This window comes from Aeromonas sp. FDAARGOS 1410, assembly GCF_019048745.1.
Classification (GTDB): domain Bacteria; phylum Pseudomonadota; class Gammaproteobacteria; order Enterobacterales; family Aeromonadaceae; genus Aeromonas; species Aeromonas jandaei.
This window is the reverse complement of the sequence record NZ_CP077401.1, coordinates 3541502-3769780: the sequence shown is the minus strand read 5'-3', so window position 1 is coordinate 3769780 and position 228279 is coordinate 3541502. Positions and strand designations below refer to the sequence as shown.

Here is a 228279-nt window from a genome sequence, read left to right as displayed (position 1 = left end):
TGAGCCGTTGCGACAGGCGTTGCAGCTGTGTCGTCACGAACTGGAGCGTGGACTTGGCATGCGTCCGCAAGAAGACATCGCCTTGGCCGAGTGGGTGCACCGTCAGGCGGGTACGCTCGCCATGATGATCCCGGAGGCTGCTGAGCAGGGCTGGCGGCTGGAGGAGCGGATCCGTCAACAAGGTGCCGCAGCGTGTGGCGATGAACTTGCGCGGTTTTGTGCGCTGTTACAGCAGCTGGTCGATGAGCTGGCGGTGTGAGTCAGTAATCTAGTGGATGGCTGCAAGCGCCATCTCGAAGCGCTGTTCGCGAATGGTGCGAGGCATGGCGCCATTGGTGGCGCCAGCCAGCCACTCCCAGTCAAGTCTGGGGCTGCCCGCTTTGAAGCGCTGATAGGGAATACCCTGCTTCACTGTCACGAAGAGCGTCGTGGGCAGGCCCAGCTTGTTGCTGTAGCGAACCATCAGGTCGCCCTGATAGCCCTCCATGCGCTTTTTCAGGGCTTGCAGGGTGAGCCCTGTGGCATGGCCATGTTCGTCCCAGATCTCAAACATGATGTGAATACTCTGGTATAGGTGGTGATAAATTGAACATGATGGGTTGCAAATGCAACTGTCAGATCTGACAAGATGGTTAGGTAGCATGGGCTGGAAAAGCGAAAACCCGGCGCTAGGCCGGGCTTTCTTGAATGATGGTGGAGGGAGAAGGATTCGAACCTTCGAAGGCAGAGCCGTCAGATTTACAGTCTGATCCCTTTGGCCGCTCGGGAACCCCTCCACAGGGGTATTGCATATTTTGTTCAGGAAGATGGTGGAGGGAGAAGGATTCGAACCTTCGAAGGCAGAGCCGTCAGATTTACAGTCTGATCCCTTTGGCCGCTCGGGAACCCCTCCACGGGGTATTTTCCTGATTGTTGCACTTGATGGTGGAGGGAGAAGGATTCGAACCTTCGAAGGCAGAGCCGTCAGATTTACAGTCTGATCCCTTTGGCCGCTCGGGAACCCCTCCCCAAGTGCGAGGCGCATACTAACAGATCTTCGCTCTTTGTGAACCCCTTGAAGCGTTTCTGGCAGCAAAAAATGACTGTTCGTCGATTTTTTGATACATCGTGCTCAAAATTCAGACTTATCAGCAAGTTGTGCGCTGCTTTTCTATGCAGTCCCGTTGCGGGCTCAGGTCGAAAAATTCAGAATTTGTTGAGAGACAGACAAAAAGACCGCCTGACATAGCGGTCTTTTGCTGAATTGAGCTTGAGCTCTGGTGCGATGATTAGCGCTGGAACGGGTAGATGGACCCCAGTTTCAGGATCTGGGTCAGCTCGTCCAGTGCGCTGCGAGACTCCTGCACCAGGGTCGGATCACGCAGATCGTCCAGGGTCAGGCGGTCACGATAGTGGCGATCGACCCAGCCATCGAGGCGGGTGAACTGGCTGTCGTTGATCAGGCAGGCCTGATTGACAGCCGCGAGTTCGGCATCGTTCATGGCGACCCGCAGCCGCAGACAGGCGGGGCCGCCGCCGTTGCGCATGCTCTGCTTGACGTCCATGTAGTGAACGGCCTTGATCGGTGTGTTCATGGTCAGCAGCTTGTTCAGGTACGCCGACACCGCCGGATTGTCGCGGCACTCGGTGGGGGCGATGATCGCCATTTCGCCATTGGGCAGGGTGAGGATCTGGGTGTTGAACAGATAGGATTTCACTGCATCCAGCACAGATACCTCGGCGGTCGGCACCTCGATAAAGTGCAGCTCCCCTTCGCCAAACTTGGTCTGCACCTCGGCCAGCGCCTGTTTGGTGTTGAGAAATGCCTGCTGGTGGAAGAAGAGTACATTCTGGTTACCCACAGCGATCACGTCGTTGTGGAATACCCCCTGATCGATCACCTCCGGATTTTGCTGGATAAAGACCACGCTCTCCTCATCAAGACCATGCAGGCGGGCGATGGCCTGACTTGCCTCCAGAGTCTGGCGGGCCGGATAGCGCTTTGGTGCCGGGCGGGAGAGATCAAAGGCGCTGCGGCCATAGACGAACAGCTCGACACCCGCTTCGCCATAGGCGCGGCAGAGCCGGGTGTGGTTGGCTGCCCCCTCATCGCCGAAGTGATCGTTCTCCGGCAGATGGAGGTGGTGGCTGAAGTGGCGCTCGTTATTGAACACTGCGCGCAGGATCCGGCCAGTGACATCCGGCTCGAGGGAGCGGTGAAACTTGTTGGTCAGGTTGGCGGGGGTGAAGTGAATGCGACCATCCTGAGTATCGGCACTCGGGGAGACGGTGGCGGCGTTGGCAGTCCACATGCTGGAGGCCGAATAGCAGGCGGCCAGTACGGCAGGAGCCTGTTTGGCGGCCTGTTCCAGCACCCGGGCATCGCTGCCGGTAAAGCCGAGGCGGCGCAGGGTGGCAAGATCGGGGCGCTCTTGTGGCGCCAGCACCCCCTGGGTCATGCCGAGCTCGGTCAGCGCCTTCATCTTGCGTAGCCCCTGTTTGGCCGCCTCTTTCGGGTTGGAGGCTTCCTGAGCGTTGTTCTGGGAGGCGACGTTGCCGTAGGAGAGACCGGCGTAGTTGTGGGTCGGGCCGACCAGTCCGTCGAAATTGACCTCGAAGTGCTTCATTGAGTACATCCTTTCGATTTTTATGATGGGTAGCGGATTCCTTCCGCGCACAATGCGTCGGGGTGGGGCCATTATAAAGAGATTTTATGTTTTTGTAACAAGCCGGTAACCAGCAGACGTTTTTATGTCGTTTCAGATATAAAAAGAGGGGCCGTATGGCAGAAAAATGAAAAAGCGGTTGCACCCGACGCTGACCCTTCGCATTAATAAATAAAGAAGCAGCGCGGTAGGGGCTGGTCAGGCAAATTGAGTCACAAGATTGCTTTTTCCCGTCAAATCTCTTATACAGCCCCACAAAACCGCACACCAACCCCGTCGGGTGCAATGAGGATAATAGTTACAGCATGGGCAAATCACTGGTCATAGTGGAGTCTCCGGCCAAGGCCAAGACCATCAACAAATATCTGGGCAAGGACTACGTGGTGAAATCCAGCGTGGGTCATGTTCGCGATCTGCCCACCAGCGGCAGCGCCAGCACCGAGCCCAAGAAACCCGTCATTCGCGGCATCAAGTTGAGCGAAACCGAAAAGGCAGCCAAGGAGCGCAAAGCCCTGTTTGCCCGGATGGGGATCAACCCGACCGCGGGCTGGCAGGCCAACTACCAGATTTTGCCCGGCAAGGAGAAGGTGGTCAGCGAGTTGCAAAGTCTGGCCGAGAAGGCAGACACCATCTATCTCGCAACCGACTTGGATAGAGAAGGGGAAGCGATCGCCTGGCACCTGCGCGAGATCATCGGTGGCGACGAGAGCCGCTACAAGCGCGTGGTGTTCAACGAGATCACCAAGACCGCCATCAAGGAGGCGTTTGCCCAGCCCTCCGAGCTCAACATTGACCGCGTCAACGCCCAGCAGGCCCGTCGTTTCCTCGACCGCGTCGTGGGCTACATGGTCTCTCCGCTGCTGTGGAAAAAGTTGGCGCGCGGCCTCTCTGCCGGCCGGGTGCAGTCCGTCGCGGTGCGTCTGATCGTCGATAAAGAGCGCGAAATCAAGGCGTTCGTGCCGGTCGAGTTCTGGGATCTCAACGCTGACCTGCTGACTGGTGACAAGGCTGATCTGCGGATGGAAGTAGTCAGCCGCAACGGCGCCGACTTCAAGCCGGTCACCCAGGCCGAGACCTTCGCCGCCGTCGCAGCGCTGGAAGGGGTCGACTACAAGGTGGTGAACCGGGAAGACAAGCCGACCGGTTCCAAGCCTTCTGCTCCTTTCATCACCTCTACTCTGCAGCAGGCGGCCTCTACCCGGCTGAGCTTCGGGGTCAAGAAGACCATGATGATGGCCCAGCGTCTCTATGAAGCGGGTTACATCACCTATATGCGTACCGACTCCACCAACCTCAGCAAAGAGGCAGTGGACGCGGTGCGAGAATATATCGGCGAGCAGTATGGCTCAGCCTACCTGCCGGCCGAGCCTAACCTCTACGGTGCCAAGGCCAATGCCCAGGAGGCCCACGAAGCGATCCGCCCCTCCAGTGTGCTGGTGACTGCCGAGATGCTGGAAGGGATGGAACCGGATGCGATGCGCCTGTACGACCTCATCTGGCGTCAGTTTGTCGCCTGCCAGATGACCCCGGCTCAGTACGACTCCTCCACCCTGACCGTCAAGGCGGGCGAGTTCGAGCTCAAAGCCCGTGGCCGTACCCTGCGCTTCGCCGGTTGGACCAAGGCGCTGCCGCCGATGGGCCGCAAGGGCGAAGACAGCCAGCTGCCGGCGGTGACTGTCGGCGAGGTTCTGAAACTGGTCAAACTGGATCCGCGTCAGCACTTCACCAAGCCGCCCGCCCGCTTCACCGAAGCAGCGCTGGTGCGCGAGCTGGAAAAACGCGGCATTGGTCGTCCGTCTACCTACGCCTCCATCATCTCCACCATCGTCGATCGCGGGTATGTGCGGGTCGACAGTCGCCGTTTCTTCGCCGAGAAGATGGGCGAGATCGTCACCGATCGTCTGGTCGAGAACTTCGTCGAGCTGATGAACTACGAGTTCACCGCCAAGATGGAAGACAAGCTCGATGGCATCGCCGAAGGGAGCCTCGAGTGGAAGAAGGTGCTGGATGCCTTCTACGCCGAGTTTACCCATGAGCTGGAGAAGGCGGACAAGGCGCCGGAAGAGGGTGGCATGCGTGCCAACCAGATGGTGCTGACCGATATCGACTGCCCTGATTGCGGGCGCAAGATGGGTATCCGTACCGCCACCACCGGTGTCTTCCTTGGTTGCTCCGGTTATGCCCTGCCGCCGAAAGAGCGCTGCAAGAAGACCATCAACCTGGTCTCTGCCGACGAATTTGTCTCTGCCACTGACGGCGAAGAGGCTGAAACCGAGGCGCTGCGTGCCAAGCACCGCTGCGGTGTCTGTGGCACCGCGATGGATGCCTACATCATTGACGACAGCCGCAAGCTGCACGTCTGTGGTCGCAACCCCGATTGCGATGGCTACGAAATTGAAAAAGGTCAGTTCAAACTCAAGGGCTACGAAGGGCCGAGCATCGAGTGTGACCGCTGTGGCAGCGAGATGCAGCTCAAGAACGGTCGTTTCGGCAAGTACATGGGCTGCACCAACGAGACCTGCAAGAACACTCGCAAGATCCTGAAAAACGGTGACATCGCGCCGCCGAAAGAGGATCCGGTGCCGCTGCCCGAGCTCAAGTGCACCCAGTCCGATGCCCACTTTGTGCTGCGCGACGGGGCTGCCGGTCTGTTCCTGGCTGCCAGCAACTTCCCCAAATCGCGCGAGACCCGCGCGCCGCTGGTGGAGGAGCTCAAGCGCTTCAAGGATCGCATCTCGGCCAAGCACAAGTATCTGGCGGGAGCCCCGCTCACCGATCCGGATGGCAACCCGGCCATCGTGCGCTTCAGTCGCAAGACCAAGGAGCAGTACGTAATGACCGAGGTCAACGGCAAGGCGACCGGTTGGACCGCTCACTACGATAACGGTACCTGGCAAGAGAGTTTGCCAAAGGCGAAGAAAGCCTGATGAGAAAGAGGCCCCGACAAGGGGCCTCTTTGCTTGTTGAGCAGCATATACTGAGTACCAGCTGCAAGGAGTGCAGCGTTGTAACAGGGAGGTGGTGATGGAGATACACGAGATCCGGCCGGGCATGAGCTGCATGACCCGTGAAGGGGCGGCCTATGTGCTGGAAGTGGACCGGCAGAGCTTGCTGGTGCTGCTGCAGCGCGAAGATGAGACCATTCCGGTGCAGGTACGCAGTGACGAGATCCTGGCTCCGCTGGAGTGAGCGTCAGGCCAACAATCACCACTTCAGGTGAAGAACAATATCAAAATGGCAGTAAAAACAGCAGCTCGGCCAGGTCGGGCTGCCACTGCCAATCCCGCATTCTGACTCGCCCGCCAATCACGGCAACCCCCTCTTCCTGCAACAAGCCGACCTGGGTGGCAAATCCTTCAGACCCTTTGGGCAACGAAATGGTACCGGCAGCGCCGAGCACCCTGTGCCATGGCAGCACCTTGTCGGTCTCCCGCAGCACCTTGCCCACCAGCCTTGCCCGCCCGGGTAGACCCGCCAGATCGGCAACCTGACCGTAGCTGGCCACCTTGCCTGCAGGAATGAGCGCGATAATCGCCTCGATTCTGGCCACTTTTTCATGGGAGGGGTGATACATGGAGAGTCTGCTGTTGCCGTTGAGTGGATGGGTCATTGTGGCTTCTCGGCGGGGTCGGGAGCAAGGCGTGGGAGAGGTTGGAATATCTGATATCAGGGGATGGTGGGGCCTGAATAAAAAAGGCGGCCTGAGGGCCGCCAAAGTAAAGACAACATTACCTCTGTGGCATCCGGTAGCGCACCTGCAGCTGGTCGAGGATCTGCAGTTGGCCGGGCAGCCGGGCGGCGAAGTGCTCCCATCCCTTGCGGGCGGGCTCGCTCCAGGCCACCTCGGCCGTGGCCAGCATGCGCGGGAACAACATGTAGTCGAGACGATCGCGCGAGGTGATCAATTCTGACCACAAGGGGCTCAGCACCCCGAGGATGTTATCGCTGGCATGGAAATCGGCTGGGGCAGGATCGCATGAGTAGATCTGCTCCAGATTGAGGGTGCCCGCCCAGTAGAGGCCGGGTTCGTGAATATCGGCGCTCCAGGCGAGGTCGAGATAGAGGAACTGGGCGGGCGCCATTACCACCGGATAACCGGCCGCGGCTGCGTCCAGCCCAGCCTGAAAGCTGGTCCAGGCGCAGATGGCCGCTTTGCGGCTCACCTTGTCCCCATGCAGGATCTCCTCCCAGCCGATCATCTGTTTGCCTCTGGCGGCCAGATAGCGCTGGCAGTGGCGCAACAGATGGCCCTGCAGTTCGCGGCAGTCGGCGTAGCCCTGCTCGGTCATCAGCTGCTGGCAGGCGGGACTGTCGGTCCAGACGCCGCTTGGAACTTCATCTCCCCCCATGTGGATCTGGGGGCCGGGGAAGAGCTCGCACACCTCGTCCAGCACCGCTTCCAGAAAACGGTAGGTGCCGGGGAGGGCGGGGTTGAGCACATTGTCGTCAAAGTGCTGCACCGAGCGGTAGCGGGAGCGATCAGCCTCTTCCACCAGCAGATCCGGCAGCGCCTTGATGGCGGCGTGGCAGTGACCCGGAATGTCGATTTCGGGGATGATGGTGATACCAAGCCCTTCGGCATAGGCCACCAGCTCGCGCACCTCGCTCTGGGTGTAGTAGCCACCGTAGGGGCTGGGGCCACCGCTCAGCTGCGGATCTATGGCCAGCTCATGGCCGCGCCAGGCACCCACCGTGGTGAGCTCGGGGAAGGCATTGATCTCGAGGCGCCACCCCTCGTCATCGGTCAGATGCCAGTGGAAGCGGTTGAACTTGTAGAGGCTCATCAGCTTGAGCAGCCGCTTGATGGTCGCCGTGCTGTGAAAGTGGCGGGCGCAGTCGAGAAAGATGGCGCGAAAGCCAAAGCGCGGGCTGTCCTCCAGCGTCAGGCAGGGCAGGCTCTCGCCGTGCTGCAGATACCACTGGGCCAGCGTGACCAGAGCGTGACGCCAGCCGCTCTCGCCCGCAGCGGCAATCACTATCTCCTCTTCGGTGATGGTGAGCTGGTAGGCTTCGGGGGCCAGCGCTGTCTCAACCAACCTGATCGCGGCGTCGTGATCCTGCTCCAGTGCCAGCGATGTGAGCTCGTTGAAGTGGCCAAGCAAGCCGCTGATATCGCGGATGGCGCTCACGTGGGCCCGCTCGGCGAGGCGAAAATATCCCTCCTGCAGTGTCAGATGTGCGGGCTGCGGCACTATGCCGGGCAGCGGTTCGACGTCCGGCAGGTCTGGCTTGCGGGTGAGCGGGTTTTCCAGCCCCAGCTCCTCTGCGGCCAGGGTCACCGGCAGCAGCTGGGGGCCTGTGGTGGCGTCGGGCAGGCTCAGGAAGAAGCCCTGCGGCATGTCGGAGATCTTTTTGAGGGGAGTCTGGCGGCAGCAAAACAGGATCTCGTTGCTGCCAGTCTGCGGGATCAGCACCTTGTAGCTGCCGCTCTGGCGCTCCAGCTCGCCCCCTTGCAGCGATTCCGGGTCGATATGGCGTGCCAGACAGAAGTGCAGCTTCCAAGCCTCTGCCGGCAGATTGGACAGGGTGAAGGCAAACCAGACATCCTCGCCGTCACGTCGGGTGACCCGGGAGTGGATCAGGGGTGTAGACATGGATAATCCTCTGATTGGGCAAACAGGATGGCCCCGTCGAGTGCATCGCTTCTGGGGGCCACAAGGTTCAGCTCGCCAAGGCGAGGGGCGAGGCGGGTGCCGATACCACCCAGCAGGGCGATCTTGGTGGCACCCAGCAACTTCATTCCCTCCAGCAGGATGGTGAGCTGGGCGCAAGTCTCATCCAGCAACTGGTTGGCGAGATCATCGCCGTCGCTGGCCGCATCGAATACCCAGGGGGCGAAGCGGCCGTAGTCGGCGGGAATGGCGCGAGCAGCCCAGCGCACTACCTCGGCCTGATCCCGTTTGAAGTGGTCGAGCAAACGGATGGCCAGGGTGCTGGGGGGCAGGATGCCGTCGTGGCAGAGCAGGGATTGCTGGATGGCGCGTAAGCCCAGCCAGGCGCCGCTGCCGAGATCCGAAATGGGAAAGCCCCGCCCGGAGCAGGTGCGGATCTGGTGATTCTGATAAACCAGCCCGACCGAACCGGTGCCGGCGATCAGAATGGCCCCCTCCCGACCACCAAAGGCGCCGAGGCAGGCGCCGAAGGCATCGGAGGTGAGCTTGACGCTCGCAAAGGGGAAGGGCATCTCGAGCAGGGCGTGATAGCAGTCGGCCAGCTCGGCGGAGGCGAGCGCCAGCCCGACCCCCATCTGTTGTTCGCACTCGATGCCGAGTCCGGCCGTAAGGCGAGCGCTGGCGATGGCGGCCAGCACATTTGCATGAGCGTGAGGGATCCCCAGCTCAAGATTGGAGCCGGCGGCGCGCCCTTCGCCGAGCAGCTTGCCGGCTCGATCCCGAATGCGGGCGCGGGTGTGGGTGCCACCGCCATCGACCCCGACCCAGTACTCAATCATGGCGACCTCCTGCGGCATTTTGCCAGCTGATGGCAAGGGCAAACCAGGCTGCATGGGGGATCCACTGCTCGCCCCAACGCCAGTTCTGATCCAGCCGTTCCCTGTACTCCTCCGGAATAAAGGCCACCTCAATTTCGTCATCAAACCCTGAGGTGATGCCGTTGCAGATGCCCCCCTGCGCATTGGGATAACCGGCGGTATAGGTGGGGTTATTGATGCCGTGACCGGTCAGCATGCAGGCGTTAAAGGGGTTTTGCCCGAGGATCCAGTCGAGCTGGTGCTGACCGAAAGTGCGCAGCAACCTGTTCTGTAGAGGCAACTGTGCCGCGGCGGCAAAGGCCATCGCGGCCAGCGAGGCCAGCCGGGCATTCTCCCCCTGCCACCAGTAACCGGATTCGTTGTTGTGAGGCATAAAGAAGCTGACGCGCGGCGCTTCATCCACCCCTTTGACATATTGTCGGGCGAGGGAGAAGGGGTTACCCGCCCGTGCGCAGAGCGCCAACTCGGCGGCCAGCGCCTGCTCCACCACGGTTTGTACCCGGGCCTGGTGCCCCTGATCCGGCTCTACGCCCAGATATTCCAGCAGCGCCAGCACCGGCAGCCCCGCTTCGGCGGCGTGATAGTAGGGGCGCGAGCCATCCTCGTTGGCCGACCAGTAGTGACCCAGCTCCGGATGAATGCGCTGACGGGCGCAGAGCTTGCTGGCGCGGGCTCTCACCTCATTCAGCCACTCGGAGCCGAAGGTGCGGGTCAGCTCCACCGCCGCCAGCAGGGCGCAGTAGTCGTCGATGATGTTTTCGACCCCGTCGTCCAGATAGGCAAGGTTATGCTCACGCAGATGCAGGTAGCCGCGTTTGGCCGCCTCGGCGTAATGGTTGGTATCGAAGTCACCGCCGATGTGCTCGCGGGCAGCGCGGGCCAGCGCGGCGATGGCCATGCCGCCCCCCTGGCGGAAACCGGCCTGCCAGTTGGCGGATTTGATCCCCTGCTGGGTGGCATAGGCGCACAGCTCGCGCTGGGCGGGATCCTTGCTCCACTTGTCGAACAGGGTCATGTAGAAGAAGCCCGATTCATCCTGCATCCGGCAGAGGAAATCGGCGCCGTGCAGCGCCTCGTCATTGAGCCGCTTGCAGAGGTTGACCCCGTCGATATCGCGGCGCGGGGTCAGCAGTTCCCGGCACTTGAGCAGCGACCACACCACCATGGGGGTCTGCTGGGGGTTGAGGTAGTTGGCGTAGGAGAGGTGGCTCAGGTATTTGCTCATGTCGCCGCTGGCATCGAACCAGCCGCCATGTACATCCCTGTGCTGGTCGGTGCCAAACAGGCGGGCGCTGCGGTCGGCCCGATCAAAGATGCCACTGGCGCGCTGCCCCTTGAAGTAGTGAATGACATCGGAGAGGCAGCGGCTGGCCAGCAGATCCTGGCCGATGGCAAAACGGGTCGAGCGGACAATGCCTTGGGCAGTGATCGCCTCCAGCCGATAATGGCCGGGCTCCTTGAATGCAGAGAAGTCGGCGCGCCAGTAAGCACGCCCCTGCCAGCCGGGAACGCTGCCAGCCGCTTGTAGCGGAGTTTCAAACAGGATCTGGCCATCATCGAGGCGTTGCAGCCTGACATAGCCGCCGAGATCATGGGCGGGGGAGGTTTGCAAGAGGGCGACCTTGTGTCCGTCGCACTCGTAGCCCACCTGATTGATCAAGAGTTCCATCAAGGTATTACTCCTGTGGTTCACCGACTGACGGTGAGGCACATTACGGGGCCGTGGCCGCCCCGTATCGAGGCATGGCCGGACTGTGCAGTCCGGCCGGTCTAAGGCTTACCCTCACTCGTAGAGGTAGCAACGCACGAAGTGGTTGTCGGCAAGCCTGGTGATGGCAGGCAGACTCTCCTTGCAGCGGGGCATCGCCTGATTGCAGCGCCCGGCAAAGGGGCAACCGCAGGACTCGGGCGTCCAGAGCGGGATCTCCCCTTTTCGTCCGCCCTCAAGCTCGGCGTGGATGCTCTTCTCGGGGTCGGGCACCGCCGAGATGAGCAGCTGGGTATAGGGGTGCTGCGGGTGGTGCAGGATCTCGTCCACCTCGCCCCACTCCACCATGTGGCCCACGTACATTACCGCCAGATCTTCCGCCACGTAGCGAGCGGTGGCGATATCGTGGGTGATGTAGAGCATGGAGACGCCAAGCTCATCCTTCATCTGCTCCATCAGGTTGAGGATGCCGATGCGAATGGAGACGTCGAGCATGGAGGTGGGTTCGTCCGCCAATACCACTTCCGCCTCCACCGCCAGATTGCGGGCGATGTTGACCCGCTGGCGCTGGCCGCCGGAGAGCTGGTGCGGGTACTTGGCCGCGGTCGCCTTGGCGGGGGTCAGGCCGACCTTCTCCAGCAGGGCGTAGACCATGTCGGGCAGATCTCTCTTGTCGATCACCTTGCTGTGCAGCAGCAGGGGGCGGGCGATGTGGTGGTAGATGGTGTGGGTCGGGTTGAGCGAACCGAACGGATCTTGCCACACCATCTGCACGCTCTGGCGATAATCCAGCAGGGCGGTGCCCTTGTTGAACTCCTCCAGATCGTGGCCGCGATAGAGAATGCGCCCGGCACTGAGCTTGTACATCTTGGCGATGATCTTGGCGATGGTGCTCTTGCCGGAGCCCGACTCCCCGACCACCGCCAGGGCGCGGCCCCGGTGCAGGTTGAAGGTGATGTCGGAGAGGGCCCGCATCTTGCCACTCTTGATGGCATTGGAGTTGATGGGGAAGTCCTTGTAGAGGTGCTGGACTTCGATGATGGGTGCATCGGTTTTGGCGATTTGCATGACAGACATCCTTAACAGCCAGCGGCCTTGTCCAGATAGATCAGGGGATCTTGTTGTTCATCCTGCACGTCATAGAGATGGCAGGCGGTCTGTTGCCCGGGGCGGATCTCGGCCAATCTGGTGTACTCCTGACGGCAGCGATCGTGCACCTTGCCGCAGCGGGCCTGAAAGCGGCAGCCGACCGGCACCTCCAGCAGGTTGAGCGGGGTGCCCGGGATCCCCTCCAGCACCTTCTTCGGCCCGTGCAGGGGCGGGAAGGAGTTGCCGAGCCCTCTGGTATAGGGGTGCAGCGGCGCGGTCAGGATCGCCTTGGAGGGGGCAACCTCCACCAGTTCACCGGCATACATGATGCCGATGCGATCGCAGAACTCCACCATCAGGGAGAGGTCGTGGGTGATGAACAGAATGGAGAAGTTGAACTTCTCTTTCAGGGCATAGACCTTCTGCAGGATCTCCCGCTGCACCACCACATCGAGCGCCGTGGTCGGCTCATCCATGATGAGCAGCTCGGGGTTAAGCGCCATGGCGATGGCAATCACCAGCCGCTGGCGCATGCCGCCGGAGAACTGGTGCGGGTAATCCTTGAGCCGGCTCGGGTGGATATCGACGATGGTGAGCAGCTCCTGGGCGCGCTTGATCGCCTCGTAGCGGGTCATGCCGGGGTTGTGGGCCAGCAGCACGTCGCAGAACTGCTCCTCCATCCGCAGTACCGGGTTCAGGGCGTTCATGGCAGACTGGAACACCACCGACACCTGTTGCCAGCGATAGGAGCGCAGCCGCTCGTCGTTGTAGTGGAGGATGTTCTCCCCCTTGAACAGGATTTCGCCACCGCTGATGTAGGCGGGCGGTTTGTGCAGCCGGGCTACCGAGAAGGCGACGGTGGATTTGCCGCAGCCAGACTCGCCGGCGAGACCGAAGATCTCACCCTGTTTGATATCGAAGCTCACCGAGTTGACGGCGCGCACGTCGCCATTTTCGGTGATGTAGTCGACGCAGAGATTGCGTACTGACAGCAGGGGATGCTTGTTCATGCTGTCTTCTCCTGTGCTGATACCGCAGAAGGGATTGGCGCGGCGAGTTTTTTCCAACGGTTGAGCCCTTTGTGGGAGCGCAGCTGCGGGTTGGCGATCTCGTCGATGGCGAAGTTGAGCAGGGCCAGACCGGCGCCCAGAGTGGCGATGGCAAAGCAAGGGGCCAGGATCTCCCACCAGGCGCCGACCAGAATGGCGCTGGAGGTCTGGGCGTTGTAGAGCATGATGCCCCAGCTCACCACGGTCGGGTCGCCGAGGCCGAGGAACTCCAGGGTCGCTTCGGTGACGATGGCGTAGATGATGGAGCCGATAAAGCTCACCCCGATGATGGAGATGAGGTTGGGCAGGATCTCCACCAGAATGATGCGCCAGGCCGGCTCACCCAGCACTTCGGCGGCGATGACGAACTCTTTTTCGCGTAGCGCCAGAGTCTGGGCGCGGATCACCCGTGCGCCATAGGCCCACGAGGTCAACCCTATTATCACCGCAATGACCGCCGGTGACGCCTCCCCGATAAAGCTTGCCAGCACCAGTAGCAAGGGGAGGTTGGGGATCACCAGTACCACGTTCATCAGGAAGGTGAGGCACTCGTCCACCAGACCACCAAAGTAGCCGGCGGTGATGCCGATGGCGACGGCCAGGGTGCAGACCAGCAGGCCTGCACTAAAGCCCACCAGCAAGGAGATACGGGCGCCATTGGTGAACTGGGACCAGATATCGTGGCCCATGCGGGTGGTGCCCATTACGAACTCGGCGCTGGGCGGCTGGTGGGGACGGGCAACCCGTTTGGTCGGCTCGTTGCTGGCCAGCAGGGGGGCAAACAGCGCCATCAGCACGAAGGTAACGACGATGATGAGGCCGCAGGCAGCCTTCTTGTTGCCCAGCAGGATTTTGAGAATGGTCGGCATACGCATCTTATTTGCCTCCTGTACGCAGACGGGGATCCAGGAAGACGTAGAGCACGTCGGCCAGGAAGTTGAAGCTGAGCATGGTGATGGTCATGATGAGCAGCTGCCCCTGAATGAGCGGGTAGTCGCGGGCCAGAATGCCCTGATAGAGGGTCAGGCCCAGGCCGGGATAGTTGAAGATCACCTCGGTGATGAGGGAGCCACCGATGACGAAACCGAGCGCCATGGAGAGGGCGGTGACGCTGGGCAGAATGGCGTTGCGGGCGCCGTAGTTGAAGATCACCCGGTTGCTGGAGAGCCCCTTGGCTTTGGCCATGGTGATGTAATCCTCGCCCAGCAGGTTGATCATGTTGTTGCGCATGGTGATGAGAAAGCCCCCCACCTGCACCATGGCCAGAGTGCCGACCGGCATGATGGCGTGGGTCAGGATGCTCTTGATGTGCTCCCAGCCCCAGTCCGGCGTGATCTCCGGGCTGTAGGCGTAGCCAATCGGCAGCCATTCAAGACTCACCCCGAACAGGAACAGGGCAAGCAGGGAGACGACTACCGGCGGAATCGCCTGCATCACCAGAGTGAGTGGGGAGAGGATGCTGTCCATCCGGCCGCCGCGATACCAGGCGGCGAAGATGCCGACGATGGATCCGACGGAGAAACTCAGAATGGTGGAGGTACCCACCAGAAACAGGGTCCAGCCGATGGCGCGGCCCAGCACGTCGGAGACCTGCTGTGGATAGAAGCGCACCGAGGTGCCGAGGTCCCAGGTGAAGACACTCTTCACATAGGTAAGAAACTGGGTGCCGATGGGGCCGTCGACAAAGCCGAAGGTGGCCTTGAGCGCTTCCAGTGCGGCGGGTTCCATCATGGCGCCAGCGCGGGCAAACATCACGGAGACAGGATCGCCTGGCATGGCTCGGGGTAACAGGAAGTTGATGGTGGCGGCTACCAGAAAGGCAACCAGATAGAAGGAAAAGCGTCTCAGTATGAATCCCATGATGATACCTTTTACTGCAAGTCCGCCCCGCGTCGGGCATGGCTACCCCAACCCCGGCAGATGCGGGCAGAAGGGGGGATCAACGGGGAAGATGGCCCCCCGCAGGGGGCCGGGATTGTTTAGCTGTTTGGCTTGAGTGCCAGGATGTGCAGCAGACGCTCGGGGGTGTCCGGGTGGAGCTGCGGCTTGGCAACCGGGTTGTCAGCGCTGAACCAGCCGTGGAAACGCTTGGTGCTGTACTCATACCAGGTCGGGTTGTTGAAGACCGGAATGATGGTCTGGTTGGCACCGACCCGCTCCTGAATCGCAAACATGATGTCCTTCTGCTTGGCTGCATCGGCGGTCTGGGTGAAGTCGTCGATCAGTTTGTCCAGCTCGGGATCTTTGTAGCGGGGAGCCGCAAAGCGGTTGCCACGTTCACCCATGTTGCGGGAGTGGAAGGCGGTCTCGAAGTACTTGTGCGGGTTGGCACCGGCAAAGTAGCCCTGCAGCGCCACATCAAAGTCGCCAGTGATGAGGTTCTCGGTCCAGACGGTTGCTTCCGGGGTGGCGGTCTTGGCATTCAGGCCCAGTGCCTGCAGCCCTTCCACGCCGATCTGTACTGTGTTGACCCAGTCGGTCCAGCCATTCGGCACCAGTACCTTGAACTCAATCTTTTTGCAGCTCGGGGTGTCGAGGAACTTGTCGCCGTCACAATCCTTGTAGCCAGCCTGTTTCAACAGGGCCTTGGCCCCTTCCAGATCGTACTTGTTGAACTTGCCGTATTTCTTGTCCACATCCGGGTTGTTCCAGGAGGCGAACGCCTTGCCAAGCCCTGACGGGTATTCGTTGACGGTCGGGTAGCCGTAGCCCGCGATATCCACCATGGACTGGCGATCCATCGCCATGGAGAAGGCGCGGCGGAAGTTGACGTCATTGAAGGCTTCGTGGTTGCCCGGGTTTTTGGTCTGGAAGTTGACGTTGAACGCTACGGTACCGGAGGCCGGGAACCAGTACTTGTTGTTCTTCGGATCGTTGCCGACGTAGAGACGCTCGATATCCGGTACGAAGGAGCCGAACCAGTCGATGTCGCCCTTCATCACAGCAGCCAGCACCTGATCGTTGGTGGCCATCTGCGGCATGCGGATACAGTCGATGGAGAGGTTGGCGTTATCCCAGTAGTGCGGGTTGCGGCACTGGGTGTAGAGCTGGGCGGAGAAGTTTTCCACTTCGGTGAAGGGGCCGGTACCGACCGGTTTGTCGTTGGTAAAGGCAACCGGGTCTTTCACCGACTTCCACTGATGCTCCGGTACGATGGGCACCAGTACCAGATCGTTCACCACGTTGGTGTTGACCTCGGTCAGGTCGAACTTGACCTTGTTCGGGGCCAGCTTCTCGACGCTCTTGATCTGGGTCCAGATTGAGCGCTCATCCAGCGCCTTGTTGGCTTTGACCAGATTGAAGGAGAACAGGATGTCATCAGCAGTAAAGGGCTGACCATCTGACCACTTCACGCCGTCACGCAGATCGAAGGTGACGGATTTCAGGTCTTTGCTGAACTCGTAGTTGGTGGCCAGACGATAGACGGGTTTGCCACCCTGCATATCGTTGAAGATCACCAGCGGTTCATAGATGAAGTGACGGGTAGTGTGCAGCAGGCCTGCTTGCAGGAAGGGGTTGAAGTTCTTTACCCAGGCGGTTTCCTGCTGTGCAACCATGGTCAGCACAGTCTTGTTTTCGGCAGCCATGGCATTGCCGGCAGCACCGGCAAGCATCATGGTTCCCAGCATTACAGCGGTAGAGATTTTGGATACTTTGGCAAGCATATGTTTTCCTTTCTTATTTTTTTGGCATTCCCGAGGGTTCGCCTTGTTTGTGTGAGCACCGGTTTCGCATGCTGATGAGACCGGCCCTCGTTGTTGGTTGGGTGTCTGCACCCTTGTCGTTTTGTTTTCCAACGCTCTTAGCAAAACAGAGTTAACAGGAAAACAACAACTGTTGATTTCGTTGTTTTCGTAAAAATCCCGGGTCCTACGTCAATTTCGTCAAAATGGATTTTTATCTGTTGTAAATCATATCGTTAAGTTCGTTCTCTCTGCGCTAAAAGTTGCCTTGAAAACAACGTTCATGACAAATATGTGACGTGGATCGGCTCGGATTTCAGGGGGGATATCGGGCTTTGTTTTGCTGGAAAAAGAAACCGGTTTGCCAAGTGTGAGCCAGCGCGCATCCTGCGCCGACTCACACCTTGCGGTTGGCAAGCTGACGCAGGGTCTGGGCACTCTGTTGCAACTGCTGGCGCTGTTGCTCGTTGAGCGGGCAGTGGCCCAGCACATACTCGGTGGTGGCAACGACCGTCTTCCAGCGCGGCGATTTGGGCAGGGTGTCCAGATTGAGGTACTTGTCGAGGGTACGGGTCTGCGGGCTGGATCTGTCCATATAGACGCGCCACAGCTTGCTCTTCTCCGCCAGCACGATTTTGCCCTTGCCGGTGCCCTGCTGCCATGCATCCAGGGTGAGCTGCATGGTCTCCACCAAAGCGCGGCGCAGGGGCTCGTCATCCTGCTGGCGAATGAGGTTGTCGGCCAGCGAGCGGAACTCGCCGCCCAGTCGGCTCAGCTCGCCCAGCAGCTGCTCATCTTCGATGATGGCTTGCCGGGAGAGGTTTTTGAGAGCGTTCTCCAGCGCCACGATACGGCTCTCATCCTGGCGTTGTTCAGTGGTAAAGGTAAGGGCAAAGGCCGCTTGCCCCCCGAGGGTGATGGGCAGGGCGCGGGCGTTGAGCTCATCTTTCTGGCCTGCCACCAGAAATTCCACAATATGATCCCGCTGGCCAGCCAGATCGGGCCACTGCTCTTTCAGTGGCTCGGCCAGCCACTCGTCTATAGCTTGTCCCTCCATGGTTTCCGGCTCCTGACCCAGCAGGCGAGCCAGTACCCGGGAGGCGAACAGCACTGTACCCTGCTCGTCGATAAAGAGCATGGGGTCGGCCCCTTCGCCGAGCAGGGCCAGCAGGCGCATCTGATCCTGATGGAGTCGCTCTTGCAGGGTGAGGCGGTGCTCTATCTCCTGTTTGAGCAAGCGATTCTCAACCAGAGAGGCTCGCCCTGCCTTGGCCTCCAGCAAGGCTTTGACCCGGGCGAACAGCTCCTCTTTGCAGAAGGGTTTGACCAGATAGTCGTTGGCGCCAGCGTTGAATCCCTCCTCGATATCCTTGGGCTGGTTGAGGGCAGTGAGCAGCAGTACCGGCAGCTTCTCTTTGGGATGGAGCTCCCGGAGCCGGCGGCAGACATCGAAGCCGGAGAGGGTCGGCATCATCACATCGAGCAGGATGAGATCCACCGGCTCCTGGGTGAGCTTGGCCAACGCATCGTGGCCATCGCTGCTGGGCAGAATGCGATAGCCGCAGGGCTGCAAGAGGTGACGAAGGATGTGCAGATTGATGGGCTCGTCATCCACCACCAGGATGAGGGGGGCACCTTCGGGCGGCGGAGGCAGATCCTCGCTCTCCCAGTCGGGCAGGATGAGCGGCTGCTGGCGCACCAGTTGCAGCTCTATCTGACGGCTGCCCTGAGTCAGCGGGGCGCTCTTGCCGGTCGCGAGCGGCAGGGTGAAGGCAAAAGTGGAGCCGACGCTCGGCTCGCTCTGCACACTCAGCTCGCCACCCATCAAGTGCACCAGCTGCCGAGTGATGGAAAGGCCAAGGCCGGCTCCCTGCTTGCTTACCTCCGGGCTCATTTGTACCAGCGGTTCGAAGATATGCTCCAGATGCTCGGGGGAGATGCCGATGCCGGTATCGGTCACCTTGATGCGCAGGAAGTTGCCCTCCACCATGGCGCTCAGCACCACCTTGCCCTGCGGCGTGTACTTGATGGCGTTGCCGACCAGATTGTAGAGCACCTGTTCGAGGCGCTGTTCGTCGGCCAGCACGGGAGGCAGTTCGGCCGGGCTGATATCCACCAGAGTAAGCGGTTTGGCCTGCACCAGATGCTGGCAGAGGTCGAGCACCAGCCGGATGACCCCCTTGGAGGAGACGGGCTGGGGGTGGATCTCCAGCTGGCCATAGCGCATCTGGTGGTAGTCGAGCAGATCGTCCACCAGACGGGCCAGACCGTCGGCGCTCTTGATGATGAGGCCAAGCTGTTTCTGCTGCCCCTCGGTCAAATCTTGCTGGCTGGCGAGCATCGACTCGGCCATCCCCTTGATGCCGTGGATGGGGGTGCGCAGCTCGTGGGAGGTATTGGCCAGCAGTTCATCCTTGAGCTTGTCCGCCTGCTGCAAGCTGAGGTTCTGCTTGTGGGTCAGCTTGACCTGCTGCTGCAGCTCTATGGTCTGTTGTTCGATAAGTTCGATCTTCTCCTTCACCGAGCGCTGCATATGGCGAAACGCCTGCGCCAGCCGGTCGATGTCATCGCCGGTGCGCTCGATGGCGATGGGGTGATCCAGCGCGCCATCGGCAACCTGCTCGGCCGCCTCGGTCAGGGAGCGCAGCGGCGCCGTGATGGAGTGGGAGAGCCAGCGGGAGAAGAGGATCAGCAGCAGCAGGGAGCCAGCCCCCAGCACGATGACCAGCGTCTCAAGTTGGCGGATGGGGGCATAGGCCTCGCGGGTGGAGATCTCGGCGATAAAGGCCCACTCGGTATCGAATACCTTCACCTGGGTGTAGGCGGCGAGTACATCGTCATCCTGATAGGAGCGAAACAGCCCGACCCCTTGCTCGCCAGAGAGGGTCTTGGTGACGAGAGGGGTCTGCAGCAGGCGGAAATTCTGGCTGAAACTGTTCTCGACGCTGTACTCCGGCGCCAGCCAGGCATCGGCCCGCATCCGTTTGTCGGGGCCGATGAGAATGGTCTCGCCGGTTTTTCCGAGCCCCTCCCGCTCCGCCATGATCTGGTTGAGCTTGTCTGGCAGCAGCTCGAAGATGACCACCCCGCGCACATAGTCGTACTGCATCACGGGGGCGGCCATGTAGGCGACCACCTGACCGGTCAGCTCGTTGCGGCCAAAGTCGGTGAATTCGAAAATCTGTTGCGGTTTTTGGCCGCCATCGAGGCGCCGTTTGATCTTGGCGAAGGTCTGGCCGAGGCCACTGCCCTGATAGGGGCCGGAGAGCAGGTTGGTGGCAAAGTTGGGGTGTTTGGTGACCGAATAGACGACATCACCGTTGAGGTCGACCAGAAAGATGTCGCTGTAGTTGGATTTGCGCACCATGTCGGCATAGCCGCGATGAAAACGCTGATGCACTCGGCCATACATCTCGTCAGCCAGAATGAGGGCACTGATGGAGGGTTCGATTTCGACTTCGGGATCCGGCTTTTGCAGCTGATCCCAGGAGCCCGGCACATAGCGGGCCTGTGCCCGGGCACGAGCCTCTTGCGGCGTGGTGCCCAGTTTTTCAAAGGCACCGGCAAAACCGTAGAAGCGACCGATACTGTTGCCCGCAAAGTCCTGCTGGGAGAAGTTGGTGATCTGCTCCTTGAGGTTGTTGAAGTAATCCTCAAGCTGGCTCTTTTTGATGTTGCGAACGGAGACCAGATGGTTGGAGGTCTGGGTGGTGAGGTCCTTGCCGTGGCTGTAGAGGAAGAAGAGGGTGACGACCAGGAATGGCACCATTCCCAACATGAAAAAAGCCAGCATTAGTTGCGGCCTGAGTCCACGAAGCCTGAAGATCCATTTCATCTTGTGAATTTCAATTGAGAATCCGGTTATTAAGCGGCTCAAGTTTCGAACTAAAGCGTAATCATTTCAACGACTTTATCCCAAATTCGCTTGGTTGGTCACAGCTGGGCGGCTGATTTTGCAGCAACCCGTCTAAAGGGTGAGCAAACGATCCGGTTGCGGCGCTTAAATGCGAAAAAAGGGTTGTGCTGTCGCTCGGGGTACGTATAATGCGCCTCGTTGTCAGGCAACTGGCACGAAAGCAGTAATGCGGGAATAGCTCAGTTGGTAGAGCACGACCTTGCCAAGGTCGGGGTCGCGAGTTCGAGTCTCGTTTCCCGCTCCAATTTTCCATCGCACCAACGATGGATATCACTTTCAAGACAATATGTCTTGTCAGCATGGCGCGTTAGCAAAGCGGTTATGCAGCGGATTGCAAATCCGTTTAGTCCGGTTCGACTCCGGAACGTGCCTCCATCTCTCTTCTTTCTTTTCAAGAAATAATCTCAAACCGAATTTGTCAGTAGATCTTCAGTAGCTCTGTTGCAGCATCAGCCGTTCGCAGCCTGCTTCTCGCCACTGCCGTTCAAGATAGTGATTCACTTCGTCCACGTTTTGGCCCCGATTCTGAAACTGGCTTTCTGCACTGTATTGGGTGAGATCCGCCATCTGTTGTTTCAGTGTGCCGCACTGCCACAGACTCACGGTGGTTGGCCCTTGTCGGGCAAGCACGATGGCATCCCCCTGATTGAGCTGCCACTCATCGATTTGCGCCTTGGTCAAGGCGAGCATCAGCACCAGCAGAGCAACTTCTGAAAGCTTCATACGCATCTCCATACGGCACGTTTCCGCACTCATAACTGTGGCAGAGCGCACGATTTTCGCAAATGTGTTAACTGTTGGTTAATCACGTTGCTAAATTTCATTTATCCCGCTAATTTGCCGTTTTTATGAAAAAATATGGCTGGGGATGTAGTAATCCTACGGATAGTGGAGTAATCTTTGCTCAGTGGTCGTACCAGTAAGGAGTTGCATCATGTTTCATCCCTTTTCTCTGACTCAAATTATTCTTCGTCGCATTTATGTATTGCTGGTGGGCATTCTGGCGTTTCCAGTGATGCTGTTTCGTAGTGATCGCGCCCGCTTTTATAGCTATCTGCACCGCATCTGGAACAAGACCAGTACCAAGCCGGTCTGGCTCAAGATGAGCGAACGTGGCGAGCGGATCTTCTACTAAGACCCTCTTCGATAAAAAAGACAGCTTCGGCTGTCTTTTTTTTATGCGTTTAAAAACAAATGGTTAATGCTCAGTTCTGTTACTATCGCTGGTGCAAAAAGGGGGATGTCACAATGTGGCAGCAGCTGCGCTTTCCCCCCTGTTGGTTGCTCATTTTATGGATCCCGATGACGCAAGGAGCTGCGATGCTGATCCGTCAGGCCACCGAGGCCGATATTCCGATGCTGGTTGCCATGCGAATGGCGCTCTTCTGTGAAGTGGGGGAGTTACCGCACCCTGCAGCCGACCCCGCCCTGATACAGGCAACCGAACGTTATTTTACCAACGCATTTTTGAGCGGATCCGCTTTATCCTGGCTGGCCGAGGTCGATAAACAGGTTATCGCGGCAGGTACTCTGGCGATGTTCGTGCGCCCACCCTATCCCGGCAATCTGGCGGGAAGAGAGGCCTATCTGCTCAACATGTATACCTTGCCCGATTATCGCAAGCAGGGTATAGCCAGTGCACTGCTCGATGCCATGGCGGCAGAGGCCATAGCCCGCAGGTTTGGCAAGGTATGGCTCCATGCCAGCGAGGCTGGCCGGCCTCTCTATGAGCGGATCGGTTTTGTCGCCAATCCGGCTTATATGGAGTGGCAACCAACTGCCCCGTGAGCCGGGACATGTCAGCCATCAGCCCGTCGTGTGATGGGTGACAATAAATAGCTTGTCAAAAGGGAGTCTGATGGCCCAGCCAGCTATGCTGAGGGTACACGCCGTCATTATCTTGTTGATCCACCATGTGGTTTGGCCATGGCGGGTGCCTGTCTGGAGGATATGTTTCGATGTTCAATAACAAATTGAAAGCCGAGTTGCAGCAGTGTCAGGAGCAGCTTCTGGAGCAACAGGGATTTTACGATGCAGTGCATGGCAGCGTCGCGACCATCACTTTCAGCCCTGATGGTACAGTGCTGGCCGCCAACGATCTCTTTCTCAACGTGGTGGGATTCAGCGCATCCGAGGTCGTGGGCCAGCATCACAGGATCTTTTGCGACAAGCAGTATGCCCAGAGCAGCGCCTATCAACAGTTTTGGGCTGACCTGAAACAGGGGCGTTCCCGTACCGGGGTCTTTCAGCGCTTTAATCGTCGCGGCGAGCCAATCTGGCTGGAGGCCACCTACTTCCCGGTCAAATTGCGCGGCGTAGTGACCAGGGTGATCAAGATTGCCGCCGACGTTACAGAGCATCATCTGCAGCTGCTGAGCCAGCAGGCGGTGGTAAAGGCCCTTGATCGTTCTTTGGCCGTCATCGAATTCACGCCGACCGGTGAAGTGCTCACTGCCAACGCCAACTTCCTTAACACCATGGGTTACACCCTGGCTCAGGTGCAGGGCAAGCACCACCGCATCTTCTGCGATGACCACTTCTATCAGGAAAATCCCCACTTCTGGGAAGAGCTTGGGCGCGGCCTGTTCAAATCCGGCCTCTTCTGCCGCCAGAATAGCCATGGCAGCAAGGTGTGGCTGGAGGCGACCTACAACCCAATCCTGGATGATACCCGCCGGGTGGTGAAGGTGATCAAGTTTGCCAGCGACATCACGGAGCGGATCAACAAGAGCGATGCGGTGCGCGAAGCGGCCATGCTGGCCCATGATGCGGCGCGGGAGACCCTCAGCTGTGCCGAGCGCGGGGCTGGGCTGCTCGCCTCGGTGGTCGATACCTCCAGCCTGATTGCCAGCCAGCTGACCCACAGCATTGGCCTTATCAATCAGCTGAACGAGCAGTCGCGCAGCATAGAGGCGATTGTCTCCACCATCAGCAGCATTGCCGACCAGACCAACCTGCTCGCCCTCAACGCGGCCATCGAAGCGGCCCGGGCCGGGGATCAGGGGCGTGGCTTTGCGGTGGTGGCTGACGAGGTTCGCCAGCTGGCGGCACGCACCTCTCTCTCTACCGACGAGATAGCCAAGGTGGTGCAGAACAACCGTGAACTGACCGCCAAGGTGACCGCCGAGATGTCTGATGTGGCGGGCAGCGCCGAGCTGGGCAAGCAGCAGGTTGGCGAGGTCAACGAGGTGATGAGCGAGATCCGCCGCGAGGCAAACAATGTCTCCGCCACGGTTTCGGGTCTGGCCATGTGACTCATCCGACCACAATCAAACCGGGGCACTGATGCACTTCTGACCAGTCAGTGCCCCAATCTGAACTCTTCCTGTATCACCCCGCCATTGTGAATTGTCCCCACCCCCTCTCTTGCTTAGGCTTGCCGCCTCATTCATAACCGAGCAGGAAAAGAACAAGATGGTACGACAACAGAAGGGGCGGGCGGCCGCGTTGCTGATGATGGTTGCGAGCATGGGGCTGAGCGGCTGCATGGGGCAGATGGGGCTATCCGGCATGGTGACCAAGGGCAATCTGAGCGTAGTGGATAACCGCTACGGCCGGGCTGGCGTTTTTATGCTGCTCTCCCCGATTTATGGTCTGGCGGCGACTGCCGACCTGTTCGTCTTCAATACCATCGAATTCTGGACTGGCAAGAACCCCATCACCGGCAAGTCACCGGCGGTGGTGGATATGAAAGTCGACCCGGTGATCAAGGTGAACCAGCACCTCGACCCCTCTCTTCACAAAGTGCCGCTGGCCATGCTGCCGCAAGGGGTGCGTGAGGTGGAGATCAGTTATCCCGACGAGCATACCGCCCAGATGGAGGTGCACTATCTGGATGGTCGCAGCAGCATGATGCGTGGCGAGAAGCGCGGCGAGTTGATGGATATCTACTTCGACGGTCGCTTCGTCTCTACCCTGAGCCGTGCTGAGCTGGAAGAGCGGGTAAATCAGGGCAAGGCTGCTGCCTAAATTCAACTGAATCCAGATCTATCCGGCACCAGATAGGGTATATATAAGCAGCTGGCAAAATCGCCATGATGTCTAAGGGAGTAGACTATGACGGTGAATGGATTGCGATTGGCGGAGTTGATTGGTTCCCTCAGTCATGCGCTCGACATGACCGAGGGGCAACCAAGAGGGCACTGCATTCGCTGCTGCTGGATAGGTTCCCGTCTGGGGGAGCGGCTGGGACTGGATGCCCGGCTGCGCCATGATCTCTACTACACGCTCCTGCTCAAGGATCTTGGGTGCAGCAGCAATGCTGCCCGCATCTGCGAGCTCTATCTCACCGACGATCTTCGCTTCAAACGCGATTTCAAACTGGTGGATGGCTCCCTCTCCGAGGTAGTCAACTTCGTGCTGGGCCATACCGGCTTGCAGGCGGATCTGCTGGGACGTTTTCGCAGCCTGTTTCATATCTTTCGCAACGGCGACCAGATTGCCAACGAACTGATCCAGACCCGCTGTCATCGGGGGGCGGATATCGCTCGCCAACTCCGTTTCAGTGATGATGTAGCCAATGGAATCCTCTCCCTTGATGAACACTGGAATGGCAAAGGTCGCCCCCTGCAACTGGCAGGGGAGGCGATCCCGCTCTTCTCCCGTATTGCCCTGCTCTGCCAGGTGGTGGATGTGTTTCATGCGGCCGCCGGCCCGGATGCAGCGCTCAAGGAGCTGCGCGAGCGCAGCGGCAGCTGGTTTGATCCGGCGCTGGTTCGCGAATTTGAAGCACTGGCGGACGATGCTTTCTGGCAAGGACTGGCCGATCCCCGACTGACCGAGTGGGTGCTGGTCCACCCGGCCGGACAGGGCGAAGTAGCGCTGGATGAGGATTATCTGGACGAAATCGCGGCGGCCTTCGGGCAGGTGGTGGACTCCAAAAGTCCCTACACCGCGGGTCATAGCGGCAGGGTTGCGCTCTATACCGACATTCTTGCCACCCAGATGGGGTTGTCCGAACAGCGCCGACGCTGGCTCAAGCGGGGCGCTCTGCTCCATGATGTGGGCAAGCTCGGGGTGAGCAACGCCATTCTCGACAAGCCGGGCAAGCTCGATGCGCAGGAGTGGGCGGCGGTGCAGATGCATGCCGCCTATACCGAGGAGATCCTGAGCCGCATCGGCGCCTTCGAGGAGCTGGCACAAGTAGCGGGCGCCCACCATGAGCGACTCGATGGCAAAGGTTACCCCAAGGGGCTGAAAGGGGACGAGATTACCCTTGAGACGCGCATCATCACCACGGCCGACATCTTCGATGCCATCACCGCCAAGCGCCCTTACCGCGGTGCCATCCCCGTGCCGCAGGCGCTGGAGATGATGGCGGAGAATCTGGGCACCGCTATCGACCCCGACTGCTTTGCCGCCCTGCAGGCGGGTATTCAGGATTTCTCCCTCTACCTCACCCCCGAACAGCCGCTGGCCAATGCCAGTTAAGGTTTATAGCCCTCACCGCCCAAGCGGCCAGTCAGATAGTAAAACGCCCTGCAACTGCGGGGCGTTTTTTATGGCGTTCAGGCTGGCTGTTTGCGATGGGGCACGGTGAGGATCAGCCCCAGCAGGCGGCGCAGGTGGGTGAGCTGCTCGGTCAGCTGCACGTTGAGCCAGAGATAGCCGATGATGGCCGTCTCCGTATTGGCGGGCAGGTTGACCCGGGTCGCCAGCTCGTGCAGACGGGCGATGGCGGCCTCTGCTCCGCGCCCGTCGCCGGTTTGCAGCATCCGGGCAAGCTGGTTTATCGCCTCTTCGGTCGCCTGATGGCACTCGTGCAGCTCGCGGGTGCTCTGCATCAGGAAGTGGCTCTCCCGATCGTTCCAGTAGGTGTTGGCCAGCATCTCGAGAGTGCAGAGGGTATTGCGCATGGTGACCTGCACCTCATCAAACAGGGCGATGCTGTGGCGGGTCTCCTTGGCTGCCGGTGCCAGCAGGGCTCGCAGTTTGCCGGTCTGGGCCAGCAGCTGGGAGAGATTGTGTTTGAGCTGCGGCCGCTCCAGCACGTTGGGGGAGAGGTGGGTGTGATAGAGCCGTCCCGACTGCTGCAGGATCTGGTGCAGTTGCAGCCGCCAGTGGCTGTAGGCCCGCTGGGGGTAGATGCTGCAAAAGAGCAGTGCCAGCAGGGAGCCCAGTACCACGTCGCCGCTGCGCCAGAGGGCGGTATGGATATCCCCCGGCTGGGCACCCATGGTGACACCGAGGGTGATGCCGATCAGCAATCCCACATAGGGGCGCTTGCCGAGCGCCAGATAGCCGCACAGGAACATGATGCAGCCGCACCAGATCAGGGTGAGCGGCAGGGAGTAGATCTCGAGATAGAGCGCCACTATCCCGCAGCTGGCGCCGAAGATGGTGCCCACCACCCGCTGCAGGGCGCGGGAGAGCACATTGCCCCAAAACGAGATGGGGCCCATCACCACCACCAGCGTGATCAGCGGCCAGGTGCTCTCCGGCAGTTGCAGCTGGCGGGTGAGCAGAAAGGTGAGCATAAAGGCGAGCGCAATGCGCAGGCCATGGACGATGCGATAGTGGCCGTAGACCAGCAGATCGAGCCGGGATAAGGGGGCATCAAGACGCACAGTGAGCCTCGTTTAAAGTGACCTGGGGGCGCATTGCATCCGGCCTGCGCCCCGTCGGGATTCAGGCCAGTCGTCCTTGCAGGGGGTGGATCCAGACCCGCTCGCCAACGGCGATGCCGCTCTGAGCGGGGACGATTTCAATCAGACAGTTGGCATCGGCCATCGAGCTCAGGATGCCGGAGCCCTGTGGCCCCGTGGTGCGCACCCGCAGCTGGCCGTTGCCATCCTGATGGAAGATGCCGCGCAGGAACTCGGTGCGACCCGGGCGGCTCTTCATCTTCTCGTCTGCCAGTACCGACAGGCGCAGCGGCTGCCACAGCTTGCCCTGCAGGCGGGCGATGGCTGGCTCGACAAATTGCAGGAAGCAGACCATGGCGGCCACCGGATTGCCGGGCAGGCCGAAGAAGGGGGTCTGCCCCAGCTTGCCAAAAGCGAGCGGGCGGCCCGGTCGCATCTGGATGCGCCAGAAATCGATCTGGCCAAGCTCTGCCAGCACCAGCTTGATAAAGTCGGCGTTGCCCACCGAGACCCCGCCGGAGCTCAGCACCAGATCGGCGCTGGCGGCAGCCTGCTCCAGCTGCTGGCGCAGGATGGTCTTGTCATCGGGGATGATGCCAAGGTCCATTACCTCGCAACCCGCGGCGCGGATCAGGGCCATCAGGGTGAAGCGGTTGCTGTCGAAGATATGGCCGGGGGCGAGCAGTTCGCCCGGTGCCTGTACCTCGTCGCCGGTGCTGAACAGTGCCACTTTCAGCGGCGTGCGCACCGGCAGGCTGCCCAGCCCGAGCGATGCCGCCAGCCCCAGCTGGGGGGCGGCGAGTCGGGTACCGGCCGGGATGGCGACCGCACCTTTGGCCAGATCTTCACCGGCCTGACGCACGTTCTGCCCTGCGCGAACGGGGGCGGTGACCGTGACCCACTCACCCTCAATATGAGTCTCTTCGCGCATCACCACGGTATCGACCCCGGGGGGGAGCGGGGCACCGGTCATGATCTGCACCGCCTGACCGGCCAGCACCGGCTCGTGGCGCTGCTGGCCCGCCAGCACTTCACCCACCAGTTGCCAGCGACCGGCGGCGAGATCGTCGCTGCGCAGACCAATGCCGTCCATCGCCGAGTTGGCGTGGGGGGGCACATTGATGGGGCTGATCAGATCGGTCGCCAGCACGGCGCCGTGGCACTGGGCCAGCGGTTTGTCGCTGCAGGCGGTGCTTGGGGTGAGGGCCGCCAGAATGGCGTTGCGGGCCGCTTCGACCGACAAAAAGCCGCTACCAGCCTCCTGCTCGCGAGTCTGGCAGCCGTCAAGCCAGCTGCAGACGAAGTCGGCGATAGCCTCAAGGTCGTTGATATCGAGTTGCGGCAGGGTGGTCTCTGCGGGCTGGTCGCTGGCCAGCGCTATGATGTCCCGGTCTTCGGGGAAGAGCAGCGGCTTGCCAATCTCGGCGCGGTGCAGCTCGATTTTCGGGAAGTGCTCGTGCTTGAACCCCTCGACCAAGAGCAGGTCGAGCTCTGTCTGATCGAAGCTTGCCAGCAGCTGGCGAAAATCGGCTTCGGCCAGCTCGGTTTCAATGATGCGGGCATGGCGACGGCGGGAGGCCACCATCATCTGCTGGGCGCCCGCCTTGCGCAGGCGATAGCTGTCCTTGCCCGGCTGGTCGATATCAAAGTCGTGATGGGCGTGCTTGAGCACCCCGATGCGCAGGCCGCGCCCTGTCAGCAGCGGGATGAGCTGCTCGAGCAGGGTGGTCTTGCCGGTACCGCTCCAGGCGGCGAAGCCGAGCAGGGGAAGAGTGGGGGCCGGGGTCATGAGGTGGCTCCTTGTCCGGTGGCGTCTTGCAGGCGCGCCTCGTAGGCGGCCAGCTCGCCCGGGCTGTTGAGATTGATAAAGGCATCCGGCTGATCGGCAAAGCTCACCACCGCCATATTATGGCGGGCAAACCAGATATCGATTTTGCGCTCCCCCTCGGCCAGTGCGGCGCTGAGGGAGGGGAGCAGGGATGTGTGCAGCAGGGCGACCACGGGTTGCAGCCAGTCGCCGTCGTGGGCTACTACCAGCTCGGTCGTCGGGGTCAGGGCGGCGCGAAAGCGGCTCATCAGGTCCGGGGGGAGGGCTGGGCCATCACAGGGGACGAACAGCACCCAGTCGTGGCGGGCGGCGGCAAGGCCAGCCTGCATGCCCGCCAGCGGGCCGAGGTAGTCGCGATTGTCATCGCTGATGACGGGAGCCAGCGCCTGATAGTGGTCGTGGCTGCGATTGGCATTGATGAGGATCTCGTCCACCTGGGGGCGCAGCCGCTCCAGTACGTGGACGATCAGCGGGCGTCCTGCCAGCTCCACCCATCCCTTGTCTTCGCCCCCCATCCGGGTGGCGCGGCCGCCGGCGAGGATCACTGCCGACACGGGAAAAGGGCTAGAGGGGGATTCGCTTCTTGAAGTCATGTCGCTCGATGATTTTTAAAGGGGTCGTCTCTTGCAGCTGGCCACGGGCGAGGGTCCATTGCCGCTCGCACAGGTCGGTCAGGGCGTTGTGCTGGTGACTGATCACCACCAGGCCGCTGCCATGTTCCCGCAGATCTTGCGCCAATGCGGCCATCAGGGCAACCGAATGTGCATCCAGATTGGCGGTGGGCTCGTCCATCAGCAGAAAAGCGGGTTGCAGTGCCCAGGCTCGGGCCATGGCCAGCCGTTGCCGTTCGCCACCCGAGAGAATGCTGATGTGCTCCCGTGCCAGCCCCTCCAGCTCGACCCGGCGCAGCGCCTCGAACACCCGTACCTCGCTGCCGATCTGCTTGTCCAGCGCCCAGGCGACATTGTCGTGTACCGTGCGATCAAACAGATAGGGGGTCTGGTGCAGATAGGTGACCCGGCCGGGCCCCAGATCCCGTTTGAGCAGGCGGTTGAGCCGCCGTTGCCAGCGCCCCGGCAGGTTGGTGTGGCCGCGGGTCGGGGGGAGCAGCCCCGCCAGGATCTTGAGCAGGGTAGTCTTGCCCACCCCGTTGGCCCCATGCAGCCAGATGGTGTCTCCCGCCGCGATGGAGAGGCGCTCAATCTCGAACAGCTGACGGTCGCCAAAGCGCATCGTTAGCTGGTGGGCGGTCAGAGCCATGGGGTACTCCTGTGGGTTGCGGGCATGGTCAATTCTTCAGATAGCTCTGGCCGCGACAGGCGGTGAGCAGCAGGTTGAGCAGCAAGGCGAGGGTGAGCAGCACTATGCCGAGGGCCACCCCCTGAGTGAAGGCCCCTTTCTGGGTCTCCAGCGCGATGGCGGTGGGGATATTGCGGGTAAAGTGCAGGATGTTGCCCCCCACCATCATGGAGCAACCCACCTCGGTGACGATGCGGCTGAAGGCGCCGATCACCGCCGCCAGCAGGCCAAAGCGGCACTCGTGCATCAACCCGAGCAGCGCCTTGGGCCAGGAGACGCCCAGGGTCAGGGCAGTCTCCCAGGCGCGACGGTCACTCTGGACAAAGGCGGCGTGAGCCATGGTGGCGATGACCGGAAAGGCGATCAGCATCTGCCCCACCACCATCGCCTGCTGGGTAAAGAGCAGCTTCCAGTCGCCAAAAGGGCCGGCTCGCGACAGCAGCATGTAGAGCAAAAGACCGATCACCACGGTCGGCACCGACTGCAGGGTGTTGATGCAGGAGAGCCAGAGCCAGCGGCCGGGCAGCGGCAGGTAGGCCAGCGCAAAGCCCAGCAGCAGCGCAGGCAGCAGCACCAGCAGCAGGGCGATGCCGGAGACGGAGAAGGAGACCCCCACCACCTGCCACAGCTCGGTATCGCCGTTGAACAGCAGGGCGAGGGCCGCCAGGGTCGTGTCGAGCAGCGTCATCAGGACCCTCCCCCGTTATGGTTCAGGGGGAGGGCCAGCTGCGCCGCCATGTCGGTCGGTGCGGGCATTACTGGGTGTTGGCGTCGGCCACGAACAGCGCCTGACCGGCCACCTTGAAGTCGCCGATCAGCTTCTGGCCATGTTCGGAGACCAGCCAGTTCTTCAGGGTGCGGGCCCCTTCGGTGTTGAGATCCGGGTAGCGCTTGGGGTTGACCAGGATCACCTGATAGGGGTTGAACAGGCGCTTGTCACCCTCCAGCAGCACGGCGAGATCCAGCTTGCTCTGGTAGGCGAGCCAGGTGCCGCGGTCGGTCAGGGTGTAGGCTCCGAGCTCGGAGGCCATGGTCAGGGTCGGACCCATCCCCTGGCCGATGGATTTGTAGCCGGCAAACTCGGGTTTGACGTCAGCCGCCTGCCACAGGGTCTTCTCCTTGATGTGGGTACCGGACTCGTCACCGCGGGAGATAAAGGTCTGGCCCTTATCCTTGATGGCTTGCAGCGCTTTGGCCGCGTCGTGCAGCTTGGCCAGACCCGCCGGGTCTTTGGCCGGGCCGACGATGACGAAGTCGTTGTACATCAGGTGCACCGGCTCGATGCCAAAGCCCGCGTCGACAAACTTCTTCTCGGCAGAGGGGGCGTGGGTCATCACCAGATCCGCGTCGCCATTCTCGCCCATCTTCAGGCTCTGGCCGGTACCGGCCGCCATCACCTGCACCGGATAGCCGGTCTCCTTGGTGAACTGGGGCAGCAGCCAGCCCAGCAGACCGGACTGTTCGGTACTGGTGGTGGTGGCGAGGCGGATTGGCGCCTTGGTAGTGTCAGCATGGGCAGCCCCGGCGATCAGCAGGCTGGCGGCGAGAGAGAGGGCAAAACGTTTGAAGTTGGTTTTTATCGTCATTGTGATGCAACTTTCAGGGCAGGTGAGAGAGGGAACAGCCAAGCAAGCGGGGTGCCAAACTGTTTCATACCACTGTGATTAGCTCTTTACCCTTAAAAAACAGTTGGTTAATTGTGGCAATTAGGTGAGCCGGTTATCGCTTTTAATAATTGGGGTTGGTGATTTTGATACGGGAAGGACAAAATGTCCCACTAAAGTTCCGGTTATCGGGACATTCTCCGACCTTACCTGTATTCGAGGTGCTTTTTTTCATGACAGTCTCTTCCGGCCGCTGGTCTGCCCTCTCCCTGCTCATCGTCGACGATGAGCCCGGCATGCGCAGTTTTCTGGCCAAGGCGCTGGCCAGGCGCTTCGCCCAGATAGAGACAGCCGCCAGCGTGGAGGAGGCGGAAGCCCTGCGCTGCCGCCTCCATTTTGATCTCATCATCGCCGATATCCGCCTGCCGGGGCGCTCCGGCATCGAGTGGCACGAGGCCATCGAGCCCGGCACCCGCCGCAGCGATATCATCTTCATGACCGGTTTTGGCGACATGGAGACCGCCCTCAAGGCGCTGCGTCTGGGGGCGAGTGACTTTATTCTCAAACCCTTCAATCTCGATCAGATGGTGCAGGCGGTAGACAGGGTCATCGAGCGCCGCCAGATGGAGCGGGAGAACCTGCTGCTGCGCCGGGAGGTGAGCAAGCTCTTCCCGCCCACCCTGATTGGTGACAGCGCCAAAACCTGCGAGCTCAAGACCCTGATCGCCCGGGTCGCCCCCTCCAACGCCGCCGTGCTGGTGGAGGGGGAGTCCGGTACCGGCAAGGAGCTGGTGGCCCGCGCCCTGCACCAGCTCTCCGGTCGGGTCGGGGCCTTTGTGCCCCTCAACTGCGCCTCCATCGCGCCGGAGCTTTTGGAAAGCGAGCTGTTTGGCCATGTGCAGGGGGCTTTTACCGGCGCCCGCAAGGGGCGTGACGGTCTGTTTCGGGTCGCTCATCAGGGCACGCTCTTTTTGGACGAGATCGGTGAAATGCCGCTGGCGATGCAGGCCTCCCTGCTGCGGGCGCTGGAGCAGAAGGCCATTCGCCCGGTCGGCGCCGAGCGCGAGCTGGCGGTGGATGTGCGCATCGTCGCCGCCACCAACCGCAACCTCAAGGCCGAGGTGGAGGCGGGTCGCTTTCGCGAGGATCTCTTCTATCGTCTCAACGTGGTGGCGCTGCCGGTCGCCCCGCTGCGCGAGCGCATCGACGATATCCCCGCGCTGGTGCACCACTTTACCCGCCAGCTCACTGCCGAGATGGGGATGGGCTCCTTGAGCTGGACCCACGAGGATGTGGTGGCGATGCAGGCTTACCCCTGGCCCGGCAACGTGCGCGAGCTGCGCAACCTTATCGAGCGCTGCCTGCTGCTCGGCAAGCCCCCCGCCGACTACTGGCAGAGCAGCCAGCCGGCGCCGCAAAGCGATGGCGGCGACGGCTATCCGCTGGAGTGGCCGCTGGCCGAGGTGGAGAAGGCCCACATCCTGCAAGTGGTGGCGAATCATGATGGCAACAAGTCGGCCGCCTCCCGGGTGCTCGGGGTGGCGCGCAAGACGCTGGATCGCAAGTTCAAGGAGTGGGCCATCGAATGAGGTCTGCCGATGCCAAGGGAGTGGCGATGAAAAAGAGCCTGTTGTCACGCTGTATCCGAATTCTGTTGCCGCGTTGCGTGCGCACCAAGGTGCGCTGGCGCCTGCTGCTGCTCACCTCCATGCCCATCATGCTGAGTCTGGCGGGCATGGTGGCGCTCACCCTCTACTGGACGCTCACCTACAGCTGGCAGAACCTGCTCACCACGGTCAGAAGCGATCTGGCTGGCGCCCACCACGCGGTGATCGTGCAGCAGACTCGCCAGAGCGAGCACCTCGAACACCTGCGCGATGCCTGGGCCTTTCAGCTGCGGCTGCGGGAATCGCCGGATCAGCTGCAGGATTGGGTGATGCCGCTGGCATCCAACTACGGCCTCGATTTTCTGCGTCTGCGCCGCGGCGCCGAGCTGGACACCCTGACGGCACAGGAGCTGACGGCCCTGCGTGCCGGACGCAGCGTCAGCCACTTCGTGGTCTGGTCGCAGCAGGAGATGCGCGCCCTCTCGCCGCTGTTGGCCAAGCGGGCCGTGCTGTGGCAACGGGATGGCACCAAAGTGGTGGAGAACCGGGGGCTGATCAGCCTCTCGCTGACGCCGGTGATGGGCCGTGACGGCTCCCTCTGGGCGGTGCTCGAGGGGGGCGAACTGATTAACGGCAGCACCCGGCTGGTGGACGAGATCAAGGGGCAGGTGTTTGCCAAGAACACCCTGCCGGATGGCAGTGTCGGCACCGTTACGCTGTTTCTCGACGATCTGCGGGTGAGCACCAACGTCCCGATCAGCAGCAGCCATCAGGTGGGCCGGGCGGTGGGCACCCGGGTCTCGCCGCCGGTGCGCGAGCAGGTGCTGAAGCGGGGCGAGCTCTGGATTGACCGCGCCTTCGTCCATGACGCCTGGTATGTCTCGGGCTACGAGCCGCTCTTGGGTGCCAGAGGCGAGCGGATCGGCATGCTCTATGTCGGTTTCCTCGAGTGGCCCATCATTCGCACCTACCTCACCAATCTGGTGGAGCTTGGCTCCGGCGTGGTGGTGCTGCTGCTCATCTCGGGCCTGCTGGTCTATCGCAGCGCGCGGGATCTCTTCACCCCCATCGAGCGGATGCACAAGGTGGTGCGGCAGGTGCAGGCGGGGCAGTCGGCCCGCATCGGCGAGCTGGCCCTCGACCCCGACCACGAGCTGGCCCAGCTTGGCCGCCAGTTCGACGCCATGCTGGACCGGCAGGAGGCGCACCAGCAGCAGATGGCCCGCAGCGCCGACGAGCTGGAGCAGAAGGTGGCGGAGCGCACCCAAAGCCTCAAGCAGAAGACCGCCGAGCTGGAGGAGCATATCCAGATGCTGACCGAGGCGCGCCAGCAGCTGCTCATCAGCGAGAAGCTGGCGGCCCTTGGCGAGCTATCGGCGGGGGTGGCCCACGAGATCAATAACCCCTTGGCGGTGATCCTCGGCAACGTGGAGCTGATGAAGCTGGAGCTGGGGGAGGCGGCCGAGCCGGTCAGCGAGGAGCTGGCGCTGGTGCTGACCCAGATCGAGCGCATTCGCGCCATCACCCGCAGCCTGCTGCAATATTCGCGCCCCGGCGACTACGAGACGGCGCCGGTGTGGCAGCACCTCAACCCCATCATCGAGGAGAGCCTGACTCTGGTGCGCTCCGCCCTGCGCCAGCAGCAGGTAGCGCTGGTGGCCGACCTCAAGGCCCAGCAACCCATCGAGGCGGATCGCCAGCAGCTGCTGCAGGTGCTGATAAATCTCTTGGTCAACGCCAGCCACGCGCTGGGGGAGCAGGGGGAGATCCGGGTCGAGAGCCGCGACTGGTTCGATGAGGCGGGCGTGTTGCAGGGGGCGCTGGTGCGGGTCATCGACAACGGCAGCGGCATCGAGGCGGCCATCATGGACAAGATCTTCGACCCCTTCTTCACCACCCGCGCCACCGGCACCGGGCTGGGGCTGGCACTGAGTCACCGCATCATCAGCCGCTGGGGCGGCGAGCTCTTGGTGGACTCCACCCCGGGGCAGGGGAGCTGCTTTACCGTGCGGCTGCGCAGCCACGCCCTGCTGCCAAGCGGCGGCGAACCGGCCCAGCTCGAAGGGTGGCGCATTGCCCTCAATGCCGAGGGGTTTGATTCCGGCGGCGAGCGCGGTCAGTAACCCTTCACCTTCGTGCAACGGAAAAATCCCCAAGCAAACCTTGGGGATTTTTTTATGGCGGCTCTGGCGGATCGGAGGGGGCTGCTGCGGGGTTGGCCGGACCGACCTTGATGGCCTCTCCGGGGCAAAACAGTCGGTATAAATTAAATTTATGGGTTTTGCCAAAATGACCCGGTTTTAACTTATACCGAGGGCTAACCCGTTCTGAGCGCCTGTTACAGGTGGATGGAGGTCGCCAGTGCACTCCCTCCGATTTGGCAGCTTGGATGGGGAGCAAGAGTGTCAGGCAGAGGCAGGCAAACCGTCTCGCAGGCCGGGCAGCCAGTGAGACGGGAAATTGCGGAGACGGTGAAATGCGGGAGAGGGGGAGGGGTTAGGTCGTGCCGGGCCGCTTACTGCGGGCTCCACACCAGCTTGCCGCTCTGGCTCAGGTCATAGCCGCCGAGGCGAGCCGCCAGCTCGCGCCCCTCGGGGGATTGCAGCCAGCCGATCAGCTGTTGCAGCAGGGTGCGAAAGAAGACCCCCTGCGGCATCACCAGATCGAAGCACTCCTGCGACAAGGGCATAAAGCCGAGGCCAAACTCGGTGGCGGTGCTCTGGGCGCCCGGCCCGACGTCGGCATCGCCACGGCTGATGGCGGCGGCCAGCTCCCGCTCGCTGTTGACCTCGAGGGTGCGCTCCAGCCGGGTCAGCGACTCCCCCTGGGTTTGCAGCCACTCCTGCAGGGCGCGCTGGCTGCCTGCCCCCTCCTGACGCATGGCCCAGCGCCAGTCGAGCGCCTCTTTCGCCTCCTTGGGTTGCAACCCCTGCCGCAGTACCAGCCCCTGCACCCGCCGAAATCCATGAACGATCACCCATTGCCGGTGGCCCTGATACTGCTGCACCAGCGCCGGATGGCGCAGGTGGGCCTCCTCGGCCTGCCCCCAGTGGATGGCGCAGAGATCCACATGGCCGCGCGCCAGCATCGCCAGCCCTTGACGGGTGCCGCACGGGGTGTAGCCCACCAGAGCCTGGGTGCCGAGCTGCCGCGCAAGCTTGCTGCAACCATAGTGCAGCAGCACGTCGTCCGAGCCCGCCAGCAGCAGCCGGTCGTTCATCACCCCCTCGTGGCAGCTGCCGAGCAGCCAGCGATCGAGCAGGGATCGCGGAAACAGCCACTTGCCGGTCGCCTTGGTGGCGGGGATGCGCGCCTCGTTGGCGAGCTGGTAGACCTTCTTCTCGTTGAGATCGAGGTACTCGGCCACCTGCTTCACATTCATAAATTCATTCATGGCTTAATCTCGCATCCCGCGACCGGTTGAACCGGGCGCCAGCATCGGCGGCTTCTCGTCCAGCACAATATGGTCGTGGCCGCTAAAGACCTCGAAGTGGCGCCCCTTGGCGCGGGCAATCATGGTGATGCCGAGCTGGCGCGCCAGATCCAGCCCCATCTGGGTGACGCCGGAGCGCGACAGCAGCACCGGAATGCCCATCTGCGCCACCTTGATCACCATCTCCGAGGTGAGCCGCCCGGTGGTGTAGAAGATCTTGTCGTGGCCAGCCTCGCCGCGCATCCAGAGCTCGCCCGCCAGAGTATCCACCGCATTGTGGCGCCCCACATCTTCGACAAAAGAGAGGATTTCACTGCCGCGACAGATGGCGCAGCCATGCACGGCTCCCGCCATCTTGTAGGTGTCGTTATGGGCCGACAGCGCCTTGAGCAGGGCGTAGAGGGTGCTCTGTTTAAGCTCGGGCGCCGCCAAGACCACCCCTTCGAGCTTCTTCATCACGCTGCCATACATGGTGCCCTGACCGCAGCCGGAGGTGACCGTCTTCTTCTCCAGTGACTTGTCGAGATCGGCGGCCTGCTGACTGCTCACCACGGCGGCGGCCTCGCTCTCCCAGTCGACGATCACCGACTCGATGGCTGCAATATCCTCGATAAAGCCCTGATTTTTCAGATAACCCAGCACCAGCGCCTCGGGGCGGGCCCCCAGCGTCATCAGGGTTACGATCTCCTTCCAGTTGAGGTAGACCGTCAGTGGCCGCTCACAGGCGATTTGGCGGGTTTGCAGTGTGCCCTGCTCATCCATCACCTCGACGGCCATGGTGAGCTGGGCTGCGGCATTGCTTTTGATAAAGGTCGGTCTCATGGGCCCCTCGCGACCGGTTGCCGGGATCTAAGGGGAGGGATACAGCAAGTTTTGTTCCAGATTTCTGACTGAAGAATAATATGTTTTAAATTTAAGAGATGTTATTGATGTATATTTTTAATTTTATTTTCTCAGTGCTGCAAAACTTTATTAGCTAGACGTTTTTAAGTATGCTCTATGGATGATGATATATGTGTTTAGAATGATTCTAGATGGAGGGGACATTGAATTCAATTGAGCGGTTTATTCTTGGTCGTTTGCTAAAAAAACCTGCGCCGGAGCGAATACCAAGAAGTGGGGATGATGCCAAAAAAGTTGACTGCTATGTAGTCTACTTTAGATCACGTGATAACACATGGACATTGCTCTGTCATGAAGTATGCCATGGTGGTGTCACAGGAATGTATTGGGAAAATAATATGGAGTTTGGAGTTGTATCAATTCCATTTTATCTTCTTGGTGAGTATGAATTAGATATAACATATTTTTATGGTCCCTATGATTTACGATATGAATCAATTTTTCAATATTTTTATGAAGGACTTATACCAGTTGACAAGATAAAGATTTTGATAGGGAAGGGACATCAGTTCCTTTTTAATAAAAAAGAACTGATTCGTTCTGAGAGAGTCGAAGTGCTCAAGCTACTTCTTGAAAAAGAGTTAGATAACAATAGCCATAGTTATTGTACAAGTGCTATTAATTTATCTACGCTGTTATATACAGCGCGCTGGGTTTTTCATCCAGATAAAAGTCGTCAATTAAGATACAATGATCTGCTTCTCAAATCTCTTCTTCTGAGTGGTGATTTGGAATCCTGTAATAATGGGTTTAAATTGTCGCCGCAAGCATTAGTTACAATATCTAATTATGAAGAGGAACAAAGAAAACATAGAGAAAATATTGCACAGGCTAAGGCAATGAAATGGTTAACTGTTGGATTGATAATTGTGGGCGTAATTCAAGCCGTTATTACTCTATGGGGTAAATAGAAACGTAGGTTCGAATAGCGAAGCGTATTCGGACGGTCGTGTATTGGAATTGTTGTTATCCTACCTACGCCTAGGTGGAACAGCCCATCCCACCTTGGCCCCACTCTTGCTATGTCCTATCCCATTGATGGCCGTGGCCGCCCTGAATCTGTTGCTCTGAACCGTCCCAAACGGGGTGGATTACGGGGGAGGGCGGCCCGGCAGAGACCTTCTGATGGGAGCCGTGACAGTGCAAGAGACAACCAAACCCCTCTCCCCGCAGCGCTGGCTGCAATTGGAGTTAAAGGCCATCGACAGTCAGGTTGGCCGCTGGCAGAGCCGCCGTTTCGAGATAGCGGCGCTCCACCCCGCCGAGCCCAAGGCTGCCGGTGCCTTGCCCCTTACCCTGTTTCGCGATGAGCGGGGGGATTATCGCTTTAACCTGAGCTCCGGCTCGCCCCGCCTGTTTGTCACCGGAAGCCGCGTGGACAGTGGCTTTGTGGCCGATGGCCTGACCCTGAGCCAGACCGTGGCCGCCGCCTATATGGATGGCGAGCGGCAGGTGCTCTCCTGTCCGCTGCCCGAGGCGCTGCAAGCCTGGGTGGAGGCCTTTATCGGCCGTCACGGCGAGCTGCTGGAGGCCCGTCGCAAGGGCAAGAAGGGCAAGGGGCGGGCGCAGGATCAGCTCGGTGTCGATACGGTAGATCAAGCCAGCTGCGGCGCCGTGAAAGCCACCGGCCCCGATGGCCGCGAGCGTGGCTGCGACAGCGGAAATCGCGCCCATGAGTGAGTTCCTCAAGCGCTGGTCGTCTCGCAAGAGTGAGGCGCGCAAGCATCAGGCATTGCAGCCGAGGGAAGAGGTTAGCCCCGAGGCAGTTGCCACCCCCATCGAAGGCAGTGGCGAAGGTGAAACTCCAGATACTGCGCTGGATAGCCCCGTAGTCAGCACTGACAAGGGGAGCAGTGAACTCCTTGCCGTTGAGAGGCTGGAGAGTGGCGAGTCGCAACTGAAAATGGCTCAGCCGGGCAAGGCCAAACTTCCCGACAAGGAGGCGCTGCGGGCCATGTTTCGCAGCCATAAACCGGATGGGCTCGACGACTACACCCAGGATTTCAGCCGACCCGAATTGCTGCCTGCGGCCCTGACCGCTGGCCTGCGCAACTGGCTGGTAGAGCAGGTAACCGCCCCGGAGAGCGAATCGGTCAATCCGGCCAGCGGATCCGCTGAACCGGTGGCGCTTGCCAGCGAACCTGCCGCCGAGCCGCACGAGCTGGCTGATAACCATTCTCAAACCCACACCGACGATCGGGACATTTTGGTTTCCTCTGGTGGACAAAATGTCCCAACCAAAGTTGGGGGAATGGAACCCTCAGGATCCTGACTCCCTGTCAGTCACTTTTTTTCCGGGGGAGTTGGCTCGGCTCTTGCTCTCTCGGCTTACCAACAAGCGCCCATCCCATGAGGTGGCGCGCGCAGGAGTGTATGTGAGCACTGAACAAACATTGCCAAATCTGAGCCCTAATCTGACCGACGGGGCGGGGACGGCCGCGCATAACGCGCGCGCTCGCGCCTATGCCCTGCAGCATACGGTCAAGACCGACAACCTGATCCCGGCCACTGTCTCTTACCAGAGTCAGGGGCGCCTGCTGCTGGTCGGCCCGGAAGATCGCATTCGCCGCGCCGCCAGCCTGCTGCCCGCCGGAGTGAAGCCCACCCTGCTGGTGAGCGAAGCGGTCCACGATGCCGAGGCGGCGGATCTCGAAGCCATCTTTGATGCTACCGCATCCCTCGCGGCCCTGACCCTGCGCGAGCCGAGCCTGACAGGGTATCTGGGGCAGTTCCAGCTCACCGGCCTCAATGGGCAGGGGGAGCGGGTTAATCTGGCTGCGCTTTGCTTCCCACAACAAGCGGCTGCTGTCAGTGAACAGCCACGCGCACCGCGCTTCGATCTGGTGGCCGATCTGGGCCGCGCCCCGCTCTTTGCGCTGGAACGTCCGCCGGTCGGTTATCTGCATCTGGCTGATGACACCGACTTGGCTGAACGGCTTGCCGAGCTCTGTGCGCTGACCGGTATCTTCGACAAGCCGCGCTATTTTCGCCTCGACCCCGAGGCCTGCGCCTTTACCGCCCGCGGCGTGCCAGGTTGCAGCCGCTGCCTCGATGTCTGCCCGACCGATGCCCTCAAGCCCATCAATGGTCGCATTCAGATCGATCCCCATCTCTGTCAGGGCTTTGGCAGCTGTGCCTCTGCCTGTCCGACCGGGGCGATTGCTTATCACCAGCCCGATGCCAACACCAGCGGCGACTACCTGTTCCGATTGCTCAAGCATTATCGGGAGGCGGGTGGCGAAGCGCCCCAGTTGCTGATCGCCGGTGAAAACGAGCGCGAATGGGTGGAAGCCGAACTCACCCGCCTGCCTGCCAACTGGCTGCCGATCTGGGTGGAGGAGAGCGCGAGTTTAGGCATCGAGAGCTGGTTTGCCGCCCTCGCCTATGGCGCCTGCGGGGTGCGCATTGCGCTGGGCGATGATGCCCCCGCAAGTGTCCGTGCGCTGGTTGAGCGGGAGCTGGCGAGCGCGGCCGTGCTACTGGCGGGCGCCGGCCTTGCTGCCGATCGCATTGCTCTGTTTGACGCAGATGCTGGTGAGCCTGTTTCCGGCCAGCCAGCCGTAGCCCTGCTGGAGAAGCCGCTCAAAGGGGACAAACGGGAAAACCTGTTTGCCGCCTTCGACGCCCTCTGGCAGGCCAACGAAGGGAGCCGCGAGCCGCTGGCGGTGCCCCACGGCGCCCCTTACGGCAGCGTGGAATTGAAAGAAGCTGACTGCACCCTCTGCATGGGCTGCGTGGCGGTCTGCCCGAGCCGTGCCCTGCATGCGGTGGGTCATGCCCCCGGCCTCAACTTTATCGAGCAGGACTGCATTCAATGCGGCATGTGCGAAAAGGCCTGCCCCGAGCAGGCCATCGTGCTGGTGCCCCGCCTGCAACCTGTGCCCGAGGCGCGCCGCGCCGTGCAGAGCCTGAAAGCTGAAGAGGCCGCCTGCTGCATTCGCTGCGCCAAGCCGTTCGCGCCCGCCTCGATGATCCGCCGCATCCAGCAAAAACTGGCCGGTCACTCCCACTTCCAGAACGAGGCCGCCCAGCGGCTGCTGATGTGCGAGGAGTGTCGGGTCAAGGATGTGTTTGCAGCGCTGGCGGCAGATCCCGTCTCCCAGCTCAAGGTGTGAGGGCCAGTGATGAGTGAACAACATAACGAAAAGGCTGGCGAACCGACCATGACCGAACTGGAACAGAGCAGCGCCGATCTCTACGCCCTGCTGGCAAGCCTCTGGCGTGCCGCCCCCCGTGGCGAACAGCTCGCCTGGCTGCAAGGGTTGCAGGCCATGCCGGGCCCCTTTGCCAGAGGGCTGGGGCTGGTGCAGCTGGCGGCCAGTAGCCACCACGAAAACGAGCTTGCCGAGGAGTATCAGGATCTCTTTATCGGGTTGGGGCGCGGGGAGATCGTGCCGTTTGCCTCCTGGTATCTCACCGGCTCATTGATGGAGCTGCCGCTGGCAGTGCTGCGCGCAGATCTGCAGTCGCTTGGCTTCGAGCGCCAGAGCGGAGTGTGCGAGCCGGAAGATCATCTCGCCGCCCTCTGCGAGGTGATGGCGGTGTTGATCGCCGAGCAGCACCCGGATCGCAACCGCTTCTATGAGCGCCACCTTGCCCCCTGGGTACTCGCCTGCTGCCGCGATCAGCAACAGGCGAAAGGGGGCAGCTTCTACCGGGCGGTCGGCGCCCTTGCCGAAGATTTCTTCAAGCTGGAAAACGAATTGCGCCTGCCGTTTGGCGCCTGCGTGGTGACGGGCTGAATGCCTCTATCCACTCACAACAAAACGAACAGACGAGATATCCCATTGGACGCGAAGCTGGCGCACAGGCGCCAGCAAGAACAACAACAGAGGTCACAAGAATGAGCGATGAAAAGCTGAAAGACCCGTCCCGCCGCAATCTGATCAAGGGAGTTGGCGTGGTCGCCACCATAGGCGTGCTGGCCGGTGCCGCCGGTCGGGTGGTGGGCAAGGAGGTACTGACCCACGATACCAAGCCTGATCAGGGCTATCGGGAGACCCCCCATGTTCACGACTTTTATCGCACCCTGCGCGGCACCGACTGAGCCGGATCAGTGAAGGAGAACTCATGAAACTGACGAAACGTGCCGAGCAGCCCCGGGCGGGCGAGCAGGGCAATGATGCTGTTCGCGGTCAGGGGCTGACCCGTCGCGCCTTTATGGTCAACTCGGGTCTGGTGGCCGGTGGCGCCGTGGCAGCCGGTTGGCTGGCCCCTGCCATGATGCAGCGGGCCGAGGCCAAAACCGTGGCGGCCGAGGTGCCGGTCGAGGTGAAGCGCACCATCTGCTCCCACTGCTCGGTGGGCTGCGGCGTCTATGCCGAGGTGCAGAACGGCGTCTGGACCGGTCAGGAGCCTGCCTTTGATCATCCCTTCAACCTTGGCGGTCACTGCGCCAAGGGGGCGGCCCTGCGCGAGCACGGCCACGGTGAGCGTCGCCTCAAGTACCCGATGAAGCTGGTGGGCGGCAAGTGGCAGCGTATCAGCTGGGATCAGGCCATCGAAGAGGTGGGCAACGAAGTGCTGCGCCTTCGCAAGGAGTCCGGCCCCGACAGCGTCTACTGGCTCGGCTCGGCCAAGCACTCCAACGAGCAGGCCTACCTGTTTCGCAAGATGGCGTCCCTGTGGGGCACCAACAACGTGGATCATCAGGCGCGCATCTGTCACTCCACCACGGTCGCAGGTGTAGCCAACACCTGGGGCTACGGCGCCATGACCAACAGCCTGAACGACATGCACAACAGCAAGTCGATCATGTTTATCGGCTCCAACCCCGCAGAGGCCCACCCGGTCGCCATGCAGCACATCCTGCTGGCGAAAGAGCGCAACGGCTGCAAGATCCTGGTGGTCGACCCGCGTCGCACCCGCACCGCCGCCAAGGCGGACATGTACCTCTCCCTGCGTCCGGGCACCGACGTCGCCTTTATCTGGGGCATGCTCTGGCACATCTTCAAGAACGGCTGGGAAGACAAAGAGTTCATCCGCACCCGCGTCTACGGCATGGACGAGGTGCAAAAAGAGGTGGCGCGCTGGACCCCGGCGGAAGTGGAGCGGGTGACCGGCCTCAACGAACAGCAGGTCTATGGCGCGGCCAAACTGCTGGCCGACAACCGCCCCGGCTGCGTGGTCTGGTGCATGGGCGGTACCCAGCACACCACAGGCAACAACAATACCCGTGCCTACTGCATCCTCGAACTGGCCCTCGGCAACGTGGGCAAGAGCGGGGCGGGCACCAACATCTTCCGCGGTCACGACAACGTGCAGGGCGCCACCGACTTTGGCGTCACCTCCGATTCCCTGCCCGGTTACTACGGGCTGGAAGAGGGCTCCTGGAAGCACTGGGCCCGGGTGTGGGACGTCGATTACGAGTGGATCAAGGCCCGCTTTGACAACAAGGCCTACAACGGCAAGCTGCCGATGAACAACAACGGCATTCCGGTCTCCCGCTGGGTAGACGGGGTGCTGGAGAACGCCGATCTCATCGAGCAGGGCTCCAACATCCGCGCCATGTTCTATTGGGGCCATGCGGTCAACTCCCAGACTCGCGGCCCCGAGATGAAGAAGGCGATGCAAAAGCTCGACATGATGGTGATTGTCGACCCGTATCCCACCGTCGCCTCGGTGATGAACGATCGCACCGACGGCGTCTACCTGCTGCCGGCTACCACCCAGTTCGAAACCTATGGTTCCGTCACCGCCACCAACCGCTCCATGCAGTGGCGTGACAAGGTGATAGAACCCCTGTTCGAATCCAAGGTCGACCACGAGATCATGTATCTGTTGAGCAAGAAGCTCGGCTTTGCCGAGCAGCTGTTCAAGCACATCAAGGTGGAGAACAACCAGCCGCTGCTGGAAGACATCACCCGCGAATACAACCGCGGCATGTGGAGCGTGGGCTACACCGGCCAGAGCCCGGAGCGGCTCAAGGCGCACCAGCAGAACTGGCACACCTTCCACAAGACCAACCTCAAGGCCGAGGGCGGCCCGGTCAGTGGCGAAGTGTACGGTCTGCCCTGGCCCTGCTGGGGCACCCCTGAGATGAAACACCCCGGCAGCCATATCCTCTACGACACCAGCATTCCGGTGTCGGAAGGGGGCGGTGGTTTCCGCGCCCGTTTCGGCATCGAGTATCAGGGCGTCTCGCTGCTCGCCGAAGACTCCTGGCCGAAGGGAAGTGAAGTAGAAGACGGCTATCCCGAGATCACTGCCGACCTGATGAAACAGCTCGGCTGGTGGGATGAGCTGACCGAGGCCGAGAAGAAGGAGGCCGAGGGCAAGAACTGGAAGACCGATCTCTCCGGCGGTATCCAGCGGGTCGCCATCAAGCACGGCTTCGTCCCCTACGGCAACGCCAAGGCGCGCTGCGTGGTGTGGACCTTCCCGGATCAGGTGCCCAAGCACCGCGAGCCGCTTTACACCCCGCGCCGGGATCTCTTGGCAGACTACGCCACCTGGCCCGATGCCAAGAGCCTGTGGCGCCTGCCGACCCAGTACGCCTCGGTGCAGGAGAAGGATGTCAGCAAGGAGTTCCCGATCATCCTCACTTCCGGCCGTCTGGTGGAGTACGAGGGGGGCGGTGACGAGACCCGCTCCAACCCCTGGCTGGCCGAATTGCAGCAGGAGATGTTCGTCGAGATGAACCCGGCGGATGCCAACGACGTCGGCGTGCGCGACGGTCAGGATGTGTGGGTCGAGGGGCCGGAAGGGGGCCGGGTCAAGGTGAAGGCGCTGGTGACCCCGCGGGTCAAGCCGGGGCTTGCCTTTATGCCGTTCCACTTCGGTGGCCACTTCGAGGGCAAGGATCTGCGATCCAAATATCCGGAAGGGTCTGATCCCTATGTGCTGGGGGAGTCGGTCAACATAGTCACCACCTATGGCTATGACCCGGTCACTCAGATGCAGGAGACCAAGGTCACCCTGTGCCGTTTTCGCAAAGTAGGAGCCTGATCCCATGGCCAGAATGAAATTCATGTGTGACACCAAGCGCTGCATCGAGTGCAACGGCTGTGTGACGGCGTGCAAGAACGAGAACGACGATGCCCTCGAGTGGGGCATCCAGCGCCGCCGGGTGGTGACCCTCAACGACGGCCTGCCGGGGGAGACCTCCATCTCGGTCGCCTGCATGCACTGCACCGACGCCCCCTGCATGGCGGTCTGCCCGGCCGACTGCTTCTATCACACCGACGACGGCATCGTGCTGCACAACAAGGATCTCTGCATCGGTTGCGGCTACTGCCTGTTTGCCTGCCCGTTCGGTGCCCCCCAGTTCCCGAAAACCGCCGCCTTTGGTGATCGGGGCAAGATGGACAAGTGCACCTTCTGCGCCGGTGGCCCGGAAGAGGATCACAGCGAGGCGGAGCGCCAGAAGTACGGCGCCAACCGCATCGCCGAGGGCAAGCTGCCCATGTGTGCCGAGCTCTGCTCCACCAAGGCACTGCTGGCGGGGGATGCGCAGGTCATCTCCGAAATCTTCCGCGAGCGGGTTGCCTATCGCGGTGCCAAGGATGCGGCCTGGGGTAATGGCGATGAGCTGTTTCACGATGCCAGCAAGCTGAACAAGCAGGGAGGGGCGGCATGAAAACCTGGCTAATGGCCCTGTTTGCTGCCCTGCTGCTGGTGAGTACCGCAAGTTTCGCCGACGCCGAGAAAGAGGCGGTCGGTTTTGCCGGCGCCGATTACTGGCGGGCGGTGAAGGATGGGCAGGAGGGGGTGACCACCTCCCGCTCGCCGGAGCACGGGGTGCTGATCTCGGTGCCGGGCCAGCTCTGGTTCGAGGTGAAGACCAAGTGGGTGTCGCCGCTCGGTGCCATCGCCATTTTCGGGTCGCTCGCCATGTGCGGCCTGATGTACTGGGTGGTGGGGCCGACCAAGCTCTCCAAACCGCGCACCGGGCGCAAGCTCAAGCGCTGGAGCCGGCTCGATCGGGCGCTGCACTGGACCACGGCGGGCATGTTCCTGACCCTTTCCGGGTCGGGACTGGCCATCATCTACGGCAAGCACTTCATCAAGCCGGTGGTGAGCCTCGGGGTGTGGGAGAACTGGATCTGGTTCGCCAAGGTGTTCCACAACTACGTGGGGCCGCTCTTCTTTCTCTGCCTGATGGGAGTGCTCATCAAGTGGTTCCGCCACAACATCGTCAACATGGTGGATGTGCAGTGGTTCATGAAGGCAGGCGGTATGCTGGGGCCCCACAAGGGGAGTCACCCTTCGGCGGGTTTCTCCAACGGCGGCGAGAAGGCGATCTTCTGGCTGCTGATCTGGTTTGGCGGCATTGTGGTGGCGACCGGGCTGTTCCTCGACTTCCCCATCTTCGGCCAGCTGCGCCGCCAGATGGAGTGGGCCAGCTTTATCCATATCGTCGGGGCGCTGATCCTTATCTGCGGTTTTATCTTCCATATCTACATGGGCCTGTTCCAGCTGGAAGGGGCGCTGGAGGGAATGGTGACCGGCGAGGTGGACGAGACCTGGGCCAAGGAGCACCACGACCTCTGGTATGAAGAGGTGAAGCACACTCTCGATGAGCCCAAGGCGGGCAAATCAAGCTGATGGTCGACAAAGAGTAAAGAGAAGGGGCGCAGCGGCGCCCCTTTTTATGTTCAATTTTCTCCGAATGCCGGCTCAGGCCACCGGCTTGAGCGGCAGGTGGATTTCGTAGCGCAATCCCTCGCCCGGCGGGCTGGTGACGTTGACCGAACCGCGCAAGTTGTTCTCTACCAGATTGTGGATACGGCAGGCGCTGAGCCCGCAGTGGCTGGTGTTGCCGCGCAGGGTGGTGAAGAAGGGTTCAAACAGGCGGGGAAGTTTCTCTGGCGGCATGCCGGGGCCCGAGTCCTGATAAGTGAGCAGCAGCGACTCCTCATCCTGAGCGACGTGGATGGTGAAGCTGTGCTCCCCGTTGCCGTGAAAGGCGTGGTCCATGCTGTTTTTCACCAGCTCCTGCAGCAGGTCGACGAAGAGCGTCTCGGGGGCGGTCAGGGTGACTTCGCTCCCCTCAAGGCGGGGGGTGACTCTGGCAATCTGCAGCTCGGCGGCGAATGCCTGCAACATATGCTCGGCACACTTCTTCACTGCGAAGGGGCGCGCCTCCTGTTCGTTCTGATCGCGGGTCAGCTCCTTGAAGCGGGTGATGAGCAGGGCGACCCGGCGCAGGCTGGACTCCACCAGCTCGGTGCCCTCCTTGATATCGGTCAGCTGCTGGTTGAGCAGGCGCTGACCCAGAACCCCGTTTTTTACCGCATTGGCCAGCAGATCGCCGGCGCCCTGAATAAGGCTGGAGGCGGTGATGCCAACTCCGACCGGCGTGTTGATCTCGTGGGCGATGCCGGCGGTGAGCTGAAACAGGCTCTGATAGAGCTGTACCTTGGCCTGCTGGCGACCAAGCTCGCGCAGGCGCAGCTGGTTCTGCACCCGGGCCAGTACCTCGAGCTGGTGGAACGGCTTGGAGACATAGTCGCAGCCGCCCGCCTGAAAGGCCTGCTCAAGGGCACTGATCTCGCTGTTGGCGCTGATGAAGATGACGGGCAAGCCCCAGTGCCCCTGTTGTTGTTTGATACGGCGGCACGCCTCGTAGCCATCCATCACTGGCATATTGATGTCCATCAGAATGAGGTCGGGAGTGGCTTGCGCGACCGCAGCAACGGCCTGCTGGCCATCTTCAGCTTCCCGCACCTGATAGCCCTCCTCTTCGAGCAGGCTGCGCAGGATATAGCGATTGGAGGCCATATCATCGACGACAAGAATGTTGTGTATGGTGTTGGTGCCTGGCATACCGGTTGGTGTTTCCGTGCAATGGGTCTGATGTTCAGCATAGTTCTTCATCAACCGCAGTGTGGTCTGATGCCGTCGCCATTGGTGCGGAAAATGGATGTGTTTGAGTCACGTTTGGGCATCTTTTTGGCCGCAGGGTATGGCCAAGCTCACAAAATGAAACAACTAAACGTCATATGATTGATTTCATTATGAGTCTTGCTCTCCTGCCGAACGGCAACTTCACGTAAATCAAAGAGAATGACTATGGCTACCGGACAATATCTGCTGTGGAAAGATGCACAGGGACAGGATTTTCGCCCCGTTGCACTGACAGGCACTGATCTGCTCAACAATCGTTATCTCAACAAGGGCACCGCCTTTACCGAACAGGAGCGGGCCGATTTCGATCTCGATGGCTTGCTGCCTCCTCAGGTGCAAACCTTCGAAGCCCAGCTGGATCGGGTTTATGAAGGCTTCAAGAGCGCGAGCAGCGATATCGAGAAATACCAGAACCTGCGCGCGCTGCAGGATCGCAACGAGACCCTCTTCTATGCCCTGTTGTCTCGCCATGTGGAGGAGATGACCCCCTATATCTATACCCCGACCGTCGGCAAGGCGTGTCAGGAGTTCAGCCACCGCTTCCAGAAGCCGCGCGGCCTCTACATCACCCCGGACAACGTGGATGACATGGGCAGTCAGGCCCGCCACTTCGATGCCAAATCGATCCGCATCATTGTTGTAACCGACAGCCAGGGGATTCTGGGGATCGGCGACCAGGGGGTTGGCGGTATGGGTATTCCCATCGGCAAGCTGGCGCTCTATACCCTGGGGGCGGGCATCCATCCGGCCTGCTGCATGCCGATTGCGCTGGATGTCGGCACCGACAACCAGAAACTGCTGGATGATCCCATGTACCTCGGTCGCCCGCACAAGCGGATCCGTGGCAAGGAGTATGAGGAGTTCATCGACAAGTTCGTGCAGGGGGTCAAGCGTCACTTCCCAAATGCGGTGCTGCAGTGGGAAGATTTCAGCAAATCCAACGCCTTCAACAATCTGGCCCGCTATCAGCAGTCGCTGCCGTCGTTCAACGACGATATTCAGGGTACGGGGGCCGTGGTGCTGGCAGGTATCATTGGGGCGGTCAAGGTCAAGGGTGAGACGCTGGGCCAACAGAACTATCTGGTCTATGGCGCAGGCGCCGGCGGGGTCGGCGTGGCGGATCAAATCTGCGCTGGGATGATCCGCGAGGGGATGGATCCGCAGGCCGCGCGGGATCGCATCTATATTCTGGATACCCAGGGACTGGTGTGTGACAACCGCGAGGGGCTTGACGAGTACAAGCGCCGCTACGCCAAGCCGGGCCTGCTGCTGGCTAGCTGGGACACCGAAGTGCCCGGCAAGGCCAGTCTGACCGATGTGTTGCGTCATGTGCCCATCACCGTTTTGTTGGGAACCAGTGGTTCAGGTGGCGCCTTCAAGGAAGAGCACATCCAGCTGATGCAAAAGCACTGCGAACGTCCCATGGTGTTCCCGCTCTCCAACCCGACCGCCAACTGCGAAGCCTTGCCGGAAGATATCTACAACTGGAGCCAAGGCAAGGCCATCGTCGCGACCGGCAGTCCGTTCAAGGATGTGAATTATGACGGGCAGGATTTCCGGGTCGGGCAGGGCAACAACGTCTTTATCTTCCCCGGTGTTGGGCTGGCTGCGATTGTCAGCCAGATCCGCGAGATCACGCCCGATATCTTCACCACCGCCGCCTTTGCACTGGCCGAGTGCGTAAGTGAGGTCGATCTGGCGAAAGGGGCTGTCTATCCGCGTATTCGCGAGCTGCGCAGCATCTCGGTGCATGTGGCGACTGCAGTGCTCAAGGATATCGTGCGCCGGGATCCATCCCACCCGCTGATTGGCCAGGATCTGCAACTGCATATCCTCAACCACATGTGGGAGCCGGTTTACCTGCCCTATCGTCGGGTATAACCGCGTATCCACCACCCGGATAACGGGTCGGCCAAAATGACAAGGGGGTCGCACTGCTACCCCCTTCGTTTATTCCATCACGTACTAAGTGCGTAGTGGCCGCCAGCGCCCTTGCTGATTGCGGCAGGCGGTATCCTGCCACTGCTGGCTGGCCTTGCCGATATAGAGTTGCTCGCGATAGTCGCGACACCACTCTCCACTGGTATGGCGGAAGGTGCGCAGCGGGGTGACGCTACCCGAGTGACGGTTAGCCGGATTGAACCAGGTGAGGCTCTGCCCTTTGGTGCGGGTTTCCAGCGCCTTGGCGAGTGCCTGATTGGCCAGTTGAACATCTGCCTTATCCATTTGATGGTAAAGCGGCTGGGTGTCGACCGTGGCGCAGCCAGCGAGGCCGAGCAGGAGGAGTGTTAGCAGATAACGCATTATGGTTGCCCCTGTTGGCGAAAGCCGTCGTTGAGCAGCGCACGCTCCTGCTCATCGGTAAGCACCTGTTGGCGATCATCGACCGTGCCATCGCCCCTGAGCTTGTTGCCGTTGGCATCGACGGTATCCACACCGTTATCATCGACCGTACCATCGCCTCTGAGTTTGTTGCCGTTGGCATCGACGGCGTCTACGCCGTTATCATCGACCGTGCCATCGCCTCTGAGTTTGTTGCCATTGGCATCGACGGTATCTACGCCGTTATCATCGACCGTGCCATCACCTCTGAGCTTGTTGCCGTTGGCATCGACGGTGTCTACGCCGTTATCATCGACCGTGCCATCACCTCTGAGCTTGTTGCCGTTGGCATCGACGGCATCTACACCGTTGTCATCAAGCCCGTTGCCAAGGCCGCGACCACCGGCATGAAGGTCTCCTCCGCCATGCAACTCGCCACCAGCATGGCGCTCTTCACCCGTATGTTGGTCTCCTCCTGCGTGTTCACCACCTCCATGTTCACTGCCACCTCCACTATTTTCGCTACCACCTCCTCCGTGGTCACCGCCACCACCGCTATTGTCGCTACCACCGCCTCCGTGGTCACCGCCACCGCCGCTATTGTCGTTACCACCGCCTCCGTGGTCACTGCCACCGCCGCTATTGTCGTTACCACCGCCTCCGTGGTCGCTGCCACCCCCATTACCATCCTTGTTATGCACGATTAATGAATTGGCTATATAGCTATGGGTACCATTAAGAACCAGGTTGAACAGCTCGGTGGTAGGCGGAGCGTCAATCCAGTAGATGGATTCCACCAGCAGCTCAACCGGTTGCGGTGCCAATGCCAGGTTGCCAGTGTTAGCGGCGGCCGACCATCCCAGTAGTCGCATGCCGGTAAAGAGGGGCAATACAATCAATGTCGGGTTTTCGGCACGAGTCATGGCTGGTGAGATAGCAGCCCAACCGCGAGTGGTCAGGAATGGGTGTTCGCCGGTAAAGAAAGGAGGTAGTTGGTTGATGCCATAGAGTCTGCGATCACCCAAGAGCACACGCTCTACCGCCAAGATCTGGTTGGTATGGCCATATTGATCCAGAACTCGTTCACCTGCTTGCAATGTCTCTATGAGACGTTCGCTACCATCGGCCATGGTGATGCGGGTGCCAGCAACGAAGCAGGACTCGGCATATGCCTTGGTCACCTGCCACTCTTGATGGGCAAAGTCATAGCTAAACGGGTTGGCAAATAGGGCTAATGCAATGGCAGAACCAATCAGGAGCCTGCGTTGTGTCGGTTTGAAAGGGGGTTTTGGCATGGAGGACTCCTTGTCCATTTTGAACCGTGTGGTCAAGTATAGAGCGGTGCGGGGAGACCTTGAGTGGAGACCGGTAAAGCAAACATGATGGAAAAACGATTGGCGTTTGCCACAAAAGTACGTAAAATCGCATACTCGATGCTTGTAGCAACGAATCCCGCCTAAAAAGCCTGTTTCATGCCCTCCCCAAGCAGTAAAACGTAATTTGTGATGCCTATATGCTCACTTTTTACCTTGAAAGCGTCTTTCGATAACTGAAAAGTGTCAAATATCCCTGTCAGTTATCAAAAAATTAAGGACATCCATGTTTTCCCTAGTCAAGCAAAGTGTCGCCGGGCTGCAGATCCTGTTTGTTGCCTTCGGTGCCATGGTTCTGGTGCCTCTGCTCACCGGACTGAACCCCTCCATGGCCCTGCTTGGCGCCGGTGTGGGCACCCTGTTGTTCCAGCTCTGTACCCGCCGCCAAGTGCCCATTTTTCTGGGCTCCAGCTTCGCTTTCATTGCTCCCATCATCTATGCCACCCAGACCTGGGGCTTGCCGTCCACCATGTTCGGTCTGTTTGCTGCCGGTTTCATGTATTTCATTCTGGCTGCGCTGATCCGGGCGAAAGGGATGGGATTTGTCCATAAATTGCTGCCGCCGGTGGTGATTGGCCCGGTGATCATGGTGATTGGTCTCTCCGTGGCACAGGTGGCCTGCAATATGGCGATGGGGCGTGCCGGTGGCGAGCAGGTTGTTCCTGCATCAACCGCGCTGACTCTGGCCGGTATTTCGCTGGCGGTGACCCTGATTGCTGCTGTGTTCTGCAAGGGGTGGATCAAGTTGATCCCCATCCTGTGTGGCGTGATTGCCGGTTATGTCTCTGCCGTACTGATGGGACAGGTTAACTTCGATGGTCTGATCAACACCCCTTGGCTGGCGTTGCCTCACTTTGAAACTCCTGAGGTCAACTGGGCCGCAGCGCTGTTCATGCTGCCGGTGGCGATTGCTCCCTGTATCGAGCATATCGGTGGCGTGCTCGCCATTGGTGGTGTGACTGGTCAGGACTACACCAAAAATCCGGGTCTGCACCGTACTCTGGCCGGTGACGGTATCGGCGTCTGCTTCGCTGGCCTGATCGGTGGCCCTCCCGTAACCACCTATGCAGAAGTAACCGGCGCGGTGATGATCACCCGCAACTTCAATCCGGTTACCATGACCTGGGCCGCGGTATTTGCCATCATTCTGGCCTTCTTTGGCAAGTTCAATGCGCTGCTCACCTCCATCCCGATGCCGGTGATGGGTGGTATCATGCTGCTGCTGTTCGGATCCATCGCTGCCATCGGTCTTAAGACGCTGGTCGAATCCAAAGTGGATCTGGGATTGTCGCGCAATATCGCCATCGTGGCCGTAACCCTGACCGTGGGTGTCGGTGCGCTGGAGATGAAGATCGGTGACTTCGCTTTGGCTGGTGTTGGTCTGGCTTCGGTTGCCGCTATCCTGCTCAACCTGATCCTGCCTGCCCACTCAGAAGAGGGGGTTATGGACTCCGCCAAGGATTGATTTTTGCCAGACGTCTCAAGCGGATAAGCATAAAGCCACCTCACGGTGGCTTTATGCTTTCTCATTTTTGTCATGGATCAAGGATTGCCTCGCCAGCGACTTTATGTCGCCACACCTATTTGACGGATCTCTCTTCGTGGCCTTAGCTAAAGGACAGGTTTGGCTCTAAGGCAGTCTTGAGCAGGGACGAGAAAATGGATGTTGGTGTTCTCACTCATTCTTTCCTGATCACGTGTTGGCACATCACTAAGGTGCCTTCGTATATCACATCAAGGTTGGATGCATTTCACGTTGTAACTCATCCACGGTTACTTGCCTCTATCTCTTTCATTGCCATTTGGCCACAGATTTTGTTCGAGCCACATTGCTCCAAATGGTGGCTTGCTAACACCATTCGAATCTGTTTGCTGCTGCGTATCTGATTCGCGGGTAGCGAGCCGTGGAAACCGGCACGGCCCGAGTTCGGGCCATACAGCCCAGCCATTGATGACGGCGGGGGTTTAGGGATGAATGGCAAGCAAAGCGAGGTCGCAATGAACTATCAATTGTTGTGGAAAGGTGCCCTGTTTTCAGTCTCTTCCGTGCTGGCGTTGGGAGCGGCGCAGGCTGCACCGCTAAACGTGATGACTGAGGATTACCCACCGTTCAACATGCAAGGGGAAGGGGGCAAGATTGTAGGCCTCTCTACCGAGGTCGTTGAAGAGCTGTTCAAGCGCGCTGGAGTTGAATACAAGATTACCCTGATGCCCTGGAAACGGGCTTATGAAGATACCCTCAGTACCCCCAACACCGCGCTCTATTCCACGACTCGCACGCCGGAACGTGAAACTCTGTTCAAATGGGTTGGCCCCTTGGTTAACAATAACTGGGTCTTCTTCTCCAGCTCCACTGCCAATATTTCGATCAAGTCGCTGGACGATGCCAAACAGTATTCGGTCGGTGGCTATAACGGCGATGCTGCTGCCGAGTATTTGAAAGCGCAGGGTTTTTCCAAGTTGCAGCTGGCCGCCAACGATACGGCAAACGTGAAAAAACTGGAGGCTGGACGTATCGATCTGTGGGCAACAGGTCAGTATCTGGCCCCCTATCTGGCGAACAAGGAGAAGGCAGCCAATCCCAAACCGGTATTCGTGTTCAAGGAAACCCAGATGAGTTTGGCGTTCAACAAAGATACCCCTGATGAGCTTATTAAAAAGTTGAATGAAATCCTGGCAGCCATGAAAGCAGATGGCACCATCGAGAAGATCAACGCCAAGTACCAGTAAGTCTTACTGCTCGGGCTGCCGTTAATACCGGGAGGAAGCCATGGATTGGAAAAGTCTGAAGTTCAGGATTGCCGTGCTGACCTCCCTGTCGGTGAGTCTGCTGTTGGTATTGTTTGGGGGGTACAATTACAGTGCCTCCAGGGCGGAGAGCTACAGCAAACAAGCGCAGCTGGTGGACCAGGCCATCAGCCGTCTGCAGCTCTCTTTGCCAGGCCCTTTATGGAACTACGAATCCTCATTTATAGAGGCATCGCTCAAGTCCGAGCTGGCTGCCGACATGCTGAGTGCCTTGCTGGTGGTCAGCAAGGACAAGTTGGTAGCCGGTTTCTCTCGTGATGAGGCGGGGTCGATTGCACCGATCAGTACAATCCCCGCTGATATCAGCACATACAGTGGTCATGATCTGGTTTATGACGACAGCGGCCAGAAGACGACAGTAGCCCGCTTGTTGGTGCATACCAGCGATGCCGCCATTCAGGCACACCTGCGGCAGCAACTGATTACCACTGTTTGGCAGATTGTGGTGCTTGATATCTGCATCATCGCCTTGTTGATGGTTCTGATGCATCGCAATGTGCTGCGACCGCTCAACCAGATGAATCAAGCCGTGTTCGATTTAGCCCAAGGAGATGGTGACCTGACCCAGCGTTTGAAAATCAACCGTCAGGATGAGATGGGTACGCTTGCTATCAACATCAACCACTTTATTGCCAAGCTGCAGGAGATGGTGGCGGAGATTAACGAGTTGTCGGCCGGGGTACTGCAAACGGCAGAGCGGTGTGACTATTTGTCTGCTGATACCCGCAGTGGTAGCGATGCCCAGCAATCCGAACTGGATCAGGTTGCAACGGCTATCACCGAGATGAGCCAGGCAGTGCAGGAAGTGGCAGGGAATGCCGTGAAAACCTCTACGGCAACTGACGAAGCCAATCTTTATGTAGAGCAGGGATATAGTCTGGCAGGCCATGCCAATGAGGCGATCAGACAGCTGGTGGGTGAAGTGGAACGGGTTGCGACACTGATGCGTTCTTTGTCTACCGAGAGCAACAGCATCGGCAATATTATCGAAGTAATCAACGGTATTGCCGAACAGACCAATCTTCTTGCGCTGAATGCAGCTATCGAGGCTGCGAGAGCCGGAGACCAAGGGCGAGGTTTTGCCGTTGTGGCCGACGAGGTGAGGACGCTGTCCGGGCGTACTCGCCAGTCAACGGAAGAGATCAGCGCTAGCATTAAGCGTTTGCAACAGGCTACCCAGAATGTGGGTGCCGGGATGCAACAGAGTCAGGATAGAGCGTCACAGGCTGGCGCTGAAGCTGCTGATGTGCAGATGTCGGTTGAGAAGATAAAGAATCAGGTCAGCCTGATCCGCGAGATGAACATGTATATTGCGCAGGCTTCGGAGGAGCAGCACTCGGTTGCCGAGGCGGTGAGCCACAGCGTCAACCGGATTGCGACACTCAATAGTGAAAATGCTGGAAGAGTTGCCCAGGTTGCCGAAGCAAGCAGCGACCTGCGTCAGTTATCAGCCCAGCTGGACAAGTTGTTGAAGCAGTTTAGGGTCTGAAACGGTTCTCTTTATGACATACCAAACAACGGATTCATCCTGCCTGTTCCCCCGGTCTGGCCGGGGGAACCTTTGAAAGGTGATACAGATAGATACTGCCCTGATTTTCCCGTCGTACACTTCTCTCGCTCCTATTGTGAAGCAGATCCTTACCCATTAGAATTTCCCGCGATGGCAGGCCGTTTTCGGAGCTGTTTGATTCTATCTGGATGTGGATTCCGGTTTGCTTGACGATGAAGAAAATAGCAAGGGGCTGATATGACGGGCGTTGCGACAGGCAATAACATATCAACCTACCATTTCGGTGATTATGTTTTTGATGTTAAAAGGCGGGAGCTGGCTTTTGGTGCGGATTCAGATGCCGCACAAACCAGTAAGACAGCCCGGTTTTCATCGGCAGAGTCTCTCATCTTCTGCTATTTACTGGATCATCCCGATGAAGTGTGTGACAAGGATTTACTGCTGGATATTGGTTGGCAAGGGCGTCCTATCAGCCCCAATTCATTGAACGTAGCCATTGCCAATATCCGTCGCCACTTCGCCCTGACTCCCCAGATCCTCGATATAAAAAGTACGCCTAAAAAGGGTTATTCCTTGCATCTTAATTGCAAGGTCATTGTGGGATATGGCTATCAGGAACCCGAAAATGTTGTCACTGACCCATATCCCATATCGGATGAGATAATTGCTGCATCCTCCCATCTTACGTCTCCTGAAACAGCCTCTTCATCAGGTGATAAGGTAGTTGCCCCCACAGCAGCCGAGGCAACATCCCTCATGCAACGTATCAAGTTTGCAATGCTGCGTCGTTTGGAACGGCCGATGTTGGCAAAAACCTTGACCTATATAAATATTACTTTTGTCTTGTTATTGCTTTCTGTTGCCAGTTATTTGCATTTTGAATGGCTCCACGTCAGCTGTGGCGAGGGCGCTTCGGGACTTGTTTGCCGTATGGAAGCCAAAAGCGAAGTGCCAGTCACCAAACCTGACTCTCTGGTTCTGATCTCGGGCCATCAGGTGCGTATTTTTTCCTACCAAGAGTTAGAACAAACGCCTTAAGGGATGGCTGATGAAACGAACGTTGAAAAATGCCTTGCTGTTTCTACCGCTGTCCTTGGTACTGCTTTTTGTCGCGGGGATGTTCATCAACAGCCTGGGATGTCATTACGAACTTCGAATGTCTGCGAATGGCGTCAATTATCATGGGGTATGTCGTTGGGGCAAGATCACCGTGATTGAGGAGGAAGAGTCCACCAAGGAGAAATGGCGGATAACCGGATTTCAACTGACGTTGTTTGACCAGCTGGTATATCTCATCGACAGCAGGGTACAGCTCCACGAGTCTGGCAAGGACGACTCATATCTGAACGAATACAATCTCATCCAGTCCCAGTACGCATTGGTTAACTATGCTTGGGTGCCGTTGACGGAAAACAAGGTGGCGATTTTTCAGCGAGATCCGGTACACGAGGTTGTGATTGCGCAGCGTGATGGCTGGTTTGATCTCTACCGCTGGTTCTTTCCCCCAGTACCATTATTGCCAACCAAAGGGCAGAGTGAAGGTTAAGCCTTGATTAGCATGCACCAGGGGCCAGTAAGATCGCAGTGACCTCTCTCCTCGGTCTCTATCCAGCCAAGCCGGTGATAAAACGCAACTGCTGCAGTATTGCGTGTGGCGACTTTAAGTGAGCCCGAGCCGGTAGCAAGGCCCTGTTCAAGCAGGGCTCGTCCAATCCCGTGGCCATGCCAGTCTGTCGAAACATAAAGATGGTGGACAAAATTATCGGGTTTCCAGATTGCAATAAAGCCGCAGATATTTCCTCCGTGTTCGGCAATCCATATTTCCTCTCCTGCTGTTTGTTGCTCAAAATCATCGAGCTGGAACCTGGCTGGTTCTACCCAATAAAACGTGTCTCTGCGACTTTTCAGGAAGAGCTGGGCTAGTTGGGGAATATCTTTTGGTTCCATTACGCGGATCATTCTGACCTCCCTGGTCAGGCCGTGGCACATCTTATGTGCCCTGGTTTTTGTTGTTCAGAAGTAAATGACAAGGACGTGATTAAGCTCTGTCTATTGTCATGAGCATGGGGCTATACTGCCGAAGTCCCCTGTATGGATGGCTTGAGGCTCGCTGATTTATGGACAATAAACAGATTGAAGGCAACATCTTTGTTCCGGCTCATATAGACGATGTCTGGCATGCCTGGACAACAGAGAGTGGCCTGCGCAGTTTTCTGGCGCCCGAGTGTTTGATGGTGGCTGAACCGAATGGCCCGTTCGAGATCTACTTCAGACCGGATGCTCCGCTTGGGGAGCGAGGCAGTGAAGGGTGCCGGGTGATGGCTGTGATGCCCTACGACCTGCTCAGTTTCAGTTGGAATTTTCCTCCCTCTTTCCCGCACATTCGCCAGCAAAAGACTCAGGTTTGTCTGCGCTTTGTACCGGAAGGGCAGGGTACCCGTCTCTATTTCCTGCAAACCGGTTGGGCCAATGATCCAGACTGGGATCAGGGCTACGCCTATTTCCGGGAAGAGTGGCTGGAGACCAGCTTGCCACGGCTGCAGTACCGCTTTACTCATGGCCCTATTGACTGGAGCAATCCACCTGACAAGGCGCAGTTGAAGTCGCTGGCGCAGTAATTTGAAGATAAAAAAAACCGGCCAGAGGGCCGGTTGAAACAGTTCAGGCTTGTCAGGTGACAAACGTATCCAGTGGATGAAAGAGGTTTCCACTCCTTGTGAATTCCAGCTCTCTTGGTTACGTGCAGACACTATATGTCCGGATCACTGAATTGAGGCTGAACCATGGATCATTCAGCCCCATTCCCACCTTTGTTCAGATGGCCATACCCATCGACTGACGCAAGTAGGCGCCAGCGCCAAGCAGCCCCGGGCCCTCATGGGTAATGAGGAAAACCGGGATCTCCTTGAGATAGGATTTGAAGCGGCCTTTGTCTTCAAACGCCACTCGAAAACCCGAGTTGATAAAGAACTCCTTGAAACGCGGCACTATGCCGCCGGCGATATAGACGCCGCCGAACGTGCCCATATTGAGGGCCAGGTTACCGGCAAAGCGACCCATCAACACGCAGAAGAGGCTCAGGGTACGGCGGCAATCGAGGCAGGATCCGGCCAGCGCCCGTTCGGTGATCGCTTTGGGTTCTAGTGCTTCAGGCTCACGCCCGTCTGATTTGACCAGCCCGCGATAGAGATTGACCAGGCCCGGACCAGAGAGAAAGCGCTCGGCCGAGACATGGCCCAGCTCGCCGCGCATCACCTGCAAAACGGCATCTTCTTCTTCATTGTTGGCCGCAAAATCGACATGACCGCCTTCACCCGGCAGGCTGAGCCACTGCTTGCCTGCTTTCACCAGATGTGCGACGCCCAGCCCGGTGCCAGCGCCGTAGATGGCGATAGGTTTCCCGGCGATGGGGGTGGCACCTCCAAGCTGGATTCGCTCTTCATCAGCCAATACCGGTACTGCCATGGAGACGGCGGTGAAGTCGTTGATCACCTGCAGACGGCCAAGGCCAAGGTTTGCCTGCATCTCGCTGATGGAAAATTCCCAGCTGTGGTTGGTCATGGCGACCCAGTCACCGTTGATGGGGCAGGCAATCGCGATACAGGCTTCATTGACTTGAGCCTTGTGCTCTTCCAGATAAAGGCGGACGACCGCTTCCAGAGATGGGTGCTCCAGACCTGAGTAAGTCTTGGCTTGAGAGATTGCGCCGGTGGCCAGTTCGCACAAGGCCAGGCGAGCATTGGTTCCGCCGACATCGCCGACCAGTGCATGGGTATGCTGCATAACAACTCCTTCGTTACAAGGTGTGGACGACCAGTGGCGCCCCGACATTATTATTTGCCGCCAATTCTAACCGAGCCAAAGCGATGGTCGTCTGTTGGAGACGCACAAACGTGCGCCCGCTCACAGTGTTGTTGCTTTGCAACATTTGTAAGCGGTTTCAATCGGCAGTGACATTTTGTAACGAAAAGAACGAAATAATTAGAGATGAGTCATACTTTGTATTGTGGGTGTTAGTTGCGTTAACCGCTTGTCTTGTATAGTCATCAGGTTGATTGGAAACCTGCTTAGCCGTAAATTGAGTGCAAAGACACTGAAGCTAAATTACAAAATGCCTGGTGGTGATGATGAATACCCTTGATAAAATTACAAACAACTTGGAAAGTTTCAGTAAATCAGAGCGCAAGGTCGCCGAAGTGATTTTGGCATCCCCACAGACGGCTATTCACTCCAGTATCGCCGCCCTGGCCAAGATGGCCGATGTCAGCGAGCCGACCGTCAACCGCTTTTGCCGTCGCCTTGACACCAAAGGATTCCCTGATTTCAAACTGCATCTGGCCCAGAGCCTGGCCAATGGCACCCCTTATGTGAATCGTCATGTGGAAGCGGAAGATGGTCCGGATACCTATACCGCCAAGATCTTCGAATCCACCATGGCTTGTCTTGATGCAGCCAAAAACAGTCTGGATATTTCCGCCATCAATCGTTGTGTCGATATTCTGACCCAGTCCAAGAAGATCAGCTTCTTTGGCCTTGGCGCCTCCTCCGCAGTGGCCCGCGATGCCCAGAACAAGTTTTTCCGTTTCAACATACCGGTGGTGAGCTTTGACGACATCGTCATGATGCGGATGAGCTGCATCAACAGCAGCGAAGGGGACGTGGTTGTTCTCATCTCCCACACTGGTCGCACCAAGGCGCTGGTGGAAATTGCAGCGCTGGCCCGTGAGAACGATGCCACCGTCATCGGCATGACCGCCAAGGACTCTCCGCTGGCACGTGAGTGCAATCTGGTGCTCTCCATGGATGTGCCGGAAGATACCGACGTCTATATGCCGATGGCATCCCGCATCGCCCAGCTGGCGTTGGTTGATGTGCTGGCAACCGGTTTTACCCTGCGCCGGGGAATGAAATTTCGCGAAAACCTGAAGAAGGTTAAAGAGGGACTGCGCGAATCCCGCTTCGAAACCCCGCACTCTTCCTGAATGGTCGGGGGCCTTTGCCCCCGACTGTCTATGCCACCCGCCTTGGTGTAGTATTGTAATTTAGTAACAAAAGCCACCCAGATGGCTTGCAAACGGGTGCATCGAGCCATTGGCTTGATGGGGCAGAATCTCAACTCGTATCAACTTCATATCGGAGTCTTTCATGCCTAGACGTACAAAGATTGTAACCACACTCGGTCCTGCTACCGACCGCGAAGGGATCCTCGAAGGGATCATCCGCGCCGGTGCCGACATGGTGCGGATGAACTTCTCTCACGGCACTCCTGAAGATCACATCCTGCGCGCCAATCAGGTGCGTGAAATTGCTGCCAAGCTGGGCCGTCACGTTGCCATCATGGGTGACCTGCAGGGGCCGAAAATCCGCGTTTCCACTTTTAAAGACGGCAAGATCTATCTGGCTATCGGTGACAAATTCGTGCTGGATGCGGCCCTTGGCAAAGGGGAAGGTTGTCAGGAGCAGGTTGGTATCGACTACAAGAGCCTGCCAAACGATGTCGTGCCGGGCGATATCCTGTTGCTGGATGATGGCCGTGTGCAGCTGAAAGTAGAGAGCGTCGAAGGCACCCGTATTCTGACCACTGTCACCGTGGCTGGCCCGCTCTCCAATAACAAGGGCATCAACAAGAAAGGGGGCGGTCTCTCCGCGCCAGCGCTGACCGAGAAGGACAAGGAAGATATCAAGACTGCCGCCCGTATGAACGTGGACTATCTGGCGGTCTCCTTCCCCCGTTGCGGTGATGACCTGCGCTACGCCCGCGAGCTGGCCCGCGAAGCCGGCTCCAACGCCAAGATCGTGGCCAAGGTTGAGCGCGCCGAGACTGTCGCCACTGACGAAGCGATGGAAGACATCATCCTCGGCTCCGACGCCGTCATGGTTGCCCGTGGCGATCTGGGTGTCGAAATCGGTGACCCCGAGCTGGTTGGCGTACAGAAGAAGCTGATCCGCTTCTCCCGTCGTCTGAATCGGGTGGTGATCACCGCGACCCAGATGATGGAGTCGATGATCAATGCGCCGCTGCCGACCCGTGCCGAAGTGATGGACGTGGCCAACGCCGTGCTGGATGGTACCGATGCCGTGATGCTCTCTGCCGAGACCGCTGCCGGTCAGTTCCCCATCGAGACCGTGACCTCCATGGCCAGTGTCTGTGTCGGTGCCGAGAAGCATCCGAGCCTGAACGTATCCAACCACCGCATGAACTACACCTTCACTTCTGTCGAAGAAGCGGTAGCCATGTCGACCATGTATGCGGCCAACCATCTTGAAGGGGTCAAGGCGATTGTGGCGCTGACCGAATCCGGTACCACCCCGCTGCTGATGTCCCGTATCAGCTCAGGTTTGCCGATCTTCGCCATGTCTCCGCACAACAAGACCCTGGCCTGGACCAACCTCTACCGCGGCGTCACCCCTGTGCTGTTTGACGGCGACGAGACCAAGCCGGTCTATGAAGTGTGCCGCGATGCGCTGGATGTCCTGAAAGCCAAAGGTCTGCTGCAGAGCGGTGACATGGTGTTGCTGACCCACGGTGACAAGATGGAGACCGTCGGCAGTACCAACACCTGCAAGGTGATGATGGTCGAATAAGCGGTTTGACTTGTTGATTATCAAGGCTGCCCACCTTTGGTGGGCAGCCTTTTTTATGTCGGTTTGGCACTTATCTCACTTATGGGCATGGACTCGAAGATTGCTTATGGCGGAGCCCATCCCGATAATGCGCAAGATTATCCAGGTGTTTGCCCTGACCCGCGCGGATAGGTGAATGCCATGAAGCCGAAGCATATGGGAGCAAAAGGATGAAGAATCACAAGTGGTTGCTGGGTCTGGCCGTGAGTCTGGCCATCTCCCCCTGTTATGCCGACTGGGCAAAGCTCAAGGCTGCGGCATCCGATCTCGGAAGTGCGTTGAGCGAAACCGGCAAGGAGGTGTGGCAGGATGTCAGCGATTTCTCCAAGAAGAGCTGGGCCTCTATTTCGACCTGGGGTGAGGAGGCGTTCAATACCGCCGGTGTCTGGACTGACAAGAGCATAGCGACCGGTAAAGAGTGGTTGGTTGTCGCCGACAAAAAACTCACGGAAATGGTCAACCCCAAGACGGCACAAGAGGCAAGGATTGCGCTCAACACCATGTCTGATACTGCGCTGATACATCTCTTCAATGAACAGCCCTCAGCCAAGTTATTGTTTGACAAGGCTTATGGTTACGCCGTCTTCGACTCGCGCAAGTTCTCCCTGATGCTTCACACCAATCAGGGGGCCGGTGTGGCTGTTAATCGGAAAACCGGCAAACACACCTATATGAAGATGTTTGGTGCGGGTCTTGCAGCCGGGATCGGTGGCAAGTTTTATCAGCAGGTGATCCTGTTTGAAGACAAGGCCAGATTCGATGCCTTTGTGACCCAGGGTTGGGAGGCCACCTCCGAAGTGGGCGTGGTGGCCGGCAAGGAGAGCGCCGAACTGACCGCCAAATATAACGGTGGCATGGCCATCTATCAGATTGGCGAGAAGGGGCTGCTGCTCGATGCCAATATCTCCGGATCCAAATACTGGATCGACAAGGATCTGACCCAATAAGGTCGCCTCAGAAAGGGTTCACCTTCTCTTCGCTATGGCGTTATCCCTTCATCGGGTTGCAGTGCTTTCCCCTCGCTGCAACCCTTGTCCAGACTTGGATCTGTTGTTTGGCATCATAATTGCTTGTTGCCTGTCAGCGTCAATGATTTGTCTGGGGATGGAAAAATGGAAATTAGTGCAAGCAGCCTGATGCAAGAGATGCAGGCACTCAAGGTAGAGGCCGGTGCAACCCCGCTGGCACAGCCGGGCCGTCAGGTCAGCTCCGACTTTGGCCTGCTGCTGCAACAGGCATTGGGCAACGTCAACGAATTGCAAGGCGCCGCCAACGATCTGCGCACCCGCTTCGATATGGGTGACAAGTCAGTGGATCTGGCCGAAGTGATGATTGCCGGGCAGAAATCCTCCATCGCGTTCGAGGCCACGGTACAGGTACGCAACAAGATGGTCGATGCCTACAAGACCATCATGAACATGCCGGTATAAAGGATTTCAACGAATCATGACGACCGGGCATCATGAACATGTCAGCAATAAGGACATAAATCGTGGCTACTGACCAAAACGGCGATCTGCTGCTAAACGATGAGGGTACTGCCGCCCTCGATGAGAATGAGCAGAAGAGTTCGGCACTGGGCTTTCTGTCCAATACCGATGTACTGCGCCAGATCACCCTGATCCTGGGACTTGCCATCTGTCTGGCCATTGCCGTGTTTATCCTGCTCTGGGGCAAGGAGCCGGACATGCGTCCCCTCGGCACCTATACCACCCAGGAGCTGGTCAAAACCCTCGACTTCCTCGATCAGCAGAAGATCCCCTACGAGGTGGATGGCAAGAGCGTGCTGGTCAGTGCCGAGAACTACCCCAATATCAAGCTGGCGCTGACCCGTGCCGGTCTGGCCAATGTGACCGACGCCAGCAGTGACGGCGAAGATATCCTGCTGAAAGACTCCAGCTTCGGTGTGAGCCAGCGGATGGAGGCGGAGCGCCTCAAGCTGAGCCGCGAGCGCCAGCTGGCCAGCGCTATCGAGCAGTTCCAGAATGTAGCCAAGGCACAGGTGCTGCTGGCCATCCCGAAAGACAATGTCTTTGCCCGCAACGAACGTAAACCCAGTGCGACCGTGGTCGTCAATCTGAAAGGGGCTGCTCTTGGTCAGGGCGAGGTGGACTCCATCGTCGATATGGTCGCCTCGGCAGTCCACGGCCTCGAACCGACTCGTGTCACCGTTACCGACCAGAACGGCCGCCTGCTCAACTCCGGCTCGCAAGATCCTCTTGCTGCCCAGACTCGCAAAGAGTTTGCGATGCAGCAGAAGCAGGAGCTCGAATACAAACAAAAAATTGACGCCATTCTGATCCCGGTACTGGGGGCTGACAACTATACGGCGGAAGTGGATCTCTCCCTCGACTTCTCCCAGCAGGAGCAGACCCGTAAAACCTACAACCCGGATCTGCCGGCGGTGCGTTCCGAAATGACGCTGGAAGAGAACAGCTCCGGCAGCAGCAATGGCGGTGTGCCGGGGGCGCTCAGCAACCAGCCGCCAGCAGCATCCACTATTCCCGAGCAGGCGACTGCCGGCGAGAGCAGCTCCGCTGCCAATGGCCGTTCACGCAAAGAGGCCACCCGCAACTTCGAGCTGGATACCACCGTCAGCCATACCCGTCGCCAGATGGGGGGGATCCGCCGCATGACCGTCTCCGTGGCGGTCGATTACAAGTCGATGACTGCCGCTGATGGCAAGGTGACTCGCGAGGCGCGCAGCCAGGCTGAGCTCGATACCCTGCGTCGTCTGTTGAGCGGTGGCCTGGGTTTTGATGTGACCCGTGGCGATACTCTGGAAGTGGTTGCCATCCCGTTCAACCGTCCCGAGCTTGAAGCCGTGGCGGCCACCCCTGTCTATGATGAGCCCTGGTTCTGGCGTGCGGTGCGCATCGCGGCCTCCGTGCTGGTTATTATCGTCTTGATCGTGACCGTGGTTCGCCCCATGCTCAAGCGGTTGCTCTATCCGGATGCCAAGCCGGAAGGCGAATTGGATTTCGACAACCACACTGTGCTGGGTGGTGACGACGAGTTGAGTCTGCTGGCTGCTCAGGCCGAAGCAGAGCCGGTGTTCGGATTGCGCGATGGTCAGCTCAAGCTGCCTGATCTGCACCGGGATGAAGATTTGCTCAAGGCCGTGCGTGCCCTGGTGGCGAACGAGCCGGATCTGGCCGCTCAGGTCATTAAAGAGTGGGTAACCAAAGATGCCTGAAGAGAATAAGAGCCAGGTCACTGGCAACGACATCACCGACAGTCAGCGCCAGCTTCTGGAGCAGATGTCAGGGATGGAGATGGCGGCAGTACTGATGCTGAGCCTCAATGAAGAAGATGCGGCCCAGATCTTCCGTCATCTCGAGCCCAAGCAGGTGCAGCGGCTCGGTATGTCGATGGCCTCCATGTCCGACTTCAGTCACGATCGGGTGGCGGCGGTGCACCGTCAATTCATCGACGATATCCAGAAGTACACCAACATCGGTATCGGCAGCGAAGATTTCGTGCGCAAAGCGCTGGTGGCTGCCCTTGGCGAAGACAAGGCGAGCAACCTGGTGGATCAGATCATTCTGGGTTCCGGTGCCCGAGGCCTCGACTCGCTCAAGTGGATGGATGCCCGTCAGGTGGCCAGCATCATCCAGAACGAACACCCGCAGATCCAGACCATCGTGCTCTCCTATCTGGAGCCGGAGCAGTCAGCCGAGATCCTGAGCCAGTTCCCCGAGCAGGTGCGCCTCGATCTGGTGATGCGTATCGCCAACCTGGAAGAGGTACAACCTGCGGCGCTGCAAGAGCTGAACGACATCATGGAGAAACAGTTCGCCGGTGCGGCGGGGGCCCAGGCAGCCAAGATGGGCGGCCTGAAGGCTGCAGCCAACATCATGAACTACCTTGACACCAACATCGAAGGTCAGCTGATGGACTCCATCCGCGAGTCGGACGAGGAGATGAGCCAGCAGATCCAGGATTTGATGTTCGTGTTCGAAAACCTCATCGATGTGGACGATCGCGGCATCCAGACCATGCTGCGGGAAGTGCCGGGGGATCTGCTGCAACGGGCCCTCAAGGGCTCGGACGATCAGATGCGCGAGAAGATCTTCAAGAACATGTCCAAGCGTGCCGCCGAGATGCTGGCAGACGATCTGGAGGCCATGGGGCCGATCCGGGTTTCAGAAGTGGAAGCCGCCCAGAAGGAGATCCTCTCCATTGCCCGTCGTCTGGCGGATGCCGGCGAGATCATGCTGGGTGCCGGTGGTGGCGAGGAGTTCCTCTAAGCCATGGGCCAGAAACTCTACGGTTGTGCCGGGGCTGTATCCGGCGGTGGCGAGGAGCTGCGCTAATCCATGAACAACAAACTGCGTGGCTATGTGCGGCCTGACGGGGACGATGCCCGGATCGAAACCTGGGGTTGGCCCGAGATGGAGGTCGAGGCCGAGGTCGAAACCAATGCTCTCGGCTTGGCCCCCGACTGGTATCAGCAGGAAGAAGAGGTCATCGAGCCGGAACCCGAGCAGGAGCCGACCCCCTCCATCACTGCCGAGGAGCTGGAGGCAATTCGCCAGGCTGCCTGGGAAGAGGGGATGGCTGAAGGGCGTGAGGCCGGTTTTGCCAAGGGGCTGGAAGAGGGCAAGCTGGAAGGGTTGCAACAGGGCCACTCTGCCGGTCTCGAGCAGGGGCGCGAAGAGGGGCTGGCCATGGGGCGCGAGCTGGTGGAGCAGGAGATGGCTCACTGGCAAGCATTGGTAGCCCGGTTGGCCAATCCTCTCAACGAGCTGGATCAGGCGGTGGAGCAGCAGCTGCTCTCGCTGGTGTTGCAACTGGCACGGGCCCTCATTCGCCATGAGGCCGAAACCTCTCCTCGTATTTTGCTGGAGGCGCTCAAGCAGGGAATTGCCCTGCTGCCTGCCGCCGAACAGGGGGTGACGCTGATGCTGCATCCCGACGATATTGCCCGGGTCGAGCAGGCGTTCGGTGCCGAGGAGTGTGTCAAGCGCCAGTGGCGGCTGCAGAGCGATCCCACCCTCTCTCCCGGCGATCTGCAACTGGCGACCGAGCTCTCCAGTATCGACCTGACCCTTTCCGGACGCATTGATCAGCTGCTGCGCAACTTCTTGCGAGACAACGCGACACCCAATAACTCCTCGCCGGATCCGCACCCGTAATCAACGCCGGACACTGCTGTCCGGTTGACTGTTTTCTAGATCAGGAGGCCAGATGAGCGGCTCGCTACTGAACCGGTTGCAAGGGTACAAGGTGCGCGATAGCGCCCCCAAACCACCGGTTGCCGGCAAATTAACCCGGGTGGTGGGGTTGACCCTCGAAGCCATCGGTTGCCGTGCCGCCATCGGCGCGCTCTGCCGTATCGATACCCTTGATGGGACGCTGGAGGCTGAAGTGGTCGGCTTCTCTGGCGATCGCCTCTATCTGATGCCGAGCGAGCAGCTCAAAGGGGTCATTCCCGGTGCCCGGGTGGTGCCCATCACCGAAGAACACGGTATTCCGGTCGGCATGAATCTTCTCGGTCGGGTGATCGACGGTATCGGTCAGCCGCTGGATGGCCTCGGCCCCCTTCTCTCCTCCCAGACGGTGCAGTTTGCCCAGCACCGTATCAATCCGCTTGCGCGTCGCCCCATTCATCAGCCGATGGATGTCGGGGTGCGCGCCATCAATGCGGTGCTGACCGTCGGTCAGGGCCAGCGGATGGGGCTGTTTGCCGGCTCCGGCGTTGGTAAATCCGTGCTGCTCGGCATGATGACCCGCGGCTCGGTAGCCGATGTGGTCGTGGTAGGGCTTATCGGCGAACGGGGCCGCGAGGTGAAGGAGTTCATCGAGGATATCCTGGGCGAGGAGGGGCGTGCCCGCTCCGTGGTGGTGGCAGCTCCCGCCGATGCTTCACCGCTGATGCGTCTCAAGGGGTGCGAAACCGCGCTGGCCATCGCCGAGTATTTCCGCGATCAGGGGCTCAACGTGCTGCTCTTGATGGACTCTCTTACTCGTTATGCCCAGGCACAGCGCGAGATTGCGCTGGCCGTGGGCGAGCCGCCGGCTACCAAGGGTTATCCGCCCTCGGTGTTTGCCAAATTGCCGGCGCTGGTTGAGCGGGCCGGTAACGGCAGCGATGGGCAGGGATCCATCACAGCTTTTTTCACCGTACTGACCGAGGGGGACGATCTGCAGGATCCCATCGCCGACGCTGCGCGGGCGATCCTCGATGGCCACATCGTGCTGTCACGCGAGCTGGCTGATGCGGGCCACTATCCCGCCATCGACATCGAGAAGTCCATCAGCCGGGTCATGCCCATGGTGACTTCGCCGGAACACATGGATCTGGCGCGTACCCTCAAGCAGTTCTACTCCCTCTATCAGCAGAACCGGGACCTAATCACCATCGGTGCCTACAGCCAGGGCTCTGATCCCCGTATCGACCGTGCCATCATCCAGAAACCCTATCTGGACCAGTTCTTGCAGCAGGGGATGCGCGAGGTTATCCCTTATGACGATGGCCTGCAGGCCTTGCAGATGGTGGCGATGCCACTGATGCGTTGATGAGTCGCTGGATGCTGGAGCAGATCCATGAGTAAAGGGTTGATATTGTTGTCGGAACGGCTGGTGGAGGCGGAGCAGCAGTGTGCGCTCGCGCTGGCGAAGGCCCAGCAGGATCTCAAGCTGTTCATGGAGCAGCAGAATGCCCTCAACCAGTATCGCCAGATCTATCACCAGCAGTGGACCGATCGTGGCTTGCAGGGGATCTCTCCGCAGCAGAACGCCCAGTATCACGCCTTTATCAACAAGCTCGAGCAGGCGGCAACCCAGCAGTACGAAGGGGTGTTGCAGGTGCGGCAGGCGTTGGAGCAGCGCCGCGAAGAGTGGCTGGCAGCTCAGCAGCGGCGCAAGGCGGTGGAGTTGCTGCTGGAAAAACAGGCAAGCCGCGAACAGCAGAAGGCCCAGCGTCAGGAGCAGAAGATGCTGGATGAGTACGCTATCTTGCGGCGCTTCCATCAATCTGGCCTGTAACTTGCTTTGAACTGAACATGGCCGGAGGTCATCCCGCAGGGAACCTCCATAATTCAGGGACTCCATCATGATGCAGACAGTGTTGACACAAGCGCCTTCGGCTCAGACGAACGGGTTGGACAAAGCCGCCCTGAACGGTACACCCGAAACTGCAAATATGGATAGCGCCGGAGCCCTCGACAGCAAGGGGGACTTCGCCTCTCTGATTGCAAAGGCGCAGAGCAAGGATAAGGGGCCAGCAGATAAAGGGTCCGCAGAGAAGGGAGCAGCAGAGAGTGCCGTCAACAAATCCGGCAGCAGCGACCGATCAGCCAAATCTTTGGCGACAGAAAGCGATAGCAGCATCAAAGAAGATGGCGAGAAGAAGGGGGACGAGCTGCCTCCCAACGATTTTCTGCTGCGTCTGCAAGACTCCCTCAAACTCGACACCTCTTTGGTAACGCCTGCCGTTGTTGCCGCGGCTCCTGCTGACGGCAATCTGTTGCCGCAAGAAGGTGAGCAGCATGAGCTTGAGGCTGGTGATGATGTCAAACCGAGCGCGACTGACAAGCCGGCGCTGCCGTCCTCGGTAGCCGCTGGAACCATGCTGGAGAAGCTTGCTGCGGCGTCCGCACAAGCTGTGTCCACCGCTCAGAATAGTGAATCCTCTCAGGTTGTAGTTGAAGAAGAGGTAGTTGAGAAGACCGGTGAAGGGCAGAGCGCCAGCACACTTAAGGGAGAAACTGAACTCAAGGGGCAGGGGGAACCAGTACCTGCCGCCAAGGGGGATAAACCTCTCTCCGGAGCCGAACGTGTTGCCCAGTTGGCCAAACTGATGCCAACTGGCGAGTCTGTCCCGGTTAGCAAGCCTGAGACGGCTTCTGGTTCGCAACTCGGGCCCGACAGTGAAATGGATAGTGCTGTGCTGCTGAACAAGGGACAAGCTGCACAGACGACCCCGGCTCAGGGGCAGAGCGAGGCGCTCAAGACCTTCCACGAAGGGCTCAAGCAAGCCGATGGTACGGCTCAGAATGGGTCACAAGGTGGCGCACAAGGGGATGGCAAGAGCGCCGGGCAGCAGACAACGGCAGATAGCAATCCGGCGTCGACAGCCCAGAGTGCTCGCGAAGGGGCTGCAAGTGCTCCCGTCTCTGTCACGACCCAGAGCGCTCAGGCACCTGCTCCTGCCAGCGCGGAACCCGTGATGGCTGCGCCACAGCAGGTGTTGGCGCAGGTTGAATCGCAAGGGCCACAGGCCCCCTTGTCGACTATCTCCGCAGGCATTCAGCAGATGGAGGCGGCTGGAGCGACTCCGCTTCGCAAATCAGCCCAACTCGATGTAAAACCCAAAGTGGATAGTGCCAACCAAAGTGTGGTGGTGACCGAGGCGGCTAGCGAAAGCAGCCAGAGTCAGTCGGTGCAACATAGCCAGAACAGCCAGCCGCAGGTGCAGGTTGCCGAAAACCGTACCCCGTCAGCCGCCGAGGGCGCACAGCGCCGCGAGCCGCAGAATTTGCCTCACCTCAAGCTGGCTGGCCAGGAAGCCCCTGCCGAGTTGCACCAGAAGGTCAACCTGATGCTGGCGGACAAGCTGCAGCAGGCTGAGATCCAGCTCGACCCCATCGGCCTTGGCAAGATGAAAATCCAGATCCAGATCGATGCTTCCAGTCAGGCCAGCGTCCATTTCGTGGTACAACATGGACAGACTCGTGAGATGCTGGAGCAGGCGATGCCGCGTCTGCGCGACATGCTGGCGGGGCAGGGGATCCAGCTTGGTCAAACCCAGGTGCAGCATCAGTCACAACAGCAGCAACAGCAAGGTCAGGCAACCTCTGGCGGTCAGGGTCAGCAAGGACAGAGTGGTGGTCAGTCAGGCTCCGGCAGAGGGCAGGAGACGGGAGATGTGACTACATCTACCCTCAATGTGCTGGTGGAATCGACAAACGGTTCCGGAATTGATTTCTATGCTTGATGCAATCCCGAGTAAGTTTATGATATCGAACAAGTTTGATATGAGGGTGGACAAGGGATGGCAGACGATAACGAATTAACCCTGAAAGACCCGGCCGCGGGCAAGAAAAAGAAGCTGATCATTATCATCGCCCTTGCCGTTATCCTGCTGGGTGGTGGCGGTGCTGGCGCCTTTCTGATGCTCTCCGGCTCGGAGAAACCGGCCGCCGAAGCTGCCGAGGGGAAAGAGGCCAAACCCAAGGAGGAGGCGCCCCAGCCTTCACTTTATGTATCGATGCCGCGTCCCTTTGTCTTCAACGTAGCTGGCGTGCAGCGAGATCGTCTGGTGCAGATCAAAATCCAGCTGCAGGTGCGCGGCACCGCCGATGAGACGCTGGCCAAGCAGAATATCCCCCTGATTGAAGGCACCTTGCTGCGGGTGTTCAGCGCAGCAACGGCCGAACAGCTGATGACCTTCGAAGGCAAGGAGAAGCTGCGCAAGGATTCACTGGAAGAGTGTCGCCGGGTGCTCAAGGATCTGGTCTCTTCCCCCGTTATCGAACAAGTGCTGTTTACCGGCTTTGTAATGCAGTAGGTGAAGCGTGAGCGATCTGTTAAGTCAGGACGAAATTGATGCCCTCTTGCACGGTGTCGATGATGTCGAAGAGGAGGAGATAGGCTCGGCGGGGGATCCCGGCGTAGCCCAGTTTGACTTCTCCTCCCAGGACCGCATCGTCCGTGGCCGCATGCCGACACTGGAGCTGGTGAACGAGCGTTTTGCCCGCCACATGCGGATCAGTCTGTTCAACATGATGCGCCGTACTGCCGAGGTATCCATCAACGGCGTACAGATGCTCAAGTTTGGCGAGTATGTTCATACCCTGTTTGTGCCAACCAGTCTCAACATGGTGCGTTTCCGCCCTTTGAAAGGGACTGCGCTAATCACCATGGAGGCTCGGCTGGTCTTCATCCTGGTGGAGAACTTTTTTGGTGGCGACGGTCGCTACCACGCCAAAATTGAAGGGCGTGAATTTACCCCCACCGAGCGACGCATCATCCAGATGCTGCTCAAGCTGGTGTTTGAAGATTACAAGGATGCCTGGGCTCCGGTGATGGATGTGGGCTTCGAGTATCTCGACTCCGAAGTGAACCCGGCAATGGCTAACATTGTCAGCCCGACTGAAGTGATCGTGGTCAGCTCGTTCCACATCGAACTGGATGGTGGTGGTGGTGACTTCCATGTGGCCATGCCTTACTCCATGCTGGAGCCCATTCGCGAACTGCTGGATGCCGGTGTACAGAGTGACAAGGGTGATACCGATGTGCGCTGGAGCAAGGCGCTGCGCGATGAGATCATGGACGTCAAGGTCGAGCTGCGGGCCAAACTGCTGGAGACCGAGCTCACCCTGCGCGAGCTGATGGAGCTGCAACCTGGCGATATCATCCCGGTCGAGATGCCTGAAAATCTGCTGGTTTTCGTGGAAGATCTGCCGACTTTCCACGCCAAGATGGGGCGCACCAAGGATAATGTCGCCCTCAAAATCACCGACAAACTCAAGCGCCCGGAAGGGGTCAAGACCGAGATGCATCTGGTGACCCGGGGCGGTGTACGTATCGATGGCGAGGCCGAGCTGGAAGAGCTGGAGCGCAGCATCGAGGATCAACAGAGATAATCGACGGTTTATTGCGATAAACGGTCATGAAGTAGCGATAAGGAAGCAAGATGAGCGGAACTGAGGAAGAGGATCTGATGGCGGACGCATGGGCTGCCGCCCTGGAAGAGCAGGTGACGGCGGAAGCCAAGCCAGCCCCGCTGGAAGAGTTGAAAGATGACGCTCCTATCAGTGCCGAGGAGCGCCGCAAGCTCGATACCATTCTGGATATTCCTGTCACCATCGCCATGGAAGTGGGCCGCAGCCAGATCAGCATCCGCAATCTGCTGCAACTGAACCAGGGTTCCGTCGTGGAGCTGGATCGGGTGGCCGGTGAGCCGCTGGATGTGCTGGTCAACGGCACCCTGATCGCCCACGGCGAGGTTGTAGTGGTAAACGACAAGTTCGGTATCCGTCTGACCGATGTCATCAGCCAGATTGAGCGGATCAAGAAACTCAAATGATGCGAATGCTGCTGTTACTACTGCTGCCCTTGCCGGCACTTGCTGATGTCGGGGCGGCAGTCAATGCCCCCAGCCTGAGCTCTTGGTTGCTCTCCAGCCTGATGGTGATCGGTCTTATTCTGGTTCTGGGTTTTCTGCTCAAGAAGAGCAAGATTGCCACCGCCATGGGAGGCGGCCAGATGAGGGTGATCGCCAGCCTGCCGGTGGGCTACAAAGAGAAGTTGCTGGTGGTCAAAGTAGGTGAACAGCAGTTGCTGGTCGGGGTCACGCCACAGCAGGTCAACTTCCTCTATCGCCTGGAAGAGCCGCTCGATGAAAATCAGCCTCAGGTTTTCTCCCAGCAGCTTGGCAAATTGATGGGCAAGCATGAAAAAAGCTAACTGGATCTGGCTGTCGACCAGCCTGCTGACCCCGCTGCTATTCTCCTCGCTGGCCGTGGCACAGGATGCCATGTCGGCTGTGACCGTCAAAACCATGGCTGATGGTAGTCAGGAGTACAGCCTGACCCTGCAAGTACTGGCGTTGATGACGGCGCTCTCGTTTTTGCCCTCCATGGTGATCATGATGACGTCGTTTACCCGCATCATCATTGTGCTGGGAATTTTGCGGCAGGCGATCGGGCTACAGCAGAGCCCCTCCAACCAGGTGCTGATCGGCATTGCTCTCTTCATGTCGTTTTTCATCATGTCGCCAGTACTAGACCGCATCAACAATGAAGCGTTGCAGCCCTATCTGGCAGAGACCATTCAGGCTAAAGAGGCACTGGAGCGGGCCGAATTACCTATCCATCAATTCATGCTGGCGCAAACTCGCATCAAGGATCTCAATACCTTTATGGAGATCGCCAACGTACAGGTGGAGAAACCTGCCGATGTGCCGCTGCGGGTGTTGATCCCGGCTTTTGTGACTAGTGAGCTGAAAACTGCCTTTCAGATTGGCTTCATGCTGTTTCTGCCGTTTCTGGTTATCGACCTGGTGGTGGCGAGTATCTTGATGGCGATGGGGATGATGATGCTCTCGCCGATGATCGTTTCACTGCCATTCAAGCTGATGCTGTTTGTCATGGTGGATGGCTGGAACCTGATTCTGGGTTCTCTGGCCAACAGTTTCGGACTGGGTACCGGCTAAGCCGGGCCGAAGGAGCAGGCAGTATGAGCCCTGAAACCTTTGTCGACGTATTTCGCGAGGCGCTCTGGTTAGTCACAATCATGGTCTGTGCCGTGATACTGCCCAGCCTCTTCGTTGGCTTGCTGGTAGCTATTTTTCAGGCGGCCACTTCCATCAACGAACAGACCTTGAGCTTTCTGCCTCGTCTGATTGTGACGCTTTTAGCTTTGGGGGTTGGTGCTCACTGGGGCTTGCAGAGTTTGATGGACTTCTTTCAGCTAATGGTGAGCCAGATCCCCGAGGTGGTGGGATGACCTACACAACCGCTCTTATCATGGAGTGGTTGTCTTCCATCCTCTGGCCACTGGCTCGGGTGAGTAGCCTGCTGATGGTGATGGCGGTATTTGGCAGCCGCCTTGCCCCGGCCCGGATCCGGATTGGCTTGGCCCTTGCCATTACCTTTCTGATTGCGCCTCTTTTACCCAAGATGCCACCCATCGAGCTTTTTTCCGTCGGCAGTTTTCTGGTATTGGCCCAGCAGTTGCTTATAGGCATTGCGCTGGGACTGATGACCCAGTTTCTGATGGAGAGCTTCGTAATGGCGGGTCAGGTAATCGCCATGCAGACCAGTCTGGGTTTTGCCACCTTGGTTGACCCCATGAATGGTCAGGCTACACCTGTAGTCGGCCAGTTTTATCTGATGCTGGCGACGCTGGTTTTTCTGGCGCTCGATGGTCATTTGGTGATGCTGCGACTGGTCATCCTCAGCTTTGAGACACTCCCCGTCTCCGATAGCGGTCTTTCGGTTTCCTCCATGCAAACCTTGAGCAAATTCCTGGGGGTTATGTATCAGGCTGCGCTGGTTATGTCGCTCTCTGCCATAGTGGCGCTGCTGCTTATCAACTTCGCTTTTGGCGTGATGACCCGGGCTGCTCCTCAGCTCAATATTTTCAGTATCGGTTTTGCCGTCAGCATGATGTCGGGTCTGCTCATCCTCTGGCTCACTATCGGTGGTTTTCTCGGCCATTTTGATAGTCTGTGGGAGCGGGTGCAGGAGGTCAGCTGCGAGCTGATTGACACCCAGTGTTTGGGGGGCGCCCATGGCTGATACCGATCAGGAACGTACCGAACAACCCACGGGCAAACGACTGCAACAAGCCCGTGAAAAAGGGCAGATTGCGCGTTCAAAGGAGCTGGGTACCGCCAGTGTCTTGCTTTCAGCCGTGTTCGGGCTGCTGATGCTCAAGGGGTCGCTCGCCAGTGCCATGATCAAAGTGTTGACGACCGGTTTTACTCTGGACAGGGAGCAGGCCTTCGACCCCAACGCCATGATCGCCATGGTTCCAGCGCTGCTTGGGGAATTGATCCTTCCGCTGGGTCTGCTTTTTGCGCTGGTTACCATTGCCGCTTTTATCGGCAATACCCTGATGGGGGGGATGAACTTCTCCACCGAAGCCATGATGCCCAAGTTCAGCAAGCTGAGCCCGCTCAACGGGTTGAAGCGGATGTTCGGGGTGCAATCGTTGGTCGAGCTGGTCAAGTCGATTGCCAAGGTTGTGTTTATTTCCCTGTTTGCATGGTGGATGCTTTCCAGCCAGTTTAACCATCTGCTCAATCTCTCGATGGAGGGATACCCCGGTGGCATCATTGATGCGCTAGAACTCTTTCTCTGGATGCTGATCATCCTCTGTTGTGCCCTTATCCCTATTGTGGCCATAGACGTGCCGTTCCAGCAGTGGAATCACATGCGTCAGCTCAAGATGACTAAGCAGGAGATAAAAGACGAATTCAGGGATAGCGAAGGTAAGCCAGAGGTCAAAGGGCGGATCCGTCGTCTACAAATGGAGATGGCTGCGCGCCGGATGATGGGGGAAGTGCCCAAGGCGGATGTGGTTATCACCAACCCGACCCATTACTCTGTTGCCCTCAAATATGAGGCGGGCAAGCCTGGTGCCGCACCCAAGGTTATCGCCAAGGGGACTGACGAGGTGGCGATGAAGATCAGGGAGATCGCCCGTGAATACAATATTCCCATCATGCCCTCTCCCGAGTTGACCCGCGCCATCTATCACTCCACCGAGCTGGGTAGAGAAATACCGGAAGGGCTATTTGCTGCCGTGGCCCAGGTGCTGGCCTATGTGTTCCAGCTCAAGAAGTTCCGCCGTGGACATGGACGTCGCCCGCAGCCGCTGGCTAAAGATCTTCCTATTCCGCCTGAATATCGCAAATGACAAAGTTCTGACACAGTCAAAATAAAATGATTAAAAATCAATAAATTGAATTCTTGGCTTGATGTTTGCTTTAATCTGGAACCAGCGAGTAAAGATCGAGAAAAGCGATGGAATTCAAGGCAACATTGGGCCGGTTAAAAGAGTACAGATGGCTGCTTGGCAAAGGGGTCGGTACCCCGCTGCTGGTACTGGCGTCTATGGGAATGGTGGTTCTGCCCATTCCGCCTCTGATGCTGGATATCCTCTTCTCCTTCAACATCGCGCTCTCCATCGTGGTGCTGCTGGTTGCCGTCTACACCCGCCGCCCTCTCGAATTTGCCGCTTTTCCTACCGTACTGCTTATCGCGACTCTGCTTCGTCTGGCGCTTAACGTTGCTTCTACCCGAGTTGTTTTGCTGGAAGGCCACAACGGCAGCGCTGCTGCGGGACATGTAATTGAGGCCTTCGGTAACGTAGTGATCGGCGGTAACTACGCGGTCGGCATAATCGTTTTCATGATCCTGATGATCATCAACTTTGTGGTGGTCACCAAGGGTGCAGGGCGCATCTCCGAGGTGAGCGCCCGCTTTACTCTTGATGCGATGCCTGGCAAGCAGATGGCCATCGACGCCGATTTGAACGCCGGCCTAATCAATCAGGAAGAGGCCAAAAAGCGCCGCCAGGATGTGACTCAGGAGGCCGATTTCTACGGTTCCATGGACGGCGCGTCCAAATTTGTTAAAGGGGATGCGATTGCGGGCATCATGATCCTCTTTATCAACATACTGGGGGGCTTCATCATCGGCATGGCCCAACACCAGCTCACCTTCAGCGAATCGGCTCAGATTTACACCTTGCTGGCTATCGGTGATGGCTTGGTTGCCCAGATCCCCTCCCTGCTGCTCTCTATCGCAGCCGCCATCATAGTCACCCGGCAAAATACCGATCAGGATATGGGTACTGCGGTATTGGGACAGCTGTTCGATAATCCCAAGGCGTTAGTCATTTCTGCCGGTATCTTGTTGATGATGGGCAGTGTGCCCGGTATGCCACATGTGGCATTTCTGAGTCTGGGTGGCGTAGCTGCGGTCGGAGCCTGGTGGTTGCTGCGCCGCGAGAAACTGCTTGCAGCCAAGGTAGCCAAAGGGGAGTTGATGCCGGCAAGTGCCGACCAACCTGCTCACGAGCAGAAAGAGCTGAGCTGGGACGACGTGATGCCAGTCGATATCATCGGTCTGGAGGTGGGCTATCAGCTCATTCCGCTGGTGGATCGCAGCCAGGGAGGCGAGTTGCTCAACCGGATTAAAGGGGTACGCAAGAAACTCTCCCAAGAGCTGGGTTTTCTTATCCCTGCCGTGCACATTCGTGACAACCTGGAGCTGGCTCCCAACCAATATCGCATCACCTTGATGGGGGTCAGTACCGGCGAGGCCAATGTTTACCATGATAAGGAAATGGCCATTAATCCGGGTCAGGTCTTTGGTCAGGTGCAGGGGATTGCTGCACGGGACCCAGCCTTTGGGCTGGAAGCCGTCTGGGTTGCCAAGGAGCAGGTCTCTCATGCTCAAACACTGGGCTATACGGTGGTGGATACGGCGACTGTGGTTGCCACCCACCTTAGCCAGATCCTAACCAACCATGCCTCACTGCTGCTCGGTCACGATGAAGTGCAACAGCTGCTCGACATGATCGGTAAGCACCAGAGTAAACTGGTTGAAGGATTGGTGCCTGAAGTTATCAGCATGGGTAACCTTGTGAAGGTATTGCAGAATTTGCTCAATGAAGGCGTGCCAATTCGTGACATGCGCACTATCCTGCAGACCTTGGTCGAGTATGCACCCCGTAGCCCGGATCCCGAAGTGCTGACTGCCGCCTGCCGGATTGCTCTGCGCCGTCTGATCGTGCAGGAGATTGCCGGCCCGGATCCCGAGCTACCGGTTATTACCTTGGCACCAGAACTGGAACGTATATTGCATCAATCTTTGCAGGCGGGTGGTGGTGATGGTGCCGGTATTGAGCCGGGCCTGGCGGAGCGGATGCAGCGCTCACTGGTAGAGGCTACACAACGGCAAGAGTTGGAAGGTCAACCAGCCGTGCTGCTGACATCGGGGATCTTGCGCAATACCCTGGCCAAATTTGTGAAGAATGCCATTCCAGGATTGCGCGTTCTGTCGTATCAGGAAGTGCCTGATGACAAGCAGATTCGTATCGTCAGTGCAGTCGGACAGAACTAGTTAGCGGAGATGACGGGTGAAGATTAAGCGGTTTTTTGCCAAGGACATGCGAACGGCTCTGGCCGAGGTCAAGGAGACTCTCGGGCCGGATGCCGTCATCATGTCCAACAAGAAGGTGACCGGAGGGGTCGAGATAGTCGCCGCTGTTGACTATCAATCCCAGGTTCCGGGGCCGAGAGATACGCCGGTTCGCCGTCAGCTGAACGATGAGAGCGTCAATATTTCGTCTGCCGCGCGGCAGATGGGGCGCCCTGAACCAGCACCCAGCCAGAACGAACACTATGCCGATACGCTGGCAGCCTTGCTTGCTCGCCAGCAAAAACTCCAACCGGGCAATGGTGCTGGGATGGGGGGGGCTCAGCCAGCCGCAATAGCTGCCACGACTTCTGCGCCGAAAACCCTTGCCGAACAGGGACAGTGGGGGGCCGCTCCCGAACCAGCCAAACCTCGGGCTCGTGCCACATCAACTTCTCCTCGTGCCCCTCAGTCCAATCAACGAGATCAGGAGATGGAGGGGATGCGCAAGGAGATGGCCAGCATCCGCAAGCTGCTGGAGCATCAGATCTCCGGTCTGATGTGGCAGGAAGTGGAGCGCCGGGAGCCGATGCGTGCGCTGCTCATCAAAGAGCTCAAGAAGATGGGGTTTGACGATGCTTTTGCCGATCAGCTGGCAGGCATGATCCCGGAAGATATGTCGATCCATCAGGGAATGGCTCAACTGGCTGAAGTGCTTACAGCTCAACTCAAGATCAGCGAAGATGAAATTTTGCGGCAGGGCGGGGCTGTAGCCCTGCTCGGTCCGACTGGGGTTGGCAAGACCACCACCATTGCCAAACTGGCAGCACGCTTTGCCATGAAATATGGTGCCGAGCAGGTGGCGCTGATCACCACTGACAATTACCGGATCGGGGCCCATGAGCAGTTGCAGACTTATGGTCGCATCATGGGATGTCCGGTTCGTCAGGTGCGCGATGCCGAGGAACTGGCCAGTGCACTTTATCAGTTCCGCCATCGTCGGTTGGTATTGATCGATACGGCAGGGGTCGGTCAGCGGGATATTCGCTTGACCGAGCAGCTCGATACCTTGGTCAAGAATGCCAAAGTACGGATCCGCAGTTATCTGGTGATGTCGGCAACCTCCCAACGTCGGGTGATGCAGGAGGCGGTCGACCATTTCCGGCGTATTCCGCTTAGCGGCTGCATACTTACCAAATTGGATGAAAGTCTGAATCTGGGCGAAGTGATTAACGTGTGTATCCAGAATTCATTGCCCATCAGCTATATCACTGACGGACAAAGGGTTCCGGAAGATATTCAGGTTGCCAATGCGGCGCAGCTCGTTGGAGCCGCCATGGGGTCGCTGGAGCGAGAAACAGAAGAGCCCTATTTCTGGGGTGCAGGCTTTGGCGAGGCCGAAGATTCGGAGTTTTATGAGTAACATGTATATGGATCAGGCGAGTGGTCTGCGCAAAATGCGTCAAAACAATCGAGTTAAAGTAATCGCCGTTTCCGGAGGCAAGGGGGGCGTTGGCAAGACCAACGTCACTCTGAACGTGGCAGGTGCCATGGCTGCGCAGGGCAAACGGGTGATGGTACTGGATGCTGACCTCGGTCTGGCAAACGTGGATGTCATGCTGGGGCTGCGGGTACACCGCAACCTATCCCACGTACTGGCCGGTGAATGCACTATCGACGACATCATTGTCGAGGGGCCGTATGGCATGATGATAGTGCCGGCAACTTCCGGTACCCAGTCGATGGTCGAGCTCTCGCCCGTACAGCATGCCGAGCTTATCCGAGCTTTTAGCGAAATGAAGACTCAGGTCGATATTTTGCTTGTAGATACCGCCGCCGGTATCTCCGACATGGTGCTGAGCTTCACCCGTGCTGCGCAAGACATCATGGTTGTGGTGTGCGATGAGCCGACTTCCATTACCGATGCATACGCTCTCATCAAGATCCTCTCCAAGGAGCACGGGGTGTTCCGCTTCAAGGTGGTTGCCAATATGGTACGCAGCCTGCGTGAGGGCCAGGAGCTCTTTGCCAAGCTGACTCGGGTAACGGATCGTTTCCTGGATACTTCTCTTGAGCTGGTAGCCTGCGTGCCTTACGACACCAATTTGCGGGCATCAGTGCGCAAACAGAAGCTGATTGTCGAAGCATTCCCCAAATCTCCTGCTGCGCTGGCGTTCCGTGCGCTGGCCAACAAGGCGGCAAGCTGGCCAGTTCCCAATCAGCCAGGTGGTCATCTGGAGTTTTTCCTGGAGAATTTGCTGCAAAAGCCGGCCACAACACAGGAAGGTTCCCGTGAATAAAGCCCAAGCGTACTTGCGTCATCAGGATTCCTATGTGCTGGTGGAGCGACATGCTCCGCTGGTCAAGCGAATAGCCCAGCATCTGCTGGCTCGTCTGCCCAGCAGTGTCTTGCTGGATGACCTGATCCAGGCAGGTATGATTGGGCTGCTGGAAGCCTCTCGTAACTTTGACGGCAGCAAGGGGGCCAGTTTCGAGACTTACGCAGGGATCCGCATTCGTGGTGCCATGCTTGATGAAATTAGGCGTGGTGACTGGGTGCCTCGTTCCGTGCATCGCAACAGCCGTGCAATATCTGAAGCCATCGAAAATGTTGAACAAGCCAATGGTCGAGATGCGCGTGATACGGAAGTCGCGGCTCAGATGGGGGTCTCGATTGCTGACTATCATGTCATGCTGCAGGATGTTTCTTGCGGAAAAATTATCGGGATCGAGGATCTGGGGGTCAGTGAGGATGTGATTGGTCATCCTGATGACGCACCCTCCGGGTCAGGTTTCGATGATTTGGCAGCAGAACGATTTCAGATTGCATTAGCCGAGCAAATTGGTCGCTTACCAGAGAGGGAAGCCCTGGTTCTCTCTCTTTACTACGATGAAGAGCTGAATTTGCGCGAAATCGGCGAGGTTTTGAATGTCAGTGAGTCACGGGTGAGTCAGATTCACAGTCAGGCAATGCACAGATTACGTGCTCGTTTGCGAGATTGGCATCTATAAGTGTTTGTACTGGCTACACTGAGACTAAACTCTAAGGCATAATCCGCACGACACAACCCGTTTTTAGCATCATGTAAGTGAGCCGCCGAGGCGGCTATTTAGGAGGGAATTTTGGACAAGAACATGAAAATCCTCATTGTTGATGACTTTTCAACGATGCGCCGGATTATCAAGAACTTGCTGCGCGACTTGGGATTCAACAACACCCACGAGGCGGATGATGGCAATACAGCATTGCCGATGCTGAAAAATGGTGATTTCCAGTTTGTAGTAACTGACTGGAACATGCCCGGCATGCAAGGTATTGACCTGCTCAAGGCCATTCGGGTTGATGACAAACTCAAACATCTTCCGGTATTGATGGTGACAGCTGAAGCCAAACGCGAACAGATCATTGAGGCCGCACAGGCTGGCGTTAATGGCTACATCGTCAAGCCTTTCACTGCAGCGACGCTCAAAGAAAAACTGGACAAGATTTTTGAACGAATCGGCTAAGGAGCTGCAGGGATGATGGCCAAAACGAGAGCAATGATTTCGCTCGACCAGGCAAGGATGCTTGTTGCTCATCTTGAGCAAGGTGAATTTGAACTGGCCGATGATCTGCTTGCCGAAGTATGTGCCCCCAATGCCTCCGATCTGTTTGACAAGGTCGGTCAGCTGACAAGACAACTGCATAATTCACTACAAGAATTTCGCCTTGATCCGCGGATTCCCGATCTGGCTACGCATGATATCCCTGATGCTCGGGAACGCCTTAGCTACGTTATCGATATGACTGACAAGGCTGCGAACCGCACCATGGATGCGGTAGAAGCCAGTCTGCCGATTGCAGATCGTCTTAATGACAATATCCAGCTGGTTATGCCTAACTGGAATGCCTTGATGTCCCGCGACATGAATGTTGGGCAATTCAAATCGCTATGTCACCAACTCGATGATTTTATTAAGGCTTCAGAGTCTGATGCCGATAAATTACGGCAACTGCTGACAGAGATCCTGATGGCGCAAGATTTTCAGGATCTGACCGGGCAGATGATCCGCAAGGTCATCAAACTTGTGCAGGAAGTAGAAACAAAATTAATAGAAATGCTGACTATGTTTGGTGAGGCTTCTGCAGAGCATTCAACTCGCAGCCTTCCTGTCAACGGGATTGAAGCTGAAGGCCCCATCATGAACCCCGAGGCCCGCGCCGATGTGGTCAATGGTCAGGATGATGTGGACGATCTGCTGTCTAGCTTGGGATTCTAATGGAGTGACGCATGGCCTTCGAAGTTGATGAAGACATACTGCAAGACTTTCTGGTCGAAGCATCCGAAATATTGGAACAGTTGTCTGAGCAACTGGTCGACTTGGAAAAGCGGCCCGATGACAAGAACTTGCTGAACGCGATTTTTCGCGGCTTTCATACCGTGAAAGGCGGGGCTGGGTTCTTGTCGCTGGGCGAACTGGTTGACGTATGCCACGGTGCTGAGAACGTATTTGATATCTTGCGCAACGGCAAGCGTACAGTGACTGCAGAATTGATGGATGTAATCTTGCAGGCTCTGGACGCCATCAACGTCATGTTTGCCCAAGTGCAAAATCGTGAAGCGCCAAGTCCTGCGTCAGAAGATCTTCTACATGACCTTCATGAGCTGTGCAAGCCTGAGGGTGAAGAGCAACTGAGGACTGCAACCAGCAGTGCTGCCTCTGATGTTGCTGCCGATCCCGAACCAGTGGCCCCTCAAGTAGACGTTTTCGTTGCTGAGCCTGAAGTGCCAGAAGCTGTTATTTCAGCAGAGAGCGTTGAGCCAGCAGCTGTTAATGGCGGTGGTTCTATTGACGAGATCTCTGCTGACGAGTTCGAACGTTTACTGGATGAGCTGCATGGCGTTGGCGGAGCCCCAACCAAAGCGGCTTCAACATCTGTGACCACAGATTCCGGTGACATTACGGATGATGAGTTCGAAGCTTTGTTAGATCAGCTGCATGGCCAGGGACAACATATAGGTGCACCAGAAGTTAATCCGCTTAAGTCGGTGCAGAAGGAAGTAGATGAGCTGATCGATGATGATGAGTTCGAACGCTTGCTTGACGAACTTCATGGTCGTGGGCAAGGGCCGCAGAGTACAATGGCACCTGCCGCACCTGCCGCACCTGCCGCACCTGCCGCACCTGCCGCACCTGCCGCGGTGCCAGCTCAGTCCAAACCTGCTGTGCCTACTCCTGCTTCCAAGCCCGTGACTAGTGCCTCAGCAAAACCTGCAGAGTCGCCATCCAAGCCCGCAGCGCCTGCAGCAGCTAAGTCTACAGCTCCAGCTCCGACTGAAAACAGTGCCGTACAAAGTGATACTACTGTTCGGGTGGATACCAAGACGCTCGATGTCATCATGAATATGGTGGGTGAGTTGGTATTGGTGCGTAACCGCTTGGTTAGTCTTGGTATTGCCAGCAATGATGAAGAGATGTCAAAGGCTGTTGCCAACCTGGATGTTGTGACTGCGGATCTGCAAGGGGCGGTCATGAAGACCCGGATGCAGCCGATCAAGAAGGTCTTTGGTCGATTCCCGCGCGTTGTTCGTGATTTGGCTCGTACTCTCAAAAAAGAAATCGAATTGGTCATGGTCGGTGAAGAGACCGATCTTGATAAAAACCTGGTTGAAGCATTGGCTGACCCCCTTGTTCACTTGGTTCGTAACTCCTGTGACCATGGGGTTGAGTTGCCCGAGATCCGTGAAAAAGCGGGCAAACCACGTCAGGGAACAATCACCCTGAGTGCTTCTCAGCAAGGTGATCATATCCTGCTCTGTATCGAAGATGATGGTGCAGGTATGGATCCAGAAAAACTCAAGTCTATAGCAATCAGCCGTGGTGTGCTGGATGCAGATACTGCTGCTCGCATGAGTGACAATGATGCCTACAACCTGATTTTTGCTCCGGGTTTTTCTACCAAGTCAGAGATTTCGGATATATCAGGCCGTGGTGTCGGTATGGATGTGGTGAAAACCAGCATTGTTGGCCTCAATGGCTCAGTACACATCGATTCCACATGGGGTAAAGGGACGCGTCTTGAAATCAAGGTGCCTCTGACTCTGGCGATTTTGCCGACCCTGATGGTAGAGGTGGGAGAGCAAACTTTTGCTCTGCCACTTGGCTGTGTGAATGAGATTTTCCACCTTGATCTGAAAAAGGCCAATATGGTGGACGGTCAGCTCACCATCATTGTTCGTGAGAAGGCAATTCCGCTCTTTTATCTGCATAAATGGCTGGTGCGTGGTCCCAACAAACGCTCCCGTCAAGATACAGGTCATGTGGTTATTGTGCAGATTGGGACACAGCAAATTGGTTTTGTTGTTGATAGCCTGATTGGCCAGGAAGAGGTGGTTATCAAGCCACTTGACAGCTTGCTGCAAGGAACGCCAGGTATGGCTGGTGCAACAATTACCAGTGATGGTGGAATAGCCCTGATTTTGGATGTGCCGAGTCTGCTCAAAGCATATGCGCGTAGACATTAATAGCTCAGGCCCAAGGAGTTAGAAAAATAACAATGGCAGTCAAGGTATTAGTTGTCGACGATTCGAGTTTCTTCCGCCGTCGGGTAAGTGAAATCATTAGTCAGGATCCCATGCTGACAGTGATTGATACCGCTCAAAACGGACGTGAGGCCGTGGACAAGGCGATTTCACTGCGCCCTGATGTAATCACCATGGACATCGAAATGCCCGTGCTCGACGGCATCAGCGCTGTGCGCGAGATTATGGCCAAATGTCCAACACCTATTTTAATGTTCTCCTCTCTGACCCATGAAGGAGCAAAGGCGACTCTGGATGCACTGGATGCCGGGGCCCTCGATTTCTTACCTAAAAAGTTTGAAGACATCGCCAGAGACAAGGATGAAGCGGTCAGATTGCTGCAGCAGCGGGTGAAGGAGATTTCCCGCAAGCGCTTTTTGATGAGCTCTGCTCGTCCCAAAGCCCCTGAGCCGATGGCCAGATCGCCACTGAGTTCCTCAGCAGCATCGCGAACTGCTGAGCGTGTGCCAGAAACACCGCGCATAACACCTGCTCCGGTATTCAAGCGTAGTGGTAAAACTTATCAATTGGTTGCTATTGGTACCTCCACTGGGGGACCGGTTGCATTGCAAAATGTGTTGACCAAGCTGCCAGGTGATTTCCCTCACCCGATTTTGCTGATCCAGCATATGCCGGCAACCTTTACTGCAGCATTTGCGGCTCGTCTCAATGGTTTGTGCCAGATCGGTGTCAAGGAAGCTGAGGATGGTGACGTGCTCAAACCCGGTCATGCCTATCTGGCGCCAGGTGGCAAACAGATGTTGCTTGAAGGGCGTGGCGTTGGTGCTCGTATCCGGATAATCGATGGTAATGATAAAGTTAACTACAAGCCTTGTGTTGACATTACCTTTGCCTCTGCAGCTAAAACCTATGCTGACAAGGTGCTTGCAATAGTCTTGACGGGCATGGGGGCTGATGGCCGAGATGGAGCCAAGTTGCTGAAAGAGCAAGGCTCTACTATCTGGGCTCAGGATGAAGCATCTTGTGTGGTATATGGGATGCCTCAAGCGGTTGCCAAGGCCGGTATTGCCAGTGAATCACTTCCTTTGGACAAAGTGGCACAGCGTATTCTGGTTGAGTTGGGGCGCTGATCATGGGCTTGTTTGGCCTGCTCCTGGCTTTGGGAGCCATTGCCATTGCCCAATTGTGGCATGGCGGTTCCCTGCTCACTCTGGTTGATGGCCCCGCTTTTCTGATCGTATTGGGCGGCACCTTTGGTGCCGTTACTCTGCAAACCCCCGTCAGATATATCTTGCTTGCGCTCAGGCAAGCACTCTGGATTTTTGTTCCCCCACGTCAGGAGCTGATGCTTCAGGCTGAGCGTTTACAATCCTGGGCTGTGTTTGCCCGGCAACAAGGGCTGCTGGCTTTGGAAGATCAGGCGGAGCAAGAGGAAGATGAATTTACCCGCCAAGGGTTGAACATGATTGTTGATGGTGTGTCGGCAGAAGATATCCGCATGTTGCTGGAGGCCGACATCGACATCGAGCAAGAGCGTAATGAGCATGCTGCCAGGGTATTTGAATCCATGGGGGGTTATAGTCCCACCATCGGGATCATTGGCGCCGTGATGGGGCTTATCCAGGCGATGTTCCATCTCGAAGACCCTGCAGCACTGGGCGCGGGAATTGCGGTAGCCTTTGTTGCAACCATTTATGGAGTGGGGTTTGCCAACCTGATTTATCTGCCTGTTGCCAATAGATTAAGGGCTTTCCATTACCATTCTGCGCTTTTCCAGGAGATGACGCTGGAGGGGCTCATTGCGATTGCCCATGGTGAAAATGGTTTGCAGGTAGAACGGCGGCTCAAGGCATATCTGAAGGGAGAGTAGCCATGCGTAAGCGTTATCGGTTGCACTTGCAAGGGCGTGAGCATCTGGATCGCTGGCTGGTCTCCTACGCCGATTACATGACTCTCATCTTTGCCCTGTTTGTGGTGCTCTATTCCGTAGCCTTGGTTAACAAGGACAAGTATCGTGCAGTCATTGACGGTATGAGTCAGGCTTTCAGTGTTATTCAGCCGCACAGCGACGGTTTGCTGGATGGCCAAGGTAATTCGCTATTGGAAAATTCGGCCTCTTCCGCACCTTCAATACTTGATGGAACAAGCGGGCCGGCTCCCTCTCTTGCACCTATTTCCGGTGTCCCTATTTTGCAAAATGGCACAACACTTGCGACGCTTGGTACACAACTACAGGCAAGCATGGGATCATTGGTTGAGTCCGGGATAGTCAAACTGACCCAAGATGAGAACTGGCTGACTATCGAGTTGAGTTCAGGGCTGTTATTTGGCAGTGGAAGTGCATTTATGGGGCCCAATGCAGCACCGGTTATCAATACTCTTTCAAGTATTCTCAAACCGGTCGATAACTATGTAAGGGTCAGGGGTTATACCGATAACCAACAGATTAATAATGAAATTTATCGCTCAAACTGGGCTCTGTCTGCGGCTCGGGCTGAGGCAGTGCTAAACGGTTTGATTGCCAATGGCATTGCACCTCAGCGCTTGGCATTCGAGGCATATGGTGAGTTTTCTCCTTTTGCAGACAATGGTAGCGAAGAGGGGCGGCTACAGAACCGTAAAGTGGTGGTCGCTATCTCCAAGTTTGCCTGGGTACCTGCAAGACCTGTAGTCAAAACTCCGCCAGCCACAGAGGCTGTGCCGGAAGTGCAAAAAGCGGCGGATGCTGGTGAGGTCAAGGTGATCTCACTACCCGGTGGTGGCATGCGTATAACAACAAGGCAGGATTGATACAGTGATTGTTTGGACGGTTGCCAACCAGAAAGGCGGTGTCGGGAAAACCACCACAGTGGTCTCTCTCGCCGGGATCCTGGCTCAGCGTGGCCAACGAGTGCTGCTGATTGATACGGATCCGCATGCCTCGTTGACCGCTTATCTCGATTACGATTCGGATCGTCTTGATGGCACGCTCTATGAGCTTTTTCAAGCAGTCAAGCCGACCACCGAGCTTGTCAATAAACTGACGCTCAAAACCAAGTTCGACAATATCAATCTGCTGCCTGCATCTATCACGCTGGCTACGCTCGATCGGGTCATGGGGAACCGGGAAGGGATGGGGCTGGTGCTCAAACGCGCGTTGCTGCGTATTCAGGATCAGTACGACTACGTGCTCATTGACTGTCCACCAGTATTGGGAGTGATGATGGTCAATGCGCTTGCTGCATGTGACCGCATCTTGGTGCCCGTACAGACCGAATTCCTAGCGCTGAAAGGGCTGGAGCGGATGATGAAGACGTTTGAAATCATGCAGCGCTCAAAACGGGATAAATTTCGTTTTACCGTTATTCCGACCATGTTTGACAAGCGTACCCGAGCATCGTTGATGACGTTGAAATCCATCAAGGAACAGTACGGTGATGCGGTGTGGAACGCGGTGATCCCTATCGATACCAAATTCCGAGACGCCAGTTTGCTGCATATTCCCCCCTCCATTTATTCACCCGGGAGTCGTGGAACCTATGCCTACGAAACTCTGCTCAAATATCTTGACGCGCTTGAGCGGCAGCGGACTCATGAGGTGACGGCATGAGAGATACCATTCAAGTTCGGGCAATGGATGATTATTTCCATTCGCTGCTCCTTGATGACCCGTCAGGGCTTGATGAAATCGAAGAGGCTCCTGCTGCGCCAGTAGTGCAGTTGCAGCGGCAACCTCAAAGTGTGCCGGAGGTAGTTGCTCCTCCCTACATGGAGAGTGACCCGCGTCTTACCCAACTGAGTGAATTGCTGGCTCAAGTGGGGCAGGTGCAATTTGAGAATGACGCGTTTACCAATGAGCTAACAGTGTCAGAGCCACTGCAAATTGTGGCTGAAGAGTCTCTGTCGCCAGTAGAGCCTGAGTGGCCTGCTGAGGTATTGAGCCCTGAGATTGCAGAACCGATTACGACGGTCGTAACCGAGACGGCGGTAGAAGTTGCACCGGAAGTAGCAGAGTCTCCCGTCAGTTGGGAAAATATCGAGACGGGCAAGGAGTTCCAGGCTCTCTTCTTTGAAGTGTCTGGCGTGACGTTTGCGGTGCCCTTGACCGATCTTGGCGGGATTCATCAGCTGGGAGAGGTGACCTCTCTTTTTGGTCAGCCAGGTTGGTATAAGGGGATCATGACTTCTCGCGAGCAAAAAATGAATGTAGTGGATACCGCCCAGTGGGTGATGCCTGGGCAGCATTTGGAGATGGATCCTTACAAATATCTGATTATGCTTGGAGAGTCACCTTGGGGACTGGCATGTCATCACCTCAAAGGAACTGAATTGTTGCACCGCGATCAGGTCAAGTGGCGCCACCAAGAGGGCAAGCGCCCTTGGCTCGCGGGCATGGTTAAAGAAAAAATGTGCGCCCTGTTGCATGTTCGGGAATTGCTCCTTTTATTGGAGCGTGGGGTCAACATAGAAGGTCGCTGATAACTTCTGCAATCGAGCTGTTTTATTGCTAGTTTTAGCAGTAGACGTTTTCATAAAAGGAATAAAAACATGACAGAAAAGCGCAATATTGCACAGAATCTGGCTGAAGATGAAGTGCTGCAATGGGTAACCTTCCAACTGGAAAATGAGACCTATGGCATCAACGTGATGCAGGTGCAGGAGGTATTGCGCTACACCGAAATCGCGCCTGTGCCGGGTGCTCCCGAATATGTACTCGGGATCATCAACTTGCGTGGTAATGTGGTGACTGTCATCGATACCCGTTCCCGTTTTGGCCTGCCTTCCGGCGATGTGAGTGAAAACTCCCGCATCGTCATCATCGAAGCCGAGAAGCAGGTGATTGGCATCATGGTTGATAGCGTTGCCGAGGTCGTTTATCTGCGCTCCTCCGAGATAGATGCCGCTCCCGCAGTGGGTACCGAAGAGAGCGCCAAGTTCATTCAGGGAGTTAGCAACCGCGATGGTCAATTGTTAATTCTGGTTGATCTGAACAAGTTGCTCTCTGATGAAGAGTGGGACGAAATTGGTTCTCTCTAACAATAAGGTGATGTTTTGATCATTGAGATAGTTGCCTTGGTGGTGTCCCTGATTGCACTGACGTTTGCTTTTTATGTCTGGTCAAGAAGCAAGCGCAGCAAGCAGGAGTCCGAGGCAAGCGTAGCTACTTTGCAGGGGCAACTTGAAAGCTTGCGCAAACAGATGATGGAGCTGCATACCGGCGCCATTGGCATGGGGCAACGCCTGCAAGCTGTGGAGGGGGCGATGCAACAGATCAATGATCGCCAGCAAGAGCTGACCATGCAGGATCCAGAGCGCAGGCTCTACAGCCGTGCTGCCAAGATGGTTGAATTGGGGGCCGACCTGGATGAAGTCATGAGTGAGTGCGAGCTGCCAAAGGCAGAAGCCGAGCTCTTGATATCCTTGCGAAAAGGTCGTTCTTGATACTGAGGGAAGGCTCATGCCTTCCTTTATTTTTATATGCAGTGACGGGAACAGATCAGAGCCATATCGACATCCCCTTTACCTCTTTTCGCGATCACCATCGCGACTTGCGCCAATTGTTGCATCTATGAAACGACGTATCCCAATACTGTGTTAATATGCAGGCCGCTTAATTCTATTTGATAACATCCTCATGCTGCTTCAAGTCAACAATCTGAGCTGCGTGCGTGAAGATCGCACTCTGTTTGAACATCTCTCCTTTACGGTTTCACCCGGCGATCTGGTGCAAATAGAAGGCCCCAACGGGGTTGGCAAAACCAGTCTGTTGCGTTTGCTGACTGGCCTCTCACAACCCTTTTCTGGTGAGGTGCTCTGGAATGGGGAGAATATTCGCGCTTGCCGCGACGAGTATCACGCCTGTTTGCTCTATCTGGGTCATCAACCCGGGGTAAAAGCAGCCCTGACCCCCTTTGAAAATCTGACTTTTTATCAGCAACTTCATCATTCAGCGCAGGCTGAGAGTGACTTGTGGCAGATCCTGGCTCGAGTTGGTCTGGCCGGTTTTGAGGATAACCCTACCGGTCAGCTCTCAGCAGGTCAGCAGCGACGCGTAGCACTTGCCCGCTTGTGGCTCTGCAACAAGCCTTCGCTCTGGATCCTGGATGAGCCCTTCACTGCTATCGATAAACAGGGGGTCAAGGTGTTGGAGCAACTCTTCCTTGCCCATGCCGATCGGGGTGGCATGGTGATCCTCACTACCCATCAGGATCTTACCCTGATGCAGGGGCGTCTCAAGACCCTGTCACTGACCCCCATGATGCAGGTGTGACACCATGCTGCGCGCCGTTCTTCATCTCATTCGACGTGAACTGCTGATCGCGCTGCGCCAGCGTTCCGATATTCTCAACCCGCTCTGGTTTTTCCTGATCGTCATCACGCTTTTCCCGCTGGGTATTGGCCCTGAGCCGAAACTGCTGGCTCGTATCGCTCCCGGCATCATCTGGGTTGCCGCTTTGCTGGCGGCCATGTTGTCGCTGGAGCGGCTGTTTCGTGATGACTTCAGTGATGGCTCGCTGGAGCAGATGATGTTGATGCCTCACCCTCTGGGCCTGCTGGCGCTGGCGAAAGTGGTTGCTCACTGGCTGCTGACCGGTTTGCCGCTGTTGCTCATCTCGCCGCTTATCGCAATTTTGCTCTCCCTCGATATGCAGAGTTATCTGGCGGTGGTAGCGACGCTGGCACTGGGGACGCCGGTATTGAGCCTGCTCGGTGCCATCGGCGTGGCCCTGACAGTTGGCCTGCGTAAAGGGGGGGTATTGCTCAGTCTGCTGATCCTGCCGCTATATATCCCGGTGCTGATTTTTGCGACATCGGCAATCGATGCGGCCGGGATGGGGCTGCCTTACGGGGGTCAGCTTGCCATTCTGGCAGCCATGCTAGTGGGGGCATTGACGCTGACCCCGCTGGCGGTGTCAGCCGCTTTGCGAGTCAGCCTCAACTGATTATGTTGGTGCAAGAGTGATAAGCCTCGTATGGGGCAATGTTGGAAAAATTAAGTTGCGATGGATCAAGGAGAGCGCCGCTTATTGCTTTCGGGGTATTTGATGCAGCCCTGCGGTCGGTATGGTAGGCCTCGCCAAATGATTAATAACAAAAAGGTTTTGTGAGCTATGTGGAAATGGTTGCACCCTTATGCCAAACCGGAGCGGGCCTATCAGTTGGCTGGTACCCTGCTGCCCTGGTTTGCGGTGATTAGTCTGCTCTCGTTCATCATCGGTTCTGTCTGGGGTCTGGCCTTTGCCCCTGCAGATTATCAGCAGGGTGACTCCTTCCGGATCATCTATATCCATGTCCCTGCTGCCATCCTCTCCATGGGGGCTTACTCCACCATGGCGATTGCTGCGTTTATCGGGCTGGTATGGCAACTGCGGATGGCTGACATGACGGTAGCAGCCATTGCTCCGGTCGGTGCCATCTTTACCTTTATCGCTCTCTTTACCGGTGCGGCCTGGGGCAAGCCCATGTGGGGAACCTGGTGGGTCTGGGATGCCCGTCTCACCTCCGAGCTGATTTTGCTGTTCCTCTACCTCGGCGTCATCGCCCTCTACAACGCCTTTAGCGACAAGGTGCTGGCTGGTCGTGCGGCCGGCATTCTGGCGCTGGTCGGGGTGATCAATCTGCCCATCATTCACTACTCGGTAGAGTGGTGGAACACCCTGCATCAGGGGGCCACCATCACCAAGTTTGCCAAACCCTCCATCTCTTCCGACATGTTGTGGCCGCTGCTCGTCATGATCCTGGCGTTTGCCACTTTCCTCGGGGCATTGACCCTGATGCGCTTTAGAAACGAGCTCTTGATGCGGGAGTGGAACCGCCCCTGGGTCAAAGAGATAGCCGAGCAGGAGAAGTAAGCATGCACTTTGCCTCTTTCAGTGACTTCCTGGCGATGGGCGGATACGCCTTCTATGTCTGGCTCTCCTTTGGCCTGACTTTGGTCTGCCTCATCGGTATCGTCATTTCCACCCGAATGAAAACCCGCAGTCTGCTGGGCGAATTGCGCAGCAAGCAGGCACGCGAGGCTCGTCGCAAGGCGGCCCAGCAGATGGAGAACACCCTATGAATCCGAGACGTAAAAAACGCCTCACCATTATCCTGGCCATCACGCTGGGGCTCGCAACCGTCTGTGGGCTGGTGCTCTATGCCCTGAGTCAGAACATCGATCTCTTCTACACACCGAGTGAGTTGGTGGAAGGGAAAGGGCCGGACAAGATCAAGCCGGAAGAGGGACAGCGTCTGCGCATCGGTGGGCTGGTTGTGCCCGGCTCGGTTCAACGGGATCCCCAGAGCCTCAAGGTAGCCTTCAAGCTGGTGGATAACGGCGGTCATCTGGTGACGGTGGAGTATGACGGTATCCTGCCGGATCTGTTCCGCGAAGGGCAGGGCATTGTCGCGCAGGGCACCCTGAAGGATGCCACTACAGTCGAGGCCTTCGAGGTGCTGGCCAAGCACGATGAGAAATACATGCCGCCTGAAGTGGCCGATGCCACCAACGGCATGCACTTCAAGCCGCAATATACCGAGGCGCAGTTGAAGGGGAGCAAGCAATGATCCCGGAATTAGGACAGTTCGCACTGATCCTGGCCTTTGCCACCGCCATATTGTTGGGCAGTTACCCGCTGCTTGGTGCCAGCTGGGGGCGCCTTGGCATGATGTCGGCGGCCCGTCCGCTCGCCTATGCTCAGTTCCTGTTGTTGTTGCTGTCGTTCCTCTGCCTGACCTGGGCATTTATCGACAACGACTTCACCGTGCAGTATGTGGCAACCAACTCCAACAGCCTGCTGCCACTCGCTTATCGTATCTCTGCAGTATGGGGTGCCCATGAGGGCTCTCTGCTGTTGTGGGTGCTGACGCTGGGGGGCTGGACTGCGGCCGTCGCCATGTTCAGCCGCCGTCTGCCGCTCGACGCGGTAGCGCGGGTACTCGGCGTACTGGGCCTTATCTCGGTCGGTTTTACCGCCTTCGTGCTGTTTACCTCCGACCCCTTCATTCGCACCTTGCCTTACTTCCCGGTAGATGGCCGCGACCTCAACCCGTTGTTGCAGGATCCGGGTCTCATTTTCCACCCGCCGATGCTCTACATGGGCTATGTGGGCTTCTCGGTTGCCTTTGCTTTTGCCATCGCGTCCCTGATGACCGGCCGCCTCGATGCGACCTGGGCGCGCTGGTCCCGTCCATGGACCATGGCTGCCTGGGTATTCCTGACGCTGGGCATCGTGCTGGGTTCCTGGTGGGCTTACTACGAGCTCGGTTGGGGCGGCTGGTGGTTCTGGGATCCGGTAGAAAATGCCTCCTTCATGCCCTGGCTGGCTGGTACCGCTCTGCTGCACTCGCTGGCGGTGAGCGAGAAGCGTGCCACCTTCAAGGCGTGGACCGTGCTGCTGGCGCTCTCCGCTTTCTCCCTGAGCCTGCTCGGCACTTTCCTGGTGCGTTCAGGCGTACTGGTCTCGGTGCATGCGTTTGCCTCCGACCCGACCCGCGGTTTGTTCATTCTGGGCTTCCTGCTGGCGGTAATCGGCTCATCCTTGCTGCTGTTTGCCTTCAAGGGCTCGCAGGTGAAGAGCCACGGCAAGCATGAGCTGTGGAGCCGCGAGACCCTGCTGCTTTGCAACAACATCATGCTGGTGGCGGGTCTGTTGACCGTGCTGCTTGGCACCCTGCTGCCGCTGGTTCACAAGGAGCTGGGGCTGGGCAGCATCTCCATCGGTACTCCCTTCTTCAACCACATCTACAGCTGGCTGATCATTCCGTTCGCCCTGCTGTTGGGGATTGGCCCGCTGTTTCGCTGGCGCCGCCAGGAGCTGGGCGAGCTCAAGAGCAAGATCGTGATTGCGCTGCTCCTGAGTCTGGCTGCGGCCTTCCTGCTGCCGCTGACCCTTGCCGAGACATTCAAGCCGTGGGCGGCATTGGGGATCGGTCTTGGCGCCTGGATCATCGTCACCAGTGCGCAGGAGACCTGGACGCGGGCTACCCACAAGCACAGCTTTGCCATCGGGATTCGCAAGCTGGGCAACAGCCACTGGGCCATGATCCTGGGACACGTCGGACTTGCAGTCAGCATCATCGGCATCGCCTGTACCCAGAACTACAGCATCGAGAAAGATTTGCGGATGCAGGCAGGGGATCGAATCCATTTTGCCGATTACGAGTTTGTCTTCACCGGCATCAAGGAGAAGAACGGCCCCAACTACGACGGTTTTAAAGGCGTGCTGGAAGTGCACAAGGATGGCAAGCAGGTGGCCCTGCTCAAGCCGGAGAAGCGGATGTACAAGGTGACCCGGATGCCGATGACCGAGGCGGCCATCGATGCCGGCATTACCCGTGACCTTTACGCCGCCCTTGGTGAACAGCTCGACAACGGTGCCTGGGCTGTGAGGATTTACTACAAGCCTTTCGTGCGCTGGATCTGGTTTGGCGGCGTGTTCATGGCTATCGGCGGCGTACTGGCGATGTTGGACAAGCGCTACCGTTTCGGCCGTCGTGAGGAGGAGAGCAAGGCATGAATCGCAAGACCTGGCTGTTTTTAATTCCCTTTATCGTCTTTCTGCTGGGCGCCGTCTTTTTGTTCAAGGGGCTGTACTCTGATCCCACCAAACTCGAATCCGTGATGGTGGGGAAAGAGGTGCCTGTCTTCACCCTGCAGGACATTTACGATCTGGGCAAACAGCACGATCGCAGCATCCTGACCGGTCGCCCCATGCTGCTTAACGTCTGGGCGACCTGGTGCCCGACCTGCTATGGCGAGCACACCTATCTCAAGGAGCTGGCGGGGCAGGGGATCTACATCGTCGGCATGAACTACAAGGATGAGCGCAACAAGGCGATCAAGTGGCTGGCGGAGCTGGGCAATCCCTACCAGATCAATCTCTATGATCCGGACGGCATGCTGGGGCTGGATCTGGGGGTATACGGCGCGCCGGAGACCTTCTTCATCGACAGCAAGGGGATCATCCGTTATCGCCACGTCGGGGATATCAACCCCGAAAACTGGGCATCGACCCTCAAACCCATCTTTGATGCCATGAAGTGAGGGGCGTGCTGATGAGAGTGTTAATTGCTTCCCTGCTGCTGTTGCTGGGATGGGTGGTACAAGCGCCGGCCATGGCTGCCATCGATGTCTATACCTTCGACAATGACAATCAGGAGCAGGTCTTTCGCGAGCTGACTAGGGAGCTGCGTTGTCCCAAGTGTCAGAATCAGGATATTGCCGACTCCAATGCCGGGCTGGCCAAGGATCTGCGCGACAAGACCTACCAGATGGTGCGTCAGGGCAAGGACAAGGATGAGATAGTGGATTACATGGTGGCTCGCTACGGCAACTTTATCCTCTATAACCCGCCGTTGATGGCATCAACCCTGATCCTCTGGCTTGGTCCTCTGCTTGTCATCGTCATCGGCCTGGGTGTGGTGGTGATGCGCAGCCGGCGACCAGTGGCTGCAGCCAAGCCCGTGGATAGTGCCCTGAGCGAAGAGGAGCAGCGCCGGCTCGCCGAACTGCTCAAAGAGGAAGAGAAACAATGACCGCTTTTTGGATTGTGATTGCGGCCCTGCTGGTATTGGTGAGTCTGGCGCTGGTCGTACCGTTGTGGCGTGGTGAAGGCAAGCAGAGCATCAGCCGTTCGGCCCTCAACAAGCAGCTCTATCGCCAGCGTCTGCTGGAGATCGGCGAGGAGCGCGAACAGGGTGTGCTTGCCGAGGAGCCCGATTCGCTCATCGAGTTGCAGCGCAGCCTGCTTGATGACATTCCCGATGTGGAGCAGACCGCCCGCAGCGGCAAGAGTCTGATCTGGATCCCGGGTGTTGTGGTGCTGGTGGTGGTGAGTCTGGGCCTCTACTTCAAGCTGGGCAGCTGGCAAGAGGTGAGCAGCTGGCAGGATGCCAACAGCCGTCTTGGCGAGCTGAGCAACCGTATTCTGGTGGAGCGCGATGCCAAGGTGACCGAACAGGATCTGCTCGACTTTACATTGGGGCTGCGCACCCGTCTCAAGGATGAACCGAACGACTACCGTGGCTGGCTGCTGCTGGGGCGCCTGGCGCTGGATGGCAACGATCCCGAGATGGCCAGCGATGCGCTGGAGCGAGCTTACAAGCTGGCCCCGCAAAAATCGCTGGTGGCAGTTCCCTATGCACAGGCGCTGATGATGACGGGGGATGAGGCACAAGCCGATGCCCTGTTGCAGGCTGCCATCGCTCAGGAGCCGGGCAACATCGAGGCGCGCTCTGTCTACGCGTTCATGGCGCTGCAAAAAGAGGACTTCCAGACCGCCCTTGCTCGCTGGCAGGCGATGCTGCTGCTGATGGAGAAGGGCTCTCCCCGCTATGTGATGGTTGAGCGCTCCATGGATTATGCCAGGGCGCAGCTCAAGCAACGTGGTATGGCAGTGACGCCTTCTGGCGCAGTGGATGCTCGGGATAACCAGCAAACTCAGCTTGAGGTGAAGCAGGGTGAGTTCCCGCTCCATATCTCGCTGGCGGCGGGCATTCAGATGCCGGAAGATGCCTATCTCTTCGTGTTTGCCGTGGTGCCCAACGGGCCGCCCATGCCGATTGCCGTCAAGCGTATTGCAGGGCCCACCCTGCCCGTGACGCTCTCGCTGGGTGATGGCGATGCCATGATGGAAGGGAGCAAGCTGGCTTCCTATCCCGAGCTGCAATTCAAGGCTCGTCTCTCCCGTGGCGGCAATGTCATGAACAAGGAGGGGGCCTTTGAAGGGGTATCAGCACCGATCAAGAGTGCAGATATTCCAAGCGCTCCGATTGACATCCGTATCGATCACGCCCTCTAATATGTCCTTTGATAACCCGGCCACCGGAGGGCGGCCGGGTTATCTATACTTCTGATAAATCAAAATAAAACGTCGGGACTTCCATATGTATCTTCGTGCAGGGGCCTTGCTGTCAGCCCTGTTGCTGGCTGGCTGCGCCGGTGGCCCACCCAAACCGGGGCCAGAGAGCCTTGATCTCAATCCTGGAATGAATCATCCGGGGGCGACCAGTACAGCAGCAGATCCTCGTGACCCCTTCCAGGGGCCAAACCGGGCCATGTGGGCAGTTAACTACGATGTGCTGGAGCCCTATGTCGCCCGGCCCGTGGTACACAGCTATGCCCGTTACGTACCGCAGGGGATGAAGGATGGCATCGAAAATCTGGTGGAGAACTTCAACGAACCGAGCAGCATGGTCAACCACCTTATCACCGGCGATTTGAAGGGGGCAGGGGTCAACCTGGGTCGTTTTACCCTCAACACCACGGTCGGACTGCTGGGTATTTTCGATGTAGCCAAACATGCCGGTCTTGAGCGCGACAAGCTGGAGATGGATACCGTACTGGGCAAGGCGGATATTGGCGAAGGTGCCTACCTGATGGTGCCGGTCTATGGCCCGACCACGACCCGCAAGCTGGTAGGTGATACGGTCGATACCATCTACTTCCCCTATGCCTTGCTGACCTTGCCACTGCGAGTGGTGCACTGGGCGCTCGATGGCCTTGGCTCCCGCTCCAAGCTGATCGATCAGGAACGGATCATCGACAACTCGCTCGATCCTTATGCATTGACCAAAGATTTCTACCTGCAGTACAACCAGAGCAAGGTGACGGGCAAGAAAGCCGAGCTCAAGGAGGCGAAGCAGGAGCAGTCTGATGATGCCAATCTCGACCAGTATATGGACGAGATAGATGACCAGTAGACTGGTTGTCTGATGACCTTGAAAAGGCGCCTTATGGCGCCTTTTCCATCTCTGCGGTGCTACAGCACAGATATAAAAAACGCCTCGCAGGTGCGAGGCGTTTTGGCAAGAAGAGGAGCCGTTATCAGGCTGCCAGGTTCTTGGCCACGAATTCCCAGTTAACCAGAGCCCAGAAGGTTTCCATGTACTTCGGACGCAGGTTGCGGAAGTCGATGTAGTAGGCGTGCTCCCACAGGTCAACAGTCAGCAGCGGGGTAGTACCGGCTTCGGTCAGCGGGCAGCCAGCGTTGGAAGTGTTGACGATGGCCAGAGAGCCGTCAGCCTTCTTCACCAGCCAGGTCCAGCTTGAACCGAAGTTGCCGATGGCAGACTTGGTGAAGGCATCCTTGAACTCGGCGAAGGAGCCGAATGCTTTGTTGATGGCATCAGCCAGTGCGCCAGTCGGCTCGCCACCGCCGTTCGGGGAGAGGCAGTGCCAGTAGAAAGTGTGGTTCCAGATCTGGGCTGCGTTGTTGAAGACGCCACCAGTGGAGGTCTTGATGATCTCTTCCAGAGACTTGCCTTCAAACTCGGTACCCGGCACCAGATTGTTCAGATTGACCACGTAGGTGTTGTGGTGCTTGCCGTGGTGGTATTCCAGGGTCTCCTGGGAGATGTGCGGTTCCAGAGCATTGATTGCATAGGGCAGAGCGGGAAGTTCGAATGCCATTTTCTACTCTCCATTGGCTGGACCGTGCGAGCGCGACGGTTGCAAGACATTGCGTACTCTTTTCCAATGTGAAAAGAGTTGTTTTTAAAATGGTGGGACAGGAAAGTCCAAAGCCAAGGGATTGTAGCAGTATCAAAGATGGGCTAACAACCCTTGATTGGCGCCATGATCAGGATCAATCATCTGTCTATTCTGGCAGCGATTCGTGCCGTTCTTACCCTTTGTCCGGTTGTGATCGGGCCAGATTGCAGTAGAATGGCCGCCATCATTGCTCTAGTGAGGCATCTATGGAAACTATCGAAAAGATCAAGCAGCAGCTGGCTGACAACCCCATCATCATCTACATGAAGGGCTCTCCCAAGCTACCCAGCTGTGGCTTCTCTGCCCAGGCCTCCCAGGCGCTGATGTCCTGCGGTGAGCCGTTTGCATATGTTGATATCCTGCAAAACCCGGATATCCGCGCTGAATTGCCGAAATTTGCCAACTGGCCGACCTTCCCGCAACTGTGGGTTGAGGGCGAGCTGATTGGTGGCTGCGACATCATGATCGAGATGTTCCAGGCTGGCGAGCTGCAGGCTCTGATCAAAGAGACTGCTGCCAAGTACAAGAAAGATGATGCTGCAGCCGAGTAATCGGTCCGGTGTTGTCGAGAGGGAGCCACACAGGCTCCCTTTTTTATTGTCCCGGTTCTGGCAGGCAAGCAACTGATTGCCGGTTGCAAAAAGCAACGCAATTGCCCTGAAAAATCTAATCTTTGCGGCTTTGTGTTGGAGTTGTTAATTATATTGTTCGCCAATCTCTGATTACTTTTTTTAATCCATTTGGATTCAAGTGTTGCTGCCATCACATTTTTTGATAATTTCACCGTAACGCAGTCTCTTTGTAGATTTTTTTGTGTTTATGCTCACATTAATTGCAAGTGATAGAACCTAGTATCGCTTCGCCCAGTGAAATAAAACCCTACAAATTAATAAATAAAAAGAGATTTGCGATGAAGATGTATAGCAATCTGCCCATTGGTCTTCATGATATTACCGAAGCCAAAAAAAGACTGACCAACCATATATACAAGACCGCGCAATTACCCTCTAACTACATCAGCGAACGTTGCCATGGCGAGGTTTACCTCAAGCTTGAAAACATGCAACGTACAGGCTCTTTTAAAATTCGCGGTGCCTTCAACAAACTCAGTTCATTAAGTCTGGAGGATCGTCAAAAAGGTGTTGTCGCCTGCTCTGCCGGTAATCACGCGCAGGGGGTATCTTTGTCCAGTGCCATGCTGGGAATTGATGCCAAGGTGGTCATGCCTTGCTGTGCACCAAAATCAAAAATTGCTGCAACCAGCGATTATTCGGCGGAAGTTATTCTGCATGGCAATAGTTTCAATGACACCATTGCCAAAGTCAGTGAAATCGTGGAAATGGAAGGCCGCGTATTTATCCCCCCCTTCGACGATGCAAAAGTGATTGCCGGTCAGGGCACCATTGGCCTGGAAATCATCGAGGATCTCTATGATGTGGACAACATCATAGTGCCGATTGGCGGTGGTGGTCTGATTGCCGGTGTCGCCATGGCCATCAAATCCATCAACCCGACTATCCGGGTGATTGGCGTGCAGTCGGAGAATGTCCACGGCATGGCGGCTTCATACTACGCAGGCACCATTACCAATCACAGAACCAGCAGCACGCTGGCTGATGGCTGTGACGTGGCAAGACCCGGCACCCTGACCTATGAAATTGTCAAAGAGCTGGTCGATGACATCGTTCTGGTCACTGAAGATGATATTCGCCACAGCATGGTTGACCTTATTCAGCGCAACAAGGTGATTACCGAAGGGGCGGGAGCTCTGGCCTCGGCAGCGCTGCTGAGCGGCAAACTGAAACATTATGTCGAAGGCAAAAAGACCGTCAGCATTATTTCGGGTGGCAATATTGACCTGACCCGAATCGCCGAAATTATCGAACAGAACAATATCCGTCAATTTAGCCTGTAAGGAATACAGTCATGATATTGGATAGTGTCGTTAGCAGCAGTAAAGAGAGTGTTAAAGCATGGCGTAAGTCGGATACAACCTGGGGACTCGGTCTATTTGGTACAGCGATCGGTGCAGGTGTTCTATTTTTCCCTATTCGGGCCGGATATGGTGGCCTGATACCAATATTAATCATGTTGGTGCTGGCTTACCCTATTGCATTTTATTGCCACAGGGCGTTGGCAAGATTATGTCTTTCTGGCAGCAATCCATCGGCAAATATCACCGAGACCGTTGAAGAGCATTTTGGCAAAATGGGCGGGGTGGTAATTACCTTCCTCTATTTCTTTGCCATCTGCCCACTGCTTTGGATATATGGTGTGACAATCACCAATACCTTCATGGCATTCTGGGAGCATCAACTGCAAATGGCGCCGCTCAATCGGGGTGTTGTCGCCCTTGGGTTGCTGCTGTTGATGGCCTTCGTGATCTATTTCGGCAAGGATCTGATGGTTCGCGTGATGAGCTATCTGGTATTTCCTTTCATCGCCAGTCTGGTGGTTATCTCTCTCTCCCTCGTTCCTTACTGGAACAGTGCCGTCTTTGATCAGGTCAACCTGAGTGAAATATCCATGTTTGGTCACGACGGTATTCTGGTCACCGTCTGGTTGGGGATCTCCATCATGGTCTTCTCCTTCAACTTCTCGCCGATTGTCTCCTCTTTCATCGTCTCCAAACGGGAAGAGTATGAGCAGGAGTTCGGTCGTGATTTTACCGAGAAGCGCTGCTCGAAGATTATCTCCGGTGCCAGCATGCTGATGGTGGCCGTGGTGATGTTCTTTGCCTTCAGCTGCCTGTTTACCCTGTCGCCGCAAAATATGGCGGAAGCCAAGGCCCAGAATATTCCGGTGCTCTCCTATCTGGCCAACCACTTCTCCTCGCTGGCTGGCAGCAAGTCTGCATTTGCCACCACCCTGGAGTATGCCGCTTCCATCATTGCGCTGGTTGCCATCTTCAAATCCTTCTTCGGCCACTATCTGGGGACGCTGGAAGGGTTGAACGGCCTCATCCTCCGCTTTGGATACCAGGGCGACAAGAGCAAGGTTTCCAGTAAAAAACTCAACATGGTCAGTATGTTGTTCATCATGGGCTCGACCTGGCTGGTCGCTTATGTGAACCCCAACATCCTCGACCTGATTGAGGCAATGGGGGCGCCGATCATCGCTTCCCTGCTCTGTCTGCTGCCGATGTATGCCGTCAACAAAACACCTGCGCTGGCCAAATATAAAGGCCAGGCCAGCAACGTGTTTGTCACCATCATCGGTGTGCTGACCATCCTGAATATTGTTTCCAAGCTGTTCTGAAAACCTTTTCTGCAAGTCATCAGCCATTCAGACCCTGACCCCTTGGCGGGGTCTGCATGGCGCAGTCAGAAGCGCGCAATAACCGGTACTTGGTTGGCCCACTTATTTGGGCCCAGGGCAAGGCTATCCGTTATTTGCCCACCACAAGTAGTGGTAAATATGTTCTGACTGCAGTGACTCGACATCATAAATATCGAGGCGATGTAATGAAGTTTGATTCGTTGGTTCTGGTTATCAATTGCGGCTCTTCGTCGGTCAAATTCTCGGTACTGGATAGTAAAACCTGCGAGGTGGTGATCTCCGGCATGGCAGATGGTATCGAGACCGAACATCCCCAGCTGAAAATTGATAAAAACCCGGCCACCCCCTTGCCGGAAAACAACCATAGCTGTGCACTGGCGGCGATTGCAGAAGCGCTGAAACTGCGCGGTTTGCTCGATGCTATCACCCTGGTGGGCCATCGCATTGCCCATGGCGGCAATGAGTTCAGCGAAGCGGCCATCATTGACGAGCGGGTACTGGCCAAAATAAGGCAGGTCTCGCCACTGGCCCCGCTGCACAACCACGCCAATTTGAGCGGCGTGATGGCCGCCCGCCAGCTATTTCCCGACCAGCCCCAAATTGCGGTATTTGATACCGGCTTTCACCAGACCCTGAAGCCGGAAGCCTATATCTATGCGCTGCCTTACCAATATCTGCAGGATTACGGCGTGCGCCGCTATGGCTTCCATGGCACCTCCCATCGCTATGTTGCCGAGCAGGCCTGCGTATTCATGGGGCTGGATGAGCAGCATGCCGGTTTGGTCATCGCCCATCTGGGCAATGGCGCCTCTATTTGTGCGGTACAGGATGGCAAGAGCGTCGATACCTCGATGGGGATGACGCCGCTGGAGGGGCTGATCATGGGCAGCCGCAGCGGTGATATCGATTTTGGCGCGCTGGCCTATATCGCCAGCAAGACGGGGCAATCCATCGAGGATATCGAGCTGGTATTGAACAAGCAGTCCGGCCTGCTGGGTATTTCGGGGCTCTCCTCCGATATGCGGGTATTGGAAGCGGCCTACCACGAAGGACATCCCGGGGCAAAATTGGCCATTCACGCTTTTGTCCATCGTATTGCCCGCCATATCGGCGGCCATGCCACCTCATTGCGCCGGCTGGATGCCGTTATTTTCACCGGCGGGATCGGCGAGAACTCGGCCTTTATCAGAAAGCTGGTATGCGAACGGCTTCAGGTATTTGGCGTAGCGATCAGCGAGCCGTTTAACCAGCGTCCCAATAGCGAGGGTTGCCGGGTTATTTCGGCGGCAGAGTCCATGGTGCTGGCGGCGGTTATTCCCACCAATGAAGAGAAAATGATCGCGCTGGATGCCATTCGTCTGGGGCAGCAGGTTCGTCAGGCCGAGTGCGTCTGACATCTTCCACTGTAGTGTCATGAGTAGTGAATGAGGTTTATTTGATGAAAGTTGATATGCAATTGGATCAGGATAAATTCCGTCAGGCATGGCAAGGGTTTGCCGGTGAGAACTGGAAGCACGAGATCAACGTCCGTGATTTTATCCAGCAGAACTACACCCCCTATGAAGGTGACGAACAGTTTTTAGCTGATGCGACCGAAGCGACCACTACCTTGTGGAACAAGGTGATGGAGGGGATCCGCATCGAGAATGCCACCCACGCGCCTGTTGATTTTGATACCAATATTGCCACCACAATCACCGCTCACGGGCCGGGTTATATCGAGCCGGGGCTGGAAAAAATCGTTGGCCTGCAAACCGACAAGCCCCTTAAAAGAGCGCTGCACCCGTTTGGTGGCGTAAATATGATCCGCAGCTCTTTTGAAGCATATGGCCGAGAGATGGATCCCGAATTTGAATATACCTTCAGCGAATTGCGCAAAACCCATAACCAGGGGGTGTTCGACGTCTACTCTCCCGAGATGTTGCGCTGCCGAAAGTCAGGGGTATTGACCGGTTTGCCGGATGGTTACGGCCGTGGTCGCATTATCGGAGATTATCGTCGGGTAGCGCTATATGGCATAGATTATCTAATCCGTGAACGGGAGCTGCAGTTTGCCGATCTGCAACCGGCTCTCGAGCGGGGAGAGCAGCTGGAGCAGGTGATCCGCCAGCGCGAGGAGCTGGCCGAGCACAAGCGGGCACTGGTGCAGATCAAGCAGATGGCGGCCAACTACGGCTTTGACATCTCCGGGCCAGCACGCACAGCCCAGCAGGCAGTGCAGTGGCTCTACTTTGCCTATCTGGCGGCGGTGAAGTCGCAAAACGGTGGCGCCATGTCCCTCGGTCGTACCGCCACCTTCCTCGACATCTATATCGAGCGCGATCTGAAGGCGGGGCTCATCAGCGAGCAGGATGCCCAGGAGCTGGTCGATCACTTCATCATGAAGATCCGCATGGTACGCTTCCTGCGTACTCCGGAGTTTGACTCCCTCTTCTCCGGCGACCCCATTTGGGCGACCGAGGTGATCGGCGGCATGGGGCTGGATGGTCGCACTCTGGTGACCAAGAACTCCTTCCGCTACCTCCACACCCTCAAGACCATGGGGCCGGCGCCCGAGCCCAACCTCACCATCCTCTGGGCGGAAGGGCTGCCGCGGGCCTTCAAGACCTATGCGGCCCGCGTCTCCATCGATACCTCATCCCTGCAGTATGAGAACGATGACCTGATGCGCACCGACTTCGAGAGCGATGACTACGCCATCGCCTGCTGCGTGAGCCCCATGGTGATCGGCAAGCAGATGCAGTTCTTCGGTGCCCGCGCCAACCTCGCCAAAACCCTGCTCTATTGCATCAACGGCGGGGTGGACGAGAAGCTGAAGATCCAGGTCGGCCCGAAAGTGGCGCCCATCATGGACGAGGTGCTGGATTACGCCACTGTCATGGCGAGCCTCGACAGCTTTATGGACTGGCTGGCGGTGCAGTACATCAGCGCGCTCAACCTTATTCACTACATGCACGACAAGTACAGTTACGAGGCCTCCCTGATGGCGCTGCACGATCGCGACGTCTATCGCACCATGGCCTGCGGCATTGCCGGTCTGTCGGTAGCGGTCGATTCACTGGCGGCCATCAAGTACGCCCGGGTCAAGCCGGTGCGCGATGCTGACGGGCTGGCGGTCGATTTCGTGATTGAGGGGGAGTATCCCCAGTACGGCAACAACGACGAGCGGGCCGACTCCATCGCCTGCGATCTGGTCGAGCGCTTCATGAAGAAGATCCAGGCGCTGCCGACCTACCGCAATGCGGTGCCGACCCAGTCGATCCTGACCATCACCTCCAACGTGGTGTATGGCCAGAAGACCGGCAACACCCCGGATGGCCGCCGCGCCGGTGCCCCGTTTGCACCGGGGGCCAACCCGATGCACGGTCGGGATCGCAAGGGGGCGGTCGCTTCGCTCGCCTCGGTGGCCAAACTGCCGTTCAAATATGCCAAGGACGGGATCTCCTACACCTTCTCCATCGTGCCGGGAGCGCTCGGCAAGGAGCCGGCCAATCGCGAGAACAATCTGGTGGGGTTGATGGATGGCTACTTCCATCATGAGCGGGATGTGGAAGGAGGCCAGCACCTCAACGTCAACGTGATGAACCGCGAGATGCTGCTGGATGCCATCGAGAATCCGGACAAGTACCCCAGCCTGACCATCCGGGTCTCCGGCTATGCGGTGCGCTTCAACGCCCTGACCCGCGAGCAGCAGCAGGACGTCATCTCCAGAACCTTCACCAACATGATGTAACTCTCATTCCCGGGGTGAGCAGGCTTGCTCCGGGCCTACTTTTTGTTTGTCAGCGCGAGGAAGTAACAGATGCGACAGGTTATCACTACCAAAGCGGCGCCGGGCGCCATCGGCCCCTATGTGCAGGCCAGCCGGATTGGCAACATCCTCTACACCTCCGGCCAGATCCCGCTGGACCCGGTGACCGGCGATATTGCGGAGGGAATCGAAGCGCAAACCCTGCGCTCCCTGCAAAACGTCAAGGCGATTGTCGAGGCGGCAGGCGGTGAGGTGCGCAATATCTTCAAGACCACGGTGTTCGTCTCCGATCTGAACGACTTTGCTGCGGTCAACCGGGTCTACAACGACTTCTTCACCGAGCACGATGCCATGTATCCGGCGCGATCCTGCGTGGAAGTGGCCCGCCTGCCGAAGGATGTGAAGATCGAGATAGAGGCGATTGCTGCACTGGAGTCTTGACGCGGCGATCCCGGCCAATAAAAAAGAGCGGCAGCCCGAGGGCTGCCGCTCTTTTTCATCGCACCCGCCGTGCGCGATAAGGGCGCAAGGAGCAGGTCATTCTGGATCAGGCGATCCGCTCGATGCGCGCCAGATAGAAACCGTCGAAACCGGTAGCTGCCGGACTCACTGTGTGATCACCGAGCAGGCGGAAGTTTTCGTTGGCGGCGAGGAACTTGTCCACCTGCTGGCGGTTCTCCTCGGGCAGGATGGAGCAGGTAGCGTAAACCAGCATGCCGCCCACTTTCACCATCTGGCTGTAGCGCTGCAGGATCTCTTCCTGCAGAGCGACCAGCACCGGCAGACGTTCGGCGGTATCGCGCCACTTGGCATCCGGATTGCGCTTGAGCACGCCAAGGCCGGAGCAGGGGACGTCCAGCAGCAGGCGATCTGCGCTCTCTTTGAGGCGCTTGACGGTCTTGCTGCTGGTGATGACCCGGGTCTCCACGTTGTGGGCACCGGCGCGGCGGGCACGCTGCTTGAGGTTCTCCAGCTTCCACTCTTCCACATCCATCGCCAGCAGGCGGCCTTTGCCTTTCATCATGGCGGCCAGATGCAGGGTCTTGCCACCGGCACCGGCGCAGGCGTCGATCACCCGCATGCCGGGCGCGACGTCGAGTGCGGCAGCAATGTGCTGGGAGCCGGCATCCTGTTGCTCGAACCAGCCGTCGGCAAAGGCGTTGGTGCGAAACAGGGCGGCATCGGAAGTGACTTCCAGAGCGCTCTCAACCCCTGCTACCGGCACAGTGTTGACCTGCTCTTTGGCCAGAGCGGCTTGCAGCTCCTCGCGGGTGCACTTGAGGGTGTTGACCCGCAGGTAGCGCTTGGGCATGGCGGTCAGGGCTGCGCGCTCGGCCGGCCAGGCTTCGCCCAGCTGCTCGCTGCCGAGTTTTTCCAGCCAGGTCGGGCAGCCATCCATCAGCACCGGGTTCTTTTTGGCTTCGTTCAGGCGGCGACGGAACGCCTCTTCGTTGAAGCGATCCAGGGTCGGATGGTTGGGCTGGGGGATCTTGTGGAAAGCATGCCAGCTGTGCAGCAGCGGCCAGACGTTCTTCTCGGCCTGACGCACCTGAATACCGGTCAGGGCGCAGTAGAGGCTCAGGCGACGCAGCAGGTCGCCGGTGACCAGGGCAATCCTTGCCTGTTCTTGCGGTTTGAGTTCGATGCCGGAGAAGTGACGGGCATAGGCGCGATCCAGGGTGAGACCCTGGCCCAGCACGTCATCAACAATGGCAACGACCAGATCCCCGAAACGGGGCAACAGTGGGGATTTGAGCATGAGATTAACCTTGGCCAGATAAAGATGAATCACCCCGGTAGCGGGATGATTCTGAAACAGACAAACGGCGCAATGATAGGTGGAAGGGGGATGCGGTGCAAGGTGGATATTCGGCGAGCCATGTGGGGCTGGGCCATACTTGCAGCGATAACAATAGAGCATGGAGGCGCTATGAAGTATGGTCTGACCCTGTTTATCTCCTGCCTGGCAATGCCGGTGCTGGCATCACCGGAGTGGTTGTTTCAGGATGCAAAAACTGCTGCAAACGTCGCTTTTGATGTGAGGGCCGATGAGGTGAAGGTGGTAGTGCCAGAACCCCCTTTCGCTACGGGGGAGTTACCATCTTCTCTTAGTCTGCCGCTGACCGATGGTCGTATTGTCACATTTTCCCTGCATCCCAATGCCCTGCTGCCACCCACGTTGGCACTGCGTTACCCCGCCATCAAAACCTATTCGGGCAGCGCCGCAGACGATCCCCGAAGCAGCGGTCGCTTTGACCTGACGCCACAGGGGTTTCACGGAATGTTCACCTATCGGGGGAAGACCTTCTACATAGACCCGCTTTTTGATGGCACCTCGTACGCCGTTTATACCCAGCAGGAGAGTTGGCGCCGGCTGGATGATGATGAAGTGCTCTCGTCGCAGCTTGGGGCGCAGGCCGCCCGCTCGGTGCTGGTCAGCGGCAACCAGCGCAAGCGCTATACCATCGCTATCTCGGCGACCGGGGAATATACCCAGTTTCACGGTGGCACCAAAGCCGCAGCTCTGGCAGCCATTGCCACCCTGCTTAACCGAGTCAACGAGGTCTATCGCCGCGATGTAGGGGCCGAGTTTCAATTGGCTGCGGATACGGACAAGGTGATCTTTACCGATCCGGCCACCGATCCCTTCACCAACTCCACTCAGGATCTGACCATCAACGAGACCCAGCAAGCCTTGCTGTTAAGTCCTGGTTTCGATGTGGGTCACGTATTGACCACTTCGGGAGGCGGGCTGGCTACACTCGGGGCGCTCTGCAACCCCTTCAGCCGGTCTCAGGGGATGACGGGGAGCTCGCAGCCGACAGGTGATGCCTTCTATATCGACTACGTGGCTCATGAACTGGGCCATCAGATGGGGGCGGAGCACTCTTTCAACGGCACGTCGGGCAGCTGTGGTAGCGGGCGTGAGGCAAGCTCGGCCTGGGAGCCTGGCAGCGGTTCCTCTATCATGGCGTATGCCGGGATCTGTGGAGATGAAGATCTGCAGAGCAACAGCTCTCCTTTCTTTCACAGCAAGTCGATAGAGCAGATCCGCACCAAGATGGCCTCGCAGCCATCTTGTGGAACCAATCTGGTGCTCTCCAACAATGCCTCGGTCGTGGATGCTGGCGTGGATCGGGTGATCCCCGCCAACACCGCTTTCACCCTGAGCGGCAGTGCGGTGGATCTTGATGGCAATCCGCTGAGCTACAGCTGGGAGGAGCTGGATCTTGGCTCTGCCTCTACCAGTGCGGCCACCATGGTGGATGACGGTTCACGGCCGCTGTTTCGGATGTTGTCGCCAACCCAAGCCCCCAGCCGCAGCTTGCCTGCGATGAGCTCACTCATTGCGGGTGTGCTTGCCAAGGGTGAGGCCTGGCCAACCACCAGTCGTGACCTTCACTTTCGCCTTGCGGTACGTGATGGCCAAGGGGCTGTCAGCAGCGACGAGATGGTAGTACAAGTGGTCAACACCGGAGCCATTTTTGCCATCACTGCTCCCCTTGCTGGCAAGATGGTGGCTGGTGCAACCCAGACGTTGAGCTGGAATGTGGCGGGAACGAACCAGGCGCCTATCAACTGTCAGAAAGTGGATGTGGCCCTGACCCAGGATAGCGGCAGCAACTGGGCTACGCTGGTGGCCGGTGTACCCAATAGTGGCTCGGCCAGCATTACTTTGCCAACACCTTTGGCGAGCGGGGCCTTGCTGCGGCTCTCTTGCAGCGACAATATCTTTTTTGCTCTCAATACGGCGGCGCGGGCGAGCTCAGCTTCCGGTAGTTCGACAGGAAGCACTACCACTGTCAGCTCTGGTAGTTCTGGCGGCGGGGGAGGTGGCGGCAGTGTTGATCCGCTTTGGCTGGTGCTGATGGCAGGAGGTCTTTTATGGCGCAGATGTTGCGCGTAGCGGCTGGTTTGCTGCTGATCTACATATCGGGTTGTCATGCCATACCTGATGTGGCCGAACAGGCGGTCGAGCAGAGCCTCAAAGTGCAGGATTATCGGCTTATCGTACGGGCGGGGCGGGGCGGCAGTGCGCCCGGCATCGCCGAGAGTGAGCAGGCGCAGGCAAAAAGTCGTTGCGGAGTGCGTTATCTGACAGGATTCGCCGATGTGATCACTCCGGGCAAGGAGGGGGAATATGCCAGGCTGGAAGCCTATGCCACGGACTATAACCGGCGCATGTTGCCGTACTGTCAAAAGTCACAAAAGTAGGGTTAGCCCATCATAGAGTGGACGGGGGAGGCGGGAGCCTCCCCCGTTCGTTATGGCTTGTCACCGGCAAAAGGGCAGCGCACAATGCCTGCAATCATTCTCTTGATGGTCGTGGAACCATTATTTATTTGAAGGAAAATCAAGATGATGGATGTTGCTGATCTGCGCCGGGAGTATACCCGTGGCGGGCTGCATCGGGCCGATCTGCCCGCCGAGCCTCTCGAGCTGTTCGAGAAGTGGTTGGCCCAGGCCTGCGAAGCCAAGCTGACCGACCCCACCGCCATGGTGGTTGCCACCGTGGATGCCGATGGCCAGCCGTGGCAGCGTACCGTGCTGCTCAAGCACTACGACCCCCAGGGGATGGTCTTCTACACCAACATGGGTAGTCGCAAGGCGCATCAGCTGGAGGGGAATCCCCGCATCAGCCTGCTCTTCCCCTGGCACACCCTCGACCGTCAGGTGCATGTGACCGGTCGGGTGGAGAAGATGAGCACCTTCGAGGTGATGAAGTACTTCCACAGTCGTCCCAAGGATAGCCAGATCGCCGCCTGGGTCTCCAAACAGTCGACCCGCATCTCGGCGCGCGGCGTACTGGAGGCCAAGTTTCTCGAGCTCAAACAGAAGTTTGCCAACGGCGAAGTGCCGCTGCCGAGCTTCTGGGGCGGCTTTCGGGTGGTGATCGAGACGGTCGAATTCTGGCAGGGGGGTGAACACCGTCTGCACGACCGTTTCTACTACACCCGTGAAGGGGATGGCTGGCATATCGAGCGTCTGGCTCCTTGACCGGTTTCTCAAATCTGTTTTTCACAAGGAGTGTGCATGCGTCTGCATGGTGATCTGCGCTCCGGCAACTGCTACAAGGCGTGGTTGCTGGCGCGCTGGCTGGAACTGCCTCTCGAGTGGGTGGCGGTCGATATCGCGGCGGGGGAGACTCAAACCCCCGATTTTCTGGCGATGAACCCCAACGGCAAGATCCCGGTACTGGAACTTGCTCCCGGCGATCTGCTGGCTGAATCCAATGCCATTCTCTTCTATCTGGCGCAGGGCTCGTCTTTGTGGCCGACCGATCCGCGTCTGCAGGCCGACGTGCTCAAATGGATGTTCTTCGAGCAGTACAGCCATGAGCCCTATATTGCGGTGGCCCGTTTTATCGTCCGCTATCTGGGGCGGCCCGAGTCGCAGGAGGCGCGGCTCGACGGGCTGAAGGCCGGTGGCGAGAAGGCGCTGGCGGTGATGGAACAACAACTGAAAAAGAGCCCCTATCTGTGCGGCGAGGCGCCGACCATCGCCGATATCGCCCTCTACGCTTACACCCATGTGGCGGAGGAGGGGATCTTCTCCCTGCAGGGGTGGCCCGCCATTCGTGACTGGATTACCCGCATCGAGGCGCATCCACATCACATGAGCCTGCCAGCGGCCTATCAGGCGGGCTGATGGAGTTGTTGATCGAGGGGAGCCTGTGGCAACCCCACTGGAACGAGGTGGTGGGCCACTGGCAGCAGCAGGGCCATCGCTGGCAGCTGCTCTTGGGTAAGGAGGCTGCCGCCACCCTTGATCACCACTGTGCCCCCTGGGCAGGTCTGACCCCTGATGGCGTGATCTGTCCCGGCGCCCTGCTGGCCGCCTGGCTTGATGGGGATTTGTTGCCGCAACACCACGCCGATCCTACCCAGCAGATCCTTCTCAGTGGTTCAGCTTCCTTGCTGACGCTGGCCCGGGAGCAGGGACTGCTCACGCTGGGGACGGTTGGCGCCGATCTGACGCTGGATGCACACGCGGATCTGGGCGCTCTGCTCAATCGTCTGCTTGCGCGTCGCCTGCAGATCCCCTCCTTGCTGGAACCCGATGGTGATGCTCCGTTGCAGCTGCGAGCACTGCACGCCGGAGATGAACAAGAGATCGTGCGCTATTGCAGCGATGAGGCGATCGCCCGCTATACCCTCAATATTCCCCACCCCTATCCAGCGGAGGGGGCCCGCGACTGGCTGGCCCTTTGCTGGCGCAGAGCGGCGCTTGGCCTTGGCTGGAGCTGGGCCATCACCTTGCCGCAAGGGGAGGCAGAAGCGCCCCTTGTCGGCGTCATCTCGCTGCACTGGAATGGTGAGCTGGCCTGGTGGGTCGGTGTCCCCTGGCAGGGGGGCGGCATTGCCACCCGGGCGGCCAGAATGGTCAAGGCATTCGCCTTTGACCAGCTGCATCTGCCCGCCATCACGGCTCGCCATATGCCGCAGAATCTGGCCTCCGGCCGGGTGATGGCCAAGCTTGGCATGGTGGAGCAGGGGCTGCGTCTGATTGACGGCCATCAGCCATGCGAGGTGCGCTACTGGCGGCTGGATCGCCGTCCAGCCATTACTGGAGCGTTGCAGCAGGCGCTGGCCAGATGGCAGCCGGATGAGCGGATCGCCGTGGTGATCCTCTGCGATCCTGCTGTGTGCGAAGCGAAGCTGCCAGTTATCTCCCTCTTTCTTGCCGATATGGATGCTGACGAGGCTCGGCTATTTGCTGATCCGCAGTTGGAGGCCGAGGGATATCAGCTGCATAGCTATCCCCTCTCCCGACTGGAGGTTGCTGAGCCCGAGCTGTTCCACCATGCAGGTGGCCTGTTGCTAAAGGATGAGGATGATATGGGGCTGGAGTGGCTGCTGCAATTCGCTACTCTGCTGCGTCAGGGGCCCACTTCGCTGACGCTGACAGAGCGGCGCGAGCGGCTTGGGTGGATCAGTCGGTTACTTGCCGATGGGGATGGATTGACGGCTGAGAGCGCGCTCCACCTGCGCCATCGCCTGATGAGGCTGCTGGTGGAGTTGCCGGAGCTGATGGATGAGCTGGATGGTCGCTGGCATCTGGGGCCGGAGCAGACGTTTGCGCGGCTGGCGCGGGAGTCCCCCTCCTTGCTGAATGCCTATCAGAGGGTGCTGGCCCAGCCCGCACCGGACAACTGGCGAGCCTTGCGAGAGCAGTTTGCCGATCGTTTTCCTGAGTGCACCCTCCCATTTCTGGACAAAGGTGCTCAGGAGCGGAGGCAGTTTGTGGAATAATGGCCGCTCTGCTGTACGAGGAGTAATACCTGATGTTGAGAACCGAGCGCCCCGGTGACATGCTGCCGGTCTATGAGCTGGTCACTGCCGCTTTTGGCCGCACCGATGAGGCCGAGCTGGTTAACCGTCTGCGCGAGTGTGGTGCCGCCGTGGTGACCATGGTCGAAGAGGAAGAGTACGAGTTTATGGGCCACCTGATGCTAAGCCCGATCACCATTAACGGTGTCGAGGGGCCCTGGCTTGGGCTGGCACCGGTTGCGGTGCATCCTGATTGGCAGGGGCAGGGGATTGGCTCCGATCTCATCCGTGAAGGGCTGGATACGGCGCTCGAGATGGACTGGAAAGGGGTGGTGGTGCTCGGCGATCCGGCCTACTACAGCCGCTTCGGTTTCCGTCCCGCCAGCGAATTTGGCCTGCGCTGCATCTACGAGGTGCCGGCAGAGTGCTTTATGGCGATGGAGCTGCAGCCGGGTGGTCTTGCCAATGTAGCGGGCGAGGTGCTCTACCATCCTCTCTTTGACGAGCTGCCCGACGAAGTGGCGGAAGGATCTCACTGATAGCAAAAAGCCCTCATGAAGAGGGCTTTTTCATTAGCGGATGTTGGTCTGTCAGGCAGTGATATCGAGCAGGGAGCCCTTGGGCTTCTCCTCACCGACCATGCTGCCCATCTGCTGACCGAGCGGGCTCTGCTGGAATTGCAGGTAGTCGCTCAGGTTCTGCTGGCGCTGGTAGCGGTTGGCCGCCTGATAGACATCACTGGCGCTCGGGCCGCTATTTTCGTTGCTCTCTGTATCGCTGGCATCCATGTAGCGTTCGACTACAGCCTTGTTCTGCTGCGCAGCCGAGTAGGAAACCGCCATGGTGCGGCGGGCGGTTGCCTGATCCTCACGCTGCGTTTCAACCTCGTCTTTTTTGTCCAGCACCTTGTTTTGAGCCTGATTGATCTGCTCCGGTGTGACCTCGGGATAAGAGGGATATTTGCCGTAATCGGGGCGCATGATGGGCATGGAGGCTGAGTTGATTTGCATGATCGCTTCTCTGACTGATCGGGAACCTGCTCATAATACTAGCTCTCCACTGGTCAATAAAACACCAAGTGAAGTGCCATCAAGATCCGGTTCAGCTTCGCAAATCGTCTGTGACAGAGGGGGGAGGTGAACAGTGTGGGGGAAGTGGTTGCTGCCATTGAAAAAATGCCCGCTCCAGCGGTGCCGGAGCGGGCCAAAGCGATCACGCAGCGGTGATCACAGGCAAGTCGTAATTGACCAGTTCAGCGCGGGTTGGTGCACCATCGGCGCCGGGACGGCTGACCACGATGGCGGCCACCAGATTGCCGAGGCGAACCGCCTCTGCCAACGGCAGGCCGCTGGCGAGCCCCATCAGGGTGCCGCCGCCGTGGGCATCGCCCGCCCCGACGGTATCGCAGAGGGTCACCGCAACGGGATATACCCGCTGGCATTGACCATCCGGGGTGCCGACCAGTGCTCCCTCTTTATCTTCCCGCACGATAAGAGCAGCCCTGTGTTGCCGGCAGAAGCTGGCCACGGTTGCTGCGCTGGCGGGGGCCCCCAGCAGCACGGCTGCCTCTTCACGATTGAGAGAGAAGAGTGCGCCACGGGCCAGCAGAGCGGCAATCTCGTCAGCGCTCAGATCACCGATGCGGGGACCCGGATCGATGAACGGCGTGATGCGCTCGGGTAGCTGGAGCAACCACTCCAGCAGCGGCGCCCCCTGGGTGCCGGTCAGCTCGTAGCCGGAGGCATAGACCCACCCTGTGCCAGCGGGTAGCAGACGGCTCAGCGCCGCGGTATCCCAGTACTGCTCGCACCCTTCCACCGTAATGAAGGTGCGCTCGCCATCGGGCTCGACCAGTGCCAGACACCAGCCATTGTCGTGAGCCGGATCGCGCAACTGGACTGGCAGCGACTCCGCCGCCATCGCTGCTTCCACCGCCGTTCCCCAGCTGCCCTGACCGACGGTAATGCCGTTGATCACCGGGGCGCCGAGCCGGGCGAGGGCGCGGGCCACGTTGAAGGCGCAGCCACCAATCTGGCGGCCGCTCTCGCGGGCGACTTCATCGCCGCCCGAGACGGGGAGGCGGTTCATCTCCAGCATCACGTCGCCAAAGGCGGCGCCAATCACCATGACCGGCATGGTCGGGACGGGCGGAGTCATCTCAGACGCTCCTCATGCGGGGCAGCAGCAGGGCATAGAGCACCAGACTGACGGCAAACGAGACAAACAGACCGAGGCTGGAGTCGGCAAAGACGCCGATGGCCAGCGGGCCGTCGATAAAGCCGGTCTTGGTGACCATCAGGCCGCTGATGGAGCCGGCGAGCCAGCAGAGCAGCGGCCCCTTGCGCACCCCGGTATCACCGTAGAGGGCCAGATAGTCGTAACCCTGATGACGGCGCAGCGCCAGATAATCGAGGATGAAGATGGCAGCCCAGGAGGCCAGGAAGAGGCCGCAGAAGATCAGGAAGGCGATAAAGGGGCCAAGGAAGTCGCCGGAGACAAACAGCACGTAGAGCGCAACACCGACGACCAGCACGGCATCCAGCATGACGGCATGGGACTGGCGCAGCTTGACCCCCATGCTCAGCAGGTTGAGGCTGGCGGAGTAGAGACTCAGTACCGCGATGGTGACGATGCCGGCAACCGCAGCGGCCAGATAGGGGATCACCATCCAGGCAGGCAGCAGCTTGCCGATTGCCGCGATGGGGTTCTCGGTAGAGGCGAGATCGGGGATCTGGGCGGTGAGCAGAATACCGGCGAACATCAGCAGGATGAGGGGCAGGGAGGCGCCCACCACCACAGATGAGAAGACGGCGCCGGGGCGCGATTTTTCGCTCTGGTCGCGGCTGTAGTCGGCACCGGCGATGGCCCAGCTGATGCCGGTACCGGCGGCGATGACCGACACCGCAGGCAGGAAGCCGGTCAGCCAGTCACCGGAGGGGAGCGCCATGATCACCTGCCAGTTGGCGTTGGCCATCAGATAGAGCACCACTATCAGGGTCATCACCCCGAAGGTGCGAGTGATCCACTTCTGCATCATCAGCACGGTATTCTGCCCCAGCAGCGAGACCACCACGGTCAGGCCGCCAAAGAGCAGCAGGGAGAGGGCGGTGATCCAGTGGGACTCCGCCAGCCCCATGGCGGCAAACAGTGCCGCCAGCGTCAGGGTACCGGTGACCAGATTGACCGCTTCCCAGCCCATCAGGTTGATCCAGCAGAAGGCGGTGGGGGCGATATTGCCCCGCTTGCCAAAGCAGATGCGGGAGAGGGTGAGGGTGGTGGTGCGGCCGCGCTTGCCCGCCATGCTGGTGATCCCTACCAGCGCGAAGGAGGCGACCCCGGCAACTGCCGCCAGCAGCGATTGCCAGAAGGAGAGGCCAAAGGAGACCACCACGGCGCCGTAGACGACCCCCAGAATGCCGATATTGGCGGCACACCAGACGAAGAAGAGCTCCGCCGGTTGCTTGGTTCGCTCGTGGGGAGGGATAAGATCGATGCCGCTGGAAGCCTGTTCCGGCTGCATCTCGGTTGCTTGCTGGCTCATAGTCATACGTCCTGTTGCCGATAGTGAGCAAGGGCTTCGGCATAGGGGCCGAAGTCAATCCGGTTTGCTTGATCAATCAGTTGGCGCGCTGCCAGCGGCAGGGCCGAGATGCCGCTGAGGGCACCGCAGATGGCGGTGGCCATGGCACCTATGGTGTCGGTATCGCCGCCGAGGTTGGCGCACAGCTGAGCGCAGAGCATGGGATCCCCTTCGGAGAGCTCCACTATGCCCAGCGCGGCGGGGATAGATTCAATCACATCCATGCCGGAACCGATCAGGTCATAGATATCGTCCAGACCCGATTCGATGGTCGGTGCCTTGTCGACAGCGGTGAAGGCGAGTTCGATGCGGCGGCCAAGGGAGGCGCTGAAGGTGGAGGCGAAACGGCTCTGCACCTCTTGCGCGAGGGGGGGCAGTTCGGTACGAATGGTTGCCCACTTGGCCCCTTCGATGGCGCGGCTGATGGCCCAGGCAATCACCACTGAACCAGCGATGGCGATATCCGACTTGTGGGTCGGCACGCAGGCAAGGCGCACGGCCTCGATAAAGGCCTCCTTGTCGCTGGTCGGCATCAGGCAGCCGATGGGGGCGATACGCATCGGGGCGCCGTTGGTCACCCCGTTGGCCTGGATCTCCTCAAGGGGGATCCCCTGCTGCAGGGCGATCAGGGCTCCCTTGGAGGTAGGGCCCAGAATATTTTTGCTAAAGGCGTCGATCCCCTCGGCCCACTTCATGATGTGGCGGGCGATGGTCAGTGGTTTGATCTCCCCCTGCTCCTCGATGATGGCATCCATCAGGGCAACCATCTGGCTGGTATCATCGGTAAACTGGCCGCGTACGAATTCGTTGGCAGCGATGTTCTCCTCGGGGCCGTCGAGGAAGTCATGGATCCAGCCGAAGAAGGCACGCACCTTCTCGCGGGACCAGAGCTCCGATGGCATGCCAAAGGCATCGCCCACCGCTTGTCCATAGAGACAACCCAGAATACGCTGCTGTTGAAGTGAGGTAGAGCTTGATGGGGTCATGACGATATCGATCACCTTTTTGTGTAGTCCAGTTGCAGTCCAGTTGGTATTATACACATCCAGTGTCAGTCCAGTGTGAACCATAACGCATTTTAAAGTAAAGTGGACTGGACCCATTTGTTTATGTTTTTGCATCTTTAGACGAGAGCGCCATGCAGAGAGAGAGTGCTGAACACCTGTTTGACGAGTTGAAACAACGGCTGGCCTGTGCAGGGGATGAGCCGCTCTATCTCATTCTGGCGCAGGGGCTGCAGCAGGCTATCGAGCGCAAACTGCTGCCCCACGGCTGCGTGCTCCCCTCCGAGCGTCAGCTCTCCGACAGCCTCGCCCTCTCTCGGGCCACCGTGGTCAAGGGGATCTCCCTGCTGGCGGAGCAGGGGCTGGTGATCAAGCAGCAGGGCAAGGGCACCGTCGTGCACGCTCCGTTTACCTACAACCTGGCCGGTGGCAGTTTTACCGCCCAGCTGAGCCAGCTCGGTGCTCTGAGCGATCGCTGGCTGGCGCGCGAGCTGGTGGCCGCCAGCGCAGAGCAGGCCGCCCTGATGGGGGTGGCTGAGGGCACCGAGATCGCCAAGATCCGCCGGGTACGCTGCGTCAACGATGACCCCACTTCCATCGAGACCACCTATATCCCTCGCCAGTTCCTGCCCCGTCCCGACCTGCTGGAGGGCTCGCTCTACGCCCACTGGCGGGAGGAGGGGATTGAGCCCGTTGCCCAGCAGTACCAGATCCGCCAGCAGGTGCCGAGCCAGACCGAGAGCGCCATGCTGGGATTGCCGGTCGGCATGCCGGTGCTGGCAGTGATGCAGCGCAGTTACACGGCGCAGGGGGAGCTGCTCGAGGTGAGCCAGAGCCTCTGTCGCGGCGATAGCTACAGCTTTACCTTCAACAGCGGCGCCATTCCCGGCTGAACCGTTGGGCACATAGCAATAAAAAAGGCGCCATAAGGCGCCTTTTGTCGTACAGGTTTTCACATAGGGCAGTAGTGATGGTGAAACGAGCCATCTGTCATGTTCAATCATGCATTACTATTGATTTTAAATAGTATTTTTCCTCTACCCCTGTCTGTATCCCCATCATATTCACTGCATGGATGCGGCTGTTTGCTGAATGGCTCATCCCCATTCTTCTCACTGCATGATTCAAGAAACAGCGTTTGATAGCGATGTTGCTATTGACTTGTAGCAAGCCCTTACAGTAGTTTTGAGCAGTCGCTCAAATAGAGTGAATATAGTCTGAAATGTTTCACAGGTTGCAGTGACAATATTGCCTCTAACCAATCGGTTTACTGGCAACTTGGTCATAGTAGAGGAGACGCTAATACCATGGGCGAGTTGAATTCTGCGGTTACCGATAGATGGCAAATCATAGTGATTGGCGCCGGTGTGGCAGGTCTTGTCGCGGCTAAAAAATTGCGTGATGCCGGATACCACGTATTGGTACTTGAAGCCCGGGATCGTATTGGGGGGCGTTTGCATACCTCTTCGCAGTGGGCGGGGCCTGCTATCGATCTTGGGGCAACATGGATTCACGGTGCCGGGCCACAAAATCCTGTTTCAAGATTGGCTGATGAGCTGGGTATCAAGCACTTTTCCACCGATTCGGAGAGCGCAGATATTTTTTATGGTGGTTCTCATAAACTGAGTTCATCCCAGTACGCACGCCTTACTTTGATTGAAGATGAAATATCTGCTGCAATAATGATTTTGCAGGATGCGGAACGTGATGTCTCATTGCGGGATGGCATTTACTCTCGCCTTTCCTACTCCTCACGCACTGAAGAAGAACAACGAATTATCGATTTTGTTTTAAGTAGCAGCATAGAGCATGAGTATGGCGGTTCCATAGAACAGCTCTCTTCATATTGGTTTGATAGTGATGAAGATTTTTCTGGTGATGAATGGGTTTTGTATAACGGCTATCAGTCCGTTGTCGAGTACCTTGCTCAGGATTTAGATATCCGGCTTGAACAGGAAATTATAAAAGTTGAATATGAGAGTAATGCAGAGGTTATCGTTAAAACAAAAAGCCGGACATATCAAGCTGCGCAAGTAATAGTCACTTTACCACTGGGCGTTTTGAAATCAGGTCGTGTGGAATTTCAACCACCATTGCCAGGCAGGAAAGCACAAGCAATTAAAAAACTTGGTGTTGGTACGCTGAATAAATGTTGCCTCCATTTCCCCTACGCATTTTGGGATACTCGCTACGACTGGATTAACAATATCCCCGATACTGGCAATAAAGGACAATGGGTTGAATGGGCCAGCTTGGCCAAACATACCAATCAGCCAGTTTTGATTGGCTTTAATGCTGCCGAGTTTGCGCTTCATGTTGAACAGCTGGACGATCAGGATACAGTGTCCAGTGCGATGGCAGCATTGAGAGCCATATATGGTGCAAATATTCCAGACCCGGTGAGCTACTTGATTACACGCTGGAGTGCGGATCCTTATGCTATGGGAGCTTATTCATACAACGGATTGGGCGCAACTCCCAAGGCTAGGGACGATTTGGCGAAGAGTATTGCACATCGTCTCTTTTTTGCTGGTGAGGCGACCGAGAGACACTTCTTTCAGACGGTACATGGTGCCTATTTATCTGGTGTAAGGGCAGCTGATGAGGTTATCTCCTCCGGTCTAAATCGCATCCCTTAATGAACGTAAAATGGGTGATGGAAAAGATAGAGGTGACACTATGCAGAATAATATAAGAAATGGTTTAAATAAGAAGGTTGCCTTCATAGGTATATGTTGTTTGCTGCCGGTAACTATTCTTTGTGCTCGTGAGTCTGGCGTGCAGCCAGCTCAAGTTGAGTTTCATGATATAGTGATCGTCGGTGGCGGTATATCAGGTCTTACCGCAGGATATTTTCTGAAAGATAAAGATCTTGTCTTGTTGGAAAAAAATGACACTGTTGGTGGGCGTACCTCTTCAGGACACCATAAACAGTTTACCTATGCCAAAGGTACAGAATATCTGGGGGAGCCCGATGATGTGCTGGCAGGTATGGTGAGCAAGCTCGGTCTTGAAATGAAAGAAATCCCCTCACCAATGGATGCTATTTATGATGGGGAATCTATCAGTTATGGTAGTGATGGTATTGCCAGACATTTGATAAAGCATAGTGATCTGGAAACATATAATAATTTCATCAAGCTAATTTCATCAGAATATAAGCATTACGATGAAATACCTGATACGGAATATAATGATCGTACGAAAAAAATGGATTATATGGATGCCAAAAGCTGGTTAACAGCGAATGGAATTCCTGAGGTTTATATAGATAAATACAATGTGACCAGCCGTGGGCTTTTTGGGGCTGGTCTGCAGGAGATATCTGCACTGAGTCTGATCCCCGAGGTCGCATTTGATTATGACGATGACGAACATGGTTATGTGCTGGATGATGAACCTGGCAGTGCTGCGGAGCAGTATGCAGAGGCGAAAAAAGAGAGTTCCAACTCTTACACCTTTACCAAGGGTATCTCCGAGCTGACTGACAAGTTGGGGCATGCGTTGAATGGCAAGCTCAGAGCCGGGAGTACAGTCACCGGTATTACCAGACAAGGTGAAAATTATGCAGTGGTATACACCCAAAAAGGGGGCAAGCAAGCCACTATTCTGGCCAGGAGAGTTGTCATTGCGACCCCGGCTCCGGTGACTCTGAAGATCGCTGATGCTGTTTTGTCGTCAGAGCGTAAAGAGATCATGAAGGGGATAACTTACGCTCCTTATGTTACGGTCGCACTATTCTCTGATACGCCGATATTTGACAAGGCGTTTGATTTGGCCGTGCCAGACAGTTACTTCTTCACTGATGTTTATGATGCTACCTGGGTTGAACGGTTTTACGATCAGCAGAAAAAAGATCGAGCCAATATCATTTCTGTCTACATCGCTCCCAAGACCAGTCATGATCAGTCAATTTTGACCATGAGCGATCATGAGTTGCTGAAGAATGTCTATCGTGATTTGGATAAAATATTTTCCGCAGCAAGTAAAAAAATTACAGGTTACGATATTGAGCGATTCCCATATGGCTATCCAGTGATGTCATTGGGGGCATATGACAGATTGCTCAAACTGAATAACAGTAATGATGACTCGATAGTGTTGGCGGGCGACTATATGATCTACCCGACTTTTGAGGCAGCAGTGCAATCTGGTTACTATGCGGCAGAAAAAATCCTTGAGGCAGATCACGACTGACACAATAATTTAACTGCAGACGGAGATATAAATCTGGAGATGGAGTAATACCTTGCATGGTATTGCTCCTTCTTGCCATGTAACCAACCGGGATCTATATTTCATAAGCGCTGATGATAGTATGGTGATGTGAATATAATTCCGGTTTCAGGGGGAGTAAATGAAAGATGATAAAATAACCAATCTACGAGCACCAATGGTAACTGCCAACGGTATTATCTTGGGCTTTTTGCTCAATTATATGGCGACATGGGTGCGTGGTGACGTCGAACATGTTGGCTCTGCGTGGCAGGCATATTTGATCGGCATGTGTGTGTTCTCTGGCACAGTGAGCATGATCTTTGTATTGTTCAGAATATTAAGTGTCCGTCAGGATGATGATGCTCTGACTTATTATAGACACACTCTCTATCTTTTTATATTTGGTATCAGTATCGCCTTTTTTGGTGTGTTCTTTGATATGTTTATGACGTTTATGGTGGAATGACCATATAAGACGAGTTTCTCTATAAGTTTGAGGTGATACGTTATGGCATTGTTAGCAATGCCATATTGTTGCATGGCTATGCCGTAACCAGCGATATAAATTAAAGGCAGGTGAGATATGTTTTCTCCGGATAAAGTAAACAGTGGTCGGCAACCCGAGCTAGATATAGCCAGAGGCTTAGCCGTGCTATTTATGATTATCATCCATGTACAATTGGTTTTTGCCAATTCAGGAGTATGGGACACACTACTGGCTGATATAAATGATTTTAATGGGGATATTCCTGCAGCCCCTATGTTCATGTTTCTGCTTGGTATCGGCATAAATTATTCCAGGAAGAATCAACCGGCATCAATGGCCTGGCGTGGTCTTGCTCTGCTATGTACAGCCTACCTGCTCAGTTTTGTACGTGGATTCATCCCAAACGTAATTATGGGATTCAATAGCGCAGACATCAGCTATCTCTACAAGGGATTCAATGAGCTGATGATCGTGGATATCCTGCAATTTTCAGGGTTGGCAATGATTATGTTTGCTGGCTTCAATTTCTTCAAGTTTAACAAGATTGCTATCGGTATCACCGGATTGGTGTTTGCCTTGATAAATATCTTGCTATTGCCAGTGCAAACCCAGACTCTGCCCGTATCTTCTCTGGCTGGACTTTTTTGGGGAAGTAATGAAAGTTCATATTTCCCATTCCTGACGTGGGCATTTTACCCCATCGCCGGATATATTTTTGGCGATTATCTGATCCGCTGCACTGATAAAAGAAAGTTTTATCTGATATCGGGGGTTGTTGCGGCAGTCGTATTTTTCTTCGGTATATACCTTTTCAATTTTTTGTTCTCTATTCCAACAGGTATGAATCTTGAGACTGGTTATTACCATCATATCTTGACGGATAATATCACTTTTACTGGTGGTGTCATATTTGAACTCGCTATATTGAGTTATCTGGTACGTTATGTACCTGGTTTTATCAAGGATATCGCGGGTCGCTGGAGTAAAAATGTTACCCCGATTTACTGCATTCACTGGGTGATCATTTCATGGCTGACTTTGGCTATTCCGGGACAAAGTTTGAGCATGGCGAGCTTTATTGTACTGACGGCAGGGATTGTGGTGGTCAGTGATGTGTTGGCAACGATATATGCAAATTGGAAAGCGGGGGATGGTCAGAGGCATTTCTCATCCACGACCCTGATCCTGGTTGGAGCCCTGCTCGCGACTATGCTGGTACTCTTTCTTTTTCATAAATGATGTGCGCTGCATTAAACAGAAAAAGGAGGGATACCCCTCCTTTTTTATCTCTGCGCGACGGTTGTCGGATCAGTTGAAGAACCAGTAGCCGCGGTTGACCAGTCGGGTCAGCAGTTGCAGGAAACCGGCCTGATCGGCCAGCTCCACCATGTCGGCCTGAGTGATGATGTCCTTGTCGCACAAGAGCGAAATGGCTGCCGCATCTTCGCTCTGCAGGGTCCAGGCTTCGCCATCGATATAGCACTGCTGGCTTTCGCCGCTGAACCAGACGCTGCGCAGGCCCGGCACCTTGATGGCAGGCTCGCCCTGGGTCAGCAGGTCGGCTACCTCCTCGGCACTGTAATCCGGCTCGACCGGATTGACGTCCAGATCGTGCTTGGCTTCGGAGATCATGGTGCCGAACCACTCCTTGAACAGGGTCTCGTCATCGAGGGCCTGTTGCATCAGCTCGCGCAGACGGTGCAGCTCGTGGGGCTGGATCTCGCCGTGACGGGCACGGGGTTTGAGGTCGGCATCGCCGTAACGCTTGGTGCTTACCTCGTTGTCGATCAGGTGATCGGCAAAGGAGGAGATAAGCGCCTTGGCATCCGGCGCGCGGAAGCCCACCGAGAAGTTCATGGAGGGCTCGATGGCGTAGCCTTCGTGGGGGAATCCGGGCGGAATGTAGAGGATGTCGCCCGGCTCCATGATGACGTCGATGATCGCCTCGAACGGCTCGCAGTGCAGCAGCGCGGCGTGGGCGGCAAACTCGTTGAGGGGCTTGGCATCGCCAACCCGCCAGTGACGCTTGCCGATACCTTGGGTGATGAACACGTCGTAGTTGTCGATGTGGGGGCCGACACCCGCGTGAGGGGTGGAGAAGCTCACCATCACATCGTCAAAGCGCCAGCCCGGAATGAACTGGAACGGTACCGCCAGCTCGTTCACCTCGGGGGCCCAGTGGTTGCATGCCTGTACCAGAATGGTCCAGTTCTCTTCGCCCAGATGGTCATAGGATTCGAAGGGGCCGTGGGCCGCATCCCACTTGCCGTCGAAACGGGTGACCAGACGGGACTCTACCACCTCTTCCATGGCCAGACCCGCCAGCTCATCCGGGCTGATGGGATCCTGAAAGTCCTTGAAGCCGCCCTTGATAAGGAGCGGGCGCTTCTGCCAGTAGTGCTCGAGGAAGTGAGCGATATCCAGATTGAGTTCGTACATAGATCTTCTCGTCAAAGGGTTCGACAAAGGTCAGGAGAGGTCTTGCCAGAGGCGGCTGCCGGCCTCGGGCAAGCCCTCTTGCAAACCGTGTATAGGGTGCCACATAAAATAACCGGGGCCCTGTTGCAGATCATGCACAGGGCCCCGGTGGTCTCATTTATCCGCTTATTTCAGCAGATCAACCAGACGCTGGGCGTCACCGATGTAGTTGGCCGGGGTCAGCTTCTTCAGCTCAACCTTGACCGCTTCCGGCAGCTCCAGGGTGTCGATAAAGGTGCGCATCCCTTCGGCATCGACGCGGCGTCCACGGGTCAGCTCCTTGAGCTTCTCGTAGGGCTTCTCGATACCGTAGCGGCGCATCACGGTCTGGATCGGCTCGGCCAGCACTTCCCAGTTGGCATCCAGGTCGGCGGCCATGGCGGCGTCGTTGGCTTCCAGCTTGGAGATACCCTTGAGGGTGGACTGGTAGGCGATAAGGGAATAGCCGATGGCAACGCCCAGATTGCGCAGCACGGTCGAGTCGGTCAGATCACGCTGCCAGCGGGAGATGGGCAGCTTGCTCGCAAGATGCTGGAACACGGCATTGGCCAGCCCCAGATTGCCTTCGGAGTTCTCGAAGTCGATGGGGTTGACCTTGTGCGGCATGGTGGAGGAGCCGATTTCGCCGGCGATGGTGCGCTGCTTGAAGTGGCCCAGGGAGATGTAGCCCCACACATCGCGGTCGAAGTCGATCAGGATGGTGTTGAAGCGGGCCATGGCGTCGAACAGCTCGGCAATGTAGTCGTGCGGTTCGATCTGGGTGGTGTAGGGGTTCCAGGTCAGACCCAGGGAGGTAACGAACTCCTCGGAGAACTGGTGCCAGTCCACTTCCGGATAGGCGCTGATGTGGGCGTTGTAGTTGCCGACCGCACCGTTGATCTTGCCGAGGATCTCCACCGCCATGATCTGCTTGTACTGGCGCTCCAGACGGTAGGCGACGTTGGCCATCTCCTTGCCCATGGTGCTCGGGGTCGCCGGCTGGCCGTGGGTGCGGGAGAGCAGCGGCATGTCACGGTACTCGTGGGCCAGACGCTTGATCTCGCCGATCAGCTTCTCGCAATAAGGCTTGATGACCTCTTCGCGGGCGGTTTTCAGCATCAGACCGTGGGAGTTGTTGTTGATGTCTTCCGAGGTGCAGGCGAAGTGGATGAACTCGCTGACAGCCGCCAGCTCCGGGTTCACTTCGACTTTCTCTTTGAGGAAGTACTCCACCGCTTTCACATCATGGTTGGTGGTGCGCTCGATCTGTTTGATGCGGGCGGCGTCGCTCTCGTTGAAGTTGCTGACGATGCCATCGAGCAGGGCGTTGGCGGCCGCGCTCAGGGCAGGGACTTCCGGGATCCCGGCGTGGCTGGCCAGTTTCTGCAACCAGCGAACCTCGACTTCAACGCGAAAACGCAGCAGGCCGAATTCGGAGAAGATAGGGCGCAGGGCATCGGCCTTGTCGCCATAACGACCGTCAATCGGGGAAACAGCAGTCAGCGCGGACAGCTCCATGGGGTGAACTCCTGATGATTGGTGTGGGGGATCCGTATTCACTTGCGCGCCGGTCGGGGTGTATCAAGGCTGATGTGCGGCTGTTCACCTTGTCTCCCTCTCCCTGCGCGCAAGCCAATGATTAGTAACGCTTGGCCAGTTCCACCATCTTCTTGCGAGCGAAGATGATCTGGGTGCGGCTGCCACCGAGCTGGCGCCACAGCACCACGGCGCGGATGCCTGCCAGCAGCAGGGCGCGCACCTTGTGCTGCACCAGCGGCTGCTGCAGGAACAGCGGGGTGCCGGCCACCTGAATGCGCGGCCCGATGGGGCTGATAAGATCGCTGTAGATGCTCGCCATGTTGGCCAGGATCTGCTCGTCGAGCAGGTCGAAATGCTGTTGCTGGCGACCGATCTGGCTGATCCGCTCACCCAGCATGTTGAGAATGTCCTTGCGCTTGGCCAGCTTGCGCTCCAGCGCAATCAGGCTCACCACATAGCGGGTCAGCTCGGCATTCTTCTGGCTGCCGTCGGCACCCAGCTGCTCGACCAGCGCGCGGTAGCCGTCGCGAATGGCCAGATGGGTGTTGTTGAACACCTCGAGCGGGTGGCTCGGGTTGGTCACCAGAATGCTGGAGAGGCTCTCGCGCAGGGCGGCCTCGTCACAGCTGCCGTCGCGGGCCACCTTCTGGACCAGCGCGGCCGCCTGGCAGATGCCGGCAAAGGCCATGGTTCTGTCTTGGAATTTATCGCTCACGTATGCTGCCTTCTGCTATTGGCTCAAACCGGATGGCTGAAACGCTGTTCGATGATGCCGCCGCCCAGACACACTTCCCCGTCGTAGAAGACGGCGGATTGGCCCGGGGTTACCGCAGCCTGCTTCTCGTCGAAGATGACCCGGATGGTCTCGTCGTCGATGGGCTGGATCAGGCAGGGGATATCCTGCTGGCGGTAGCGGGTCTTGACGGTGCAGCGACGCGGCTCGCGGATCGGGGTGCGATCCACCCAGTGCAATTGGCTGGCAATCAAACCATCGGAGTAGAGGCGGGGATGTTCGCCCTGCGCCACGACCAGTACGTTGCGTTCGACCTCTTTGTCGACCACATACCAGGCCTCTTCGGTGGCATCTTTGCGACCACCGATACCGAGCCCCTTGCGCTGGCCCAGGGTGTGATACATCAGACCCTGATGCTCGCCGATCACCTTGCCATCCACGGTCTCGATCTTACCGGGCTGGGCGGGCAGGAACTTGGCCAGGAAGTCCTTGAACTTGCGCTCGCCGATAAAGCAGATACCGGTGGAGTCTTTCTTCTTAGCGGTGATGAGATCCAGCTGCTCGGCGATGCGGCGCACCTCCGGCTTTTCCAAATCGCCAACCGGGAACAGGCTCTGACCCACTTGCTTCTCGCTCAGGGTATAGAGGAAGTAGCTCTGATCCTTGTTGGTATCGAGACCGCGCAGCAGGCGCGGGCGGCCGGTGCTGTCGTCACGGCGCACATAGTGGCCGGTGGCGATGTAGGTGGCACCCAGCTCTTCGGCGGCAAATTCGAGGAACGCCTTGAACTTGATCTCCTTGTTGCACAGGATATCCGGGTTCGGCGTGCGGCCAGCCTTGTACTCTTCGAGGAAGTGCTCGAACACGTTGTCCCAGTACTCGGCCGCGAAGTTGATGGTGTGGAGTTTCATCCCGAGCTTGTCGCAGACGGCCTTGGCATCAGCCAAATCCTGGGCGGCAGAGCAGTACTCGTCCGTGTCGTCTTCTTCCCAGTTCTTCATGAACAAGCCTTCGACCTGATAGCCCTGCTGCTGGAGCAGGTAGGCCGAGACGGAAGAATCCACGCCGCCGGACATGCCGACGATCACCTTGATTTGGCTGTTGTCTGTCATTAGTCGAAGTTACCAGTTCGTTTAAACGGGGCGTATTCTACCAGAGTTTTGCGCCCCCGGTCACATCTCCATGCCACTGTCCCCATCAGGAACCTTGCGGCAGGAAATCGTTTTTCTTGTGACGATTGCCAGCGGATGCCTGCTTTGCCCCTAGCTCTGGATAAAGGCCTTGAGCGCAGAGAGCGGCAGGCGGGTACCTGCCAGATAATCCTCGATGCACTGCCACACCAGCGGGCTTCTCAGGGCCGCTTTACACTCGGCGATCTCCTCCAGGGTGAGCCAGTGGCAGGCGAGGATATCGCCGTCAGGATCCTCTGGATGGTGCTGACCCGGCGCTTTTTCAAGGTCGAAGATGATGGCGGTGCGCACATAGGTGGCCTCGCTGTCGGCCGGTTTGTAGAGATAGGTGCCAAGCCAGGCGGTGGGCGTGGCGGTCAGTCCCGTCTCCTCTTTCAGCTCGCGGCAGGCGGCGGTGAGCAGATCTTCACCGGCCTCCACATGGCCGGCGGGCTGGTTGAAGCGGCGCTGGCCTTTTATCTCCTCTTCCACCACCAGAAAGCGGCCCTGCCACTGCACCAGCGCGGCGACGGTCAATCTGGCCTGCATGCGCTCGTGCGGCGTTTTCTCTTGCGATGCAGGAAGGTTATCGCTCATAAGGACTCCTTGTCTCGTTACCGGTTTGGCCCCGGCCGAAGCAGGGGCTCGATTCAGCGCTGTTCTTTAGTGTTCGATTGCCAGCAGGCTGCACGTTATTCCGAGGGTTTGCTGCGGGCCGGTCGGCGCGCGGTGCCACGGCCGCCGCTGCGATTGGCCGGGCGTGGGCTCGTGTCACGGTTGTCGCGCCCCTGGCCCTGACCATGGGGGCTTCGGGTCGGTTGGGCAGCGCGCGGATTGCTGCTGCCTGAGCCCTGACTGCGCGGTTTGTTTGGCGCCTGTGCCCTGCGCGAGGCTGGCGCCAACTCGGGAGCGGGCAGGGCGCGGCTCTCGCCGGGGGCCAGACCATCGAGGGTCCAGTCACCGATGGCATAGCGAATAAGGCGCAGGGTGGGGTGGCCGATATGGGCGGTCATTCGCCGTACCTGCCGGTTGCGCCCCTCCACTATCTTGATCTCCAGCCAGCAGGTGGGGATCTCCTTGCGCTCGCGAATGGGCGGATTGCGCGGCCACACCGCAGGTTCATCCATGATGCGCGCCCCGGCGGGCAGGGTCATACCGTCGTTGAGCTCGACACCGGCGCGCAGAGCGGCCAGCTTCTCCTCGCTCGGGATGCCTTCCACCTGCACCCAGTAGGTTTTGGGGGTCTTCTCCCCCGGCTGGGTGAGGCGCGCCTGCAATTTGCCATCGTTGGTGAGCAGCAGCAGCCCCTCGCTGTCGCGGTCAAGCCGGCCTGCGGCATAGATGCCGGGCTCTTTGATGTAATCCTTGAGGGTCTCGCGGCCCGCCTCGTCGGTGAACTGGCAAAGCACCATATAGGGCTTGTTCAACAGGAGCAGCTTGCGATCCTCGGGGGCCAGCTCCGGCTTGCGCACCGCAACGTGGCGGGATTCGGCTGGTCGGACAGCAGAGCGGGTGGCGCCATCGCGGGCGGGACGGTTTGGCAGCGAGAGTCGGGAGCGGGCAGATTTCATCGGATAGCGGATTGGCAAGTGGGAATGGCTGCGAGTGTACCACAGGGGGCTGACGGCAGGATGAATGGGAGTGGCTGCCGTGAAGATCGCTTGGGAAATGGGGCCGGTTACAGCCAGGAGTCAACCGAGCAGGTTTTCAATCACGATGGCTTGTCTGGCGGGGGCCGAGCTCGCTTGCAGCAGGGCGCCGCTTATCACTTCGTCCATCAGGGCGCGGGCCAGCCGGGTGAGGGGGAGCAGGGTGTCGCGCCCGCAGCCGGTCGGCACCGCCAGCAAGATGATGGTCTGCACCGGCCCGAGCTGAGAGCCCCACTCGATGGGGGCCGGGCTGCTGAGCAGGCTCAGGGCAGGCTGGCTTATCCCCTCGCAAAGCACGTGGGGCATGGCGAGGCCCGGGCAGATGATGGTGGCGGCGATCTGCTCGCGCCGACTGATCGCCTCCTCCAGCGCGGCTCTGTTGCTGACCAGCTCGGCGGGCAGTAGGTCGATAAGATGCTCGAGCGCCTCGCTCTTGGTCAGGGGGACGGGACTGTGAGCCAGTTGGCGTAAGGCAAAGTGGTAGTCGGGCAGGGCGCTTGCCAGACGCAGCTCGGCCAGCGCGGCGCTGGCGGGGCGCACCAGCGGCTGACCCAGCTCGCCGCACCAGCAGGTGAAGGCCATATGGGCCAGCTCGGCGTCGTTGCCTTCAATTTGTAGCTGGCAGAGATCGCCGGGCTGGGTGGCGAGGGTGAGCAGGGAGAGCTGATTGCTGGCGATAACCGTCTGGCGCCGGGTGAGGTTGGCGCAGCGAATGCAGGATTTGAACATCCCCGCCAGCCGGCTCAGCTGCTTGGTGCGGGCAATGCTCATCCCCTGATGGCAGTAGAAGGTGATCTCGCGGCTTAGCATCAGCTGGGCCGGGGCAGTGATCTCAGCACCGCCTGCGCATCGAGCAGCACGGTTTCGAGGCTCACCCGATGGATATGGCAGCCAAGGAAACGCTCCTTCTGCTCGATATCGATGTCGGATGCGATCAGCACCAGATCGGCGCTGGCGATGTCGCGGGCGGTGAGGGAGTTCTCCATCCCCATGGCGCCCTGGGTTTCGACCTTGATCTTGAGGCCGAGGGCGGCGGCGGCTTTTTGCAGCGCTTCGGCTGCCATATAGGTGTGGGCGATGCCGGTCGGGCAGGCGGTGACGGCAATGATCTTCATTGGCTCTGAACTGTGCGAAACGGGGGGCCAACAAGATAACGCCGGCGGGGATTTTTTGCCAAAAGCCCCGGCCAAAAGTGGGATCTCGATAGGGCTTTGGGCCGCAAAAATGGCGCAAAAGGGCCACTTGAGTATTTAGTTTGGCTAAACAAAAAGGGCTACCCGTGTGGGTAGCCCTGAACAATCTGCGTCTGTTGTTATGGCTATCAGGCGGTCTGGGTCGCCAGTTCGGCGGCTTTCAGCTCGCGCTTGATGCGGCGGATCTTGCGCTCTTCGGCAATCGCCACGCAGGCCATCAGTACCAGACAGGCGGCTGCTGCCATGTCCAGCGCCGCGAAGGTGCCGGTCCAGCCGGTCAGGCCGAAGATGGGGGTACCATCGGCAATCATGCCCAGACCCAGTTTGGCGAAGCTGTCACCAATCAGATAAGCGAAGGTGCCCTTGACGCCATCGGCCACGCTGATGCCCTGCTTGGGTACGAAGCCCACGGCGGCGACGCCGATCAGCAGTTGCGGACCGAACACCAGGAAGCCCAGGGTGAACAGGGAGCCCAGGAACATGAACTGGGTGGTGGCGTGCTGGTAGAGACCCAGAGTCGCGATGATGAGCGCCAGTGCCACGCAGGCAACCAGACCACGACGGCCGTTGGCCAGATCGGAGAGGTAGCCCCACATCAGGGTGCCGACCAGAGCGCCCACTTCGAAGAAGGTAAAGCCCTGAATGGCCACGTCTTTGGAGAAGCCGAGCTCCTGGTGGGCATAGACGGTGGACCACTGGTCGATACCGATACGCACCACGTAGAGGAAGATGTTGGCAAAGCAGAGCAGCCAGATCACCTTGTTCAGCAGCACGTACTTCACGAAGATCTGCCACTTGGTCAGCTTCTGCTCCTCGGTGGCGATATCCTCTTCGCTCGCCACTTCGTCAAACAGCTCTTCCACCTTGCCCAGGCCATAGGCTTCCGGTGAATCGCTACCAAAGCGCAGGCCGATAAAGCCGACGATCAGCGCGATGATGGAGGGGAAGATGAACATGCCGAGCACGTGGCCATCGAACAGGTAGTTGGCACCGAACAGCGCCACACCGGCCGCACCGGCACCGCCCACGTTGTGGGAGAGGTTCCACATGCCCAGATAGGTGCCGCGCTTGTTGCGAGGGGTCCACTTGGTGATGGTGGAGTAGCTGCAGGAGCCGCCACAGCTCTGGAAGAAGCCGCTCAGGGCGTAGAAGAAGATCATGAAGTAGAGGCTGAAACCGGTGCCGCCCATGCTGGCACTGAAGCCCAGCATGCACAGAGCGGAGAGGATCAGCATCAGCGGCAGGAACTGCTTGGTGTTCTTGCCGTCGGCATAGTAGGAGACGATGGTCTTGCCCACCCCGTAGGTGATGGAGAAGCCAAGGCCGATCATGCCGAGCTCGGTCATGGAGAGACCGTAGGACTGGATCATGTCATTCTGCGCAATGTTGAAGTTCTTGCGGATCAGATACATGGTCAGATAGCCAATAAATACAACCAGATAGGATTGCATAAACGGCTTGAACCAGAGTTTGCGCCGGGCTTCTACCGGCAGGTCGAGGGTGGGAACCCGGACCTGTTCAAGAAATTTCAACATTTTCGTTCATCCTCTGCGAGATAGACGCTATTCCGCCGCGCCCCTTGCGTTGTTGTGCAGTTATGGGAGGTCACGCCACGGAAAGGGGGCAAAAGGGGGGCCGGCTGGCCTGCTTCTGCCCGTGTAAACCCGGGCCCGCTGCCGAAGGACGGGGCATGTCGCCCGTCGTGGTGCGGGTCACGACATCAGGTGGGGTGACTCTAATCAGGGGCGGAAAAAATGGCTTGAGAGCCATCCCTAGGGCAATTAGGAAAATTTCCTAGTTTTTGCGATTTCGCGGGCAAAGCGTGAGTGCAATCACAGAGCTGACCCAGGATTGGCGATATTTCCGCCGGTATCGGGATGGGGGGAGAGGGAATGGCGCGGGAAACGAGGCGCTGCTTTGGCGTGGCAAGAGAGGGCGCGATAAAGACGGTGTTGAGGCCGACAAGGAAAAAGACAAGGAAAAGACAAGGAAACAGCTGAGGCCACCCCGGGGTGGCCTCATGTTTATTATGGTTCGCGAGCGTTTGTGGCTCGGGGAGGAGGAACTCAGGCCGCCTTGGCCAGGGTTACCTCGTCACTCTTTTTTACCCGCAGCTTTTTCAGGGCAACCGCGACCACACCGGTGACGATGGCACCGCAGATCATGCAGAGCAGGGCCAGCAGCGGCTTGTTGACGGCACCCAGCAGGGCCACGATGGGGCCACCGTGGGCAACGCTGTTGGTGATGCCCAGCAGGAAGGCCATCACAGCGGCGGTCATGCTGCCCAGCACGTTGGCCGGAATGACGGCCAGCGGGTCACGGGCGGCGAACGGAATCGCCCCTTCGGAGATACCCACCAGACCCATGGCACCGGCGGCTTTGCCTGCTTCGATCTCGGACTCGTCAAAGATGCCGAGCTTGCGACCAAGCACGGTAGCCAGCGACATGCCAAGGGGGGCGGCCGGAATGGCGCAGGCCATGGCACCCATGAACTGGGTCTGACCGGAGGCAATCATGCCGACGGAGAAGAGGAAGGCCACCTTGTTGACCGGGCCACCCATATCAAAGCCCGCCATACCACCCAGCACGATACCCAGCAGCACCAGACTGCCACCGCTCATGGAGAGCAGCATGGCGTTGAGGCCGGTCATCATGTCGGCAATCGGGGCGCCGATGATGAAGATAAAGACCGCAGCGATAAACAGGGAACCGACGATGGGGGCGATCAGGATTGGCACCAGCGGTTGCACCATCTTGTGGTACTGACGGGTGGCAATCCAGCGCACCAGATAGCCGACCAACAGGCCTGCAATGATGGCACCGATAAAGCCGGTACCGGCATCAGCGCCGTAGAAGCTGCCGTTGTTGGCGATCCAGCCGCCGATAAAGCCCGGTGCCAGTGCCGGACGGTCACCGATGGCGTAGGCGATATAGCCCGCCAGAATGGGGATCATCAGGGTGAAGGCGGCCACGCCCACATTGAGGATCTGGTTCCACATGCTCCCTTCCGGGATCTGCATGCCGCTCGGGGTCGGGTTGCCGCCGATGGCCAGTGACAGGGCGATAAGCAGACCACCGGTCACCACGAACGGGATCATGTGCGATACGCCGTTCATCAGGTAGCGATAGAGATCCGAGCTGCCGCCGCTGGCGCGCTTCTCGTCACCCTTCTTCTCATCCTTGTCTGCCACATAGGCGGGGGCTTTCAGGGCCTGCTCAATCAGACCCTTGCCATCTTTGATGGGGGCTTTTACGCCGGTCTTGATGAGGGGTTTGCCGGCAAAGCGGGCCATGTCCACCTGCTTGTCGCAGGCCACCACGATGGCGGCGGCGCGGGCAATCTCGTCCGCGGTCGGGCTGTTCTTGACGCCGATGGAGCCGTTGGTCTCCACCTTCACCTCATAACCCAGCTCCTTGGCGGCGCGCTCCAGCGACTCGGCCGCCAGATAGGTGTGGGCGATACCGGCCGGGCAACCGGTGACACCGATGATCAGCCCCTTGTTGGCCGCAGGTGCGGCAGCCGCTTCCTCTTTCTTGGCCAGCAGCAGTGCCAGCGCATCGGCCGGGGTTTTGGCTGCCAGCAGGGCATCGATAAAGCCCTCTTCAATCAGCTTGGCGGAGAGCTCGGCCAGCACCTCGATATGGTGGTTGGCGCCACCGGCCGGGGAGGCAATCATGAAGAACAGTTTGGACGGCTTGCCATCTTCGGCGCCGTAGTCGATGCCGTTGCGGCTGATGCCGATGGCGACGGCCGGGGTGCTGACCGCCGCACTCTTGGCGTGGGGCAGGGCAACACCCTCTTCAAAGCCGGTGTTGTCCAGCTCTTCACGGGCCCACAGATCCTTGACGAACTGCTGCTCGTCGCTGACCTTGCCTTGCGCGACCAGCAGGCGGGCCATCTCGGTGAAGACCTCTTCCTTACGTGTCGCTTTCAAATCGAGATTGATCAGATGTTCATTGATCAAGGTGGTTATCATGGCGCTCTCCCCGCTCCGTTGCCGGAGCCTGTTGGCATGCCGCCCATACAAGCCGGCATGCAGACAAAATTGACCCGACTATTATCGCGCCGAGGGAGAGGTCACCCTATCGGACAAATGTGCGAATAACTGGATTTTTGTGCGCTATCACCTTGAGTGTGACCCTGATCGCAAAGCTGAACAGCTGCTGAAACGGGGGCGGATTGAATCGCTCATATTTTTATTGGTGATTAAAATCAATTAGTTGTGTTTATGTGTTGTTCAGCGCCTTGGCCGTGCGGTGAGTTTTTACTCAGCGGATGGGAGCACTCTTTCTATAAATTTGTGAGGTGAAAAACGGCGGCGGGATGTGAGCCAACGCACAGAAATGACCCCGCCGGCGGGAAGCGAGGGGCGGGCGCAGGGGAGGCGCGAGCAGAACAAGCTGGAGAAATGGGTTGCGCCATCAATGCCGGACAGCCCACCACAACGGGCAAGAAAAACCACAGTCATAGACGTACCGTAGGGTGCAATGAACAAAGTGAATTGCACCGCCTGTTTGGGCGTTGAGTGTGGTGGCAAGAGCGGGGATGGCTGAAAAGATAGAGGTGATAACGCGAACGTCCGAATACGCTCCGCTATTCGAACCTACGGGCTACCCCGTTAGCTATGAGTGATCAGTTGCGTGAGATAGCTATTTACCTCTGCCCTAGTCGTGAAACGGTGTTTGTCGTTTGGGAATCGATCAAACAGCTCGCGATGGAATTGGCGGGAGCTTTTGCCGGCTCGCTGCCCATATTCAGATGCCCACACCAGCAGTTGTTGAAAGCTCTCTTCGGCGGCCACTGTATCCCGTTGCCTGGCACTTTGTGACCCGCGCGATAGCAGTGAATCACGGCATACCGACCAGTCGAGATCCAGAACAAGCAGGGTATCGGCGGCATCAAGCAGTTGCTCGGCCAGGGCACCAAATACCCCTTCGACCACCCATGATGGCTCTTGAGCAAGTGTTTGAATGGCATGATCAATCTCATGCTGGGGCCGTTTTTGGTTAAAGCCGCCCGGTTGCCAAACAATGGTGTCCAGATTGACCTCGCGGATATTTAACTGCTCAGCCAATCGAGCAGCCAACCAGCTCTTGCCCGATCCCGAGTTGCCAATAATCAGAATTCGTTTCATCTATGAGCGCTCTTTTCTGGAACATATATCTGGATGCTGGAAAGTAGAGGTGATGGTGCGAATGTCCGAATACGCTTCGCTATTTGAACCTACGGCCAAAATACCATCTCAAATAGATGTTATTTAAGTTATTCGACTATAAGTTATACCTTTCATAACTCTCTGGACTTGAAGTAAATTTCTGGCGTCAACAATTTTCAGAATTTCCACATCCGTGTAATTCAGTGCGCTTAATTCACGAATTTTTATAACTTGTTCTACAGAGAGTCTTTCATCTGAACTACAAATAACCTTTGCAGCGTATTCTTTATCTTTCCATAAGTTGCTTATAAATAAGTTTGCTATACCAGCTTTGGGGTGAAGCTTCTGGTATTCCTCGATTGCAGCATCTCTTTCTGATAGTGAAACCTTGTCTTGTTTTAGTAAACTGTGTTTATAAAGGTATTGCATGCCTTTAAATCCACCAGGAATCATATTTAGCGAACGATTATCCTTCATAAGTCGATCTACCATTGTTTCCTCCCATGCCATTATTTGCTCATAAGAGTGATCATTTACAATTAACTCGCTGCTTAATAATATATTTTTGTTTCCAGTAAACTCCCGCCAAGTCTTATGGAATAGCTTGTTACTCCCTGCTTTTATCTCACGAAAGTGTTCATTCATCCGCTTGAGCCAATCTCGGCTAGTTACTCCAATATATACATATTCATTTTCAACTCTTCCATTGTTATCTAAAAAAGCAATTTTATGGCAATAGCCAGAGTGCTGATTTTCAACTTTCGGAAAATCTTTCATTATGTATTGTAAAGGAAATGATATTGCCCAAGGTGTGCCTTCAAATTCATCTACGATTGCATGTATAACTATCCTAGATTCATCCTTTGTTCTTTTGTATTCATCAAAGGCAAAGTAAGGCTTTACTTGAGTTGTTACCGCCCTACCTGGGATGCATTGATGTACAACATCAAAATCCAAATCATTAAATAAGTTCCATTTTCCTTGCTGATAACATCGATTTGAATTAAGCAACTTATCAGCGATGCCTTTTAAAGCTGTGGGAACATTATATATATCTGATTGATATGCACCATTAGCATCCATGATACTTATTCCGGTGTCATTCATGGCGGTTAAGAAACACTCTAATAGATATGAAAAGCTTATGATGGAAATTGGTGACCATTTCCCCATTATTTTCTTTACTGCATCAGGGTCTATGTATCGGTATTTATGTTTTTTAGCATTTTTAATGGTATTTGCTAGTTTGATAACTTCTTTATCTATTTTGTTGGTTTTTCTTGACATTGTCTTTGTCAATAAATTTGGCAATTTAAATGCTCTCGATTATATAATTTAAATATGGGTTTTGATAGTGCCCTTGACTATTTGCTTTGTTGCTTATCAATAGTGTTAGACTTTATCCTTGGAATACATATTGCTGGAGTAAACATGTATGAATCATTATTTTTTGTTGCAATGACAATTTCATTCTCATTGATGACAATAACCTTCGAATCATTGTTTTTAATTTCACATCGGGAATGTTTTACTGCTTCTAGGTTATAAATGAACCATTTAGTCCATGACTCTACCCTCTTACCATATGCAGGCATCATATCACTACCAAAAGATAGGAAACTACCAATAACTAATGGATAAATGATTAATCTTGATATGAATGTCGCTTTTGGATAACACTCTTTTGGGACAATTGTCATAAGATTAAAGCATTCGTCATCTTTTAGGTTTTCTAATGTAGATGCAATAATCAGATAGAATTGACCAAATATAAAGATCCCAATAAATAATAAAAAGCTAAATCCTAAAATAAAAACAGGTATTAATAATATAGATGTAAATGTAATTGAATTAGTTAGCTTTGATGAATCAAAAGCAATAACATCATTTACTAACTGAGATGCAAGAGCATATGAAATGGTAGTGCACATGGCATAACTTATGAGAATGATGCCTTTTCCAATAAAAGTATCCCAAACTTTTCCATATAAAAGTAACAAGTCGGAAATGATGCCAAATAATAGTAGTAAAAATGAAAAACATATAAATGCAATTGATGCTTTACTCATCGATAAAATATAAAACACTAGCGTCGGAAAAATAAGGATTGTTCCGAAAAAGAAAAATTTTTGGCTGCGGTTGAGGTTTTTACAAAGAGTTTGGCTTTTTTTAAATAAAATGGTTAGGAGTTGTTTAAAACTCATAAAATTTACCTAATGGTTTATTGCATATGCGGCCCTGCCATATCAGCACTCATCTCGCTCTGGCAGGCCAAACAATGTTTATATATTGGGTATTGTTTTGCACTAACTATCCCACACCACGCTACCGCCCGTGGATTACAGCCTCCAGCCTGCTGCTGTTTTCCGGCGATGTGGTGGATGGCGAAACGGCTGCACAGGGTTATCTCTGCAAGAGTGGTTGCCAAGTGGAGCATATTAGTCGAGAGAGGAGCAGGGTAAAACCGCAGTCGGGCAAAAACCTGCCAGAGATCAATAAATTACTTATTAAGCGGCTGCTATTCGCCCGCTTGGGACAGTGACCGCAGGTAGAGCGTTGCCCCTACCTGTGCGCCACAACTCAGGCCGACTCCCGTTTTTGCAGGTTGGGGGTGATGATATGGCGGTTGGGGGCGAGCTCGGGTTGCTGCATCCGAGTCAGCAGTCGTTTTGCCGCCTGACGGCCGATTTCGCGGGCCGGTGAGCTGACGAAGGTGAGGGCGGGGGAGGTGAGTTCGGCCTCCGCCACATCGTCAAAGCCGAGCAGGGCTACCTGCTGGCCGATGTAGTTGTCCTTGCCCACGGTGCGGCCGCTCGCCTCGACGCCATAGATGGCGCCGAGCGCCACCTCGGGGTAGTGGCAGAGCACGGCGGTCACCTTGGGGTGCTGGTGCAGCAGCTGGGCGATGGTGTCGGCGGCGCTGCGCTGGGTGCGCTCGCACTCCAGTACCCACTCCGGTTTGAAGGGCAGGCCATATTGCAGCAGGCTGGCGCAGTAGCCGCCGATCCGCTCGGCGCGGGTGAGGGAGTCGGCCCGCCCGCCGACGTAGGCGATATGGCGGTGGCCCTGCTCGATAAGATAGGTGGTGGCCTGCTTGGCGGCGTGGGTGTTGTCAGGGCCGATAAAGTCCACGTCATCCCGATAGTAGGAGCGGGCGGCGCACACCACCGGCAGTTCGGAATCGAGCAAGGTCTCCAGGGTTTTGGCCGCCGCGCCGCGCACAGGATTGAAGATGATGCCCGCCACCCCCTGCCGTGACAGGGAGTGGATGCTCTGCTGCAGCCGCTCCGGGCTGTGGCCGCACTGGGTCAGAAACAGCAGATAACCCTGCTGCTCCAGCACCTCGCTCACCCCGGCGGTCACCTCGGTATAGAAGGGGTCGGTGATGTCGCGCAGGATCAGCCCCACCAGATTGGACTGCTGGCTGCGCAGGTTGGCGGCGGCGCTGTTGGGCACATAGTCGAGCTCTTTTATCGCCTGTTGCACCCGCTCGGCGGTGGCCGGCGAGATGCGCCCCTTGCCGTTGAGCACCATGGAGACGGTGGTGACCGACACTCCCGCCCGCTGGGCGACGTCGGTGATCTTGGTGGCTTTGGCAGAGAGGGATTTGGGCGACATAGGGCGAACGGACGACGGACAGTTGAAAGCGAGGCTCAAGCATACCTGCTCATATGCCCAAGTGAAACGTTACATCACCATCTGGCCGATCCGGCTCACAAATTTGGATCCTGCTGCCAGCCAGCCCCCTTATTCTGTGATCCTGTCGGCACTTGTAAATTGATAAAACGTTTTATCATCCAGCAAAACCTGATGCTGACCCGCGCCTTTTGCTTCGAGATTGCTTCGAGATTGCCTCGAGCGGGGGAGGGCAGCCGCAGATATTGCTGTCTATTCACAAGGAGCCGTTTCATGGCCAAGCCTCAAGCCAAATCCACCATCTGGGAGTTCCTGCAGAGCCTCGGCAAGACCTTTATGTTGCCGGTCGCCCTGCTGGCCTTCTCGGGCATCCTGCTCGGTGTCGGCAGCTCGCTCACCAGCGATGCGGTCAAGCAGAGCATGCCCTTTCTCGACAATACCGTGCTGCAACTGCTGTTCCTCTGGATGACCAAGGTGGGGCTGGTGGCCTTTATCTACCTGCCGGTGATGTTTGCGGTGGCCATTCCGCTCGGGTTGGCGCGGGAAGAGAAGGGGGTCGCAGCCTTTGCCGGTTTCGTCGGCTATGCGGCGCTCAACCTCTCCATCAACTTCTACCTGACCGTGGCCAACGTCATCGGTAACGCGGCGGCGGAGAAGGCCTACGGGGTGAAATCGATCCTCGGCATCAGCTCCATCGACACCGGGATTCTGGGGGCCATCATCGTCGGGGTGATCGTCGCCAAACTGCACGCCCGTTTCTACACCTACAAGATGCCCGATGCGCTCGCCTTCTTCGGCGGTGCCCGCTTCGTGCCCATCATCACCGCGCTGGTGCTGGGGGTGGTCGGCTTGGTCGTGCCGTTCGTCTGGCCCTGGTTTGCTGCCGGCATCAACGGTATCGGGGCGCTCATCTCCCACGCCGGTCCCTTCGGCCCCTTCCTGTTCGGTACCGGTGAGCGTCTGCTGCTGCCGCTCGGCCTGCACCACATTCTGGTGGCGCTGATCCGCTTTACCGAAGCGGGCGGCACCCAGCTGGTATGTGGTCACGAGGTGAGCGGCGCCCTCAATATCTTCTACGCCGAGCTCTCCTGCGCCGATACTTCCGGCTTCTCGGTCTCTGCCACCTCCTTCCTCTCGCAGGGCAAGATGCCTGCCTTCCTCGGCGGCCTGCCGGGCGCGGCGCTCGCCATGTATCACTGCGCTCGTCCGGAAAATCGCGGCAAGATCAAGGCGCTGCTGGTCTCCGGTGTGGTGGCCTGCGTCATCGGTGGTATCACAGAGCCGCTGGAGTTCCTGTTCCTGTTCGTGGCGCCGGTGCTCTACGTCATTCACGCCATCCTGACCGGTCTGGGCTTTATGACCATGGGGCTGCTCGGTGTCACCATCGGCAACACCGACGGCAACCTCATCGATTTTCTGGTGTTCGGCGTGCTGCAAGGCACCGCTACCAAGTGGTATCTGGTGCCGGTCGCGGCCGCCATCTGGTTTGCCATCTACTACAGCGTGTTCCGCTTCGCCATCGTGCGCTTTAACCTGAAAACCCCTGGCCGCGAGATTGAAACCAGCGAAGCTGCCCAGCCTGCAGGCAAGAAGGCCGGCAACAGCGGTTACAACGGTGAAATCATCCTCAACGCCTTGGGCGGTGCCGATAACATCCTTGCGCTCGATAACTGCATCACCCGCCTGCGGATGTCGGTGCAGGACATGAGCCGGGTCGATGACAAGGTATTGAAAGCAAACGGCGCCATCGGGGTGATCAAGCTCGACGAGCACAACCTGCAGGTGGTGATCGGCCCGCAGGTGCATCTGGTGAAAAACCAGCTGCAGAGTCTGATGGGGGCCTGAACCGGCCAATAAGATCCGAACGGGGGGCGCAAGCCCCCCTTGTTTGCCTCTCCCAATATGTCTCCTGTTTATGGAGGGAGAAACTTCATGCACGATATTTATGACTTCGACCATGTGGTCGACCGCCACGGCACCTACTGTACCCAGTGGGACTATGTGGCCGACCGTTTTGGCCATGCCGACCTGCTCCCCTTTACCATCTCCGACATGGATTTCGAGACCGCCCCCTGCATTCGCCAGACCCTGGCAACCCGCCTTGAACACGGGGTATTTGGCTACAGCCGCTGGAATCACGACGACTTCAAGGGGGCGGTGAGCGACTGGTTTGCCCACCGCTACGGCGCGAGCCTCGACCCCGAGACGCTGGTTTACGGCCCCTCGGTCATCTATGTGATTGCCCAGCTGGTGAGCCTCTGGTCGGCGCCGGGCGAAGGGGTGCTGGTGCATACCCCCGCCTACGATGCCTTCGGCAATATGCTGACCGCCAACGACAGGGTGCTGCTGCCCTGTCCGCTCAAAAAAGCAGAGGGGAGTTACCAGATCGACTGGGAATGTTTCGAGCAACAGGCAGCCCGCCCCGATTGCCGGATTTTACTGCTCTGCAGCCCCCACAACCCCACCGGCCGGGTCTGGACGCGGGATGAACTGGGCCGGATGGCCGCCATCTGCCAGCGCCATGGGGTCAAGGTCATCTCGGACGACATCCATATGGATGTGAGCTTTGCTCGCTACCTGCCGTGGAGCGAGGTGGCGCCGGATGACCACTGGGCGTTGGTGAGCTCGGGCTCCAAATCCTTCAATATTCCGGCCCTTGGCGGCGCCTACGCCTTTATTGCCAACGCCGGGGCGCGCGCCGCCTATCTGCAACGGCTCAAGGCGGCCCATGGCCTATCATCGCCGCCCATTCTCGGGGTGCTGGCCCATATCAGTGCCTATCGCGATGGCGCTGCCTGGCTCGATGCCCTGAAAAGCTATCTGCACGGCAACCTCGCCCATGTGGCGGCGCGGCTCAACGCCGCCTTCCCCGCCATTGACTATCGGGTGCCCGAGGGAACCTATCTCGCCTGGATTGACTTGAACGGCCTTGGCATCGACACGACCGAGCGGATGGATGCGCTGCAAGCCTTGCTGGTGGAGAAATACCGGGTCGCCATCATGCGCGGCGACACCTACGGCCCGGAAGGCACAGGTTATATCCGCCTTAACGTCGGTTGCTCGCGCTCGAAAGTAGATCAAGGACTCGACGCCCTGATCGGCGCGCTGGGGGAGGTGGGGTAGGGCAAATCCATTCAAGGTGAAAAAAGAACGGGGCCATCAGTGATGGCCCCGTTCTTTTGGCGGGTCTGTGGGACAGGAGAATCCTGTCAGAGCGTCAACAGTTGCGCCTCGATATGGCTCCAGTGAGCGAAGGCATTGTTGTCGCCATAAAGGCGCGCCAGACCTTCGGCAAAGCTCTCCTCCAGTCCCGGTTCGTAGTTCCCTTTTGGGCCCGCCTGCTGAAAGTAGGCATCCCCCAGCTTGTGATAGTCGTTGTACCAGGCCGCATAGAAGGAGCTGTCCTGACTCAGGTTGGCGCCTGTGGTGCTGGCACCCACCAGACGATCGATGGAGTGGCCAAATTCGTGCAACACCAGATTGGCCGAGCCGTGGTGGCTACCCACTTGCCATTTGCCCGAGCGATCCTGCTCCATGGCAATAACGGTCTCTTTGCTGCCGCCGAAGGCACCGACACCCGGCAGCTTGTCCCACCCGCCACCACCATGACCACGGGCGCTCGTTCCGGCCAGATGGGTATGGTAGGTGGTCACATTGTCATGGGTGACCCGGATCGTCAGCCCTTCGGCATCGGCCTGCTTGAGCAGGTTCATGGGCAGCTTGGCCAGTTCGATGGCAACGGCGCGGGCTGCCTGACTGTCGACCGGGCTCTTGGCGTTGAGTGTGACCATGGTGATGGCTTGCTGGAAGCGGGCTACTTCGCCGGAGTTGAGCAGCTGGCCGATGGTCTCGATATGGCGCGGGGTCAGCATCCCCTTGCTGTGCATGAAAGAGGGGAGTTTCTCGTCGAGCAGGGCGAGCGTTTGCTCGCCATGTTGCCGGGTGATGGCGCTGCGCAGCTGCTCATGGGTGCGAATATCGGGGGCGAGCCCCTGAGCGCGGGTAGCTGAGGCGAGCTGCTGTTTGCGCAGGTCGGCGACTTGCTGCAACTCTTGCGAGCGTTCGCTCTGGTGCCGGGCCCCGAGGGTGAGTTCGTTGTGCAGCTGACGCACATCCGCCACCGTCACTTTGCCGCTATCTGCCTGTACGCTGCGCAGCAGGCTGCCAGCCTCTTCCGTGCTCATGCCATATTCCCGGCTCATGGCGGTGATCACCTGGGCAATGGCGGCGTCCCGGTGAGCCAGCCTGTGGCTCTCGACGGAGACCAGCCCCTTGCCCTCCTTGAGGTAGAGATTGCCATTGCTGGCACGCAGCTCCTGCTGGCTGCCGGCGGAGGATAAGTGGAGGTCACGATAGAGTGACGTCAATGAGGTCGCTGAGGTGGTATTCATGAGTTATCCCTTGATGGCAGACAGCATAGTGAGAGAGCCGGGTTCGGGCAGGGTTGGTTGGCACGGCGCAAGCAGTCGCAATTGCCACTCCCGTACCAGTTGCAGGAAGTTGAAAGTCACGCTGGCCAGCGCATCGTCATCTGCGATGGCGATCGGTAACTGCATCAGCAGGCGCTGGTTGCCGGTCAATCCCATCACCATGCCTCCCGTGGTGGTCAGCAGGCCGTTATAGCTGAGCAGCAGCGGCAGCCAGCGGGGATCCAGCTCCCGGTCATCGGGGCGGCAAGCCAGCACCATGCCGGTGTCGGTTCGGGTGATTTGCAGGGCGAGACCATCCGTGGCAAGCAGCAGCCACTCGTCGGCAGAGAGCTGATTGAGCTGGTCGGCATCGAGCTGTCGGGCAAGCCGGGTTAGTAGAGTATCGAGATCCATGCACATCTCTGGGTTGATGATTGTGATGCACAGGATCGCAAAAAGAGGGATCGGCCGGATATTAACCCGGGTCGCGGTTTTTTAGGTGATGCGCTCTGGTGATCACCCGCAAGGGGTTACCACTGCGGCCCTTCGCTCTGGCGCCACTGCTCCAGCCAGCGCAGTACCTCGGCGGTCGCTTCGATCTGGTCGGCGGGGATGTAGTTGTTGATCAGCGCATCGCGATAGAGGGCGCGGGCCAGCGGAATGCGCTGCAGCACCGGGATACCCTCCTCTTCGGCAATCTTGCGCACCAGCAGCGCCTGGGCATCGGTGAACTTGAGGGTGACCACTGGCAGTGGCGTTTCTCCCCGCTCGTAGCGAATGCCGATGGCGATATGGGTCGGGTTGGCGACGATGACCGAGGAGCGCTTCACATCGGCGCGCATGTTGCTCGATTGCAGCTCCTGATGGAACTGGCGGCGCTTGCTTTTGATCTCCGGGCTCCCCTCCATCTCCTTGTACTCCCGCTTCACCTCGTCCTTGCTCATCTTGAGCTGCTTGATGTGCTGGTAGTGTTCGAAGGCGTAGTCCGCGATGGCGATCACCACAAACCCCATGGCGCAGACCGCCATCAGCTGGCCCAGCATGCCCCCCAGTACCGGAGTGATGCAGCTCATGCCGCAGCCGGGCAGTTGCAGCATCGCCTGCAGGTTGCCCTCGATGGTGACCCATACCAGCAGGCTCAGGAGGCTCACCTTGAGCAGGGATTTGACGAACTCCATCAGGCTCTTGATGGAGAAGATCTTCTTGGCCCCCTCCACCGGATTGACATGCTTGATGTCGGGCTTGATGGACTCGCCACTCAGCAGAAAACCGTACTGGGCGATATGGGAGGCGAGCACCACCAGCGCCGACACCGCCAGGATCGGGATGCAGAGGTAGGCCATCTCCTGCATCAGATTCTCCACCACATGGTTGAGGGCCTGGGCAAAGGGGAGGTTGAGGTGGGATTCCGGGATCAGCATCAGCTTGCCCAGATGTTCGAGGTAGTAGTCGGACATCGCCATCAGCATGCCCACCAGACTGAGGATGATGGCGGTGGAGACCACCTCCTTGCTCTTGACCACCTGCCCCTTCTTGCGGGCATCGCGCAATTTTTTGGCGGTGGGCTGTTCGGTCTTCTCGCCGCTCATCGCGCCTCCAGAATGGGGGCAAGCAGTTGCAGCGGATCCATCACCGCCAGTACCTGGCGGTAGGCGTGATCCATCATCAGCTTGATGTAGATGACCAGCAGCAGGCTGGCGACGGCGCTTTTTATCGGCATCGCCAGTACGAAGACGTTGAGGGAGGGGGCGAAGCGGCTGATAAGGGCCAGCCCGAACTCTGCCAGAAACATGGCGATCAGCAGGGGGGCCGCCAGCAGGGCGCAGAGCAGCAGCATCTGGCTGAACTGGCTGTAGAAAAAGCTCACCCAGAGATCTCCGATAGCGGGAAAGAAACGGGTCACCGGCCAGCTGGCATAGCTCTGGAACAGGGCCGAGAGCAGGGCGAGAAAGGCGCCGCCGGAAAAGAAGAGGGTGATAAGCGTCTGGGTCAGCAGCAGACCGGTGGGGCTGGTCTGGCTGGCGAGGCTGGGGTTGAACAGGGACGCCATGGCCGCGCCGCGCTGGTTATCCACCAGAAAGCCGCTTGCCTCGACGGCCCAGAAGGGGATGGCGGCGACAAAGCCGATCAGCAGGCCGAGCAGCACCTCCTTGGCTATCAAGAGCGCCAGATCGAGGGCATCGATGGCGGGAGGCAGGGTGTCGGCCACCATGGGGTAGGCGAACAGCGCCAGCGAGCAGACCACGCCGTTGCGGATCATCGCCCCCCCCAGCATCTGCTTGCTCAATACCGGCAGCATGACGAAGCAGCTGATAAAGCGCGGCAGCAGCAGGGTGTAGGCCAGCATCTGGCCCTGCAGGCTCTCGAGGGTCATTGGATCTGCGGCACCTTGAGCAGCACCATGTCGGCAAAGCTGTAGAGCTCGTTGCCAAGCCAGGCGGTGGTGGCAAACAGGGTGATCACCACGGCGATAAGCTTGGCGACAAAGCCCAGCGTCTGCTCCTGGATCTGGGTCAGTGCCTGCAGCAGAGAGACAAGGGTACCCACCAGTGCCGCCACCAGTACCGGCGGCATCGAGAGGATCAGCACCAGCCAGAGGGTCTGGCTGGTGAAGTGGAGAATATCGGCGTGACTCATCCTAGCCTCCGTAACTGGTGACCAGCCCGTGGGTGAGGCGGGCCCAGCCATCGAGCAGCACGAACAGCAGCAGCTTGAAGGGGAGCGAGATGGTCATGGGGGAGACCATCATCATCCCCATCGCCAGCAGAATGTTGGAGATGATGAGGTCGATGGCGATAAAGGGCAGATAGATGAGAAACCCGATCTCGAAGGCGCGGCTCAGCTCGCTCACGGTAAAGGCGGGCAGCAGGATCAGCAGGCTGTCGGGCTCCAGCCGGTCGGCATATTCGCTGGGCCAGAGCTGCTTGGTGCTGTCGATGAAGAAGGCGTGCTCTCGCGGCTTGATCTGCTTTTTCAGAAAGGCGCGGTAGGGGGCCATCCCCTCGTCGAGAAACTTCTCTACCGACTCGGACTTGGCCAGCGACACCTCGTTCTGGCGCAGGTAATCCTGGGTGGCAAAGCCGACCGGTGCCATCACATAGATGCTGAGGATGATGGCCAACCCGTACATCGCCATGTTGGGGGGGATCTGCTGCACCCCGAGGGCGTTGCGCAGCAGCGAGAAGACCACCGCCAGCTTGACGAAGGAGGTGGCCATCACGGCGATAAAGGGGAGCAGGGCCAGCAGCGCCAGCCCGACGATAAGGTTTAGCTCGTCCGGCAGCTGGATCATGACGGCGACTCGCTCTTGAGGCTCTCGACCCGCACCCCGAGTCGCCCCTGGATCTCCACCAGCCGACCGTTGCCGAGCAGATGGCCGTTGCTGATGATCCGCACCTCGCCATCGATGGGGGCGCCGAGATCGATGAGTGAGCCCGGTTGCAGGGTGGTGAGGGTGTGCCAGTCCAGGGTCTGGCGGCCCACTTCAAAGGTGACCTGCACCGGCAGGTGCTCAAGCATAGTGGCATCGAGGGCATCATCGGGGGCGGCGTTGTGCATGGCGGTCAGTTCCAGATGTTGTGGATGGGGTTGGCAGTAGGCATAGGGGCGTCCCTCGATGCAGAGCAGCAGCTGCTGGCCGAGCCGAGGGTGGGGCGGCGGCAGCAGCACATCGCCACAGGTCAGTGTCTCGAGCTCGCTGATGGCCACGCCCATCGTCCCCCACTGCAAGGAGAGGGTGAGAGGGAGTGCCAGGCGTTGCTGGCCGGGTCGCGCAGGCAATTTGCCAAGCAGTGGCCCCGGCTCGGCCAGCCAGAGGGCGAGGGTCGCCCCCTCCCGCTTGAGCAGCAGTTGCAGCGCGGCCTCACCGGCCGCTTCGCAGGTGGTGTTCGGTATCAGCGCCGAGCAGCTGAGGCCGCCAAGGGGTTGCCCGAGGCGCTCGATCAGCGCCAGTTGCAGCGATGCTGGCAGACTGAACAGGGCGGCCTGTTGCAGGTCTGGCGCAAGCCAGCGGGCCAGTTCGGCGCCATGGCAAAACAGTGGCAGGGAGAGCCCCTGCCACTGCAGTTGCAACCGGCAGTCGAGGGTCGCCGGCAGCGGCGCGATGGCGAGCGTCAGCTCGCCGCCACTCCAGCCATAGTGATGGCGGCACTGGCTGAGCCGCTGCTGCAGGGTCAGCTCCGCCGCCGAGGCAGAGGGAAAGGCTATCGATGTCATGCGTCGGCATCCCACTCGTCATAGATGGATCGTTTCTGGCGCGACCCCTGTTCGCTGTCGCCCCGGGTAAAGAGGTCAAAGGCGATCCGCTCGCCGGGGTAGAGCCGTTGCAGGCGGTCGATCAGCTCGCCGCGTCCCTGATTGAGCAGCTGGGAACCCTGCTCGCTGGCCAGCATTTCCACCTGCAGCGAGCCCTGATGGTGCTCGATGCGGATGGCAAGCGCCCCGAGTGCGGGCAGGGTGAGCTGGAGCATGGGGGGGCGCTCCGGGCGACCCAGCTCAAGGTGAATATCCACCGCCAGTCGGCTGAGTAGTTGACCCAGCTCGTGATGATCGACGCGGGGGGCAACCCGTGCCAGCAGCAGATCCCCCGGAGTTGCGCTGATAGGTGGAACCCGGATGGCTGCGCTGGCAAAGCTCTCTTGCGCAAGCAACTCCTCTTCGCTGGTCGCAGATAGTTGTTCGGTAGGCTCGTCTGCTATCTGCAGCCGTTCCCCCACCTCAAACCGGGCGACCAGCTCGCTCTGCTCCTGCAGCTTGTGGCTATCGGTCAGCTGGCTGCTCTCCATTGGCTGTTCACTCTGCTCTCGTCTGATGAGTGCTTCGTTTGGCATAGCCAGTGGCATGTCAACGGGATATTCATCGACACGCTCTTGAGTGCCGGGATCGGTAGCTATGGGTCGTCTGTCGCTATTGGCCAGAGGAGGACGCTCCATTGGTAGCTCTACGGTATGTTCATCAAAGCACTCTTTGGTCTCAGGCTCGGTTGCGTTCAGCAACTCACGACCGCCAGCGACATCACGCGGTAACATCCAGGCCAGAGCAGCGGGTGCTGTCTCACGCCCTTGCTGCGCAGTGGGAGCCTGCCTGCCCTCACGTATCTGCGGCAAGGTCGCGGGGAGCGGCTGCGACTCCTGCCGATCGTGCCCCTCCGGCTTGTCATGCTGGTTTTTGCTGCGCGGGGCCGGGCGTGTCAGCCTTCTCTCCGCCAGCTCCTTCTCCTTGTCCGCCACTTTGTTGCTGGCAAGGGGGGCATCCGGCTTTGTCCGGCGGTGCTCATCCCGTTTGCCGATGGAGTTGCCGGTCAGCGCTTTGTGGTCCCGTGCTCTCTTCTGTTGTGCGGACTCGAGGCGCAGAGCCTGCTCGAAGCGCTGCTGCTGCGCCAGATCTGCCTTGTGCGGTTCGCGCGGCAAGCCTTGTTGTTCGTCAGCAACCCGGGGTTCTGCGCGGGGGGCGGTGAGTCGGTTCATCTCTGGTTACATCCTGATCTGCTGGCGGAACTCTTCCTGTTCCTGCTCTTCGTTGTAGTCGCGCAGGGCTTGCTGTGAGGCCAGCTCCTGACGGTGTAATTCGGCAAATTTCTGTTGCTGCTGGCGGGCGCGGTGTACCGCCTGCTGGCACTCCAGCAAGCGGATGCGCTCTTCAGCCACCCGTTCGCCCTGTTCGGCGGCCAGTTGCTCAAGGTGGGCCTCTTTCTCCCGCAGCAGGGCAACCTGTTGTTGCCACGCCTTGAGCCCCTTGCGATCGAGTTGCTCCGCCTGACAGATGGCAAATAGCCGATCTTCTTCGGCCTGGCGCCATTGGCGGTAGTCGAGGCTCTCCTGCTCTGCTTCGCGCTGGCGGATGCGGGCGAGTTGCAGCCGGGCCTGTTGCGCGGTGAGCTGCTGCTCGGCTCGCTCCAGCCGCAGGTCTTTTATTCGTTGCAGGCGGCCGATCATCGGGTCAGCGCCTCCAGGGTGGCGAGCGCCTCGGGCAGTGAACTCGGCTCATGGGTGCCCTGTTTCAGCCACTGGCGAATGGCTTCGATACGGGTGATCGCCTCGTCGGCCACCTTGTCCTGTCCCTTCTGGTATTCGCCGATCTGCAGCAGCAGTTCGACCTCTTCGTACTTGGCCAGCCAGCTGCGCAGTCGACCGGCTTGCGCCTGATGCCCGGGCGCGATGATCTGGTTCATCACCCGACTGGCAGAGCGCAGTACGTCGATGGCCGGGTAGTGGTTGGCCGCCGCCAGCTTGCGCGAGAGGATGATGTGGCCATCGAGGATCGAGCGGGTCTCGTCGGCCACCGGTTCGGTCATGTCATCCCCCTCCACCAGCACGGTATAGAGGGCGGTGATGGAGCCCTTGTCCGACTGACCGGCCCGCTCCATCAGGCGGGGCAGGGCGGCAAACACCGAGGGCGGATAGCCCCGTCGGGTCGGCGGTTCGCCGGCGGCCAGACCAATCTCGCGCTGGGCACGGGCAAAACGGGTGACGGAGTCCATCAACAGCAACACCCGCTTGCCCTGATCCCGGAAATATTCGGCGATGGAGGTGGCGACAAAGCCCGCCTTGGCGCGCTCCATGGCGGGGCGATCCGAGGTGGCCACCACCAGCACCGCCTTCTTGAGCCCCTCTTCCCCCAGATCTGCTTCGATAAACTCCCGCACCTCGCGGCCCCGTTCACCGATCAGCGCCAGCACGGTGACATCCACCTCGGCGCTGCGAATAAGCGACGCCAGCAGGGTACTTTTGCCGCCACCGGCGGCCGCGAAGATCCCCATCCGTTGCCCCTCGCCACAGGTGAGCAGACCGTCGATGGCGCGAATGCCCAGCGAAATGGGCTGCTCAATCCGCTTGCGACTCATGGGAGCGGGGGCATCGCGATAGACCGGATACCAGGCAGCTGGCTCCTGCTGCTGGCCGCCGCCAAAGGGGTTGCCAAGGCCATCGAGCACCTGACCGAGCAGGTGCTCACCAACCCCGACCTGATGCATGGCACCGGTCGGGCTCACCTCGGTGTTGGAGGAGATGCCGAACATCTCCCCCAGCGGGGTGAGCAGCGCCTGATGCTGGGCAAAGCCGATCACCTCTGCCTGCAGGGAGAGAGTGTTGTCGGGATTGCGCAGATGGCAGAGCTCGCCGATCCGCACGCCGGGCACCACCGCCTTGAGCAGGGTGCCGGTCACCTGGGTGACCCGGCCACGGATCTGGATCAGGCGGCACTCGTCGATGGCGTGACGCAGCTGGCCGGGAATGTGATCGAGGGAGAGGGACATCGGGAGATCTGCACCATTAAAAACGGTGGCCACTATAGGCGATGGGCGCACGCGGGGATTTCAGCGCGAGTCGGGACTTTTTAGAAAAGCGTTGCGAGCTGGCTAAAAATTCACGGCCGATTTTGGCATAGGCGCCCGAGGGCGATTTTTATAATGCCATCCTCGTCAATCCACTCATTACGGGAGCCGCCATGGCCACTATCCAGAGCAATCCCTATCTCCCCACCGCTCAACCTGAAGCCCGTGGCGCCGAGAATGCCCCCCGTCAGGTGCCCCTGCAGGGAGGACAGTTTCAGGGGGAGCAGGTCGTGCTGGCCAGCGCGACCCAGTCGCTGGGCGACATGGCAGAAGAGCTCACCTTCGTCTTTTCCGAGCGCTCCGAACTCTCCCTTGCCAAGCGCAAGCTGAGTGACAGTCAGGCCCGCATCAGCGAGATAGAGGCGCTGGTGGGGGACTACCTCGACAAGGTGCCGGAGCTCGAGCGCCAGCAGAAGATCAAGGAGATGATCAGCCACCTCGGCAGCGGCCGGCTGGCCAACCTCTCCCAGCTGCTGGCCTACCTCGAGAGCTACTCGGGGGAGGTTAGCGAGCAGTTCGAGGCACTTACCCAGGCACGCAAGGCCCTTGCCGGGCGCCCCGAAATGCGGGGTACGTTGGCACTTGTTGAACAGGCGCTGGCCAAACTGGCCGACGAGCAGGGCAGCGCCATCGTGCTGGGCGCCCGCATTACCGGCCCGGCTCAGGAGGCTGCCCGTGAGGGGCTCGGTCAGGTGCAGGATCTGCGGGATCTCTATCGCGATGCGGTGCAGGACTATCGCGCCCTCTCCACCGCCTGGCGCGATATTCATAGCCGTTTTGGCAACGGTGCGCTGGAGAAGGTGACCGGCTTCATGATGAAGGCCTTAAGCGCCGATCTCGACAGTCAGCAGCGCTGGCTCGACCCGGTCAAGCTGGAGCGGGTGATGAGCGACATGCACAAGCTGCGGCTGCTCAACACCCTCTCGGCCCAAGTGGACGAGTTGTGGCTGCGGGTGAAGGAGGGGGCGGCCCATGGCATACGGGCCTTCTGATCTGATGGGCGATCTCATTGCGCTGGTGGAGAAACGCTGGTCTTCGGTGCACGACGTGGAGCAGATCGGTGTCGCTCTGGAGCTGACGCAAACACATCAGCAGGTGCAGCTCTACCAGGAGCTCAAGCGGTTGATCCGCCTGCTGCCGGTGGAGCTGTTCAGCGAGGAGGATCAGCGCCAGAACCTGCTGCAGTGCTGTCAGGGGGCGCTCGATAACGCCATCGAGCGGGAAGAGGATGAGTTGTCCGGAGAGTCGTCATGAACTGGATTGAACCCCAGCTGGTGCAGTTTTGCCAGGATCTGGGCATCACCATCGGGGATAACCCCCACTACCTGATCCAGCTTGAGCTGGAGCAGAGCGGTACCCTGCAACTGGAGCGCCATCAGGGGCAACTGACGCTCTGGCTGGCCCGCACGCTGCCGTGGCACCAGAGCGGCGAGGCCATTCGCCGCGCCATGAGTTTCACAGCCGCCGCCCAGGCGCCCGCCCTGCCGGTGCGCTGCGGTTGGCTCGGGGAGGAGCGGCTGATCCTCTTCGTTACCCTCGATGAGCGGGCCGTGACCCTGCCGCTGCTCCATCAGGCGCTACGCACCCTGACCCGATTGCAACATGACGTGGTAGCGCCATGAGCCGGATCACCGCGGCCCATATCGGGATTGAGCAGCTCAGCGCCATCCGCCTCGACGAGCAGGAGCAGAGCCTGCCGGGGCGCTATGCCCTGCTGCCGGATGGCCACTCCATCGAACCTCACATCAGCAGACTTTATCCCGCCAATCTGGCGGAGCGCACCCTGCTCGACTTCGCCACCCCGGATCGCGGCTTTCACGATCTGCTGCGCCCGCGCGATTTTGCGCAGGCGATGGCGGGGCTGCGGGCCGTGCTGGTCGAAGGAACCACCCCCGAGCTGCAGGCGGCCAGTGAGCTGCTCGAGCAGCTGCACGGGGGTGAACAACTGATGCAGATGACCCTCCATCTGCTGCACAAGGTATGACCATGATCCTCTCGTCACAGCAGCAGGATGCGCTGCTGCTCACCGGCTGGCTGCACCTGCAGTATGGTCACCCCGATCGTGCCAGCACCCTGCTGGTGGCGTTGTTGCAGCTGCACCCCGCCAATCAGGCGGCCCGCCGCACTTTGCTGGTGGCCCTGCTCAGGCTGGGGTTTGGCGAAGAGGCGCTCGGTCATGCCGATCTGCTGATGGCAGAGGGGGAGGCCGACGGCCCGCTCTGGCTCTGCCGCAGCCGCGCCTGCCAGCTGGCAGGCCGGCTGGATGAAGCCCGTTTCGCCTATCAACAATATCTCGAACTGGAAGAGCAGAATGAACCAACGCTCCCTTGAGCTGCTGCGCCGGATCGGCGAGCGCAAGGACATCATGCTGGCGGTACTGCTGCTGGCCATCGTCTTCATGATGGTGTTGCCGCTGCCACCGGTGGCCCTCGATATTCTGATCGCCATCAACATGACCATCTCGGTGGTGTTGCTGATGATGGCGGTCTATATCAACTCGCCGCTGCAGTTCTCCGCCTTCCCGGCGGTGCTGCTCATCACCACCCTGTTCCGGCTTGCCCTCTCGGTGAGCACCACCCGGATGATCCTGCTGCAGGCTGATGCGGGCCAGATCGTCTACACCTTCGGCAACTTCGTGGTGGGGGGCAATCTGGTGGTGGGGATCGTCATCTTCCTCATCATCACCATCGTCCAGTTTCTGGTCATCACCAAGGGCTCGGAGCGGGTGGCAGAGGTAAGTGCCCGCTTCTCTCTCGATGCCATGCCCGGCAAGCAGATGAGCATCGATGGCGACATGCGCGCCGGAGTGATCGACGTCAACGAGGCGCGCGAGCGGCGCAGTGTCATCGAGAAAGAGAGCCAGATGTTCGGCTCCATGGATGGCGCCATGAAGTTCGTGAAGGGGGACGCCATCGCGGGCCTCATCATCATCTTCGTCAACATCCTCGGCGGGGTCACCATAGGGGTGACCCAGAAGGGGTTGTCGGCGGCCGATGCGCTGCAGCTCTACTCCATCCTGACGGTGGGGGATGGCATGGTCTCCCAGGTGCCGGCCCTGCTGATCGCCATCACCGCGGGCATTATCGTGACCCGGGTGTCGTCCGAAGAGTCCTCTGATCTCGGTTCCGATATCGGTGCCCAGGTGGTGGCCCAGCCCAAGGCGATGCTGATCGGCGGTCTGCTGCTGGTGCTGTTTGGCCTGATCCCGGGCTTCCCCATGCTCACCTTCTTCTCGCTGGCTGCTGTGGTGACGGCGGGGGGCTACTTTATCGGCCTGCGCCAGCACAAGGCGCAGAGTCAGCAGAGCCAGGATCTGCCCACCATGCTGGCACAGGGGGCCGGTGCCCCTGCCGCCCGCAGCAAGCCGAAGGCGGGCAGCAAACCGCGTGGCAAGCTGGGTGAAAAGGAGGAGTTTGCCATGACGGTGCCTCTGCTGATCGATGTGGATGCCGCCCTGCAGGCCGAGCTGGAGGCCATCGCCCTCAACGACGAGCTGGTGCGGGTGCGCCGTGCCCTCTATCTCGATCTCGGGGTGCCGTTCCCAGGCATTCACCTGCGTTTCAACGAGGGGATGGGGGCGGGCGAATACCTGATCCAGCTGCAGGAGGTGCCGGTGGCCCGCGGCCAGTTGCGGCCGGGCCATCTGCTGGTGCAGGAGAGCGCCTCCCAGCTCGATCTGCTGGGACTCGCCTACGAGGAGGGGACGCCGCTGTTGCCGGGGCAACCCACGCTTTGGGTGGCCAGCGAACATCAGGCTCGGCTCGACACCTCGCGCCTTGCGGCGCTCACCCCGGATCAGGTGATGACCTGGCACCTCTCCCATGTGCTGCGCGAATACGCCGAGGACTTCATCGGTATTCAGGAGACCCGCTATCTGCTGGAGCAGATGGAGGGGAGCTATGGCGAGCTGGTGAAGGAGGCGCAACGGATCATTCCGCTGCAACGGATGACCGAGATCCTGCAGCGGCTGGTGGGGGAGGATATCTCGATCCGCAACATGCGCGCCATTCTTGAGGCCATGGTGGAGTGGGGCCAGAAGGAGAAGGATGTGGTGCAGCTCACCGAGTACATCCGCAGCAGCCTCAAGCGCTACATCTGCTACAAGTACGCCAACGGCAACAACATCCTGCCCGCCTATCTGCTCGATCAGCAGGTGGAGGAGCAGATCCGCGGTGGCATTCGCCAGACCAGCGCCGGCAGCTATCTTGCCCTCGATCCCGCTGTGACCCAGGGCTTCCTTGATCAGGTGCGCCACACAGTGGGGGATCTGGCCCGGATGCAGAACAAGCCGGTGCTCATCGTCTCCATGGATATCCGCCGCTATGTGCGCAAGCTCATCGAAGGGGATTACCACGCCCTGCCGGTACTCTCCTATCAGGAGCTGACCCAGCAGATCAATATCCAGCCGCTTGGCAGGGTCTGCCTGTGAACGGCGATCCGCTCATCCCCTGGCTACAGGCCCGCGGCGTGACAGTGACTCCTCACCATCTGGGGGGGACCCCGATCCAGCTCGGCCATGCCCTGCACTATCGCCACATCTCTCTCGCCTGGCGGGTCGATAGCGACACGCGCCGGGTCTGGATCCTGCTGGTGCGCCGTGAGGGCGAGCGGGATGGTCTTGCCAACCCCTTTGCCGCCCTCTACCTGCTGGCGGAGGCGACGCTGGCGGTGCTGGGGGCGGGTTACGAGCTCTATGGCAACGTCGATGTGTTTCGTGGCAGCACCCTCAGCGCTGAGCGGCTGGGCCGCTTCTATCGCCACTGGACCGGCGCCAGCGAACCCGAACCTGGCTGGTTTGCGCTTGCGGCCGAGCAGGTCTGCTCCCTGCGTGAGATGCGAAAACGACAAAAGGACGGCCTTGCGTGACAGGCATGCCCAAAAGGGCCTCATAGAATAGGAGCCATGATGAAACAACCCCGTTTTGCCCACCATAGCGATGTGATCGAGCGAGCCGAACAGGCCATCGCCGACAGCGAGCAGCGCAATGCCCTGCTGCAGGAGATGCTGGCCGGCCTTGCGCTCTCGGAGCAGACCTGCCAGCTGCTGTTCAATGCACCCGGCGAACAGGTCGCCGTGGCCGAACAGGAGTTGCTGGCAGAGTTTCGCCGCAGGCAGGCGATGTTGCCGGAACAGCAGGGGGAGAGCCGCAAGAGCCGGCGCCCCACCATGATGCGTGGACTGATGATTTAAGGAGACGTGATGAGCATTATCTCTGATTACACCCGCAACAAAAATCATATCCAGATTGATCAGTGGCTAACCAGCGAGTCAGGCACCCTCAATGCAAAACAGCGGGCACTGGTCGACAAGCTGAAAGACAACGTCTCCATCAGCAAGGAGGATTCGACCAGGCTGACCCGGGCACAACTGGAGAGGCTGGTTGCCCGCTACCTGAGCAACGATGACGTGCTCGATGAGGTCAGCAAGCAAGTCGACACGCTGGTGCTACCGGTGGCGCTCCCCGATGTCGTGGCGCAGATCAGTCGCTATACCGATGATCGTATCGATCAGGAGGTCATCGACGCCTTCACCTGGGTGATGTTTACCCAGAACAACAAGCGTACCGGTATCAACGAAGAGCTCAAGGCGCTCACCGCAGAGCTGAAGATCTACGGGGTTATCCAGTCAGAGATCAACAAGGCGCTCTCTTCCTCATCCAGCCAGACCTTCAAGACAGATTTCAATCTGATGGATTACAAGCTTTATGGCTATGAGAACGACGCCAAGTTCCGCGAGGGACCCGAGTTCAAGCTGCTGGATCAGATGCCCAAGGACGCCTCGGGTCATGTGTCGGTCAAGACATTCCTCGAGAGCGACAAGAAGCAGAGTGGGTCGATGGCAGGGGTCGAGAACGAGTACAAGTACGACAAGGACAACAACAAGCTGGGCAACTTTGCCACCAGCGTGAGTGACCGCTCACGTCCGCTCAACGATCAGGTGAGCGAGAAGACCACCCGGCTCAACGATGTCAGCTCCCGCTACAACTCGGCCATCGAAGCCCTCAACCGTTTTATCCAGAAATACGACAGCATCATGCGCGACATTCTTGCCGCCCTTTAAGGAGATTACATGCAGACCGACACCACCCTGACCCCGGAGTATGAAGCCGAACTGGAGTCCTTCCTTGCCGATGGCGGCACCATCGCCATGTTGAAGGATATCTCCGGCGATACCCTGGAGCAGCTCTATGCGCTGGCATTCGGGCAGTACCAGTCAGGCAAGTGGCAAGATGCCCACAAGATTTTCCAGGCCCTCTGCATGCTGGATCACTACGAGCCGCGTTATTTCCTCGGGCTCGGTGCCTGCCGTCAGGCGATGGGTGAGTACGAAACGGCAGTTCAGAGCTACAGCTTCGGCGCCATGCTCGATTTGAAAGATCCCCGTTTCCCGTTTCATGCAGCCGAGTGCCGGTTGCAACAGGGGGATTTGACAGGGGCCGAGAGTGGCTTCCACTCGGCCCACCTGCTGGCGGGCAGCGACCCGCAGCTGGCTGATCTGGCAGCAAGCGCCAAGGTCATGTTGGAAGCCATCGCAATCAGAAGGGATCAGCAAGATGAACCCGATCAGCAATGAAAGAAGCGTTTCCCCGCTGGGAAACATCGGTAATGTAGCTGGCTTGCAGCCAGCTGCCGAGCCGCGCAGTGAAACCCGGCTCGATGCCGCGGTTACGCAGGCGAGCGGTGCAGCCCGCACCGCCGGTGTCGCTCTGACTCCGCCGCTGGCGGCAAGTAATGATCGTCCCGGCCAGAAAGTGCTGGCAGAGATCAGCCGGCTGGTTCGCGAGACCGTGGAGAACAGCGGCAAGCTGTTGCCCCGCGTCGGCGCTCTGGTGACGGCGGCCTTTACCTCGCCGGCCGCCTTCGAGATTGAGCTGGGCAAGCTCACCAGCGATCTGGAGCGGACCCAGACCAAGCTGAAGCTCGACGATATCAAGCGCGCTCGTGAATTGAACGAGAAGAAGATTGGCGAGAACCAGGAGAAGATCAAAGAGGCTGAGGAGAGTGCCAAGGAGGCCAAGAAAGCGGGCATCTTCGGCAAGATTTTTGGCTGGCTCAGCGCCATCGCATCTGTGGTTATCGGCGCCATCATGGTGGCGACCGGGGTGGGTGCTGCCGCTGGCGCCCTGATGATCGCCGCCGGCGTGGTCGGCATGGTCAATATGGCTGTGCAGCATGCCGCCGAAGCAGGCCTGATCTCCAAGGAGGTGATGGAGAAGCTGGGGCCTGCTCTGATGGGGATCGAAATAGCCCTTGCCGTCATTTCCATGGTGGCCAGCTTCGGTTCCTCCATCGGTAGCCTCATTACCAAGGTGGGGGCGAAAATTGGCGGGACGGCTGCGGAGATGAGCGCCAAGCTGGTGACCAAAGTGGGTGATCTGGCTGGTCGATTTGCGGCCAAGGGGTCAGTCGAGGCGATGAAACTGGCAGGCAATACGGCCAAGGTGATGAAGATGGGCACCCAGGGTACCGACGTGTTGCTCGATGTGAGCGGTGGGGTGACCAAATCGGTTCAGTCATCCAAAGAGTCTGCTGCGCTTTATGCGCAGGCCGATTTGCAACAGAGCAAGAGCGAGATGACCCAGTTGCAGGCGGTGATCGACAAGCTCAAGGAGGCTATCTCACAGATCATGGAGGCGTTCCAGCAGACCATGGAGATGATCTTCGAGATGATCAGTGCCAGAGGCGAGATGATGAGCAATCTTGCCCGCAGACCAGCCGCCATATAAGGAGATGGATCTATGAGCATTAACGAGAGCACTTTCAATCCGATTCGTACAAATTCCCTGTTGAGTGAAGGGATCGAGCAGCCCCTTGCAACAGGCCGTAGTGAGACGACCCATGCGGCCGGCAATGTCACCTCCGGCAGTGAGGTCAAGCGTCAGGGCGGCCCCGAGTTGCCTGCCCCGACCCAGCGTCTGGACGGTGCCAAGCTGGAACAGGCCCGAGCGGTGCTCAACGATACTCTCGACCTGATGTCGCAGCTCTTCCAGCTCGCTCGTCTGGCGCGCCAGATGGGACTGACCCAGCGCGACATGGAGAACCAGCAGGTGATCGACAGCCAGAAAGCGCAGGTCGCCGAGATGCGCAGCGGCGCCAAGTTGATGATCGTCATGGCGGTGGTATCCGGTGTAATGGCCGGTTTTTCGGCCATTACCGGAGGATTCTCCCTGAGCAAGTCTGCCAAGGCGATCAAGCAGGACAAGGCGCTCAATGCCAATATTGCCGGGCGCCAGCAGGAGCTGAAGCAGATAGGGGATATCAAGAAGTCTGCTGGCCTCGAGATGGGGGACGCGGGACAAGAACTGACGGCAAGGATCAAAAACGACAAGGCCACTCTCAAGACGCTGAACAAGTCGTTTGATGCCAATAACAGCCGACAACAGATTGCCAGTACCGTGATCCAGTCCATCGGGCAGATGAGCAACTCGGCGGTGCAGGTTGCCCAGGGCGAGAGCCAGGCGACGGCCAAGGAAGATGAAGTCAAGGCGACCATCAGCCAGACCGAGAAGCAGAAGATTGAAGACAACATGGCCTTCAACGCCAACTTCATGAAGGATGTGCTGCAGCTGATGCAGCAGTACTCCCAGACCCTCAACCAGACGCTCAAGGCAGCCTTCGGGGTTGCTTGACGCGAGCAGGCAGCAAGGCGCCCGACGGGCGCCTTTTTCGTGTGCCGACCACTTTTCTTAAAAGAGCCGCCTCTGAGTGACAGCCGCCATCGGGATGGCGAGCTACCATCCTCTCCTCTCTGCTGGAGGAAATCATGGACGCCACTGTCATCATCAATCGGCTGCTCGCCGAGTTTGCCACCAAATATGGTTTGCCCTCCCTGACCCTGAACCGGGAGGGGGTGGCAGCACTCTGTTTTGACGAGCACTTGCAGCTCTCTCTCATTCTGGTGCCCGAACGGGATCACCTGGTGATGCAGGTCGATGTGGCCGAATTGCATCAGGTGGGTGAGGGGATCTTTCGCCAGTTGGCCAGCTTCAACCGCAACTGGTATCAGTTCAATCTCCACTTTGGTTTTGATGAAGAGAGCCTGACGGTGCAACTCTACCGCCAGATGTCGGCCTCGCGGCTGACCCTGACCCAGCTGGAAGAGAGTCTGGCCAGCATGCTGGAGCACGCCGAATTCTGGCAGGAGCTGCTGCAGCCACGACCTGGTCCGGTCAGCAAGAGTGACGAGGTGATGGGAGTACGGGTGTGACCATGAAGATCCAGGAATCGAGCACCAGCCAGCTGGCATCTGCGGCAGAACGCTCTGCGACGGGTTGCTTTGCCGGTAGGGCCGTGAGCGGCCGTGATGCGTTGGTTGAACCTGTGCCGCTGGCGGCGGCATTGCGCCGCACTCTTGCACTGAGCAGAGCGCAGGAGCAGATGCTGGATCGCCTGCAGCAGGGCGAGCACAAGCCGCTGACCGAGAGAAGGATCCGGTTGTTATGAGAACGCTGCTCTTGCTCGCGCTGCTGACTCTCGGTGGCTGCGTCAGCACCACAGTTGTCCCTCCTGTGTCGCAGAGCCTGACAGGGGAGGTGCACCTCAATGCCGATTTACCTCGCCCTGCCACCGTGGAGGTGACCGTTCTGAGCGTGATGGAAGGACGGCCATTGCAGGTAGCCTCAACCCGTTATGAGCTGACCATGCTGCCTCTGGTTTTTGATATGCGGCTGACGCCTCTGCAGTGGGGAGAGGGTGAACTCTATGTGCGTACCCGGTTGCGGTTTATTGGCAATGGCGCGATTCAGGCAACGGCTCAGCAAAAAGTTTTTAAGGTTTTAAATAGTCGCCCATTGGTAATTTCATTGCAGCCACGCCCTTGTTATCCATTGTGTCAATAATAAGCCGTATCTAATAAACAAGCTGGAAATCAACTGGTTATTAATTTATCAGCTGGGTTGCAGCGTTTCTTTCTGTAACGAACTATTTAATGACGTAAGAAAAAGGCCTGATAAATGCGTTATCAATTGTATCAGTAGTGTCATGACTCTAATTTTTGGCTGGTTTTTATGCTGGTGATTGTTGTAGGATTTTCTTCTGATTTAAGTGTTGATTAAATTCATGGTCATCACTTAATGATGACATTCATAACTAAGAAAAATAAACACCAATAATAAACCACCCGGACGGAGCCTTTTGCTGCCGAGGTGCTACTTGCAATACACGCAGATTCAGGAAAACAAAAATGAAGGGCATTACAACCACAGAGAAGGGCGATATGGCCCTGCTCCAGTGGTGCATGTCTGCTTTCAGCGTCATTGAACACCGCCAGGAGGGAATATATGTTCTCCTGGATGGCGCGATGAGCTGGCAGGACTGCACCGATACCTATGAGTTATCCCCCAACGAATTGATATTCGTGCGCCGTGGCAGCTATGCGGTTGCGACTGGCGACGAGCCTTGCCACTTGCTCTGGATCCCCCTTTCCAACTCCTTTTTGCAGGGTTTTCTGCAGCGTTTCGGTTCACTGCTGAGCGAGGTCAGCCGGGTTGAGGGGATTGCTCCCAGCCTGCTGCCGTTTCATGCATCCCCTCTGATCAACCAGTCCATCCAGGGCTTGCAGGGGTTGATCGAGCATGAACATCCTCCCGAATTGGCCCGGTTGCGAACCGAAGAGCTGCTTTTTCTGCTCGCCTTTGGCGAACAGGGACCGCAATTGATGTCTATTTTGCGCCAGCTGAGCAATCGCCAGGTCGAGCGGTTGCAGCAGTTCATGGAAAAACATTATCTGATGGAGTGGAAGCTCAGCGAATTTGCCAAAGAGTTCGGCATGGGGCTGACTACATTCAAGGAGTTGTTTGGCGCAATATATGGCGTATCACCCCGAGCCTGGATCAGCGAACAGCGGATCCTCTACGCTCATCAGTTATTACTCAATAGCGAGATGAGCATCGTCGATATTGCGATGGAGGCGGGATTCTCCAGCCAGTCCTATTTCACCCAGAGTTATCGGCGCCGTTTTGGCTGTACTCCTAGCCGTGCCCGTCATGGCAAAGATTAACGCCGGACTAAAATAATCTGACGTTTTTTATAAGTCGCAGGGCATCGCCATGGGTAGAATAGCCAGCATACCGAAACATTATTCCATAAATTGCCCGCAGCAAGATGAGCAAGGCATAGCATGAGTCAGCAAGATCACACATCACCCAATCAGGGCCTCTTTGCAGGTCGCCGGGTTGCCGTTGTCCAGCCAGAGAGCCTCAACCTGGCCCAGCTGGTGGGACGACAGTCCGTGCTCCGTTATCAGGACGCCGGCGTGATCAGCTCCCAGCAGATGGCGTTGCTGCAGCGTCTGCTGCCAAGGACCCGTCTGGAGCGCCTGCTCGGGTCCATCTGGTTTCAGCGTCGTCTCGATATTGCGCTGGCCGTCTCCCGTGATGAGCTGCAACAGCTGCTGCGCCTTGCTGGCAGTGAGCGTGATGACTGGTTGCAGCAACTGGGGGATAACATCAATCTGGCTGATCCGCAGCGGCTGTGGCACTGGGTGCTTTATCCCCTCCACCGCTGGTGGGTACAGCGTCTGGAGCCGCTGTATGGCGCCTGGCTCAATGAGCTGGATCAACTGCAGTTGATGCGCCGTCAGCTCCATGCCCAGTCCATCTTCTGGCAAACTGTGGTCGATGTACCATCCGGCCTCGAGCGCCGGATTGCCGAACAGCTCGCCAGCGTGAGCGAACGCGAGCAGGAGCTGGCGCAGTTGCAGGTGCAGTGTGAAGCGCGGTTGCAACAGGCCTGGCCGGCCTGGTACGCAGAGCAGGGGCAGCAGGTCCCCTTTGAGCGGCTGCTGCCGGTGCCGCTTGAGCTTGGCACCTGCTGGCAAGCCCTGCAGGCACTGCCCGACGATGCCGTTGCTGGCGACACACTGCATGAGTGGCTGGCGGGCCGGGGCATCGCCCTCGCTCAGGATCACTTCTACTGGCAGCCTCCCGCGCCCTAGATAGCCCGAGGAACTATGCAAACGCTACTGAATCGATTGGCCACAAAACTTGGCCAAGGGCCTTTTGTTGCCGACGTACAGGGTAGATACCATCTGCGACTCGATGGTTATCCCCTCTTTTTGACCCCCGGAGCGAGCGAGTTGCTGCTCAGCACCCCTCTCACCTCAACCCGTCACCGTGAGGGGGAGAGCCATGATCCGGCCCTGCTCAAGCACCTGTTGCAACAGGTAGTGGCCTGGGGGCGTCACACCCCGCATGCCCTGGTGCTGGATGAGCTGGGCAACCTGCAGCTGGAAGCCAGGTTGGCGCTGGAGTGGCTCGACGAAGCACAACTGGAGCTCAGGATTAGCCAGCACATCACCCTGCTGGAGCGGCTGGAGCCCCAGCTGACCGAGGCTGCGCTGGCCCCGCAATGGAGACAGATGATATGGCACCCTTGAGCGTGCAAAGAGTGATCCGCCCGCTCTGCTGGCTGGTGCTGGTCTGTATGGCCTGGCAGCGTCCGCTGGTGGCGCAGGAGCTCGACTGGGTGCCCATGCCCTACAGCTATGTGGCGGAGGGGGAGAGCCTGCGGGATGTGCTGGTCAACTTCGGGGCCAACTATGAGGTCTCCGTGGTCGTCAGCGACAAGGTCAACGATCAGGTCAACGGCCAGTTCGAGCACGACGAGCCGCTCACCTTCCTGCAGCAACTTGCTTCTCTTTACAACCTGGTCTGGTACTACGACGGCAACGTGCTCTACGTCTTCAAGAACAGCGAAGTGCAGTCTCGCCTCATCAATCTGGAACAGACCGGTGCCGCCGAGCTGAAACAGGCGCTGCAGAGGGCCGGAATCTGGGAACCCCGCTTTGGCTGGCGACCCGATGCCGATAACCGGCTGGTCTATGTCTCGGGCCCGCCGCGCTATCTCGAACTCATCGAGCAGACGGCGGTGGCACTGGAGCAGCAGTCCCAACTGCGCAGCGAGAAGACCGGGCCGCTCGCCATCGAGATCTTCCCGCTCAAATATGCCTCCGCTACCGATCGCTCCATCCAGTATCGCGACACCAGCGTCGATGCCCCCGGCGTGGCAACCATCCTTTCCCGACTGCTCTCCGATGCGGGTGTACAGATGGTGAACGGCGAGGGGAGCAAGGGGGGGCAAGTTGCCTCCGGTCAGGCCATCGTACAGGCCGACCCCTCTCTCAACGCCGTGATTGTGCGCGATGCACCGGAGCGGATGGCGATGTACGGCAAGCTGATTGCGGCGCTAGACAAACCGGCGGCCCGCATCGAAGTGGCCCTCTCCATCATCGACATCAATGCCGAGGATCTCTCCCAGCTCGGGGTGGACTGGCGTGTGGGGATCCGCACCGGATCCAACCAGCAGGTGATCATCAAGACCACCGGCGATCGCAAGGGCATTGAAGGGGGCGCCGCTCTCGGCAGTCTGGTGGATTCCAAAGGGCTCGATTATCTGCTGGCCCGGGTCAATCTGCTGGAGAACGAGGGCAATGCCCAGGTGGTCTCCCGCCCGACCCTGCTGACCCAGGAGAATACCCAGGCGGTGATCGACCACAGCGAAACCTACTACGTCAAGATCAGTGGGGAGCGAGTGGCAGAACTGAAGGACATTACCTACGGCACCATGTTGCGGATGACGCCACGGGTGATCCAGATGGGCGACAAGCCCGAGATCAGCCTGAGCCTCCATATCGAGGATGGCAATCAGAAGCCAAACAGCTCCGGCATCGACGGCATCCCGACCATCAGCCGTACCGTGGTGGACACCATCGCCCGGGTCGGCCACGGCCAGAGCCTGCTGATCGGCGGTATCTACCGCGACGAGATGAGTGAAAACCTGAGCAAGGTGCCTTTCCTCGGCGACATCCCCTATCTGGGAGCGCTGTTTCGCAGCAAGGAGACCCAGACCCGTCGTTCTGTGCGGCTCTTTATCATTGAGCCTCGTCTGATCGATGACGGTATCGCCCACTATCTGGCGCTGGGCAATGGCCAGGATCTGCGCGCCGGAGTGCTGGGTGTCGACGAGATTTCCAACCAGAGCCTCTCCCTTGGCAAGGTGCTGGGCGGCGCCCAGTGCCAGCCGCTGGCAGCAGCGCGGGATGTGCAGAAACTGCTGCGTCAGGGGGGCAAGAGCTCCGCCCTTACCCAGTGCCGGATGGGCAATGAGCTGGGCTGGCGTCTGGTCGAGATGGCGAAGGATCAAAAATGCACCCCGGCGGCCAGCTGGTGCATGCAGGCGTCCCCGACCGGAGCTGGTCGATGAGCTGGAAGTGCCGCGTATATCGCGGGCTTAACCGCGGGGTAGAGGTAGCCCTGCCCGAAGGGCGTCTGGTCATCGGCTCCGATCCGCTGCTGGCCGATCTGGTGCTGGTGGACGAGGGGATGGCTGCCGAGCATCTGGTGCTGCTGGTGTCGGCCGAAGGGATCAACCTGCAGGGTTGGGCTGAGGGCATCACGCCAACTCAGGATGGCGCGGCACTGGAGGCAGGTGCCCAGCTGATGGCCGGTACCCGGCTGGAGGCTGGCCCCCTGCTCTGGAGTTTTTGCGACAGCAGCCGATCTCTGCCCGAACAGCTGGAAGCGTTGCCTGCCATGGCGGCACCGGCGCGACCACGACGGCGTGCCGGCAGTGCCGAGTGGTGGCTGGTTGGCCTCTGCCTGTCGCTGGTCATGGCGGTGGTTGTGATGCTTGGCCACGGCTGGTGGCAGGGGAGCAGCGAGAGCGATACCGCTCGCAATGAGCAGGAGCTCAAGCGCTTTCTGGCCGCGCCAGCCTATCGCCAGGTGGTGCTCAACAGCAGTGACCCCGAACTATGGCTGCTCTCTGGTTATGTGGATGAAAACGGCAACCGCCTCGCCCTGCAGCAGTATCTCGATGGCAAGGGGCTCAGCTATCGCCTCGACCTGCGCACCATGGAGGATCTGCGTCAGGGCGCCGGGTTCATCCTGCAAAAACTCGGTTACGAGCAGTTGCAGATCCGCAATGGCAAGGAGCCAGGCTGGCTGCGCTTGAGCGGAGCCATCAGTGCGCAGGATGAACGCTGGAACAGCATTGAATCCCTGCTCAAGCAGGAGGTGCCGGGGCTACTCGGCATCGAAAACCGGGTGCAGGTAGCCGGAGCACATCGCAAGCGACTCGATGCCATGTTGCAGGAGCAGGGACTGGCCGGTTTGCTGCGGGTGAGTGAATCGCGCGACCGGATCGAGCTGTCAGGTCAGCTGGATGAGGCGAGATTGGCGCAATTTCAGCAACTGCAGTTGCAGTTTCGCCGCGAGTTCGGCTCTCACCCCATGCTGGAGCTGATCAACCAGAGCCGAACGCCCCGTCAGGATGAGCTGGAGTTCGAGGTGCGCAGTGTCTCCCTCGGTCGGGTGCCCTACGTCACCCTGGCCGACAACCGCCGCTACCCGGTCGGAGGGGCGACAGCCAACGGAGTTCGCATCCTCTCTATCCAGCGCGATGCGGTGGTGGTGAGCAAGGGCAAGCAGCAATACATCGTCAGATTGAAAGGGGGCGAAAGCCATGATGACCAGTTTGGAAACGCGACTGTCCGGCGCTGATCCCGCCTTCGCCCGCGCGCTGCAGGAGCAGCTGGTGCAGGCGTTGGGGGAGGTCAAGCGCCAGCTGATGCGCGGGGGATCTCCGCAGCAGTACCGGCAGTGGCAACAGGAAGCGGACGCCATCGAGGCGGGCATGCAGATACTTGAGCAGATCAAAGGAGCATAAGAGATGGCAGAACCCATTTTTAACCCGGGGAATACCCTGGATAACGTCGCCGAGAACCTGAAGGAGCAGGCCAATAAAGCCAATGACGAGGTCAAGAAGGCCATTGAGGCTCTGAAAACCAGCCCCGATGATCCGGCCTTGCTGGCCGAGCTGCAGCACAAGATCAACAAGTGGTCGGTGATCTACAACATCAACTCTACCGTGACCCGCAGCATGAAAGATTTGATGCAGGGCATCTTGCAGAAGGTGTGACGATGGATCGCCAACTGAAACGGCAACTGGCCGAACTGGCACTGGCCGGCACAGGTCATCATTGTCACTCGCAGGCCGCCGCCATCGCCGACTGGCTCGCAAGCGATCCGCAGATGAGCGAGTGTGTCACCCTGATCCGCCTCTCCTCCCTGATGAACCGGGGAGATTACGAGGGGGCTCTGGCGCTGGGCAAAGGGGGCGATACCCCCGAACTGGAACCCTGGCTCGCCCTGTGCGAATGGCGGCTGACGCGGCTGGATGCACTGCAGAGCCGGTTGGCCCGGCTTGAGCAGAGCGAGCTCTCCTCCTTGCAGCAGTTTGCCGCCGGCATGCGCGAACAGATTGCCTCATGAAGGTCGATGGTAACGAGCAGGGCATCCGTCCGCTGGTAGTAACGCCGCCTGGCTTGCCCCCGCCTGCAGCGGCAGAGCGGCAACATTTTGAGCGGCTGCTGGCCAAAGAGGAGAGCAGTGCCCTGTTGACGCGCTGGAAAGAGGGGACGCCACTGGAAGCGCTGCTGGAGGGGCACTCTCCCGCCACCCGGCGCGAGCTGCTCTGGCAGGTCTATCAGCAGGATGAGAAAACGGCCGGGGTAGCCGACCTGCTCTTCAAGCCGGTTGCGAGCAAGCTGATTGAGCGCTTTGGCGAGCGCCAGCTGCCAGTGGTGGCGGCCATCGACCTGCCAGAGCTGCGTGCCCTGATGCGGGAGTTTGACCCGCTCTCGTCACGGCGGGAGACGGTGCTGCTCAAGGTGATGGCAGAGCTGCGGGGGCAGGGGGCATTGTCCGGTAGCGACTATCTGGCCGAGCTGGCCCGACGCGAACTGATGACCCTGATCCCGCACAACGGCATGGTCAACAATCTGGTGCGTCACGCACACAAACTGGATCTGGAGGAGTGATGGAGATAGCACAAAGCGCGCAGGCCGTGGTGACCAGCCTGGATGAGCTGAAAGCGGCGGATGTTCCCGGTGCCCAGATCGCCACCTTCGAGCAGGCGATGGGCGGCAGCGCTCAGGGGATCGGCGGTACATTGCTTGGCGAAATCGGCGAGATCAAGCAGCAGTTTGTCGAGGCCAAGCAGAGCCTGCAGGCCGAACTGGCAACGCCGGGCGATGATCCCAACAGTTTGATGCAGATGCAGTGGTCGCTGATGCGGATCACCATGCAGGAGGAGCTCATTGCCAAGACCGTGGGCAAGATGAGCCAGAACGTAGAAACCCTGTTGAAGACCCAGTGAGGTAGTGTGAAGAGATCGATGCTGATGGGGGTGCTGTGCACCTCCCTGCTGCTCAGTGGCTGCAAGGTGGAGCTCTATACCGGGGTGAACCAGAAAGAGGGCAACGAGATGCTGGCGCTGCTGCGTACCGAGGGGATCTCCTCGGACAAGCAGCCTGACAAGGATGGCAATATCAAGCTGCTGGTCGAGGAGTCCGATGTGGCGCAGGCGGTTGAACTGCTCAAGCGCAAGGGGTATCCGCGCGAGAGCTTCTCCACCCTGCAGGATGTCTTTCCCAAGGATGGCCTCATCTCCTCGCCCACCGAGGAGCGGGCTCGCCTCAACTATGCCAAGGCGCAGGAGATCTCCCACACCCTCTCGGAGATCGACGGCGTGCTGGTGGCCCGCGTCCATGTGGTATTGCCCGAAGGGAACGAGGGGATCAGCAAGAAGCCATCGCCCGCCTCGGCCTCGGTCTTTATCAAACATGCGGCGGATATCCAGCTCGATACCTACATCCCGCAGATCAAGCAGCTGGTCAACAACAGCATTGAAGGGCTTGCCTACGACCGGATCAGCGTGGTGCTGGTGCCCTCGGCCGATGTACGCCAGAGTCCCCTGATGCCGCGCAATACCACCCTCTTCTCCATCGAGGTGAGTGAAGGCTCCAGATGGCGGCTGGGTGGACTGATCGCGCTCCTGCTGGCGCTGGTGGTGACCACCAATCTAGCCCAATTCATGTGGCACCGGCGTCGGAGTCGTTGATGGCGGTCGGCCTTACCCCCTATCAACTGCGCTTTTGTCCGGCCAGCTATCTGCACGAGGAGCACTTCCCCGCCTCGTGGCGCTGGCTGCAGGCGAGTGTACCCGAGTGGCGCACTCTGCCAGCCTGCAATCAGGCCCTGCTCGACGAGCTGGCACTGGCTATCGACTACGAACTGCCCGCGCAGCTTGGCGGGCTGGCGCTCTTTCCGGCCGAGGCATTGGCGTCCGTGCTGCGCCAGCTTGGCGCCGTGCTCCATGGCGAGGCGATCCGCCACTGCCTGCAAGCGCCTGTGCTGCGCCAAATCATCGCGGTGTTGGGGGAGGAGGGGCACAGGTCGCTGCTTGCTCGCCTCGACCTCCTGATCGGCCCCTGGCCTGCCGGCTGGCAGCAACCGCTGCCCGCCACGCTCGATAGCGCCTCGCTGGAGGCGGCAGGCTTGGGATTCTGGCTGGCTGCGGCGGGGGCTGCTCATCCCGCATGGGCCCGTCGCCTTGTGCTACGACTACCGGTATCACCCCAGCGCCCAGGCTGGTCACTGGCTGATGCCGAGCTGCCACTCGCTCGCGCACTCTGTCTCAAAATTGCCAAACAGGTAACGCCACAATGCTGCCATTTGTTGAAATAAAGAGTGAACACCTACAACTGGCTCCCGGTCAGCGGATCCTGCGCAGTCACGACTATCAGGCCTATCTGAGTGCTCAGGCGCTGGTCGATGCCGCCCGGGCACAGGCTGCCGATATCGTCGAGGAGGCGCGTGCCGTTTATGAGGAGCAGAAGCAGCTCGGTTGGCAGGCCGGCATCGAGGAGGCTCGCCGCGAGCAGGCCGTGCTGGTGCACCAGACCCAGCTGCAGTGCCAGCAATACTACCGCACGGTGGAACAACAGATGAGCGAGGTGGTGCTGCAGGCGGTGCGCAAGATCCTGCACGATTACGATCAGGTGGCGCTCACCCTCAAGGTGGTGCGCGAGGCGCTCTCGCTGGTGAGCAACCAGAAGCAGGTGACGGTGCGGGTCAATCCCGAGCAGGTGCAGGCGGTACGCGATCAGATTGCCCGGGTACACAAGGATTTCCCCGAGATCGGGTATCTCGAGATCTCTGCCGATGCCCGCCTCGATCAGGGTGGCTGCATCCTCGAAACCGAGGTGGGGATCATCGATGCCAGTCTCGATGGCCAGCTCGACGCGCTCTCGCGGGCGATGGCGGTGACGCTGGAGCGCGCCGATGTTCACGAGAGAAAATAAATCCCCCCATTGACAAAATCGCGGCTTCTGTTGCCAAACGACCATGGGTTGCATCCCTAGAATGGGGACAATTCCATCGTAACAGGAGAAGCGCCATGCAGATTCAGCAAGCCCCCAGTCTTTCACCATCGACCCACACGCCTGCTGTCGAGCCGCAACCTGGCCGACCGCAGGAGAGTGCACCCAGCCTTGTCGCGACTCTGGGTGGCGTATCCGGTCCCCGGCTGGAGAGTGTGAGCCATGCCCCGTTGGCGGCTTCTGCCAAGAGCGATGTGATCTGTGAGGGCTGCGGCCCGCGTCAGGTGACCATCACCCGCCAGCAGGATGGCTCGGCATCCGTTACTCTGGCCCGGCCACCCATCACCAGCCTGGTGCTCAGTGGTGGCGGCGCCAAAGGGGCTGCCTATCCGGGGGCCATCCAGGCACTGGAGGCGCAGGGGAAACTGGAGGGGATCCGCACACTCTCTGGCTCCTCGGCCGGCGCCATTACCGCCGCACTGCTTGCTGCCGGTATGAATGCGAACGAGTTCAAGGCGCTCTCTGACGAGATGGACTTCATCAGCCTGCTTGATTCGCCGGTTAAAAAGATCAGCCTGGCCCAGCACATGAGTGGCGAAGCAGGCAAAGCGATCGCCAGCGTGCTCGAAAAACTCAAGCTGGGTAAACTTGGCAGCTTCGTACAACTGCTGAGCAACATCTTTCCGCGTCTGCAGTCGGATGCCGTCCCGCTCGAAAGGATACTCAAGCAGGAGTCACGCAGTTCGGTTTTGGCGCAATTGAAGGCCCACCCCGAGCTGGCAGCCAGACCCGACGTCGCAGCCATTCGTCAGCGCCTCGAACAGGGGGGCGGTGTGACCTTCGGCGATCTGGCTCTGCTTGGTCGCCACATCCCGGCCATCAAGGAGTTGAACATCACGGGAACCGGCATGTTTGATGGTCGTCCCCAGATGATCCTGTTTAACGCCCGCCTGACGCCAGACATGGAGATTGCCCGCGCCGCACACATTTCGGGCTCATTCCCGGTGGTGTTCAGTCGCCCGGAGGAGCAGCATCAACCTTTCCTGGCGCAGGGGGAGAAGCTGTCATTGCAAGATGGTGGCGTCATGCTCAACGTCCCGGTGCCCGAGCTTATCCATCCCGAGGCCCGGGGGGCCACCATCGCCGAGCACGAGAACCTGATCCTCAAGTTTGAAGAAGAGGGCGGGAAACCGGCCGATCGCGGTACTCGTAAGGGGGCGATTGCAGACTGGGTAGTTGGGGCTCCCGTTGGCGCACGCTCGGCGTTGCAAACCAGAGGGCTTGACGGGTTGACCGACCAAGTGGTGACAGTACCGCTCAAATCAGAGCGCGGTGATTTCAGCGGCACGTTAAGTGGCACCCTCAACTTCACCATGAGCGATGCGGACAAGCAGCATCTGCAGGAGAGGCTGGCCGATGTGGTCGGGCTGCATCTGGAAGGACGGGAGAGCAGCCGCAAGGATTATCAGTTCCAGGATCTGGAGTCGGCGCTGCTGGCACTCCCGGATCGGGACTTTGCCGCGGTGGCCGAAGAGCGCACCCCGGATGTCCAGACCACGGTCCTTTTTCGTCAGGAAGTTCAGGAGCAACTCTCTGTGCTGGTTGCATCTGTGCTGGATCAGGATCCCTCGGCGCGACTCGATCTCTCTGGCTCGCTGGCGCAGGCTCTGGAGCAGCTTGGTACACTCGCAGACTCGCCGGCCCGGCAGCAGTGGCTTGCCGCGCAGCTCAATCAGACAGACAATCCTGCGCTGGCCAGGTTGCTCGATACACCGAGCCCGGCAGGGCGTTTCGCCGCGCTGGATCTGGGCAAGGAAGAGGCCAGCCGCCGTCAGGTGGCCACGGTCGCGAACAACATCATTCATGAGGTGATCTACCCCTCCCTGTTCCGTCCCGGTCAGCCGGACAGCAATGTGGCACTTCTGCGTAAAACCGAGCACGCACTCGTCGGCGCGACCACATCGGCCGAGGTTAATGAGGCCCTGCGGGAGCTGGCTGATAACTATGGGGCCCGCAATAAACCGTGGAGCAAGCCTCTCTCCTCTACCACTGTGACTCAGGCTCGCTCCTGGATGATGAAGGAGTAAATATGCTGATTGATTGGTTGGGTTCACTGGGATTGGCTCTACCCGCCGCGGGCGAGAGCCGGGTGATCAGGTTTGAGGATGCGCCAGAGCTATGGTTCGAGAAGATCGATGGGCAATATGTGCTGGCACTGCCGCTCGCCCCGCTTCCCACCAGAATGCTCTCCGGCGTCATGCTGCAGCTGTTGCAGGTCAACAGCCCACTCTCTACCTTGCAACCGGCCAGATTGACGGTGGATGGTCGAGGGCATTTGCTATTGTGGTGCACCCTGGATGAGCATGCGGATCCAGAAGTATGCCAAGCAGCCTGCGACAAGCTGCATGCCGGTTACAACGAACTGCTGCCTTTATTGCAGGCTCAGGAGGAGAGTATTCCGGTACGCTCGGGTAGCCTGTTCGTCTAGCCAAACGCAGAGTGCCACCAAGCCGAGCGATTTCGTCTTTAGCGACGTCCCGGCTTGCGGATGGGCCAAACAAAACCGCCCCGGATATCCGGGGCGGTTTTTTTATTTGGCGATCCCAAGGTTATCGGGGCGGGTGAACAAGGTTCAGCGATAGCGGCCGCGTACCGAGCTGCTGGCGCGCCCTGCCATCTTGATCAGGCTCTGGCGGGTGTGCAGGTGGCAGAGCGCCACACCGAGGGCATCCGCCGCATCCGCCTGCGGGGTGGCGGAGAGTTTCAGCAGATGGGTCACCATATGCTGCACCTGCTCCTTGCTGGCGCCGCCGGTGCCGACCACCGCCTGTTTGATCTGGGTGGCGGAGTATTCGCTCACTGGCAGATAGGCGTTGACTGCGGCGACGATGGCGCTGCCGCGGGCCTGCCCCAGTTTCAGGGCCGAGTCGGCGTTGCGGGCCATAAAGACCCGTTCGATGGCAAATTCGGTGGGCTTGAACTGGGTGATGATCTCGCATACCCCGTCATAGACCTGCTTGAGGCGCTCTGGCAGCTCGCCGCAATCGGTGCGGATACAGCCCGACCCCAGATATTCGGCCTTGCCGCCGACGACCCGGATAACCCCGTAACCGGTGATCCGCGATCCTGGGTCTATGCCCAAAATAATGCTCATGGGTTGTGCTTGCTCTAAACGCAAATGATGGCCGCAAGATAGCAAACTCCGGCCAGCTTGGCTGTACGCAGGATGTGCGAACGGTCAGTGCGTGGCGATTGCCATAAAAAAAAAGGCCCCGAAAAGGGCCTTTTTGATTATCGCTTGTCAGGCGGCGTGATGGATGGGGTTGGCCTGCGCCATTCCCTCCAGCTCGCCCGGGGCGAAGTTGTCTACCTGAATGGCTTCGTAGCGCAGGGCATCGGCGGCCAGCAGCTTGTCTGCCTCGTCCTTGCTCAGCACCGATTTGGCCAGCGCAGCTTCCACCAGTTCCGGCAGCGCCAGTTTGCGGGGCAGTTTGCCCTCTTTCTGGGCCTGCACCAGTTTCTTCTCGTAGGGCTGCACGGCGACCATGGCCTGGAAGGCACGCTCCATCAGGCCGACCGGATCCGCCTCGTCCTTGCCTACATAGCAGAGGGCGGTCAGACGGTCGCGGAACTCGCCCGGCTTCATCATGGCCAGACAGATGGCGTGGCAACGATCGTCGGCCGGCATCTTGTAACCGACGCCGAACGGGAACACCACGCGCTTGAGCACGGCACCCACCACCTTGTTCGGGAAGTTCTGGAAGAAGCCCTCGAACGCCTTGCCAATCAGGTAGAGGTTGCGCTCCACCGCGTACTGCACGAACGGCAGATCGGAGACCATGCGGCCCTGATCCTCGTAGTGCTTGAGGGTTGCGGAGGCCAGATAGAGGTGGCTCAGCACGTCCCCCAGACGGGCGGAGATCATCTCCTTGCGCTTGAGATCGCCACCCAGCATCAGCATGGAGACGTCGGCGCACAGTGCCAGTCCTTTACTCATGCGAGACAACTGCTTGTAGTAACGGGCGGTTTCGCCGGCCACCGGCGCGCTGTTGAATTGACCCAGAGTCAACCCCTGGAACAGGGAACCGAAGAAGTTGCCGGCGCCAAAGGCGATGTGTTTCATCAGCAGGGCGTCAAACTTCTCGAGACCGCGCTCCACGTCGGTATCAGCCGCCGCTTCCAGCTCGTCAAAGACGTACGGGTGGCAGCGGGTGGCCCCTTGCCCGAAGATCATCAGGTTGCGGGTCAGGATGTTGGCCCCTTCCACCGTGATGGCTACCGGAATCCCCATGTAGGCGTAGCCGGTGTAGTTTTTCGGGCCCAGCTGGATGGCACGACCGGCGTGGATGTCCATGGAATCATCCATGATCTGGCGCGCCATCTCGGTCATGTGGTACTTGGAAATCGCAGTGACGATGGCCGGCGCCTGCCCCAAGTCCAGGGAACCGGCGGTCATGCGGCGAGCCCCTTCCAGCTGATAGGTGAGGCCACCGATGCGGGCCAGCGCCTCTTGCACTCCTTCAAACTTGCCGATGGACATGCCGAACTGCTTGCGCACATAGGAGTAGGCGCCCACGGTGCGGCTCGCCATGTGACCGCAAGCGGTGCCCAGAGCAGGCAGCGAGATGCCGCGACCGGCGGAGAGGCACTCCACCAGCATGCGCCAGCCGCGGCCGGCGTAATCCGGGCCACCGATGATCCAGTCGAGCGGAATGAACACATCCTTGCCGAAGGTCGGGCCGTTCAGGAACGCCAGACCCATGGGGTAGTGGCGATCGCCGACGCGCACGCCCGGGTGGCTGGTGGGGATGAGCGCGCAGGTGATGCCCAGCTCTTCCTTGTCCCCCAGCAGTTTTTCCGGGTCATAGAGTTTGAACGCCAGTCCCAGCACGGTGGCGCGCGGCGCCAGGGTGATGTAGCGCTTGTTCCAGTTGAGGCGAATACCCAGCACCTCTTCACCCTTGTGCATCCCCTTGCAGACAATCCCCTTGTCAGGAATGGCGCCTGCATCGGAGCCCGCTTCCGGCCCGGTCAGGGCGAAGCAGGGCACCTCTTTGCCACTGGCCAGCCCCGGCAGCCAGAAATCTTTCTGGGCCTGGGTGCCGTAGTGCATCAGCAGCTCGCCTGGGCCGAGGGAGTTCGGCACCATGACGGTAACCGCCACGCTCAGGCTCTTGGTGGCAATGCGGGTAACGATGGTGGAGTTGGCGATCGCCGAGAATTCGCGGCCGCCATAGGATTTCGGGATGATCAGGGAGAAGAAGCCTTCCTTCTTCAGATAGTCCCACACCGGCTCCGGCAGGTCTTTGGTTTCGTTGACTATCTTGAAGTCATCAACCATGGCGAGCAGGGTTTCGACCTGATTGTCGATAAAGGCCTGCTCCTCTGCGGTCAGCTCGGCCTTGCCGTAGCCGTGCAGTTTTTTCCAGTCGGGATTGCCGCGAAACAACTCGCCATCCCACCAGACGGAGCCAGCTTCCATGGCCTCCCGCTCGGTGGCCGACAAGGGCGGCAATATCTTCTTGAAGATGCCGAACACAGGACGGGTTACCCACTGTTTGCGCAGTGAGGGGACGCCGAGCACAACGGCAATCGCCAGCACCAGCAGGATAAGCAATGTGATCATACCGAAGTTCCTTCTATTTCACTGTTTCCGTTGATTTATTGTTGGTTGTTACACGGCCAGGGAGAGCCTGGTCGACTCCACTGGTGCCCCGACTCCGGACGCCAGATAAGGAATGACGTTGCGTACCAGTCCCTCGACATCGAGCTGCTGGCCAAAATCGGCCAGGGCGATGTCGCGCAGGGCATCGGCAGAGGCCATGGTGAAGACGACGGTGCCCAGGGTGAAGTGCAGGCGCCAGAAAAGATCCGCTGGCGAGAGGGCCGGGTTGGCCTTGGAGATAGCCTGGGTGATCCGCTGCAAAATGGGGCCATAGTGGGCGGTGATAAAGCGGCGCAGGTGACCCTGGCTGTCGATATAGCCGCGCCCCAGCAGCTGCATGAAGATGGCCGGGCCATTGGCCCGCACCGCCGAGAGCTTCATCAGCGGTTCGACAAAGCTTTCAAAGAGTTGCAGCAGGGTGAGCTGCTCCTGCTCCATCAGCACCCGCAGGCGGGCATCCAGATCCGGCATGAACAGGCTCAGATAGCGGTCGAGCACCGCCTGGATCAGCTCCTTCTTGGATCCGAAGTGATAGTTCACGGAAGCCAGATTGACATCGGCCTCACTGGTGATCAGACGCAAAGAGGTATCGGCGAATCCCCGCTCGGCAAACAGCACTTCAGCGGCGTCGAGAATACGGTTTTTGGTATCGATTTTACTCACTGGACACCTCACTTAAACGAATGTTTAAAAAGTACGTTTCATAACGCGAGGTGTCAAGAGATTGTGAACGGGTGTTAGCAGAATGTTTTTTGTGAAAAAGCGCAAAAAGGTCGGAACTAACTCCACAGCGCGAGACTCTATATCTATGCCACTGCAATTAAACATTAAGTCTCGCCCAACCTGCTTCTTGCTAGTTGGGCATTTTTTTGCCCGGTGGACGGTGGTAGAGGGTAACAAACAGGCAAAAAAAACCGCCGCGGGGAGCGACGGTGGGGAAAGTGAGTTTGCATCATCCTGATGACAAACTGTCGATGCGAGTTCAGGCATGTATCGACGGGAGCCAGTATGCCAGTCAGTCCGGCTCAGACTATGTCAGTTCCTCGGTATTTTGTGACAAAGTGTGGCAAGTGCCGGCGTGGCCCAATTCCCCCTACTTTGTTATGCTGCCCCTTCAAAATATGAGGGGAGAGAAGATGAAGTACCCGGTCGATACCCACACTCACACCATTGCCAGCACCCACGCCTACAGCACCATCCACGACTATCTGCCCGTTGCCAGAGCCAAAGGGATCAAGCTGTTCGCCACCACGGATCACGGCCCCGAGATGGCCGATGCCCCTCATGTCTGGCATTTTGCCAACTTGCCAATACTGCCAAGAGTGGTGGACGGGGTGGGGATCCTGCGGGGTATCGAGGCCAACATCAAAAACCTCGACGGGGAGATCGATTTCCCAGAGCGCTATGAGTCGCGTCTCGACATGATCATGGCGGGTTTTCATGAGCAGGTATTCCCTCCCTGCGATCAGGCAACCCACACCCAGGCGATGATCAACGCCATCAAGAGCGGCCGGGTCGATATGATCAGCCACCCGGGCAACCCCTCATTTCCCATCGACATTCAGGCGGTGGTCAAGGCGGCTGCGGACTATCGGGTGGCGCTGGAGATCAACAACTCCTCCTTCATTCACTCGCGCCCGGGTAGCGAAGGCAACTGCCGCGCCATTGTTGAAGCCGCGCGAGATCTGGGTGCTTACCTTACTTTCGGCTCCGATTCTCACGTCGCTTTCAGCCTCGGTGATTTTGACCATTGCCACCGGCTGGTGACCGAGGCGGGCTTCCCGCTGGAGCGGATCCTGGTGCGCTCCCCCCGGGCCCTGCTCGATTTCCTCGAGAGTCGCGGCCGCGCCCATATTCCCGAGTTTACCGATCTGTAGATTGGGCGCTAACACCATGAGCCAACTCATAAAATTGAGTTGGCTCGATTGACACGCCAGCCATTTTTCATGAATCTGACTGGCAACAAGCCGGTATAGCTCAGTTGGTAGAGCAGCGCATTCGTAATGCGAAGGTCAGGAGTTCGATTCCCCTTATCGGCACCATATAAAACAAAGGGTTAGCTTCGCAGTGAAGCTAACCCTTTGTGCTTTTTGGTTGGTGGCTCCTTCTCATCCCCCTCTTTTGCTCTCGCAAAGTCAAGGGGGGAAGGGGCAGCGGGCCAACCCTTCCGGCAGGCGGTAACTCAGGTTTTGCTATTCCCCTCAGGCAACCTCGATGTCTGGCTTGGCCGGTTCCGCCTGCATGGTGTGTTGCCCTCCTCGCCTCGGGCACTCCAGCTTGTCGATGCGCACCGCCGCCACCTTGAACTCGGGGATCTTGGCGTGAGGGTCGGTGGCATTGATGGTAAGCCGGTTGGCCGGTGCTTCGGCAAAGTGGAACGGGATAAAGACCACTCCCGGCTGCATCCGTTTGGTGACGAAGGCGGGCAGTTCGATATGGCCGCGGCGGCTGGTGACCTTCACCCGCTCGCTGTTGCTGATGCCCATCCGCTGGGCATCCACCACGCTCATCATCACCCGCGGGCCTGCCAGCTTGTCGAGCCCCCTGGTCTTGCGGGTCATGGTGCCGGTGTGGAACTGCTCCAGCAGGCGACCGGTGGTGAGCACGATGGGATAGGTCTCGTCGGGCAGCTCGGCGGCATAGCGGAACGGGGTGGCGACCATCTCCCCCTTGCCACGGGTGAACTGCTTGCCGTGGAGCAGGCGAGTGCCTTCGGGCGCCGCATCGTTGCAAGGCCACTGTAGCCCTTGCGCTCCCACCTTGTCCCACTGGATGCCGGCGTATTGCGGGGTGACCCGGCAGATCTCGGCGGTGATCTCCTGCGGGTGTTGATAGCGCCAGTCGCCGCCCATGGCGTTGGCGATCTGCTGGATGATCCACCAATCCTCCCGCGCCTCACCCGGCGCCTTGAGGGCGGGGGAGATGCGCTGCACCCGCCGCTCGGTGTTGGTGAAGTGGCCGCTCTTCTCGGCAAAGGAGCAGGAGGGGAGCACCACATCGGCGAGCTGGGCGGTTTCGGAGAGGAAGATATCCTGCACCACCAGAAACTCCAGCTGCTTGAGCCCCTCAATGACGTGATGCTGATCCGGATCGCTTAGCACCGGGTTTTCTCCCATCACATAGAGCCCCTTGATGCTGCCCGCACAAGCGGCATCTATGGTCTCGGTGAGGGTAAGGCCGGGCGTGCGCGACAACTCTGGTTGCTGCCAGGCGGCGGCGAAACGGGCATGCACCTCGGGGTTGGCCACCTTCTGATAGCCGGGCAGGCAGTTGGGCAGCGCCCCCATGTCACAGGCGCCCTGCACGTTGGATTGGCCCCGCAGCGGGTTGATGCCGCCCCCTTCGATACCGATGTTGCCGCACAGCAGTTGCAGGTTGGCGATGGCTCGCACGTTGTCGTGGCCAGTGGTGTGCTGGGTGATCCCCATGGAGTAGTAGATGGCGGTGCGTTCGGCGGTGCCGATAAGGCGCGCGAGTTCGATCACCTGCTCGGCCGGTACGCCGGTGACCAGGGCCACCTTGTCCGGTGCATAGGCGGGGGAGAGCACCTCCGCTTGCAGCGCCTCGAACCCTTCCACTCGTGCGGCGATATAGGCCTTGTCGTGCCACTCGTTCTTTATGATCTGCTGCATCAGGCCGTTGAGCAGCATCACGTCGGTGCCGGGGCGGTGGGCCAGATAGAGGCTGGCGTGGTCGGCCATCTCGATCCGCTTCGGATCGGCCACTACCAGCCGCGCCTTGCCCGTGGTGACGGCTCGCTTGATATGGGAGCCGATGATGGGGTGAGCGGCCGAGGTGTCGGAGCCGATGATGAAGATGAGATCCGAGTGGTCGATGCTCGGGATGTCGTTGGTCATGGCGCCACTGCCTAGCGACGCCTCCAGCCCGGTAACGGTGGAGGCGTGGCAGAGCCGCGCGCAGTGATCCACGTTGTTGGTACCAAGCTCCCGGCGCATGAACTTCTGGAACAGGTAGTTCTCTTCGTTGGTGGTTTTGGCCGAAGAGAAACCCGCCAGTGCATCGTTGCCATAGCGCTGGCGCAGGGCGGTGAAGCGCTTGGCAACCAGCTCAATGGCCTCCTGCCAGCTAGCGGGCACCAGCTCGCCATCCTTGCGAATGAGCGGGGTAGTGAGGCGCTCCTCGCTCTGGATAAAGTCAAAGCCGAAGCGTCCCTTGACGCAGAGCAGCCCCTGATTGACCGGCGAGTTGCGATTTCCCTCCACATAGCGGATGCGGTTGTGCGCCTCATCGACATAGAGGGTGACGCCGCAGCCAACTCCGCAGTAGGTGCAGATGGTATTGACCGGCGTGAGCAGCTCGGTGCGCCCCTGCGACTTGTCGCGGGCATCCACCAGGGCGCCGGTGGGGCAGACCTGTACACAGGCGCCGCACTGCACGCAGTGGGAGTCGCCCATCGAAAGCCCCGTGTCGAACTGCGGCCGGTTCGAGAGGGTGCCATCGCTGTGCTTGGCAAAGCGCAGCACCCCTTGTACCGCTTGCTCACCACAGGTCTGCACGCACTGGCCGCAGCCGATGCAGCGGTTGGCATCGAACACGATAAATTCGCTGCTGTTATCCACTGCAAACTTCTGGCACTGGCTGGTATCGAGAGTGCTCTGCTCGACCTTGTATTCGGTGGCGTAGTCGCGCAGTGCACAATCGGTATTGGCCTGACAGCCGCACTCGAGGCAGCGGCTGGCTTCGCTGCGGGCATCGGCATCACTCAAACCGCGCTCCACCTCGGCAAAGCTGCCCTCGCGATCCTGCTCTGCCAGATGGGGCATGATGGTGCGGGCGACTTTTTTTAGGTGAGCAAACTGGGCGGGATCAACCTGTTTGAGTGTGGGAGCCTTGCAGGCGTTGAAGGGACGAACCGGATCGATCATGTCACCATGGAGGAACTGATCGATGGCCAGAGCGGCCTTGCGGCCATCGGCAACCGCTTCGATGGCGGTGGCGGGCCCGCGGCGCAGATCGCCGATGGCGAACAGGTTGCCGTGGCCGCTGTGCATGGTGTCGGGGTGGGACTCCAGCGTCTGCCAGCGGGTGAAGGGGAGGGTGAGGGGGTCCCCTTCCATAAAGCTGAGATCCGGCTGCTGTGACACCGCCGCAATCACGGTATCGAACTCTTCAATGAGGTACTCGCCAGTGGGCTCCGGACGGCGACGGCCGGAGGCGTCCGGCTCGCCGAGGGCCATCTTCTCGAGGCGCACCTGACAGACGCGACCACGGCTGTCCGGCAGGTTCTCCACCGGATTGGTCAGCATCATGAAGCGCACCCCTTCGTGCTCCGCCTCGTCAATCTCATATGCCTCGGCGGGCATCTCGGCGCGGGTGCGGCGATAGATAAGGGTGGTGTCAGCCCCCAGCCTGACCGCCGTGCGGGCGCAATCGATAGCGGTATTACCACCCCCGATCACCGCCACCCTCTTGCCGGTGGTGAGCCGCTTGGCCAGCATCCGATCCTTGAGGTAATCGACCCCGAGATAACAGCCGGCCAGGGTGCTGCCCGGGTAATCCATCGGCACCGCCTTGGAAGCGCCAACCGCCAGACAGACCGCATCATAGTCGCGGCACAGCGCCGAGAGGGTGATCTGGTGGCCCAGTCGCTGCCTGGTGTGGATCCGCATGCCGCTTTGGCACATCAGGTCGATCTCCTGATCGAGGATCGCCTTGGGTAGCCGGTATTCAGGGATGCCGTAGCGCAGCCAGCCACCCGCTTCGGGCATCGCCTCGAACAGATCGACCTCGAACCCCTCGTAACCCAGATAATAACCGCAGGTGAGACCGCCCGGGCCGCTGCCGATAATGGCCACCCGCTTGCCCTTGGCAGGCTTCTTTGCCGGTTGATAGGGGGCAACCTCGGCCAGATCGAGATCGGCGGCATGGCGCTTGAGCTGACGAATTGCCAGCGGCTCATCCACCAGCGCACGGCGGCACTCCGCTTCACAAAAAGCGGGGCAGACCCGGCCAATGGAGAGGGGCATTGGCAGGGTCTGCTTGATGACGGCCATCGCCGCCTCGTGCTCCCCCATGGCGATGTGGTGCAGATAGGATTGAATGTCCACCCCGGCCGGACAGGCGCGCTGGCAGGGTGCTTCGCAATCGGCGTAGTGATCTGCGAGGATGCGGCCGAGCGCCTGCTGGCGGTGTGCGCGCAGGGCATCGCTTTGGGTCGTGATCACCATCCCTGCCTCGGGGCGCGTCTCGCAGGCGCGCCAGATGCCGAGCCCGGCAATCTCGACCACGCAGAGATCGCACGGCGTTTTGGGAGCGCTGGTGTTGTCACTGCACAAGGAGGGGATATCGATCTGGTGCTGTTTTGCTATCTGGAGCAGGGTTCTGGTCGGGTCAACCGTCAACTGAGCCCCATCGAGGGTGATGGTGATCATGGCGTCATAACTCGCTTTCAAGGCGCAGAAAATGCTGCATCTGGCGGAGCCAGCAGGGGAAGCGACAAAGAGGATCGCTTGGTATCTTCTCACCATACCAAAGACGGTATGCAACTTTATTTGATTTAACTCAGGTTCTTTGCCTAAAAAGAAAACGATTTCACTGGTGGCGCACTCTGTGGAACGATAACCCGGTGCTGGCTACCTATATCTAGTTAAAACATGGTGTTGTATTGATGTTTATGGCTATTCAAGCAGCTTTAAACTGTATTTTTGATGGTGCTTATCCGTGGTGGAATGGTGAAGTACATCATAAAGCGTGCAACTTTTGTTTCGGTTTGTGGGGCGACAAGCGACATTGGGAGCAGCCGAACAGGCAGTGCTGGCTACTCCTTTTTTCCTGCATTCAACTTGTTGGGGGGCGCTATCGGGCGGCGGGCTGACTCGCCCCCAGCTCGCGCTCAACGTAGAGATAGCCAATCCCCATCACTTGCTGGGCGCGGCTGAGCTGGCCAAAACGGATGTGGGTGGCGTTGACGGCGTCGCTGCAGTCGAACGGGTTGGCACCGGTCTGGTGGATGATGGTCTGCAGCCACTCCTCGCCAAAACCGCAGCTGCGACCATAGAGCCAGATACGGTTGATGTTGAGGATGTTGAGAAAGTTGTAGAGGCTCAGGCCAATGGCGCGGGCTCCTTCGTCCACCATGGCCCGGATCATGGGTTCTCCCTGCTGATAGCGTGCCAGCAGCTGGGCTGTGTCGACACGTCCCTCCGCCAGCGTTGCGGGATCCGCCCCCTGCTGCTTGAGAAAGACCCGGGCCCGCTTCTTGATGGCCGAGAGGGAGGCGACCGTCTCCAGACAGCCGTAACGGCCGCAGGCACAGGCGCTGCCATCCGGGTTGATGATGGTGTGGCCGATCTGGCCGCTGCCAAACAGGGCACCTCGATAAATCTGGCCGTTGATGATAAAGGCTGAACCGATGCCGTAGTCGACGTTGATGACGCAAAAATCGCCGACGTTTTCCGCTCCCTGCCACTTCTGGGCCAGCGCCAGCATGATGCAGTCGTTGTCCACCATCACCTCGCAGCCGAGGCGCTCCTCCAGCAGATACTTGAGCTCGACCGGTGCGTGCCAGGGGGCTTGTGGCATGGTCTGCGACACCCCGCTGGCCGGGTTGACCTGACCGTGTACCGCGATGGCCAGCCGGATCGCCAGCCCCTTGTGGCGGCGCTTGTGCTGGTAGTAGCAGGCCTCGATCAGGCGCAGCAGTTCGTCCGGGGTTTGTGGCGCAATTTTCTGGCCGGCGTAGTCATCGAGGGGGGTGATCAGGTTGTCCACCAGAATGCTCTCCAGACTGGTGGGGCTGATATTGAGGCAGAGGATCGCCCCCTGGCCGCTGGCGATGCGGTAGCTGCCGCCATTGATACCGCGCTGGGAGAGGTTCTGGTCGCTGTGGCTGATGGCCCCCTCGGCCACCAGCTCGTCGAGGATCTTGCTGACAGCCGGAATGGAGAGCTCGCAATGGCGCGCCAGGGTGGACTTGCTCGCCTCCTTGAGCTGGTAGAGCAGGGCCAGTAGCACCTGCTTGTTGTGGTGGCGTACCTTCTGGTTGTTCAACCCAGTGTTCATCACTTCACTAAACTCCGCTTACTGTATTGCGTGATCTTTCGGCAATTAATAGTGGTTTAACCATTCTAATCTGGTCTCACTGAAATTTTTACTAACAAGTATTAAGTGAGGCGAGATTGATGAGAGCTGATGTCAAGGTCTGGGTCGAAACCATCACCCTGCCGACCTACGAGGTGGGCGCCGAAGATCCCAACCCCATGTTTCTCGAGAAGCGGGTCTATCAGGGCTCCTCGGGGGCCGTCTATCCCTATGGGGTGATCGATACCCTCACCGGTCAGAAGCAGATGAAGTCCTATCGGGCAGTCTGGCTGGAGAACGACTTCATCAAGGTGATGCTGCTGCCGGAATTGGGGGGGCGTATCCACCGTGCCTACGACAAGGTGATGAATCGCGACTTCGTCTACTACAACGAAGTGATCAAGCCGGCGCTGGTGGGGCTGGTAGGCCCCTGGATCTCCGGCGGCATAGAGTTCAACTGGCCGCAGCACCACAGACCCACTACTTTCATGCCGGTGGATTTCACCATCGCGGAGCATGAGGGCGGCGCCAAGACCGTCTGGCTGGGCGAGGTGGAGCCGATGCGCGGTTTGCAGGTGATGGCGGGCTTTACCCTCTATCCCGACAAGGCGCTTATCGAGATCACCGGCAAGGTGTTCAACGGCAATGACACGCCGCGCCATTTCCTCTGGTGGTCCAACCCGGCGGTGAAAGGGGGCGATGCCCACCAGAGCGTCTTCCCGCCCGATGTCACCGCCGTCTATGACCACGGTAAGCGCGACGTCAGCGCCTTTCCCATCGCCCGCGGCACCTACTACAAGGTGGACTACTCCGCCGGGGTCGATATCTCCCGCTACCGCAATATTCCGGTGCCCACCTCCTACATGGCGGACAAGTCCGACTACGACTTTGTCGGCGCCTACTGCCATGACGAGCAGGGTGGCCTGTTGCATGTGGCGGATCACCACGTCTCGCCCGGCAAAAAGCAGTGGAGCTGGGGCAACTGTGACTTCGGTCTGGCCTGGGATCGCAACCTGACCGACGACAACGGCCCCTACATCGAGCTGATGACCGGGGTCTATACCGATAATCAGCCCGACTTCACCTGGCTGGATGCCGGTGAAGAGAAAGTGTTTGTGCAGAATTTCCTGCCCTACAACACCCTCGGCACTCTGCAAAACGCCAACACCCGCGCCGCCATCAAGCTGGAACGCAGCGATGACGGCCTCGTCTGCGGGGTCTATGCGGTAGCGCCACTTCGCGGGGGCAGCTTCGAGGTAAGCGACGAAGGCGGCGTACTGTTTGCGCAACCTCTGGATTTGCAGCCGGGTCAGGCCTGGCTGGAGCCGTTCGCCATCACCAGTGAGGGGCGTTTGCAGGCATGCCTGCTGGATGAGCAGGGTCAGTGCGTGCTGAGTTACCTCGAGCATCAGCCCGCGGGCGAGGCCCTGCCGGATCCCGCCACCGCGCCGGAGCCCGCCGTCAATCTCGACTCGGTCGACGAGCTCTACTTTATCGGCCAGCATCTTGAGCAGTATCTGCACGCCAGCCGCTCGCCCTTTGATTACTACCTGCGGGGACTGGAGCTGGATGGCGGTGACTATCGCTGCAACCTGGCACTGGCGACCCTGGAGTACAACCGCGCCAACTATGAGCTGGCGTTGGTCTACGTCAATCAGGCGCTAACCCGTGCCCATCGCCTCAACAAGAACCCCCAGTGTGGCAAGGCCAGCTTGCTGCGCGGCCATATCGAGGAGCGTCTCGGCCAGTTCGATGCAGCCTTTGATGCCTTCTACAAGGCGACTTGGAGCGGCAACTGCCGCGATGGCGGTTTCCTCGGGCTGGCCCGTATCGCCATGGTGCGCCGCGACGCCTCGCAAGCGCTGCAATTTGTTGAGCGCAGCCTCGCCGTCAACGGTACCCACTACGGCGCCATCGCTCTCAAGGGGTTGGCGCTGCTGGAGTCTGGTGAGCCGGAGGCAGCCATCGCCTATATCGACGAGCAGCGCGTTCGTTATCCACTTCACTATCAGCTGGCCTTCTTGCGCTGGCTGGCGAGCGAGCAGACCGCCGATCGTGACGCGCTGATCCGCCTTTGCAACGGGCGTGGCACCAACCTCTGCTTCCTCGTCAGCGAACTGCTGAGCTGGGGTCGCCCCGAGCTGGCGCAGCAACTGCTTTCAACACTGCCGGTGGAGGAGACCCTGCCGCTACTGTTCCAGGCTGCATTGTTACCGGAAGGTGAGGCGCAGGATGCCCTGCTGGCGCGAGCCGAGCAGGCCTTTGGCCGCAAGGTGCGCTTCCCCAATACCCTTGGCGAGGTGGCCATGCTGGGGCAACTGCCACACAGCAGGTTTGCCAGCTATCTGCTGGGCTGCTTCCACTACAGCAAGCGCAACTACGAGCAGGCGATTGCCTTGTGGCAGCGGGTGTGCGAGCAGGCACCGGACTTTGCCCCGGTCTGGCGCAACCTCGGTATCCACCACTTCAACAAGGCGGGTGATATGGCGGCGGCCGAGCGGTGTCTGCGCCGGGCCTTTGCCCTCAAGCCGGACGATGCGCGGCTGCTGTTCGAGCTGGATCAACTGCACAAGCGTTGTGCCATGGCTCCGGCAGAGCGGCTGGCGCTGCTGGAGGCGCACCGTGCGGTCGCCCTCAAGCGCGACGATCTGACCGCCGAACTGCTCAGCCTCTATCACATCACCGGTCAGCTGGATGCGGCGGCAGAGATCTTGCGGCTGCGCGAATTCCACCCCTGGGAGGGGGGCGAGGGCAAGGTGACTGGTCAGTACCTCATCAACCAGCAGCGCCGTGCCTTGGTGTTGATGACTCAGGGACGCCACGAGCAGGCTATTCCGTTGCTGCAACAGGCGCTGCACTACCCCCTCAATCTGGGGGAGGGGCGTCTGGTAGGACAGACCGACAACGACATCCACTTCCTGCTGGCGCTCTGCCATCTGGCCTGTGACAACCAGAGTCTGGCGGCCCAGTGCCTGCAACAGGCTTGTCTGGGTCAGGGTTCGCTGGGGGCCAGCCGCTACTACAACGATCAGCCGGTGGATTACCTCTTCTATCAAGGAATGGCGCTGGCTCGTCTTGGACGGGTTGCCGAGGCGCAGCGTCTCTTTGAAGGGATGGTCGGCTGGGCCGAGCAGGCAATGGGCGAGCGGGTCGAGGCGGACTTTTTCGCCGTCTCGCTGCCGGATCTCATCGTGCTGGATGACGATCCGCAGCACAAACACCACCAGCACTGCCTGCTAGTCCGGGCGCTCGGTCAGTTGGGGCTGGATCAACGCGAAGCGTGTACCCAGACCCTGCGCGAGCTGCTCACCCTCAACCCGGCCCACGACAAGGGGCAGCTGTTTGCCCTGATCTGCCGCGAGCTGTCACTCAATCCATCACAGCCATAACAACAACGGGCGCCCCGCCACGGTACGGGGCGCCACTGCACCCTACAATCGACAAGATAATAAGGATGAGTCATGGAACACACTCAACATCGCTCGGATACGCACCGGCTCAACATGGGCTACGTCTGGATGATCTGCCTGGTGGCCGCCTGCGGAGGTCTGCTGTTTGGTTACGACTGGGTGGTCATCGGTGGGGCCAAGCCCTTCTATGAGGCCTATTTCTCCATCACCGATCCGGCCCAGTCCGGCTGGGCAATGAGCTCGGCGTTGGTGGGCTGTGTGCTGGGGGCCGCCATCTCCGGCTGGTCAGCTGATCGCTTCGGCCGCAAGAAGCCGCTGATCCTGGCTGCCATCCTGTTTACCATCTCGGCATGGGGCACCGCAGCGGCCAGCAACTTCGATCTGTTCGTTATCTATCGCATCGTGGGGGGGATCGGTATCGGTCTGGCTTCTGCGCTCTCGCCCATGTACATCGCCGAGATCAGCCCGGCCGACAAGCGGGGCAAGTTCGTCGCCATCAACCAGCTCACCATTGTCATCGGTGTGCTGGCTGCTCAGCTGGTGAACCTGATGATCGCCGATCCGGTAGCGAGCAATGCCACTCAGGCCGATATTCTGGCCACCTGGAACGGCCAGTCCGGCTGGCGCTGGATGTTCGGTGCTGAACTGGTGCCGGCGCTGGCGTTTCTGGTGCTGATGTTCTTCGTGCCGGAGTCACCGCGCTGGCTGGCCAAAGATGGCCAGTATGAGCAGGCGGCCCGCATGCTCGGCAAGATTGGTGGGGATGCCTATGCCAAGCAGACGCTGGCCGAGATCCGCCAGACTCTGGTGGGGGAGTCAGCGCACAAGGTATCGCTGGCGGAGTTGGGCAAGCCCTCGGTGCGCCCCATCCTCATCATCGGCATGGTGCTGGCGGTATTCCAGCAGTGGTGCGGCATCAACGTCATCTTCAACTACGCGCAGGAGATCTTTGCCTCCGCCGGGTTTGACATCAACAGCACCCTCAAATCCATCGTCGCCACCGGTCTTATCAACCTGCTGTTTACCCTGATCGCGCTGCCCATGGTGGACAAGATTGGCCGTCGCAAGCTGATGCTGATTGGCTCGGCTGGTCTCACCATCATCTACGGCATGATGGCCGCGGCCTATGCCAGTGGCGTGTTGGGCTTGCCGGTGTTGCTGCTGGTGCTGGCGGCCATCGCCATCTATGCGCTGACGCTGGCGCCGGTGACCTGGGTGCTGCTTTCGGAGATCTTCCCGAACCGGGTACGCGGGCTGGCGATGTCGGCCGGTACGCTGGCGCTCTGGATCGCCTGCTTCGTGCTGACCTACACCTTCCCGCTGCTTAACGCCGGGCTGGGGGCCGCAGGCAGCTTCCTGCTCTACGGCATCATCTGTTTTGCCGGGCTGATCTTCATCTACCGCAAGGTGCCTGAGACCAAAGGGGTGACGCTGGAGGCACTGGAAGCCCAACTGGCGCAGGGCAAGGTCGAACTGACGCCGACCAAGGCTAGCGCCTCGGCATGACGGTTTACACATTGAGCAACCCGCATCTTAGGATGCGGGTTTCAACACAAGGGGCCTGTGTGTTGGGGCTGGAGGATGAGCAGGGGCGACCGTTGCTGCGTGACACCAATCCCGATGCATCTTGCAACCCCGGGCAATGGCATCCCGGCGAAAGTGCCCTCTTTCCCATGGTGCCGCTGGCCAACCGGGTCGCAGGCAACCGTTTTGAGTTGTGGGGAGAGGCGTGTGCATTGCCCGCGAGCGAGCTCGATCCCGATTTCTTTTTGCATGGGGATGGCTGGCTACAGCGATGGCAACCAGTGGCGTTGACCGACAGCTCGGTGACTTTGCAGCTCAACAGCCAGAATGGTCCCTTTCACTATCTGGCGGAGATCGACTATCGGCTGCAGGGGGCGAGCCTGGTGGCGCGGATCAGCCTGACCCATCTCGGGGAGAGCCCCTGTCTCTACGGCGCGGGTTTTCACCCCTTCTTCTGGCGCGACGAGCAGACCCGCATCCGTTTTCTGGCGAGCGGCGTCTGGCAAGAGGGAGCAGATCATCTGCCGATCGACTGGTCGAGCAGGCTGGCGCCCCACCTCGATTTTCGCCAGTGGCAACGCCCGCAAGGATGGCTCAACCACTGTTACGGCGGCTGGCGCGGTCAGGCCGAGCTGGAGCATCCCGCTCGTCGGCAGCGGTTGAAGGTGGCCAGCGACGCCTCCTTCCTGATGCTCTATCAGCCGGATGAAGCGAGCGGTTTTGTTTGTCTTGAGCCCCAGAGTCATGCCGCCAATGCCCACCATATGGCCGGTCACCCCGGCCTGCGTCTGCTGCAGCGCGGTGACACCATGAGCATCGTCATGACCATCACCCTGATGCCTGAACCGACAACACTTTGTAAGCCATAGCTAGATCAGCGGTGATATTGTGCGGGTTGGGTGTTTGCCGAAAACGGAGAAATAAAAAGGACCACCTCTTGCGAGGTGGCCCTTTCCAAACGTTTGGTGGAGCTGGGGGGATTTGAACCCCCGTCCAAAATTACTACATCCTTGGCACTACATGCTTAGTCACTCTTTACATTCGCCAACCCGCTGCGGAGAGACACGCCACGAATTGACTAGCTCGATTGGTTTTAATGCTTCCGCCCCGAGCAGGACTTCCACACGATCCTGTGAAGGATGACCTTCCGATTCCCTAGGACACAGGCAAGCTAGGGTAGAAGGGCTCAGCGCAGGTTATTAAGCTGCGAGTGCGTAGTTTTCGTCGTTTGCGACTATTTTTTTGCGGTTTATTAACGAGGCCTACCGCACCTCGGCATGCACCTTGGGTTTCGTGAATCTTGTCGAATCCAGAATCAGCCCCAAGTTGTTAAGAGCGATTGTACGCAAAAATGCTGGTATGGCAAGGCGTTGATGGCTATTCCCGCCAGCGGGTGGTCTGTTTGCCGATTTATTGTGCGCAGTGACCGGGGGAGGGGAACCGGAAGTGAGGTGTCCGGACGGGAATCGTCCGGACATCAGAGGGTTAGCCGCGGTACTTGTTCTTCATGATGCGCGCTTTTTCCCGATCCCACTCGCGGGCCTTGGTATCTTCGCGCTTATCGTGCTCTTTCTTGCCCTTCACCAGACCGATCTCGACCTTGACCCAGCACTGTTTCCAGTAGAGGGCGAGGGGTACGACGGTATAGCCCTGACGGGCAATCAGGCTTTCGAGTTTGTCGAGTTCACGACGGCTCAGCAGCAGTTTGCGGGTACGGGTCGGGTCACACACCACATGGCTGGAGGCCGCTTGCAGTGGCAGGAAGCTGGAGCCGAACAGGTAGGCTTCGCCATCGCGGAAGATGACATAGGCTTCGCTGATGTTGGCCTTGCCCGCCCGCAGGGATTTGACTTCCCACCCTTGCAGGGACAGACCCGCTTCGATCTTCTCTTCGATGAAGTATTCGTGGCGCGCGGTTCTGTTGAGTGCAATGGTGCTGGACCCGGCTTTGTTTTTACTGTTTTTTTTGCTCATGACGGGCGATTTCCGGCAATGACTAGGAGGCTCGTATTATACGTAGGCGGGGGCGGCTGTAAAACGCGCGACGGGTCAAGTGGCCGCTTTCTGAGCAGTTTGGCCGAGGTTTTACCTCCAAAAGCGCCAACATGGTGATAAAATCTCGGCGATTGGATGAGGAAAAGCCATGCCCCGTATTACTCGCAGTGCCCTGGTGATGTTCAGTGCCGAACAGATGTTCAAGTTGGTCAACGATGTGAATGCCTATCCGCAGTTTCTACCCGGCTGTGTTGGCAGCCGTGTTCATGAGGCGGGTGACGATTACATGATGGCGTCGGTCGATGTGGCCAAGGCGGGCATCGCCAAAACCTTTACTACCCGCAACCAGCTGGATGTAAACCGCCAGATCAGGATGGAGCTGGTGGACGGCCCCTTCAGCAAGCTGGCGGGTTGGTGGACCTTTACTCCTCTCGATGTGGATGCCTGCAAGGTGGAGTTTGACCTCGATTTCGAATTTACCTCCAAGCTCATCGAAGTGGCCTTTGGCCAGGTGTTCCGCGATCTGGTGAGCTCCATGGTCTCCGCCTTCTCCAACCGGGCCAAGGTGGTGTACGGTGCCTGATCAGCTCAATATCGAAGTGGTCTATGCCCTGCCGCAGCGCCAGACGGTGATTGCGCTGCGGGTATCTCCCGAGACCTGCGTACAAGCAGCCATCGAGCAGTCCGGCATCGTGCAGAAGCACCCCGAGATCGACTTGTCGGTCAACAAGTTCGGCATCTATAGCCGTCCGGTAAAAGGGAGCGATCTGCTGCAGGATGGCGATCGCATCGAGATCTATCGCCCTCTCATCGCCGATCCGCGCGAGATGCGCAAAAAGCGCGCCGAGAAGGCCAAGGAGGAGGGGCGTGCCGATGCTGTGACCGGCGGTCGTCCCAATACCAACCGCAAGCGCGGTGATGGCCAACCGGCTGAGTGACATTGCGCCGCAGCAAGCGGTTGGCAAATAAAAAGGCGCCAATGGGCGCCTTTTTTGATCCTGTTTGCTCAGGTTTCCGAGCTGATGGCCACCGGGTTTATTCCTTGATATGAGCGCAATTCCCCAGTCTGGCGTGGGCCCACGCCGCCAGCAGATCAACCCCGCTCTGCATCACCCGCTCGTCGAAATCGAAGGCGTTGTGGTGGTGCGGCGCTGCCAGATCGGCGCCAAGGATCAGGTAAGCCGCTTCGCCACCCTGCTTTTGCACCCGCTCCATCAGAAAACCGGCATCTTCGCTGGCGCCAAAGCGGCGAGTCTGGATGGTGGCGAGCCCCTGCTTGCGAGCCAGCGCCGCCAGCTCGGCCTGCAGCGCCGGGCTGTTATCAAGCGCGATGGCCTCACCCTGCTTGATGATGCGGTAGGTGACGCCGTGGGCAAGGGCGGAGCCTTCGACGATGCGTTGCACCTGGCTGAACATGTAGTCGTTGAGGGCGCTGTCGGCGCCGCGGGTCTCACCGTGCAGTTCGGCATGGTCGGGAATGACGTTGCGCCCGCTGCCGGCGTGGAGTTGGCCGATGTTGATGCGGGTCATGCCGTCGCGGTGGCGCGGAATGCCGAGCATGGCGGTGGTGGCCATGCAGGCGGCAGCCAGCGCATTGCTGCCGGCATTGGGTTCGAGCCCGGCATGGGCGGCGGTGCCCATGAAGTGCACGTCGAACTTGGTTGAGCAGAGGAACTCGGTGGGGTTGATCACCAGCTCGCCGCTGCCGGCGTGAATGCCGATATGGAGCGAGAGCAGGGCATCCACATCATCGAGGGCCCCGCCTGCGGCTAGCGCCTTGCCACCGCGACACCCCTCTTCAGCGGGTTGGAAGAAGAGCTTGATGCGTCCGCACAGCTCCTCTTTCATCGCCATCAGGCGGCTGGCCAGCCCCAGCCCAATGGCAGTATGGCCATCGTGGGCACAGGCGTGCATCCACCCCTTGTTGTGGGACGCAAAGCCCTCCTGCTGCGGCAGGTGCTGCTCGGCGGCAGACTCCTCCACCTCCACGGCATCGATGTCGAAACGAAAGGCCAGAGTCGGGCCAGGGCGGCCGGTATCCAGCTCTCCCATCAGCCCGGTCACGTCGCCAATGCGCTCCAGCCAGTCGGGATGGGCACCCTGACGGCGGGCGCGGGCTTTCTCGGCGGCCACATCGACATCGCGCCCCATCATCAGATTGCTGGCCAGCAGCTTGTCGCCAAGCACGATGTGATAGCCGAGTTCATTCAGATGGTGGGCAATCAGGCTGGTGGTACGAAACTCTTTCCAGGCCGCTTCCGGCAGGCGGTGCAGGTCGCGGCGCCACTGGATCAGGTGCTCAAGGGTCATCCTGGCTTCCTTTGTGATTCGGTTTGCCGGCTATTGTGCACTGTTTTGCGGGCGAGAACACGGGGAAGGGCGCTGGTCGGGGGAGCTGGTGCACGCTGTTGCAGGCATGAAATAAAAAACGCCTCCACAAGGGAGGCGTTGTCAGAATGCCTTGATATCAGGCGGCGCGATGGTAAGCCGAGGCTTCAAACAGCTTCTTGTTGGCTACCAGATCGATGGGGTCAAAGTCATCGACGTTGATGGTGCGCAGGCGACTTACTTCGGCGCGGCGCAGCAGCTCCGCTTCGCTCTGGCTCAGCACGCCAGCCGCCAGACCGATGTCGGCCACCTTGTCCAGAGCCAGGAAGGGGCGCTTGATGCCGTCAGCCTTGCACACCTTGTCAAACAGCGGCTCGGCAGCCAGCACGTCATCGAGCGCCTGTTCCAGCAGACCGAAGGGGTTACCCTCTTCGCGGGTCAGGTACTGGCCCTTGGCCAGGCGGCTGCGGGTCTCACTCGGAGTTTGCAGCAGGCGGGCAACCTGGTTGTCCAGCTTGTCGCTCGGACGCTTCATGTCGCGACCCAGCGGCAACACCACGGCGCGCAGGGCGAGGCCAATCCAGCGGTTCGGGAAGTTGCGCAGCAGCTCGTCGATCGCCTCTTGTGCCTTGAACAGAGCATCTTGCAGCGCCCAGTGCAGCAGCGGCAGGTCGGCCTGCTGGCGTCCCTCATCCTGATAGCGCTTGAGGGCGCTGGAGGCCAGATAGAGCTGGCTCAGCACGTCGCCAAGGCGGGCGGAGACCCGCTCCTTGCGCTTGAGCTCACCACCCAGGGTGCTCATCGCCATGTCTGACAGGAAGGCCAGGTTGGCAGAGAGGCGGGAGAGCTTCTGGTAGTAGCCTTTGGTCTGGTCGCCATAAGGTGCTGCGGCAAAGCGGGCGCCAGTCACACCCAGCCAGAAGCTGCGTACCAGGTTGCTGATGGCAAAACCGACGTGGCTGAATACCGCTTTGTCGAAGTCCTTGAGGGCCTGCTCCTGATCCGGGTGGCTGGCCGCCAGCATCTCCGGCAACACGTACGGATGGCAGCGGATGGCGCCCTGACCGTAGATGATCATGCTGCGAGTCAGGATGTTGGCCCCTTCCACCGTCACGGCGATGGGGGCACCCTGATAGCCACGAGCCAGATAATTGTTGGGGCCCATGCAGATGGCCTTGCCGCCGTGGATGTCCATGGCATCGATGATGCACTTCTGGGCACGGTCGGTGAGGTGGTATTTGACGATGGCGGAGATGACCGAGGGCTTCTCGCCAAGGTCGATACCGGTCACGGTCAGGTTGGCTGCAGCGCCCATGATATAGGCGTTGCCGCCGATGCGGGCCAGCGGCTCTTCAATCCCTTCCATTTTGCCGATGGGCAGCTTGAACTGGCGACGGATGCGGCTGTAGGCACCGCTCGCCAGGGCCAGCATCTTGACACCACCGGTGCTGTTGGAGGGCAGGGTGATGCCGCGGCCTACCGACAGACACTCGACCAGCATGCGCCAGCCCTGACCGGCCATGGCCGGGCCGCCGATGATGAAATCGAGCGGGACGAACACATCCTTGCCCTGAGTCGGACCGTTCTGGAACGGCACGTTGAGCGGGAAGTGGCGACGCCCAATGCCGACACCCTTGATGTGAGTAGGGATCAGAGCGCAGGTGATGCCGAGCTCTTCCTCGTCACCCAGCAGGTGCTCGGGGTCACGCAGTTTGAAGGCGAGACCCAGGACGGTGGCGATGGGGGCGAGGGTGATGTAGCGCTTGTTCCAGGTGAGGCGCATGCCGAGCACCTCTTTGCCTTCCCACTCGCCTTTGCAGACGATACCGAAGTCGGGGATGGAGCCGGCATCAGAACCCGCTTCCGGGCTGGTCAGGGCGAAGCAGGGGATCTCTTTACCTACCGCCAGGCGGGGCAGGTAGTAATCCTTCTGTTCGTCAGTGCCGTAGTGCTGCAGCAGTTCGCCCGGGCCCAGCGAGTTGGGTACGCCGACGGTGGAGGCGAGCACGGCGCTGGCGCCGCACAGTTTTTGCAGGACGCAGGACTGGGCGTAGGCCGAGAACTCCAGACCGCCATATTTCTTCTTGATGATCATGGCGAAGAACTTGTTGTCCTTCAGGTATTGCCACACCTCGGGGGAGAGATCCGCGCGCTCGTGGGTCACTTCCCAGTCGCTGACCATGCGGCAGACGGTTTCTACCGGGCCGTCGAGGAAGGCCTGCTCTTCGGCAGAGAGGGTACTGACCGGAATGGCGTGCAGTTTTTTCCAGTTCGGGTTGCCCGCGAACAGATCGGCTTCCCACCAGGTAGTACCCGCTTCAATCGCCTCTTTCTCGGTGCGAGACATCTCCGGCATGATCGATTTGTAGAGTTTGAACAGCGGCTTGGTTATCTGGGTGCGGCGAAATTCCACCAGGTTGAGCGGGATGGCGATCACCGCAAACAGCGCCCAGACCAGCAAGGGCACATGACCATAGATAGCACCAAGCACCAGCGTCGCGCCGGTGACCAGGGTGGAGATGAACAGGGATGTCCGGCGGTAGGCCAGGGCTCCGATAACCAGGATCACCCCGATCAGAGTGAGGGTCGTCGTCATTGCTTGCTCCTTGCGTGAAAGATTGCCAACGTGGCGTCACTGATCCAGAGGTCAGACCTGTTGGATGTGGCCCCTGTTGTAATTCATACGCACAAAGTTATCAAGCTGTTTACATCTTCATTACCTTGTGACTGTGATCCCCGTAACGCTCGTGGCAACAGGGTTGTGTTGCAGGGGGAGGGGGCGACTCCGGGATTGGCTTGTGCGAGAATAGCGGTGACTTACACGCACACTAAAAACAGTGGAAGAGACATCATGTACCAAGAATTGATCCGCAACGAACTGACTGAAGCTGCCAGCGTGCTGCAGGCTTTCCTGGCTGACGAGCAGAACCTGAAAAACATTGAAGCGGCTGCCAAGCTGCTGGCCGACTCCTTCAAGGAGGAGGGCAAGGTGCTCTCCTGCGGCAATGGCGGCTCCCACTGCGATGCCATGCATTTTGCCGAAGAGCTGACCGGTCGCTATCGTGAGAACCGCCCGGGTTACGCCGGTATCGCCATCTCCGATCCGAGCCACCTCTCCTGTGTCTCCAACGATTTTGGCTATGACTACGTATTCTCCCGCTATGTGGAAGCGGTCGGCCGTCGTGGCGACGTGCTGCTCGGTATCTCCACCAGCGGTAACTCCGGCAATATCATCAAGGCCATCGAAGCTGCCCGTGCCAAGGGGATGAAAGTGATCGCTCTGACCGGCAAGGATGGCGGCAAGATGGCCGGTCTGGCCGACATCGAGATCCGGGTGCCGCACTTTGGCTATGCCGATCGCATTCAGGAAGTGCACATCAAGGTGATCCACATCCTGATCCAGCTGGTCGAAAAAGAGATGGCCAAGTAATCGGCAACTTGTCGATAAAGGAGCAGGGAGGAGTACCAGTGATACACTCCTCTCTGCTCTTCTAATCCGGGGTTTGCTGGCCAGCCCGAGTGCGAAGCCAGTTGTTATGTAGTCAAGGAAGGGGGCATCCGGATATGTGCGAACTGCTCGGCATGAGTGCCAATGTGCCGACCGATATCTGTTTCAGTTTTACCGGCCTGATGCTGCGTGGAGGCAAGACCGGCCCCCACAAGGATGGCTGGGGCATTACCTTTTACGAAGGGAAGGGCTTTCGCACCTTCAAGGATCCCGAACCCAGCGCCCAGTCACCCATCGCCAGACTGGTACAGGCGCTGCCCATCAAGAGCTGCGCTGTCGTCAGCCATATCCGCCAGGCCAACCGTGGCTGCGTCTCGCTGGAAAACACTCACCCCTTTACCCGCGAGCTGTGGGGCCGTTACTGGACTTTTGCCCACAATGGGCAGCTCACCGGCTACAAGAAGTTGCCAACCGGGCGACATCGCCCGGTGGGAGACACCGACAGCGAACACGCCTTATGCTGGCTGCTCGACCGGTTGGAGCAGAAGTACCCCAAGCGTCCCGCCAACTTTCCCGCCATGTTTCGCTACATGGCCACCTTGTGTGATGAGCTCAGGGGGCTTGGGGTATTCAACATGCTGCTCTCGGATGGGGAGTATGTGATGACCTACTGCAGCAATAACCTGCACTGGCTGACTCGCTGCGCGCCGTTTGGCGAGGCGAGTTTGCTGGATGAAGAGGTGGTGATCGATTTCCAGAGCGAGACCACACCCAACGATGTGGTGACGCTGGTCACGACGCGGCCGCTGACTGGCAATGAGAACTGGATCAAGATGGCCCCCGGCGAATTCAATCTGTTCCGGCTTGGGGAGCGGGTGGCGACTAACCAAATCAGCGTCACACCATAAAAAAATACCAGGGTAGAAAACTACCCTGGTTCTTCGCAGCAGCCATAAAGGCAAAAAGGGATGAGAGGTGTTGCTGAGCAATATCACTCTGACAAAACGAATTGTTATCTAATTGTTAATTTACGGCAACTTTTTTGTATCTTTTGCCATTTGCACTGTATCGATAGTGAGAGATCTCTCACGTTTTCCACCTTGGAGCTCACTTCATCATCAGAGGAATAACGGCTGTGCAGGCGATCTTGTTGATGGAATTATCTATAGTATGGTCTGTTTGAATACCTTTCAGGGGAGGCACACATGGAGTGGGTAGATCGCAAGGTATTGCAGCAGTTGGCCGATGACATTGGTCAGGAGATGTTGCCGGTGGTGATCTCTGTCTTTATCGAAGAGGTGGGTGAGCAGTTGGGTCAGCTCAGGCCACTCTATGAGCGGGGCGATTGGGCACAACTGGCCAGAGTGGCCCACAGCATGAAATCATCCTGTGGCAGCTACGGCGCCATGCCCAGCTACCAGCAGGTGATGGCGCTGGAGATGGCCTGCAAGCAGGCCGATGCCGGTGAAGCGGGGCGTCAATTGCAAGAGTTGGAGCACTCCCTGCCCCAGGTTCTCTCTTTCCTCGCAACCTATCAGTGAGGCTGTTTGGTTCGGCGCATGCAGATTAATCAGCGTGCGTTGAGCAGATGCTGGATCACTCTGTCCAGCGCAAGTTTCAGCTTCAAGCGATCGTGGCGGTGAGGCAGTTCGCTCTCCCCCAACTCCGCCTCGATCAGTTTGCCTTGCCACTCCCCTGCTCCTCCGGCCTCGCTGGGGGCGAGGATGGCGTCAATCCGTCCCTGACCTATTCTTGATTCCAGCCAGCGACACTGGCTCTTCAGATCAAGCTGGCCAGCTGGCCCTTTCTCCGCTACCAGATTGCAGATAAAGACCACCATGGCGTTGCTCTCGTTGATGGCCTGGGCGATCTCGGCCAGCAGCAGGGGGGGCATGATGGAGGTGAGAAAACTGCCCGGCCCGAGGATGACCATATCCGCCTGTTGCAGCGCCTGTACCGCCTCTCTGGTGGCCTGCACTTCGGGCATCAGGCCAAGAGAGAGCGGTGGGGAGGCGAGCTGGTCAATCGAGACCTCTCCGAGGATCCGGGTGCCACACTCCATGTTGGCGCAAAGATCGGTCGGAAATTCAGACATGGGTAACAATTGTGACTCGATTTTGAGCATGTCGCTGATCAGCTTGATAGCATCAAGAGGACGGACACAGAGGTTATCGAGTGCCAGCAGCATCAGGTTGCCGAGGTTATGTCCCGCCAGTTCGCCCCGGCCGGCGAAGCGGTATTCAAACAGCATGCTGCCGATGCTGGGATCGGTCACCAGCTGATTGAGGCAGTTGCGAAGATCGCCCCAGGCGATGCAATCCTGGCTCTTGCGCAGGCGTCCGGTGGAGCCACCATCATCTGTTGTGGTGACTATGCCGGTCAGGCGTTGACCCAAGAACGAGAGGGATGAGAGCACTCGTCCCATACCGTGGCCACCACCGATGGCTACGACCCGCTCGAAGTCATTGATGTTTTTCTGCCACATGAAGGCATCCTGTCATTGGTCTCAGTTGACCGCTATATTAGCAAGTGAATCGAGGTAATTGTTTGATAAGGGTATGATTTTTGCTTGCGGTTGGCATCCGTTAATACGACAAGGAGATGGTGTTGAAATTTCTGACCGTTCACTCCCTCGCTGAAAGTTCAGCGCTGGCGGCTCAAGAGATCTGTGCGCGACTGCGCCACCATTCCATGCAGGCTCCCTCCCTGTTGCTGATCTATTTTACCGAGGCCCATGAGGGCGAGATAGTCTGTTCCGAGCTAAAACGCCAATTCCCGACCACCCGTTTTCTGGGGTGCAGCTCCTGCGGTGGGGTGATGACCGAGGTGGGCCATCATGCCCGACAGGGATATGGTCTGGCTGCGGCGGCATTTTACGATGAGGCGGGTGCCTACGGCATAGCAGGAGCCAGCGGTAGTCAGGTTGATGTGCGGCAGTTGCTGCGTCGCGCCATGAGTGACTGTGGCCGACCCGGCGAGCTGCCCCAGCTTATCCTCTTTCATGCCAGCCCCGGCCAGGAAGAAGGTCTGCTGGCCGGCATTGAGGCAGAATTGGGCGCATCCGTACCCGTGGTCGGCGGCTCTGCGGCCGACAACAGCGTTAGCGGCAACTGGCAACTCTGTTGGGATGAGTCGATGACCCGCGATGGCATCGTGCTGGCGGTGCTCTATCCCGATTGCCAGCTCGCGTTTCAGTTTCACTCCGGCTACGTCCCCGCCGAATGCAGCGGCGAGATCACCGCCTGCCATGGGCGGGAGGTGCTGACTATTGATCACCAGCCTGCCGCAGAGGTCTATGCCCGTTGGTGCGGGCGCGAGTCCCCCTGGCCTGTGGGCCCCATCTTGCGCGAAACCACGCTCAATCCACTGGCTCGTCAGGTGGGCTCCCTCGATGGTATTCCCTATTACAAGCTCTCTCATCCGGAGGCGGTTACCGAGCAGGGAGGCTTGCGCCTCTTTACCGACGTGGCGCCGGGCGAACGGTTGCTCCTGATGTACAGCAGTCAGGAGGGATTGCTGCAACGTAGCCTCAATGCAATCCGGATCGAGCCGGGCTATGGTGTCGATGTTGAATTACAGCCTATCGGCGCGCTTATCATCTTTTGTGCTGGTTGTCGTTTGGCGCTTGGTGATATGTTGTGCGAGTTTGTCGAACAGAGCCGTGCTCGTCTCGGCAAGATCCCTTTTATCACTCCCTTTACGTTCGGCGAGCAGGGGCGGCTGCCCCACGGTGAGCTGGCTCACGGCAACCTGATGGTATCGAGCGTGATCTTCCTGACCCGTTAGAGAACAGGCAACAAGATGATTGGCAACAGCGAACTGGAAGCCCTGGGCGACAAACTGCAGACCACTCTGGTCGATCTGATGCGTTGTCGTGAGCGCGAGGCCAAATACCGGCATGAATCCCAGACCCTGCTGAGCGGGGTAGCGACACTGGCCGATGCCCAGACGCCGGAGCAGGTGCTGGAGAGCCTCATCCAGGTGCTCAAGCCCTTTATCGGATTTGAGCATGCGGATGTGGTGGCTTGGGAAGGAAAAGCAGGGGTCACCCATCTCACTACCGATCCTGTGGAGCAGGGGCGTAACTGGGCCATGACACCGGCATTTGGCCGGGCGATTGCGGGAGAGACGCTGGTGATCTACGACCCTTCCCAGTTGCCGGAGCTGGCGGATCTCGCTGCAGTTCCGGGATGGGCGAGCCTGATGCTTACCGGGCTGCAGGCCCCAGGATTCAGTGCCACCATCATCTGTCGACACTCCCGTGCCGGCACGTTCGATCTCACCAGCAAGGCGGCGATGCAGCGCTGCCGCCCGCTCATCTCGCAGGCACTGGTCAACATCACTTATCGGGCCCGATTGCAGGAGCAAGTTGCGGCCAAGACCGAGGCGCTGCAGGCCAGCAAGCGCCGTTTTCGCAGTTTTGCCGCCATGGCATCGGACTGGTTTTGGGAGACGGATGCCGAGCACAGACTCAGCTACGCCTCCGAGCCCGGCTATCTCGATGAGCAGACGCCGCTCTCTACCCGGCCGACCCTCTATGACTATGTTTGCAACAAGGGCAGCCGGGAAGCCAACGTCTACCTCGAATTGCTGGAACAGCGTCAGCCGGTTCGCGCAGTGCGAATGCAGGTCGCTCTGCAGGGAGGACCTTGCTGGATGGAGGTGAGCGCCGAGCCGAGCTTCGATGAAGAGCGCAACTTTATCGGCTATCGCGGCACTGCCCGGGACATCAGCAGCCAGATCCGGCGTGAGGAGGAGCTGGCTCGGGCGCGGGACGAAGCCGAGGCGGCCAACCGCGCCAAATCCCAGTTTCTGGCCATGATGACCCACGAGATCCGCTCTCCGATGAATGCGGTGCTGGGCATGCTCGATCTGTTGCAACATGCCGAGCTGGCACCAGATCAGCAGAGCCTGCTGCGTCACGCGACCCACTCGGCCAGATTGCTGCAAACCATCATCGACGATGTGCTCGACTTCTCGAAAATCGAATCCCAGACCCTGGTATTTCACTGCGAGACGATGCAGACAGAACGCCTCTGCCAGTCGCTTATCGAGCCGCTGCAGGCAAGGGCCGATGCCAAGGGGATCGAGTTGTGCTGTGAAGTAGACGATGTGGTGCCCGGGGAGTTACAGGGAGATCCGATGCGGCTCTCCCAGGTGATTGGCAATTTGCTCGACAACGCCCTCAAATTTACCGATGAGGGGAGGGTGACCCTGCGGCTGAGTTGGCATGAGGATAAATTGCGGGTTTCGGTGAGTGATACCGGGATCGGGATTGCCCCGGAGGATCAGGCCCAGCTTTTTGAACCCTTCTCGCAGGTTGATAACTCGGCAACCCGTCGCTTCTCGGGGACCGGCCTGGGCCTTGCCATCAGCAAGCGGCTGGTTTCCCTGATGGGTGGGGAGATCCGGCTGGAGAGTGAGCCTGGCAAGGGGAGTTGCTTCTGGTTTGAGCTCAGCAACATGGCGCTGCCCTGTCACTGCCAGCCAGCGCGGGAAGAGAGTGCTCCCGCCCTGCAGCCGCTCGATGTGCTGGTGGTGGAGGATAGCCCGGTCAATCAGCTGGTGGTGTCACTGATGCTGCAAAAACTGGTGAGCCATGTCCGGTTGGCCGTCAATGGGCTGGATGCGCTGGCGCAAGTGGAGCAACAGCAGCCGGATCTGATCCTGATGGATATGCGGATGCCGCAGATGGATGGGCTGGAGGCGACCAGACGGCTGCGGGAGATGGGTTACACCATGCCCATCGTCGCGTTGACGGCCAATGCGATGGCAGAGGACAAGGCCTGCTGTCTGGCGCAGGGGATGGATGATTTTCTCGCCAAGCCGATCACCTTGTCACGGCTGCGTGACTGCTTGCAACGACACTTTGGTCAGCGTTTGCCGACGCGCGGATAAAAAAATGGTCAACTTTGTGGGTTGACCAGATCTTCAGCAAATACTGAAGAGAGCACGGGATAAATCGGGTTGTACAAATCTATATGAAAAATCTGTGCCAACTTTTAAATGACTCTTTTATGTTCAATTTGGCCGTTTAGCGCAGCGGCTCTCTCTTGTTATGGCTTGTTGTGTTACTACTCATTTGCAAAATGCGAATTTTCGATTTTCATTGTTGGAATAATTGCATTTTGCAAAGCTGTTTTTGTCATTGTGAAATCAGGCGATGCAGGAATTTGCGAGCCGCTTCGCTGTTCTGTTTGGCTATCAGCATCTGCTTTTCATAAATCGGCATCGGCAGGATTTCGAGCCAGCGCTGACAGAGCCAGGCTGCATCTTCAAAGCGCTTCTCCGGGTAGAGTTCATCAAGTTCCGGATATTGCTCGAACACCTCGCGCAGGCGGTTCACCAGCAATTTGTCGTGGAAATCGGAGTGGGTGCTGGGCCAGTTGGGCAGCGTTTCCACTTTGGCGCGACGCAGTCCCAGCTCGTCGGTCTCCATCTCGTGGATGCAGAAGCGCTCCAGCCCCAGTACGGTGATCCCCAGCATCCCATCGTTCAGGGTGTAGAAGTCGGTCACCTTGACCCGGGTACCGACCGGCAGGATGCGACCTGCTTGTCCCGAGGTAGTCGACTCTTCCATCACGATGCCAAAGCCCTGATCGTTGATGAATGACTCTTTGAGCATCTGCAGATGACGGGGTTCGAACAAACGCAGAGGCAGCTTGCCGCCCGGGAGTATGTGGGAAGGCAAGGGGAACAGGGCCAAAGGTTGCAGTTTCATGTTCCATCCTCCATTGAGTAGTTGCTGAATAGGTCAATGCAGCGACTGTGCCAGAGAATGAAAAAAGCCACCGGAAGGTGGCTTTTCGGGCGGTTGAGGGCGTTTAGTTACGCTGCTCAAGATACATGACAGCCGCTTCCACGCGGCTCTGCGCCTCGAGTTTCTTCAGCAGGCTCTTCACGTGAACCTTGACTGTTCCCTCGGAGATATGGAGCACGGAAGCGACCTGTTTATTGGAGAGGCCTTTTGCAATTTCACGCAGGATTTGCATTTCGCGACGCGTTAAGCTCTCAAGCTTCTGCTGCAGGTGATCCAGCTCGTAGATATTCTCGAGGTAGGGGCGCAGCGGCTCGCTCAGGATCTGCTTGCCGGTCATCACGTCAGCCAGTTGGGCCAGCAGCAGATCCGGTTCGGTGTCCTTGAGCAGGTAGCCATCGGCACCGGCCTTGAGCAGGGCTACTACATCCTGGCGGGCATCGGAGACAGTCAGGATGACGACCCGGGAGGTGACCTCTTCGGCCCGCAGTGCCTTGAGGGTATCGAGACCGGAGAGCCCTTTCATATTGAGGTCGAGCAGGATCAGGTCCGGCTCGGACTCCTTGGCCAATGCCACGGCGTCAGTACCGTTGGAGGCTTCACCGATCACCTCCATGTTCTCTTCCAGAGCCAGTAACTGCACAATCCCTTTGCGCATCAGGGGATGGTCATCTACGACCAAAACACTGTATTTCATCTCGTCCATCAGGCGTCTCTCGCTAGACTGGTGGGAAAAGTCAGATGCACACGGGTGCCTTGTGGCTGCTGTTCGTTGATGGTCAACAGGCCGTGCAGTTTGTTGGCGCGTTCGTTCATGATACTCAAGCCGTAATGGTTGATCGCCGAGCTGGCGAGTCCAATACCGACACCGTCATCTGAAATCTGAACCTCGATGTTACCACTGGCGAGGGTCTCACAGCTAACATCAATCACTTGCGCATTGGCATGTTTGATGGCGTTGAGCACTGCCTCACGGATCAGCTGCAGAATATGGATGTGCTGGCCCGCTTCAAGATCCGAGTCAGCCAGACCGTAGTGGAACCGGATCTCGGCGTTGGTCTGGGGCTGTAACTGATCGAGCATCACCCGGATCGCTTCACCGAGATTGGCGTCCCCTATGGTGAGGCGGAAGGTACCGAGCAGCTCGCGCAGCTGGGTGTAGGCGTTGCTGAGCCCTTCGTCGATCTGCTGCATCGCCTCCTGTGCCTTATCCTGTTGCCCCTTGGCGTAGGAGCGTTTGAGCAGGGTGGACTGGATCTTGAGGTAGGAGAGAGCCTGCGCCAGCGAGTCGTGCAGCTCGCGGGCGATGACGGCCCGCTCCTCCATCAGCAGCAGCCGCTGGTGTTGCAGCAGGGTCTGATCCTTGTGCAGCACCTGGGCCAGCAACATGGTGAAGTTTCTGATCAGCCGCTCGTCAATGGGGTGCTGACTGATGATGTCGAGCCGGCCAAACTCCTGATCATCCATCTGCAGATAGAAACTGGCTACCGCATCGAGATCGCCGGGCCAGCCGGTTCGCCCGGAGGTATAGACCGGCATGGCGTTATTTTCGAAGCGGGTCAGCCGGATGTAATCGATATGCTGGTGGGCTGCCGCCCTGTCCAGCAGCTTGATGAGGGTGCGGGTGCTGAGCGGTGCTGCGTGCAGCTTCTGGGCCGTGCTGTAGAGGAAGGAGAGAGTGTCGTTGGCCTGTTGCAGCTTGGCGGTTTTCTCCTCCACCTTGTTCTCGAGCTCCCGATAGAGCTTGCCCAATTCGTCGGCCATGGTGACAAAGGCACGCGACAGTTCCCCCAACTCGTTTTCACCGTGGCTGGGCAGTTGCAGATCGAAATCCTGGCGCTGGATCTGGCGGGCACAATAGACCAGCTGATTGAGCGGGGCGACCACCTGCTTGCGGGTAAAGCGCACCGTAAACCAGGCGATGAGGATGATGGCGAGCAGACCGAGCCCCTCAGCCAGTGCCAGCATCCGTACCTTGAACTCGACGTGGTACTGCATCTGATTGACGAAATTGTCGATGGCCGCCACAAACTTCTCGGTGTTGTCGGTGTAGCGTCTGGGGGTGCTGTTTTCGATGTGCTGACGCATCTCCTGCCACTGATCGAGCACTTCGCCATAGGTGCGGCGCAGGGAGGCAGGAGTGATCCAGCGCTGGGTCTCCTGTAGCTCTGCGGCGTGCAGCGTCTCTTCAAACTGGGAGAGACGGCCCAGTACACTCTCGCCCCGCTCGATTTCGTAAGCCATCCGGTAAGCCTGCATCCGCAGCGAACCGGAGAGGTTGATCGCCTTGGCATCGGGTACCGAGTAGAAGAGGGTGACCATGGCAACGACCGCAATAAGGCTGGCCATGAAGAGGATCAATACCATGGCGCGCCCGATGGCGCTGCTGACCGAATGGACTCTGAATCTGTGTCCCATGCTCATGTTGATATTGACCTCTGAATTGTGACAAGGCGTCGTCAAGATGCGTGGGAGTGTACTCCAACTTGTGTTAGCATCGAAAAACTAGATGAACTCCGAGCGGTTCTGCCTAAGTCCTTGGGATAGGGGAGAACCAGCCGTCAGCCGATGTTCGAGCTGTAAGGGTCAGGAAAGAAATGCCCTGGCCTCCCGTATTTGGAAAGGTGTTTATGTTGCCTCTTGAAGATGGTTTTTCCCGTCGTTTTTACTATTTGCGTCTCTCGGTGACCGATGTGTGCAACTTCCGTTGCACCTACTGTCTGCCGGATGGTTATCGCCCTCCAGAAGGTCACAAGGGAGGACGAAAATCCTTTCTCTCGCTCGATGAGATCCGCCGCGTAGTGCATGGCTTTGCTGCCATGGGAACCCGCAAGGTGCGAATTACCGGCGGCGAGCCCTCCTTGCGTCGTGATTTCACCGAGATCGTCAATGTGATCGCGACCACGCCGGGCATCGAAAAAATCGCCATGACCACCAACGGTTATCGCTTGAAAGAGCGGGCCCGCGAGTGGTTTGACGCCGGGCTCAATGCGCTGAATGTCAGTGTCGATAGCCTGGACCCGCGCCAGTTTCACCAGATCACCGGTGAGAACAAGCTGGCGGAGGTGATGGAGGGGATCGAAGCGGCGCTCGCCGCCGGTTTCAAATCGGTGAAGATCAATGCGGTGCTCCTCAAAGGGCTGAACGACTATCAGCTGGAGGCTTTCCTCGGCTGGATCAAGCACAAGCCCATCGAGCTGCGCTTTATCGAACTGATGCAGACCGGCGAGATGGATACCCTGTTTCGCGATCACCATGTCAGCGGTGAGGGGATAAAGCAGCGCCTGCTGGAGAGTGGTTGGCTGCAGCAGCTGCGCGGCAAGGATGACGGCCCGGCGCAGGTATTCATGCATCCGGAGTCGCAGGGTGGGGTGGGTCTCATCATGCCCTACAGCAAGGATTTCTGTGCCGGTTGCAACCGGCTGCGAGTCTCTTCGGCAGGAAAGTTGCACCTCTGTCTGTTTGGCGACAATGGGGTCGAGCTGCGGGATCTGCTAACTGCAGACGAGCAGCAGGAGGCGCTGCAGCAGCGGATTCGTTCTGCCCTGAGCGGCAAGAGTGCCACCCACCGTTTGCACGAAGGCAATGCCGGAGCAACCCCTCACCTTGCTTCAATCGGTGGCTGACCACAAAAATAGCCATTGATTAAATAGCAATCCTCATATGGAGGTATTTTCATCGATACCTCCCTTTTTGTTCTGCGCCAAGGCTTTGATCTGGCGCAAAAATCCCCCCTGTTTATCTCCCTGGTGGTATATCCCTTAACTTGTCAGGGCCGCAATATACACCCACCCTTATAATTGGTATCGAAAATGCCAATCAAGGACTCGTGCCGCACCCTTCATCACTGAAACGGGAGTCAATATGCCGGAAGAGATCGATCTTGCCCGCCGTGGCCTGTTTCGGGGCCGCTTGCGGGTTGCCGAGCCTCCGGTGCAACTGCCCTGGTCGGTGGCCTGGTCGCAATTCTCGGCCGGATGTACCCGCTGCGGTGATTGTCTGGCCGCCTGCCCGGAGCAGATCCTGATCAACGGAGAGGGAGGTTTCCCCACCGTCGACTTTCAGCGCGGCGAGTGCACCTTTTGCGGTGACTGCGTTGCCGCCTGCAAGGAGCCGCTGTTTCGGCCAGCATCGGAGACGCCTTGGCAATACAAGGCGTCCATTGCCGCCAACTGCCTGGCCAATGGTCAGGTTTATTGCCAGCGTTGTCAGGACAGCTGTGAACCGCGGGCCATTCGCTTTATTCCGACACTGGGGCGGGTACCCACCCCGGTCATTGAGCTGGATAGCTGCAACGGCTGTGGTGCCTGTGTGCAGGACTGCCCGGTTGGCAGCATCAAGGTGGATGGCTCGGCGGCCAGTGCACAGAAGAGTCAGAATGAATCAGGCATTGAATGACCCGGGAGTCACAATGAGTCAGGAGTTTCATGTTTCGAGTCTGGTGGTGCTGACCCAGCCCACCTTGCGTCACCAGCTCGCAGAAGAGATTGCGGCCCTCGACGGTGCCGAGATCCACGCCGTCACCGACGAAGGCAAGCTGGTGGTGACCCTGGAAGGGGCAAGCCAGCGGCCGATCATGGCGGCCATCGATGCGATACAGGCGATGCCGGGCGTGCTCTCTGCCGCCCTGATTTACCATCAGTTCGATGAACTCGATGCCCAGCAATGAATAAGGTGCCGTGAAGTCGGGTCTCCATGATCTGACTGAGTGGTTTCTAGTTGATGCGATAAAAACGAGGCACTGGTATGCGGTTCGTAGCCTTGAGCGAGCGCCAGTTAAATACACTCGATAACTTACGCGACAAGCAATGCGAGGATATGTCATGAAGCTGAGTCGACGCGACTTTATGAAGGCCAACGCGGTGGCGGCTGCCGCTGCCGTGGCCGGTGTCAGTGCCCCCACCCTGGCGGCCAATCTCATCACCAGTACCGACAAGACTGCCATCCACTGGGATAAAGCGCCTTGCCGCTTCTGCGGTACCGGCTGCTCCGTGCTGGTCGGTTCCCAGGATGGCCGTGTCGTGGCGACTCAGGGCGACCCCGATGCGCCGGTCAACCGTGGCCTCAACTGCATCAAGGGCTACTTCCTCTCCAAGATCATGTACGGTCAGGATCGCCTCACCCAGCCGATGCTGCGGATGAAGAACGGCAAGTTCGACAAGGATGGCGACTTCGCTCCCATCAGCTGGGATCAGGCCTTCGACATCATGGCCGAGAAGTTCAAGGCCACCCTCAAAGAGAAGGGGCCGACTGCCGTTGGCATGTTCGGTTCCGGCCAGTGGACCGTTTGGGAAGGTTACGCCGCCGCCAAGCTGATGAAGGCCGGTTTCCGTACCAACAACATCGACCCCAACGCCCGCCACTGCATGGCCTCCGCGGTCGTCGGCTTTATGCGTACCTTCGGTATGGATGAGCCGATGGGCTGCTATGACGATATCGAGCAGGCCGATGCGTTCGTGCTGTGGGGCTCCAACATGGCCGAGATGCACCCCATCCTCTGGTCGCGGATGTCCGATCGCCGTCTCTCCAATCCGGATGTGCAGGTGCACGTGCTCTCCACTTTCGAGCACCGCAGCTTCGAACTGGCGGACAACGGCATTGTATTTACCCCCCAGACCGATCTGGCGATCCTCAACTATGTCGCCAACTACATCATCCAGAACGACAAGGTGAACTGGGACTTCGTCAACAAGCACACCGTGTTCAAGAAAGGTGTCACCGACATCGGTTACGGTCTGCGTCCGACCAACCCGCTGCAGCAGAAAGCGAAGAACCCGGACAGCGGCGATGCCACTCCGATGACCTTCGAGGAGTTTGCCAAGTTCGTGGCCGACTACGATGTTGAGTCGGTCTCCAAGCTCTCCGGCGTCTCCAAAGAGAAGCTGGAAAAGCTGGCCAAGCTCTATGCCGATCCGAGCAAGAAAGTGGTCTCTTACTGGACCATGGGTTTCAACCAGCATACTCGCGGTGTCTGGGCCAACAACCTCTGCTACAACATCCACCTGCTCACCGGCAAGATCTCCGAGCCGGGCTCTGGCCCCTTCTCCCTGACTGGCCAGCCTTCAGCCTGCGGTACCGCGCGGGAAGTGGGCACCTTTGCCCACCGTCTGCCAGCCGACATGGTGGTGACCGATCCCAAGCATCGCGCCATTGCCGAGAAGATCTGGAAACTGCCGGAAGGCACCATCCCGGAGCAGGTGGGTTACCACGCCGTGCTGCAGGATCGCATGCTCAAGGATGGCAAGCTCAACGCCTACTGGGTGATGTGCAACAACAATATGCAGGCCGGTCCCAACATGAATACCGATCGTCTGCCTGGTTATCGCGACCCGCGTAACTTTATCGTGGTCTCCGACCCGTACCCGACCGTTACCGCCCAGGCCGCTGACCTCATCCTGCCCACCGCCATGTGGGTGGAGAAAGAGGGCGCCTACGGCAATGCCGAGCGCCGCACCCAGTTCTGGCACCAGCAGGTGAAGGCACCGGAAGGGGCCAAGTCCGACTTGTGGCAGCTGATGGAGTTCTCCAAGCGCTTCAAGGTTGAGGAAGTGTGGCCTGCTGAACTGATTGCCAAGATGCCGGAAGTGAAGGGCAAGACCCTGTTCGACGTGCTCTATGCCAACGGTCAGGTCAACCAGTTCCCGAAAGAGCAGAGCAAGGGGATGCTGAACGACGAAGCCGAACACTTCGGTTTCTACGTCCAGAAGGGTCTGTTTGAGGAGTACGCCACCTTTGGTCGTGGCCACGGTCACGATCTGGCGCCGTTCGATCAGTACCACGAAGCGCGCGGTCTGCGCTGGCCGGTAGTGGATGGCAAAGAGACCCTGTGGCGCTATCGCGAAGGGTTTGACCCCTATGTGAAAGCGGGCGAGGGGGTGCGCTTCTATGGCAAACCCGATGGCAAGGCGGTCATCTTCGCCCTGCCGTTCGAACCCGCCGCCGAGTCGCCGGATAAAGAGTACGATCTGTGGCTCTCCACCGGTCGCGTGCTGGAACACTGGCACACCGGTACCATGACCCGCCGGGTGCCCGAGCTCTATCGTGCCTTCCCGGATGCGGTGCTCTTCATGCACCCGGACGATGCCAAGGCCCGTGGCGTGCGTCGTGGTGAAGAGGTGATCGTCTCCTCCCGCCGTGGCGAGGTGAAAACCCGGGTCGAGACCCGTGGTCGCAACCGTCCGCCCAAGGGACTGGTCTTCATGCCCTTCTTTGATGCGAGCCAGCTGGTCAACAAGCTGACCCTGGACGCCACCGATCCGCTCTCCAAAGAGACCGATTACAAGAAGTGCGCCGTCAAGGTGATGAAGGCCTGAGGCGGGGAGTCGAGATGAGTCGTAGTCGTCGCCAGTTTCTGGCCGACATGGCCAAGGGGGCTTGCGGTGTGAGCCTGCTTGGCGTGGGGCTCGGCGGCATGGCCCGCCAGCAGGTGCATGCAGTGCCGGCTCAGGCGCTGCGTCCCCCTGCCGCCCTCGACGAAGCTGAGTTCCTCGGCGCCTGCGTGCGCTGCGGACTATGCGTCGAGGCGTGCCCCTACGACACCCTCAAGCTCGCCCGGCTGTTTGACCCTGTGACCACCGGCACCCCTTATTTCAAGGCGCGCGCCGTCCCGTGCGAGATGTGTGATGACATCCCTTGCGTGGTGGCCTGCCCGAGCGGGGCGCTGGATCAGCAGATGACCGATATCGATCAGGCGCGGATGGGGGTCGCAGTGCTCATCGATCACGAGACCTGCCTCAACTATCTCGGTTTGCGTTGCGATGTCTGTTATCGGGTCTGCCCGTTGATCGACAAGGCGATCACCCTGGAGCTGCAGCACAACCAGCGCACTGGCAAGCACGCTATGTTCTTGCCCACGGTGCACAGCGATATCTGTACCGGCTGTGGCAAGTGCGAGCATGCCTGCGTACTGGAAGAGGCAGCCATCAAGGTGGTGCCCCGTCAGCTCGCCAAGGGGGAGCTGGGTCATCACTACCGGCTTGGCTGGGAAGAGAAGGCGAAGGCGGGCAAGTCGCTCATTGGCGACAGGCTCACTCTGCCAACCCGTAAACCGGAGGGACTATGAGTCGTTATCCGGGGGCCGAGGCGCGCATCAAGCTGGGGTGGTGGCGTTCCCACCGTTTCCTGCTGCTGCGCAGGCTCAGTCAGTTCGGTGTGCTCGCATTGTTCCTGCTGGGGCCGCTGGCGGGTGTCTGGATCCTCAAGGGCAACCTCTCCAGCTCGCTGTTGCTGGAGACGGTGCCGCTCACCGATCCGCTGACCCTGCTGCAATCGGTGGTCGCAGGCCATTGGCCCATCTCCACCCTCTGGCTGGGGGCAGCCATCGTGCTGGTCGGTTACTGGCTGGTCGGGGGGCGGGTGTTCTGCTCCTGGGTCTGTCCGGTCAACCTCATCACGGATGCGGCGGCCTGGCTCAGGGGGCGGCTTGGCCTCAAGGGCAACGGTCAGTTCAGCCGTGCTACCCGTTACTGGCTGCTGGCTATGGCGCTGGTGGCACCGGCGGTGACAGGCGTGCTGGTGTGGGAACTGGTCAACCCGGTGTCGCTCGCCATGCGCGGTCTGCTGTTTGGCATGGGGGCGGGCTGGGCTCTGCTGGTGGTGCTGTTCCTGTTCGATCTCTTCGTGGTTGAGCGGGGCTGGTGTGGTCATCTCTGTCCGGTGGGGGCCTTCTATGCCCTGCTCAACCGGGTCGGATTCATCAAGATTTCTGCCAAGGGGCGCGAGCGGTGCAACAACTGTATGGATTGTTATGCGGTCTGCCCGGAGCGTCCCATCCTGCGCGGCCCCGTTCACGGTGCCAAGCGCGGTCACGGGCCCTTGATTGTGGCTCAGGAGTGTACCAACTGTGGCCGCTGCATCGATGTCTGCGCGGAACAAGTTTTTGAAATCACTGTAGGTTTTGCCATCAAGGCAGAAAAAACGTCGGAGAACACATAATGAAAAAGCTGATTGGAGCAATGCTGGCCTGCCTGATGGCGGGTTCCCTGATGGCGGCCGTCCCCGAGATCACCAACAGCACCGGCGGGCTCAAGTCCGAGCGGGGCGCCACCGATCTGGTGACCGATGCCAATGCCGCACCCATGAAGAATTTCCGCAAGGATGGCGAGCCCTATGATCGCCAGTACATGCATCAGCCGCCGCTGATCCCCCACGATATCCGCAACTACGAGGTGGATACCAAGGTCAACAAGTGCCTGGCTTGTCACAGCTTCAAGAATGCCAGTGCCATGAAGGCCCCCAAAATAAGCCCGACCCACTTCGAAACCCGCGATGGCATGACCCTGGGCGAAGTGTCGCCGCGTCGCTACTTCTGCCTGCAGTGCCACGTGCCGCAAGCGGATGCCAAGCCGCTGGTGGGGAATACGTTCAAACCGGTTGAAGCGCTGAACTGAGGAATCCATAGATGAAATTACCCGGCTTTATCCAGCGTCTGTGGATCACCTTCAAGTCCCCCTCCAAGGCGGCCCTCTGGGTGCTGTTGCTGATGGGCTTCTTTGGCGGCGTTATCTTCTGGGGCGGTTTCAACACCGCCATGGAGGCTTCCAACACCGAAGCCTTCTGTACCAGCTGTCACGAGATGAAGGACAACGTGTTCGAGGAGTATCGCGACACCATCCACTACTCCAACCGCTCCGGGGTGCGCGCCAGCTGCCCTGATTGCCACGTACCGCATGAGTGGACCTACAAGATCATCCGCAAGGTGCAGGCTTCCAAGGAGCTGTGGGGCATGATCACCGGTAAGGTGGACACCCGCGAGAAGTTCGAGAGTCACCGCCGCGAGATGGCGGAGCGGGAGTGGCAGCGGATGAAAGAGACCGATTCGCGCGAGTGCCGCAACTGCCACAACTTCGAGTACATGGACTTCTCCCTGCAGGGGCAGCGTGCCGCCAAGATGCACTCGGCCAACCTCGGCAAGGAGGGGCAGGCCACCTGCATCGACTGTCACAAGGGGATTGCGCACCAGCTACCCGACATGACCGGGGTGAAAGGGTTCTAACCAAGCAGTTCAGGCCGGGGCAACCCGGCCTGTGTTTTTGGGCGTGCCGCAACAACTCGGCATATCTGGGACAAGCATCAGATTTGTGAGTCTTTTAAATCCCATATCTCGTGAAACCTTTGATAGAATCAGCCCGCCGTCAAACGCTTGAGCAAGTAGTCCACTCTGTCCACACCGGTTCTGGTGGTGGCGGATGGCCTCTCATACTCTCTTCTCTTCCTACCTCGTTGACGGCCCATAGCCACAAGGAGCTGCCCGATGGGACAGAAAAACAACGCATTCATTCCCCTCAAGATCGCCGTGCTGACGGTTTCCGACAGCCGCACCGCCGCCGATGACAGCTCGGGGGACTATCTGGTCTCCGCCCTGACTGAAACGGGCCATCAGCTGGCCGATCGCGCGCTCTGCCCCGACAACCTGTTTCGTATCCGCGCTCAGGTAAGCGACTGGATCGCCGATGAGGGGGTGCAGGTGGTGCTGGTCAACGGCGGTACCGGCTTCAACGAGCAGAACCGGGTGCCCGAGGCGGTCGGCGTGCTGTTCGAGCGCACCGTTCAGGGCTTTGGCGAACTGTTCCGCCAGCTCTCCTTTGCCGAAATCAGGGGTTCCGCCATGCAGAGTCGCGCGCTGGCGGGTTTGGCCAATCGCACCCTGATCTGCTGCCTGCCGGGCTCTACCGGCGCCTGCCAGCTGGGGTGGGAGAAGCTTATCCGCGATCAGCTCGATGCCCGCACCAAGCCGTGCAACTTTGTCTCCCATCTTTGAGGGCAAGTGATGAACCAGAACCATTCCAACCTGACTCATCTCAACCAGAGCGGCGAAGCCCACATGGTGGATGTGACCGACAAGCAGGTGACCGAGCGTGAGGCTCGTGCCGAGGCGTTTGTCGCCATGGCGCCGGAAACGCTGGCCCTGATCCTGAGCGGCCAGCACCACAAGGGCGATGTGTTCGCTACCGCCCGTATCGCCGGCATCATGGCGGCCAAGAAGACCGCGGATCTCATTCCCCTCTGTCATCCGCTGGCATTGACCCGGGTCGAGGTGGAGATAGTGCCGCTGGTCGAGCTGAATCGGGTACATATTCGCACCCTCTGCAAGCTCTCCGGCAAGACCGGGGTGGAGATGGAGGCGCTGACCGCTGCGTCGGTAGCGGCGTTGACCATCTACGACATGTGCAAGGCGGTGCAGAAAGACATGGTGATCGAACAGGTACGTCTGGTAGAGAAGAAAGGCGGCAAGTCCGGCCATTTTCAGTTGGGGTCAAATAGTGGGGAGCAAGCATGATCAAGGTACTCTTTTTTGCGCAAGTAAGAGAGCTGGTGGCCTGCGACGAGCTGAGCCTGCCTTGCGAGTACGTCACTGCCGAGCAGCTGCGTACAGCCCTGTGTGAGCGCGGCGACAAGTGGGCGCTGGCGCTGGAAGCAGGCAAGCTCTTGGTTGCGGTCAACCAGAGCCTGGTGCCGCTGGATACGCCTCTGAATGATGGCGATGAGGTCGCCTTCTTCCCGCCGGTGACCGGAGGTTAAGGATGAGCAACGCAACCATGACCGATCGCATTCTGGTACAGCGGGCGGATTTCTCGCTGGCTGACGAATATGCCCGCCTTGCCAACCGGCAGGACACCGGCGCCGTGGTCAGCTTTGTCGGCAAGGTGCGCGACTTCAATCAGGGGGAGAACGTCAAGGGGCTGGCCCTCGAGCACTACCCCGGCATGACCGAGAAGGCGCTGGCCGCCATCGTGCAGGAGGCGCGCGAGCGCTGGCCACTGCAGGAGTGCACCCTGATTCACCGCATTGGCGAGCTGCTGCTCGGCGATCAGATAGTGCTGGTAGTGGTGAGCAGCGCTCACCGCGAAGCGGCCTTCGAGGCCTGCCACTTCATCATGGATTTCTTGAAAACCCGGGCGCCGTTCTGGAAAAAAGAGCTGACCGCCGAAGGGGTACAACGCTGGGTCGAGGCCAAGGAGAGCGACAACACTGCCGCCGCCCGCTGGCAAGCTTGATCTGTTTGAGGGGCGCAGGTTCATCGGGAGCCGTGGCCCTGTTTTGGGGAGTAACAAAAGTTGCCCCAGTCAGGAGGTAAAGGAATGAAACTGCTGTTATCCGTAGTCATCGCCGGGGTCTGCGCCAGTGCGCTGCACGTCGGTGCCGTGCAGGCCGACGAGGTCAAGGTGGCCGTGGCCGCCAACTTCAAGGGCACCATAGAGCGTATCGGCAAGGAGTTTACCGCCAAAACCGGCCACACCCTGGCCATCTCCTCCGCCGCGACCGGGGTGCTCTACACCCAGATCAGTCACGGCGCCCCGTTCGATCTCTTCCTCTCCGCCGATGTGAAAACCCCGCAGAAGCTGGAGCAGGAGGGCAAGGGGAGCGAGCGTTTCACCTATGCCATCGGCCAGCTGGGGCTATGGAAGAAGGGAGGGCCTGCACCTGACGAGGCAACTCTGCGCAATTGGAAGGGCAACCTTGCCATCGCCAACCCGAAAACCGCGCCCTACGGCACCGCTGCCATGGCGGCCCTCGACCATCTCAAGATCGATCCCAAGCAGTATCGCCTGCTGACCGGCACCAACATCGGCCAGACCTGGCAGTTCGTCGACACTGGCAACGCCGAGCTGGGCTTCGTCGCCTGGGCCAACCTGGTGGAAGCGGGCAAGACCGGCGAAGCCTGGGCCGTACCGGCTGACCTCTATCCCCCCATCGAACAGCAGGGGCTGGTATTGAAGAAAGGGGCCGCGGTCGAGGCGCTGGTGACCTGGCTCAAGGGGCCTGGTCAGGCACAGATCAAGGCTGCGGGCTATGCACTGCCGCAGTGATGGCATGGCAGATCTGCTAACGGCGGGCTGGCCTTCGGGTCGGCCCGCCTGTGCAATGAAGACACACTCTCCATGGTTGTCGGCATCTACCCGGGAGGAAGGCGATGAGTGAAGGGGATCTGCTGGCGGTCTGGCTCACCCTGAAGCTGGCAGCCAGCACCACTGTCATCCTGTTGCTGCTCTCGCCGCCGCTGGCCTGGTGGCTGTCGCGTAGCCAGCACCGGCTCAGACCCGTGGTGGAGGCCCTGGTGGCCCTGCCGCTGGTGCTGCCGCCAACGGTGCTCGGTTTCTATCTGTTGCTGGCCTTCTCCCCCTCCTATGGGCTGGGAGCCTGGTGGCGCGACACCTTCGGGGCGCCGCTCGCGTTCAGTTTTACCGGTCTGCTGCTCGCCTCCATCCTCTACTCGCTTCCCTTCGTGGTGCAGCCGCTCACCTCCGCCTTCGTCAACATGGGCAACAAGGAGCTGGAGGCCGCCGCCACTCTGGGGTTCGGCCCGGTTGAGCGCTTCTTGCACATCATCTTGCCGATGACGCTGCCCAGCTTTGTGATGGCGGCGGCGCTCGGCTTTGCCCACACCCTGGGGGAGTTCGGGGTGGTGCTGATGATTGGCGGCAATATCCCCGGCGAAACCCAGGTACTCTCCATCGCCCTGTTTGATCATGTGGAGGCGATGGATTACCAAAATGCCCATATTCTGGCGGGCGGCCTGATGGGCTTCTCGCTGGTGATGCTGGTGCTGGTGTACGGCGTGCTGCAGCGCCGGCAACGGAGGCTGTTCGGATGAGTGAAATCCTCACGACACATCCGCTGCTGCTAAAAGTGCAACGTGGGTTCGGCGCCTTTACTCTCGATTGCGAGCTGGCGCTGGAGCTTGGGGGCATCCTCGGTCTGTTCGGCCCCTCCGGCTGCGGCAAGAGCAGCTTGCTGCGCATCATCGCCGGGCTGGACCGCGCACCGGGCGACACCTTGAACTGGCAGGGCAGGGGGTTGAGCGATCTGCTGCCCGAGGCGCGCCGCATCGGTCTGGTGTTTCAGGATTCGCGCCTCTTCCCCCATCTGACGGTGCTCGGCAATCTGCAACTGGCGGCCCGCAAGGGGCGAGGACGCTGGCAGCCCGAGGCGCTGGCGACTCGGCTCGGCTTTACCGAACTGCTGGCCCAGCCTGCTCACGGCCTCTCCGGTGGCCAGCGCCAGCGGGTGGCGCTGGCCCGGGCTCTGCTGGCCGAACCGGATCTGCTGCTACTGGATGAACCTTTTTCTGCGCTGGACAGACGCAGTCGCATCCATCAGGCCCACGTGCTCAAGGGGTTGCAGCAGGAGAGCGGCATCCCGATGATCTTCGTCAGCCACGCCATGGAGGAGGTGAGCCTGCTCTGCGATCAGCTGGTGCTGCTGGCGGATGGCCGGGTGGAGGCGCAAGGTCGACCGAGCGAGATCTTCGCCCGTACCGACCTTTCGCTCGCCAGTCGCGACGATGCAGGGGTGATGCTGACGGCGACCCTCTCTCACTACGATAATGACGAGCAGATGGCGACCCTGCAGCTTGGTGAGCAACAGTTGCGCGTCACCATGACTCATGTGCCGGACGAGGGGGGGCCCCTGCAGATCAAGGTGGCCGGGCGGGACGTGGTGATTGCCACGTCCCCCATCGAGCACTCCAGTCTCTCCAACTGCCTCACCACCCGATTGCTGGCTGAACGCGAGGTACGCCCTGGCCAGACCCTGTTGCAGTTGGCGCTGGGTCAGCAGATACTGCTGGCTCGGATCACCAGCCGCTCCGCCAGACGGCTGGCGCTCGCCCCGAACCAGCAGATCTACGCCTACATCAAGGCGGTGAGTCTGGTCAGCGAGGGCTGAGCGGGATATATCTGGTTGAAGCATAAAAAACGAACAGCAGGATGGTTCAGCGGATGAGTCGAGAGGCAATGAACTGATGCGCCGCAATCAGGTGATGAAATCCAACGGTCTTGCCCTGCGCAGTGCGGGGGAGGGCCCTTTGTTGTTGCTGCTGCACGGGCTGGGTTCCTCCAGCCTCGACTGGCAGGCGCAGATAGAGCATTTTTCCGAGCACTACCGGGTGGTGGCGCTCGACCTGCGTGGCCACGGCCAGAGCATGCAGGAGGGGCCGTTTGACGTGGCCACTCTGGCGGCAGATGTAGTGCGCTGGCTTGATGAGCAATCCGGCCCCGCCTGGGTGGTAGGGTTGTCGCTCGGGGCCATGGTGGCGCTGGAGCTGGCGCTGCAACTGCCGCACAAGGTGCAGGGGCTGGTGCTGGTCAACGGCTTTAGCGAATTTCTGCTGGAGACTCCCAAAGAGCAGGAGCAGCTTGCCCAGCGCCTCAAGTGGCTGCGCTGGTTTGGCATGCGTCCGCTCGCCTGGTGGCTCGGCCGCGAGCTCTTTCCCGGCCCTGAGCTGGCTCAGGTACGTCACACCTTCCGGCTGCGTTTCGTGCGCAATAAAAAGAAAACCTACAAGGCGCTGCTGGAGGCGCTGCCCGGCTGGTCGGTACGCGCCCGGCTCGGCAATATCTGGCAGCCGGTGGCCATCATCTCCACCAGCCACGACTATCTGCCGCTTGCCAAGCGGGTGGAGCAGTTCGCCTCCCTGCCCAACGCCACCATCCACACCCCCGAGGGTCACCACGCCTGGCCGGCGGAAGACCCCTCCGGTTTCAATCATTTGCTTCACCGGATTTTAGAAACTCATTAAACTTGTCGCCTTTCAACTCCGTGTATGTAGTGGTCCGATCGCCTTGCCAGTGGCAGTTGGCAAGGCAATCGGACCAATTTTGCTCTATCAACAGGTGCTTCCCCATGTCTGAAGTAATGAAAATGGCCATCGATGATGGCTCGACCAACGTCAAGGTGAGCTGGATTGAGAACAAGGTGCTCAAGACCATCATCTCTCCCAACTCTTTTCGCAAGGACTGGAAGAGCGCCGCATTGCGCAAAGACAAGAAGATCTACAACTACGAGATAGGCAATACCAAGTACACCTATGATGCGACGTCGGACAAATCGCTGGCGACCACTCATGTTGAGTACCAGTATGACGATCTCAACCTGCTCTCCGTACACCATGCCCTGCTGCAAACAGGTGTAACTCCTTGTGACGTAGCCATTACTGTTACCCTGCCCATCACCGAGTTCTATCACCCGGATGACTGCCAGCGTAACGAAGAGAAGATCGAGAAGAAGCGTCGCAACCTGATGCGTGCCATCACCCTCAACAAGGGTGAGCTGTTCAACATCGTCAGCGTGGAGGTGATGCCGGAGAGCCTGCCAGCAGCGCTCTCCCGTCTGGTCGGTTCGGGCTGCAACGAATTTACCAAGACGCTGGTGATCGACTGCGGTGGCACCACCCTGGACATGGGGATCATCGTTGGCGAGTTTGACGATGTCTCCGATGTCTACGGCAACAACGAGATCGGCGTCTCCATGGTGACCGACGCGACCCGCAAGGCGCTGGCGGCAGCAGACAGCGATTCGAGCTACCTGGTGGCCAACGAGTTCATCAAGCGTCGTCACGACATGAGTTTCGTGCGCGAGGTGGTCAATGACGAGAGCCAGATCCCGCGCATCCTCGAGAAGATGCAGAACAAGATCGACGAACTGGGCTCCCAGGTTGCCCATGAAGCGAAGAAGTTTGCCAAGAACCCGAACCGCGTCTATCTGGTCGGCGGTGGTGCTTCCCTCATCCACGATGCCATCAAAGCGGCCTACCCGACCCTGGGTGACAGAGTCGAGCTGCTGGATGATGCCCAGTCCGCACTGGCCCGCGAGATCTGCCTCTACACCACCGAAGAGGATGAGGTCTATCGCGAAGCGCCCGTGATGGCCGAGGTTGGCGATGAGTAGTCAACTCAAGCGCATGTCCTTCTCCATCTATATGGATCCGGGGGCGCTGGAGTCTGATCGCTATGCGGTCGGGGTGTTGCAGAACTGGTATCAGCGGGCGCGCAAGATCCAGGATGGCAGCGAGGAGTTCGACTTCTCCAAAAGCCGTTTCCACAAGGATATCTATCTCTCGGGCATGTTCATGTATGTGCTGGCGCCCAACCTCTGCAAGGCAATTGCCAATGCACTGGGGCCGGAGCAGGTGAGCATGACCACCCTGCGCCATGCCTTTGCCAGTTGTGGCTTCCATCTGGGCGGGGAGGGCAACGAACGCCCCGCTACGGATGCCATGGTTGAGGAGATAGTGGCGCGACTGGCTCCGCGGCTGGAGCAGGCAGATAACGGTTCGCTGGCTGACGAGATCGTGAGTCGTCTTGGCCAGCAGGGAGGAGCACCCTCTTCTGACCAGTTGGTGGAGGAGATAGTGAGCCGCCTTGGCGAGCAGCAGCCCACCGAGCTGTGGGATGAGCTGAGGCAAGGTCTGCCAACCCCTCTCGATCATGATCAGCTGGCTGAAGCGATTGCGGGCAAGTTGCCATCAACTGCAGGCGAGCAGGATCTGGCGCCGCTGCAGAGCAGCATCCAGTTGCTATCCCGTCAGCTGGAAGAGCAATCGCGTCTGATCCGCGAGCAGCACAGATTGATCCAGCGGCTGGCCAGTGCGCCAGTGCGACAGGGGAGTGATGGCGCTGAGGCTGAGCCCATAGTGGAAGATCTGTCAGCTCAAGTCGCCAACATCAAACGAGTCAAGGCCAAGGGTATTTTCTGACGGCACTTGACGTAAAAAACAATGCAAAAAGCCGACCCATGGGGTCGGCTTTTTATTGGCTGCAACTGAGCTCATCGCTATGCATGAGTTGCCGTGCTTACGGATGTGAGCAGACCGGGCAGTCGGGGCGCTTGGGCAGCTTCATCTCCCGGAAGGTGCCGCCAAGGCCGTCGATCATCAGCAGGCGGCCGCTGTAGTTCTTGCCCATGCCGGCCAGGATCTTGATGGCTTCGAGCGCCTGCAGGCTGCCCACCAATCCCACCACGGGGGCGAGTACCCCGGCTTCGACGCAGGTGAGCGCCTGCTCGCCAAACAGGGCACTGAGGCAGGCGTAGCAGGGCTCATCTTCCTGCCAGGTGAAGCTGCAGAGTTGACCCTCCAGCCGGATGGCGGCGCCGCTGACCAGCGGTACCCTGTGCTGACGTGCCTTTTGGTTGAGCAGGTTGCGAATGGCCAGATTGTCGGTGCAATCCAAGACTTGCTGATGCCGTGGCAGCAGGGTATCGAGCAGCGCCTCGTCGGCCACGGCAGCGTGGGTTTCTACCTCAAGCCAGGGGTTGAGGGCCCGCAGCGACTGCGCTGCTGAGTCCACCTTGTAGTGACCGAGGCGCTCATCGGTGTGCAGCACCTGCCGCTGCAGGTTGGAGAGCTCCACTTTGTCGAAATCGACCAGGGTGAGCTGGCCTACTCCGGCCACCGCAAGATACTGGCTGGCGGCGCAGCCAAGGCCACCGGCGCCGATCACCAGCACCTTGGCTTGCTTGAGTGCCTCCTGCCCCTCGAAATCGAAGGACTTGAGGATGATCTGGCGGTTGTAGCGCAACAGCTCTGCGTCGCTCAGGATCTCGCTCACAGCAGCAATCCCCCGAATGGCTCCACGGTGACCGTCTCGCCTGCCGCGACGCGGCCCCGTTCGCGCTCAAGAATTATGTAGCAGTTGGCCCGCGACAGGGAGCTGAACACGGCGGAGTCCTGCGAGCCGGTGCTGCGCACTTCGAGGCCATTTGGTCCCTGACTCAGGATGCCGCGCTGGAAGTCGAGTCGGCCCGGGCTCTTCTTGAGCGGCTCGGTGGTGACGGCCTGCAACTGAAGCGGGTGTTCGAAGCGTTGGCCCGCCAGCTTGGCCAGCGCCGGTTGCACCAGCTGATCGAAGGTGACCATGGCGGAGACCGGGTTGCCCGGCAGGCCGAAGAACCAGGCGCGGGGCAGGCGGCCGAAGGCAAATGGCTTGCCCGGCTTGATGGCCAGCTTCCAGAAGCCGATCTCGCCGAGCTCGTCCAGCAGCTGTTTGGTGAAGTCCGCTTCCCCTACCGAAACGCCGCCGGTGGTGATGAGCACATCGGCCTCTTCATCGGCGCGGATAAAGGCGGCGCGCAGCTGGGCGGGATCGTCCGGGATGATGCCAAGGTCGAGGCAGTCGCAGCCCAGCCGCGCCAGCATGGCCCGCACGCCGTAGCGGTTGGAGTCGTAGATGTCGCCGTGGGCCAGCGGGGTACCAACCGGCTTGAGCTCATCGCCAGTGCTGAAGATGGCCACTTTCAGCGGTCGGCGTACCGGCACGGTCGCGATGCCGAGGGAGGCCAGCAGCGGCATCTCGCGCGGGGTAAGGCGGGTGCCAGCTTGCAACACACAGGCGCCCTTGCCGATATCGCTGCCGGCGCGGCGGATATTCTGGCCCGGTTCGGGCTGTGCCAGAAAAGTGATCTGATCGCCGTCGGCCTGCGTTTCTTCCTGCATAACCACTGCATCTGTCCCTGCGGGAACCGGGGCGCCGGTCATGATCCGCACGCAGTGGCCGGCGGGCCATTCGCCCTGATAGGGCTGACCGGCAAAGGCTTTGCCCGCCATGATGAGCGGGATGCCAGCGGCGAGATCGGCCAGGCGCACGGCGTAACCGTCCATGGCGGAGTTGTCGAACGGGGGCACGGCGAGGGGAGAGGCGATGTCGCTGGCAAGGATCCGGCCAAGGGCCTGTGGCAGGGGCAGTTGCTCGCTGTCGCAACAGCAGGCGAGTTGCTCCAGCATTCCTTGCAGGGCATCGCTTAACGGCAGTAGTCCGCTGGTATCAAATCCCATCGTCATGACCTCTTGTGATGATTGAAGGCGGGATTATCACAAAAATTGCCGGGGATGGGCAGCGGATGGGGCGGTAAAAGTCGGGCTATGGTCATAAAGTATGATGACGGACGCAAGTTGACTTGAATATTGGCGGCAATGGCCGTTTACTATGCCGCCTTACAATCATCAAGCTTGGGGTGGCCTGCGTGGCGGCCCCGACGTCCCTGAGCATGGGAGAGAAGAGAATGACAACACTGAGTCAGGAAGCCTTGCTGGTCAGGGCGGCCCTCGAGGCCCAGGGACTGGAAACCCCCCTGGTTGCCAACGAGCTGGACAGCCAGCAGAAGCGGGAGAAGATCGAAGGCCACATGCGCGCCATCATGGAGACGCTGGGGCTCGATCTGGCCGATGACAGTCTGGCCGAGACGCCGCACCGCATTGCCAAGATGTACGTCAACGAGATCTTCTCCGGCCTCGATTATTCCACCTTCCCCAAGGTGACGGTGATCGAGAACAAGATGCAGGTGGACGAGATGATCATGGTGCGGGACATCAGTCTCACCAGTACCTGCGAGCATCACTTCGTCACTATCGATGGGCTGGCCCATGTGGCCTACATTCCCCGCGGCAAGGTGATCGGGCTCTCCAAAATCAACCGTATCGTGCAGTTCTTTGCCCGACGACCCCAGGTGCAGGAGCGACTGACCCAGCAGATCCTGCTGGCGCTGCAGACTCTGCTTGGCACCAGGGATGTGGCCATCAGCATCAAGGCGACCCACTACTGCGTCAAGGCGCGCGGGGTGATGGACTCCACCTCCTATACCACCACCACCTCCCTCGGTGGCGTCTTCAAGACCCAGCCCGATACCCGCGCCGAGTTTCTCTCCGGCCTGAAGAGCTGACAGGCAAGGAGACATGGTGCCGCAGCGCCGTGTCTCCTTGATATTTCTCTCAATTTTTCCTGCTCGTAGCCGCCAGTTTCATCGATAAATCTCCTCAAGGGATCGCCCCTCCCGGTCGATATAAGTCGCCATGGCTTGTCTGGCTCTCCTGGAGAGTGCAAGCAAGCCAGCAAGGTGCCTCCTTTCGCTGGCTTTTTGGCCAAAATAGCCTGCCGCTACTGCTGCCGTGGGCGGTCAGGCTGGCAGCATCTTGTTAACGCGTTCGCTTCGTTCAGGTAGGGACACAGGTTGATCAAGGCTGGATGAGCCGCCATGGAGGTGGTGACAGCGAACCGTATTCATACGGTTCAGACGGGCGTTATCTGTTCACTCAAATCCAGGACATGCCATGAATACCATGACCATTGGCAAGAAACTCGCTGCCGGCTTCGCCATGCTCGGCCTGATGATGGCCTTCATCGGTGGCTTCTCGCTGCTGCAGTTTGGCAATATGAACCGGGCCGCCGTCGGTTTTACCGACAGCATACTGCCCGCCGTGGTGCGCACCAGCACGCTGGGCGAGACCATCAACACCCTGCGCCGCTATGAACTGGATGTGTTTCTGGTAGCGGCTGATCCGCAGCAGAAGGCCCACTATCGCGATCTTGGCGAACAGAGCCTGCAAGAGGTCGCGCGGCAGGTAAAGGCGCACGATGCCACCATCTGGGCTGAGGATGTGGAAGAGCGCCGCACCTTCGACATCGTCAAACAGGAGTGGGACAAGTACGTGGCCCTGCACCAGCGGATCAGAGTGATGCAGGATGGCGGCCAGCTGGCCGAGGCCCAGCAGCTGTTCATGAGCGAGGGGGTCACCCTCTACACCAATCTGGCCAAGTCGGTGGCGGATCTGATCCGTATCAACCATGGCTACTCTGTTGGCTCCCGTGCTCAGGTGGTGGCGGCATTTGACAGCGCCAAGCTGAGCATCATCATTGCCCTGTTGCTGGGACTGGGGTTGGCGGCCGTGCTCTCTACCGTGCTGACCCGCCAGATCCGCGATCCCTTGGTGATGCTGGCCCGTCAGGCCCAGCGCATCGCAAGCGGCGCGCTTGGCAAGGGGGAGCTGCAGGAGTGGATCCGTGGCAATAGCTTCAAGCGTGACGAGCTGGGTCAGCTCGGCACGGCCATTGACCGAATGCAGGGCGCCCTTGCTGATCTGGTGAGCGAGATCGCCGGCTCGGTGAGCCAGCTCAGCAGCGCGGTGGAGGAGGTGAGCGCCATCTCCGATCAATCTGCCTGCGGCATGGCGCGTCAGCAGAGCGAAGTCTCTCAGGTGGCGACTGCCATGAACGAGATGCAATCCACGGTGAACGAGGTGGCCCGCAATACCACGGATGCCATGAGCGCCGCCAAGGATGCCTCCCGCACCTCGACCCAGGGTAATCAGGTGGTGCGTAGCGCCATCGGCAGCATCGAGGCGGTGTCGGTCAAGATAGAGGAGGCGGGCTCCGTGGTGCAGCAGCTGGAGCAGGACAGCACCAATATCAGCATGGTGCTGGACGTTATTCGCGGTATTGCCGAGCAGACCAATCTGCTGGCCCTCAATGCGGCCATCGAGGCGGCCCGCGCTGGCGAGCAGGGGCGTGGCTTTGCCGTGGTGGCGGACGAGGTGCGCTCCCTGGCCCAGCGAACTCAGAACTCCACTGCCGAGATCAGCAAGATGATCGAGGTGCTGCAGGCGCGCACGGCCGAGGCGGGCAGTGCCATGCAGC

At 58.8% G+C, this 228279-nt stretch carries 218 protein-coding genes, 6 tRNA genes, 1 other RNA gene and 1 riboswitch (2 of these 226 only partly in view); of the genes, 151 read left to right on the top strand and 74 right to left on the bottom strand.

Translation table 11 applies throughout. The features are described 5' to 3' along the window. Positions 1 to 259: the 3' portion of a transporter substrate-binding domain-containing protein gene (locus I6L40_RS17515; protein WP_367948935.1), read on the top strand. It extends 2954 nt beyond the left edge of the window; 259 of the gene's 3213 nt are visible here — the last part of the coding sequence; the start codon falls outside the window, past its left edge; its stop codon occupies positions 257 to 259. A 9-nt stretch (positions 260 to 268) separates the two neighbouring features. Here the strand turns inward: I6L40_RS17515 and I6L40_RS17510 are convergent, their stop codons facing one another. From I6L40_RS17510 to astB, 5 genes are all read right to left on the bottom strand, one after another. After that, positions 269 to 553 (bottom strand): hypothetical protein, encoded by a 285-nt coding sequence (locus I6L40_RS17510; protein ID WP_041210732.1) that lies wholly within the window; start codon positions 551 to 553, stop codon positions 269 to 271. Positions 554 to 691: 138 nt separating this feature from the next. Then, positions 692 to 776: transfer RNA gene (locus I6L40_RS17505), tRNA-Tyr, on the bottom strand. 31 nt (positions 777 to 807) lie between these two features. Then, a tRNA-Tyr gene (locus I6L40_RS17500) sits at positions 808 to 892 on the bottom strand. Positions 893 to 922: 30 nt separating this feature from the next. Continuing rightward, positions 923 to 1007 (bottom strand) — tRNA-Tyr (locus tag I6L40_RS17495). A gap of 261 nt (positions 1008 to 1268) precedes the next feature. After that, complete coding sequence (astB, locus tag I6L40_RS17490; protein ID WP_071915085.1) at positions 1269 to 2606, bottom strand: N-succinylarginine dihydrolase; 1338 nt, start codon at positions 2604 to 2606, stop codon at positions 1269 to 1271. 344 nt (positions 2607 to 2950) lie between these two features. Here astB and topA point away from each other — a divergent pair, with 344 nt between their 5' ends. Together topA and I6L40_RS17480 are read left to right on the top strand one after the other, a co-directional pair. After that, positions 2951 to 5572: a type I DNA topoisomerase gene (topA, locus tag I6L40_RS17485; protein ID WP_071915087.1), complete on the top strand. Its 2622-nt coding sequence runs from the start codon at positions 2951 to 2953 to the stop codon at positions 5570 to 5572. 97 nt (positions 5573 to 5669) lie between these two features. Further along, positions 5670 to 5834, top strand: coding sequence for a hypothetical protein (locus I6L40_RS17480; RefSeq protein WP_165791285.1), 165 nt, complete (start codon positions 5670 to 5672; stop codon positions 5832 to 5834). A gap of 40 nt (positions 5835 to 5874) precedes the next feature. Here I6L40_RS17480 and I6L40_RS17475 read toward each other — a convergent pair whose 3' ends face one another. The 10 genes from I6L40_RS17475 to I6L40_RS17430 form a co-directional block, all read right to left on the bottom strand. Continuing rightward, the gene (locus I6L40_RS17475) at positions 5875 to 6219 is read right to left on the bottom strand and encodes an MGMT family protein (protein WP_042029407.1); all 345 of its coding nucleotides are present in this window, start codon (positions 6217 to 6219) and stop codon (positions 5875 to 5877) included. Between the two features lie 154 nt (positions 6220 to 6373). Further along, positions 6374 to 8239, bottom strand: a complete 1866-nt coding sequence (locus tag I6L40_RS17470) for a beta-N-acetylhexosaminidase (protein ID WP_071915089.1) — start codon at positions 8237 to 8239, stop codon at positions 6374 to 6376. Then, positions 8224 to 9096: a BadF/BadG/BcrA/BcrD ATPase family protein gene (locus tag I6L40_RS17465; RefSeq protein WP_216994647.1), complete on the bottom strand. Its 873-nt coding sequence runs from the start codon at positions 9094 to 9096 to the stop codon at positions 8224 to 8226. Before I6L40_RS17465 ends, I6L40_RS17470 begins: the two co-directional genes overlap by 16 nt. Further along, a complete protein-coding gene (locus tag I6L40_RS17460) occupies positions 9089 to 10804 on the bottom strand; it encodes a glycoside hydrolase family 9 protein (protein WP_216994646.1) in 1716 nt (571 codons plus the stop codon). Before I6L40_RS17460 ends, I6L40_RS17465 begins: the two co-directional genes overlap by 8 nt. Positions 10805 to 10918: 114 nt before the next feature. After that, positions 10919 to 11911, bottom strand: a complete 993-nt coding sequence (locus tag I6L40_RS17455) for an ABC transporter ATP-binding protein (RefSeq protein ID WP_198505890.1) — start codon at positions 11909 to 11911, stop codon at positions 10919 to 10921. Between the two features lie 11 nt (positions 11912 to 11922). Continuing rightward, a complete protein-coding gene (locus tag I6L40_RS17450) occupies positions 11923 to 12942 on the bottom strand; it encodes an ABC transporter ATP-binding protein (protein WP_124241763.1) in 1020 nt (339 codons plus the stop codon). Continuing rightward, on the bottom strand, positions 12939 to 13856 hold the full coding sequence (locus I6L40_RS17445; protein ID WP_198505891.1) for an ABC transporter permease: 918 nt from the start codon (positions 13854 to 13856) through the stop codon (positions 12939 to 12941). The genes I6L40_RS17450 and I6L40_RS17445 overlap by 4 nt, the downstream gene beginning before the upstream one ends. 1 nt (position 13857) lies before the next feature. Next, positions 13858 to 14841: an ABC transporter permease gene (locus I6L40_RS17440; RefSeq protein WP_033115357.1), complete on the bottom strand. Its 984-nt coding sequence runs from the start codon at positions 14839 to 14841 to the stop codon at positions 13858 to 13860. Positions 14842 to 14960: 119 nt separating this feature from the next. Next, entirely contained in the window at positions 14961 to 16646 is a 1686-nt protein-coding gene (locus I6L40_RS17435) for an ABC transporter substrate-binding protein (RefSeq protein ID WP_041208961.1), read from the bottom strand. 415 nt (positions 16647 to 17061) lie between these two features. Continuing rightward, positions 17062 to 20499, bottom strand: coding sequence for an ATP-binding protein (locus I6L40_RS17430; RefSeq protein WP_216994645.1), 3438 nt, complete (start codon positions 20497 to 20499; stop codon positions 17062 to 17064). 249 nt (positions 20500 to 20748) lie between these two features. On the opposite strand from I6L40_RS17430, the gene I6L40_RS17425 reads away from it, so the two are divergent. Next, positions 20749 to 20824: transfer RNA gene (locus tag I6L40_RS17425), tRNA-Gly, on the top strand. Positions 20825 to 20881: 57 nt separating this feature from the next. Continuing rightward, a tRNA-Cys gene (locus tag I6L40_RS17420) sits at positions 20882 to 20955 on the top strand. A gap of 54 nt (positions 20956 to 21009) precedes the next feature. Here the strand turns inward: I6L40_RS17420 and I6L40_RS17415 are convergent. Further along, positions 21010 to 21303: a hypothetical protein gene (locus I6L40_RS17415; RefSeq protein WP_042029394.1), complete on the bottom strand. Its 294-nt coding sequence runs from the start codon at positions 21301 to 21303 to the stop codon at positions 21010 to 21012. Positions 21304 to 21514: 211 nt separating this feature from the next. On the opposite strand from I6L40_RS17415, the gene I6L40_RS17410 reads away from it, so the two are divergent. From I6L40_RS17410 to I6L40_RS17390, 5 genes are all read left to right on the top strand, one after another. After that, positions 21515 to 21715 carry a YbfA family protein gene (locus I6L40_RS17410; protein ID WP_005334863.1) on the top strand — a complete coding sequence of 67 codons (201 nt, stop codon included), beginning with the start codon at positions 21515 to 21517 and terminating at the stop codon, positions 21713 to 21715. 185 nt (positions 21716 to 21900) lie between these two features. Then, positions 21901 to 22368, top strand: a complete 468-nt coding sequence (locus I6L40_RS17405; RefSeq protein WP_071910702.1) for a GNAT family N-acetyltransferase — start codon at positions 21901 to 21903, stop codon at positions 22366 to 22368. 170 nt (positions 22369 to 22538) lie between these two features. Next, the gene (locus tag I6L40_RS17400) at positions 22539 to 23834 is read left to right on the top strand and encodes a PAS domain-containing methyl-accepting chemotaxis protein (protein ID WP_071910704.1); all 1296 of its coding nucleotides are present in this window, start codon (positions 22539 to 22541) and stop codon (positions 23832 to 23834) included. Between the two features lie 160 nt (positions 23835 to 23994). Beyond that, entirely contained in the window at positions 23995 to 24549 is a 555-nt protein-coding gene (locus I6L40_RS17395) for a DUF3332 domain-containing protein (RefSeq protein WP_041208956.1), read from the top strand. Positions 24550 to 24636: 87 nt separating this feature from the next. Then, complete coding sequence (locus I6L40_RS17390) at positions 24637 to 26010, top strand: HD-GYP domain-containing protein (protein WP_216994644.1); 1374 nt, start codon at positions 24637 to 24639, stop codon at positions 26008 to 26010. A gap of 77 nt (positions 26011 to 26087) precedes the next feature. Here the strand turns inward: I6L40_RS17390 and I6L40_RS17385 are convergent, their stop codons facing one another. The 6 genes from I6L40_RS17385 to I6L40_RS17360 all read right to left on the bottom strand — a co-directional run bounded on the left by I6L40_RS17385 (position 26088) and on the right by I6L40_RS17360 (position 31877). Next, the gene (locus I6L40_RS17385) at positions 26088 to 27146 is read right to left on the bottom strand and encodes an FUSC family protein (RefSeq protein WP_216994643.1); all 1059 of its coding nucleotides are present in this window, start codon (positions 27144 to 27146) and stop codon (positions 26088 to 26090) included. Between the two features lie 61 nt (positions 27147 to 27207). Beyond that, positions 27208 to 28953, bottom strand: coding sequence for a bifunctional molybdopterin-guanine dinucleotide biosynthesis adaptor protein MobB/molybdopterin molybdotransferase MoeA (locus I6L40_RS17380; protein ID WP_216994642.1), 1746 nt, complete (start codon positions 28951 to 28953; stop codon positions 27208 to 27210). Further along, positions 28950 to 29585, bottom strand: a complete 636-nt coding sequence (mobA, locus tag I6L40_RS17375) for a molybdenum cofactor guanylyltransferase MobA (protein ID WP_216994641.1) — start codon at positions 29583 to 29585, stop codon at positions 28950 to 28952. Before mobA ends, I6L40_RS17380 begins: the two co-directional genes overlap by 4 nt. Beyond that, the gene (locus tag I6L40_RS17370) at positions 29557 to 30252 is read right to left on the bottom strand and encodes an energy-coupling factor ABC transporter ATP-binding protein (RefSeq protein ID WP_216994640.1); all 696 of its coding nucleotides are present in this window, start codon (positions 30250 to 30252) and stop codon (positions 29557 to 29559) included. Before I6L40_RS17370 ends, mobA begins: the two co-directional genes overlap by 29 nt. Before the next feature lie 28 nt (positions 30253 to 30280). Next, positions 30281 to 30982, bottom strand: a complete 702-nt coding sequence (locus tag I6L40_RS17365) for an ABC transporter permease (RefSeq protein ID WP_104014170.1) — start codon at positions 30980 to 30982, stop codon at positions 30281 to 30283. A gap of 64 nt (positions 30983 to 31046) precedes the next feature. Continuing rightward, the gene (locus tag I6L40_RS17360) at positions 31047 to 31877 is read right to left on the bottom strand and encodes a substrate-binding domain-containing protein (protein ID WP_216994639.1); all 831 of its coding nucleotides are present in this window, start codon (positions 31875 to 31877) and stop codon (positions 31047 to 31049) included. A gap of 251 nt (positions 31878 to 32128) precedes the next feature. On the opposite strand from I6L40_RS17360, the gene I6L40_RS17355 reads away from it, so the two are divergent. Together I6L40_RS17355 and I6L40_RS17350 are read left to right on the top strand one after the other, a co-directional pair. Continuing rightward, positions 32129 to 33484, top strand: coding sequence for a sigma-54 dependent transcriptional regulator (locus I6L40_RS17355; protein WP_182925970.1), 1356 nt, complete (start codon positions 32129 to 32131; stop codon positions 33482 to 33484). A gap of 26 nt (positions 33485 to 33510) precedes the next feature. Continuing rightward, complete coding sequence (locus I6L40_RS17350; RefSeq protein WP_216995448.1) at positions 33511 to 35625, top strand: HAMP domain-containing sensor histidine kinase; 2115 nt, start codon at positions 33511 to 33513, stop codon at positions 35623 to 35625. A gap of 392 nt (positions 35626 to 36017) precedes the next feature. Here the strand turns inward: I6L40_RS17350 and I6L40_RS17345 are convergent, their stop codons facing one another. Beyond that, entirely contained in the window at positions 36018 to 36884 is an 867-nt protein-coding gene (locus I6L40_RS17345; RefSeq protein ID WP_083593401.1) for a helix-turn-helix transcriptional regulator, read from the bottom strand. A 15-nt stretch (positions 36885 to 36899) separates the two neighbouring features. Next, positions 36900 to 37757, bottom strand: coding sequence for a formate dehydrogenase accessory sulfurtransferase FdhD (locus I6L40_RS17340; RefSeq protein WP_216994638.1), 858 nt, complete (start codon positions 37755 to 37757; stop codon positions 36900 to 36902). 212 nt (positions 37758 to 37969) lie between these two features. Here I6L40_RS17340 and I6L40_RS17335 point away from each other — a divergent pair, with 212 nt between their 5' ends. The 9 genes from I6L40_RS17335 (at position 37970) to I6L40_RS17295 (ending at position 47384) form a co-directional block, all read left to right on the top strand. Further along, on the top strand, positions 37970 to 38749 hold the full coding sequence (locus tag I6L40_RS17335) for a hypothetical protein (protein WP_216994637.1): 780 nt from the start codon (positions 37970 to 37972) through the stop codon (positions 38747 to 38749). Positions 38750 to 38963: 214 nt separating this feature from the next. Then, the gene (locus I6L40_RS17330; protein ID WP_216994636.1) at positions 38964 to 39518 is read left to right on the top strand and encodes a DUF3305 domain-containing protein; all 555 of its coding nucleotides are present in this window, start codon (positions 38964 to 38966) and stop codon (positions 39516 to 39518) included. Then, the gene (locus I6L40_RS17325; RefSeq protein ID WP_216994635.1) at positions 39511 to 40110 is read left to right on the top strand and encodes a DUF3306 domain-containing protein; all 600 of its coding nucleotides are present in this window, start codon (positions 39511 to 39513) and stop codon (positions 40108 to 40110) included. Before I6L40_RS17330 ends, I6L40_RS17325 begins: the two co-directional genes overlap by 8 nt. A 103-nt stretch (positions 40111 to 40213) precedes the next feature. Continuing rightward, a complete protein-coding gene (locus tag I6L40_RS17320; protein WP_216994634.1) occupies positions 40214 to 41953 on the top strand; it encodes a 4Fe-4S dicluster domain-containing protein in 1740 nt (579 codons plus the stop codon). A gap of 9 nt (positions 41954 to 41962) precedes the next feature. Further along, the gene (locus I6L40_RS17315) at positions 41963 to 42580 is read left to right on the top strand and encodes a molecular chaperone (protein ID WP_216994633.1); all 618 of its coding nucleotides are present in this window, start codon (positions 41963 to 41965) and stop codon (positions 42578 to 42580) included. A 101-nt stretch (positions 42581 to 42681) separates the two neighbouring features. Next, on the top strand, positions 42682 to 42885 hold the full coding sequence (locus I6L40_RS17310; protein ID WP_216994632.1) for a transcriptional initiation protein Tat: 204 nt from the start codon (positions 42682 to 42684) through the stop codon (positions 42883 to 42885). Positions 42886 to 42908: 23 nt separating this feature from the next. Beyond that, the gene (locus tag I6L40_RS17305; RefSeq protein WP_216994631.1) at positions 42909 to 45785 is read left to right on the top strand and encodes a formate dehydrogenase subunit alpha; all 2877 of its coding nucleotides are present in this window, start codon (positions 42909 to 42911) and stop codon (positions 45783 to 45785) included. A gap of 4 nt (positions 45786 to 45789) precedes the next feature. Beyond that, a complete protein-coding gene (fdh3B, locus tag I6L40_RS17300) occupies positions 45790 to 46416 on the top strand; it encodes a formate dehydrogenase FDH3 subunit beta (RefSeq protein WP_071910734.1) in 627 nt (208 codons plus the stop codon). After that, on the top strand, positions 46413 to 47384 hold the full coding sequence (locus I6L40_RS17295) for a formate dehydrogenase subunit gamma (protein WP_042031584.1): 972 nt from the start codon (positions 46413 to 46415) through the stop codon (positions 47382 to 47384). The genes fdh3B and I6L40_RS17295 overlap by 4 nt, the downstream gene beginning before the upstream one ends. 72 nt (positions 47385 to 47456) lie before the next feature. On the opposite strand, the gene I6L40_RS17290 is transcribed toward I6L40_RS17295, so the two are convergent. Further along, positions 47457 to 48605, bottom strand: a complete 1149-nt coding sequence (locus I6L40_RS17290; protein ID WP_071910736.1) for a hybrid sensor histidine kinase/response regulator — start codon at positions 48603 to 48605, stop codon at positions 47457 to 47459. Positions 48606 to 48851: 246 nt separating this feature from the next. Here I6L40_RS17290 and I6L40_RS17285 point away from each other — a divergent pair, with 246 nt between their 5' ends. After that, positions 48852 to 50567, top strand: a complete 1716-nt coding sequence (locus tag I6L40_RS17285) for an NAD-dependent malic enzyme (RefSeq protein ID WP_071910738.1) — start codon at positions 48852 to 48854, stop codon at positions 50565 to 50567. 84 nt (positions 50568 to 50651) lie between these two features. Here the strand turns inward: I6L40_RS17285 and I6L40_RS17280 are convergent, their stop codons facing one another. Together I6L40_RS17280 and I6L40_RS21080 are read right to left on the bottom strand one after the other, a co-directional pair. Then, positions 50652 to 50993: an RT0821/Lpp0805 family surface protein gene (locus I6L40_RS17280; protein WP_203130239.1), complete on the bottom strand. Its 342-nt coding sequence runs from the start codon at positions 50991 to 50993 to the stop codon at positions 50652 to 50654. Beyond that, entirely contained in the window at positions 50990 to 52303 is a 1314-nt protein-coding gene (locus I6L40_RS21080; RefSeq protein WP_071910742.1) for a hypothetical protein, read from the bottom strand. Before I6L40_RS21080 ends, I6L40_RS17280 begins: the two co-directional genes overlap by 4 nt. 304 nt (positions 52304 to 52607) lie before the next feature. Here I6L40_RS21080 and I6L40_RS17270 point away from each other — a divergent pair, with 304 nt between their 5' ends. The 5 genes from I6L40_RS17270 to I6L40_RS17250 all read left to right on the top strand — a co-directional run bounded on the left by I6L40_RS17270 (position 52608) and on the right by I6L40_RS17250 (position 58245). Beyond that, positions 52608 to 53846, top strand: a complete 1239-nt coding sequence (locus I6L40_RS17270; protein ID WP_041208933.1) for a uracil-xanthine permease family protein — start codon at positions 52608 to 52610, stop codon at positions 53844 to 53846. Positions 53847 to 54379: 533 nt separating this feature from the next. Beyond that, positions 54380 to 55111, top strand: coding sequence for an ABC transporter substrate-binding protein (locus I6L40_RS17265; protein WP_042031631.1), 732 nt, complete (start codon positions 54380 to 54382; stop codon positions 55109 to 55111). Positions 55112 to 55151: 40 nt separating this feature from the next. After that, the gene (locus I6L40_RS17260) at positions 55152 to 56678 is read left to right on the top strand and encodes a methyl-accepting chemotaxis protein (RefSeq protein ID WP_071910744.1); all 1527 of its coding nucleotides are present in this window, start codon (positions 55152 to 55154) and stop codon (positions 56676 to 56678) included. Between the two features lie 258 nt (positions 56679 to 56936). Beyond that, positions 56937 to 57737 carry a winged helix-turn-helix domain-containing protein gene (locus I6L40_RS17255; RefSeq protein WP_071910746.1) on the top strand — a complete coding sequence of 267 codons (801 nt, stop codon included), beginning with the start codon at positions 56937 to 56939 and terminating at the stop codon, positions 57735 to 57737. Positions 57738 to 57747: 10 nt separating this feature from the next. Further along, positions 57748 to 58245, top strand: a complete 498-nt coding sequence (locus I6L40_RS17250; RefSeq protein WP_071910748.1) for a hypothetical protein — start codon at positions 57748 to 57750, stop codon at positions 58243 to 58245. Here the strand turns inward: I6L40_RS17250 and I6L40_RS17245 are convergent. Next, the gene (locus tag I6L40_RS17245) at positions 58242 to 58658 is read right to left on the bottom strand and encodes a GNAT family N-acetyltransferase (protein WP_071910750.1); all 417 of its coding nucleotides are present in this window, start codon (positions 58656 to 58658) and stop codon (positions 58242 to 58244) included. The two genes, I6L40_RS17250 and I6L40_RS17245, sit on opposite strands and share 4 nt — an antisense overlap. A gap of 158 nt (positions 58659 to 58816) precedes the next feature. On the opposite strand from I6L40_RS17245, the gene I6L40_RS17240 reads away from it, so the two are divergent. Further along, positions 58817 to 59317, top strand: a complete 501-nt coding sequence (locus tag I6L40_RS17240; protein WP_041208927.1) for an SRPBCC domain-containing protein — start codon at positions 58817 to 58819, stop codon at positions 59315 to 59317. A 196-nt stretch (positions 59318 to 59513) separates the two neighbouring features. Here the strand turns inward: I6L40_RS17240 and glk are convergent, their stop codons facing one another. Then, complete coding sequence (gene glk / locus I6L40_RS17235) at positions 59514 to 60482, bottom strand: glucokinase (RefSeq protein ID WP_071910752.1); 969 nt, start codon at positions 60480 to 60482, stop codon at positions 59514 to 59516. Between the two features lie 344 nt (positions 60483 to 60826). Between glk and I6L40_RS17230 the strand changes: the two genes are divergently transcribed. The 42 genes from I6L40_RS17230 (at position 60827) to I6L40_RS17025 (ending at position 100113) form a co-directional block, all read left to right on the top strand. After that, the gene (locus tag I6L40_RS17230) at positions 60827 to 61681 is read left to right on the top strand and encodes a MurR/RpiR family transcriptional regulator (RefSeq protein ID WP_005334759.1); all 855 of its coding nucleotides are present in this window, start codon (positions 60827 to 60829) and stop codon (positions 61679 to 61681) included. Between the two features lie 163 nt (positions 61682 to 61844). Next, positions 61845 to 63284 (top strand): pyruvate kinase, encoded by a 1440-nt coding sequence (gene pyk, locus I6L40_RS17225; RefSeq protein ID WP_033114470.1) that lies wholly within the window; start codon positions 61845 to 61847, stop codon positions 63282 to 63284. Between the two features lie 209 nt (positions 63285 to 63493). Continuing rightward, a complete protein-coding gene (locus I6L40_RS17220) occupies positions 63494 to 64270 on the top strand; it encodes a lipoprotein (protein WP_041208925.1) in 777 nt (258 codons plus the stop codon). A 165-nt stretch (positions 64271 to 64435) separates the two neighbouring features. Next, a complete protein-coding gene (gene fliE, locus I6L40_RS17215) occupies positions 64436 to 64753 on the top strand; it encodes a flagellar hook-basal body complex protein FliE (protein WP_041208924.1) in 318 nt (105 codons plus the stop codon). 62 nt (positions 64754 to 64815) lie between these two features. Then, entirely contained in the window at positions 64816 to 66519 is a 1704-nt protein-coding gene (gene fliF / locus I6L40_RS17210) for a flagellar basal-body MS-ring/collar protein FliF (protein ID WP_042031569.1), read from the top strand. Beyond that, positions 66512 to 67573 carry a flagellar motor switch protein FliG gene (fliG, locus tag I6L40_RS17205; protein ID WP_033114465.1) on the top strand — a complete coding sequence of 354 codons (1062 nt, stop codon included), beginning with the start codon at positions 66512 to 66514 and terminating at the stop codon, positions 67571 to 67573. The genes fliF and fliG overlap by 8 nt, the downstream gene beginning before the upstream one ends. A gap of 69 nt (positions 67574 to 67642) precedes the next feature. Continuing rightward, a complete protein-coding gene (fliH, locus tag I6L40_RS17200) occupies positions 67643 to 68461 on the top strand; it encodes a flagellar assembly protein FliH (protein WP_216994630.1) in 819 nt (272 codons plus the stop codon). Positions 68462 to 68513: 52 nt separating this feature from the next. Beyond that, entirely contained in the window at positions 68514 to 69845 is a 1332-nt protein-coding gene (gene fliI, locus I6L40_RS17195) for a flagellar protein export ATPase FliI (protein WP_041208921.1), read from the top strand. A gap of 27 nt (positions 69846 to 69872) precedes the next feature. Beyond that, complete coding sequence (gene fliJ, locus I6L40_RS17190) at positions 69873 to 70313, top strand: flagellar export protein FliJ (RefSeq protein WP_033114462.1); 441 nt, start codon at positions 69873 to 69875, stop codon at positions 70311 to 70313. A gap of 157 nt (positions 70314 to 70470) precedes the next feature. After that, on the top strand, positions 70471 to 72264 hold the full coding sequence (locus I6L40_RS17185; RefSeq protein ID WP_239693792.1) for a flagellar hook-length control protein FliK: 1794 nt from the start codon (positions 70471 to 70473) through the stop codon (positions 72262 to 72264). Positions 72265 to 72321: 57 nt separating this feature from the next. Then, a complete protein-coding gene (fliL, locus tag I6L40_RS17180; protein WP_041208919.1) occupies positions 72322 to 72837 on the top strand; it encodes a flagellar basal body-associated protein FliL in 516 nt (171 codons plus the stop codon). A gap of 7 nt (positions 72838 to 72844) precedes the next feature. Beyond that, positions 72845 to 73915, top strand: coding sequence for a flagellar motor switch protein FliM (fliM, locus tag I6L40_RS17175; protein ID WP_041208918.1), 1071 nt, complete (start codon positions 72845 to 72847; stop codon positions 73913 to 73915). Positions 73916 to 73965: 50 nt separating this feature from the next. Next, on the top strand, positions 73966 to 74358 hold the full coding sequence (gene fliN, locus I6L40_RS17170; protein ID WP_005298791.1) for a flagellar motor switch protein FliN: 393 nt from the start codon (positions 73966 to 73968) through the stop codon (positions 74356 to 74358). After that, positions 74355 to 74738, top strand: coding sequence for a flagellar biosynthetic protein FliO (gene fliO / locus I6L40_RS17165; RefSeq protein ID WP_043849985.1), 384 nt, complete (start codon positions 74355 to 74357; stop codon positions 74736 to 74738). Before fliN ends, fliO begins: the two co-directional genes overlap by 4 nt. Then, entirely contained in the window at positions 74725 to 75486 is a 762-nt protein-coding gene (gene fliP / locus I6L40_RS17160; RefSeq protein WP_071910763.1) for a flagellar type III secretion system pore protein FliP, read from the top strand. The genes fliO and fliP overlap by 14 nt, the downstream gene beginning before the upstream one ends. Before the next feature lie 23 nt (positions 75487 to 75509). Further along, the gene (fliQ, locus tag I6L40_RS17155) at positions 75510 to 75779 is read left to right on the top strand and encodes a flagellar biosynthesis protein FliQ (RefSeq protein ID WP_041208915.1); all 270 of its coding nucleotides are present in this window, start codon (positions 75510 to 75512) and stop codon (positions 75777 to 75779) included. Then, positions 75776 to 76573 (top strand): flagellar biosynthetic protein FliR, encoded by a 798-nt coding sequence (fliR, locus tag I6L40_RS17150; protein WP_041208914.1) that lies wholly within the window; start codon positions 75776 to 75778, stop codon positions 76571 to 76573. The genes fliQ and fliR overlap by 4 nt, the downstream gene beginning before the upstream one ends. Beyond that, entirely contained in the window at positions 76566 to 77696 is a 1131-nt protein-coding gene (flhB, locus tag I6L40_RS17145) for a flagellar biosynthesis protein FlhB (RefSeq protein WP_071910766.1), read from the top strand. The genes fliR and flhB overlap by 8 nt, the downstream gene beginning before the upstream one ends. A gap of 107 nt (positions 77697 to 77803) precedes the next feature. Next, entirely contained in the window at positions 77804 to 79909 is a 2106-nt protein-coding gene (flhA, locus tag I6L40_RS17140; protein WP_071910769.1) for a flagellar biosynthesis protein FlhA, read from the top strand. A 16-nt stretch (positions 79910 to 79925) separates the two neighbouring features. Beyond that, a complete protein-coding gene (gene flhF, locus I6L40_RS17135) occupies positions 79926 to 81347 on the top strand; it encodes a flagellar biosynthesis protein FlhF (protein ID WP_071910771.1) in 1422 nt (473 codons plus the stop codon). A 1-nt stretch (position 81348) separates the two neighbouring features. Then, positions 81349 to 82224: a MinD/ParA family protein gene (locus I6L40_RS17130; protein ID WP_033114450.1), complete on the top strand. Its 876-nt coding sequence runs from the start codon at positions 81349 to 81351 to the stop codon at positions 82222 to 82224. Then, positions 82217 to 82936, top strand: coding sequence for an RNA polymerase sigma factor FliA (locus I6L40_RS17125; RefSeq protein WP_041208910.1), 720 nt, complete (start codon positions 82217 to 82219; stop codon positions 82934 to 82936). The genes I6L40_RS17130 and I6L40_RS17125 overlap by 8 nt, the downstream gene beginning before the upstream one ends. Positions 82937 to 83047: 111 nt before the next feature. Next, positions 83048 to 83431, top strand: coding sequence for a chemotaxis response regulator CheY (cheY, locus tag I6L40_RS17120; RefSeq protein WP_010634617.1), 384 nt, complete (start codon positions 83048 to 83050; stop codon positions 83429 to 83431). 12 nt (positions 83432 to 83443) lie between these two features. After that, positions 83444 to 84184, top strand: coding sequence for a protein phosphatase CheZ (locus I6L40_RS17115; protein ID WP_033114448.1), 741 nt, complete (start codon positions 83444 to 83446; stop codon positions 84182 to 84184). An 11-nt stretch (positions 84185 to 84195) separates the two neighbouring features. Continuing rightward, complete coding sequence (locus I6L40_RS17110; protein ID WP_216994629.1) at positions 84196 to 86430, top strand: chemotaxis protein CheA; 2235 nt, start codon at positions 84196 to 84198, stop codon at positions 86428 to 86430. 32 nt (positions 86431 to 86462) lie between these two features. Further along, positions 86463 to 87578 (top strand): chemotaxis response regulator protein-glutamate methylesterase, encoded by a 1116-nt coding sequence (locus I6L40_RS17105; RefSeq protein WP_071910775.1) that lies wholly within the window; start codon positions 86463 to 86465, stop codon positions 87576 to 87578. Between the two features lie 2 nt (positions 87579 to 87580). Then, positions 87581 to 88318, top strand: a complete 738-nt coding sequence (locus tag I6L40_RS17100) for a flagellar motor protein (RefSeq protein ID WP_071910777.1) — start codon at positions 87581 to 87583, stop codon at positions 88316 to 88318. Positions 88319 to 88320: 2 nt separating this feature from the next. Then, a complete protein-coding gene (locus I6L40_RS17095; RefSeq protein WP_071910779.1) occupies positions 88321 to 89238 on the top strand; it encodes a flagellar motor protein MotB in 918 nt (305 codons plus the stop codon). Positions 89239 to 89242: 4 nt separating this feature from the next. Beyond that, complete coding sequence (locus tag I6L40_RS17090; protein ID WP_033114443.1) at positions 89243 to 90037, top strand: ParA family protein; 795 nt, start codon at positions 89243 to 89245, stop codon at positions 90035 to 90037. Next, complete coding sequence (locus I6L40_RS17085) at positions 90034 to 90906, top strand: chemotaxis protein CheW (protein ID WP_042031556.1); 873 nt, start codon at positions 90034 to 90036, stop codon at positions 90904 to 90906. Before I6L40_RS17090 ends, I6L40_RS17085 begins: the two co-directional genes overlap by 4 nt. 69 nt (positions 90907 to 90975) lie before the next feature. Then, positions 90976 to 91464, top strand: a complete 489-nt coding sequence (locus tag I6L40_RS17080; RefSeq protein WP_033114441.1) for a chemotaxis protein CheW — start codon at positions 90976 to 90978, stop codon at positions 91462 to 91464. 18 nt (positions 91465 to 91482) lie between these two features. Continuing rightward, the gene (locus tag I6L40_RS17075) at positions 91483 to 91869 is read left to right on the top strand and encodes a DUF2802 domain-containing protein (protein WP_156033969.1); all 387 of its coding nucleotides are present in this window, start codon (positions 91483 to 91485) and stop codon (positions 91867 to 91869) included. Between the two features lie 193 nt (positions 91870 to 92062). Then, on the top strand, positions 92063 to 92698 hold the full coding sequence (ccmA, locus tag I6L40_RS17070) for a cytochrome c biogenesis heme-transporting ATPase CcmA (RefSeq protein WP_216994628.1): 636 nt from the start codon (positions 92063 to 92065) through the stop codon (positions 92696 to 92698). A 4-nt stretch (positions 92699 to 92702) separates the two neighbouring features. Next, the gene (gene ccmB / locus I6L40_RS17065; protein ID WP_042031553.1) at positions 92703 to 93371 is read left to right on the top strand and encodes a heme exporter protein CcmB; all 669 of its coding nucleotides are present in this window, start codon (positions 92703 to 92705) and stop codon (positions 93369 to 93371) included. A 168-nt stretch (positions 93372 to 93539) separates the two neighbouring features. Continuing rightward, entirely contained in the window at positions 93540 to 94280 is a 741-nt protein-coding gene (locus I6L40_RS17060; protein ID WP_216994627.1) for a heme ABC transporter permease, read from the top strand. A gap of 2 nt (positions 94281 to 94282) precedes the next feature. Next, positions 94283 to 94489, top strand: coding sequence for a heme exporter protein CcmD (gene ccmD, locus I6L40_RS17055; protein ID WP_033114436.1), 207 nt, complete (start codon positions 94283 to 94285; stop codon positions 94487 to 94489). Then, on the top strand, positions 94486 to 94977 hold the full coding sequence (gene ccmE / locus I6L40_RS17050) for a cytochrome c maturation protein CcmE (RefSeq protein ID WP_033114435.1): 492 nt from the start codon (positions 94486 to 94488) through the stop codon (positions 94975 to 94977). Before ccmD ends, ccmE begins: the two co-directional genes overlap by 4 nt. Beyond that, positions 94974 to 96929 (top strand): heme lyase CcmF/NrfE family subunit, encoded by a 1956-nt coding sequence (locus I6L40_RS17045; protein WP_216994626.1) that lies wholly within the window; start codon positions 94974 to 94976, stop codon positions 96927 to 96929. Before ccmE ends, I6L40_RS17045 begins: the two co-directional genes overlap by 4 nt. Further along, the gene (locus I6L40_RS17040) at positions 96926 to 97456 is read left to right on the top strand and encodes a DsbE family thiol:disulfide interchange protein (RefSeq protein WP_043850368.1); all 531 of its coding nucleotides are present in this window, start codon (positions 96926 to 96928) and stop codon (positions 97454 to 97456) included. Before I6L40_RS17045 ends, I6L40_RS17040 begins: the two co-directional genes overlap by 4 nt. Before the next feature lie 11 nt (positions 97457 to 97467). Then, positions 97468 to 97947: a cytochrome c-type biogenesis protein gene (locus I6L40_RS17035; RefSeq protein ID WP_071911337.1), complete on the top strand. Its 480-nt coding sequence runs from the start codon at positions 97468 to 97470 to the stop codon at positions 97945 to 97947. Then, entirely contained in the window at positions 97944 to 99212 is a 1269-nt protein-coding gene (gene ccmI / locus I6L40_RS17030) for a c-type cytochrome biogenesis protein CcmI (RefSeq protein ID WP_216994625.1), read from the top strand. The genes I6L40_RS17035 and ccmI overlap by 4 nt, the downstream gene beginning before the upstream one ends. A gap of 85 nt (positions 99213 to 99297) precedes the next feature. Continuing rightward, positions 99298 to 100113, top strand: coding sequence for a VacJ family lipoprotein (locus I6L40_RS17025; RefSeq protein WP_071910794.1), 816 nt, complete (start codon positions 99298 to 99300; stop codon positions 100111 to 100113). A gap of 124 nt (positions 100114 to 100237) precedes the next feature. Here the strand turns inward: I6L40_RS17025 and sodB are convergent, their stop codons facing one another. Further along, positions 100238 to 100822, bottom strand: a complete 585-nt coding sequence (gene sodB / locus I6L40_RS17020; protein ID WP_005331469.1) for a superoxide dismutase [Fe] — start codon at positions 100820 to 100822, stop codon at positions 100238 to 100240. 287 nt (positions 100823 to 101109) lie between these two features. Between sodB and I6L40_RS17015 the strand changes: the two genes are divergently transcribed. The 6 genes from I6L40_RS17015 (at position 101110) to I6L40_RS16990 (ending at position 108374) form a co-directional block, all read left to right on the top strand. Then, complete coding sequence (locus I6L40_RS17015) at positions 101110 to 101454, top strand: Grx4 family monothiol glutaredoxin (protein ID WP_005353650.1); 345 nt, start codon at positions 101110 to 101112, stop codon at positions 101452 to 101454. A gap of 359 nt (positions 101455 to 101813) precedes the next feature. Continuing rightward, positions 101814 to 102818, top strand: coding sequence for a bifunctional threonine ammonia-lyase/L-serine ammonia-lyase TdcB (gene tdcB / locus I6L40_RS17010; RefSeq protein WP_041208895.1), 1005 nt, complete (start codon positions 101814 to 101816; stop codon positions 102816 to 102818). Between the two features lie 11 nt (positions 102819 to 102829). Continuing rightward, positions 102830 to 104161 carry a threonine/serine transporter TdcC gene (gene tdcC, locus I6L40_RS17005; RefSeq protein WP_041208894.1) on the top strand — a complete coding sequence of 444 codons (1332 nt, stop codon included), beginning with the start codon at positions 102830 to 102832 and terminating at the stop codon, positions 104159 to 104161. Positions 104162 to 104367: 206 nt separating this feature from the next. After that, the gene (gene tdcD, locus I6L40_RS17000) at positions 104368 to 105576 is read left to right on the top strand and encodes a propionate kinase (protein WP_071910796.1); all 1209 of its coding nucleotides are present in this window, start codon (positions 104368 to 104370) and stop codon (positions 105574 to 105576) included. Positions 105577 to 105620: 44 nt separating this feature from the next. Further along, entirely contained in the window at positions 105621 to 107915 is a 2295-nt protein-coding gene (gene pflB, locus I6L40_RS16995) for a formate C-acetyltransferase (protein WP_071910798.1), read from the top strand. Positions 107916 to 107984: 69 nt separating this feature from the next. Further along, on the top strand, positions 107985 to 108374 hold the full coding sequence (locus I6L40_RS16990) for a RidA family protein (protein WP_071910800.1): 390 nt from the start codon (positions 107985 to 107987) through the stop codon (positions 108372 to 108374). A 106-nt stretch (positions 108375 to 108480) separates the two neighbouring features. Here the strand turns inward: I6L40_RS16990 and I6L40_RS16985 are convergent, their stop codons facing one another. Further along, positions 108481 to 109692 carry an RsmB/NOP family class I SAM-dependent RNA methyltransferase gene (locus I6L40_RS16985; protein ID WP_043850373.1) on the bottom strand — a complete coding sequence of 404 codons (1212 nt, stop codon included), beginning with the start codon at positions 109690 to 109692 and terminating at the stop codon, positions 108481 to 108483. 171 nt (positions 109693 to 109863) lie between these two features. Between I6L40_RS16985 and I6L40_RS16980 the strand changes: the two genes are divergently transcribed. The 6 genes from I6L40_RS16980 (at position 109864) to I6L40_RS16955 (ending at position 115743) form a co-directional block, all read left to right on the top strand. Next, positions 109864 to 111840 (top strand): reprolysin-like metallopeptidase, encoded by a 1977-nt coding sequence (locus I6L40_RS16980; protein WP_071910802.1) that lies wholly within the window; start codon positions 109864 to 109866, stop codon positions 111838 to 111840. Further along, positions 111819 to 112148: a hypothetical protein gene (locus I6L40_RS16975; RefSeq protein WP_143241696.1), complete on the top strand. Its 330-nt coding sequence runs from the start codon at positions 111819 to 111821 to the stop codon at positions 112146 to 112148. The genes I6L40_RS16980 and I6L40_RS16975 overlap by 22 nt, the downstream gene beginning before the upstream one ends. Before the next feature lie 144 nt (positions 112149 to 112292). Continuing rightward, positions 112293 to 112931: a pyridoxamine 5'-phosphate oxidase gene (gene pdxH, locus I6L40_RS16970; RefSeq protein ID WP_216994624.1), complete on the top strand. Its 639-nt coding sequence runs from the start codon at positions 112293 to 112295 to the stop codon at positions 112929 to 112931. Positions 112932 to 112967: 36 nt separating this feature from the next. Then, positions 112968 to 113582 (top strand): glutathione S-transferase family protein, encoded by a 615-nt coding sequence (locus I6L40_RS16965; RefSeq protein ID WP_216994623.1) that lies wholly within the window; start codon positions 112968 to 112970, stop codon positions 113580 to 113582. Continuing rightward, on the top strand, positions 113582 to 115186 hold the full coding sequence (locus tag I6L40_RS16960; protein ID WP_216994622.1) for a GNAT family N-acetyltransferase: 1605 nt from the start codon (positions 113582 to 113584) through the stop codon (positions 115184 to 115186). The genes I6L40_RS16965 and I6L40_RS16960 overlap by 1 nt, the downstream gene beginning before the upstream one ends. A gap of 32 nt (positions 115187 to 115218) precedes the next feature. Continuing rightward, entirely contained in the window at positions 115219 to 115743 is a 525-nt protein-coding gene (locus tag I6L40_RS16955; protein ID WP_042031533.1) for a GNAT family N-acetyltransferase, read from the top strand. Positions 115744 to 115794: 51 nt separating this feature from the next. On the opposite strand, the gene I6L40_RS16950 is transcribed toward I6L40_RS16955, so the two are convergent. The 4 genes from I6L40_RS16950 to I6L40_RS16935 all read right to left on the bottom strand — a co-directional run bounded on the left by I6L40_RS16950 (position 115795) and on the right by I6L40_RS16935 (position 119770). Next, on the bottom strand, positions 115795 to 116214 hold the full coding sequence (locus I6L40_RS16950) for a hypothetical protein (RefSeq protein WP_216994621.1): 420 nt from the start codon (positions 116212 to 116214) through the stop codon (positions 115795 to 115797). A gap of 202 nt (positions 116215 to 116416) precedes the next feature. Then, entirely contained in the window at positions 116417 to 117361 is a 945-nt protein-coding gene (locus I6L40_RS16945; protein ID WP_216994620.1) for a PfkB family carbohydrate kinase, read from the bottom strand. A gap of 1 nt (position 117362) precedes the next feature. Next, the gene (locus I6L40_RS16940; protein WP_216994619.1) at positions 117363 to 118745 is read right to left on the bottom strand and encodes a cytosine permease; all 1383 of its coding nucleotides are present in this window, start codon (positions 118743 to 118745) and stop codon (positions 117363 to 117365) included. A 2-nt stretch (positions 118746 to 118747) separates the two neighbouring features. After that, on the bottom strand, positions 118748 to 119770 hold the full coding sequence (locus I6L40_RS16935) for an ADP-ribosylglycohydrolase family protein (RefSeq protein ID WP_033114417.1): 1023 nt from the start codon (positions 119768 to 119770) through the stop codon (positions 118748 to 118750). Positions 119771 to 119922: 152 nt separating this feature from the next. Between I6L40_RS16935 and I6L40_RS16930 the strand changes: the two genes are divergently transcribed. The 5 genes from I6L40_RS16930 (at position 119923) to I6L40_RS16910 (ending at position 125732) form a co-directional block, all read left to right on the top strand. Beyond that, entirely contained in the window at positions 119923 to 120681 is a 759-nt protein-coding gene (locus I6L40_RS16930; RefSeq protein ID WP_041208882.1) for a GntR family transcriptional regulator, read from the top strand. 414 nt (positions 120682 to 121095) lie between these two features. Beyond that, positions 121096 to 122427, top strand: coding sequence for an FAD-dependent oxidoreductase (locus I6L40_RS16925; protein WP_083593358.1), 1332 nt, complete (start codon positions 121096 to 121098; stop codon positions 122425 to 122427). Positions 122428 to 122437: 10 nt separating this feature from the next. Beyond that, positions 122438 to 123985 carry an FAD-dependent oxidoreductase gene (locus I6L40_RS16920; RefSeq protein WP_071910821.1) on the top strand — a complete coding sequence of 516 codons (1548 nt, stop codon included), beginning with the start codon at positions 122438 to 122440 and terminating at the stop codon, positions 123983 to 123985. 160 nt (positions 123986 to 124145) lie between these two features. Continuing rightward, on the top strand, positions 124146 to 124472 hold the full coding sequence (locus tag I6L40_RS16915; protein ID WP_104014220.1) for a hypothetical protein: 327 nt from the start codon (positions 124146 to 124148) through the stop codon (positions 124470 to 124472). Positions 124473 to 124589: 117 nt separating this feature from the next. Next, positions 124590 to 125732: a heparan-alpha-glucosaminide N-acetyltransferase domain-containing protein gene (locus I6L40_RS16910; protein ID WP_071910823.1), complete on the top strand. Its 1143-nt coding sequence runs from the start codon at positions 124590 to 124592 to the stop codon at positions 125730 to 125732. 69 nt (positions 125733 to 125801) lie between these two features. Here I6L40_RS16910 and I6L40_RS16905 read toward each other — a convergent pair whose 3' ends face one another. The 14 genes from I6L40_RS16905 to I6L40_RS16840 form a co-directional block, all read right to left on the bottom strand. Continuing rightward, a complete protein-coding gene (locus I6L40_RS16905) occupies positions 125802 to 126932 on the bottom strand; it encodes a cupin domain-containing protein (protein WP_216994618.1) in 1131 nt (376 codons plus the stop codon). 165 nt (positions 126933 to 127097) lie between these two features. Beyond that, entirely contained in the window at positions 127098 to 128468 is a 1371-nt protein-coding gene (purB, locus tag I6L40_RS16900; protein WP_041208877.1) for an adenylosuccinate lyase, read from the bottom strand. Between the two features lie 121 nt (positions 128469 to 128589). Continuing rightward, positions 128590 to 129204, bottom strand: coding sequence for a high frequency lysogenization protein HflD (gene hflD, locus I6L40_RS16895; RefSeq protein ID WP_041208876.1), 615 nt, complete (start codon positions 129202 to 129204; stop codon positions 128590 to 128592). Positions 129205 to 129227: 23 nt separating this feature from the next. Beyond that, positions 129228 to 130334 carry a tRNA 2-thiouridine(34) synthase MnmA gene (gene mnmA, locus I6L40_RS16890; RefSeq protein WP_005353619.1) on the bottom strand — a complete coding sequence of 369 codons (1107 nt, stop codon included), beginning with the start codon at positions 130332 to 130334 and terminating at the stop codon, positions 129228 to 129230. A 150-nt stretch (positions 130335 to 130484) separates the two neighbouring features. Continuing rightward, positions 130485 to 130988: an NUDIX hydrolase gene (locus I6L40_RS16885; RefSeq protein WP_043850389.1), complete on the bottom strand. Its 504-nt coding sequence runs from the start codon at positions 130986 to 130988 to the stop codon at positions 130485 to 130487. A 95-nt stretch (positions 130989 to 131083) separates the two neighbouring features. After that, the gene (gene rluE / locus I6L40_RS16880) at positions 131084 to 131962 is read right to left on the bottom strand and encodes a 23S rRNA pseudouridine(2457) synthase RluE (RefSeq protein WP_216994617.1); all 879 of its coding nucleotides are present in this window, start codon (positions 131960 to 131962) and stop codon (positions 131084 to 131086) included. Positions 131963 to 132082: 120 nt separating this feature from the next. Beyond that, a complete protein-coding gene (locus I6L40_RS16875; protein WP_216994616.1) occupies positions 132083 to 132850 on the bottom strand; it encodes a PTS sugar transporter subunit IIA in 768 nt (255 codons plus the stop codon). After that, entirely contained in the window at positions 132850 to 133155 is a 306-nt protein-coding gene (locus I6L40_RS16870) for a PTS fructose transporter subunit IIB (RefSeq protein WP_033114409.1), read from the bottom strand. The genes I6L40_RS16875 and I6L40_RS16870 overlap by 1 nt, the downstream gene beginning before the upstream one ends. A 206-nt stretch (positions 133156 to 133361) precedes the next feature. After that, complete coding sequence (gene uhpT / locus I6L40_RS16865; protein WP_041208873.1) at positions 133362 to 134768, bottom strand: hexose-6-phosphate:phosphate antiporter; 1407 nt, start codon at positions 134766 to 134768, stop codon at positions 133362 to 133364. Between the two features lie 531 nt (positions 134769 to 135299). Beyond that, on the bottom strand, positions 135300 to 137210 hold the full coding sequence (locus I6L40_RS16860; protein WP_156853288.1) for a fructose-specific PTS transporter subunit EIIC: 1911 nt from the start codon (positions 137208 to 137210) through the stop codon (positions 135300 to 135302). Between the two features lie 642 nt (positions 137211 to 137852). Beyond that, the gene (locus tag I6L40_RS16855) at positions 137853 to 138368 is read right to left on the bottom strand and encodes an AAA family ATPase (protein ID WP_216994615.1); all 516 of its coding nucleotides are present in this window, start codon (positions 138366 to 138368) and stop codon (positions 137853 to 137855) included. Positions 138369 to 138491: 123 nt separating this feature from the next. Continuing rightward, positions 138492 to 139676 carry a hypothetical protein gene (locus I6L40_RS16850; protein ID WP_216994614.1) on the bottom strand — a complete coding sequence of 395 codons (1185 nt, stop codon included), beginning with the start codon at positions 139674 to 139676 and terminating at the stop codon, positions 138492 to 138494. A gap of 77 nt (positions 139677 to 139753) precedes the next feature. Then, entirely contained in the window at positions 139754 to 140593 is an 840-nt protein-coding gene (locus I6L40_RS16845) for a hypothetical protein (protein WP_208737959.1), read from the bottom strand. Positions 140594 to 140969: 376 nt separating this feature from the next. After that, positions 140970 to 142007, bottom strand: coding sequence for a Mal regulon transcriptional regulator MalI (locus tag I6L40_RS16840; protein ID WP_103252222.1), 1038 nt, complete (start codon positions 142005 to 142007; stop codon positions 140970 to 140972). 291 nt (positions 142008 to 142298) lie between these two features. On the opposite strand from I6L40_RS16840, the gene malX reads away from it, so the two are divergent. Together malX and I6L40_RS16830 are read left to right on the top strand one after the other, a co-directional pair. Continuing rightward, positions 142299 to 143870: a maltose/glucose-specific PTS transporter subunit IIBC gene (gene malX / locus I6L40_RS16835; protein WP_216994613.1), complete on the top strand. Its 1572-nt coding sequence runs from the start codon at positions 142299 to 142301 to the stop codon at positions 143868 to 143870. Positions 143871 to 143957: 87 nt separating this feature from the next. Then, complete coding sequence (locus I6L40_RS16830) at positions 143958 to 145148, top strand: MalY/PatB family protein (RefSeq protein ID WP_216994612.1); 1191 nt, start codon at positions 143958 to 143960, stop codon at positions 145146 to 145148. An 86-nt stretch (positions 145149 to 145234) separates the two neighbouring features. Here the strand turns inward: I6L40_RS16830 and I6L40_RS16825 are convergent, their stop codons facing one another. The 10 genes from I6L40_RS16825 to ascN form a co-directional block, all read right to left on the bottom strand. Next, complete coding sequence (locus I6L40_RS16825) at positions 145235 to 146416, bottom strand: hypothetical protein (RefSeq protein WP_201911966.1); 1182 nt, start codon at positions 146414 to 146416, stop codon at positions 145235 to 145237. Positions 146417 to 146419: 3 nt separating this feature from the next. After that, complete coding sequence (locus tag I6L40_RS16820; RefSeq protein ID WP_216994611.1) at positions 146420 to 146848, bottom strand: type III secretion system chaperone; 429 nt, start codon at positions 146846 to 146848, stop codon at positions 146420 to 146422. 116 nt (positions 146849 to 146964) lie between these two features. Continuing rightward, positions 146965 to 148023 (bottom strand): SctU family type III secretion system export apparatus subunit AscU, encoded by a 1059-nt coding sequence (gene ascU, locus I6L40_RS16815; protein WP_042031509.1) that lies wholly within the window; start codon positions 148021 to 148023, stop codon positions 146965 to 146967. After that, positions 148020 to 148808, bottom strand: coding sequence for a type III secretion system export apparatus subunit SctT (sctT, locus tag I6L40_RS16810; protein WP_216994610.1), 789 nt, complete (start codon positions 148806 to 148808; stop codon positions 148020 to 148022). Before sctT ends, ascU begins: the two co-directional genes overlap by 4 nt. Further along, positions 148805 to 149071: a SctS family type III secretion system export apparatus subunit AscS gene (gene ascS, locus I6L40_RS16805; RefSeq protein ID WP_033113185.1), complete on the bottom strand. Its 267-nt coding sequence runs from the start codon at positions 149069 to 149071 to the stop codon at positions 148805 to 148807. Before ascS ends, sctT begins: the two co-directional genes overlap by 4 nt. 1 nt (position 149072) lies before the next feature. Further along, on the bottom strand, positions 149073 to 149726 hold the full coding sequence (gene ascR, locus I6L40_RS16800; protein ID WP_029302711.1) for a SctR family type III secretion system export apparatus subunit AscR: 654 nt from the start codon (positions 149724 to 149726) through the stop codon (positions 149073 to 149075). Next, complete coding sequence (sctQ, locus tag I6L40_RS16795) at positions 149723 to 150649, bottom strand: type III secretion system cytoplasmic ring protein SctQ (RefSeq protein ID WP_216994609.1); 927 nt, start codon at positions 150647 to 150649, stop codon at positions 149723 to 149725. The genes ascR and sctQ overlap by 4 nt, the downstream gene beginning before the upstream one ends. Then, entirely contained in the window at positions 150646 to 151899 is a 1254-nt protein-coding gene (locus tag I6L40_RS16790) for a type III secretion system needle length determinant (protein WP_216994608.1), read from the bottom strand. Before I6L40_RS16790 ends, sctQ begins: the two co-directional genes overlap by 4 nt. 6 nt (positions 151900 to 151905) lie before the next feature. Beyond that, a complete protein-coding gene (locus I6L40_RS16785; RefSeq protein WP_216994607.1) occupies positions 151906 to 152367 on the bottom strand; it encodes a type III secretion protein in 462 nt (153 codons plus the stop codon). Beyond that, a complete protein-coding gene (gene ascN / locus I6L40_RS16780) occupies positions 152364 to 153686 on the bottom strand; it encodes a SctN family type III secretion system ATPase AscN (protein ID WP_033113180.1) in 1323 nt (440 codons plus the stop codon). Before ascN ends, I6L40_RS16785 begins: the two co-directional genes overlap by 4 nt. Positions 153687 to 153877: 191 nt before the next feature. On the opposite strand from ascN, the gene sctW reads away from it, so the two are divergent. The 30 genes from sctW to I6L40_RS16630 all read left to right on the top strand — a co-directional run bounded on the left by sctW (position 153878) and on the right by I6L40_RS16630 (position 175413). Next, positions 153878 to 154756, top strand: coding sequence for a type III secretion system gatekeeper subunit SctW (gene sctW, locus I6L40_RS16775; protein ID WP_042031505.1), 879 nt, complete (start codon positions 153878 to 153880; stop codon positions 154754 to 154756). Further along, entirely contained in the window at positions 154737 to 155018 is a 282-nt protein-coding gene (locus I6L40_RS16770) for a TyeA family type III secretion system gatekeeper subunit (protein WP_033113178.1), read from the top strand. The genes sctW and I6L40_RS16770 overlap by 20 nt, the downstream gene beginning before the upstream one ends. Then, positions 155015 to 155386, top strand: a complete 372-nt coding sequence (gene acr2 / locus I6L40_RS16765; protein ID WP_071910853.1) for a SycN family type III secretion system chaperone Acr2 — start codon at positions 155015 to 155017, stop codon at positions 155384 to 155386. The genes I6L40_RS16770 and acr2 overlap by 4 nt, the downstream gene beginning before the upstream one ends. Beyond that, on the top strand, positions 155383 to 155748 hold the full coding sequence (gene ascX / locus I6L40_RS16760) for a type III secretion system protein AscX (RefSeq protein WP_071910855.1): 366 nt from the start codon (positions 155383 to 155385) through the stop codon (positions 155746 to 155748). The genes acr2 and ascX overlap by 4 nt, the downstream gene beginning before the upstream one ends. Before the next feature lie 2 nt (positions 155749 to 155750). Continuing rightward, positions 155751 to 156095 carry a type III secretion system chaperone AscY gene (ascY, locus tag I6L40_RS16755; protein WP_071910857.1) on the top strand — a complete coding sequence of 115 codons (345 nt, stop codon included), beginning with the start codon at positions 155751 to 155753 and terminating at the stop codon, positions 156093 to 156095. Further along, positions 156028 to 158193: a SctV family type III secretion system export apparatus subunit AscV gene (gene ascV / locus I6L40_RS16750; RefSeq protein ID WP_275654872.1), complete on the top strand. Its 2166-nt coding sequence runs from the start codon at positions 156028 to 156030 to the stop codon at positions 158191 to 158193. Before ascY ends, ascV begins: the two co-directional genes overlap by 68 nt. Further along, a complete protein-coding gene (locus I6L40_RS16745; protein ID WP_071910861.1) occupies positions 158190 to 158630 on the top strand; it encodes an LcrR family type III secretion system chaperone in 441 nt (146 codons plus the stop codon). The genes ascV and I6L40_RS16745 overlap by 4 nt, the downstream gene beginning before the upstream one ends. Before the next feature lie 39 nt (positions 158631 to 158669). Continuing rightward, positions 158670 to 158954 carry a type III secretion protein gene (locus I6L40_RS16740; RefSeq protein WP_041208852.1) on the top strand — a complete coding sequence of 95 codons (285 nt, stop codon included), beginning with the start codon at positions 158670 to 158672 and terminating at the stop codon, positions 158952 to 158954. 9 nt (positions 158955 to 158963) lie between these two features. Further along, positions 158964 to 159824, top strand: a complete 861-nt coding sequence (locus I6L40_RS16735; protein WP_071910864.1) for a virulence-associated V antigen — start codon at positions 158964 to 158966, stop codon at positions 159822 to 159824. Between the two features lie 9 nt (positions 159825 to 159833). Continuing rightward, a complete protein-coding gene (locus tag I6L40_RS16730; RefSeq protein WP_043850411.1) occupies positions 159834 to 160337 on the top strand; it encodes a SycD/LcrH family type III secretion system chaperone in 504 nt (167 codons plus the stop codon). Further along, positions 160318 to 161490 carry a type III secretion system translocon subunit AopB gene (gene aopB, locus I6L40_RS16725; RefSeq protein WP_071910866.1) on the top strand — a complete coding sequence of 391 codons (1173 nt, stop codon included), beginning with the start codon at positions 160318 to 160320 and terminating at the stop codon, positions 161488 to 161490. Before I6L40_RS16730 ends, aopB begins: the two co-directional genes overlap by 20 nt. Before the next feature lie 12 nt (positions 161491 to 161502). Continuing rightward, complete coding sequence (locus tag I6L40_RS16720) at positions 161503 to 162393, top strand: YopD family type III secretion system translocon subunit (protein ID WP_071910868.1); 891 nt, start codon at positions 161503 to 161505, stop codon at positions 162391 to 162393. A 134-nt stretch (positions 162394 to 162527) separates the two neighbouring features. Beyond that, entirely contained in the window at positions 162528 to 162971 is a 444-nt protein-coding gene (locus I6L40_RS16715) for a type III secretion system chaperone (protein WP_033113167.1), read from the top strand. A 2-nt stretch (positions 162972 to 162973) separates the two neighbouring features. Next, positions 162974 to 163207, top strand: coding sequence for a T3SS regulon translocated regulator ExsE family protein (locus tag I6L40_RS16710; RefSeq protein WP_071910870.1), 234 nt, complete (start codon positions 162974 to 162976; stop codon positions 163205 to 163207). Then, entirely contained in the window at positions 163204 to 163602 is a 399-nt protein-coding gene (locus I6L40_RS16705; protein ID WP_041208846.1) for a YscW family type III secretion system pilotin, read from the top strand. Before I6L40_RS16710 ends, I6L40_RS16705 begins: the two co-directional genes overlap by 4 nt. 344 nt (positions 163603 to 163946) lie before the next feature. After that, positions 163947 to 164762 (top strand): AraC family transcriptional regulator, encoded by an 816-nt coding sequence (locus I6L40_RS16700; protein WP_042031490.1) that lies wholly within the window; start codon positions 163947 to 163949, stop codon positions 164760 to 164762. Positions 164763 to 164882: 120 nt separating this feature from the next. Next, positions 164883 to 165698: a T3SS regulon anti-activator ExsD domain-containing protein gene (locus I6L40_RS16695; RefSeq protein ID WP_071910872.1), complete on the top strand. Its 816-nt coding sequence runs from the start codon at positions 164883 to 164885 to the stop codon at positions 165696 to 165698. Positions 165699 to 165713: 15 nt separating this feature from the next. Then, a complete protein-coding gene (locus I6L40_RS16690) occupies positions 165714 to 166139 on the top strand; it encodes a YscB family type III secretion system chaperone (protein ID WP_071910874.1) in 426 nt (141 codons plus the stop codon). Next, positions 166112 to 167965 (top strand): type III secretion system outer membrane ring subunit SctC, encoded by a 1854-nt coding sequence (sctC, locus tag I6L40_RS16685; RefSeq protein WP_192849731.1) that lies wholly within the window; start codon positions 166112 to 166114, stop codon positions 167963 to 167965. The genes I6L40_RS16690 and sctC overlap by 28 nt, the downstream gene beginning before the upstream one ends. After that, the gene (gene sctD / locus I6L40_RS16680; RefSeq protein WP_071911346.1) at positions 167962 to 169263 is read left to right on the top strand and encodes a type III secretion system inner membrane ring subunit SctD; all 1302 of its coding nucleotides are present in this window, start codon (positions 167962 to 167964) and stop codon (positions 169261 to 169263) included. The genes sctC and sctD overlap by 4 nt, the downstream gene beginning before the upstream one ends. Next, complete coding sequence (locus tag I6L40_RS16675; protein ID WP_033113160.1) at positions 169226 to 169429, top strand: EscE/YscE/SsaE family type III secretion system needle protein co-chaperone; 204 nt, start codon at positions 169226 to 169228, stop codon at positions 169427 to 169429. Before sctD ends, I6L40_RS16675 begins: the two co-directional genes overlap by 38 nt. A gap of 3 nt (positions 169430 to 169432) precedes the next feature. Then, positions 169433 to 169681: a type III secretion system needle filament subunit SctF gene (gene sctF, locus I6L40_RS16670; RefSeq protein WP_071910879.1), complete on the top strand. Its 249-nt coding sequence runs from the start codon at positions 169433 to 169435 to the stop codon at positions 169679 to 169681. 2 nt (positions 169682 to 169683) lie between these two features. Beyond that, entirely contained in the window at positions 169684 to 170034 is a 351-nt protein-coding gene (locus I6L40_RS16665) for a YscG family type III secretion system chaperone (RefSeq protein WP_071910881.1), read from the top strand. Next, positions 170031 to 170582 carry a YopR family T3SS polymerization control protein gene (locus tag I6L40_RS16660; RefSeq protein WP_071910883.1) on the top strand — a complete coding sequence of 184 codons (552 nt, stop codon included), beginning with the start codon at positions 170031 to 170033 and terminating at the stop codon, positions 170580 to 170582. The genes I6L40_RS16665 and I6L40_RS16660 overlap by 4 nt, the downstream gene beginning before the upstream one ends. Beyond that, positions 170582 to 170920 carry a type III secretion system inner rod subunit SctI gene (sctI, locus tag I6L40_RS16655; RefSeq protein WP_033113156.1) on the top strand — a complete coding sequence of 113 codons (339 nt, stop codon included), beginning with the start codon at positions 170582 to 170584 and terminating at the stop codon, positions 170918 to 170920. The genes I6L40_RS16660 and sctI overlap by 1 nt, the downstream gene beginning before the upstream one ends. A 6-nt stretch (positions 170921 to 170926) precedes the next feature. Next, entirely contained in the window at positions 170927 to 171664 is a 738-nt protein-coding gene (gene sctJ, locus I6L40_RS16650; RefSeq protein ID WP_185430698.1) for a type III secretion system inner membrane ring lipoprotein SctJ, read from the top strand. After that, a complete protein-coding gene (locus tag I6L40_RS16645) occupies positions 171664 to 172290 on the top strand; it encodes a SctK family type III secretion system sorting platform protein (RefSeq protein ID WP_216994606.1) in 627 nt (208 codons plus the stop codon). The genes sctJ and I6L40_RS16645 overlap by 1 nt, the downstream gene beginning before the upstream one ends. Then, complete coding sequence (locus I6L40_RS16640; RefSeq protein WP_042031481.1) at positions 172269 to 172907, top strand: HrpE/YscL family type III secretion apparatus protein; 639 nt, start codon at positions 172269 to 172271, stop codon at positions 172905 to 172907. Before I6L40_RS16645 ends, I6L40_RS16640 begins: the two co-directional genes overlap by 22 nt. 95 nt (positions 172908 to 173002) lie before the next feature. Beyond that, positions 173003 to 175012: a patatin-like phospholipase family protein gene (locus I6L40_RS16635; protein WP_216994605.1), complete on the top strand. Its 2010-nt coding sequence runs from the start codon at positions 173003 to 173005 to the stop codon at positions 175010 to 175012. A gap of 2 nt (positions 175013 to 175014) precedes the next feature. Then, on the top strand, positions 175015 to 175413 hold the full coding sequence (locus I6L40_RS16630; protein WP_216994604.1) for a hypothetical protein: 399 nt from the start codon (positions 175015 to 175017) through the stop codon (positions 175411 to 175413). A 144-nt stretch (positions 175414 to 175557) separates the two neighbouring features. Here the strand turns inward: I6L40_RS16630 and ruvC are convergent, their stop codons facing one another. The 3 genes from ruvC to I6L40_RS16615 all read right to left on the bottom strand — a co-directional run bounded on the left by ruvC (position 175558) and on the right by I6L40_RS16615 (position 179253). Beyond that, positions 175558 to 176079: a crossover junction endodeoxyribonuclease RuvC gene (gene ruvC / locus I6L40_RS16625; protein ID WP_043850424.1), complete on the bottom strand. Its 522-nt coding sequence runs from the start codon at positions 176077 to 176079 to the stop codon at positions 175558 to 175560. 147 nt (positions 176080 to 176226) lie between these two features. After that, entirely contained in the window at positions 176227 to 178551 is a 2325-nt protein-coding gene (locus I6L40_RS16620) for an acyl-CoA dehydrogenase (protein WP_071910890.1), read from the bottom strand. A 48-nt stretch (positions 178552 to 178599) separates the two neighbouring features. Next, complete coding sequence (locus tag I6L40_RS16615) at positions 178600 to 179253, bottom strand: TetR/AcrR family transcriptional regulator (RefSeq protein WP_005334507.1); 654 nt, start codon at positions 179251 to 179253, stop codon at positions 178600 to 178602. A gap of 473 nt (positions 179254 to 179726) precedes the next feature. On the opposite strand from I6L40_RS16615, the gene I6L40_RS16610 reads away from it, so the two are divergent. Both I6L40_RS16610 and I6L40_RS16605 read left to right on the top strand, forming a co-directional pair. After that, entirely contained in the window at positions 179727 to 180467 is a 741-nt protein-coding gene (locus tag I6L40_RS16610) for a phosphatase (protein ID WP_156853315.1), read from the top strand. A gap of 89 nt (positions 180468 to 180556) precedes the next feature. After that, a tRNA-Thr gene (locus I6L40_RS16605) sits at positions 180557 to 180632 on the top strand. Between the two features lie 159 nt (positions 180633 to 180791). Here the strand turns inward: I6L40_RS16605 and fdhF are convergent. Next, positions 180792 to 184982 (bottom strand): formate dehydrogenase subunit alpha, encoded by a 4191-nt coding sequence (gene fdhF / locus I6L40_RS16600; RefSeq protein WP_216994603.1) that lies wholly within the window; start codon positions 184980 to 184982, stop codon positions 180792 to 180794. A gap of 424 nt (positions 184983 to 185406) precedes the next feature. Next, complete coding sequence (locus I6L40_RS16595; RefSeq protein ID WP_254204049.1) at positions 185407 to 186612, bottom strand: ROK family transcriptional regulator; 1206 nt, start codon at positions 186610 to 186612, stop codon at positions 185407 to 185409. Positions 186613 to 186731: 119 nt separating this feature from the next. Here I6L40_RS16595 and I6L40_RS16590 point away from each other — a divergent pair, with 119 nt between their 5' ends. From I6L40_RS16590 to I6L40_RS16580, 3 genes are all read left to right on the top strand, one after another. Continuing rightward, positions 186732 to 190019: a DUF5107 domain-containing protein gene (locus I6L40_RS16590; RefSeq protein ID WP_216994602.1), complete on the top strand. Its 3288-nt coding sequence runs from the start codon at positions 186732 to 186734 to the stop codon at positions 190017 to 190019. Between the two features lie 72 nt (positions 190020 to 190091). Further along, positions 190092 to 191546, top strand: coding sequence for a sugar porter family MFS transporter (locus tag I6L40_RS16585; protein WP_216994601.1), 1455 nt, complete (start codon positions 190092 to 190094; stop codon positions 191544 to 191546). A 59-nt stretch (positions 191547 to 191605) separates the two neighbouring features. Then, positions 191606 to 192433 (top strand): aldose 1-epimerase, encoded by an 828-nt coding sequence (locus I6L40_RS16580; protein WP_239693794.1) that lies wholly within the window; start codon positions 191606 to 191608, stop codon positions 192431 to 192433. Positions 192434 to 192527: 94 nt separating this feature from the next. Here the strand turns inward: I6L40_RS16580 and ssrA are convergent. Then, positions 192528 to 192887, bottom strand: a transfer-messenger RNA (tmRNA) gene (gene ssrA / locus I6L40_RS16575). Positions 192888 to 193049: 162 nt separating this feature from the next. Then, positions 193050 to 193538, bottom strand: a complete 489-nt coding sequence (smpB, locus tag I6L40_RS16570) for an SsrA-binding protein SmpB (RefSeq protein ID WP_005344095.1) — start codon at positions 193536 to 193538, stop codon at positions 193050 to 193052. 169 nt (positions 193539 to 193707) lie between these two features. On the opposite strand from smpB, the gene I6L40_RS16565 reads away from it, so the two are divergent. Beyond that, positions 193708 to 194142 (top strand): SRPBCC family protein, encoded by a 435-nt coding sequence (locus I6L40_RS16565; protein WP_005344096.1) that lies wholly within the window; start codon positions 193708 to 193710, stop codon positions 194140 to 194142. Then, positions 194135 to 194497, top strand: coding sequence for an RnfH family protein (locus tag I6L40_RS16560; protein ID WP_005344097.1), 363 nt, complete (start codon positions 194135 to 194137; stop codon positions 194495 to 194497). Before I6L40_RS16565 ends, I6L40_RS16560 begins: the two co-directional genes overlap by 8 nt. A gap of 97 nt (positions 194498 to 194594) precedes the next feature. Here the strand turns inward: I6L40_RS16560 and I6L40_RS16555 are convergent, their stop codons facing one another. Together I6L40_RS16555 and fadE are read right to left on the bottom strand one after the other, a co-directional pair. Beyond that, on the bottom strand, positions 194595 to 195869 hold the full coding sequence (locus I6L40_RS16555) for an amidohydrolase (protein ID WP_071910905.1): 1275 nt from the start codon (positions 195867 to 195869) through the stop codon (positions 194595 to 194597). A 157-nt stretch (positions 195870 to 196026) separates the two neighbouring features. Beyond that, positions 196027 to 198483 (bottom strand): acyl-CoA dehydrogenase FadE, encoded by a 2457-nt coding sequence (fadE, locus tag I6L40_RS16550; protein WP_216994600.1) that lies wholly within the window; start codon positions 198481 to 198483, stop codon positions 196027 to 196029. 255 nt (positions 198484 to 198738) lie between these two features. Between fadE and lpcA the strand changes: the two genes are divergently transcribed. The 3 genes from lpcA (at position 198739) to I6L40_RS16535 (ending at position 200876) form a co-directional block, all read left to right on the top strand. Continuing rightward, positions 198739 to 199317 (top strand): D-sedoheptulose 7-phosphate isomerase, encoded by a 579-nt coding sequence (lpcA, locus tag I6L40_RS16545; RefSeq protein WP_033114978.1) that lies wholly within the window; start codon positions 198739 to 198741, stop codon positions 199315 to 199317. A 134-nt stretch (positions 199318 to 199451) separates the two neighbouring features. Next, positions 199452 to 200243, top strand: coding sequence for a class II glutamine amidotransferase (locus I6L40_RS16540; RefSeq protein WP_216994599.1), 792 nt, complete (start codon positions 199452 to 199454; stop codon positions 200241 to 200243). A 297-nt stretch (positions 200244 to 200540) separates the two neighbouring features. After that, positions 200541 to 200876: an Hpt domain-containing protein gene (locus I6L40_RS16535; protein ID WP_071910911.1), complete on the top strand. Its 336-nt coding sequence runs from the start codon at positions 200541 to 200543 to the stop codon at positions 200874 to 200876. A gap of 29 nt (positions 200877 to 200905) precedes the next feature. Here the strand turns inward: I6L40_RS16535 and yvcK are convergent, their stop codons facing one another. Then, on the bottom strand, positions 200906 to 201820 hold the full coding sequence (gene yvcK / locus I6L40_RS16530; RefSeq protein ID WP_071910913.1) for a uridine diphosphate-N-acetylglucosamine-binding protein YvcK: 915 nt from the start codon (positions 201818 to 201820) through the stop codon (positions 200906 to 200908). Between the two features lie 116 nt (positions 201821 to 201936). Here yvcK and I6L40_RS16525 point away from each other — a divergent pair, with 116 nt between their 5' ends. Both I6L40_RS16525 and I6L40_RS16520 read left to right on the top strand, forming a co-directional pair. Next, entirely contained in the window at positions 201937 to 203121 is a 1185-nt protein-coding gene (locus I6L40_RS16525) for an FIST signal transduction protein (protein WP_041208741.1), read from the top strand. A 15-nt stretch (positions 203122 to 203136) separates the two neighbouring features. Beyond that, positions 203137 to 205233: a PAS domain-containing hybrid sensor histidine kinase/response regulator gene (locus I6L40_RS16520; protein ID WP_071910915.1), complete on the top strand. Its 2097-nt coding sequence runs from the start codon at positions 203137 to 203139 to the stop codon at positions 205231 to 205233. Between the two features lie 247 nt (positions 205234 to 205480). Here the strand turns inward: I6L40_RS16520 and I6L40_RS16515 are convergent, their stop codons facing one another. The 3 genes from I6L40_RS16515 to narQ form a co-directional block, all read right to left on the bottom strand. Next, positions 205481 to 206056 carry an LON peptidase substrate-binding domain-containing protein gene (locus I6L40_RS16515; protein WP_033114984.1) on the bottom strand — a complete coding sequence of 192 codons (576 nt, stop codon included), beginning with the start codon at positions 206054 to 206056 and terminating at the stop codon, positions 205481 to 205483. 103 nt (positions 206057 to 206159) lie between these two features. Beyond that, entirely contained in the window at positions 206160 to 206798 is a 639-nt protein-coding gene (gene narL / locus I6L40_RS16510) for a two-component system response regulator NarL (RefSeq protein WP_033114985.1), read from the bottom strand. Beyond that, complete coding sequence (gene narQ, locus I6L40_RS16505) at positions 206798 to 208510, bottom strand: nitrate/nitrite two-component system sensor histidine kinase NarQ (RefSeq protein WP_041208739.1); 1713 nt, start codon at positions 208508 to 208510, stop codon at positions 206798 to 206800. The genes narL and narQ overlap by 1 nt, the downstream gene beginning before the upstream one ends. Positions 208511 to 208594: 84 nt before the next feature. Then, positions 208595 to 208735, top strand: a riboswitch (molybdenum cofactor riboswitch). On the opposite strand from narQ, the gene moaA reads away from it, so the two are divergent. From moaA to I6L40_RS16415, 18 genes are all read left to right on the top strand, one after another. Then, a complete protein-coding gene (moaA, locus tag I6L40_RS16500; RefSeq protein ID WP_071910917.1) occupies positions 208723 to 209718 on the top strand; it encodes a GTP 3',8-cyclase MoaA in 996 nt (331 codons plus the stop codon). Its footprint overlaps the riboswitch before it by 13 nt. Before the next feature lie 238 nt (positions 209719 to 209956). Then, on the top strand, positions 209957 to 210490 hold the full coding sequence (napF, locus tag I6L40_RS16495) for a ferredoxin-type protein NapF (protein ID WP_071910919.1): 534 nt from the start codon (positions 209957 to 209959) through the stop codon (positions 210488 to 210490). A 13-nt stretch (positions 210491 to 210503) separates the two neighbouring features. Beyond that, a complete protein-coding gene (locus tag I6L40_RS16490; protein ID WP_033114988.1) occupies positions 210504 to 210761 on the top strand; it encodes a chaperone NapD in 258 nt (85 codons plus the stop codon). A 154-nt stretch (positions 210762 to 210915) separates the two neighbouring features. After that, complete coding sequence (napA, locus tag I6L40_RS16485; protein ID WP_071910921.1) at positions 210916 to 213405, top strand: nitrate reductase catalytic subunit NapA; 2490 nt, start codon at positions 210916 to 210918, stop codon at positions 213403 to 213405. Positions 213406 to 213419: 14 nt separating this feature from the next. Then, positions 213420 to 214154 (top strand): ferredoxin-type protein NapG, encoded by a 735-nt coding sequence (napG, locus tag I6L40_RS16480; RefSeq protein ID WP_071910923.1) that lies wholly within the window; start codon positions 213420 to 213422, stop codon positions 214152 to 214154. Continuing rightward, on the top strand, positions 214151 to 215026 hold the full coding sequence (gene napH / locus I6L40_RS16475; RefSeq protein WP_216994598.1) for a quinol dehydrogenase ferredoxin subunit NapH: 876 nt from the start codon (positions 214151 to 214153) through the stop codon (positions 215024 to 215026). Before napG ends, napH begins: the two co-directional genes overlap by 4 nt. Next, positions 215026 to 215481 carry a nitrate reductase cytochrome c-type subunit gene (locus tag I6L40_RS16470; protein ID WP_033114992.1) on the top strand — a complete coding sequence of 152 codons (456 nt, stop codon included), beginning with the start codon at positions 215026 to 215028 and terminating at the stop codon, positions 215479 to 215481. The genes napH and I6L40_RS16470 overlap by 1 nt, the downstream gene beginning before the upstream one ends. Positions 215482 to 215492: 11 nt before the next feature. Next, positions 215493 to 216086, top strand: coding sequence for a cytochrome c3 family protein (locus I6L40_RS16465; RefSeq protein ID WP_042031377.1), 594 nt, complete (start codon positions 215493 to 215495; stop codon positions 216084 to 216086). A 258-nt stretch (positions 216087 to 216344) separates the two neighbouring features. Beyond that, complete coding sequence (moaB, locus tag I6L40_RS16460) at positions 216345 to 216851, top strand: molybdenum cofactor biosynthesis protein B (protein WP_216994597.1); 507 nt, start codon at positions 216345 to 216347, stop codon at positions 216849 to 216851. Between the two features lie 9 nt (positions 216852 to 216860). Beyond that, on the top strand, positions 216861 to 217370 hold the full coding sequence (moaC, locus tag I6L40_RS16455; RefSeq protein WP_216994596.1) for a cyclic pyranopterin monophosphate synthase MoaC: 510 nt from the start codon (positions 216861 to 216863) through the stop codon (positions 217368 to 217370). Further along, positions 217367 to 217612, top strand: a complete 246-nt coding sequence (moaD, locus tag I6L40_RS16450) for a molybdopterin synthase sulfur carrier subunit (protein WP_216994595.1) — start codon at positions 217367 to 217369, stop codon at positions 217610 to 217612. The genes moaC and moaD overlap by 4 nt, the downstream gene beginning before the upstream one ends. 2 nt (positions 217613 to 217614) lie before the next feature. Then, positions 217615 to 218088, top strand: a complete 474-nt coding sequence (gene moaE, locus I6L40_RS16445) for a molybdopterin synthase catalytic subunit MoaE (protein ID WP_216994594.1) — start codon at positions 217615 to 217617, stop codon at positions 218086 to 218088. 84 nt (positions 218089 to 218172) lie between these two features. Next, positions 218173 to 218901 carry a molybdate ABC transporter substrate-binding protein gene (gene modA, locus I6L40_RS16440; protein ID WP_216994593.1) on the top strand — a complete coding sequence of 243 codons (729 nt, stop codon included), beginning with the start codon at positions 218173 to 218175 and terminating at the stop codon, positions 218899 to 218901. 104 nt (positions 218902 to 219005) lie between these two features. Continuing rightward, positions 219006 to 219686 (top strand): molybdate ABC transporter permease subunit, encoded by a 681-nt coding sequence (modB, locus tag I6L40_RS16435; RefSeq protein ID WP_071910937.1) that lies wholly within the window; start codon positions 219006 to 219008, stop codon positions 219684 to 219686. Then, positions 219683 to 220759, top strand: coding sequence for a molybdenum ABC transporter ATP-binding protein (gene modC, locus I6L40_RS16430; protein WP_071910939.1), 1077 nt, complete (start codon positions 219683 to 219685; stop codon positions 220757 to 220759). Before modB ends, modC begins: the two co-directional genes overlap by 4 nt. A gap of 76 nt (positions 220760 to 220835) precedes the next feature. Then, a complete protein-coding gene (locus I6L40_RS16425; protein WP_216994592.1) occupies positions 220836 to 221612 on the top strand; it encodes an alpha/beta fold hydrolase in 777 nt (258 codons plus the stop codon). A 104-nt stretch (positions 221613 to 221716) separates the two neighbouring features. Continuing rightward, positions 221717 to 222760, top strand: coding sequence for a plasmid segregation protein ParM domain-containing protein (gene parM / locus I6L40_RS16420; RefSeq protein ID WP_185226818.1), 1044 nt, complete (start codon positions 221717 to 221719; stop codon positions 222758 to 222760). Next, a complete protein-coding gene (locus tag I6L40_RS16415) occupies positions 222753 to 223568 on the top strand; it encodes a hypothetical protein (RefSeq protein ID WP_225628366.1) in 816 nt (271 codons plus the stop codon). Before parM ends, I6L40_RS16415 begins: the two co-directional genes overlap by 8 nt. A 97-nt stretch (positions 223569 to 223665) precedes the next feature. On the opposite strand, the gene moeB is transcribed toward I6L40_RS16415, so the two are convergent. Further along, entirely contained in the window at positions 223666 to 224421 is a 756-nt protein-coding gene (moeB, locus tag I6L40_RS16410; protein WP_216994591.1) for a molybdopterin-synthase adenylyltransferase MoeB, read from the bottom strand. Beyond that, positions 224418 to 225644 carry a molybdopterin molybdotransferase MoeA gene (gene moeA, locus I6L40_RS16405; protein ID WP_302054922.1) on the bottom strand — a complete coding sequence of 409 codons (1227 nt, stop codon included), beginning with the start codon at positions 225642 to 225644 and terminating at the stop codon, positions 224418 to 224420. The genes moeB and moeA overlap by 4 nt, the downstream gene beginning before the upstream one ends. A gap of 227 nt (positions 225645 to 225871) precedes the next feature. Between moeA and folE the strand changes: the two genes are divergently transcribed. Beyond that, on the top strand, positions 225872 to 226528 hold the full coding sequence (gene folE / locus I6L40_RS16400) for a GTP cyclohydrolase I FolE (RefSeq protein ID WP_198505948.1): 657 nt from the start codon (positions 225872 to 225874) through the stop codon (positions 226526 to 226528). Between the two features lie 388 nt (positions 226529 to 226916). Beyond that, positions 226917 to 228279, top strand: partial view of a methyl-accepting chemotaxis protein gene (locus tag I6L40_RS16395; protein ID WP_216994589.1) — the 5' portion only. It continues 287 nt past the right edge of the window; the window shows 1363 of its 1650 coding nt (coding positions 1-1363); it begins with the start codon at positions 226917 to 226919; the stop codon falls past the right edge of the window.

Bases quoted from the DNA above. Each gene is read 5' to 3' on its own strand.
- I6L40_RS17510 (WP_041210732.1), bottom strand. From the start codon at position 553: ATGTTTGAGATCTGGGACGAACATGGCCATGCCACAGGGCTCACCCTG.
- astB (WP_071915085.1), bottom strand. From the start codon at position 2,606: ATGAAGCACTTCGAGGTCAATTTCGACGGACTGGTCGGCCCGACCCAC.
- topA (WP_071915087.1), top strand. From the start codon at position 2,951: ATGGGCAAATCACTGGTCATAGTGGAGTCTCCGGCCAAGGCCAAGACC.
- I6L40_RS17480 (WP_165791285.1), top strand. From the start codon at position 5,670: ATGGAGATACACGAGATCCGGCCGGGCATGAGCTGCATGACCCGTGAA.
- I6L40_RS17475 (WP_042029407.1), bottom strand. From the start codon at position 6,219: ATGTATCACCCCTCCCATGAAAAAGTGGCCAGAATCGAGGCGATTATC.
- I6L40_RS17470 (WP_071915089.1), bottom strand. From the start codon at position 8,239: ATGTCTACACCCCTGATCCACTCCCGGGTCACCCGACGTGACGGCGAG.
- I6L40_RS17465 (WP_216994647.1), bottom strand. From the start codon at position 9,096: ATGATTGAGTACTGGGTCGGGGTCGATGGCGGTGGCACCCACACCCGC.
- I6L40_RS17460 (WP_216994646.1), bottom strand. From the start codon at position 10,804: ATGGAACTCTTGATCAATCAGGTGGGCTACGAGTGCGACGGACACAAG.
- I6L40_RS17455 (WP_198505890.1), bottom strand. From the start codon at position 11,911: ATGCAAATCGCCAAAACCGATGCACCCATCATCGAAGTCCAGCACCTC.
- I6L40_RS17450 (WP_124241763.1), bottom strand. From the start codon at position 12,942: ATGAACAAGCATCCCCTGCTGTCAGTACGCAATCTCTGCGTCGACTAC.
- I6L40_RS17445 (WP_198505891.1), bottom strand. From the start codon at position 13,856: ATGCGTATGCCGACCATTCTCAAAATCCTGCTGGGCAACAAGAAGGCT.
- I6L40_RS17440 (WP_033115357.1), bottom strand. From the start codon at position 14,841: ATGGGATTCATACTGAGACGCTTTTCCTTCTATCTGGTTGCCTTTCTG.
- I6L40_RS17435 (WP_041208961.1), bottom strand. From the start codon at position 16,646: ATGCTTGCCAAAGTATCCAAAATCTCTACCGCTGTAATGCTGGGAACC.
- I6L40_RS17430 (WP_216994645.1), bottom strand. From the start codon at position 20,499: ATGAAATGGATCTTCAGGCTTCGTGGACTCAGGCCGCAACTAATGCTG.
- I6L40_RS17415 (WP_042029394.1), bottom strand. From the start codon at position 21,303: ATGAAGCTTTCAGAAGTTGCTCTGCTGGTGCTGATGCTCGCCTTGACC.
- I6L40_RS17410 (WP_005334863.1), top strand. From the start codon at position 21,515: ATGTTTCATCCCTTTTCTCTGACTCAAATTATTCTTCGTCGCATTTAT.
- I6L40_RS17405 (WP_071910702.1), top strand. From the start codon at position 21,901: ATGCTGATCCGTCAGGCCACCGAGGCCGATATTCCGATGCTGGTTGCC.
- I6L40_RS17400 (WP_071910704.1), top strand. From the start codon at position 22,539: ATGTTCAATAACAAATTGAAAGCCGAGTTGCAGCAGTGTCAGGAGCAG.
- I6L40_RS17395 (WP_041208956.1), top strand. From the start codon at position 23,995: ATGGTACGACAACAGAAGGGGCGGGCGGCCGCGTTGCTGATGATGGTT.
- I6L40_RS17390 (WP_216994644.1), top strand. From the start codon at position 24,637: ATGACGGTGAATGGATTGCGATTGGCGGAGTTGATTGGTTCCCTCAGT.
- I6L40_RS17380 (WP_216994642.1), bottom strand. From the start codon at position 28,953: ATGACCCCGGCCCCCACTCTTCCCCTGCTCGGCTTCGCCGCCTGGAGC.
- mobA (WP_216994641.1), bottom strand. From the start codon at position 29,585: ATGACTTCAAGAAGCGAATCCCCCTCTAGCCCTTTTCCCGTGTCGGCA.
- I6L40_RS17370 (WP_216994640.1), bottom strand. From the start codon at position 30,252: ATGGCTCTGACCGCCCACCAGCTAACGATGCGCTTTGGCGACCGTCAG.
- I6L40_RS17360 (WP_216994639.1), bottom strand. From the start codon at position 31,877: ATGACGATAAAAACCAACTTCAAACGTTTTGCCCTCTCTCTCGCCGCC.
- I6L40_RS17355 (WP_182925970.1), top strand. From the start codon at position 32,129: ATGACAGTCTCTTCCGGCCGCTGGTCTGCCCTCTCCCTGCTCATCGTC.
- I6L40_RS17350 (WP_216995448.1), top strand. From the start codon at position 33,511: ATGAAAAAGAGCCTGTTGTCACGCTGTATCCGAATTCTGTTGCCGCGT.
- I6L40_RS17345 (WP_083593401.1), bottom strand. From the start codon at position 36,884: ATGAATGTGAAGCAGGTGGCCGAGTACCTCGATCTCAACGAGAAGAAG.
- I6L40_RS17340 (WP_216994638.1), bottom strand. From the start codon at position 37,757: ATGAGACCGACCTTTATCAAAAGCAATGCCGCAGCCCAGCTCACCATG.
- I6L40_RS17335 (WP_216994637.1), top strand. From the start codon at position 37,970: ATGGAGGGGACATTGAATTCAATTGAGCGGTTTATTCTTGGTCGTTTG.
- I6L40_RS17330 (WP_216994636.1), top strand. From the start codon at position 38,964: ATGGGAGCCGTGACAGTGCAAGAGACAACCAAACCCCTCTCCCCGCAG.
- I6L40_RS17325 (WP_216994635.1), top strand. From the start codon at position 39,511: ATGAGTGAGTTCCTCAAGCGCTGGTCGTCTCGCAAGAGTGAGGCGCGC.
- I6L40_RS17315 (WP_216994633.1), top strand. From the start codon at position 41,963: ATGAGTGAACAACATAACGAAAAGGCTGGCGAACCGACCATGACCGAA.
- I6L40_RS17310 (WP_216994632.1), top strand. From the start codon at position 42,682: ATGAGCGATGAAAAGCTGAAAGACCCGTCCCGCCGCAATCTGATCAAG.
- I6L40_RS17305 (WP_216994631.1), top strand. From the start codon at position 42,909: ATGAAACTGACGAAACGTGCCGAGCAGCCCCGGGCGGGCGAGCAGGGC.
- fdh3B (WP_071910734.1), top strand. From the start codon at position 45,790: ATGGCCAGAATGAAATTCATGTGTGACACCAAGCGCTGCATCGAGTGC.
- I6L40_RS17295 (WP_042031584.1), top strand. From the start codon at position 46,413: ATGAAAACCTGGCTAATGGCCCTGTTTGCTGCCCTGCTGCTGGTGAGT.
- I6L40_RS17290 (WP_071910736.1), bottom strand. From the start codon at position 48,605: ATGCCAGGCACCAACACCATACACAACATTCTTGTCGTCGATGATATG.
- I6L40_RS17285 (WP_071910738.1), top strand. From the start codon at position 48,852: ATGGCTACCGGACAATATCTGCTGTGGAAAGATGCACAGGGACAGGAT.
- I6L40_RS21080 (WP_071910742.1), bottom strand. From the start codon at position 52,303: ATGCCAAAACCCCCTTTCAAACCGACACAACGCAGGCTCCTGATTGGT.
- I6L40_RS17270 (WP_041208933.1), top strand. From the start codon at position 52,608: ATGTTTTCCCTAGTCAAGCAAAGTGTCGCCGGGCTGCAGATCCTGTTT.
- I6L40_RS17265 (WP_042031631.1), top strand. From the start codon at position 54,380: ATGAACTATCAATTGTTGTGGAAAGGTGCCCTGTTTTCAGTCTCTTCC.
- I6L40_RS17260 (WP_071910744.1), top strand. From the start codon at position 55,152: ATGGATTGGAAAAGTCTGAAGTTCAGGATTGCCGTGCTGACCTCCCTG.
- I6L40_RS17255 (WP_071910746.1), top strand. From the start codon at position 56,937: ATGACGGGCGTTGCGACAGGCAATAACATATCAACCTACCATTTCGGT.
- I6L40_RS17250 (WP_071910748.1), top strand. From the start codon at position 57,748: ATGAAACGAACGTTGAAAAATGCCTTGCTGTTTCTACCGCTGTCCTTG.
- I6L40_RS17245 (WP_071910750.1), bottom strand. From the start codon at position 58,658: ATGATCCGCGTAATGGAACCAAAAGATATTCCCCAACTAGCCCAGCTC.
- I6L40_RS17240 (WP_041208927.1), top strand. From the start codon at position 58,817: ATGGACAATAAACAGATTGAAGGCAACATCTTTGTTCCGGCTCATATA.
- glk (WP_071910752.1), bottom strand. From the start codon at position 60,482: ATGCAGCATACCCATGCACTGGTCGGCGATGTCGGCGGAACCAATGCT.
- I6L40_RS17230 (WP_005334759.1), top strand. From the start codon at position 60,827: ATGAATACCCTTGATAAAATTACAAACAACTTGGAAAGTTTCAGTAAA.
- pyk (WP_033114470.1), top strand. From the start codon at position 61,845: ATGCCTAGACGTACAAAGATTGTAACCACACTCGGTCCTGCTACCGAC.
- I6L40_RS17220 (WP_041208925.1), top strand. From the start codon at position 63,494: ATGAAGAATCACAAGTGGTTGCTGGGTCTGGCCGTGAGTCTGGCCATC.
- fliE (WP_041208924.1), top strand. From the start codon at position 64,436: ATGGAAATTAGTGCAAGCAGCCTGATGCAAGAGATGCAGGCACTCAAG.
- fliG (WP_033114465.1), top strand. From the start codon at position 66,512: ATGCCTGAAGAGAATAAGAGCCAGGTCACTGGCAACGACATCACCGAC.
- fliH (WP_216994630.1), top strand. From the start codon at position 67,643: ATGAACAACAAACTGCGTGGCTATGTGCGGCCTGACGGGGACGATGCC.
- fliI (WP_041208921.1), top strand. From the start codon at position 68,514: ATGAGCGGCTCGCTACTGAACCGGTTGCAAGGGTACAAGGTGCGCGAT.
- fliJ (WP_033114462.1), top strand. From the start codon at position 69,873: ATGAGTAAAGGGTTGATATTGTTGTCGGAACGGCTGGTGGAGGCGGAG.
- I6L40_RS17185 (WP_239693792.1), top strand. From the start codon at position 70,471: ATGGATAGCGCCGGAGCCCTCGACAGCAAGGGGGACTTCGCCTCTCTG.
- fliL (WP_041208919.1), top strand. From the start codon at position 72,322: ATGGCAGACGATAACGAATTAACCCTGAAAGACCCGGCCGCGGGCAAG.
- fliN (WP_005298791.1), top strand. From the start codon at position 73,966: ATGAGCGGAACTGAGGAAGAGGATCTGATGGCGGACGCATGGGCTGCC.
- fliO (WP_043849985.1), top strand. From the start codon at position 74,355: ATGATGCGAATGCTGCTGTTACTACTGCTGCCCTTGCCGGCACTTGCT.
- fliP (WP_071910763.1), top strand. From the start codon at position 74,725: ATGAAAAAAGCTAACTGGATCTGGCTGTCGACCAGCCTGCTGACCCCG.
- fliQ (WP_041208915.1), top strand. From the start codon at position 75,510: ATGAGCCCTGAAACCTTTGTCGACGTATTTCGCGAGGCGCTCTGGTTA.
- fliR (WP_041208914.1), top strand. From the start codon at position 75,776: ATGACCTACACAACCGCTCTTATCATGGAGTGGTTGTCTTCCATCCTC.
- flhB (WP_071910766.1), top strand. From the start codon at position 76,566: ATGGCTGATACCGATCAGGAACGTACCGAACAACCCACGGGCAAACGA.
- flhA (WP_071910769.1), top strand. From the start codon at position 77,804: ATGGAATTCAAGGCAACATTGGGCCGGTTAAAAGAGTACAGATGGCTG.
- I6L40_RS17130 (WP_033114450.1), top strand. From the start codon at position 81,349: ATGTATATGGATCAGGCGAGTGGTCTGCGCAAAATGCGTCAAAACAAT.
- I6L40_RS17115 (WP_033114448.1), top strand. From the start codon at position 83,444: ATGATGGCCAAAACGAGAGCAATGATTTCGCTCGACCAGGCAAGGATG.
- I6L40_RS17110 (WP_216994629.1), top strand. From the start codon at position 84,196: ATGGCCTTCGAAGTTGATGAAGACATACTGCAAGACTTTCTGGTCGAA.
- I6L40_RS17105 (WP_071910775.1), top strand. From the start codon at position 86,463: ATGGCAGTCAAGGTATTAGTTGTCGACGATTCGAGTTTCTTCCGCCGT.
- I6L40_RS17100 (WP_071910777.1), top strand. From the start codon at position 87,581: ATGGGCTTGTTTGGCCTGCTCCTGGCTTTGGGAGCCATTGCCATTGCC.
- I6L40_RS17095 (WP_071910779.1), top strand. From the start codon at position 88,321: ATGCGTAAGCGTTATCGGTTGCACTTGCAAGGGCGTGAGCATCTGGAT.
- I6L40_RS17085 (WP_042031556.1), top strand. From the start codon at position 90,034: ATGAGAGATACCATTCAAGTTCGGGCAATGGATGATTATTTCCATTCG.
- I6L40_RS17080 (WP_033114441.1), top strand. From the start codon at position 90,976: ATGACAGAAAAGCGCAATATTGCACAGAATCTGGCTGAAGATGAAGTG.
- ccmA (WP_216994628.1), top strand. From the start codon at position 92,063: ATGCTGCTTCAAGTCAACAATCTGAGCTGCGTGCGTGAAGATCGCACT.
- ccmB (WP_042031553.1), top strand. From the start codon at position 92,703: ATGCTGCGCGCCGTTCTTCATCTCATTCGACGTGAACTGCTGATCGCG.
- I6L40_RS17060 (WP_216994627.1), top strand. From the start codon at position 93,540: ATGTGGAAATGGTTGCACCCTTATGCCAAACCGGAGCGGGCCTATCAG.
- ccmD (WP_033114436.1), top strand. From the start codon at position 94,283: ATGCACTTTGCCTCTTTCAGTGACTTCCTGGCGATGGGCGGATACGCC.
- ccmE (WP_033114435.1), top strand. From the start codon at position 94,486: ATGAATCCGAGACGTAAAAAACGCCTCACCATTATCCTGGCCATCACG.
- I6L40_RS17045 (WP_216994626.1), top strand. From the start codon at position 94,974: ATGATCCCGGAATTAGGACAGTTCGCACTGATCCTGGCCTTTGCCACC.
- I6L40_RS17040 (WP_043850368.1), top strand. From the start codon at position 96,926: ATGAATCGCAAGACCTGGCTGTTTTTAATTCCCTTTATCGTCTTTCTG.
- I6L40_RS17035 (WP_071911337.1), top strand. From the start codon at position 97,468: ATGAGAGTGTTAATTGCTTCCCTGCTGCTGTTGCTGGGATGGGTGGTA.
- ccmI (WP_216994625.1), top strand. From the start codon at position 97,944: ATGACCGCTTTTTGGATTGTGATTGCGGCCCTGCTGGTATTGGTGAGT.
- I6L40_RS17025 (WP_071910794.1), top strand. From the start codon at position 99,298: ATGTATCTTCGTGCAGGGGCCTTGCTGTCAGCCCTGTTGCTGGCTGGC.
- sodB (WP_005331469.1), bottom strand. From the start codon at position 100,822: ATGGCATTCGAACTTCCCGCTCTGCCCTATGCAATCAATGCTCTGGAA.
- I6L40_RS17015 (WP_005353650.1), top strand. From the start codon at position 101,110: ATGGAAACTATCGAAAAGATCAAGCAGCAGCTGGCTGACAACCCCATC.
- tdcB (WP_041208895.1), top strand. From the start codon at position 101,814: ATGAAGATGTATAGCAATCTGCCCATTGGTCTTCATGATATTACCGAA.
- tdcC (WP_041208894.1), top strand. From the start codon at position 102,830: ATGATATTGGATAGTGTCGTTAGCAGCAGTAAAGAGAGTGTTAAAGCA.
- tdcD (WP_071910796.1), top strand. From the start codon at position 104,368: ATGAAGTTTGATTCGTTGGTTCTGGTTATCAATTGCGGCTCTTCGTCG.
- pflB (WP_071910798.1), top strand. From the start codon at position 105,621: ATGAAAGTTGATATGCAATTGGATCAGGATAAATTCCGTCAGGCATGG.
- I6L40_RS16990 (WP_071910800.1), top strand. From the start codon at position 107,985: ATGCGACAGGTTATCACTACCAAAGCGGCGCCGGGCGCCATCGGCCCC.
- I6L40_RS16985 (WP_043850373.1), bottom strand. From the start codon at position 109,692: ATGCTCAAATCCCCACTGTTGCCCCGTTTCGGGGATCTGGTCGTTGCC.
- I6L40_RS16980 (WP_071910802.1), top strand. From the start codon at position 109,864: ATGAAGTATGGTCTGACCCTGTTTATCTCCTGCCTGGCAATGCCGGTG.
- I6L40_RS16975 (WP_143241696.1), top strand. From the start codon at position 111,819: ATGGCGCAGATGTTGCGCGTAGCGGCTGGTTTGCTGCTGATCTACATA.
- pdxH (WP_216994624.1), top strand. From the start codon at position 112,293: ATGATGGATGTTGCTGATCTGCGCCGGGAGTATACCCGTGGCGGGCTG.
- I6L40_RS16965 (WP_216994623.1), top strand. From the start codon at position 112,968: ATGCGTCTGCATGGTGATCTGCGCTCCGGCAACTGCTACAAGGCGTGG.
- I6L40_RS16960 (WP_216994622.1), top strand. From the start codon at position 113,582: ATGGAGTTGTTGATCGAGGGGAGCCTGTGGCAACCCCACTGGAACGAG.
- I6L40_RS16955 (WP_042031533.1), top strand. From the start codon at position 115,219: ATGTTGAGAACCGAGCGCCCCGGTGACATGCTGCCGGTCTATGAGCTG.
- I6L40_RS16950 (WP_216994621.1), bottom strand. From the start codon at position 116,214: ATGCAAATCAACTCAGCCTCCATGCCCATCATGCGCCCCGATTACGGC.
- I6L40_RS16945 (WP_216994620.1), bottom strand. From the start codon at position 117,361: ATGACTCCGCCCGTCCCGACCATGCCGGTCATGGTGATTGGCGCCGCC.
- I6L40_RS16940 (WP_216994619.1), bottom strand. From the start codon at position 118,745: ATGAGCCAGCAAGCAACCGAGATGCAGCCGGAACAGGCTTCCAGCGGC.
- I6L40_RS16935 (WP_033114417.1), bottom strand. From the start codon at position 119,770: ATGACCCCATCAAGCTCTACCTCACTTCAACAGCAGCGTATTCTGGGT.
- I6L40_RS16930 (WP_041208882.1), top strand. From the start codon at position 119,923: ATGCAGAGAGAGAGTGCTGAACACCTGTTTGACGAGTTGAAACAACGG.
- I6L40_RS16925 (WP_083593358.1), top strand. From the start codon at position 121,096: ATGGGCGAGTTGAATTCTGCGGTTACCGATAGATGGCAAATCATAGTG.
- I6L40_RS16920 (WP_071910821.1), top strand. From the start codon at position 122,438: ATGGGTGATGGAAAAGATAGAGGTGACACTATGCAGAATAATATAAGA.
- I6L40_RS16915 (WP_104014220.1), top strand. From the start codon at position 124,146: ATGAAAGATGATAAAATAACCAATCTACGAGCACCAATGGTAACTGCC.
- I6L40_RS16910 (WP_071910823.1), top strand. From the start codon at position 124,590: ATGTTTTCTCCGGATAAAGTAAACAGTGGTCGGCAACCCGAGCTAGAT.
- I6L40_RS16905 (WP_216994618.1), bottom strand. From the start codon at position 126,932: ATGTACGAACTCAATCTGGATATCGCTCACTTCCTCGAGCACTACTGG.
- purB (WP_041208877.1), bottom strand. From the start codon at position 128,468: ATGGAGCTGTCCGCGCTGACTGCTGTTTCCCCGATTGACGGTCGTTAT.
- mnmA (WP_005353619.1), bottom strand. From the start codon at position 130,334: ATGACAGACAACAGCCAAATCAAGGTGATCGTCGGCATGTCCGGCGGC.
- I6L40_RS16885 (WP_043850389.1), bottom strand. From the start codon at position 130,988: ATGAGCGATAACCTTCCTGCATCGCAAGAGAAAACGCCGCACGAGCGC.
- rluE (WP_216994617.1), bottom strand. From the start codon at position 131,962: ATGAAATCTGCCCGCTCCCGACTCTCGCTGCCAAACCGTCCCGCCCGC.
- I6L40_RS16875 (WP_216994616.1), bottom strand. From the start codon at position 132,850: ATGCTAAGCCGCGAGATCACCTTCTACTGCCATCAGGGGATGAGCATT.
- I6L40_RS16870 (WP_033114409.1), bottom strand. From the start codon at position 133,155: ATGAAGATCATTGCCGTCACCGCCTGCCCGACCGGCATCGCCCACACC.
- uhpT (WP_041208873.1), bottom strand. From the start codon at position 134,768: ATGTTGAAATTTCTTGAACAGGTCCGGGTTCCCACCCTCGACCTGCCG.
- I6L40_RS16860 (WP_156853288.1), bottom strand. From the start codon at position 137,210: ATGATAACCACCTTGATCAATGAACATCTGATCAATCTCGATTTGAAA.
- I6L40_RS16855 (WP_216994615.1), bottom strand. From the start codon at position 138,368: ATGAAACGAATTCTGATTATTGGCAACTCGGGATCGGGCAAGAGCTGG.
- I6L40_RS16850 (WP_216994614.1), bottom strand. From the start codon at position 139,676: ATGTCAAGAAAAACCAACAAAATAGATAAAGAAGTTATCAAACTAGCA.
- I6L40_RS16845 (WP_208737959.1), bottom strand. From the start codon at position 140,593: ATGAGTTTTAAACAACTCCTAACCATTTTATTTAAAAAAAGCCAAACT.
- I6L40_RS16840 (WP_103252222.1), bottom strand. From the start codon at position 142,007: ATGTCGCCCAAATCCCTCTCTGCCAAAGCCACCAAGATCACCGACGTC.
- malX (WP_216994613.1), top strand. From the start codon at position 142,299: ATGGCCAAGCCTCAAGCCAAATCCACCATCTGGGAGTTCCTGCAGAGC.
- I6L40_RS16830 (WP_216994612.1), top strand. From the start codon at position 143,958: ATGCACGATATTTATGACTTCGACCATGTGGTCGACCGCCACGGCACC.
- I6L40_RS16825 (WP_201911966.1), bottom strand. From the start codon at position 146,416: ATGAATACCACCTCAGCGACCTCATTGACGTCACTCTATCGTGACCTC.
- I6L40_RS16820 (WP_216994611.1), bottom strand. From the start codon at position 146,848: ATGGATCTCGATACTCTACTAACCCGGCTTGCCCGACAGCTCGATGCC.
- ascU (WP_042031509.1), bottom strand. From the start codon at position 148,023: ATGAGCGGCGAGAAGACCGAACAGCCCACCGCCAAAAAATTGCGCGAT.
- sctT (WP_216994610.1), bottom strand. From the start codon at position 148,808: ATGACCCTCGAGAGCCTGCAGGGCCAGATGCTGGCCTACACCCTGCTG.
- ascS (WP_033113185.1), bottom strand. From the start codon at position 149,071: ATGAGTCACGCCGATATTCTCCACTTCACCAGCCAGACCCTCTGGCTG.
- ascR (WP_029302711.1), bottom strand. From the start codon at position 149,726: ATGATCCAGCTGCCGGACGAGCTAAACCTTATCGTCGGGCTGGCGCTG.
- sctQ (WP_216994609.1), bottom strand. From the start codon at position 150,649: ATGACATCGATAGCCTTTCCCTCTGCCTCGGCGGCGGAGCTGACCCTG.
- I6L40_RS16790 (WP_216994608.1), bottom strand. From the start codon at position 151,899: ATGAACCGACTCACCGCCCCCCGCGCAGAACCCCGGGTTGCTGACGAA.
- I6L40_RS16785 (WP_216994607.1), bottom strand. From the start codon at position 152,367: ATGATCGGCCGCCTGCAACGAATAAAAGACCTGCGGCTGGAGCGAGCC.
- ascN (WP_033113180.1), bottom strand. From the start codon at position 153,686: ATGTCCCTCTCCCTCGATCACATTCCCGGCCAGCTGCGTCACGCCATC.
- sctW (WP_042031505.1), top strand. From the start codon at position 153,878: ATGGCCACTATCCAGAGCAATCCCTATCTCCCCACCGCTCAACCTGAA.
- I6L40_RS16770 (WP_033113178.1), top strand. From the start codon at position 154,737: ATGGCATACGGGCCTTCTGATCTGATGGGCGATCTCATTGCGCTGGTG.
- acr2 (WP_071910853.1), top strand. From the start codon at position 155,015: ATGAACTGGATTGAACCCCAGCTGGTGCAGTTTTGCCAGGATCTGGGC.
- ascX (WP_071910855.1), top strand. From the start codon at position 155,383: ATGAGCCGGATCACCGCGGCCCATATCGGGATTGAGCAGCTCAGCGCC.
- ascY (WP_071910857.1), top strand. From the start codon at position 155,751: ATGATCCTCTCGTCACAGCAGCAGGATGCGCTGCTGCTCACCGGCTGG.
- ascV (WP_275654872.1), top strand. From the start codon at position 156,028: ATGAAGCCCGTTTCGCCTATCAACAATATCTCGAACTGGAAGAGCAGA.
- I6L40_RS16740 (WP_041208852.1), top strand. From the start codon at position 158,670: ATGAAACAACCCCGTTTTGCCCACCATAGCGATGTGATCGAGCGAGCC.
- I6L40_RS16735 (WP_071910864.1), top strand. From the start codon at position 158,964: ATGAGCATTATCTCTGATTACACCCGCAACAAAAATCATATCCAGATT.
- I6L40_RS16730 (WP_043850411.1), top strand. From the start codon at position 159,834: ATGCAGACCGACACCACCCTGACCCCGGAGTATGAAGCCGAACTGGAG.
- aopB (WP_071910866.1), top strand. From the start codon at position 160,318: ATGAACCCGATCAGCAATGAAAGAAGCGTTTCCCCGCTGGGAAACATC.
- I6L40_RS16720 (WP_071910868.1), top strand. From the start codon at position 161,503: ATGAGCATTAACGAGAGCACTTTCAATCCGATTCGTACAAATTCCCTG.
- I6L40_RS16715 (WP_033113167.1), top strand. From the start codon at position 162,528: ATGGACGCCACTGTCATCATCAATCGGCTGCTCGCCGAGTTTGCCACC.
- I6L40_RS16710 (WP_071910870.1), top strand. From the start codon at position 162,974: ATGAAGATCCAGGAATCGAGCACCAGCCAGCTGGCATCTGCGGCAGAA.
- I6L40_RS16705 (WP_041208846.1), top strand. From the start codon at position 163,204: ATGAGAACGCTGCTCTTGCTCGCGCTGCTGACTCTCGGTGGCTGCGTC.
- I6L40_RS16700 (WP_042031490.1), top strand. From the start codon at position 163,947: ATGAAGGGCATTACAACCACAGAGAAGGGCGATATGGCCCTGCTCCAG.
- I6L40_RS16695 (WP_071910872.1), top strand. From the start codon at position 164,883: ATGAGTCAGCAAGATCACACATCACCCAATCAGGGCCTCTTTGCAGGT.
- I6L40_RS16690 (WP_071910874.1), top strand. From the start codon at position 165,714: ATGCAAACGCTACTGAATCGATTGGCCACAAAACTTGGCCAAGGGCCT.
- sctC (WP_192849731.1), top strand. From the start codon at position 166,112: ATGGAGACAGATGATATGGCACCCTTGAGCGTGCAAAGAGTGATCCGC.
- sctD (WP_071911346.1), top strand. From the start codon at position 167,962: ATGAGCTGGAAGTGCCGCGTATATCGCGGGCTTAACCGCGGGGTAGAG.
- I6L40_RS16675 (WP_033113160.1), top strand. From the start codon at position 169,226: ATGATGACCAGTTTGGAAACGCGACTGTCCGGCGCTGATCCCGCCTTC.
- sctF (WP_071910879.1), top strand. From the start codon at position 169,433: ATGGCAGAACCCATTTTTAACCCGGGGAATACCCTGGATAACGTCGCC.
- I6L40_RS16665 (WP_071910881.1), top strand. From the start codon at position 169,684: ATGGATCGCCAACTGAAACGGCAACTGGCCGAACTGGCACTGGCCGGC.
- I6L40_RS16660 (WP_071910883.1), top strand. From the start codon at position 170,031: ATGAAGGTCGATGGTAACGAGCAGGGCATCCGTCCGCTGGTAGTAACG.
- sctI (WP_033113156.1), top strand. From the start codon at position 170,582: ATGGAGATAGCACAAAGCGCGCAGGCCGTGGTGACCAGCCTGGATGAG.
- I6L40_RS16645 (WP_216994606.1), top strand. From the start codon at position 171,664: ATGGCGGTCGGCCTTACCCCCTATCAACTGCGCTTTTGTCCGGCCAGC.
- I6L40_RS16640 (WP_042031481.1), top strand. From the start codon at position 172,269: ATGCTGCCATTTGTTGAAATAAAGAGTGAACACCTACAACTGGCTCCC.
- I6L40_RS16635 (WP_216994605.1), top strand. From the start codon at position 173,003: ATGCAGATTCAGCAAGCCCCCAGTCTTTCACCATCGACCCACACGCCT.
- I6L40_RS16630 (WP_216994604.1), top strand. From the start codon at position 175,015: ATGCTGATTGATTGGTTGGGTTCACTGGGATTGGCTCTACCCGCCGCG.
- ruvC (WP_043850424.1), bottom strand. From the start codon at position 176,079: ATGAGCATTATTTTGGGCATAGACCCAGGATCGCGGATCACCGGTTAC.
- I6L40_RS16620 (WP_071910890.1), bottom strand. From the start codon at position 178,551: ATGATCACATTGCTTATCCTGCTGGTGCTGGCGATTGCCGTTGTGCTC.
- I6L40_RS16610 (WP_156853315.1), top strand. From the start codon at position 179,727: ATGAAGTACCCGGTCGATACCCACACTCACACCATTGCCAGCACCCAC.
- fdhF (WP_216994603.1), bottom strand. From the start codon at position 184,982: ATGATCACCATCACCCTCGATGGGGCTCAGTTGACGGTTGACCCGACC.
- I6L40_RS16595 (WP_254204049.1), bottom strand. From the start codon at position 186,612: ATGAACACTGGGTTGAACAACCAGAAGGTACGCCACCACAACAAGCAG.
- I6L40_RS16590 (WP_216994602.1), top strand. From the start codon at position 186,732: ATGAGAGCTGATGTCAAGGTCTGGGTCGAAACCATCACCCTGCCGACC.
- I6L40_RS16585 (WP_216994601.1), top strand. From the start codon at position 190,092: ATGGAACACACTCAACATCGCTCGGATACGCACCGGCTCAACATGGGC.
- smpB (WP_005344095.1), bottom strand. From the start codon at position 193,538: ATGAGCAAAAAAAACAGTAAAAACAAAGCCGGGTCCAGCACCATTGCA.
- I6L40_RS16565 (WP_005344096.1), top strand. From the start codon at position 193,708: ATGCCCCGTATTACTCGCAGTGCCCTGGTGATGTTCAGTGCCGAACAG.
- I6L40_RS16555 (WP_071910905.1), bottom strand. From the start codon at position 195,869: ATGACCCTTGAGCACCTGATCCAGTGGCGCCGCGACCTGCACCGCCTG.
- fadE (WP_216994600.1), bottom strand. From the start codon at position 198,483: ATGACGACGACCCTCACTCTGATCGGGGTGATCCTGGTTATCGGAGCC.
- lpcA (WP_033114978.1), top strand. From the start codon at position 198,739: ATGTACCAAGAATTGATCCGCAACGAACTGACTGAAGCTGCCAGCGTG.
- I6L40_RS16540 (WP_216994599.1), top strand. From the start codon at position 199,452: ATGTGCGAACTGCTCGGCATGAGTGCCAATGTGCCGACCGATATCTGT.
- I6L40_RS16535 (WP_071910911.1), top strand. From the start codon at position 200,541: ATGGAGTGGGTAGATCGCAAGGTATTGCAGCAGTTGGCCGATGACATT.
- yvcK (WP_071910913.1), bottom strand. From the start codon at position 201,820: ATGTGGCAGAAAAACATCAATGACTTCGAGCGGGTCGTAGCCATCGGT.
- I6L40_RS16525 (WP_041208741.1), top strand. From the start codon at position 201,937: ATGGTGTTGAAATTTCTGACCGTTCACTCCCTCGCTGAAAGTTCAGCG.
- I6L40_RS16520 (WP_071910915.1), top strand. From the start codon at position 203,137: ATGATTGGCAACAGCGAACTGGAAGCCCTGGGCGACAAACTGCAGACC.
- I6L40_RS16515 (WP_033114984.1), bottom strand. From the start codon at position 206,056: ATGAAACTGCAACCTTTGGCCCTGTTCCCCTTGCCTTCCCACATACTC.
- narL (WP_033114985.1), bottom strand. From the start codon at position 206,798: ATGGACGAGATGAAATACAGTGTTTTGGTCGTAGATGACCATCCCCTG.
- narQ (WP_041208739.1), bottom strand. From the start codon at position 208,510: ATGGGACACAGATTCAGAGTCCATTCGGTCAGCAGCGCCATCGGGCGC.
- moaA (WP_071910917.1), top strand. From the start codon at position 208,723: ATGTTGCCTCTTGAAGATGGTTTTTCCCGTCGTTTTTACTATTTGCGT.
- napF (WP_071910919.1), top strand. From the start codon at position 209,957: ATGCCGGAAGAGATCGATCTTGCCCGCCGTGGCCTGTTTCGGGGCCGC.
- I6L40_RS16490 (WP_033114988.1), top strand. From the start codon at position 210,504: ATGAGTCAGGAGTTTCATGTTTCGAGTCTGGTGGTGCTGACCCAGCCC.
- napA (WP_071910921.1), top strand. From the start codon at position 210,916: ATGAAGCTGAGTCGACGCGACTTTATGAAGGCCAACGCGGTGGCGGCT.
- napG (WP_071910923.1), top strand. From the start codon at position 213,420: ATGAGTCGTAGTCGTCGCCAGTTTCTGGCCGACATGGCCAAGGGGGCT.
- napH (WP_216994598.1), top strand. From the start codon at position 214,151: ATGAGTCGTTATCCGGGGGCCGAGGCGCGCATCAAGCTGGGGTGGTGG.
- I6L40_RS16470 (WP_033114992.1), top strand. From the start codon at position 215,026: ATGAAAAAGCTGATTGGAGCAATGCTGGCCTGCCTGATGGCGGGTTCC.
- I6L40_RS16465 (WP_042031377.1), top strand. From the start codon at position 215,493: ATGAAATTACCCGGCTTTATCCAGCGTCTGTGGATCACCTTCAAGTCC.
- moaB (WP_216994597.1), top strand. From the start codon at position 216,345: ATGGGACAGAAAAACAACGCATTCATTCCCCTCAAGATCGCCGTGCTG.
- moaC (WP_216994596.1), top strand. From the start codon at position 216,861: ATGAACCAGAACCATTCCAACCTGACTCATCTCAACCAGAGCGGCGAA.
- moaD (WP_216994595.1), top strand. From the start codon at position 217,367: ATGATCAAGGTACTCTTTTTTGCGCAAGTAAGAGAGCTGGTGGCCTGC.
- moaE (WP_216994594.1), top strand. From the start codon at position 217,615: ATGAGCAACGCAACCATGACCGATCGCATTCTGGTACAGCGGGCGGAT.
- modA (WP_216994593.1), top strand. From the start codon at position 218,173: ATGAAACTGCTGTTATCCGTAGTCATCGCCGGGGTCTGCGCCAGTGCG.
- modB (WP_071910937.1), top strand. From the start codon at position 219,006: ATGAGTGAAGGGGATCTGCTGGCGGTCTGGCTCACCCTGAAGCTGGCA.
- modC (WP_071910939.1), top strand. From the start codon at position 219,683: ATGAGTGAAATCCTCACGACACATCCGCTGCTGCTAAAAGTGCAACGT.
- I6L40_RS16425 (WP_216994592.1), top strand. From the start codon at position 220,836: ATGCGCCGCAATCAGGTGATGAAATCCAACGGTCTTGCCCTGCGCAGT.
- parM (WP_185226818.1), top strand. From the start codon at position 221,717: ATGTCTGAAGTAATGAAAATGGCCATCGATGATGGCTCGACCAACGTC.
- I6L40_RS16415 (WP_225628366.1), top strand. From the start codon at position 222,753: ATGAGTAGTCAACTCAAGCGCATGTCCTTCTCCATCTATATGGATCCG.
- moeA (WP_302054922.1), bottom strand. From the start codon at position 225,644: ATGGGATTTGATACCAGCGGACTACTGCCGTTAAGCGATGCCCTGCAA.
- folE (WP_198505948.1), top strand. From the start codon at position 225,872: ATGACAACACTGAGTCAGGAAGCCTTGCTGGTCAGGGCGGCCCTCGAG.